214 protein-coding genes, 1 tRNA gene and 1 pseudogene (2 of these 216 only partly in view) are annotated in these 230686 nt (G+C 61.5%); 125 read left to right on the forward strand and 91 right to left on the reverse strand.

Features of this window, described 5'->3' with window-relative positions; genetic code table 11:
• On the forward strand, nt 1–285 hold the 3' portion of the coding sequence (locus FHT75_RS06035) for an anti-sigma factor family protein (RefSeq protein WP_047613677.1). 519 nt of this gene lie to the left of the window's left edge; the window shows 285 of its 804 coding nt (coding positions 520–804); its start codon lies beyond the left edge, outside the window; the stop codon is at nt 283–285.
• Between the two features lie 121 nt (nt 286–406).
• Here the strand turns inward: FHT75_RS06035 and rfbA are convergent, their stop codons facing one another.
• From rfbA to rfbC, 4 genes are read right to left on the reverse strand one after another with little or no spacing between them, the layout of a single operon-like run.
• Complete coding sequence (rfbA, locus tag FHT75_RS06040; protein ID WP_047615275.1) at nt 407–1270, reverse strand: glucose-1-phosphate thymidylyltransferase RfbA; 864 nt, start codon at nt 1268–1270, stop codon at nt 407–409.
• Nucleotides 1267–2160, reverse strand: a complete 894-nt coding sequence (gene rfbD / locus FHT75_RS06045) for a dTDP-4-dehydrorhamnose reductase (protein ID WP_063476365.1) — start codon at nt 2158–2160, stop codon at nt 1267–1269. The genes rfbA and rfbD overlap by 4 nt, the downstream gene beginning before the upstream one ends.
• Before the next feature lies 1 nt (nt 2161).
• A complete protein-coding gene (rfbB, locus tag FHT75_RS06050; protein ID WP_063476366.1) occupies nt 2162–3217 on the reverse strand; it encodes a dTDP-glucose 4,6-dehydratase in 1056 nt (351 codons plus the stop codon).
• 13 nt (nt 3218–3230) lie between these two features.
• Nucleotides 3231–3797 (reverse strand): dTDP-4-dehydrorhamnose 3,5-epimerase, encoded by a 567-nt coding sequence (rfbC, locus tag FHT75_RS06055; protein WP_063476367.1) that lies wholly within the window; start codon nt 3795–3797, stop codon nt 3231–3233.
• A 377-nt stretch (nt 3798–4174) separates the two neighbouring features.
• Here rfbC and FHT75_RS06060 point away from each other — a divergent pair, with 377 nt between their 5' ends.
• A complete protein-coding gene (locus tag FHT75_RS06060) occupies nt 4175–5086 on the forward strand; it encodes a glycosyltransferase family 2 protein (protein ID WP_063476368.1) in 912 nt (303 codons plus the stop codon).
• A 145-nt stretch (nt 5087–5231) separates the two neighbouring features.
• Here FHT75_RS06060 and FHT75_RS06065 read toward each other — a convergent pair whose 3' ends face one another.
• From FHT75_RS06065 to FHT75_RS06080, 4 genes are all read right to left on the reverse strand, one after another.
• Complete coding sequence (locus tag FHT75_RS06065) at nt 5232–6506, reverse strand: O-antigen ligase family protein (RefSeq protein ID WP_063476683.1); 1275 nt, start codon at nt 6504–6506, stop codon at nt 5232–5234.
• A gap of 723 nt (nt 6507–7229) precedes the next feature.
• Nucleotides 7230–8282, reverse strand: a complete 1053-nt coding sequence (gene pseI, locus FHT75_RS06070; protein WP_063476369.1) for a pseudaminic acid synthase — start codon at nt 8280–8282, stop codon at nt 7230–7232.
• 284 nt (nt 8283–8566) lie between these two features.
• Nucleotides 8567–9268, reverse strand: coding sequence for a pseudaminic acid cytidylyltransferase (gene pseF, locus FHT75_RS06075; RefSeq protein ID WP_063476370.1), 702 nt, complete (start codon nt 9266–9268; stop codon nt 8567–8569).
• Nucleotides 9265–9447: an SAF domain-containing protein gene (locus tag FHT75_RS06080; protein ID WP_280949757.1), complete on the reverse strand. Its 183-nt coding sequence runs from the start codon at nt 9445–9447 to the stop codon at nt 9265–9267. The genes pseF and FHT75_RS06080 overlap by 4 nt, the downstream gene beginning before the upstream one ends.
• A 306-nt stretch (nt 9448–9753) precedes the next feature.
• Here FHT75_RS06080 and FHT75_RS06085 point away from each other — a divergent pair, with 306 nt between their 5' ends.
• Nucleotides 9754–10665 carry a glycosyltransferase family 2 protein gene (locus FHT75_RS06085; protein WP_052213356.1) on the forward strand — a complete coding sequence of 304 codons (912 nt, stop codon included), beginning with the start codon at nt 9754–9756 and terminating at the stop codon, nt 10663–10665.
• A gap of 109 nt (nt 10666–10774) precedes the next feature.
• On the opposite strand, the gene FHT75_RS06090 is transcribed toward FHT75_RS06085, so the two are convergent.
• The gene (locus tag FHT75_RS06090; protein WP_245294605.1) at nt 10775–11209 is read right to left on the reverse strand and encodes a GNAT family N-acetyltransferase; all 435 of its coding nucleotides are present in this window, start codon (nt 11207–11209) and stop codon (nt 10775–10777) included.
• 543 nt (nt 11210–11752) lie between these two features.
• On the opposite strand from FHT75_RS06090, the gene FHT75_RS06095 reads away from it, so the two are divergent.
• The 12 genes from FHT75_RS06095 to FHT75_RS06150 all read left to right on the forward strand — a co-directional run bounded on the left by FHT75_RS06095 (nt 11753) and on the right by FHT75_RS06150 (nt 25479).
• Entirely contained in the window at nt 11753–12790 is a 1038-nt protein-coding gene (locus FHT75_RS06095; protein WP_047613689.1) for a hypothetical protein, read from the forward strand.
• A 7-nt stretch (nt 12791–12797) separates the two neighbouring features.
• Nucleotides 12798–14225 (forward strand): class I adenylate-forming enzyme family protein, encoded by a 1428-nt coding sequence (locus tag FHT75_RS06100; protein WP_063476372.1) that lies wholly within the window; start codon nt 12798–12800, stop codon nt 14223–14225.
• Nucleotide 14226: 1 nt separating this feature from the next.
• Nucleotides 14227–15033, forward strand: coding sequence for a hypothetical protein (locus FHT75_RS06105; protein WP_047613693.1), 807 nt, complete (start codon nt 14227–14229; stop codon nt 15031–15033).
• Between the two features lie 14 nt (nt 15034–15047).
• The gene (locus FHT75_RS06110; protein WP_280952049.1) at nt 15048–15686 is read left to right on the forward strand and encodes a cyclase family protein; all 639 of its coding nucleotides are present in this window, start codon (nt 15048–15050) and stop codon (nt 15684–15686) included.
• A gap of 14 nt (nt 15687–15700) precedes the next feature.
• On the forward strand, nt 15701–15958 hold the full coding sequence (locus tag FHT75_RS06115; protein WP_047613696.1) for an acyl carrier protein: 258 nt from the start codon (nt 15701–15703) through the stop codon (nt 15956–15958).
• Nucleotides 15955–16740, forward strand: a complete 786-nt coding sequence (locus tag FHT75_RS06120; protein WP_063476373.1) for an AAC(3) family N-acetyltransferase — start codon at nt 15955–15957, stop codon at nt 16738–16740. The genes FHT75_RS06115 and FHT75_RS06120 overlap by 4 nt, the downstream gene beginning before the upstream one ends.
• Before the next feature lie 79 nt (nt 16741–16819).
• A complete protein-coding gene (locus tag FHT75_RS06125) occupies nt 16820–17512 on the forward strand; it encodes a class I SAM-dependent methyltransferase (protein ID WP_047613698.1) in 693 nt (230 codons plus the stop codon).
• Nucleotides 17513–17782: 270 nt separating this feature from the next.
• Complete coding sequence (locus tag FHT75_RS06130) at nt 17783–19348, forward strand: hypothetical protein (protein WP_125853787.1); 1566 nt, start codon at nt 17783–17785, stop codon at nt 19346–19348.
• A 63-nt stretch (nt 19349–19411) separates the two neighbouring features.
• Nucleotides 19412–20788, forward strand: a complete 1377-nt coding sequence (locus tag FHT75_RS06135) for a DUF4910 domain-containing protein (RefSeq protein ID WP_210179975.1) — start codon at nt 19412–19414, stop codon at nt 20786–20788.
• Between the two features lie 270 nt (nt 20789–21058).
• On the forward strand, nt 21059–23818 hold the full coding sequence (locus FHT75_RS06140) for a glycosyltransferase family 2 protein (protein WP_063476375.1): 2760 nt from the start codon (nt 21059–21061) through the stop codon (nt 23816–23818).
• Between the two features lie 83 nt (nt 23819–23901).
• Nucleotides 23902–24723 (forward strand): ABC transporter permease, encoded by an 822-nt coding sequence (locus tag FHT75_RS06145; protein WP_082849756.1) that lies wholly within the window; start codon nt 23902–23904, stop codon nt 24721–24723.
• Nucleotides 24724–24753: 30 nt separating this feature from the next.
• Nucleotides 24754–25479 (forward strand): ABC transporter ATP-binding protein, encoded by a 726-nt coding sequence (locus tag FHT75_RS06150; protein WP_245294606.1) that lies wholly within the window; start codon nt 24754–24756, stop codon nt 25477–25479.
• 26 nt (nt 25480–25505) lie between these two features.
• On the opposite strand, the pseudogene FHT75_RS06155 reads toward FHT75_RS06150, so the two are convergent.
• Nucleotides 25506–25864 (reverse strand): annotated as a pseudogene (locus FHT75_RS06155) (IS5/IS1182 family transposase); the annotation flags it as partial.
• A 65-nt stretch (nt 25865–25929) separates the two neighbouring features.
• Here FHT75_RS06155 and FHT75_RS06160 point away from each other — a divergent pair.
• Genes FHT75_RS06160 through pseG form a run of 8 tightly spaced genes read left to right on the forward strand, consistent with a single transcriptional unit; the run spans nt 25930 to nt 35625 of the window.
• Entirely contained in the window at nt 25930–27390 is a 1461-nt protein-coding gene (locus FHT75_RS06160) for a UbiA family prenyltransferase (protein ID WP_063476377.1), read from the forward strand.
• A 38-nt stretch (nt 27391–27428) separates the two neighbouring features.
• A complete protein-coding gene (locus FHT75_RS06165; protein ID WP_245445202.1) occupies nt 27429–28721 on the forward strand; it encodes an FAD-dependent oxidoreductase in 1293 nt (430 codons plus the stop codon).
• A gap of 10 nt (nt 28722–28731) precedes the next feature.
• Entirely contained in the window at nt 28732–29469 is a 738-nt protein-coding gene (locus FHT75_RS06170) for an SDR family NAD(P)-dependent oxidoreductase (protein WP_210179976.1), read from the forward strand.
• On the forward strand, nt 29469–30401 hold the full coding sequence (locus FHT75_RS06175; RefSeq protein WP_063476379.1) for an NAD-dependent epimerase/dehydratase family protein: 933 nt from the start codon (nt 29469–29471) through the stop codon (nt 30399–30401). Before FHT75_RS06170 ends, FHT75_RS06175 begins: the two co-directional genes overlap by 1 nt.
• Nucleotides 30402–30411: 10 nt before the next feature.
• The gene (locus FHT75_RS06180; RefSeq protein ID WP_063476380.1) at nt 30412–31692 is read left to right on the forward strand and encodes an NAD(P)/FAD-dependent oxidoreductase; all 1281 of its coding nucleotides are present in this window, start codon (nt 30412–30414) and stop codon (nt 31690–31692) included.
• 29 nt (nt 31693–31721) lie between these two features.
• Nucleotides 31722–32111: a GtrA family protein gene (locus FHT75_RS06185; RefSeq protein WP_047613713.1), complete on the forward strand. Its 390-nt coding sequence runs from the start codon at nt 31722–31724 to the stop codon at nt 32109–32111.
• Nucleotides 32111–34459: a hypothetical protein gene (locus tag FHT75_RS06190; protein ID WP_063476381.1), complete on the forward strand. Its 2349-nt coding sequence runs from the start codon at nt 32111–32113 to the stop codon at nt 34457–34459. The genes FHT75_RS06185 and FHT75_RS06190 overlap by 1 nt, the downstream gene beginning before the upstream one ends.
• Before the next feature lie 8 nt (nt 34460–34467).
• Nucleotides 34468–35625 carry a UDP-2,4-diacetamido-2,4,6-trideoxy-beta-L-altropyranose hydrolase gene (gene pseG, locus FHT75_RS06195; RefSeq protein WP_210179977.1) on the forward strand — a complete coding sequence of 386 codons (1158 nt, stop codon included), beginning with the start codon at nt 34468–34470 and terminating at the stop codon, nt 35623–35625.
• 32 nt (nt 35626–35657) lie between these two features.
• Here pseG and pseC read toward each other — a convergent pair whose 3' ends face one another.
• The 3 genes from pseC to FHT75_RS06210 all read right to left on the reverse strand — a co-directional run bounded on the left by pseC (nt 35658) and on the right by FHT75_RS06210 (nt 38094).
• Complete coding sequence (gene pseC, locus FHT75_RS06200; RefSeq protein ID WP_063476382.1) at nt 35658–36827, reverse strand: UDP-4-amino-4,6-dideoxy-N-acetyl-beta-L-altrosamine transaminase; 1170 nt, start codon at nt 36825–36827, stop codon at nt 35658–35660.
• Nucleotides 36824–37822 carry a UDP-N-acetylglucosamine 4,6-dehydratase (inverting) gene (gene pseB, locus FHT75_RS06205; protein ID WP_063476383.1) on the reverse strand — a complete coding sequence of 333 codons (999 nt, stop codon included), beginning with the start codon at nt 37820–37822 and terminating at the stop codon, nt 36824–36826. The genes pseC and pseB overlap by 4 nt, the downstream gene beginning before the upstream one ends.
• A gap of 198 nt (nt 37823–38020) precedes the next feature.
• A tRNA-Gln gene (locus FHT75_RS06210) sits at nt 38021–38094 on the reverse strand.
• Between the two features lie 244 nt (nt 38095–38338).
• Here FHT75_RS06210 and FHT75_RS06215 point away from each other — a divergent pair.
• From FHT75_RS06215 to FHT75_RS06225, 3 genes are read left to right on the forward strand one after another with little or no spacing between them, the layout of a single operon-like run.
• On the forward strand, nt 38339–39904 hold the full coding sequence (locus FHT75_RS06215) for a Ppx/GppA phosphatase family protein (RefSeq protein WP_183844729.1): 1566 nt from the start codon (nt 38339–38341) through the stop codon (nt 39902–39904).
• Nucleotides 39905–39912: 8 nt separating this feature from the next.
• Nucleotides 39913–40632, forward strand: coding sequence for an RlmE family RNA methyltransferase (locus FHT75_RS06220; protein WP_047613760.1), 720 nt, complete (start codon nt 39913–39915; stop codon nt 40630–40632).
• A 56-nt stretch (nt 40633–40688) separates the two neighbouring features.
• Nucleotides 40689–41072: a VOC family protein gene (locus FHT75_RS06225; RefSeq protein ID WP_063476384.1), complete on the forward strand. Its 384-nt coding sequence runs from the start codon at nt 40689–40691 to the stop codon at nt 41070–41072.
• Nucleotides 41073–41178: 106 nt separating this feature from the next.
• Here the strand turns inward: FHT75_RS06225 and FHT75_RS06230 are convergent, their stop codons facing one another.
• Nucleotides 41179–42603: a DHA2 family efflux MFS transporter permease subunit gene (locus FHT75_RS06230; protein WP_183844728.1), complete on the reverse strand. Its 1425-nt coding sequence runs from the start codon at nt 42601–42603 to the stop codon at nt 41179–41181.
• Between the two features lie 251 nt (nt 42604–42854).
• On the opposite strand from FHT75_RS06230, the gene FHT75_RS06235 reads away from it, so the two are divergent.
• The 3 genes from FHT75_RS06235 (at nt 42855) to FHT75_RS06245 (ending at nt 46167) form a co-directional block, all read left to right on the forward strand.
• Nucleotides 42855–43847, forward strand: coding sequence for an MBL fold metallo-hydrolase (locus tag FHT75_RS06235; RefSeq protein ID WP_183844727.1), 993 nt, complete (start codon nt 42855–42857; stop codon nt 43845–43847).
• A gap of 278 nt (nt 43848–44125) precedes the next feature.
• Entirely contained in the window at nt 44126–45610 is a 1485-nt protein-coding gene (guaB, locus tag FHT75_RS06240; protein WP_047613763.1) for an IMP dehydrogenase, read from the forward strand.
• A gap of 2 nt (nt 45611–45612) precedes the next feature.
• On the forward strand, nt 45613–46167 hold the full coding sequence (locus FHT75_RS06245) for a hypothetical protein (protein ID WP_097630490.1): 555 nt from the start codon (nt 45613–45615) through the stop codon (nt 46165–46167).
• 8 nt (nt 46168–46175) lie between these two features.
• Here FHT75_RS06245 and FHT75_RS06250 read toward each other — a convergent pair whose 3' ends face one another.
• Nucleotides 46176–47093, reverse strand: a complete 918-nt coding sequence (locus FHT75_RS06250) for a LysR family transcriptional regulator (RefSeq protein WP_028757095.1) — start codon at nt 47091–47093, stop codon at nt 46176–46178.
• Between the two features lie 92 nt (nt 47094–47185).
• Between FHT75_RS06250 and FHT75_RS06255 the strand changes: the two genes are divergently transcribed.
• From FHT75_RS06255 to FHT75_RS06265, 3 genes are all read left to right on the forward strand, one after another.
• Nucleotides 47186–47941, forward strand: coding sequence for an SDR family oxidoreductase (locus FHT75_RS06255; protein WP_183844726.1), 756 nt, complete (start codon nt 47186–47188; stop codon nt 47939–47941).
• Nucleotides 47942–48059: 118 nt separating this feature from the next.
• The gene (locus tag FHT75_RS06260) at nt 48060–48476 is read left to right on the forward strand and encodes an MAPEG family protein (protein ID WP_097542894.1); all 417 of its coding nucleotides are present in this window, start codon (nt 48060–48062) and stop codon (nt 48474–48476) included.
• Between the two features lie 202 nt (nt 48477–48678).
• Nucleotides 48679–49320, forward strand: a complete 642-nt coding sequence (locus FHT75_RS06265; RefSeq protein ID WP_047614404.1) for a TetR/AcrR family transcriptional regulator — start codon at nt 48679–48681, stop codon at nt 49318–49320.
• Between the two features lie 6 nt (nt 49321–49326).
• On the opposite strand, the gene FHT75_RS06270 is transcribed toward FHT75_RS06265, so the two are convergent.
• Nucleotides 49327–50283: a LysR substrate-binding domain-containing protein gene (locus tag FHT75_RS06270; RefSeq protein WP_003588350.1), complete on the reverse strand. Its 957-nt coding sequence runs from the start codon at nt 50281–50283 to the stop codon at nt 49327–49329.
• 256 nt (nt 50284–50539) lie between these two features.
• Here FHT75_RS06270 and FHT75_RS06275 point away from each other — a divergent pair, with 256 nt between their 5' ends.
• On the forward strand, nt 50540–50839 hold the full coding sequence (locus FHT75_RS06275) for a DUF1127 domain-containing protein (RefSeq protein WP_028757089.1): 300 nt from the start codon (nt 50540–50542) through the stop codon (nt 50837–50839).
• A 90-nt stretch (nt 50840–50929) separates the two neighbouring features.
• Here FHT75_RS06275 and FHT75_RS06280 read toward each other — a convergent pair whose 3' ends face one another.
• A complete protein-coding gene (locus FHT75_RS06280; RefSeq protein ID WP_097542892.1) occupies nt 50930–51781 on the reverse strand; it encodes a DUF937 domain-containing protein in 852 nt (283 codons plus the stop codon).
• 241 nt (nt 51782–52022) lie between these two features.
• Here FHT75_RS06280 and FHT75_RS06285 point away from each other — a divergent pair, with 241 nt between their 5' ends.
• On the forward strand, nt 52023–52907 hold the full coding sequence (locus FHT75_RS06285) for a hypothetical protein (RefSeq protein ID WP_028757087.1): 885 nt from the start codon (nt 52023–52025) through the stop codon (nt 52905–52907).
• A 31-nt stretch (nt 52908–52938) separates the two neighbouring features.
• Here the strand turns inward: FHT75_RS06285 and FHT75_RS06290 are convergent, their stop codons facing one another.
• From FHT75_RS06290 to FHT75_RS06305, 4 genes are all read right to left on the reverse strand, one after another.
• Complete coding sequence (locus tag FHT75_RS06290; RefSeq protein WP_028757086.1) at nt 52939–54312, reverse strand: glutamate--cysteine ligase; 1374 nt, start codon at nt 54310–54312, stop codon at nt 52939–52941.
• 146 nt (nt 54313–54458) lie between these two features.
• Nucleotides 54459–55196 (reverse strand): 16S rRNA (uracil(1498)-N(3))-methyltransferase, encoded by a 738-nt coding sequence (locus tag FHT75_RS06295; protein WP_127430571.1) that lies wholly within the window; start codon nt 55194–55196, stop codon nt 54459–54461.
• A gap of 16 nt (nt 55197–55212) precedes the next feature.
• Entirely contained in the window at nt 55213–56709 is a 1497-nt protein-coding gene (locus FHT75_RS06300) for an inorganic phosphate transporter (protein ID WP_047615309.1), read from the reverse strand.
• Nucleotides 56710–56771: 62 nt separating this feature from the next.
• Nucleotides 56772–57320 carry an NUDIX hydrolase gene (locus FHT75_RS06305; RefSeq protein ID WP_047613768.1) on the reverse strand — a complete coding sequence of 183 codons (549 nt, stop codon included), beginning with the start codon at nt 57318–57320 and terminating at the stop codon, nt 56772–56774.
• Nucleotides 57321–57584: 264 nt separating this feature from the next.
• On the opposite strand from FHT75_RS06305, the gene FHT75_RS06310 reads away from it, so the two are divergent.
• Together FHT75_RS06310 and FHT75_RS06315 are read left to right on the forward strand one after the other, a co-directional pair.
• A complete protein-coding gene (locus FHT75_RS06310) occupies nt 57585–58463 on the forward strand; it encodes a LysR substrate-binding domain-containing protein (protein WP_097542886.1) in 879 nt (292 codons plus the stop codon).
• Between the two features lie 98 nt (nt 58464–58561).
• Nucleotides 58562–59737 (forward strand): adenosylhomocysteinase, encoded by a 1176-nt coding sequence (locus tag FHT75_RS06315; protein ID WP_183844725.1) that lies wholly within the window; start codon nt 58562–58564, stop codon nt 59735–59737.
• On the opposite strand, the gene FHT75_RS06320 is transcribed toward FHT75_RS06315, so the two are convergent.
• Nucleotides 59734–60729, reverse strand: coding sequence for a zinc-dependent alcohol dehydrogenase family protein (locus FHT75_RS06320; protein ID WP_183844724.1), 996 nt, complete (start codon nt 60727–60729; stop codon nt 59734–59736). The two genes, FHT75_RS06315 and FHT75_RS06320, sit on opposite strands and share 4 nt — an antisense overlap.
• Nucleotides 60730–60871: 142 nt before the next feature.
• On the opposite strand from FHT75_RS06320, the gene FHT75_RS06325 reads away from it, so the two are divergent.
• Nucleotides 60872–61723 carry a LysR family transcriptional regulator gene (locus FHT75_RS06325; protein ID WP_047613770.1) on the forward strand — a complete coding sequence of 284 codons (852 nt, stop codon included), beginning with the start codon at nt 60872–60874 and terminating at the stop codon, nt 61721–61723.
• Between the two features lie 13 nt (nt 61724–61736).
• On the opposite strand, the gene FHT75_RS06330 is transcribed toward FHT75_RS06325, so the two are convergent.
• Entirely contained in the window at nt 61737–62633 is an 897-nt protein-coding gene (locus tag FHT75_RS06330) for a LysR family transcriptional regulator (RefSeq protein ID WP_097595312.1), read from the reverse strand.
• A gap of 161 nt (nt 62634–62794) precedes the next feature.
• On the opposite strand from FHT75_RS06330, the gene FHT75_RS06335 reads away from it, so the two are divergent.
• From FHT75_RS06335 to FHT75_RS06350, 4 genes are all read left to right on the forward strand, one after another.
• Nucleotides 62795–64234 (forward strand): FAD-linked oxidase C-terminal domain-containing protein, encoded by a 1440-nt coding sequence (locus FHT75_RS06335; protein WP_183844723.1) that lies wholly within the window; start codon nt 62795–62797, stop codon nt 64232–64234.
• A complete protein-coding gene (locus FHT75_RS06340) occupies nt 64231–65430 on the forward strand; it encodes an FAD-binding protein (RefSeq protein WP_183844722.1) in 1200 nt (399 codons plus the stop codon). Before FHT75_RS06335 ends, FHT75_RS06340 begins: the two co-directional genes overlap by 4 nt.
• A 53-nt stretch (nt 65431–65483) precedes the next feature.
• Nucleotides 65484–66794, forward strand: coding sequence for a glycolate oxidase subunit GlcF (glcF, locus tag FHT75_RS06345; RefSeq protein ID WP_127430562.1), 1311 nt, complete (start codon nt 65484–65486; stop codon nt 66792–66794).
• 107 nt (nt 66795–66901) lie between these two features.
• Entirely contained in the window at nt 66902–67342 is a 441-nt protein-coding gene (locus FHT75_RS06350) for a hypothetical protein (protein ID WP_127430561.1), read from the forward strand.
• A gap of 142 nt (nt 67343–67484) precedes the next feature.
• On the opposite strand, the gene FHT75_RS06355 is transcribed toward FHT75_RS06350, so the two are convergent.
• The 3 genes from FHT75_RS06355 to FHT75_RS06365 form a co-directional block, all read right to left on the reverse strand.
• Nucleotides 67485–68159, reverse strand: coding sequence for an outer membrane protein (locus FHT75_RS06355; protein WP_047613776.1), 675 nt, complete (start codon nt 68157–68159; stop codon nt 67485–67487).
• 123 nt (nt 68160–68282) lie between these two features.
• Nucleotides 68283–68975, reverse strand: a complete 693-nt coding sequence (locus FHT75_RS06360; protein WP_047613777.1) for a L,D-transpeptidase — start codon at nt 68973–68975, stop codon at nt 68283–68285.
• 136 nt (nt 68976–69111) lie between these two features.
• Nucleotides 69112–69861: a L,D-transpeptidase gene (locus FHT75_RS06365; protein ID WP_047613778.1), complete on the reverse strand. Its 750-nt coding sequence runs from the start codon at nt 69859–69861 to the stop codon at nt 69112–69114.
• A gap of 246 nt (nt 69862–70107) precedes the next feature.
• Here FHT75_RS06365 and FHT75_RS06370 point away from each other — a divergent pair, with 246 nt between their 5' ends.
• Both FHT75_RS06370 and FHT75_RS06375 read left to right on the forward strand, forming a co-directional pair.
• The gene (locus FHT75_RS06370) at nt 70108–70737 is read left to right on the forward strand and encodes a DNA-3-methyladenine glycosylase I (protein WP_047615316.1); all 630 of its coding nucleotides are present in this window, start codon (nt 70108–70110) and stop codon (nt 70735–70737) included.
• The gene (locus tag FHT75_RS06375) at nt 70734–71237 is read left to right on the forward strand and encodes a hypothetical protein (RefSeq protein ID WP_047615319.1); all 504 of its coding nucleotides are present in this window, start codon (nt 70734–70736) and stop codon (nt 71235–71237) included. The genes FHT75_RS06370 and FHT75_RS06375 overlap by 4 nt, the downstream gene beginning before the upstream one ends.
• A gap of 4 nt (nt 71238–71241) precedes the next feature.
• Here the strand turns inward: FHT75_RS06375 and FHT75_RS06380 are convergent, their stop codons facing one another.
• Nucleotides 71242–71946 carry an HAD family hydrolase gene (locus FHT75_RS06380; protein ID WP_047613781.1) on the reverse strand — a complete coding sequence of 235 codons (705 nt, stop codon included), beginning with the start codon at nt 71944–71946 and terminating at the stop codon, nt 71242–71244.
• Between the two features lie 236 nt (nt 71947–72182).
• Here FHT75_RS06380 and FHT75_RS06385 point away from each other — a divergent pair, with 236 nt between their 5' ends.
• Nucleotides 72183–73232, forward strand: a complete 1050-nt coding sequence (locus FHT75_RS06385) for an aldo/keto reductase (protein ID WP_183844721.1) — start codon at nt 72183–72185, stop codon at nt 73230–73232.
• Nucleotides 73233–73297: 65 nt separating this feature from the next.
• Here the strand turns inward: FHT75_RS06385 and FHT75_RS06390 are convergent, their stop codons facing one another.
• From FHT75_RS06390 to FHT75_RS06400, 3 genes are all read right to left on the reverse strand, one after another.
• Nucleotides 73298–73657 carry a DUF305 domain-containing protein gene (locus FHT75_RS06390; protein ID WP_097622970.1) on the reverse strand — a complete coding sequence of 120 codons (360 nt, stop codon included), beginning with the start codon at nt 73655–73657 and terminating at the stop codon, nt 73298–73300.
• Between the two features lie 75 nt (nt 73658–73732).
• Nucleotides 73733–74098, reverse strand: a complete 366-nt coding sequence (locus FHT75_RS06395) for a hypothetical protein (RefSeq protein WP_183844720.1) — start codon at nt 74096–74098, stop codon at nt 73733–73735.
• Nucleotides 74099–74155: 57 nt separating this feature from the next.
• Nucleotides 74156–74917, reverse strand: a complete 762-nt coding sequence (locus FHT75_RS06400; RefSeq protein WP_063476687.1) for a hypothetical protein — start codon at nt 74915–74917, stop codon at nt 74156–74158.
• 129 nt (nt 74918–75046) lie between these two features.
• Here FHT75_RS06400 and hisS point away from each other — a divergent pair, with 129 nt between their 5' ends.
• The 3 genes from hisS to hisG are packed head-to-tail and all read left to right on the forward strand — an operon-like array spanning nt 75047 to nt 78429.
• Nucleotides 75047–76570: a histidine--tRNA ligase gene (gene hisS / locus FHT75_RS06405; protein ID WP_183844719.1), complete on the forward strand. Its 1524-nt coding sequence runs from the start codon at nt 75047–75049 to the stop codon at nt 76568–76570.
• A gap of 45 nt (nt 76571–76615) precedes the next feature.
• Nucleotides 76616–77737, forward strand: a complete 1122-nt coding sequence (locus FHT75_RS06410) for an ATP phosphoribosyltransferase regulatory subunit (RefSeq protein ID WP_047613786.1) — start codon at nt 76616–76618, stop codon at nt 77735–77737.
• Entirely contained in the window at nt 77734–78429 is a 696-nt protein-coding gene (gene hisG, locus FHT75_RS06415) for an ATP phosphoribosyltransferase (protein ID WP_047613787.1), read from the forward strand. The genes FHT75_RS06410 and hisG overlap by 4 nt, the downstream gene beginning before the upstream one ends.
• Before the next feature lie 81 nt (nt 78430–78510).
• Here the strand turns inward: hisG and FHT75_RS06420 are convergent, their stop codons facing one another.
• A complete protein-coding gene (locus FHT75_RS06420) occupies nt 78511–78948 on the reverse strand; it encodes a DoxX family protein (protein WP_047613788.1) in 438 nt (145 codons plus the stop codon).
• A gap of 211 nt (nt 78949–79159) precedes the next feature.
• On the opposite strand from FHT75_RS06420, the gene FHT75_RS06425 reads away from it, so the two are divergent.
• Nucleotides 79160–79870, forward strand: a complete 711-nt coding sequence (locus tag FHT75_RS06425; RefSeq protein WP_047614411.1) for a glutathione S-transferase family protein — start codon at nt 79160–79162, stop codon at nt 79868–79870.
• A 67-nt stretch (nt 79871–79937) separates the two neighbouring features.
• On the opposite strand, the gene FHT75_RS06430 is transcribed toward FHT75_RS06425, so the two are convergent.
• The 3 genes from FHT75_RS06430 to groES form a co-directional block, all read right to left on the reverse strand.
• The gene (locus FHT75_RS06430) at nt 79938–80384 is read right to left on the reverse strand and encodes a hypothetical protein (protein ID WP_047614413.1); all 447 of its coding nucleotides are present in this window, start codon (nt 80382–80384) and stop codon (nt 79938–79940) included.
• Nucleotides 80385–81165: 781 nt separating this feature from the next.
• Nucleotides 81166–82803 (reverse strand): chaperonin GroEL, encoded by a 1638-nt coding sequence (gene groL, locus FHT75_RS06435; protein WP_008529514.1) that lies wholly within the window; start codon nt 82801–82803, stop codon nt 81166–81168.
• 72 nt (nt 82804–82875) lie between these two features.
• Nucleotides 82876–83172 (reverse strand): co-chaperone GroES, encoded by a 297-nt coding sequence (groES, locus tag FHT75_RS06440; RefSeq protein ID WP_004675403.1) that lies wholly within the window; start codon nt 83170–83172, stop codon nt 82876–82878.
• Nucleotides 83173–83568: 396 nt separating this feature from the next.
• Between groES and FHT75_RS06445 the strand changes: the two genes are divergently transcribed.
• From FHT75_RS06445 to FHT75_RS06460, 4 genes are all read left to right on the forward strand, one after another.
• The gene (locus FHT75_RS06445) at nt 83569–84417 is read left to right on the forward strand and encodes a TIGR01459 family HAD-type hydrolase (RefSeq protein WP_063476409.1); all 849 of its coding nucleotides are present in this window, start codon (nt 83569–83571) and stop codon (nt 84415–84417) included.
• 14 nt (nt 84418–84431) lie between these two features.
• On the forward strand, nt 84432–85415 hold the full coding sequence (locus FHT75_RS06450) for a bifunctional riboflavin kinase/FAD synthetase (protein WP_047614414.1): 984 nt from the start codon (nt 84432–84434) through the stop codon (nt 85413–85415).
• Between the two features lie 286 nt (nt 85416–85701).
• Nucleotides 85702–88593: an isoleucine--tRNA ligase gene (ileS, locus tag FHT75_RS06455; protein ID WP_063476410.1), complete on the forward strand. Its 2892-nt coding sequence runs from the start codon at nt 85702–85704 to the stop codon at nt 88591–88593.
• A 129-nt stretch (nt 88594–88722) separates the two neighbouring features.
• Entirely contained in the window at nt 88723–89352 is a 630-nt protein-coding gene (locus tag FHT75_RS06460; RefSeq protein WP_063476411.1) for a hypothetical protein, read from the forward strand.
• A 49-nt stretch (nt 89353–89401) separates the two neighbouring features.
• Here FHT75_RS06460 and FHT75_RS06465 read toward each other — a convergent pair whose 3' ends face one another.
• The gene (locus FHT75_RS06465; RefSeq protein ID WP_063476412.1) at nt 89402–89839 is read right to left on the reverse strand and encodes a nucleoside deaminase; all 438 of its coding nucleotides are present in this window, start codon (nt 89837–89839) and stop codon (nt 89402–89404) included.
• Nucleotides 89840–89929: 90 nt separating this feature from the next.
• Between FHT75_RS06465 and FHT75_RS06470 the strand changes: the two genes are divergently transcribed.
• From FHT75_RS06470 to FHT75_RS06480, 3 genes are read left to right on the forward strand one after another with little or no spacing between them, the layout of a single operon-like run.
• The gene (locus FHT75_RS06470; RefSeq protein ID WP_063476413.1) at nt 89930–91954 is read left to right on the forward strand and encodes a pseudouridine synthase; all 2025 of its coding nucleotides are present in this window, start codon (nt 89930–89932) and stop codon (nt 91952–91954) included.
• Nucleotides 91935–92495, forward strand: a complete 561-nt coding sequence (rsmD, locus tag FHT75_RS06475; RefSeq protein WP_047613800.1) for a 16S rRNA (guanine(966)-N(2))-methyltransferase RsmD — start codon at nt 91935–91937, stop codon at nt 92493–92495. The genes FHT75_RS06470 and rsmD overlap by 20 nt, the downstream gene beginning before the upstream one ends.
• A 13-nt stretch (nt 92496–92508) precedes the next feature.
• Nucleotides 92509–93390, forward strand: coding sequence for a patatin-like phospholipase family protein (locus FHT75_RS06480; RefSeq protein WP_047613802.1), 882 nt, complete (start codon nt 92509–92511; stop codon nt 93388–93390).
• Here FHT75_RS06480 and FHT75_RS06485 read toward each other — a convergent pair.
• The 3 genes from FHT75_RS06485 to FHT75_RS06495 form a co-directional block, all read right to left on the reverse strand.
• Nucleotides 93379–93858, reverse strand: coding sequence for an EVE domain-containing protein (locus tag FHT75_RS06485; protein WP_047613804.1), 480 nt, complete (start codon nt 93856–93858; stop codon nt 93379–93381). The genes FHT75_RS06480 and FHT75_RS06485 overlap by 12 nt on opposite strands.
• A 3-nt stretch (nt 93859–93861) precedes the next feature.
• Nucleotides 93862–94233 (reverse strand): VOC family protein, encoded by a 372-nt coding sequence (locus tag FHT75_RS06490; RefSeq protein ID WP_063476414.1) that lies wholly within the window; start codon nt 94231–94233, stop codon nt 93862–93864.
• 121 nt (nt 94234–94354) lie between these two features.
• Entirely contained in the window at nt 94355–96169 is a 1815-nt protein-coding gene (locus FHT75_RS06495; protein ID WP_063476415.1) for a monovalent cation:proton antiporter-2 (CPA2) family protein, read from the reverse strand.
• A 119-nt stretch (nt 96170–96288) separates the two neighbouring features.
• On the opposite strand from FHT75_RS06495, the gene FHT75_RS06500 reads away from it, so the two are divergent.
• The 6 genes from FHT75_RS06500 to lpxK all read left to right on the forward strand — a co-directional run bounded on the left by FHT75_RS06500 (nt 96289) and on the right by lpxK (nt 102378).
• On the forward strand, nt 96289–97635 hold the full coding sequence (locus FHT75_RS06500) for a TldD/PmbA family protein (RefSeq protein WP_063476416.1): 1347 nt from the start codon (nt 96289–96291) through the stop codon (nt 97633–97635).
• A 76-nt stretch (nt 97636–97711) separates the two neighbouring features.
• A complete protein-coding gene (locus tag FHT75_RS06505) occupies nt 97712–98521 on the forward strand; it encodes a 3'(2'),5'-bisphosphate nucleotidase CysQ (RefSeq protein WP_063476417.1) in 810 nt (269 codons plus the stop codon).
• 62 nt (nt 98522–98583) lie between these two features.
• Complete coding sequence (locus FHT75_RS06510; RefSeq protein WP_047613812.1) at nt 98584–98832, forward strand: DUF4170 domain-containing protein; 249 nt, start codon at nt 98584–98586, stop codon at nt 98830–98832.
• Nucleotides 98833–99068: 236 nt separating this feature from the next.
• Entirely contained in the window at nt 99069–100388 is a 1320-nt protein-coding gene (gene waaA / locus FHT75_RS06515) for a lipid IV(A) 3-deoxy-D-manno-octulosonic acid transferase (protein ID WP_047613814.1), read from the forward strand.
• Nucleotides 100389–100397: 9 nt separating this feature from the next.
• On the forward strand, nt 100398–101120 hold the full coding sequence (locus tag FHT75_RS06520) for an HAD family hydrolase (protein WP_063476418.1): 723 nt from the start codon (nt 100398–100400) through the stop codon (nt 101118–101120).
• A 181-nt stretch (nt 101121–101301) separates the two neighbouring features.
• The gene (gene lpxK, locus FHT75_RS06525; protein ID WP_063476419.1) at nt 101302–102378 is read left to right on the forward strand and encodes a tetraacyldisaccharide 4'-kinase; all 1077 of its coding nucleotides are present in this window, start codon (nt 101302–101304) and stop codon (nt 102376–102378) included.
• Nucleotides 102379–102391: 13 nt separating this feature from the next.
• On the opposite strand, the gene FHT75_RS06530 is transcribed toward lpxK, so the two are convergent.
• Entirely contained in the window at nt 102392–102622 is a 231-nt protein-coding gene (locus tag FHT75_RS06530; RefSeq protein ID WP_003545832.1) for a DUF2093 domain-containing protein, read from the reverse strand.
• Between the two features lie 172 nt (nt 102623–102794).
• Complete coding sequence (gene mutL / locus FHT75_RS06535) at nt 102795–104597, reverse strand: DNA mismatch repair endonuclease MutL (RefSeq protein WP_063476420.1); 1803 nt, start codon at nt 104595–104597, stop codon at nt 102795–102797.
• A gap of 292 nt (nt 104598–104889) precedes the next feature.
• Between mutL and FHT75_RS06540 the strand changes: the two genes are divergently transcribed.
• Together FHT75_RS06540 and FHT75_RS06545 are read left to right on the forward strand one after the other, a co-directional pair.
• Nucleotides 104890–106611 (forward strand): response regulator, encoded by a 1722-nt coding sequence (locus FHT75_RS06540; protein WP_063476421.1) that lies wholly within the window; start codon nt 104890–104892, stop codon nt 106609–106611.
• 127 nt (nt 106612–106738) lie between these two features.
• Entirely contained in the window at nt 106739–108103 is a 1365-nt protein-coding gene (locus FHT75_RS06545; RefSeq protein ID WP_063476422.1) for a putative bifunctional diguanylate cyclase/phosphodiesterase, read from the forward strand.
• A 68-nt stretch (nt 108104–108171) separates the two neighbouring features.
• On the opposite strand, the gene FHT75_RS06550 is transcribed toward FHT75_RS06545, so the two are convergent.
• The 5 genes from FHT75_RS06550 to FHT75_RS06570 all read right to left on the reverse strand — a co-directional run bounded on the left by FHT75_RS06550 (nt 108172) and on the right by FHT75_RS06570 (nt 112232).
• Nucleotides 108172–108789, reverse strand: a complete 618-nt coding sequence (locus FHT75_RS06550; protein ID WP_063476423.1) for a PRC-barrel domain-containing protein — start codon at nt 108787–108789, stop codon at nt 108172–108174.
• A gap of 222 nt (nt 108790–109011) precedes the next feature.
• Nucleotides 109012–109899 carry an SMP-30/gluconolactonase/LRE family protein gene (locus tag FHT75_RS06555; RefSeq protein WP_063476424.1) on the reverse strand — a complete coding sequence of 296 codons (888 nt, stop codon included), beginning with the start codon at nt 109897–109899 and terminating at the stop codon, nt 109012–109014.
• Complete coding sequence (locus tag FHT75_RS06560; protein WP_028757735.1) at nt 109896–110537, reverse strand: 2-dehydro-3-deoxy-6-phosphogalactonate aldolase; 642 nt, start codon at nt 110535–110537, stop codon at nt 109896–109898. Before FHT75_RS06560 ends, FHT75_RS06555 begins: the two co-directional genes overlap by 4 nt.
• A 13-nt stretch (nt 110538–110550) precedes the next feature.
• Nucleotides 110551–111465 carry a 2-dehydro-3-deoxygalactonokinase gene (locus tag FHT75_RS06565; RefSeq protein WP_063476426.1) on the reverse strand — a complete coding sequence of 305 codons (915 nt, stop codon included), beginning with the start codon at nt 111463–111465 and terminating at the stop codon, nt 110551–110553.
• Nucleotides 111465–112232, reverse strand: coding sequence for an SDR family NAD(P)-dependent oxidoreductase (locus FHT75_RS06570; RefSeq protein WP_174824453.1), 768 nt, complete (start codon nt 112230–112232; stop codon nt 111465–111467). Before FHT75_RS06570 ends, FHT75_RS06565 begins: the two co-directional genes overlap by 1 nt.
• A gap of 121 nt (nt 112233–112353) precedes the next feature.
• Between FHT75_RS06570 and FHT75_RS06575 the strand changes: the two genes are divergently transcribed.
• The 11 genes from FHT75_RS06575 (at nt 112354) to FHT75_RS06625 (ending at nt 123661) form a co-directional block, all read left to right on the forward strand.
• Nucleotides 112354–113151: an IclR family transcriptional regulator gene (locus FHT75_RS06575; protein ID WP_063476689.1), complete on the forward strand. Its 798-nt coding sequence runs from the start codon at nt 112354–112356 to the stop codon at nt 113149–113151.
• 261 nt (nt 113152–113412) lie between these two features.
• Nucleotides 113413–114147 carry a LuxR family transcriptional regulator gene (locus FHT75_RS06580; protein WP_047613834.1) on the forward strand — a complete coding sequence of 245 codons (735 nt, stop codon included), beginning with the start codon at nt 113413–113415 and terminating at the stop codon, nt 114145–114147.
• Nucleotides 114148–114786: 639 nt separating this feature from the next.
• Nucleotides 114787–115947 (forward strand): Mrp/NBP35 family ATP-binding protein, encoded by a 1161-nt coding sequence (locus tag FHT75_RS06585; protein ID WP_028756719.1) that lies wholly within the window; start codon nt 114787–114789, stop codon nt 115945–115947.
• A 454-nt stretch (nt 115948–116401) separates the two neighbouring features.
• Entirely contained in the window at nt 116402–117379 is a 978-nt protein-coding gene (locus FHT75_RS06590) for a magnesium transporter CorA family protein (protein ID WP_028756718.1), read from the forward strand.
• An 18-nt stretch (nt 117380–117397) separates the two neighbouring features.
• Entirely contained in the window at nt 117398–119296 is a 1899-nt protein-coding gene (locus FHT75_RS06595; RefSeq protein WP_047613836.1) for a potassium transporter Kup, read from the forward strand.
• Between the two features lie 237 nt (nt 119297–119533).
• Nucleotides 119534–120745 (forward strand): cell wall hydrolase, encoded by a 1212-nt coding sequence (locus FHT75_RS06600; RefSeq protein WP_063476427.1) that lies wholly within the window; start codon nt 119534–119536, stop codon nt 120743–120745.
• Nucleotides 120746–121016: 271 nt separating this feature from the next.
• The gene (locus tag FHT75_RS06605; RefSeq protein ID WP_028756715.1) at nt 121017–121355 is read left to right on the forward strand and encodes an AtpZ/AtpI family protein; all 339 of its coding nucleotides are present in this window, start codon (nt 121017–121019) and stop codon (nt 121353–121355) included.
• Nucleotides 121356–121417: 62 nt separating this feature from the next.
• A complete protein-coding gene (locus FHT75_RS06610; protein WP_018245007.1) occupies nt 121418–122170 on the forward strand; it encodes a F0F1 ATP synthase subunit A in 753 nt (250 codons plus the stop codon).
• Between the two features lie 67 nt (nt 122171–122237).
• Entirely contained in the window at nt 122238–122465 is a 228-nt protein-coding gene (locus FHT75_RS06615; RefSeq protein ID WP_003545854.1) for a F0F1 ATP synthase subunit C, read from the forward strand.
• 77 nt (nt 122466–122542) lie between these two features.
• A complete protein-coding gene (locus FHT75_RS06620) occupies nt 122543–123166 on the forward strand; it encodes a F0F1 ATP synthase subunit B (protein ID WP_028756714.1) in 624 nt (207 codons plus the stop codon).
• Between the two features lie 3 nt (nt 123167–123169).
• On the forward strand, nt 123170–123661 hold the full coding sequence (locus FHT75_RS06625) for a F0F1 ATP synthase subunit B (RefSeq protein WP_028756713.1): 492 nt from the start codon (nt 123170–123172) through the stop codon (nt 123659–123661).
• Between the two features lie 154 nt (nt 123662–123815).
• On the opposite strand, the gene FHT75_RS06630 is transcribed toward FHT75_RS06625, so the two are convergent.
• Together FHT75_RS06630 and FHT75_RS06635 are read right to left on the reverse strand one after the other, a co-directional pair.
• The gene (locus FHT75_RS06630) at nt 123816–124505 is read right to left on the reverse strand and encodes a ribonuclease HII (RefSeq protein ID WP_097622967.1); all 690 of its coding nucleotides are present in this window, start codon (nt 124503–124505) and stop codon (nt 123816–123818) included.
• A gap of 276 nt (nt 124506–124781) precedes the next feature.
• Nucleotides 124782–125939 carry a PA0069 family radical SAM protein gene (locus tag FHT75_RS06635; RefSeq protein ID WP_028756711.1) on the reverse strand — a complete coding sequence of 386 codons (1158 nt, stop codon included), beginning with the start codon at nt 125937–125939 and terminating at the stop codon, nt 124782–124784.
• 139 nt (nt 125940–126078) lie between these two features.
• On the opposite strand from FHT75_RS06635, the gene FHT75_RS06640 reads away from it, so the two are divergent.
• On the forward strand, nt 126079–126597 hold the full coding sequence (locus FHT75_RS06640; RefSeq protein WP_047613840.1) for a glycosyltransferase family 2 protein: 519 nt from the start codon (nt 126079–126081) through the stop codon (nt 126595–126597).
• Between the two features lie 188 nt (nt 126598–126785).
• Complete coding sequence (locus tag FHT75_RS06645; protein ID WP_028756709.1) at nt 126786–127100, forward strand: hypothetical protein; 315 nt, start codon at nt 126786–126788, stop codon at nt 127098–127100.
• 22 nt (nt 127101–127122) lie between these two features.
• Here FHT75_RS06645 and moaB read toward each other — a convergent pair whose 3' ends face one another.
• The 4 genes from moaB to FHT75_RS06665 form a co-directional block, all read right to left on the reverse strand.
• Nucleotides 127123–127674, reverse strand: a complete 552-nt coding sequence (moaB, locus tag FHT75_RS06650) for a molybdenum cofactor biosynthesis protein B (RefSeq protein ID WP_028756708.1) — start codon at nt 127672–127674, stop codon at nt 127123–127125.
• Complete coding sequence (locus FHT75_RS06655) at nt 127674–128570, reverse strand: 4-(cytidine 5'-diphospho)-2-C-methyl-D-erythritol kinase (RefSeq protein ID WP_097622966.1); 897 nt, start codon at nt 128568–128570, stop codon at nt 127674–127676. Before FHT75_RS06655 ends, moaB begins: the two co-directional genes overlap by 1 nt.
• A gap of 12 nt (nt 128571–128582) precedes the next feature.
• Complete coding sequence (locus tag FHT75_RS06660; protein ID WP_028756706.1) at nt 128583–130418, reverse strand: tetratricopeptide repeat protein; 1836 nt, start codon at nt 130416–130418, stop codon at nt 128583–128585.
• Nucleotides 130419–130551: 133 nt separating this feature from the next.
• The gene (locus FHT75_RS06665) at nt 130552–131568 is read right to left on the reverse strand and encodes a polyprenyl synthetase family protein (RefSeq protein ID WP_028756705.1); all 1017 of its coding nucleotides are present in this window, start codon (nt 131566–131568) and stop codon (nt 130552–130554) included.
• 108 nt (nt 131569–131676) lie between these two features.
• Between FHT75_RS06665 and FHT75_RS06670 the strand changes: the two genes are divergently transcribed.
• Nucleotides 131677–131904 (forward strand): DUF2007 domain-containing protein, encoded by a 228-nt coding sequence (locus FHT75_RS06670; RefSeq protein WP_024321294.1) that lies wholly within the window; start codon nt 131677–131679, stop codon nt 131902–131904.
• 6 nt (nt 131905–131910) lie between these two features.
• A complete protein-coding gene (locus FHT75_RS06675) occupies nt 131911–132687 on the forward strand; it encodes a tRNA1(Val) (adenine(37)-N6)-methyltransferase (RefSeq protein WP_047615361.1) in 777 nt (258 codons plus the stop codon).
• Here FHT75_RS06675 and FHT75_RS06680 read toward each other — a convergent pair.
• Nucleotides 132684–134024, reverse strand: coding sequence for an Nramp family divalent metal transporter (locus FHT75_RS06680; protein WP_097622965.1), 1341 nt, complete (start codon nt 134022–134024; stop codon nt 132684–132686). The two genes, FHT75_RS06675 and FHT75_RS06680, sit on opposite strands and share 4 nt — an antisense overlap.
• A 196-nt stretch (nt 134025–134220) precedes the next feature.
• On the opposite strand from FHT75_RS06680, the gene FHT75_RS06685 reads away from it, so the two are divergent.
• The 10 genes from FHT75_RS06685 to FHT75_RS06730 all read left to right on the forward strand — a co-directional run bounded on the left by FHT75_RS06685 (nt 134221) and on the right by FHT75_RS06730 (nt 145183).
• The gene (locus FHT75_RS06685; protein WP_047615364.1) at nt 134221–135081 is read left to right on the forward strand and encodes a S49 family peptidase; all 861 of its coding nucleotides are present in this window, start codon (nt 134221–134223) and stop codon (nt 135079–135081) included.
• A gap of 18 nt (nt 135082–135099) precedes the next feature.
• Nucleotides 135100–135291: a membrane protein gene (locus FHT75_RS06690; RefSeq protein ID WP_003556931.1), complete on the forward strand. Its 192-nt coding sequence runs from the start codon at nt 135100–135102 to the stop codon at nt 135289–135291.
• Nucleotides 135292–135581: 290 nt separating this feature from the next.
• Complete coding sequence (locus tag FHT75_RS06695; protein ID WP_097622964.1) at nt 135582–136538, forward strand: glycine--tRNA ligase subunit alpha; 957 nt, start codon at nt 135582–135584, stop codon at nt 136536–136538.
• Nucleotides 136535–137086, forward strand: coding sequence for an AAA family ATPase (locus FHT75_RS06700; protein ID WP_097622963.1), 552 nt, complete (start codon nt 136535–136537; stop codon nt 137084–137086). Before FHT75_RS06695 ends, FHT75_RS06700 begins: the two co-directional genes overlap by 4 nt.
• Nucleotides 137087–137148: 62 nt before the next feature.
• Complete coding sequence (locus FHT75_RS06705; RefSeq protein WP_097542856.1) at nt 137149–137700, forward strand: LemA family protein; 552 nt, start codon at nt 137149–137151, stop codon at nt 137698–137700.
• 89 nt (nt 137701–137789) lie between these two features.
• Nucleotides 137790–139052, forward strand: a complete 1263-nt coding sequence (locus FHT75_RS06710) for a 3-phosphoshikimate 1-carboxyvinyltransferase (RefSeq protein WP_097622962.1) — start codon at nt 137790–137792, stop codon at nt 139050–139052.
• Between the two features lie 37 nt (nt 139053–139089).
• Nucleotides 139090–141024, forward strand: a complete 1935-nt coding sequence (locus FHT75_RS06715) for a DUF2207 domain-containing protein (RefSeq protein WP_097622961.1) — start codon at nt 139090–139092, stop codon at nt 141022–141024.
• Between the two features lie 64 nt (nt 141025–141088).
• Nucleotides 141089–142360 (forward strand): phosphoribosylamine--glycine ligase, encoded by a 1272-nt coding sequence (gene purD / locus FHT75_RS06720; RefSeq protein ID WP_028756688.1) that lies wholly within the window; start codon nt 141089–141091, stop codon nt 142358–142360.
• 105 nt (nt 142361–142465) lie between these two features.
• On the forward strand, nt 142466–142927 hold the full coding sequence (locus FHT75_RS06725) for a plant virulence effector HPE1-like domain-containing protein (RefSeq protein ID WP_028756689.1): 462 nt from the start codon (nt 142466–142468) through the stop codon (nt 142925–142927).
• A 432-nt stretch (nt 142928–143359) separates the two neighbouring features.
• Nucleotides 143360–145183 (forward strand): methyl-accepting chemotaxis protein, encoded by a 1824-nt coding sequence (locus tag FHT75_RS06730; RefSeq protein ID WP_063476435.1) that lies wholly within the window; start codon nt 143360–143362, stop codon nt 145181–145183.
• A 79-nt stretch (nt 145184–145262) separates the two neighbouring features.
• Here the strand turns inward: FHT75_RS06730 and FHT75_RS06735 are convergent, their stop codons facing one another.
• Both FHT75_RS06735 and glyS read right to left on the reverse strand, forming a co-directional pair.
• The gene (locus tag FHT75_RS06735) at nt 145263–145751 is read right to left on the reverse strand and encodes a DUF523 domain-containing protein (protein ID WP_047613861.1); all 489 of its coding nucleotides are present in this window, start codon (nt 145749–145751) and stop codon (nt 145263–145265) included.
• A 54-nt stretch (nt 145752–145805) separates the two neighbouring features.
• Nucleotides 145806–147920, reverse strand: coding sequence for a glycine--tRNA ligase subunit beta (gene glyS / locus FHT75_RS06740; RefSeq protein ID WP_097622960.1), 2115 nt, complete (start codon nt 147918–147920; stop codon nt 145806–145808).
• Nucleotides 147921–148149: 229 nt separating this feature from the next.
• On the opposite strand from glyS, the gene FHT75_RS06745 reads away from it, so the two are divergent.
• The 5 genes from FHT75_RS06745 to ubiA all read left to right on the forward strand — a co-directional run bounded on the left by FHT75_RS06745 (nt 148150) and on the right by ubiA (nt 154542).
• Nucleotides 148150–150459, forward strand: a complete 2310-nt coding sequence (locus FHT75_RS06745) for a Tex family protein (protein WP_097622959.1) — start codon at nt 148150–148152, stop codon at nt 150457–150459.
• A gap of 133 nt (nt 150460–150592) precedes the next feature.
• On the forward strand, nt 150593–151852 hold the full coding sequence (locus FHT75_RS06750; protein WP_028756694.1) for an SAM-dependent methyltransferase: 1260 nt from the start codon (nt 150593–150595) through the stop codon (nt 151850–151852).
• A 64-nt stretch (nt 151853–151916) separates the two neighbouring features.
• Nucleotides 151917–152498, forward strand: coding sequence for a histidine phosphatase family protein (locus FHT75_RS06755; RefSeq protein WP_028756695.1), 582 nt, complete (start codon nt 151917–151919; stop codon nt 152496–152498).
• A gap of 112 nt (nt 152499–152610) precedes the next feature.
• Nucleotides 152611–153423 carry a MipA/OmpV family protein gene (locus tag FHT75_RS06760; protein ID WP_097622958.1) on the forward strand — a complete coding sequence of 271 codons (813 nt, stop codon included), beginning with the start codon at nt 152611–152613 and terminating at the stop codon, nt 153421–153423.
• A 159-nt stretch (nt 153424–153582) separates the two neighbouring features.
• On the forward strand, nt 153583–154542 hold the full coding sequence (ubiA, locus tag FHT75_RS06765) for a 4-hydroxybenzoate octaprenyltransferase (protein ID WP_097623001.1): 960 nt from the start codon (nt 153583–153585) through the stop codon (nt 154540–154542).
• 95 nt (nt 154543–154637) lie between these two features.
• On the opposite strand, the gene FHT75_RS06770 is transcribed toward ubiA, so the two are convergent.
• Complete coding sequence (locus FHT75_RS06770) at nt 154638–155204, reverse strand: DUF6101 family protein (protein WP_028756683.1); 567 nt, start codon at nt 155202–155204, stop codon at nt 154638–154640.
• A 301-nt stretch (nt 155205–155505) separates the two neighbouring features.
• Between FHT75_RS06770 and FHT75_RS06775 the strand changes: the two genes are divergently transcribed.
• Nucleotides 155506–158835 carry a DUF1217 domain-containing protein gene (locus FHT75_RS06775; protein ID WP_047613871.1) on the forward strand — a complete coding sequence of 1110 codons (3330 nt, stop codon included), beginning with the start codon at nt 155506–155508 and terminating at the stop codon, nt 158833–158835.
• A gap of 116 nt (nt 158836–158951) precedes the next feature.
• On the opposite strand, the gene FHT75_RS06780 is transcribed toward FHT75_RS06775, so the two are convergent.
• From FHT75_RS06780 to FHT75_RS06790, 3 genes are all read right to left on the reverse strand, one after another.
• Nucleotides 158952–160388 carry an FAD-binding oxidoreductase gene (locus FHT75_RS06780; protein ID WP_028756681.1) on the reverse strand — a complete coding sequence of 479 codons (1437 nt, stop codon included), beginning with the start codon at nt 160386–160388 and terminating at the stop codon, nt 158952–158954.
• Nucleotides 160389–160450: 62 nt separating this feature from the next.
• Entirely contained in the window at nt 160451–161425 is a 975-nt protein-coding gene (locus FHT75_RS06785) for an L-threonylcarbamoyladenylate synthase (RefSeq protein WP_063476439.1), read from the reverse strand.
• Between the two features lie 62 nt (nt 161426–161487).
• The gene (locus FHT75_RS06790; RefSeq protein ID WP_063476440.1) at nt 161488–162096 is read right to left on the reverse strand and encodes a DUF6656 family protein; all 609 of its coding nucleotides are present in this window, start codon (nt 162094–162096) and stop codon (nt 161488–161490) included.
• A 430-nt stretch (nt 162097–162526) separates the two neighbouring features.
• Between FHT75_RS06790 and FHT75_RS06795 the strand changes: the two genes are divergently transcribed.
• Together FHT75_RS06795 and FHT75_RS06800 are read left to right on the forward strand one after the other, a co-directional pair.
• Nucleotides 162527–163771, forward strand: a complete 1245-nt coding sequence (locus FHT75_RS06795) for an aromatic ring-hydroxylating oxygenase subunit alpha (protein WP_028756678.1) — start codon at nt 162527–162529, stop codon at nt 163769–163771.
• A gap of 146 nt (nt 163772–163917) precedes the next feature.
• Nucleotides 163918–164388 (forward strand): BA14K family protein, encoded by a 471-nt coding sequence (locus tag FHT75_RS06800; protein WP_183844718.1) that lies wholly within the window; start codon nt 163918–163920, stop codon nt 164386–164388.
• Nucleotides 164389–164629: 241 nt separating this feature from the next.
• On the opposite strand, the gene FHT75_RS06805 is transcribed toward FHT75_RS06800, so the two are convergent.
• Nucleotides 164630–165625: a transporter gene (locus tag FHT75_RS06805; protein ID WP_028757705.1), complete on the reverse strand. Its 996-nt coding sequence runs from the start codon at nt 165623–165625 to the stop codon at nt 164630–164632.
• Between the two features lie 211 nt (nt 165626–165836).
• Here FHT75_RS06805 and FHT75_RS06810 point away from each other — a divergent pair, with 211 nt between their 5' ends.
• Together FHT75_RS06810 and FHT75_RS06815 are read left to right on the forward strand one after the other, a co-directional pair.
• Complete coding sequence (locus tag FHT75_RS06810) at nt 165837–167615, forward strand: acyl-CoA dehydrogenase (protein WP_063476441.1); 1779 nt, start codon at nt 165837–165839, stop codon at nt 167613–167615.
• Nucleotides 167616–167624: 9 nt separating this feature from the next.
• Nucleotides 167625–168380: a crotonase/enoyl-CoA hydratase family protein gene (locus FHT75_RS06815; protein ID WP_063476442.1), complete on the forward strand. Its 756-nt coding sequence runs from the start codon at nt 167625–167627 to the stop codon at nt 168378–168380.
• Between the two features lie 20 nt (nt 168381–168400).
• Here FHT75_RS06815 and FHT75_RS06820 read toward each other — a convergent pair whose 3' ends face one another.
• Genes FHT75_RS06820 through FHT75_RS06830 form a run of 3 tightly spaced genes read right to left on the reverse strand, consistent with a single transcriptional unit; the run spans nt 168401 to nt 171446 of the window.
• Entirely contained in the window at nt 168401–169411 is a 1011-nt protein-coding gene (locus tag FHT75_RS06820) for an MBL fold metallo-hydrolase (protein ID WP_063476443.1), read from the reverse strand.
• Between the two features lie 2 nt (nt 169412–169413).
• Nucleotides 169414–170664, reverse strand: coding sequence for a class I SAM-dependent RNA methyltransferase (locus FHT75_RS06825; RefSeq protein WP_063476444.1), 1251 nt, complete (start codon nt 170662–170664; stop codon nt 169414–169416).
• Complete coding sequence (locus FHT75_RS06830; RefSeq protein ID WP_245294609.1) at nt 170661–171446, reverse strand: TlyA family RNA methyltransferase; 786 nt, start codon at nt 171444–171446, stop codon at nt 170661–170663. The genes FHT75_RS06825 and FHT75_RS06830 overlap by 4 nt, the downstream gene beginning before the upstream one ends.
• A gap of 93 nt (nt 171447–171539) precedes the next feature.
• Between FHT75_RS06830 and FHT75_RS06835 the strand changes: the two genes are divergently transcribed.
• Nucleotides 171540–172577, forward strand: a complete 1038-nt coding sequence (locus FHT75_RS06835) for a DUF4424 domain-containing protein (RefSeq protein ID WP_063476445.1) — start codon at nt 171540–171542, stop codon at nt 172575–172577.
• Nucleotides 172578–172795: 218 nt separating this feature from the next.
• Nucleotides 172796–174733 (forward strand): methyl-accepting chemotaxis protein, encoded by a 1938-nt coding sequence (locus tag FHT75_RS06840; protein WP_063476446.1) that lies wholly within the window; start codon nt 172796–172798, stop codon nt 174731–174733.
• 210 nt (nt 174734–174943) lie between these two features.
• Here FHT75_RS06840 and dxs read toward each other — a convergent pair whose 3' ends face one another.
• Nucleotides 174944–176860 carry a 1-deoxy-D-xylulose-5-phosphate synthase gene (gene dxs, locus FHT75_RS06845; RefSeq protein WP_063476447.1) on the reverse strand — a complete coding sequence of 639 codons (1917 nt, stop codon included), beginning with the start codon at nt 176858–176860 and terminating at the stop codon, nt 174944–174946.
• Between the two features lie 317 nt (nt 176861–177177).
• Between dxs and FHT75_RS06850 the strand changes: the two genes are divergently transcribed.
• On the forward strand, nt 177178–179166 hold the full coding sequence (locus tag FHT75_RS06850; protein ID WP_183844717.1) for a phospholipase D-like domain-containing protein: 1989 nt from the start codon (nt 177178–177180) through the stop codon (nt 179164–179166).
• A gap of 39 nt (nt 179167–179205) precedes the next feature.
• Here FHT75_RS06850 and FHT75_RS06855 read toward each other — a convergent pair whose 3' ends face one another.
• The 4 genes from FHT75_RS06855 to FHT75_RS06870 all read right to left on the reverse strand — a co-directional run bounded on the left by FHT75_RS06855 (nt 179206) and on the right by FHT75_RS06870 (nt 182349).
• Nucleotides 179206–180129, reverse strand: a complete 924-nt coding sequence (locus FHT75_RS06855) for a pirin family protein (RefSeq protein WP_183844716.1) — start codon at nt 180127–180129, stop codon at nt 179206–179208.
• A 176-nt stretch (nt 180130–180305) separates the two neighbouring features.
• Nucleotides 180306–181073, reverse strand: a complete 768-nt coding sequence (locus FHT75_RS06860; RefSeq protein ID WP_063476449.1) for an SDR family NAD(P)-dependent oxidoreductase — start codon at nt 181071–181073, stop codon at nt 180306–180308.
• Between the two features lie 86 nt (nt 181074–181159).
• A complete protein-coding gene (locus tag FHT75_RS06865; RefSeq protein ID WP_047613900.1) occupies nt 181160–181411 on the reverse strand; it encodes an exodeoxyribonuclease VII small subunit in 252 nt (83 codons plus the stop codon).
• A 2-nt stretch (nt 181412–181413) separates the two neighbouring features.
• A complete protein-coding gene (locus tag FHT75_RS06870; protein WP_063476450.1) occupies nt 181414–182349 on the reverse strand; it encodes a histone deacetylase family protein in 936 nt (311 codons plus the stop codon).
• A 243-nt stretch (nt 182350–182592) separates the two neighbouring features.
• Between FHT75_RS06870 and FHT75_RS06875 the strand changes: the two genes are divergently transcribed.
• Entirely contained in the window at nt 182593–182994 is a 402-nt protein-coding gene (locus FHT75_RS06875; protein ID WP_047615391.1) for an acyl-CoA thioesterase, read from the forward strand.
• A gap of 50 nt (nt 182995–183044) precedes the next feature.
• Here the strand turns inward: FHT75_RS06875 and FHT75_RS06880 are convergent, their stop codons facing one another.
• Nucleotides 183045–183695: a GntR family transcriptional regulator gene (locus tag FHT75_RS06880; RefSeq protein WP_047614433.1), complete on the reverse strand. Its 651-nt coding sequence runs from the start codon at nt 183693–183695 to the stop codon at nt 183045–183047.
• 175 nt (nt 183696–183870) lie between these two features.
• Here FHT75_RS06880 and FHT75_RS06885 point away from each other — a divergent pair, with 175 nt between their 5' ends.
• The 3 genes from FHT75_RS06885 to FHT75_RS06895 all read left to right on the forward strand — a co-directional run bounded on the left by FHT75_RS06885 (nt 183871) and on the right by FHT75_RS06895 (nt 188315).
• Nucleotides 183871–185259 (forward strand): malonyl-CoA decarboxylase, encoded by a 1389-nt coding sequence (locus tag FHT75_RS06885; RefSeq protein ID WP_132574129.1) that lies wholly within the window; start codon nt 183871–183873, stop codon nt 185257–185259.
• Nucleotides 185256–186770, forward strand: a complete 1515-nt coding sequence (locus FHT75_RS06890) for a malonate--CoA ligase (protein WP_183844715.1) — start codon at nt 185256–185258, stop codon at nt 186768–186770. Before FHT75_RS06885 ends, FHT75_RS06890 begins: the two co-directional genes overlap by 4 nt.
• Nucleotides 186771–186968: 198 nt before the next feature.
• The gene (locus tag FHT75_RS06895) at nt 186969–188315 is read left to right on the forward strand and encodes an SLC13 family permease (RefSeq protein WP_183844714.1); all 1347 of its coding nucleotides are present in this window, start codon (nt 186969–186971) and stop codon (nt 188313–188315) included.
• A 66-nt stretch (nt 188316–188381) separates the two neighbouring features.
• On the opposite strand, the gene FHT75_RS06900 is transcribed toward FHT75_RS06895, so the two are convergent.
• The 3 genes from FHT75_RS06900 to FHT75_RS06910 are packed head-to-tail and all read right to left on the reverse strand — an operon-like array spanning nt 188382 to nt 192062.
• On the reverse strand, nt 188382–189650 hold the full coding sequence (locus FHT75_RS06900; protein WP_063476454.1) for a glycerate kinase: 1269 nt from the start codon (nt 189648–189650) through the stop codon (nt 188382–188384).
• An 11-nt stretch (nt 189651–189661) separates the two neighbouring features.
• Nucleotides 189662–190735 (reverse strand): tartrate dehydrogenase, encoded by a 1074-nt coding sequence (locus FHT75_RS06905; protein WP_047613913.1) that lies wholly within the window; start codon nt 190733–190735, stop codon nt 189662–189664.
• Between the two features lie 28 nt (nt 190736–190763).
• Nucleotides 190764–192062 carry an MFS transporter gene (locus tag FHT75_RS06910; protein ID WP_047615556.1) on the reverse strand — a complete coding sequence of 433 codons (1299 nt, stop codon included), beginning with the start codon at nt 192060–192062 and terminating at the stop codon, nt 190764–190766.
• 139 nt (nt 192063–192201) lie between these two features.
• Here FHT75_RS06910 and FHT75_RS06915 point away from each other — a divergent pair, with 139 nt between their 5' ends.
• The 4 genes from FHT75_RS06915 (at nt 192202) to FHT75_RS06930 (ending at nt 196081) form a co-directional block, all read left to right on the forward strand.
• The gene (locus FHT75_RS06915) at nt 192202–193116 is read left to right on the forward strand and encodes a LysR family transcriptional regulator (RefSeq protein ID WP_097622945.1); all 915 of its coding nucleotides are present in this window, start codon (nt 192202–192204) and stop codon (nt 193114–193116) included.
• 245 nt (nt 193117–193361) lie between these two features.
• A complete protein-coding gene (locus FHT75_RS06920; protein WP_097622944.1) occupies nt 193362–194906 on the forward strand; it encodes a methionine--tRNA ligase in 1545 nt (514 codons plus the stop codon).
• A gap of 295 nt (nt 194907–195201) precedes the next feature.
• A complete protein-coding gene (locus FHT75_RS06925) occupies nt 195202–195567 on the forward strand; it encodes a hypothetical protein (protein WP_097595263.1) in 366 nt (121 codons plus the stop codon).
• Nucleotides 195568–195883: 316 nt separating this feature from the next.
• Nucleotides 195884–196081, forward strand: coding sequence for a hypothetical protein (locus FHT75_RS06930; RefSeq protein ID WP_132574118.1), 198 nt, complete (start codon nt 195884–195886; stop codon nt 196079–196081).
• 149 nt (nt 196082–196230) lie between these two features.
• On the opposite strand, the gene FHT75_RS06935 is transcribed toward FHT75_RS06930, so the two are convergent.
• From FHT75_RS06935 to FHT75_RS06960, 6 genes are all read right to left on the reverse strand, one after another.
• A complete protein-coding gene (locus FHT75_RS06935; protein ID WP_097622943.1) occupies nt 196231–197373 on the reverse strand; it encodes a PAS domain-containing sensor histidine kinase in 1143 nt (380 codons plus the stop codon).
• On the reverse strand, nt 197373–198161 hold the full coding sequence (locus FHT75_RS06940; protein ID WP_028757524.1) for an alpha/beta fold hydrolase: 789 nt from the start codon (nt 198159–198161) through the stop codon (nt 197373–197375). The genes FHT75_RS06935 and FHT75_RS06940 overlap by 1 nt, the downstream gene beginning before the upstream one ends.
• 87 nt (nt 198162–198248) lie before the next feature.
• Complete coding sequence (locus FHT75_RS06945) at nt 198249–198785, reverse strand: GXWXG domain-containing protein (RefSeq protein WP_097595260.1); 537 nt, start codon at nt 198783–198785, stop codon at nt 198249–198251.
• Between the two features lie 153 nt (nt 198786–198938).
• Entirely contained in the window at nt 198939–199502 is a 564-nt protein-coding gene (locus tag FHT75_RS06950) for a biotin transporter BioY (RefSeq protein ID WP_047614436.1), read from the reverse strand.
• 24 nt (nt 199503–199526) lie between these two features.
• Nucleotides 199527–200135: an energy-coupling factor transporter transmembrane component T family protein gene (locus FHT75_RS06955; RefSeq protein ID WP_063476462.1), complete on the reverse strand. Its 609-nt coding sequence runs from the start codon at nt 200133–200135 to the stop codon at nt 199527–199529.
• Nucleotides 200135–200809 carry an energy-coupling factor ABC transporter ATP-binding protein gene (locus FHT75_RS06960; RefSeq protein ID WP_097595259.1) on the reverse strand — a complete coding sequence of 225 codons (675 nt, stop codon included), beginning with the start codon at nt 200807–200809 and terminating at the stop codon, nt 200135–200137. The genes FHT75_RS06955 and FHT75_RS06960 overlap by 1 nt, the downstream gene beginning before the upstream one ends.
• A gap of 451 nt (nt 200810–201260) precedes the next feature.
• Here FHT75_RS06960 and FHT75_RS06965 point away from each other — a divergent pair, with 451 nt between their 5' ends.
• On the forward strand, nt 201261–202451 hold the full coding sequence (locus FHT75_RS06965) for a winged helix-turn-helix domain-containing protein (protein ID WP_047615408.1): 1191 nt from the start codon (nt 201261–201263) through the stop codon (nt 202449–202451).
• A gap of 198 nt (nt 202452–202649) precedes the next feature.
• Here FHT75_RS06965 and ribB read toward each other — a convergent pair whose 3' ends face one another.
• The 3 genes from ribB to FHT75_RS06980 all read right to left on the reverse strand — a co-directional run bounded on the left by ribB (nt 202650) and on the right by FHT75_RS06980 (nt 208238).
• Complete coding sequence (gene ribB, locus FHT75_RS06970) at nt 202650–203753, reverse strand: 3,4-dihydroxy-2-butanone-4-phosphate synthase (RefSeq protein ID WP_029867871.1); 1104 nt, start codon at nt 203751–203753, stop codon at nt 202650–202652.
• Between the two features lie 12 nt (nt 203754–203765).
• Nucleotides 203766–204863, reverse strand: coding sequence for a chorismate synthase (gene aroC / locus FHT75_RS06975; RefSeq protein WP_097595257.1), 1098 nt, complete (start codon nt 204861–204863; stop codon nt 203766–203768).
• 201 nt (nt 204864–205064) lie between these two features.
• Nucleotides 205065–208238: an EAL domain-containing protein gene (locus FHT75_RS06980; protein ID WP_183844713.1), complete on the reverse strand. Its 3174-nt coding sequence runs from the start codon at nt 208236–208238 to the stop codon at nt 205065–205067.
• Between the two features lie 255 nt (nt 208239–208493).
• Here FHT75_RS06980 and FHT75_RS06985 point away from each other — a divergent pair, with 255 nt between their 5' ends.
• On the forward strand, nt 208494–208754 hold the full coding sequence (locus FHT75_RS06985) for a DUF1344 domain-containing protein (RefSeq protein WP_018449305.1): 261 nt from the start codon (nt 208494–208496) through the stop codon (nt 208752–208754).
• 289 nt (nt 208755–209043) lie between these two features.
• Here FHT75_RS06985 and FHT75_RS06990 read toward each other — a convergent pair whose 3' ends face one another.
• The 4 genes from FHT75_RS06990 to FHT75_RS07005 all read right to left on the reverse strand — a co-directional run bounded on the left by FHT75_RS06990 (nt 209044) and on the right by FHT75_RS07005 (nt 212501).
• Nucleotides 209044–209634 carry a histidine phosphatase family protein gene (locus FHT75_RS06990; RefSeq protein ID WP_097595254.1) on the reverse strand — a complete coding sequence of 197 codons (591 nt, stop codon included), beginning with the start codon at nt 209632–209634 and terminating at the stop codon, nt 209044–209046.
• Nucleotides 209635–209658: 24 nt separating this feature from the next.
• Entirely contained in the window at nt 209659–210477 is an 819-nt protein-coding gene (gene fabI, locus FHT75_RS06995) for an enoyl-ACP reductase FabI (protein WP_003588115.1), read from the reverse strand.
• 122 nt (nt 210478–210599) lie between these two features.
• On the reverse strand, nt 210600–211775 hold the full coding sequence (locus FHT75_RS07000; RefSeq protein WP_028756336.1) for a J domain-containing protein: 1176 nt from the start codon (nt 211773–211775) through the stop codon (nt 210600–210602).
• 267 nt (nt 211776–212042) lie between these two features.
• Nucleotides 212043–212501: an RT0821/Lpp0805 family surface protein gene (locus FHT75_RS07005; protein WP_029867866.1), complete on the reverse strand. Its 459-nt coding sequence runs from the start codon at nt 212499–212501 to the stop codon at nt 212043–212045.
• A 65-nt stretch (nt 212502–212566) separates the two neighbouring features.
• On the opposite strand from FHT75_RS07005, the gene pdxH reads away from it, so the two are divergent.
• On the forward strand, nt 212567–213187 hold the full coding sequence (gene pdxH, locus FHT75_RS07010; RefSeq protein ID WP_017963103.1) for a pyridoxamine 5'-phosphate oxidase: 621 nt from the start codon (nt 212567–212569) through the stop codon (nt 213185–213187).
• A gap of 5 nt (nt 213188–213192) precedes the next feature.
• Here the strand turns inward: pdxH and FHT75_RS07015 are convergent, their stop codons facing one another.
• Nucleotides 213193–214230 (reverse strand): polysaccharide deacetylase family protein, encoded by a 1038-nt coding sequence (locus FHT75_RS07015; RefSeq protein ID WP_183844712.1) that lies wholly within the window; start codon nt 214228–214230, stop codon nt 213193–213195.
• A gap of 262 nt (nt 214231–214492) precedes the next feature.
• Here FHT75_RS07015 and FHT75_RS07020 point away from each other — a divergent pair, with 262 nt between their 5' ends.
• Nucleotides 214493–215776, forward strand: coding sequence for a D-alanyl-D-alanine carboxypeptidase family protein (locus tag FHT75_RS07020; protein ID WP_028756244.1), 1284 nt, complete (start codon nt 214493–214495; stop codon nt 215774–215776).
• 82 nt (nt 215777–215858) lie between these two features.
• Complete coding sequence (locus FHT75_RS07025) at nt 215859–216170, forward strand: pyrophosphatase (protein WP_028756245.1); 312 nt, start codon at nt 215859–215861, stop codon at nt 216168–216170.
• Here FHT75_RS07025 and maiA read toward each other — a convergent pair.
• The 4 genes from maiA to FHT75_RS07045 all read right to left on the reverse strand — a co-directional run bounded on the left by maiA (nt 216167) and on the right by FHT75_RS07045 (nt 219497).
• On the reverse strand, nt 216167–216814 hold the full coding sequence (maiA, locus tag FHT75_RS07030; protein ID WP_028756246.1) for a maleylacetoacetate isomerase: 648 nt from the start codon (nt 216812–216814) through the stop codon (nt 216167–216169). The two genes, FHT75_RS07025 and maiA, sit on opposite strands and share 4 nt — an antisense overlap.
• A 22-nt stretch (nt 216815–216836) precedes the next feature.
• The gene (locus FHT75_RS07035; protein WP_028756247.1) at nt 216837–217328 is read right to left on the reverse strand and encodes a GNAT family N-acetyltransferase; all 492 of its coding nucleotides are present in this window, start codon (nt 217326–217328) and stop codon (nt 216837–216839) included.
• Nucleotides 217329–217345: 17 nt separating this feature from the next.
• Nucleotides 217346–218761: a metalloprotease TldD gene (tldD, locus tag FHT75_RS07040; RefSeq protein WP_028756248.1), complete on the reverse strand. Its 1416-nt coding sequence runs from the start codon at nt 218759–218761 to the stop codon at nt 217346–217348.
• Between the two features lie 76 nt (nt 218762–218837).
• A complete protein-coding gene (locus FHT75_RS07045) occupies nt 218838–219497 on the reverse strand; it encodes an invasion associated locus B family protein (protein WP_028756249.1) in 660 nt (219 codons plus the stop codon).
• A gap of 316 nt (nt 219498–219813) precedes the next feature.
• On the opposite strand from FHT75_RS07045, the gene coxB reads away from it, so the two are divergent.
• From coxB to FHT75_RS07075, 6 genes are all read left to right on the forward strand, one after another.
• Entirely contained in the window at nt 219814–220698 is an 885-nt protein-coding gene (coxB, locus tag FHT75_RS07050) for a cytochrome c oxidase subunit II (RefSeq protein ID WP_029867860.1), read from the forward strand.
• Nucleotides 220699–220716: 18 nt separating this feature from the next.
• A complete protein-coding gene (ctaD, locus tag FHT75_RS07055; RefSeq protein ID WP_028755767.1) occupies nt 220717–222423 on the forward strand; it encodes a cytochrome c oxidase subunit I in 1707 nt (568 codons plus the stop codon).
• Nucleotides 222424–222490: 67 nt separating this feature from the next.
• Nucleotides 222491–223441, forward strand: a complete 951-nt coding sequence (locus FHT75_RS07060; RefSeq protein ID WP_028755766.1) for a heme o synthase — start codon at nt 222491–222493, stop codon at nt 223439–223441.
• Entirely contained in the window at nt 223441–223581 is a 141-nt protein-coding gene (locus FHT75_RS07065) for a hypothetical protein (protein ID WP_028755765.1), read from the forward strand. The genes FHT75_RS07060 and FHT75_RS07065 overlap by 1 nt, the downstream gene beginning before the upstream one ends.
• Entirely contained in the window at nt 223578–224186 is a 609-nt protein-coding gene (locus FHT75_RS07070; RefSeq protein ID WP_028755764.1) for a cytochrome c oxidase assembly protein, read from the forward strand. Before FHT75_RS07065 ends, FHT75_RS07070 begins: the two co-directional genes overlap by 4 nt.
• A 61-nt stretch (nt 224187–224247) precedes the next feature.
• Nucleotides 224248–225123: a cytochrome c oxidase subunit 3 gene (locus FHT75_RS07075; protein WP_028755763.1), complete on the forward strand. Its 876-nt coding sequence runs from the start codon at nt 224248–224250 to the stop codon at nt 225121–225123.
• A 296-nt stretch (nt 225124–225419) separates the two neighbouring features.
• Here FHT75_RS07075 and FHT75_RS07080 read toward each other — a convergent pair whose 3' ends face one another.
• On the reverse strand, nt 225420–226061 hold the full coding sequence (locus FHT75_RS07080) for a chloramphenicol phosphotransferase CPT family protein (protein WP_028755762.1): 642 nt from the start codon (nt 226059–226061) through the stop codon (nt 225420–225422).
• Nucleotides 226062–226195: 134 nt separating this feature from the next.
• Here FHT75_RS07080 and FHT75_RS07085 point away from each other — a divergent pair, with 134 nt between their 5' ends.
• From FHT75_RS07085 to rnhA, 5 genes are all read left to right on the forward strand, one after another.
• Entirely contained in the window at nt 226196–226576 is a 381-nt protein-coding gene (locus FHT75_RS07085; protein WP_028755761.1) for a DUF983 domain-containing protein, read from the forward strand.
• Nucleotides 226569–227324: an SURF1 family protein gene (locus tag FHT75_RS07090; protein WP_028755760.1), complete on the forward strand. Its 756-nt coding sequence runs from the start codon at nt 226569–226571 to the stop codon at nt 227322–227324. The genes FHT75_RS07085 and FHT75_RS07090 overlap by 8 nt, the downstream gene beginning before the upstream one ends.
• A 77-nt stretch (nt 227325–227401) precedes the next feature.
• Nucleotides 227402–228403 (forward strand): 4-hydroxy-3-methylbut-2-enyl diphosphate reductase, encoded by a 1002-nt coding sequence (ispH, locus tag FHT75_RS07095; RefSeq protein ID WP_028755759.1) that lies wholly within the window; start codon nt 227402–227404, stop codon nt 228401–228403.
• 71 nt (nt 228404–228474) lie between these two features.
• Nucleotides 228475–229440: a homoserine kinase gene (locus FHT75_RS07100; RefSeq protein ID WP_028755758.1), complete on the forward strand. Its 966-nt coding sequence runs from the start codon at nt 228475–228477 to the stop codon at nt 229438–229440.
• A complete protein-coding gene (gene rnhA / locus FHT75_RS07105; protein WP_028755757.1) occupies nt 229437–229892 on the forward strand; it encodes a ribonuclease HI in 456 nt (151 codons plus the stop codon). Before FHT75_RS07100 ends, rnhA begins: the two co-directional genes overlap by 4 nt.
• Nucleotides 229893–230140: 248 nt before the next feature.
• Here rnhA and FHT75_RS07110 read toward each other — a convergent pair whose 3' ends face one another.
• On the reverse strand, nt 230141–230686 hold the 3' portion of the coding sequence (locus FHT75_RS07110; protein WP_028755756.1) for a putative zinc-binding metallopeptidase. The gene runs 525 nt beyond the window's last position; 546 of the gene's 1071 nt are visible here — the last part of the coding sequence; the start codon falls outside the window, past its right edge; its stop codon occupies nt 230141–230143.

Below are 230686 nucleotides of genomic sequence, written 5' to 3' on the forward strand. Positions count from 1 at the left end.
GAAGCCGTCGCGCTTCCGGGCATCGATTTCAAACGCGCGCTGCTCTTGCAATATGACGGCAAACCGCTCGCCCAGGTCGCCTATCTCGACCCTGAAACCGGCCCAATGGCGCTGTGTATCGTCACGTCGAATGCCGGGCCCAAGGCGCCGGATCTCGAAAGCCGCAAGGGGATGAATGTGATCTATTGGTCGAATGCGACGCACGCCTTCATGCTGATCGGCCGCATTTCGGCCGACCGCATGAAGGAATTGGGAGAGGACGTCAGGAGGAGACTTTCAGCCTGACTGTTAAAGAGCGTCGCAATTTTTCAGATTCGCTCTTTAGCTTTTTGTTTTCCGCATTCCGTTATCGCAAGGCCGCCCTGCACTCTCGCGCGGCATGCCTATTTCACCGGACCGCAGCTATTTAATCCATCAGGCCGCGCAAATATTGGCCATAATCGCCTTTGCCCGCTTTGGCGGCAATCTGGGCGAAGTGCTCCTTGGTGATGAAGCCTTTGGCCAGCGCGATTTCCTCCGGGCAAGCGATCTTGAAGCCCTGGCGTTTTTCGAGCGTGCGGACGAATTCGCCGGCCTCGAGCAGGCTTTCGGGCGTGCCGGTATCAAGCCAGGCATACCCGCGGCCCATCATCGAGACGCGCAGCTTCCCCCGCTCCAGATATGTCCTGTTGACATCGGTAATCTCGTATTCGCCGCGCGCCGAAGGCTTCAGATTGGCTGCGATATCAACGACGTCGGCATCGTAAAAATAAAGGCCGGTGACAGCCCAGTGCGATTTCGGCTTCGCCGGCTTCTCTTCAATCGATATTGCAGTCATATCGCTGCCGAATTCGACGACACCGTAACGTTCGGGATCGTGCACATGATAGGCAAATACGGTCGCGCCATCACCCTTTGAGACACCCTCTTCAAGCAGTTCGGGCAGCCCGTGGCCGAAATAGATATTGTCTCCGAGGATGAGACAGGATGGTCCGCCCGCCACGAAGTCTGCGCCGATAATATAGGCTTGGGCCAGTCCATCGGGGCTCGGCTGCACAGCATAGCTCAGAGACATGCCCCAATCGCTGCCATCACCCAGCAACCGCTGGAAAAGCGGCATATCGTGCGGGGTGGAGATGATCAGAACCTCTCTGATGCCGGCCAGCATCAAGGTGGTCAGCGGGTAGTAGATCATCGGCTTGTCATAGATCGGAAGCAACTGCTTCGAGACCGAATGAGTCATCGGGTGCAGGCGAGTACCGCTGCCCCCCGCAAGCACAATACCTTTCATACGGCCTCCTTCGGCTCTTCCAAGAGCTTTGTCACAACAGTTCGCGTCGATACCTGCCACTCCGGCATGCTGACGCCATAAAGGCGCTTCAACTTATCGCAGCACAATCGGGAATTGGCGGGCCGCTTCGCGGCTGTGGGGTAGTCGGCGGTCGCAATGTCCCTGACGATGACACGCCTGCCGGTCTTTTCCTCGAGAATGGACAAAATATATCGAGCAAACTCGGCCCAGTTCGTTTCGCCGCTGCCGGCCAAATGAAAAACGCCCCGCAAGTCCGGGCTAGAGTCGCTTGACAGTCTGGCCGCTATTTTGACGATAGCTTCGGCGATGTCGTTGGCGGAGGTCGGGCAACCCAGTTGGTCGCTCACGACGCTCAGCTCGTCTCGCGTCTCCGCAAGCCTGAGCATGGTTTTCACGAAGTTATGGCCAAATGTCGAATAGACCCAGGCCGTCCGTAGGATCACATGGTTCTCATTGGCTGCGGCAACCGCATATTCGCCTTCGAGCTTCGATCTGCCGTAGACGGATACCGGTCCGACCGGGTCGCTCTCGACATAGCGTTCGAGCTTGTCTCCATCGAACACATAATCGGTCGAGAGATGGATGACGGGAATGGACAGCTCGGCAGCTGCGGCAGCGATGGCTCCTGCGCCGTCTCGATTGATGGCGAACGCCGCCGCCTCGTCGCTTTCGGCTTTGTCGACGGCAGTGTAGGCGGCCGACGACACGACGACGTCGGGTTTGAGCTTCGCAATGGTTTCACGCACCATAGAAGGCGCGAGCAAATCCAACTCGGGCCTGCCGATGGTGATGACCTCGATGTCAGGCGCCTTCAGCGCTTGCAACGCAGACGTGACCTGGCCGCTCTTGCCTGTTACCGCGATGCGCATCTCAGACCTTTTTCAACACGCCAAGGCGTTCACCGGAATACACACCCTCGCGCAGCGGCTGCCACCACCATGCATTTTCCAGATACCAGTCGACGGTCTTGCGGATGCCGCTGTCGAAATTCTCCAGTGCTTTCCAGCCGAGTTCGGTCTCGAGCTTGGTCGCATCGATAGCGTAGCGGGCATCGTGGCCCGGCCGATCGGTGACGTAGCTTATAAGATCGCTATGCGGTGCATGTCCTGGCCGGACTTCATCCATGATCGCGCAGACACGCTCGACAACATCGATGTTCCGCCGCTCGTTGCGCCCGCCGACATTGTATTTTTCGCCGAGACGGCCCCGTTGCACGATCAGCCACAGCGCTCGGGCGTGATCATCGACATAGAGCCAGTCGCGAATGTTGGAGCCGCTTCCGTAGACGGGCAATGGCTTCCGTTCCAGCGCATTCAATATGATGAGGGGAATGAGCTTTTCCGGGAAATGAAAAGGACCGTAATTGTTCGAACAGTTGGAAATGATCATCGGCAGGCCGTAAGTCCGCTCCCACGCCGTTGCCAGGTGATCGCTGGCCGCCTTGGATGCGGAGTAGGGAGAGGACGGATCGTAAGGCGTCGTCTCGGCAAACAGCCCGTCTTCACCCAGCGAACCGTAGACTTCGTCGGTGGACACATGCAGCATCCTGAATGCCGCCTTTTCGTCCGCCGGAAGCCCTTGCCAATATTGCCGCGCAGCCTCCAGCATGCTGAAGGTGCCATTTATATTCGTTTCGATAAAATCCGCCGCCCCGGTGATCGACCGGTCGACGTGGCTTTCCGCCGCCAGATGCATGACGTAATCGGGACGAAAATCCTCGAAAGCGCTGCTGACCGCGCTTCGGTCGCAAATGTCGGCTTTGAGAAACCTGTAGTTCGGAGCATTCTCGATCGCTTTCAGCGAGGCGAGATTGCCGGCATAGGTCAGCTTGTCGATATTGAGGACGTCGGCGCCGACCTCACTGACGAGATAGCGCACCAATGCCGAACCGATGAAGCCAGCGCCACCTGTTACAAGAACACGCATGAGGCCCTCCGTTTTACGAAAATTGAAAATATGCGGGGAGTTCGGAAAGCAATGGCTGTTTGTTGTCCTTATCAGAAAGAACGTAGGCATCCATCTGCGGCCACTCGATCCCGATCTCGGCATCGTTCCACCGCAGGCCGCGGTCATGTTCGGCGCTGTAGGGAGCCGTGACCTTGTAACTGATGATGGTATCGGGCTGCAAAGTTATGAACCCATGCGCAAATCCGGCCGGCACCCAAAGCTGTGAGCCATTCTCCGGCGACAGTTCTGCAGAGACCCACTTTCCGTAGGTCGGAGAGCCATGCCTGATATCGACGGCCACATCCAGCAGCGCGCCGCGCAGGCAGCGCACGAGCTTGCCTTGGGCGAAGGGAGACAGCTGAAAATGCAATCCCCGAACGGTCCCCGGTTGCGCTGAAAGAGACTCATTGTCCTGCACGAAAGAAACGTCGGCCACGTTAGTGCGGAACCAGGAATCTTTGAAGACTTCGCTGAAATAGCCCCTCGAGTCACCGAATCTGGCGGGAGTGATCCTTTTAACGTCCCCGATCCCCAGTTGTTCTACATTCAATGCATACATCCTTGCATTAGGCTCGATCGCTGGATTGTGACAGCAACCAACGCCGGCAATATAGCCAATCGTGCTGCTGAGCACATACCGCGCCGGGGCCGGGACAGCAAGATGAGAATCCAGTTCTGCCGGCGGATGCGTGAAAGGTGCCGGCTCGCCTCTATCCGAGACGGCAAGGTGCCTTTGGAGTGGCATAACCGCTGCTGCCAGCGAGAATTCACGCCCGACATGCTTTGAATTTCAGTTGGCGCTTGGCAGAGGTGACGATCATGCTTTATGGCGCACGCTGGCACATCGACCGCATGGGGTTGCGATATGTGTGGTGAAACAGCGGATCGACAAATCGCCGGGCGCCCCGTTATACGAGCTGGATCGGAGTTATTCAGTTGATAGAAATTCTTTGCGCGACCTATAATGGAATGCGCTATCTTCGGGAGCAGATTGCATCCATTGAGGCGCAGACGCTCACCGACTGGCATGTGACGTTCTTCGACGACGGCTCAACGGATGGTACCGTCGAAATGCTCGAAGCTCTGGTTGCAAAGGACGCGCGCTTCCGCTTGATACGAAATCCCGTCAATCTCGGCTTTTGCGGTAACTTCCTCAACAACCTTTCGAATCTCAAAAATGCTGACGCTTATGCGTTCTGCGACCAGGATGACATTTGGTATCCGGAAAAACTCGAACGTGCGTTCGACTGGCTGTCGCGGATCGACCCTGGCACACCGGCAGTTTATTTCGCTCGGACCGAAATTGTCGATGAACAACTCAATCATGCAGGAATGTCGCCCGAGTTCAAACTCGAACCAAGTTTTCGCAACGCTCTGGTCCAGAGCATCGGTGGAGGCAACACCATGATGTTCAATCAGGCGGCAAGGGATCTTGTGGTCAACACATTGCCGAAAACACGTCTCATTTCCCACGACTGGTGGTTCTATATTGTTGTGGCAGGCTGCGGCGGCGTGGTCCGATACGATGCGGAACCGGTGTTGAAATACCGCCAGCACGCCACCAACCTTGTTGGCGCCAACAACGGTATCTCAATGCAAGTCGCCAGATTGTGGATGGCTTTTCGCGGGCAATGGCGTGCGTGGAACACGGCTCACGAAGAGGCGATCAAGACCTTCGAGGATCGTCTTACCCCCGAAAATCGCACCGCTTTCCATGCTTTTCAGCGGGCTCGCAACGGTGGTTGGCCCTTTGAGAGATTGTCGGTGCTCAAGCGAACCGGGATAAAGCGCCAAAGCACGCTCCAGACCAAATTTCTTCCCATCCTCGCTCTCCTGAACAGATTGTAGGCGTCGGCTTCTTATCTTCGGCTTCGAAGGAAGCAGGCCTCTTGAGGCAGGTAAACGCAACGTCGCGTTTAAGTTAGAAGGCACAGCGATATCGGCCTTGTTGTCTTTGAGCGAGAGACGTCGATAGCAGTCACTGGATCGAGATTTAGCCCCGAACGACGGGCGCAAAGCCTGTGCTGCCGCGATCCGCACAAATAAGGGCGACGAGGTAGGCGAAGATCGGATCCAGAGCCTTCTGATTGAACATGATGCCAAAGCTGCCCGTGATGACGTAGCTGCTGACGAGCAGAAGAGCGAGCGCGATGGAGATGTCCCGGCCCGGCCCCGCTTCTTTCCTCCACGCGCCTATCACGGGCGTCAAGAGCATCAGGCAAAGCGCTGCAATGCCGAAAACGCCGGCGTCGATTCCCGCGGTTAGAAAGCCGTTGTGGACATGCGAGAAGGGCAGCTGCGGCCTTATGTTATCGGGAAGTTCCGCCAGGACCGAAGCCATCCGGTTTTGCGGGCCATAACCCGTCAACGGGTCCTTACGGATTGCTGATAGCGCGCCTTTGTACAAAGCGATCCGCGCGCTGAGCGATGTGATCTCGCCGTCGCTGCGTTCGAGTGTTGTCAGATCTCCCTGGAGCGCCTGGATGCGATCGAGGATTTGGCCGCTGCCCAAGGCGACAATTCCCGCCAACAGCAGGGAGCCGGTAATGGCCAGGCTGCGCAAACTCAGATGGAAGCTGTGTTTGCGAAAATACCAGAGAAAGATGACGATATGGACGGGAATGACCAGCCAGGCTGAGCGCGTTCCCGAAAGCAGCACGCAGCCGAGACCCGCGGCATATCCCAATATCGCAATTCTTTGCTCTACGCTTCTGGGAGATTGAACGTTGAGAAGCGCAATGCCGCCGAAAAGAACGCCTATGACTCCGAGGAGTGCAGCGTTCGAAGTTCCCGCCTCTGCCCTCGGCATCAGAAAGATGATCTGCAGCAGACTGAAAAGAAAGGTAAGGATCATGCCGATACCGGCGCCGAGGATAAAGAGTGGCACGAGACGGCCATCGGGAGAGTGGCGCATCCGCGGCAAGATCAGCCAGACCGAAAAGAAAGGCAGGAGCCGGAATATCCAGTCCAATTCCTCGGAGTAAGGTGGATTGATGAATATGCTCGCGATCATCACCAATGGGTAGATCGACATGCCGATGGCAACCAGCCGGTCGGATCTCGACAGGTTCAACGCAAGGCGGCCAGTCGCCAGACAGTAGATGCCCCACACCATGGACGCGAGGAGGATGAAGGAGTTGAAGTTCGACGAAAGTCCTGGAAGGATTGCAAAGGCAAAGACCGCAATGCGGTTATTTCGGTCGAGCGAATCTCCCGTCCCATTCTCGGGACCAAGAACCGCTATTTTGAGTTGTCTGAAGTAATTCAATTTGCCGGTCCTGACCGTGCCCACGCTGCCTCGCTAAGGATCGTGGTCACCGCTGTCAAGCTGTGGATGTCGGTGCAATCTATGGCTTTATTCAACGTTGTATTCCGGCAACAGGAAGTCTGGATGAACGTGTTTCTATTCGATGACGGGCGGCAAGCGTATGCGACAATTGGGCCAGCTTTGCCAGAAAACACGCCTGAGGTGCGCTTGATTTGAAAAAATTGATCGTCAAACCGCATGATCGATGCCCTACCAGAGCGACAGGCCACGGTCCTCTGAAAAGCCGCAGACCGGCAGTGGCGATGGGACAGTCGAGGCAGGCCTCCGACAGAGAGCATCGATGGTTCTGGCCCCAGCTTTTCACAGATGTGCCTTGAGCTTTGCGCCAAGGAATGGGTCTGCCTTGCAACGCCGCCTGGAGAGGTCGTAGCCTCTCCAGGCGTGATCGCGTGTCGGCACACAAAGCGATACCTAGCATGGCATTCGATCTCAGAAGAAACCCTTGTGAGCAAGTGGATCAAATCTGCTCGTAGACGCTTCCGTTGTAGGATGGATGAGCAATCCTGAGACGCTGATAGATCGCTTCGTCGTCGCCTGGCGCAATCCCCTGGAACGTCGAACGGCGCGAATTCGCCGTTTTGCGGTCTGGCCTGATGGGATCGGAAGGCTGGCGCGTACCGATCGCGCTGTTTCGGGAACGGTACGCCGACCTTGAGCAAATCGCTAATCCAAATCCTTCCACGTCAGAGGCTGGCCTCGGCTAAGGTCGTGTGCAGCCTTTCTGCCGATGACGTCCGGAAGATGCTTCGGCGGCATGCCATATCCCGGGCGGATCGAACGAACGTGAGCGTGGGTGATTGTTTCACCAGCCTTGACGTCTTGCACGACGAATAATGACCGGCGGAATTTCTCGCTTCCGCGTTCACTTTTGGAGAGGCTGTAGCTAACCGACCCAAGGGCCTCCCACGCACTGCGGCAGTCAGAAACAAGTCTGGCGAGTTCATCGGGCTCTAGCGAGAAAGAAGAGTCCGGTCCACCGTCATCTCGTGACAAGGTGAAGTGTTTCTCAATGACGCGGGCACCAAGGGCAACGCTGGCGACAGCTGCGGCGGTACCGGGAGTATGATCCGACAACCCGCCGATGACCTGGAATGCTTCCTTCATATGCGGGATCGTTCGCAATCTCGCATCGGTGAACGGAGCGGGATAAGCGCTTGTGCAGTGCAATAGAATAATTTCGGAAGTTCCGTTGTCGCGTGCCGTCTGCACGGCCGCCTGGATTTCTGCGAGATCGGCCATGCCCGTCGAAATGATCATGGGTTTTCCGCGTCTCGCGACCGCAGCCACCAATGGCAGGTCGATAACTTCGAATGAGGCAATCTTGTAGGCCGGAGCGTCAAGGCCTTCGAGAAGCTCGATTGCGGTTTCATCGAAGGGCGTCGAGAGCGGGATGATACCTCTGCTTCTAGCATGTGAAAACAATTCGGCGTGCCATTCATATGGGGTGAACGCCTCGCCATAGAGATCGTACAAAGTGCGCCCATCCCAGAGGCCGCCGCTTATTCGGAAATATTCATTGTCGACGTCAATGGTCAGTGTGTCGGGAGTATAAGTCTGGAACTTCACGGCATCTGCGCCACATTCGGCCGCAACATCGATCGACTTCAAGGCGCGGCCGATATCTCCCAGATGGTTGGCGGAAAGCTCGGCAATGATAAATGGTGGTTGGTCATCCGCAATGCGGCGACCAGCAATAGAGATCTCATGTTGCGTCATCTGCGATCCTTGGAGTTTTGCTCTCATAATTACCCATGCATATTCGTCAACGCAACTCGGTGTTCGAGACGATGACAGCGACCCCAGCTTCGGCAAAGCGGGCTCTGTGCCGCGATCGCGGAAGCACACGATGGGTGGTGACGCGAATTATTCTGTTACCAGGTACGAAGTCAGCGGCTTTGCCCGATCGCATAGAGCAGCAGGCAAAGCCGATAATTTTACGGTTATATTTGTAAGGCTCGTGGATGCGGCGACGATTGGAGAACAAGCGGAGGCGGGGGCCGTTATCCGAAGAGCCTCTCGTGTTTATATTCGGCAATCGCCCAATCTTCCTCGGTGTCGATATCCTGCATGCGGTCCGCCGGTACCACGATCGACCCGGTGTTGCTGCCCATAAGCATGTGAGTGCGCAGGAAGGCCTCAGTTCGGAACCAGTACCACTGACCCACGTCATGGTAAGCCGTCGGCAAATCCTGGCTACGGATATTGAGGTTTTCTGGGAAATTCAAAAGCACCCTGCCTGCCGCGTCCCGCGCCAGCGATCGCCAGATCGGGTAGGAAAAGGCTGCGATCGGCATCACGACGTCGAAATCGCTGTCCTCGAGGCGTGCCCGTCCGGTGGCCAGGTCTCCGCCCTGAACAAACGGCGCGGTCGGATAAAGACAGCAGCCCAGTGTGTAGTTGCGCCCAATCTTGCCGAGTTGCTGGAGTACCTCTGCGAGGACATCGGCGGTCGTTGCGTGGTCGTTAGACGTACGAGCCGACCGCAGGAAGGGCACCTCAGCTCCCGCCGCGCGGGCGACGTCCGCGATCTCGTCGTCGTCGGTCGAAACCAGGACCGAGTCGAAAGCGCCGGACATCAAAGCAGCCTCAACCGACCAGAGAAGCATCGGGCGACCGCGGAAAGGACGAATATTCTTCCGAGGAATGCGCTTGCTGCCACCGCGGGCCGGAATGATGCAAACGGCGTTCGAGCCCTCGTTCAAGCCTCGAACCCACCCTCGATCATTGAGGCGTCAAGGGGCTTCCCGAAAGCGATGTCGCGCGCGGCACGCCGGCCGAGCAAGGTATCGAAATGCTTCGCTTTCATGCCGAAGCCGGGGCGGATCGATCGCAGATTGACGTCGGTAAACATTTCGACCTTTCTGACAGGCTTACGCTGCAACTACTGGGCCGCTCCATCAATCTCAGCACTGGCGGCACGTGCACTGTGACAAACGGATGTAATAGCCATACCGTCTCCTATTAGCGTCAACATATTCGCCTATGCAATCGCTATTCCTATGCCGATGCGGCGGATTGCCGGTCAGTTTCGTGAGCCGTGAAAGATTCTGCGCACCGCAAAATTCCGATACTCTTTTGGTCCTGCCGATAATATGAAGCACGGCGAGCGGCATGCTTGCGCGTTCCGCAATGCAATGGCCCGCGCAGTGACTGCAAGATTGAAGAACCAGTCGAGGATATGCCCTTTATGATAGCTGAATCGGCTTTGACGGATAAGCCTCGGACGGTCGCAGTTATCGTCACATATCAGCCTGATCCCGAAGCGCTGTATCCGCTTATAGAGAGCATCCGCACCCAAGTTGATGGTATCTGTCTGGTCGATAATGGCGACGGGACGAAGCTTCCTTCGTTCGTGTACGACTTCAATATCGAGGTCATCTGTCTGGGCGAGAATTACGGCATCGCCTACGCGCAAAATGTTGCGATCCGCCGAGCCGAGGCGCGGGGTTGTGAATACATCCTGCTGTTGGATCAAGATAGCGTGCCTGCCGCTGGAATGGTCCGGCAACTCATAACCGCTCTCGAAGGCTTGAAGGAAAGGGGGATTGCGGTAGCGGCTGTGGGGCCGAGCTATCTCGACCATCGCCAAGGCGAAACGGCGCCGTTTGTATATCGACAAGGGCTGAAGCTTAAGCGGCGTCCCAGGTCGGAGCAAGAGGAAACAAGCAGTGCCGATTTTCTGATTGCCTCAGGTTCTCTTATTCCCGTCGCCGTCTTCAAGAGTGTTGGTCATATGGAGGAGGGGCTATTCATTGATTATGTCGATATCGAGTGGGGCCTGCGTGCCAAGGAAAAGGGTTTCGGCTTATTTGGCGTGAACGATGCCTTCATGGAACATTCGATGGGGGACGAATGGATTGATTTCAACGGCCGCAGCGTCCCGGTTCATAGCCCTTTGAGGCACTATTATGCGGTTCGCAATGCTGTCTGGCTCATCCGGCGGCGATGGATCGGCTGGGCATGGCGCTTTATATTGGCTCTGCGCATTTTCCGTCAGTTCGTCTTTTTTAGTGTGTTTGGGGTTAAGAGGTGGCACCATTCGAAAATGATGCTTCTCGGAATCTACCATGGCCTGATCGGCCGAACGGGTCGATTGTAATCGGCTCCTTCGTAGGTGGTCCCCGATGATGGAAAGCGGCTTCGCTGCCATGGACTTCACGCCCGAGCAGATCGACGCTTTTTTCCTCGCTGCGTCGAAACTTTGACGATTATCGGGAGAAATACAGGACGTCGCCGTCTCTCTTGAAAAGGACCATCCCGGCAGCAACGGCAACTTTCGCAGAGGCTATGTTGTCGGCCTTTACTTTAGCGCGGACTGTGTGTGTAGGGGCTGTTTCTTCGGCGGCCATCTGAACCATGCGCTTCGCCAATCCGCGCCCGCGAGCATCAGGGGCAACCGTCCAAGATAGCTCTGCGGTTCCATTCGGCTCGCGGTCTATCCTGACGGTTCCGACCGGGATTCCATCTTCCTCGGCAACAAGGAGGCTCCTAGCGGTATTGTTGAGCGTAGCCGTAAGCCACGCAACATGAGAATCATACTCGATCTCTTCGGTGGAGATGCTAGCCGCTCGTGTGGCAGGGTCGTTTCGCCAATCGAAAAGCGCCTTCGCGTCGGAGATTGTTGCCTTACGAAGTATCAACACAGTGGCTCGTCCCTTCGATTTAGCCGCCAATGCAAGCGGGACTCGTCATCAACATTCCACATTAGACCCTAGGCCAGACCGCCCCATTGTAGAAGGGTGTGATTCCCTCAGTCTTTCAAAGATAGCATCATCATCGCCAGGCTTGAGGCCGTCGAGGGTCGAACGGAACGCCGCAAGTGATTTTGCCTCGGAGGCTTCCAGGGCAGCGCTCATCTCGCTCTTTGCTGGTAAGACCTCGACCTAAATTGTTGGGCCGCCGGGTGCTTAAGCGTAGCCGAGCTGCGCACCAGCTACGTAGCTTGGCGTGCCTTAAGCACACATCCCTTGTTGAGTGTTAGAGGACTATTCAAATGCCGATTGTGCTGATGAAAGGCTCTTCGGCGGGCTTGGCCGAGCGCGCTCATAACCGCAGGAATTCGGCTCGGACGGCCCAAAGAAGGGGACACCTCACTGTTAAATGCTTGATCCCGTCAATACTAAGGACGTATGTAGTGGCTCCAAAGCTGTCCAAGCCGCTGGCATCGGCTGTCTGAGAAGGCCTCAATGAAATTACTGGATACAACCCTGCGCGATGGATCGTATGTGATCAATTTCGGTTTTGATCGCAAGCAGACGGCGGACATATGTCTGGAACTTGATGAAGCAGGTGTTGACTTTATCGAAGTTGGACATGGTGTTGGTCTCAATGCCTCCAATAGGGGGCAAGGTGAAGCCAGGGAGACTGATGAGGCCTATATGGCGGCTGCATCTGGAGCGGTAAGAGACGCTAAATGGGGGATGTTTGCGATCCCAGGCATATGCGATCTTGAACACCTTGATGCCTGTATTGATTTTAAAATGGGATTCTTGCGTTTTGGCGTCTCAATAGATGCCTATAAAAAGGCGGTCCCTTTTATCGAAAAAGCCAAGGCAGCCGGTATTATCGCCTGCGTCAACTTTATGAAGTCCTATTCAAGGCCGCCAATTGTCTTCGAAGAGGCTGCGCGCTATGTCGTTGCTGCGGGAGCAGACTATGTCTATATCGTTGATTCCGCAGGCAGTATGGTTCCAAAAACTGTCCGGCAGTACTGTGAGCGGATTAAGGATCTGCCATTCGGCTTCCACGGCCACAACAATTTAGGCTTGGCGGTGGCAAATGCGCTGGAAGCCGAAGCCTGCGGCGCCGCATTGGTCGACACGTCGCTACAGGGAATGGGCCGCTGTACCGGAAACACGATGACAGAGCATTTCGTGGCCCTGATGCATCGTGAAGGTAAATTGATAAATCTCAATCTCATGCGGCTGCTTGATGCGGCGGAAGAGCACGTGCGGCCGCTTTTAAATCAAGTGGGTCATGACAGCGTCGATCTGGTGTGCGGTTATTCCGGATTTCATTCGAGTTATATGCACGTGATTAGACGCTATGCTCTCAAATATGACGTAGATCCGCGTCTGCTGATCATCGCGGTCTGCCAGGAGAACCAGTCGGATGCACCCGATGCTCTGGTGGAGCAAAAGGCCATGGAATTGAAGGGCCATAGCGCGACGAAACATCACTTTACCCTCAGCCAATATTACGGACGCGAGCAGGAAAATCTCTGAGGCGGCAATGTCGAAACTGATAGACCGCTATTTCGAGCGCTTTCGCGAGCTGGAATATCCAATCCTTATCGATATTGCTGGCGAACGGCGACGTGAAGTCGCGGGAACAGAACTCGTTCCGATATTGGATCGGTTGGCATCGCTGTTGGGGCAAATGGGTATCCACCCCGGAGATCGTGTCGTCGCCGTAGTGGATAACACTCTTGAAGCCGCCTTGCTGCTGCTGGCTGCGATGCGTCACGGCATTACGCTCTGCATGCAGCCGGCCGATGCAAGCCCTGCCGACGTCGAGAAGGCGGCCCGCTTGGTCGGGGCGAAATCCACAGTGAATGCCACGGGGAAGACCGTATGCAACACCGAAGCCTGGCGCCTGGATGATTTGCCGGCGGTTGAGAAAGTGCCAGTGGACGTTAGGCCCGGAACCCCTCTCACAGTCACATTCACCAGCGGATCGACCGGCGCACCCAAGGGAATCGTCCATGCCGCCGAGAGTTTCCTCGCTTGCGCGGACGCCTTCAACCGGCAGACCAGCATTACGAATAAGGATCGCTTCTTGAATGTCATGCCCATGTATTACATGGCAGGAATATTTAATGGCATTCTTGCACCGCTTCAAGCTGGCGCGGCGGTGGTCATAGATTCCGCATTTTCGACGGGGACTGCCCTTAAATTCTGGCGAACCGTGGCGGAAAACGAAGTATCGGCTTTATGGCTCTCGCCGACCATGTTGTCGCTGGCGACAAAGTTGGATCGTGGAGACAAGCAACTTCCCAAAGCATTCCGGAGGCTTTTCGTCGGTACAGGCGCGATGCTCAAGTCCGACGCCGAGACATTTGAATCAACTTATGGACTGGCTCCGCTTCAATCCTATGGGCTCTCGGAGCTTCTGTATGTTTCGGTCGACGACGCAGAATCGCCGTGCTTCGGGACTGTCGGTTGCCCTCTGGAGGGAGTTGAAATTGCGACCGGCGATTCTGGAACCCTTGCCATCACAACGCCGTACGCATTCTTGGGCTACCTCGAAGATGGCAGGGTCAGAACTCCGCAACAACCGTTCGTGACAAGCGACATCGCCAGCTACGACAACAACCGCCTTTCGATCCTTGGACGCAGCGACGATGTGATATTGCGTGGCGGCGTCAATGTGAATCCTTTTGAGGCAGAAGCTTATCTATCGCCTCTCTTTGGCCAGCGATCCTTCTGCTTGATCGGACTGGCCGACGCGATGCTCGGTCAGAAAGTCATTCTCGTCTTGGAGGAAGTAGCCCGCCCGCAAGGGGCAGATATTCTTGTCAATGCCCAGAGGCTGATGCGTGAAAAAGGCGGGAGGGTACAAATAGACGGCATCGCTTATGTCGCGACCTTTCCGATAGGGCCTACGGGAAAGATTCGGCGGAAGGACCTCCGGGAGATGCTTGCCGAGGAAACGATTTGAGATGCTTATCCTGGGCCTTAGCCACATCGCACTGAATACCCCGGATATTGAGCGTTCTACCTCGCGTCTTGCCCTGCTCGGATATACGACGCGGTTTGACGAACCCGATCTCGAAAACCACCCGACGAAGTCCGCGCTCCTCGAGCGTTACCAGCGAAGGCATCATATCCGCTCACTTGGCGCTCCGGGCGGGATGAGCATTGAACTTCTGGACCATGGGCACACAGGGGGAATGCAATCAGCAGACCTCATTCCGGTTTTTCAGTCTCCCGAGCCTCTTGCCGGATGGCAAACTCTTAGCCCTGACTGCTTACCGCTGACCCAGGAGGCTTGGAAGCGACTAGAGGCTACGCTGAATGCTCCGCTTGAAGTCTTTTATGACCCGGAGCTTATGCTCATCTTCGTGTGGTTCAGCGAAGGCGGAGCATCCGGCCTTTTCGCATGTCTTATGCCGAGCCTCAATGTTGATGCGTCAAAAGAGATTCTCTCGTCGCTGCGATTTCGTCCCGACGCGGCATCCGGCCTGTGGTCGTTGTTGAGTCCAATTCCAGCCCTGCAGGCCAGGCTCTTGCCGATTGAATACTGCGATCATCCGAACTGGGTATTGCGCTCACCTCTGGACGCGGCGGGCAGTCCGTGCATCGCGCTTGTGGCGCGGGGCTCCGGGCATTCTCATCTTCCCATGCTATCTGCGCTGGGGGGGCACAGCGAGTCCTTCGCGCTTATGGTGAACAATAGATCATTGAAAATAACGCTTGTCCGGTCTGAGCATGGACCGGTTATCGAGTTGGTGGAGCCGATCACATGATTATTGACCTGACTATGACTCTGCGGGAGGGTATCATGACTTTTCCCGTACACTGGCACCCTGTTGTGGAAATTACCCAATTGGGACGTTTCGAGGTCGAAGGGCGGGAAACGCGCAAGATCGTTTTGGGCACGCACACCGGCACGCATGTCGATGCGCCCCGTCACTTTGTGCCCAAGGGTGAGACGATCGAAAATACCGACCTCGATATCTACTATGGCCCGGCTCGGGTGCTGGATTTCACTCATCTTCCTGACAAGACCGAAATCACCCGGGAAATGCTTGTTGAACGTATCGGACGGGATTTCCCATCGCGTATTCTGTTTCGCTATGATTGGGAACGGCGTCTCGATAGCCTGAAATATTACAGCGACCATCCCTATCTGAGCGAGGAGGCCTGCGAGTGGATAGTGGAAAACGGCATTCGTCTGGTGGGCTTCGACGCACCTATGCCCGATGACCCGCGCAACGGCCGCGGAAGCGACCGCGACTCTCCCAATCATACGATCCTGTTGGGAGCAGGAGTCGCCATTCTTGAATATCTCGTCAATTTGTCTCAAATTCCGACCAAGGACTTCATCTTATCGGCATTGCCGCTCAAGATTGAAGAAGGCGATGGCGCCCCCGTGCGCGCTATTGCCATTGTCGAATAGCAAGGGTTCCAACAGTGACGGATCTGACCGAATGGGCATGTGCCTTCGTTGAGCAAATCGATCCGAGCTTTTCGGGGCTCGGTAAAGAAGCAAAGCTCGGTGAAAATCTCTTTACCTCGGGGCGTCTCGATTCCATGGCGCTCATGAATTTACTACTCGAAGCGGAGGCGCAATTCGGCTTCACATTTACACCCGAGGCGTTTCAGGATCGACGCCTTCAAACCATTCGAGGTTTGGCCGAGGTCGTCGAGAGCTTGAAAAGCGCAGCATGATTACCAAGGGCGATATTATTGAGGCCCTGCGGTCTGCGGGGCTGACCGCAGGAATGACTGTTTTCAGCCATGCCAATATAGCGTTTTTCGGCCCGGTAGCCGGCGCCGCGAATATGTCCGAGCTTATCGATATCATGCTCGCCGCGTTTAAGTCCGTTCTTGGACCGGACGGGACCCTTGTTCTGCCTGTTTTTACCTATTCGTTCAGCTCCGACAAACAGGATGGCATTTTCGATCTTCAGACGAGCGTTTCAACGACCTCCGGGCTGGGCAACTGGCTAATCGCAAATGGAATGGGGCGCCGTTCCGCCGACCCGATGCTTTCTGTTGTGGCTCTCGGTGGTTCAGCTGACAGTCTAACGCGCGATATTGACCCGATCTGCTTTGGTCCCCGCAGTATCTGGGCACGGCTGTACGAGGCCGATGCGACTATATGCAATCTGAATCTCGATAGCGGCTCTACCTACCTGCATTGGGTGGAACGCGAGCTGGGCGTCGCCTATCGCTCAGATATCCCGATGATGGGAACGATTATCGACCATGGTAGGCCGCGCGCTGCGAAAATCGTCTACACCGGCCGCTCACTTGCCGATCCAAATGCCGTTCCAAAATTTGAGCATTATCACAATGCATCGGTCGCCGCCGGCCTGTCGAAGATAGTGCCGCTCGGGCGCGGACAGATTGTTGCGCAATCATGTCGAAAGGCACGCGATTTTCTCGGCGAGTTGCTTGAGAGGAATCCTTATATATTGACCGCTCGGCACGAGAAGCTGGTCGTTTGAAAACTATGGCGTCGATGCTGGGCAGATGAGGCTGCAGCGACGGCTCGGTCGCACGAGATTCATATGAATGGGGGTTGGAATGGGCTATGATTCAAAAAAGGCCTGGGGTGAGCTTTATTCGGGCGATAGTCCGATCGCTTACCCCGCGGAAGGCGTAATAAGGATATTCAAGGGGACGTTCCCTGCGCTGACGATGCCGCGCGATCACGCTAACCTCTCCATTTTGGATATGGGCTGCGGCGACGGCAGACATCTGCCATTCCTAAGCGGACTAGGCTTCGATGTCTGCGCAGTCGAGGTCAGCGAGACAATTTGCAGTACGCTGCGCAGACGGATGGAAGCCTACGACGTGAAAGTAGACATCCGCGCCGGTCATGCGGGTTCCCTGCCATATGAGGATTCGTATTTCGACCGTCTACTGACGTGGAACAGCTGCTACTACATGTCATTGAGCGGCCCAAGGTTTGGCGCCCACGTCGCGGAGATGGCCAGGGTGTTAAAACCCGGCGGCTGGATCGTTGCGTCTCTTCCAAAGAAAACCAGCTTCATTTTTCAAGATTCGACGGTGAGTGACACAGCCGGCTATCGCATCATTGCGAACGACTATTTCGGTATGCGCAATGGCGAAATCATGCGCTGCATCGAAGACCGTGCCGATCTGGTCGAGTCTTTTGAGGCGAAATTCGAAAACTTCTGCCATGCTGATCTCGACATGGAGTGGTTTGGATTGCCCTATCACTGGCACGTCTTTTGTGCGCAGCGAAAGGTTTGACCCCGTCCAATGAGAAAAGTCGGCCAGGAGACGATTAGTCGGTGCCATCGGCAACGTGGGCTTTTGCAAAAATTGCGATGCCGGGGTACTGTTCCGTTGAGGAAGATGAGAGCCAGTTTATCCAGGATAGCTGACTTTTTCCGGCGTATAAACTTTGATCTTCGTCTAAAGAATACGTCTTCTTCGGATATTATAGTTGCAAAAGATGCCAAATTCTATGCACGTTTACTTAGCTGGTCTGTGGTTCTGGATAGGAAAGCTATCGATGCATTGAACGACGACGGCGACTACCCTCTTGGCGCCTTTGATCTTTCCGAATGTATACGGCTGTCACTGGCGTTATCGGGCAGGATATGCCGACGTCTCGCTCGGGTGATGGCGCCAAATTCACCGACCGAGGCTGCGGCCCTGGAGGCAGCGTGGTTTTTTGCCGTTTGGACCGAGATCAGCGCTATCTTGCCGATGCGTCATCTCGCACGGTTTCTGCATAAGAAATTTGGCAAGAACCTTATTATTGTCCCCATCGACCATGGGCAGGTAACCTGTCTCAATCACTGGGCATACAATGAACTCGAGCCCTTCATTTTGGTCGCGGAGTTGAGGCGGCGCGGTGCTAGAAGTTTTCTACTTGCTAGGTCTCAAGAGCTGTCGAACCGGTTTTCCGACGGAAAAGGCGAACTGAATTTTGTCGCAAACTCCGCCTGGTGGCATTCGCGCGTGGACGCCAAAATCCCCACGACAACGTTCGAAAAGGTTTTCGACCCGGAGGGAATGCGTGATCGCAACAAGGTGCGTTCTACGATCGGGCGGGCTGCTCTCGTCGGGACCGTGCGTGACCCGGCATCGGCAGCGGCAGCCGATATCCATCTGTGGAGCGAAGTTGACAACCCGCCTTCCATCAACGTGTCGTTCGATATTGTCTCGACCCGCAAGGCATTTTCAATCTTCGCTCCCTCCAATCCACCTCCCAAACTCACAGATGCCTTTCTGACATTTGTTGGAGGGCTGTCGAAGGCGGCGTGGGAGAATGCCAATAAAGCCGTCGCTGCCTCCAAGGCCCGCGAGGCCCATGTCTGCGATCATTTATTTTTAGAAGGCGCGCTTATGAGCCACGCCGTGGCCGCCGCTGGCGGACATATCCGCTTGTGGCCGCACTCCTCCAATGCCGGCCATGTTCCCTTTCAAAAACACGATGCATTAGCCAGTGTGACTGCCGTTACGGCGAGCGCCAAGCGGACGTGGTCGAGAGTGATCCCCTCCGAAATCGTAAATATCGACTCTAGTTTCATGCTCTCCGAGGCCTCCGGCACCCGCTCCTATGCGTCGGAAGAGCCCGTTCACATCGTGGTTTTTGCTGGCGCGCACCGGATCAACCGTATGCCGACGATGGATTGTCGTGCCCAAAAGGCGGTGCTGCAGAAATTTTTCGGAGCACTCGGCGAGTTGCCCGACAAATTTCAGGTTCTCGTTAAGCCGAAGGCCTACTGGGAAGAAGCCGACTGGCTTGAACAGTTTTTCCCGATCGGCCATCGTTTTCGCTTCACCGAGCAGACGACCAAGGAGCTAGACCTCCCAAACATGATATTCTTAACCGTCTCGCTGGGCTCGACCGCGCTCTTGGAAGGGATCGGGCGCGGCATCCCCGGCTTGATCGTTCGGGAGTTTCCCATTGTCGACTACACCGCCCTCGATGCCGAGCACTTGCAAGTCGGTGATACCGATTTCGTCATCGGCCAAATCAGGTCCTGCGCCGATCCGGCCTATTACCATATGCTGGCGGAGCGGCATCTTCGTTGGTACAAGACCGAGACGAATTTTCCTCGTGGGGTTATTTGAAGATTGGGTCCTGGCGGGGTGATGTCTGCGGAGGACTGCGTCAGGTTATTGTGGGAGTAAGAAATGCATGTTGGCGCGCCTGGCGGTGAGCTTGCGGGAACCGCTGAACCAATGAATTCCGACGCGGCGCGCGAATCGGGCCAAGCTGCCTACAATTTGGCTTGCGAACTGTTTCCGATAAACCGATCGATCACTGGACCCGGCGTGAGGCAAACGCTTGCGATATTGACGCGGGAAATGCCGGAGTTAACCACTCATTCCGTTCCTTCGGGAACACAGGCTTTCGATTGGGTCGTGCCGGATGAATGGGACGTTCGAGAGGCCTATATCGAAGATCCGGAAGGCAATCGTATCGTCGATTTCAAGGCCAACAATCTCCATCTGATGGGATATTCGGAGCCGGTGAACTGCGAACTGTCCTTGGACGATCTGCAAGCGCATCTTTATTCGCTTCCAGACCAGCCGGATGCTATACCCTATGTTACGTCCTATTACTCCCGCCGGTGGGGATTTTGCCTCAGTCACCATCAGCGTTTGTCGTTGAAACCTGGACAATATCGGGTTCGGATTGACTCTACGCTCGCGCCTGGCAGCCTGAATTACGGCGAAATTCTCATCGCCGGTGATAGTGCAGAAGAAATTTTCCTATCCACCTATATTTGTCATCCCTCCATGGCAAACAATGAACTTTCTGGTCCAGTTGTTACAACCGAGATTGTCAAATGGCTGATCTCGCGAGATAGGCTTCCCTATTCATTTCGCGCCATATTCATCCCTGAAACGATCGGCTCTATTTGCTATCTCAGTCGCAATCTGGGAGTTATGAAAGAAAGAGTGCGTGCCGGGTTCAACATCACCTGCGCGGGCGATGACCGCGCCTATTCCTTCCTGCCGTCGAGGGATGGCAATACGCTGGCAGATCGCGCGGCGCTCCATGCCTTGGAGCATGTCGCTGGCGAGTTTGAGCGCTATTCTTGGTGGGACCGCGGCAGTGACGAACGGCAATATTGCGCTCCTGGTATCGATTTGCCGGTTGCCTCAATTATGCGTTCCAAATACGGGGTTTACGCGGAATATCATACCTCACTCGACAATCTGGATCTGATTTCACCGGCTGGTCTCGGGGGAGCTATTCGAGCCGTTCAAGGGGCAATCTTAGCGGTGGAGCAGGATCGTCATTACAAGATCAATGTTCTCGGCGAGCCGCAACTCGGAAAACGGGGCCTTTATCCAACCATTTCCACAAAGAGTTCAGGCGCAACCGTCAGGCTGATGATGAACGTTATCTCTCATCTCGACGGCAGGACATCGCTTTTGGAAGTCTCCAATAAGGTCGGCGTGGCGATCTGGGATATCTATCCTATCGTCCTGAAACTGATTGAAGCTGGGCTTGTCGACGACCTCTCATTTACTGTCCAGCAGTCAAATTCTAAGGGTTAGTCAATCTGCGGAATTCCATGGCAAGGTCAGGCACTCCTGGAGCGGTTCAGCTTTTCACGGAAGCGCAAACCGCTCTAATCTTTGAGCTTGCTGTGCGTATCGAACGGGCGCCAACCAAAAGACTGATCGTTGCGCGAGACCGAAACTGGATATTCCGGTGATGAAATCCTGCGGGGAGACCTTTTGTCAAATACCCTATTTCCAACACAGCAATTATCGCTAGAACCTGAACTCAATAACGCAGTGTTCCAAATGCCGAGAGAGAGCTAGATGCTTGTATCCAAAAAATCGCTCGAACCTTCTCTGCACGTCAGAAAATCGGCCTGGCTCGAACATGCGCCTTTTGCCTTCTGGCTGATGCAGGAGCTGCAGCCTCGCACCGTGGTCGAACTTGGGACACACAACGGCTTTTCCTTCCTTTCATTCTGCCAGGCAGCCAAGGCGGGTGGGATCGGCACAAAAATCTACGCCATAGATACGTGGCAAGGGAACGAGCATGCCGGTCTTTACGAGTCTGAAGTGCACGATTCACTTCGAGCCGAATTGCTCAAGGAATATCCAGGCATCGGCACTATGGTGCGCTCGACTTTCGCCGATGCGAGGTCTCAGTTCGCCGATGGATCTGTCGATCTTCTGCATATCGATGGGCGCCATCGCTATGAGGATGTGCTGGAAGATTTTCAAAGTTGGGAAAGCGCGCTATCCGACAGAGCGGTGGTCCTGTTTCATGATACGCGGGTAGAGATCGGCGACTTCGGTGTCTGGAAGTTTTGGGCGGAGATCTCGGCCGCGCATCCGAACTTCGAGTTTCATCACGGCAATGGTCTGGGCGTCCTCGTCGTGGGCAAGAACGCGCCGGAGGCATTGAAGGCTCTCTGCGCTCTTGCACCGGAAGAACAAACCGTCAACCGCATGCTCTACTCGAGGCTGGGCCTCGTCAATTCTTTGGATCACCAGATAGACGTGGCTCGTGAGCAGTTGGGTATCATTGGAAAGCAGGCAAAGCTGCTGACGGCCGATCGCGACTGTATCGCCAATTCCTTCGAGCAACATCGCCAGGCGATGGACATGATGCTGTCTTCGACGAGCTGGAAATTGACGGCTCCGCTCCGGTTGGCGAACCGCGCAGGTGCGCGGATTCCGCAGCTTGCAGCCATGATGCAGATGTTGGCCAAGAGACACGGCGGCTATGCGCGCCTGGCACGGAGATCGCTGGACATCCTCAGGCGGGATGGATTGGCAGGCGGCAAAACCGCATGGGCGCGCGCCAGGGCATTGCGTCATGGAGGCAACCCGCTTTCCGGGAACGACTATGAGAGCTGGCTTAAGCGATACTCCGGCCTCGATGAGGTGGGGCGCGAAAAAATGCGGTCTGAAATTGCGTCGTGGGAAAATCCGCCGCTGATTTCGGTCGTCATGCCGGTCTACAATCCGGAGGTCGATTGGCTGGAGGAAGCGATTGCATCAGTGCAGGCGCAGATCTATCCGTCCTGGGAGTTGTGCATCGCGGACGATCGGTCGACGTCCGAGCACGTGCGCCCCCTCCTTGAAAAATTCGCAGCTGCCGATCCGCGCATAAAGGTGGTTTATCGCGCTACGAACGGGCATATATCCGAAGCCTCCAATTCAGCCTTGGAACTCGCGTCCGGCAACTGGATGGTTCTTCTCGACCAGGACGATCTTCTGACGGAAGATGCGCTGTATTATGTCGGTCGTGCCATCAGCCGGGAGCCAGACGTTGCGTTGATCTATTCCGACGAGGACAAGATCGAAAACGGCCGGCGTTATGATCCTTACTTCAAGCCGGACTGGAACCCTGATCTGTTGCGTTCGCACAACATGGTTTGCCATCTTGGCGCGTACCGTATGGATCATGTGCGGGCCATCGGCGGCTTTCGGAAAGGCTTTGAAGGCGCGCAGGATTACGACCTGGTGCTGCGCTTCTCCGAGGGCCTGCTGCCGGGGCAGATCTGCCATATCCCGCGGGTTCTGTACCACTGGCGAAGCCATTCCGGCAGCACGGCGCAAAGCGGCGGCAACAAAAATTATGCCGCCATCGCCGGTCAAGCCGCCCTGAACGAACATTTGCAGCGGACGGGGCTGGCTGGTCACGTCGAAATATTGCCGACCGGCATGTACAGGGCGCGCTATGATCTGCCGCCCAATCCGCCGAAGGTAAGCCTGATCATTCCAACGCGAAACGGATTGCGGCTTCTGCGTCAGTGCGTCAGCTCCATTCTCGAGAAAACCACCTATCCCAATTTCGAGATCCTGATCGTCGATAACAATTCGGACGACCATGCGACGCTGCGCTATTTCGACGAAATTCAGTCGCACGAACGGGTGAAGGTGGTTCGCGATGGACAGGCTTTCAATTATTCCGCAATCAACAACAAGGCCGTCAGCCTTGTAGACGGCGAATATGTGGGCCTCGTCAATAACGATATCGAGGCCGTCTCTCCGGATTGGCTGAGCGAAATGATGGCGATTGCCATGCAGCCGAAGGTTGGCGCGGTTGGCGCGCGGCTGTGGTATCCGGATGACCGGCTGCAACATGGCGGCATTATTCTCGGGATCGGCGGGGTGGCCGGTCACGCCCACAAGATGTTGAGACGCGGCGAACATGGCTATTTCTCGCGGGGCGAGCTCACGCAAACGCTCAGCGCTGTAACGGCGGCATGTCTTGTCGTCAAAAAATCCACTTACGAACTGGTCGGCGGCCTGGACGCGGAAAATCTCAAGGTCGCGTTCAATGACGTCGATTTCTGCCTGAAGCTCCGAGAGGCGGGCTTCCGGAATGTCTGGACGCCTTATGCCGAACTCCGCCACCACGAGTCGGCGACGCGAGGGGTAGAAGATACTCCCGAAAAGAAGCAGCGCTTCCAATCCGAGGTGCTTTTCATGCTCCGGCGCTGGGACAAAGTGTTGATGGCGGATCCGGCCTACAACCCTAATCTGACGTTGGAATACGAAGATTTTTCGCTTGCATGGCCTCCGCGAAACGATATTGATCCCACCTCGGCGTCCTGACCTCCAGATGGACAAAAAATCGAAGTTTACTATTGCCATCGAGCGTTCACGGCGCATGCGCCAGGAGACAACGATGGAACAGCATGATCGAGAAGAGCACGATGGCGACGCGAGCTAAAAGCAATACCATGCGTGCGCTGGATGATATCCGTGGTGGGTTCGACCAGCGTGAACTATGGCTCTACCTGGGCTGGCGAGAGATAAAGTCGCAATACAGCCGCTCCATCATAGGTCCGTTGTGGCTCACACTTTCCATGGGAATGATGGTTCTTGGTCTCGGTGTGCTTTATTCCCAGATATTGAAGATCGATGTCGCGAATTACCTGCCCAGGCTTGCGATAGGTCTCATCGTCTGGGGCCTCATCAACGGAATTATCATCGGGGCATGCAGGATATTCGCCGTTGCCGGTGGAGCCATGCGGCAGATCAAGATGCCGGTCAGCATGTTCATCTTCCAGTTCATCTGGAGTCAGCTTCTGGTTTTTGTGCATAACTTTCTAATATATATAATTATCGCTATTGTATTCCTGATGAATCCGGGCTGGAATGTCCTTCTGTTTTTCCCGGCGCTCTTTCTTGTTGTCTTAAGTGGATTTTTTATATCGATGATACTCGGTCCGTTGTGCGCGCGGTTTCGCGACGTGCCAATGATCATTGGAAGCGTTATGCAAATCGTTTTCTTCATGACCCCAATCATCTGGAGTGCCGACCAGATGCCAAGCCGCGCATGGGTCCTGACCGCAAATCCCTTCTATCATTTTATCGAAATCATCCGGGATCCGTTGCTCGGAAAAACGGGTACTGCACTCAACTGGACGGCGAGTGTCGGCATTACGATTGCCCTTGGCGTGATCGCTACGGTCTTTTTCGCCCGTTACCGCGCACGCGTCGTCTATTGGAGCTGATCCTTGGCTAAAATTTCTCTGAAGGATGTCGTGGTCGACATTCCGATCTACGGCGCCAGCCATCGTTCTTTGAAGAACAGTATTCTCGCTTCAGCCACAGGCGGACAGATAAAGCCCCGTGAAGGCACCGGCTCGGTCGTGATTCGGGCGATCGAAGGCCTGACTCTGGATATCGAACACGGCACGCGCCTTGGCCTGCTCGGCCACAACGGCGCAGGAAAATCGACAATCCTGCGGGTGATGGCCGGCATTTACGAACCGTCGATCGGAACGGCGGAGATCGACGGCGAAGTCGCATCAATGTTCGACATCGGCTTCGGTATGGATCCCGAGTCAAGTGGCTGGGAAAACATCATTCTGCGGGGAATGTATCTCGGATACAGCCGCAAGGAGATCGAGGCCCGCGCAGAAGAGATCGGTGCTTTGACGGGGCTGGGCGAATTTCTCGATATGCCGCTTCGCACTTACAGCGCCGGCATGTCGACAAGGCTTGCCTTCGCGATCTCGACATCGATCAAGCCGGAGATACTGCTTATCGATGAGGGTATCGGCGCAGGCGACGCGGCATTTCTTGCCCAGGCGCAGGAACGGATGCGCACTTTCATTTCCAACGCTGGAATTCTGGTGATGGCGTCTCACTCGAACGATCTGTTACGGGCATGGTGTAAGGAGGGCCTCTGGATGGAGCACGGTCGCATGCGAATGCGTGGCCCTATCGACGATGTCCTTGCAGCTTACACCAAGTCGCTCGGATAGGTGCAGCCAGCGCGTTACTCGATAATCTGGCCGGCGGTCAGTACGAGACGAACGGGACATCCAAGGCCACGTGCGGCCATCTGGATTTTGGTGGTCAAGCCGTCGTGAGAACGGCCAAGGGCCTGATCTTTAGCCCTTTTTCTCGTCGGAAGCGTGCTGGTGGGCGCGAATGATGGTGCTATCGACAATCAGCTATTCGAAATCACTGTCGTCCGATATCGCCTCATGGAAATGCCACCAGACACCCTTTTGGCTCCACCGGCTTTAGCGACGAAACATGCTGTTCCATGTCGCCGAACAGTTCGCTTCGGTTGGGCGTCGCAGATCGCCACAACCCGATTGGTGTGTTATTGGACCCCCGTGACAGGTCCCAGGCCAGAATCATTGTTGATATTGGGTCTTGGGATTCCGTATAGCGAATGGTCGGCAGAAAAATAGACTTAGGTGGTCATGGAGACTTCAAATCAGTTGTTTGACGGTTGTCTGAACCCAGAATCGAAATTGCCTATCATTGTGGATCTGGATGGTACGCTGATCCTGTCGGACACCTTGCATGAGTCCGCTGCGGTTGCGCTTTTCCGTAAACCGCTGGTTCTGTTTCACGCGCTGAGACAGCTTGTGAACGGCCGCCATGCGCTGAAGGCTGCGCTCGCGAAAGAAGTCGACTTGACCCACGAGGTGTTACCGCTTCGGGAGGATCTCGTCGAATGGTTGCGCAGCAAGGCAGAAGAGGGGCATGAACTCCATCTTTGCTCGGCCGCGAATCAATCTGTGGTAGACGCGGTCGCGAAAAGAGTCGGCATATTCGCCTCGGCCGTCGGTTCTTCAAGCTCAAATCTGAAAGGCAAGGCCAAGGCGCTGTATCTCGAAGGTCGCTTTCCTGACGGCTTCATCTATGTCGGTGACCATGCGGCGGACCTGCCTGTCTGGCAGGCGTCAAAGGGCGTCGTGCCCGCCGGCGTCAGTCAAAGTGTGTCGCGGGAGCTCAAGCGGCGCAACCTGCCGGTGATCGCCGAATTTCATTCGCCGTCACTGAAGTTCAGGGAGTTCTTGAAGGCCATCCGCGTTCATCATTGGACCAAGAACGTTCTGCTCTTTGTTCCACTGATTCTGGCCCATGAATGGACCAACCTCTTACTCATTCTGCAAACCGTCTCAGCATTCGCCTGTCTCCTGGCGGTCACCTCTGCCACCTATTTGCTCAATGACATTGCCGACCTCAATACGGATCGTCAGCATTGGTCGAAACGCTACAGGGCCTTGGCCAGCGGCAAGCTGTCTATCCGGGCCGGCTTCATGCTCGCGGGTGGGCTGTTGGTAGGCGGTTTCTTTTTCGCGGCCTTGCTGTCCCCGCAATTCACGCTCGCCCTCCTTGCGTATCTGGTGATAACGGGAGCGTATTCGCTGGGCTTGAAGCGGGTTCCTCTGCTCGACACCCTTATTATCGGCATACTTTTCACGACACGCCTCATCATGGGGACGGTCTTGCTCGAGAGTTCGAAGCCGGCATGGCTGCTGACCTTTGCCGTGTTTCTGTTCTTTTCGCTGGCCGTGGCAAAACGTCATACGGAAATTGTTCGGGCAGCGACCAGCGGCTCCCTGAGTCTCAAGAGTCGCGGGTACGAAATCGAGGACGCGCCTTTGACGCTTTCGCTCGGTATCGGCACCGCCCTGGCGTCGCTCGTCGTCCTGATGATCTTCGTCTTGCAGGAAATGCTGCCTGGCAAAGCCTATTCCTCTCCGCATTTCCTGGGTGGAATTCCTATCATGCTGTCGATTTGGCTTGGCAGAATCTGGCTTCTGGCACATCGGGGGAAGATGAACGACGACCCGGTCAGCTTTGCCATTCGCGACCGTATCAGCGCTGGTCTCGGCGTCGTGGTCGCGATCTTGTTCCTGGCCGCACTATGACCAGATTCGAGCCGGCCGACGTCCGTTCGTGGGGTAATGTGCTGCAGGCGGAACACCATGCAGCTTTTCCTGCCTGGCGAGACCAGCTTGCCCGCATCGTGCTGTCCGGCCGCCAGGAAGGGCGAGCGCTTTTAGCGACGGGCCTGCGTCGCTCCTATGGTGACAGTGGCCTCAATCCCGAAGGCGGATTGATTGATATGACCGGTCTCGACCGGATCATTGACTTTGATCGAGAGCGTCGCCTTGTTCGGGTGGAAGCAGGATTGTCGTTCGACGCCTTGCTCGGGGTCATCGTCCGCCAGGGATTCTTTCTACCTGTGACACCCGGCACGCGTTTCGTGACGATGGGCGGCGCCGTCGCAAACGATGTTCACGGCAAGAACCATCATATCAACGGCACCATCGGACGCTGGGTCCGCAGGATCGGGTTGATGCGCTCCAACGGCGAGGAACTTGAGCTAACGCTCGAAAGCGATCCCCAGCTGTTTTCTGCGACGATCGGCGGCCTGGGGCTGACCGGTGCAATAACCTGGGTTGAACTGGAAGTCCTGCCGATCGAGAGCGCGGTCATGGATGCCGAAAACATTCCCTTTGACAATCTCGACATGTTCTTCTCTCTGGCAGCCGAGAGCGACAACGCGTTCGACTACACGGTCTCCTGGATCGATTGCCTCGCAAAAGGCGCATCCCTGGGTCGCGGAATTTTCACGCGTGGCAACCACGCAAAGACCGGCTCTCGCCTGCCGGGCCGCGGGAACACCAAGTTCACGATGCCGCTCAGCCTTCCCAGCCTCTGCATGAACCGTTATTCGATCAGCGCTTTCAATTCGCTGTATTTCTGGAACGGCAAGCGAAAGGCCGGGAAGCAGAACATACCGATATATCAGTTCTTCTATCCGCTCGATTCCATCGGGCGTTGGAACCGGATGTATGGCAGCAAGGGAATGTATCAGTTTCAGTCGGTGGTACCGCCGGCCGTCGAGAAAGACGCTACGAAAGAAATGCTAAAGACCATCTCCGCCAGCGGGCAGGGGTCGTTTCTAGCCGTTCTCAAGACATTCGGCGCGATTTCCTCGCCCGGAATGCTGTCTTTCCCGCGACCGGGAACGACATTGGCGCTGGATTTTCCAAATCATGGCGAGACCACCTCGAGGCTGATGGCTCGGCTCGATGATATCGTGCTGGAAGCGGGTGGTCGGCTCTACCCTGCCAAGGATGGCCGTATGCCGGCACGAATGTTCAAGGCCGGTTATCCGGCTTGGCAGGACTTCGCCAAATACGTAGATAGCGGGTTCAGTTCGCATTTCTGGAAGCGTGTATCGCAAGAGTAAGGGGGCTCCATTGCGGGTTATCATTTTAGGGGCCACCTCGGCGATCGCCTCTGCGGCCGCGAGGCTGTATGCAGCAGAAGGCGCAAGCCTGCTGCTGGTCGGGCGGGACGAAAATCGTCTGGCGCAAGCTGCGGCGGATCTGAAGATGCGTGGCGCGGAGACCGCCGAAGTCGCCATCAGCGATCTCGGTGACCCGGCTGACGTCGAGAAGCGGCTGGACGCATTCGTCAGGCAGCTTGGCGGCGTCGATCACGTTCTCCTGGCCTATGGCATCCTCGGCAATCAGGGCGAGGCCGAGCGCGATTTGACTGAGGCGGAAACGATCCTGCGGGTTAATTTCAACTCGGCTGCCGCGTGGTGCCTTGCGACTGCCAACATTATCGAGAAGCAGGGCCGCGGCACGCTCGCCGTCATCGGTTCGGTTGCAGGCGACAGGGGCCGCCGAGCCAACTTCATCTATGGGGCGTCGAAGGCTGGTCTGGAGGCGCTGGTTGTCGGCATAGCGCATCGTTTTGCCGATAAGGGGCCGCGGGCTGTGCTCATCAAACCCGGTCCGACGATGACACCGATGACCGAGGGCATGAACCGCAAGGGTGCGCTCTGGGCCAAGCCGGAGCAGGTCGCGGCAATCGTTCATGCGCGTGCGTATCGAGGCGGCCCGGTGGCGTATGCTCCGGGCTTCTGGCGCTACATCATGTTGATCATTCGGAACCTTCCGAGCGCGATTTTCAACCGGATGGAAATTTGATGTCGAAGATAGTCATTACCGGCGCAGCCGGTCTGGTCGGTCAGAACGTCATTGCGCGATTGAAGAGCGAGCCCGGCCTGCAGATCGTGGGCATCGACAAACATCCGACCAATACCGCGTTGCTTCGCCGGCTTCATCCCGAAATCGAGGTGATCGAAGCCGATCTTGCGGTGGACGGTCCATGGAAGGACGCTTTTGCCGACGCATCTGCCGTTCTGTTGAACCAGGCGCAGATCGGCGGCCTCGACGAGCAGGAATTTATCGACAACAACGTCGTGGCCACCGAGCAGATCGTCGCAGCTATGCGCAAGCACGGCGTCCCGTATTTCGTGCACATCTCGTCATCCGTGGTGCATTCCAAGGCCGAGGACTTCTATACAAGCTCCAAGACCGCGCAGGAACGTTTGATCGACACTGTAACCGATATCCCGCATGTTGTGTTGCGGCCGACATTGATGTTCGGGTGGTTCGATCGGAAGCATCTGGGCTGGCTTCGCCGCTTCATGGACCGCGTGCCTGTCTTTCCTATCCCCGGCGACGGAAAATTCATCCGCCAACCGCTGTATGTCGGCGATTTCGCAGCCATTATCATTTCGTCGCTGCGCAACAAGCCGGTCGGGAGCTTCGACATATCGGGGCTGGAGCAGATCTACTACGGCGACGTGATTCGGATGATTCATGACACCGTGAAGCCGAGAGCACGCATCATCAGGGTGCCCTACCGGCTGTTCTGGCTGTTGCTGTTTGTCTACGGCAAGTTCAGCAGCAAGCCTCCCTTTACGACCAGTCAGCTTGAGGCTCTCGTCATCCCTGAGACGTTTCCGGTCATCGATTGGCCGGGATTGTTCGATGTTTCACCGACGCCGCTGCGCGAAGCGATCCGCCAAAGCTACCTGGATCCGGTTTACAGCAGCATCGTATTGGAGTTTTAGGAGACGTGAGATGAGCCGGGTTGTGGTTATAGGCGCTGGCGCCATGGGACTGGCGGCAGCGCACAGAGCTGTGAGTTTAGGTCACGACGTTGATCTCATCGAGGCGGATAGCGTCGCGGGTGGGATGGCGGCGCATTTCGATTTCGGCGGCGTGTCGATCGAGCGGTTCTACCACTTCGTATGCAAATCGGATGAACCGACGTTTGCCTTGATGAAGGAACTCGGTATCGGCGATCGCATGCGCTGGCGGCCGACATCGATGGGCTACTACATGAAGGGACAGATCCATTCCTGGGGGGATCCGATCAGTCTGTTGAAATTCCCGCATCTCAGCCTCATTGCCAAGATTCGCACCGGTCTGCAGATGTTCCTGACCACGAAGGCGAAGAGCTTCGCATCTATCGAAAGCAAGTCCGCCCGAGAGTGGCTGGAAGGCGGTTCGGGGCGGGAAGTGTACAACACGCTCTGGAAGCGCCTCATGGAACTGAAGTTCTATGAGCTCGCAAACGACGTATCCGCATCCTGGATTGCCACGCGGGTCCGGCGCATTGGCAATTCGCGGCGTTCCCTCTTTCAGGAGGAACTGGGTTACATCGAAGGCGGCAGCCAGACGCTCGTGGACGCCCTTGTTTCCGCCTACACGACGCAAGGCGGCCGTCTGCATCTCGGGATGCCCGTGGAGCGTATCGAGACCGAGGCAGGCAGGACGACGGGAGTGACGGCGGCGGGAAAATTCTTCCCCGCGGACGCCGTCATTTCGACTGTGCCGACACCTTATATCTCCACGCTTGTCCCGTCTCTGCCGGAAGCGTCGAAAGCGAAATACGACGCCATCCGAAACATCGGCGTCGTCTGCCTGCTGTTCAAACTGAAGAAATCCATCAGCCGGAACTTCTGGATCAATATCGTCGATGAAAGCATCGAGATTCCGGGACTGATCGAGTTTTCCAACTTGCGGCCGGTCGAGAACACGATCGTCTATGTTCCCTATTATATGCCGACCAGCCAGGCGAAGTGGCAATGGAGCGATAGCCAGTTCGTTGAGGAGGCCTTTGGCTATCTGCGCAAGGTCAATCCAGCGATCACCCGGGACGATCTCATAGAGGCCAAGGTCGGGCGGCTGAAACACGCGCAGCCTGTCTGCGAACCAAACTTCCTCGACAAGCTGCCGCCGATCCAGACGCCGATCGCCGGCCTGCAGATTGCCGACACCTGCTATTACTATCCCGAGGATCGCGGGATTGCTGAAAGTGTCCGCTACGGCCGGAATATGGCGGAGGCATTGACTTGATAAGGGACGGGGTCGTCAGCCTTTTCTCGATGCCGTTCGTCCGATTTGCAGTATCAGGCGGGATCGCGGCGGCGGCCAACATTCTTTCACGGATCGCGCTGTCGACGATTATGGACTACACGCCGGCCATCGTGCTGGCATACCTGATCGGCATGTCGACAGCCTATGTGCTGATGAAGATATTCGTCTTCGAGAAGTCGGGGCGGCATGTCGGCCATGAATATATTCGGTTCGGCCTTGTCAATTTCGTGGCATTCGCGCAGGTCTGGCTTGTGAGCGTCGGACTTGTCCACTTCGTCGTTCCGCTTGTCGGGTTTAATTTCCATGCGGAAACAGTCGCTCACGTCATCGGCGTCCTGAGCCCGATAGCAACAAGTTACTTTCTCCATAAATACTTTACGTTCGGGAGCCATCGGTGATGTTGAAGACGTCTGCACCGGGAAAAACATGGTGGATCGCTGCAGTCGGGTTTCTGCTTCTGTTCGTCAGTCTTTATCTCAAGTTTCAGCCGCTCGCCCTTCATCCGGTGCAGGCCGGCCTCGACCCTTCGTGGCAGGCGGCTCTGGCTTACGGTGTCGAACATCACCTGTTGTTCGGCACAGATCTCGTCTTTACCGGTGGCCCTCTATCCAGCCTCTATACCCAGCAGTTCGAGCCCACAACCGCCTTCGCCGTGGCGATTATATCCCTTGGCATCGTCGCCTTCGTGGCTCTTGCGCTAGGCCTGCTTTTTTCCGCATCCGGCAACGTCCTCAGCATGATTTCAGGTTGGGTCCTGCTGTCTATCTGCATGATTTACAAGGACACTCTCCTGCTGCTCGTGCCGCTTCTGGGCGCTCTATATGGGTTCGAGAATGACTCGAAACGAGGGCTGCCCTTAACGATTGCATGCGGGTTTCTATCGGGCATACTCGCGCTCGCCAAGTTTTCCACGTTCCCGGTGTCCATACTGGCGATGCTGCTGCTTGACGTCGTGGCGGTGCGTCGCCGACGAGTTCCGCTGCATTTTCTGGTGATGGTGGCCGGGCTCTACACGGGCCTGTTTATCTCCGGCCAGCCTCTGGCGCAGTTGCCTGCGTTCCTGGTCGCGAGCCTGCAGGTTTCCGGGGGCTATTCCAGCGCAATGAGCCTGTCCGTCTTCGTGGCGGATCTGGCGATCTGGCTCGCAATCGCGGCGGTGTTCATCGTGGTCCTTCTTCGTGATGCCGCATCGCGGGCTGGCAGCATACCTTACGACATCCTCATCGCCCGACCTCTCGTCATTGCCGGCTTTCTTTTCATTGCCTTCAAGGCTGGGCTTGTTCGCCATGATCTCCATACGCTTATCTCCTGGAGCGCGTTGGCGATGGTGATTACGGCGGTCGGATTTTCAGCATCCTACGTAGGGACGCGATGGAAAAAGCTCCTGATCCCGATGGCCTGCCTCTGCATTATGCCGAGCTATGCCGCCGTTTATGTCGCCTATAAGACGTTGCCTTTTGAAAATATTCCGACACTGCCGCAACAGATATCCGAAGGCTTGACCCGCGGACGCGAATTTCTGTTTCAGCCAACCGTTTGGCTCGATAGGCTTAGGGACGAGAATGCCGCCTCTCTGGCTGCCATCCGCCAAAAAACGCCGCTGCCGGCGCTGAACGGTTCCGTTGATATCATCCAGTCAGAGCAATCGGATGTCATCGGGAATGGCCTCGACTACCGTCCTCGTCCGACCGTCCAGGAATACACCTCCTACACGCCAGAACTGATTGAGCGCGTTCGAGCCTTTTATGACGGCCCTGAAGCACCGGAATACCTGATCATGGCCCCAGGCTCGATTGACGGGCGGCATCCGGCTTCCGCCGAGGGAGCGCTGTGGCCGCTATTTTTTGCCAGATATGAGCCTTTTATCGAAACCGATCGGCAGATCATATTGCGGAAGCGTCCGACCGCGGTATCGGGCGTGAAAAAGCAGGATATCGAAGTTCAGACGGAACTCGGCCAGGACGTTCAGCTGCCGAAAACAGACAACCCGATCATGATCGCAGTCGACATGCGGCCGACCCTTCTCGGGCGCCTGGCGGAGCTGATCTACCGACCGCCGATGTCTGAGATATCCGTCAATTATTCCGATGGATCGACCGGCGTCTACCGGCTGATACCCGGGATGGCAGGCGATGGTTTTCTTGTTTCACCGCTGGTTGTCGACCCTGTCGCATACTTGAAGGTTTCTTCCGGGCACTCGGATTACCCGGATCTCAGGCACGCGCAGTCGGTCAATATCAAGTCGGGGGTCCGGCATGGTCTTTTCTATCAATCGGCGATTACGGTGACTTTTACCGAGCTCGACAAGGATGTCCTCAGAAAGGCTTCCGGCGGACCGATCATCGAAAACGCCCTGCTGCGCGATGAAAAAATTCTCCCGCTTTTACGCGCGAACGCGCTGAATGGGGCGACTGTTTCTCGGGTGCCCGAGGGACTGCTGGCCCATGCGCCGGCTGTACTGCGTCTACCGGTGACACCCTCATCAAAGCTATCGCTCTCGTTCGGCATACGGTCTGGCGGCTGGCAAGATGGCGGTCACACGGATGGCGTATGTTTCTTCGCCAGAAATGGAAAACAGGCCCTAGCACAAAGATGTCTCGATCCAGCCGCTGTAGAGGCGGATCGCGGCGAGCAGACAGAGAGTTTCGCCGTACCGGCTGATGTTCACGAGATCACGCTTGAAACCGAGTGCAAGGCCGGATGTGCCTGGGATTGGAGTTACTGGAGCTCAGTCGCTGAAGAATAGGGTAGTCGATGATGCAAGATCCGGGCGCGCAAGATCGGGATTTCATCTGTGAAATGACGCAGAAAATTCTCTTTCGTGCTGACGCGTCCGCTGACATCGGAGCAGGCCACGTGATGCGGTGCCTGACCTTGGCGAACACTCTGAAGGCCAACGGCTACCGCTGCGTTTTTGCCGCGAGGTTCATGCTCGAAAGCCTTGGAAGGCTGATTGAGGATGCCGGGCATATCCTGGTCAGGTTGGATGGCGGCTCTGAAAATGTTACCGATGGCGAACCTGTCTTGTCTCACGCCGGCTGGCTGGGCGTCGCTCAGGAAGCCGATGCAGATCAATGCCTGCTGCTGCGCAGAAGCGGGCAATGGTCCTGGATCGTCGTCGACCATTACGCAATCGATTTCCGCTGGGAAAAAAGGCTTCGCCCGTTCTGCGATCGCCTGATGGTGATCGATGATCTCGGCGATCGCGTCCACGACTGCGACTTGTTGCTGGATCAAAACCTCGGAACCGGTGAGCAGAAGTATGCCGGCAAAGTACCTGCCAATTGCAGACTTCTGTTGGGTCCGGGCTATGCGTTGCTGCGTCCGGAATTTGCTGAGTTGCGACACTACAGCCTGGCCCGCCGGAGAACGCCGCAACTGCAGCAGCTTCTTATCACCATGGGCGGAGTGGACAGGAACAACGTGACATCGGACATTCTGGAGGCGTTGAAGAGATCTCCGCTATCTCCATCGTGCCAGATTACGGTCGTTATGAGTTCTCAATCGCAATGGCTGAGAGGTGTGCGCAATTTGGCGCGGTCGATGCCCTGGCCGGCAAGGGTCCGTGTTGACGTGACCGATATGGCGCTGCTGATGGCAGATAGCGATCTCGCGATAGGCGCCGCCGGCGGCAGCGCGTGGGAGCGCTGCTGTCTCGGCTTGCCCAGCCTCACTGTCATACTGGCGGATAATCAAAGGCAAAGCGCTCACGCGCTTTCATCGCGAAAGGCTGTTATCGCACTGGATCCGAACGGTCCCGAATCCCTTGCCGAAAGCTTGCCGAAAGCCCTATCGGCTCTCATCGGCGATGGCCTCGAGGCAATGGTGGAGCGCGTCTCTGCGGTAGGAATTGATGGTTTGGGGGCAGTGAAGGTGGCGTCCGAGATGGCTGGCGTGCCGCCTGCCAGGTAATCCGCCGTCCCTGATCGGGATGATCGGCAGCCTTATGCGGTAACGGCTTCCCGCAACGCCACGATGACCTGCTCCTGCTGCGCATCAGTCATCGTTGGGTACATCGGAAGGGTTATGGCCTCTGAATAATAGGATTCAGCCTCCGGGTAGGTGTTACGTTGAAAGCCCATACGTTGATAATACGGCTGCAGATGCACCGGGATATAATGGAGGTTCACATTGATGCCTTGCATCAGCATCGCGTCGAAAATGTCCCTGTGACTCTTCCCGATTTCTCCCGATTTGACACGAATGACGTAAAGATGCAGCGCGGAGTATCCGTCAGGATGCTGCCAGGGCGTGATCACAGGCAAGTCGCTGAACGCGTCGTCATAACGTCTCGCCAATTGATGGCGCTTGGAGACGTAGCTGTCCAGACGATCCATCTGGCTTAATCCCAGCGCGCCCTGCAACTCGGTCATGCGGTAGTTATAGCCGAGATCTATCTGCTGATAGTACCATGGCCCGTCCGGCTGTTGCGTCATCCTGTCGGGTTCGCGGGTAATGCCGTGGCTACGAAAGAGGCGCATCTTGTGGGCGAGTTCTGGGTCGTTGGTAACGGCCATTCCGCCCTCTGCCGAGGTGATGATTTTTACAGGATGAAAGCTGAATATCGCGATGTCGCTATAGCGGCAGTTGCCGATAGGCTCGTTGAGATAGCGACCTCCAATCGCATGCGATGCGTCCTCGATAACGGCAAAGCCAAAACGAAGCGCCAAGGCATGGATCGCCGCAAGGTCACAGGGCTGCCCGGTCAGATGGACTGCGACGACCACCTTCGGCAGGCGTCCCGCCCGCTCTGCTTCCAACAATTTTTGCTCGAGCGCTGCCGGCGAAAGATTGTAGCTGTCCTTGTCGATGTCGACGAAGTCGACATCAGCGCCACAGTATAGAGCGCAATTGGCGGAAGCTACGAAGGTGATCGGGCTTGTCCAAAGCAAGTCACCGGGACCAAGTCCGAGAGCGAGGCAGGCAATGTGGAGCGCCGAGGTCGCGCTGTTCACCGCAACAGCATGGAGTGCACCGCAATAGGATGCGACGGCCTGCTCGAAACGAGGCACGACAGGGCCTTGCGTCAGAAAGTCAGATCTCAGAACGGCGACGACTGCGTCGATATCCGCATCGTTGATATCCTGTCTGCCATAGGGAATGGAGGAACTCATATCATTCCGATCTTGAGACGATTTTCTTCGATCCAGGTCTGGAGAGATTCAACGCTCAGCCATTCCTTATTGTTGTCGCTGGTATAGCTGAAGCCTTCCGCGACTTTCACCCCGTCCTTTATGCGCTCGGCACTGGTGCCCCAATTATTGATGGCCGGCAGTATCTTGAAATGATCGTTATATTCGTAGGTGTAGAAGGAGTCTTCTTCGCCGATCATCTGCTCATGAAGTTTCTCGCCTGGGCGGATACCGACAATTTCGATCTGAGCTTCCGGTGCAACGGCGGCGGCGAGATCCACCATCTTCATGGAAGGGATTTTTTTGACGTAGATCTCGCCGCCTTCCATGTCGTCGAAAGCGTGCCAGACCAGTTCCACACCTTGTTCAAGCGTGATCATGAACCGGGTCATGCGCGAGTCGGTGATGGGCAGCACACCCTTGTCTTTGATGGAGAGGAAAAACGGAATGACCGAGCCGCGGGATCCCATGACGTTTCCATAGCGAACCACGGCAAAGCGTGTGCGATTGCCGCCCGAATATGAGTTGCCCGCGACAAAAAGCTTGTCGGAAGCGAGTTTGGTTGCTCCGTACAGGTTAATCGGGCTGCTGGCTTTGTCGGTCGAGAGTGCAACGACGCGCTTTACTCCGCGGTCTATGCAGGCGTCGATGACGTTCATGGCGCCGTTGATGTTGGTCTTGATGCACTCAAAGGGATTGTATTCCGCTGTCGGCACTATCTTCGTTGCCGCGGCATGAACGACGTAATCGACCCCGTCGAGCGCCCTGTACAGACGCTCTCGGTCTCTCACATCACCAATGAAGAAGCGTACTCGCTTGTCGGCACTGTATTTCTTGGCCATTTCCCACTGCTTCATTTCATCGCGTGAATACACGATGATGCGGCGCGGGTTATAACGTTCAAGTGTCATTGGAAGAAATGCATGGCCGAATGACCCGGTGCCGCCGGTGATGAGGATCGATTGACCTGTCAGCATAATTCACGTTCTCTTCAACATCATTTAATCGTAATCTTCTAACGACGCGTTCTCGGCCAAGCAAGGGTTTGCGACGTCGATACAGTCCGACTTGAGTGGCGACGAAGCTGCCAGCCAGGCAAGCAGACATTGTCGTTTGCTCACCGCAAATCACATGCGGAGCTGTCGTAGGCCTATGAATTCGTCCTCGGAAAATTTTGGCTGGGGAACCTGGACTCGAACCAAGATTAACGGAGTCAGAGTCCGTCGTTCTACCATTGAACTATTCCCCAGCAGTTGCCGCCGAAGCATGGCTTGGCTGCTGTGCGGCGCTTATAACCAAAAGCGGGCGGATTGCAAATACCCGTTTTGAAAAAATTCGGTGCCGTGCGGAGGACGTGAAACCAGCCGCAAATCCCCTGTCCAAAAAAGAATTTGGCGATTTCGGCGGGCGCTGATATTCTTGCGGCAACGCAAAAATCGAATGAGCGCCTGCTGCATACCTCAGGGACTTGCGCGGCGCGATGGAAAAAGAACGTGGAAGACCCCGAAGGCGGCGCCAAGCCGCAATTAGACGGGGCGTCGGCGGCAGGGCGCAAGGACGGCAAGAAGTCCAGGCGCCGCAAGGGCAAACGTGGCGGGCAATCCCGCAACGCTGCTCATCCCGCTTCGCATGAGCATTCCGGCGGTGCCGGACAGCCTGCGCGCCCGATGGAAGATGCAGCCGGCAATCCGGCCCGCAAGCGCAAGCGCCGCCGTCGTGGCGGCCATGGTGTTGCGCAGAACGGTTCACCCCAACCTCCTGTGATGGAACAGGCCGCAGCGGCAGAGCATGCCGCCCGGTCCGACGGTGATTCGGCGCCGAGCCGGCGCAATCGCCGCAAGCATCGCGGCAAGCGCGGTCTGCAGGGCCGGCCGCTGACATCGGCAAAGCCTTCCAGTGCTCCGCAACAGGAAAGCCGCGTGGAAGAGACGGCGCGCATATCGGTTCCGCGCGAAACGCAGAACGGCGCGGCCGCCAACCGCAAGGGCCGCCAGGATGGCCCTGTCAATCCCGGTTTTCAGGGGGATCGCCAGGCCGGCGACCATGCCTGGCCGGAAGAACTCTATGCCGCTCTCGATCTCGGCACCAACAATTGCCGTCTCCTCATTGCCCAGCCGACCCGCCCGGGTCAGTTCCGCGTCGTCGATGCCTTTTCCCGCATCGTGCGCCTCGGCGAAGGCCTTGCGGCAAGCGGCCGTCTCTCCGATGAGGCGATGGTGCGGGCGATCGAGGCGCTGCGGATCTGCGCCTCCAAGCTCAGGAACCGGGAGATCCGCCGCATGCGGCTGATCGCCACCGAAGCCTGCCGCCAGGCGGTCAACGGTGAGGAATTCCTCAGCCGGGTCGTTGCCGAAACCGGCCTGACGCTCGAGATCATCGATCGCGAAACCGAAGCGCGGCTTGCCGTCTCCGGCTGCTCCTCGCTGGTCGGTCGCGAAACGCGCTCCGTCGTGCTGTTCGATATCGGCGGCGGCTCGTCGGAGATCGCCGTCATCCGCATCGGCGACAATCGCTTCAGCCGCCTCGCCAACCACATCACCCACTGGACCTCGCTGCCGGTCGGCGTGGTGACGCTGTCGGAGCGCCATGGCGGGCACGACGTCACGCCGGAGGCTTTCGAGGGCATGGTGCGCGAAGTCGAAGGCATGCTCGGAGGCTTCGATTGCCCGGAGATCGAGGTCGCCCAGACCGGCGACTTCCACCTGATCGGCACATCGGGCACGGTGACGACGCTTGCCGGCGTCCATCTCGACCTGCCGCGTTATGACCGGCGCAAGGTCGATGGCATCTGGCTGTCCGATGACGAGGTTTCCGCCATGCAGGCAAAGCTTCTCTCCTGGGATTTCGAAAGCCGCGCCGCCAATCCCTGCATCGGGCCGGATCGGGCCGATCTGGTGCTGGCCGGCTGCGCCATCCTCGAGGCGATCCGCCGCCGCTGGCCGAGCCCGCGCATGCGCGTTGCCGATCGCGGCTTGAGGGAAGGCCTGCTGACAGACATGATGGCCGATGACGGCGTTTGGCGGCGCCACCGCAACCGACGCGGCCAGAGAGCGAGATAGAGGAAGGCATGACCAAGGCACCGATCGCGGGAAACCGCACCGGCCGCAAGCTCGGCCAGCGCGTCAAGAACAAGAAGATGAAGGCCTCCTCGCGCCAATGGCTGGAGCGCCATATCAACGATCCCTATGTGCAGCGCGCCCAGCTCGAAGGTTATCGCGCCCGTGCCGCCTTCAAGCTGCTGGAGATCGACGAGAAACACCATATCCTGCGCGGCGCCAGGCGTATCATCGATCTCGGCGCTGCACCGGGCAGTTGGTCGCAGATTGCCGCCAAGGTTACCGGCTCGACGGATGAGGACATCCGTGTGGCCGCGATCGATTTCCTCGAAATGACCCAGCTGCCCGGCGTCAAGATCCTGCAGCTCGACTTTCTCGATCCCACTGCGCCGGAAAAGCTGCTGGAGGCGGTCGGCGGCACACCCGATCTCGTCATATCGGACATGGCCGCACCCACCACCGGCCATCACCGCACCGATCATCTGCGCACCATGCATCTCTGCGAAGTGGCGGCCCATTTCGCCGTCGAGGTGCTTCAGGAAGGCGGGCACTTCCTGACCAAGACCTTCCAGGGCGGCACCGAGCGTGAGCTGCTCGCCATGCTGAAGCAGAACTTCCGCCAGGTCGTGCATGTCAAGCCGAACTCGTCGCGCGCCGAATCGGTCGAGATGTTCCTGCTCGCCAAGGGCTTCAAGGGGCGCAAGGCGGAAGGTGAAGCAGAGCAAGCTTGATCTCAGGGCCGGTCCTGTCCGATGATGCGGCCCTAAGATTGGAACCGCTGATCCCCATGCTTCTTTACGTCACGCTCGGAACCAACGACCTTTATCGCGCAGGGCATTTTTATGATGCCGTGCTGCCCGTGCTCGGTTATCGCCGCCAGCGCGGTTCGGAGGAGGAAATCGGCTATGCCGCCGATGGCGATACGCGCTGCCGCTTCTGGGTGGTGACGCCCTTCAATCACCGTCGGGCGACGTCGGGCAATGGCGTCATGGTGGCCTTTGCGGCCGAGCGCCGGGCGGATGTCGATGCTTTCCATGCGGCGGCGATTGCGGCGGGCGCCGTCGATGAGGGCGGGCCGGGCCTGCGCTCCTACCATGCCCATTTCTATGCCGCCTATGTGCGCGATCTCGACGGCAACAAGCTCTGTGCCGTCTGCGAAAGCCCCGAATAGAGCATGTCGCGCAAAAGTGTGCAGCGGTTTTGCGCGACATGCGAAAAACTAAAGATCTGAAGCGTGGCAAGCGAATCTGAATGATCGCGACACGCTTTAGGCTGCCTTATTTCACCGCGTGCTGCTCGGCTTCAACAGTTGCTACCGCCATCGTCTTCGAGCGGTGGCCGGAAACGAGCGCGCCGGCATTGCGGTCCATCCGGATGAAGGGAATGGTCGCAATAACAGTCAGTCCGGCGATGATGTAGAAGGCGAGGTGGAAATCGGCGACCTGCAATTCCTCGCCGCTGATATAGATCGAGCTCTCCAGGATCGCGGCGGCGACCGCGACGCCGAGCGCCAGGCTGATCTGCTGCATCACCGAGCTCATCGAGGTCGCCTGGCTGGCTTCGGCATCATTGATGTCGGCGAAGGCGAGCGCATTGACGCCGGTGAACATGAAGGAGCGGGAGAAGCCGCCGAGTAGCAGCACGCCGATGATGACGAGGTGCGGTGTCGACGGCGTGAACAGGCCGGTGACGACAGTCACCAGCGTCGTCACCATGGCGGCGGCAAGCAGCGTCGTGCGGAAGCCGGCGGCGGCGAAGACGCGCTTCGCCATGAATTTGGTGGTGATCGCCCCGATGGCTCCCACAAACGTGATGAGGCCGGATTGGAACGGCGTCAGCCCGAATCCGAGCTGCAGCATCAGCGGCGTCAGGAAGGGCATGGCGCCGACGCAGATGCGAAACAGCGTGCCGCCCAAGGTGGAGGCCCGGAAGGTCGGGTTCTTGAACAGGTTGAGGTTGAGGATCGGGGCCGGATGGCGCTTGGCGTGGCGCACATAGAGAAAGCCGCAGGCAAGGCCGATCAGCGTGGCGGTGACGCCGATGACGGGGGGCAGGGCCGGCAGGCTGACCACCGACAGGCCGAAGACGACGCCCGCGGCCGAAAGCGAGGTGAGCACGAAACCGGTGAAATCGAGCTTCGGCGGCGCCGTCGCCTCCACTTCCGGCAGGAAGATCGTCGCCAGCCAGATGCCGATGATGCCGACCGGCACGTTGATCAGGAAGATCCAGTGCCAGCTGAAATAGGTGGTGATGAAGCCGCCGAGCGGCGGTCCGGTGAGCGGGCCGACGAGCGCCGGGATGGTGAGCAGCGCCATGGCCGAGACCAGATCACTGCGCTTCGTCGTGCGCACCAGCACGAGCCGGCCGACCGGGGTCATCATCGCGCCGCCCATGCCCTGCAGGAAGCGGGCGAAAACGAATTCGACGAGGTTGGAGGAGATGGCGCAGAAGATCGAGCCGATGACGAAGACTGATATGGCAAGCCGGAAGATCTTCTTGGCGCCGAACCGGTCGGCCATCCAGCCGCTCACCGGGATGAACACCGCAAGCGCCACCATGTAGGAGGTCAGCGCCAGCTTCAGCGTGATCGGCCCGACATGCAAATCACTAGCGATCGCCGGCAGCGCCGTCGCAATGACAGTCGAATCCATCTGTTCCATGAAGAGGGCGACGGCGAGGATCAGCGGGACGATACGATTCATAGGCGGGAGCCTTGATGGGGCAGCGGATTGAAGCTGGGAAGGCCAGTGCTGTTTAGTCCCAGTTCCCAGCCGTGCCAATCCCCAAATCCGGGTCGTTGACGCGTTCGCTTCACGTCTGCGTGAGACGACTTGCGCATCAACGTCGGCAGTCAAGATTGACATATGTTTACTTGGCCGGAGCAAGAAATCCGGCCGGGATCGACACTGCGGGCCGTGCGGCGACGCATCGCACGTCATAAGAGGATGGACATATGGCAACTTCATCGGGAATAAAGCGGCGCACCCTTTTTGCCGCAGGCCTTGGCATGCTCGCGGCGCCGGCAATTTTTAAAGAGAGGGCCGAAGCGGCCGCAACTGGAGAAAGCAATCATATGGATGGAACGCTTTTGCCCGAGATCAATCAATTCAAGCTCGGTTCCTATAAGTTCACCGTCGTCCGTGACGGCACCAGCATCGTCGAAAAGCCCTATGAAACCTTCGGCACCAATCAGAACCCCGAAACGGTCCAGGCGTTGCTGACCGCAAACTTCCTGCCGGCCGACAGGTTCATGAGCTTCTACACGCCGGCTCTCATCGATACCGGTTCGGATGTCATCCTCGTCGATACCGGCTTCGGCGTTGCCGGCCGCGCTCGCGGCGCCGGCCAACTGACCGAAGGCCTGAAAGCGGCAGGCTATTCGGCCGACGACGTCACGCTGGTGGCGCTGACCCATCTGCACGGCGATCATATCGGCGGCCTGATGGAAAACGGCACGGCTGCCTTCAAGAATGCCCGCTATGTCGTCGGCCAGGCGGAATATGATTTCTGGTCGGACAAGGCACGCGAGGGCACGCCGGCCGAAGGCAGTCACAAGGCGGTGCTCGCCAATGTCGCACCGCTCGCCGAAAAGACCACCTTCATCAACGACGGCGATAGCGTCGCGCCCGGCATGACGGCGATGCTGGCGGCCGGCCACTCGCCGGGGCATATGGTGTTCCACGTCGAATCCGAGGGCAAGCGCCTGGTGCTGACCGGCGATACGGCCAATCACTATATCCTGTCGCTGCTGCGGCCGGATTGGGAGGTGCGCTTCGACATGGACAAGGCGCAGGCGGCGGCCACGCGCCGCAAGGTTTTCGAGATGATCGCGACCGACAAGATCGCCTTCCTCGGCTACCACATGCCGTTCCCGGCGGTCGGCTTCGTCGAGAGGCAGGATGGCGGTTATCGCTTCGTGCCGAAGACCTACCAGTTCGACATCTGATCTGGAGCAATTCCAGCAAAAACGCGCAGCGACTTTCCCGGGAATGCGTAAAAAGAAGGATCTGAAGCGCGAGCGGCGAATCTGAAAGATCGCGATGCGCTTTGGACGCATGGCACCCATGACGAGCCCGGCGGACGCGCCGGGCTTTTTGCTATTTCCTTCCTGTCATAGACGTGTTACCAGCCCTCGCCAACTTCCAAGCAACTCATGCACACCGCCGGGGCGGACGATTCGTTTCCGGGCCGGGTTGCATTTTTCTTAAATGAAGGAATTTGGCCATGGCACGCATCATAGAAACGGCAACCGGCGCGGACGCGCTTACCTTTGACGACGTGCTGCTGCAGCCGGGACATTCCGAGGTCATGCCCGGCCAGACGAATATCTCCACGCGCATCGCTCGGGATTTCGAACTCAACATCCCGATCATCTCATCCGCCATGGATACGGTCACCGAGAGCCGCCTGGCGATCGCCATGGCCCAGGCCGGCGGCCTCGGCGTCATTCACCGCAACCTGACGCCGATCGAGCAGGCAGAGCAGGTCCGGCAAGTGAAGAAGTTTGAAAGCGGCATGGTCGTCAATCCGGTGACGATCGGCCCTGATGCCACGCTTGCCGATGCACTCGGGCTGATGAAATCCTACAGCATTTCCGGCATCCCCGTCGTGGAGAAGTCCGGCCGCCTCGTCGGCATCCTGACCAACCGCGACGTCCGCTTCGCTACCGATCAGGAACAGAAGATCCATGAACTGATGACCAAGGACAAACTGGTCACCGTCAAGGAAAACGTCGATCAGCAGGAGGCCAAGCGCCTGCTGCATTCGCATCGCATCGAGAAGCTCCTGGTGGTCGATGCCGAAGGCCGCTGCGTCGGCCTCATCACCGTCAAGGATATCGAGAAGTCGCAGTTGAACCCGAACGCTTCCAAGGATGCGCAGGGCAGACTTCGGGCTGCGGCCGCCATCAGCGTCGGCGATGACGGCTTCGAGCGCGCCGAACGGCTGATCGAGGCCGGCGTCGATCTTCTGGTCGTCGACACCGCCCATGGTCATTCGCAACGCGTCCTCGATGCCGTCACCCGGGTCAAGAAGCTTTCCAACTCGGTGCGCATCATGGCCGGCAACGTCGCCACCTATGACGGCACCAGGGCGCTGATCGATGCCGGAGCGGATGCGGTCAAGGTCGGTATCGGTCCGGGTTCGATCTGCACGACGCGCATCGTCGCCGGCGTCGGCGTGCCGCAGCTCGCCGCCATCATGTCGGCGGTGCAGGCCGCGAATGATCAGGACGTGCCCGTCATCGCCGATGGCGGCATCAAGTTCTCCGGCGATCTGGCCAAGGCGATCGCCGCCGGCGCTTCCGCCGTCATGATCGGCTCGCTGCTGGCCGGCACCGATGAGAGCCCGGGTGAGGTCTATCTCTACCAGGGACGCTCCTTCAAGGCCTATCGCGGCATGGGCTCCGTCGGCGCCATGGCCCGCGGCTCGGCCGACCGCTACTTCCAGGCCGAGGTGCGCGACACGCTGAAGCTCGTGCCGGAGGGCATTGAGGGCCAGGTGCCTTACAAGGGGCCGGTCTCGGGCGTCATCCACCAGCTCGCCGGTGGCCTCAAGGCGGCCATGGGTTATGTCGGCGGCAAGGACCTCAAGGATTTCCAGGAGCGGGCCACCTTCGTGCGCATCTCCGGTGCCGGTCTTCGCGAAAGCCATGCCCATGACGTGACGATCACCCGCGAGAGCCCGAATTATCCGGGCGCCGGCCTCTGATCATGAAGGCGGGCAGCGGGATTCCTCTCTGGATCGTCGCGCTGCTCGCAGCCCTCTGCCTTGCCGTGCTCGCCTGGACGACCTTCGGTTTCGTCGTTCCGTTCAAGCACGAAACCGGGCAGGCGGTGCTCGATACCTATTTCGCCGGTTACGATGAGTCGGCGGTCTTCCACATGCAAAAGCTGCTCGATGAGAACGAGACGGCGACCAGGTTGCTGCGCGCCATGTATTTCGGGCCGGAGCTGATCTTTCCGGCACTGCTGACGGCGCTGCTGTTCCTCGCCTTCCTCAAGCTCGGTCCTGCCGGCGCGTGGTTTGGCCGATCGGTGCATCCGCTTGTCGGCAGGGCGATTTATCTGCTGCCGTTCATCTACGGCATCGCCGATTATGGCGAGAACATCTCGAGCCTCATCGCCTTCGGTAATGGTGCGCCCTCAACGCTTGCAACGCAGCTGCTGCCGTGGATGACGCGGCTGAAATTCGCAAGCCTCGCCATCTGCTTCATCCTCATTGTCCGGCTTGCCATCGGCCGCTGGCTTGCGCCGCGTGAAGATTGAGGGTGCCATCAGCCTGTCCACCGCCACGTCGGATTTGAAAGCCGCGCCACCATGAAATCCGAGAGCACCTCCACCTTCGCAGGTCGAGCCCGGGCAGAGGGCGTGACGAAATAGAGCGCTCCGCTCGGCAGCGTCCAGTCGGGTAGGATCGCTTTCAACCTGCCATCGGCGAGATATTCGTGCGCCATGAATTCCGGCAGCTCTACAACCCCAAGGCCGTGCAACGCCATTGGAATCAAGGCTTGCGAATTGGTGGAGCGCAACGGACCGGCCGGCACGACAACTTCCTCTTCGCCTGCCTTATTGCGAAAGCGCCAGACGTCCTGGCGCGGCCGATAGGCGTATCCTAGACAATGATCGGCCTTAAGCTCGCGCGGATGTCGCGGCGTGCCGTATCGATCGAGGTACGCAGGTGCGGCGAGAATGAAGGGAGCGACCGCTGCCAGCCTCCGGGCGACCAATGAGGAATCCGGCAGAACGGCAATTCTCAGGGCAGCATCGAATCCGTCTCCCACCAGGTCGACGACGGCGTCGCTCATATGCAGGTCGATAGAAATATCGGGATAGAGGTCGAAAAAATCGGGCAGGATCGGCGCCAGCCAGCGTGTACCGAAGGCCATCGGCGCGGCAAGCCGGATAAGCCCTCGCGGTCGGCTGGACAGCTCGCGCGCTGCATTTTCCGCAGCCTCTGCCTCCGCATAGAGCCGCGAGGCACGGTCGACCAATCGCAAGCCGAAATCGGTCAGCGCCAGTTGCCGCGAGGTGCGGTTGAAAAGCCGTGCGCCAAGTCTCTCCTCCAGCCGGCTGACGGCCCGCGAAACGGTAGGCACCGATACACCGAGCGTCCTAGCGGCGCGAGCGAAAGAACGCTCTTCGGCCACCTTGGCGAACATGGCCAGGCCTTCGAAATCCGGAAAGTTCGTCATTTCATTCCTGTAACGATAGCTTTCATTTCTTTCTATTTCGAAACGTTTCCCGCGTCCATATCTCAGTCTCGGTCGAACAACAGGAGACGACAATGACACAAAGATTGAGTGGAAAGATCGCAGTGATTACCGGCGCGACATCGGGCATTGGCCTTGCCACTGCCAAGCGTTTCGCCACCGAAGGCGCCCAGCTTTTCGTGACCGGCCGGCGCAAGGACATGCTCGACGCGGCGGTTGCGGAAATAGGGGGTAAGGTTGTCGGCATCCAGGCGGACTCGGCAGAGCTTGCAGACCTTGATCGGCTCTATGAACGCGTGAAAGCCGAAGCCGGCCGGATAGATGTGCTGTTCGTCAATGCCGGCGGTGGTTCGATGCTGCCGCTCGGCGAAATTACCGAAGAGCAGTATGACGACACGTTCGACAGAAATGTGAAAGGTGTTCTTTTCACCGTGCAGAAGGCTTTGCCGCTGCTCGGTCCGGGCTCATCGGTTATCCTGACGGGATCGACGGCGGGCTCGACCGGCACTCCCGCCTTCAGTGTTTACGCCGCCTCGAAGGCCGCGTTACGAAGCTTTGCCCGCAACTGGATCCTTGATCTCAAGGATCGCGGCATTCGTATCAATACGCTGAGCCCCGGTCCTACAAAGACAACCGGTCTCGTCGAACTCGCCGGCAAAGATGAGGCGCAACAGCAGGGCTTGCTCGATTATCTCGCAACCCAGGTGCCAATGGGGCGCGTCGGCCGCGCCGAAGAGATCGCCGCCGCCGCACTTTTTCTCGCTTCCGACGATTCGAGCTTCGTCACCGGTATCGAACTCTTCGCCGACGGCGGCGCCGCGCAGGTGTGATGAAATCCGGCGGCCTGCCAATGTTGGATGGCGGGCCGCCGACGCTGGTATCCCGATCGTCTTTCGACTAATGCTCGCGTTGAAAGCGGAAGCAGAAGCGGAAAGGAAACGGCCACATATGACCGGCTATCAAATCTTCTGGCCACTCCTCGCCCATGTGGCCCTGGTCTACGGTCTTTATGCGCTGCTCGGCATGCGGCGCGCGAAAATGGTCCGCGCCGGCAGCATCGCCAAATCGGATTATCGCGAAAACCGGGGCGAGCCGGCCGAAAGCCTCATCGTCAAGAACTGCCTCGCCAATCAGTTCGAACTGCCCGTGCTGTTCTACGCCTGCTCAATTCTTCTCTATATCACCGAGGCCGACAATCTCATCTCTGTCGTCCTCGCCTGGGCCTTCGTCGCCCTGCGCTACGCCCATGCCGCCATTCACGTCACCAGCAACGATATGCGCTATCGCAGCCCGATCTTCGCCGCAGGTTACATCATACTCGCCGCCATGTGGGTATGGCTCGCCGCATGGATGGCGATGAGCTGAGGCGCGCGTGCGCCTCGTCCGTCACTGACCGGTCACGCGGCTGACACCGTATCGGTACCGGTTGCGATGGGTAAAATCACATCCTGGAATCGTGATCGTCACGGGCTTTTCTCAACCGTTAAAATGCGAGCATTTCCATTTACCGCCGATGAACACCCTGCATGTCATGCCTTCCGCCGCGAACAATAAATATGGGAACGACATGGGCGCGGAAAGCATGGATCGGATCGGCTTGCGCAGGAAGCCGAAGCAGGAACGCAGCATCCAGAGGCTGGATCTCATTCTTGCCGCGGCCGCCAGGATCATTGCCGAAAAGGGCGTCAGCGCCATGCGGATGACGGAACTCGCCGTCGCCGCCAAAGTGCCGATCGGTTCGGTTTACCAGTATTTTCCCGAGAAGGCGGCGATCGTCAAAGCCCTGTTCGACCAGCACGCTTCGGCGATCCAGGCGAAGACGGCGGCGATGTTTGCCGACGTCAGGTCGCTCGACCAGGCGCTCGACCGCGTTTGCGCCATCATCGACTGGTATTACGATTCCTACCATGACGATCCCGTCTATCTCGGCGTCTGGATGGGCACGGAGACCGATCAGGATCTGCTGCAGCTGAACATCGAGCATAGCGGCCGTGTCGCCGGCATCTTCCATGACGCCGTGCGTGACCTCACTCCCGACCTTTGCGACGAGGATATGTACGCGCGCACTTACCTGTTCAGCCACCTGATCGGCGCCGTCATCCGGCTTGCCGCCGTCAGCGACAAGGAGTTGGCGCGGCGCATGCTCGACCAATGGAAGCGCGTCATCCGCGCCTCCCTTTTCACCACGAGCGTGCCTGCCGCTGCTTGAGTCGGCTTACCAGCTCGGCACCATATTGGCGGCCTTCAGCCGCGGATAAAGGCGTGCCTGGGCGGATTTGACATCGGCCTCGAGAGTATCATCGACGACGGCAGGAGTGATGTTGTCAAGGCAGGCGGTGATATGCGCCGTGATCGCGTTCATCAGCGAGAGCGAAACGCCCGGCCGCTTCATGATGCCGATTTGCACCGGCGGCAGCGCCGGAAAACCGTCGGCCTGGCTCAGTACCTTCATGCCTGTTCGCAATGCCGACTCCGGCATGACCGAAACCGCCATGCCGGCAAGCACGGCAGCGGCAACCACGGTGCAGGACCAACTGGTGAACAGGATCTGGTGCTCGCGTCCCACAGCATCGAGCGCCGAGCAGGCGAGCTGGCGCCACTGGCAGTCGCGCCGGCCGACGGCAAGCGGCACCGGCGCGTCGTCGCGGATCGGATGGTTGGCCGAGCCCACCCAGCAGAGCGGCTCGGTTCTCACCACATCGGACATGCGCTCGCGCGGATTGTGGGTGACGAGGGCGATGTCGAGCTCGCCTTTGTGCATGCGCTCGGCGAGATCCACCGAAGGCTCGCAGACGATGTAGAGTTCGACATTCGGATGCGTCTTGGCGAAGCGGCCGATGATTTCGGGCATGTAGCGGTCGGCATAATCGTCCGGCGTGCCGATCCGCAGCGTCCCCTCCAGCCTGTTGTCGTCGAAGGCGGCGATCGCCTCATTGTTGAGGCGGATGATGCGCCGGGCATAGTTGAGCAGCTTTTCACCCTCGACCGTCAGCCGGTTGCCGCGCCCATCCTTGATGAACAGCTGCTTGCCGATGCGCTCTTCGAGGCGGCGCATCTGCATGGAGACGGCCGATTGGGTCTTGTAGACCCTGTCGGCCGCCTTGGTGAAGCTGCCGGAATCGACGATGGCGATGAAAGTCTGCAGTTGGTCGAGATCAAGAGGTGCGGACATGGTTTCACCCATAAAGATAGCTGATGATAATCATTAGAAACATTCGTTGGACTGATCAATAGGTCTTTGGCATCTTCGGGATGCAAATCAAAGCAAAGTGAAGGACAGACACCCTGCCTGTCCAAGCGGAATTCAGCTTGCTCCTTCCCGCACGACCTCGCGGGAGGGGTGGGTTGCGTTGCGCGCCGATCTAAAACGTTACAGCGCCCTTTATGCGTCTAAAAGACGTGCGGCACTGTACAGAAAGGAGAGTTCAATGCGCATGACAGACCGGACACTCGAACTCGACTGCGGCAAGCCGACCCCGACGTTTTTCCAGCGTCTGGCGGCAGGCCTCGCACCGTTGGCCTCTCTCTTTCGCGTGTTCCGCAATCGCATGGAGATCAACGCGCTGCATGATCTGAACGACACGCAGCTGAGGGATATCGGCCTTACCCGGGCCGATCTGACCTCCGCGTTCCTGGCGTCGACCTTTTTTGAGGACCCGTCGGAACATCTGACGCGTTCGGCGCGCAATCGCTGGCGCCTGTCGTCTCTTTTGCGCTCCTACGAATAGCAGGAGCGTCGAGTTTCCCCGCAGGGTGATAGCCAATAGCCCTGCCGCTTGACCCGGTGATAGGCTTTCCCAAGCCATCTCCGGGTTTTTTTATTCGGAGGAGGGTTTCGGCCGGTAGGTTTCGAAGATCGCTTCCAGGTTCTTCTGGTAGCTCTTCTGCACTTCCAGTCCACTGTCGAACATGGCGTTCAGCATCTGGGTATAGCTGTCGGCATTGACCTTCGCCTCTTCCTTGGGCGCCTCCGGTGTCTTGGCCTTGGTCGGGGCCGCCGGCTGCTGGCCGAGCCCGCCCATCATCTCCTGGAAGGCCTTGGCGAAGGGATTGTCGAGGAAGGGGTTGGGCGTCTGCGTCGGCGCAGGCTTCGGCACCGAAAACATCTGCTGCATCGCCTGGGTGAACGGATTGTCGAAGATGCTGGGCTCCGGAGCCGGTTTCGGCGCGAAGCCGGTACTCTCTAGCCATTTCTGGATGGTCTCGCCCATCGCCGTGTTGAAGAAGGGGTTGACCGGCGAGGCCATCTGTCCGGTCGTCTGCTTGAAGAGCCCGCCCATCAGCGTATCGGCCAGCACGGGCAGCATCCGCTTGTAGATATCCTGGCCGATCCCGGTCATCTGTGCGGCCTGGGCGGCGACTGCGCGCGAAACCTCCTTCGAGCCGAAAAGCTGGGCAAGGATGTTGTTGCCGTCTGAAATGCCCTCCGGTGTGAAGGCCCGGCTCATATCCTCGAAATAGCGCCCATAGTTGCCGGAGGAGACCGCCTGCATCAGCCCGACGAAATCGTAAGGATTGCTGGTGCTGCGCTTCAGTCCGGCGGAAAAGGCCGGCATCAGCGCCGCCATCGCCTTCGTCGCCTGTTCCTGCGCGAGGTTGAACTGCCGGGCGACCGCTTCCATTGCCGCGCCATTCTGCGCCTGCATCATCATGTCGAAGAGTGGCAGCATGGAGGTCCCTTTCCCCGAGTCGTGACGCGTTGTAACGCCACTATAACCTGAAATGCTCATGCGCAAACGGCTTTTTGCCATAAGAACTTAGGGAAGAATTTGGCCGGTGTTACCCGGCCGAGGCCCCAGCGAACCGAGCTCACGAGCGAAAGCGGCCACAACGACGGCAGGCTGTCACGCCTTAACCAGCATCTATGCTATCCTCACCGAAACCGATCCCTGCGCGCCGGCGTTTCCTTCTATGGCCGAGACGAAATCCCCCGCTGGTCACGACGACGCGCCGCCCGGTGAAGACGGTGAAAAGCCCGGCGCGGATATTTCCTTTCCCTATGACAGGATGACCGTCGAGCAATTCCGAAGACGCTTTCCCCGTGCCCGCTGGAGCGATGCCCGCAAGGCCTGGTTTGTTCCCGGCCGGACGGCGTCCCGCCGCATCGGACGATGGCTTGCCGAGATGGAGGCCGAAGCCGACGCCCACGCCGATGCGAAGGGACGCGACGCCTTCGTCTTCGATCCGATCGACAGTGCCTATCTCGAATTCGGCAAGGCAGGTTTCCGAATTCGCACACCCTATTCGAAAACTGTCGTTGACGAACTGCGCGAGGTGCCGTTCTCACGGTGGGACGGTGATCTCAGAATATGGCACGTTCCCTTCCGGTCCTATGAGGAACTCCGACGCCGGTGGCCTGATATCGAGGCTGCGGCGCGCAGAAACGAACCGGAGGAGAGACGGCGTCGCGCCGAGGAGCGCAAGGGGACCGAACTGGATATACGCAGCAAGCGCCGCTCCGCGGAACGCAAGCGTCATCGTTACCCACTTCAGAGCGATGACTTGCCGCCGATCGGACGTCCGGTGGCCACCGCCTATGGAATCGTCGTCTTTACCGACATCTCAGGCGAACTGGTCGAACCGGACGTCGTTGCGGACTTCTATCCCGGCGTAACCGAAGATCACGTCTGGGGACATTGGCGGGTTCCCACACTCGAAGAACTCGTCCGCACCTGGCCGGCGAAAGTTCCTCCGGTTGAGGACGCCGAGTGGTGGCTGCCGACGATCGAGGAACTGAGACCGGCTCGCCGTACGGCACGATCGCGCGAAGCCAGGAAGCGCGCGAAGGCGCCGTGAACCAACTTGAATTCCTTGAATCAGTCTCGCCTTAGTACTGATAGTCCTCGAAGACGGGTTCCACGGAACCGTTCCAGCGGCCGTGATAGAGCGACAGCAGATCCTCGGCGAGCGTTGCTTTCTTGGCGAGCACTTCGTCGAGCGGCGCAAGGAAGATGGTCTCGTCCTGGCCTTCGCCGTTGAGCTTGCCGCGCGCCTTGAGGCCGGCCTTTGAAATGCCGATCACCTCGCGCGCCATGTCGAAGAGCGGATGGCCGCGGAATTGCGCCTTCAAGCCTTCGGCGGGAACGGCATTGCGCAGGGCGCTGATCTCGGCAAAGCTCCAATCCTTCGTCAGTTCGTCGGCGGCCTCGAGGGCCGTATCGTCGTAGAGCAGGCCGACCCAGAAGGCCGGCAGCGCACAGATGCGCCGCCAGGGGCCGCCGTCGGCGCCGCGCATTTCCAGGAAACGCTTCAGCCGCACGTCGGGGAAGAGTGTCGAAAGATGGTTCGTCCAGTCCCCCATCGTCGGCGCCGGATCGGCGACCTCGCCCTTCAACGCGCCGTTCATGAACTGGCGGAAGGTGACATGGGTACAGTCGTGATAGTGGCCGTCGCGGACGATGAAATACATCGGCGCGTCGAGCGCCCATTCGGCATAATCGCGGAAGCCGAAATCGTCGCGGAAGGTGAAGTCGAGCAGGCCGGCGCGTTGGTTATCGACATCGCGCCAGATATCGCCGCGCCAGGAAAGCAGCCCGTTCGGCTTGCCTTCGGTGAAGGGCGAAGATGCGAAGAGGGCGGTCGCCAGCGACTGCAGCTTCATCGAGACGCGCATCTTCTTGCGCATGTCGGCTTCCGAGGAGAAATCGAGATTCACCTGGATCGTGCAGGTGCGGTACATCATGTCGAGACCCTGGGTGCCGACCTTCGGCATATAGCGGGTCATGATCTCGTAGCGTGATTTCGGCATTTGCGGGGTTTCCGCATAGGTCCATTTCGGACTGCCGCCGATGCCGAGGAAGCGGATGCCCATCGGCTCGGCGATTTCGCGCAGTGTCGCCAGATGCTGGTTCGATTCCTTGCAGGTCTCGTGGATCGTCTCCAGCGGTGCGCCGGAGAGTTCGAACTGGCCGCCGGGCTCGATCGAGATCGCGCCCATGCCGTTCTGCTCGGCAAGGCCGATGATGTTGCCGCCGTCGGTGATCGGCTCCCAGCCGCTTTTCTTCTGCAAGCCGGTCAAAAGGGCCGAAATGCTGGCATCGCCGAAATAGGGAACCGGACTGTTGTCGGCGCGGAAGAAGGCGAACTTCTCGTGTTCGGTGCCGATCCGGAAGCGCTCCCGCGGCTTGTTGCCGGCGGCAATGTAATCGGTCAGATCCTGGACCGAAGAGAGCGGTGTCTGGTCGGTAGTGTCGCGGGCCATGCGGGATACCTGTATTCAAAAAGGCGCCCAGGGGGCCGGGCAGTTGGAAGGCTGATTAGGACCCAAGCCACCCATGTTGCAAGTGAAATTGTTTCAACGACGCATCAAAAAAATAGCAGCGATTTCTATGTCAACCCGTTTTCGCCCTAATTCCAGTCGCCGATCGCCGCCTGGACCACCGCCAGCGCCGCAACGGCCGCCGTATCGGCCCTGAGGATGCGCGGTCCGAGCGGAATGGCGGTGACGAAATCGAGGCTTCGAAGCCGCGCCCGTTCCTCTTCCGAAAAGCCGCCTTCCGGCCCGACGAGCAGAGCAAGATGCTTTTCCCGGATCGCCGACAGCACCGGCAGCGGGTTCTGCCCGGCGTCGCCCTCGTCGCAATAGATGATGCGACGCTCGCTCGGCCAGCGGTCGAGCAGGTCGAGAAGCCTCACCGGCTCGGTCACATCGGGGATGCCGAGAATGCCGCATTGTTCCGCCGCCTCGACGACATTGGCGCGCAGCTTGTCGAGATTGGTGATCTTGCCCTGGACGTGCTGGGTCATGACCGGCTGCAGCAGGCCGGCTCCCATTTCCACAGCCTTCTGCACGAGATAATCCATGCGGCCGACCTTGAGCGGCGCAAAGAGATAATGCAGGTCGCAAGGCTGCGGCTGCGGCCGGGTCTCTTCGGTTGCCGTCAAGAGGATGCGTTTGCGCGTAGGAAAAGTGAGGGTCGCCTTCCACTCGCCGTCGCGGCCGTTGAAGAGCAGGATCTCCGCCCCTTCTTCCATCCTCAGCACATTGGCGAGATAGTTGAACTGGTCGGTATTTGCCTCGAGGACGGCGCCGCGGGAAAGCGGCGCGTCGACGAAAAGCCGTTGCATACGGAAATTGGCGCGCATTCGAAAACTCGGGGTTTCACACGAAGAGCGCGAACATAGCCCAATAAATCATTGCCGCAAGCGCCCCCGAAACCGGCACGGTGACGATCCAGGCAGCGACGATCGTCATGAAATGCGACCGTCGCACGAGATAGCGCCGCCGCGTCTCGTGAATGTTCGGCTCCTCCGGCTCGTCGATATCAAAGCTCTCGGCCTTGCGCCTGATATAGGCGATGCGGCGCTTCGAATGACGCGTGTACCATTCGCGGAAGAATCCGACGCCGAAGACCGAGCCGACGGCGATATGCGTGGTGCTGACCGGCAGACCGAGCCAGGAGGCGACGATGACGGTGAAGGCGGTCGACAGCGCGACGCAATAGGCCCGCATCGGATTGAGCTTGGTGATCTCCTCGCCGACAAGGCGGATGAGGCGCGGCCCGAAGAGCAGCAGGCCGACCGAGATGCCGAAGGCGCCGATCAGCATCACCCAGAGCGGCGGATGGCCGATGGCGTCGCCGCCGACGCCGACCGAATGGACGATCGCCGACAGTGGCCCGACCGCATTCGAAACGTCGTTGGCCCCGTGCGCGAAGGACAGCAGCGCCGCAGAGCCGATCAGCGGCAACCGGAACAGCACCCGCAGCGAGCTGTTGCGGTTTTCGAGATCCCGCGCCTGGGCGAGAACGAGCGGCCGGGCGGCAAGCCAGCTCACCAGCCCGATGCCGATCCCGATGAGGATGATGGTGTAAGATTGATATTTGCCGGTGGGCGACAGCTGCAGCACCATATAGGCCATGAAACCGCCGGCCATCACCGCGACCAGCACCGGCACCCAGCGCTTGGCCGCCGCGACCTTGTCGTCGCTATAGATGATCAGCGTCTTGACGAGATATAGCAGCCCGGCTGCGATTAGCCCGCCGATCAGCGGCGAGGTGATCCAGCTCGAAGTGATTTCCAGCATCACCTGCCAGTTCACCGGTTCCGGCCCGACGGCTGAGATGCCGGCTCCGATCACTGCCCCGACGATCGCATGGGTGGTGGAAACCGGCGCATTCATCCACGTCGCGAGATTGATCCAGAGGGCCGCCGCCATCAGCGCCGCCATCATGATCCAGCCGAGTATTGCCGGCGGCACCTGGACGGCGTCGACTAAGTTCGAGGAAATTGTCTTGACGACCTCGCCGCCGGCGATGGTGGCGCCAAGGATTTCAAAAATCGCCGCGATGACCAGGGCCTGGCCCATCGTCATGGCGCGCGCGCCGACCGCGGCACCGACATTGTTGGTCACATCATTGGCGCCGATGTTCATCGCCATGTAGCCGGCAAGCGCCGCCGCCGCCACCACCAGCATCGCTCCCGGCCGGTCGAACACGTAGACGCCGGCAAAAAGCATGGCCAGACCGAGAAAGATCAGTCCGAGACCGGGCGCCACCAGCCGCCGCAAAACATGCTTCGCCACGTCCTCGGCATGGGTGATCTTGTCGAGGTCCTTGTCGAGCGTGCGTTTCGTGAGGACTGCGGGACGTGGCGGCATTCTTGTTCCTGAGAATGAATCTGCTTCTACGCTGCTTTTCTAGCAGTGCAAGATGGCAGGAATCATTCCGCCGGAATTTGCTTGGCCGCCGGAATTTCGTTGTCCGTTGAAATTTGCGTCGCCGCGTTGGCCGAAAGCCTGTCGGTCATCTTTTTCTTGAAAGCAAGGAAGAGGTGACGGAGCTCCGGTTCGCGCACCCGCCCGGCCGCCTCGTCGAACGACACCCATTCGATGCGGCGCTCGCCTTTTTCCTTGAAGTTCTTCATCATATTGGTGACTTCGAGCGCATAGACCTGCACCTTGCAGACCACCTGCACCCCATCGCGCAGCACTTTGGGATAGGTATAGGCGCCAAGCGTCTCCGGCTCGACCACGCCGCGCACGCCGGCTTCCTCGAAGGCCTCCTGCATCGCGACCTCATGGGCGCATTTGCGCGTCATCGGCCAACCCTTGGGAATGACCCAGCGGCCGGTGTCGCGACTCGTCATCAACAGCACCTCGACCTCGCCGCTCTTCTTCTTAACCCGGTAGCAGAGCGCACCATATTGCTGTCGCGGCGGGCGCCGGAACATCAGTTGCACATCGGAAGCCAGTCGGGCGAAAAGAGTCAATTGTCGGGTCACCTTCACAGTCGTCGTTAGGAATCACTCATATACGTATATCACGGAAAGCTTACGCAATCCAAAATGGCATGACGATTCGAAACGCCATTTGATCGTCGTTCATAGGGAAAATCGAGGTAGGACAGGTTGGGAGAATCCGTCACGCCCTGTCTCGAATGCGTCACATTGCACAGCTGTACAATATGGCGTGATCTTGCCTTTCGTTCAATGGCAAGATCAAGTGATGCACTATGATTTTCGAATGTGGTAATCATGCGTCTACCCCCTCTCAACGCCGTCCGCGCCTTCGAGGCCGTCTGCCGTCACGGCAGCATTCTGAAAGCTGCCGAAGAGCTGAATGTGGTGCGTGGCGCCGTGCGTCAGCAGATTGCCACGTTGGAGAATCACCTCGGCCGCAAGCTCTTCACGCGTGACGGCCGCCGGCTGGTTCCGACGGTGCAGGCGAGCGCTTTCGCCGCCGCAGCGGGCGTGGCTTTCGACATTCTGCAGCGCGCCGTTTTGGAGCTCGAAGACGCCGAGCAGAATCGCATTCGGCTCGGCGTGCCCTCCGCCTTCGCGGTCTGGTGGCTGATGCCGCGCGTCGCGGATATGCAGGCAAGTCTCGGCGATACGGCGGTCGAGATCGTGCCGATGACCGTGGTCGAACCGCTGCAGATGCACCCGGAGTTGGACGCTGTGATCATGGGCGGTGAATACCGGCCGGCCCCGGGGATCACCGCTCTGCGATTCATGGAGGACGAGTTCGGCCCGGTCTCCACACCTTCGCTCGCCGCGACACTATCCAAGGACCCTGCAGCGATGGGTGCACTGACGATGCTCGCCAGCCGCAGCGTTCCGAAGCTCTGGGACGAATGGTTCGCCGAAAGCGGCACGCCGCCGGTCGTCTTTTCCCGCGTCCAGGAATTCGAGGATCTGCTGCTGGCGCTGGGGGCTGCCCGCTCCGGGCTTGGCATCGCGCTTGCGCCGCGTGCTTCGATCGAAGACGATCTCGAACGCCGGCATCTGGTCGCGCCCTACGGCTTCATCTCCCGCCCGTCGGGCTACAGCCTCTGCTGCCGCACGCCGGATGCGAAACGGCCGGCCTTTGTGGCTTTGTCCGGCTGGCTGCTTCGTTGCGGGACGTCGGCCTGAAAGGGCAGATTTTCTGCCCCTTCGCCAGAATTACTTCCATATTCGCAGCCCTCTTGCTCCGCTAAAAACAGCACCAAGGCGCAAATAGGAAAGAGATGATGGAAAAGACCGCAACCCGTATCGATTGGATCGGCGGCAGCTGCCGGCTGCTCACGGCGACGGCCGCCGAATTCGAGCGGACGCGTCCTTTCGAGGGTCTGTCGATCGGTACCGGCATCCATCTCGAGCCGAAGACGGTGGCGCTGTTGATGACGCTGCGCGCCGGTGGCGCGCGTCTCGTCTGCACCGGCAATCTCAACAGTACCCAGCCGTCGACGGTCGAGTTCCTGCGTTCACAAGGCATCACCGTCTTTGCCACGCAGACGACCGATCCCGCCGCCCATCATCAGAGCCTCGAAGCGGTCATCGCCGAGAAGCCGGATCTGCTGCTCGACAATGGCGGCGATCTCTTCGCCATCGCGGCGGAAAAGCCCTATGCCAATCTCCTGGGCGGCACCGAGGAGACCACTTCGGGGCGCACCCGTCTGCTGCAGCTGCGCGAGCGGCTGGAGATGCCGATCCTCGTCATCAACGACAGCCCGATCAAGCAGTTCGCTGAAAACAGGCATGCCGTCGGCCAGAGCCTGTTCGAAAGCTACCTGCGCTTCACCAACCGCTCCACCAACGGCAAACGCGTGACCGTCTTCGGCTACGGCGCCTGCGGCAAGGGCACGGCCGCCTGTTTCCGCAATGCCTTTTCAACCGTCAGCGTCGTCGACATCGATCCGGTGACGACGCTCGAAGCCCATCTCGACGGTTTCGTCACGCCGCTGCGCGACCAGGCGATCCGTTCGGCCGACATCATCATCACCGTCACCGGTTTTGCCGGGATCGTGACGGCAGCCGACCTGCCGCTCGTCAAGGACGGCGCGATCCTGATGAATGGCGGCCATTTCCCGCATGAGATCGATGTCGAGGCCCTTCGCCGCCATCCCGATGTCACCGGCATCGATCGCTACGAGGCCGATCATATCGAGACCTTCCATCTCGCCGACGGCCGCTGCTTCCATGTGCTCGGCGGCGGTCACATGGCCAATCTCGCCGGTCCGCGGCCGCTCGGCAATACGGTCGAATCGATGGATCTCGGCTTCACCCTCCAGGCCCGTTGCCTGGAACGCATCGCCAGGGGCGAGGCCGGTTCCCAATCCTGCGTCGTTCCCGTACCCCGCGATATCGATGCGATGGTGGCGAACGCCTATCTCGATCTGGCGCGCCAAGTTTCTCGTCGAGGTTAGTCGATCTCGACGACGAGCTTTCCATCCGCCTGCCGGCTTTCGATCAGCCGATGCGCCTCATCGGCACCGGCAAGGGTGAAGCGGCGCCTGTCGAGCTTGGGCATCACCTTGCCGGCTTCGACGAGCTTCGTCATCTCCTGCATGATCTGACCGTGATGGGCGCGTCCCTCGCCGGTCAGAAGCGGCAGCAGCGTGAAGACGCCGGAATAGGTGGCGGCCTTGAAGGAGAGTGGCGCCAGCGCGTGGCTTCCCCAGCCAAGACAGCTCACGACATGGCCGAACCGACTGACGGCACGGAATGCCGTATCGAGCCCCTGGCCGCCGACCGTATCGTAGACCAGATCGAAACCCTTGCCGCCGGTGTGTCTTGCGACATAGGTTTCCACCGTTTCCACGTCACGATCGATCGGTGTTGCGCCAAGGCCGGCGAAATAATCCGCTTTCGAAGCGCCGTCGACCACATAGACCTCGGTTCCGGCAGCCTTGGCGATCTGCGCGACGATATGGCCGACACCGCCGCCGCCGAGTACGAGAACCTTCTGGCCGGCCTTGACCCCGGCGCGGTCGACAAGCCCTTCCCAGGCGGTGATCGAGATCAACGGCAGGGCGGCTGCCTCGCGCATCGACAGATTCTGTGGCTTTGGCGCCAGCAGCGCGGCGTCGATGGCTGCAAATTCGGCAAGCGATCCCTGAATGCCGCCGACCCCGCCGGTCATGCCGTAGACCGCGTCGCCGCGGCGGAAACCACTGACGCCAGTTCCGATCTCTTCGACGATGCCGGCCATATCGATGCCGAGTATGGCGGGAAGCGGATGGCGGGCATGGACCGCATTACCGGCCCGGATCTTGAGGTCGAGCGGGTTGACGCCACTTGCCTTGATGCGCACCAGAACCTGGCCCTCGCCGGGGGACGATTTTGCGATATCGGCGATCCGCAGCGGCGAATTCGGCGTCTCCGCCAGCAGTGCTTTCATCGTTGATTGGACAGGCATGGAACTCTCCTTCGTTCGCAGCGCGGCGTCTGCTGGGGCGTCGGCAATGGCTTGTGCTGGGAGAAGATGGTGCATTGAAGCGCGAATGAAAATGAAAGATAATGACTGAAATCCATGCATTTTTGTTTGACGGATGCGGGCGATGGAATGGAGCGACCTCAAGCTGTTTCTGGCGATCGCGCGGTTCGGCACGCTGGGGGCAGCAGCCCGCAGCCTCGGGCTGACGCAGCCGACGATGGGCAGGCGGCTGCGTGCTCTTGAAGCCTCGCTCGGCCAGACGCTTTTTCAGCGCACGACGGATGGCTTCGTGCTGACCGACGAGGGCACCGCCGTGTTCGCCGGCGCTGAACGCATCGAAGAGGAGGCGCTCGCCATGGAGCGCGTCCTTGCCGGTGGCAGTCGTCAGCTCGATGGCTTTCTCAGGCTGTCCTCATCCGATTGGTTCGGCGCGCATGTGCTTTCGCCGGTACTGGCGGAATTCTCGCAAGTCCATCCAAAGGTAGAGATCGAATTGCTGACCGACAGCCGGCTTCTCAACCTGTCGCGACGCGAAGCCGACCTCGTCTTCCGCATCCGGCCTTTCACGGAGGCGGAGGTCATATCGCGCAAGCTCATCCATATCGAATACGGCCTTTACATCAGACGCGGCGCACCGCACCCCGAAGCTGGCGATGGCACGGGCGCCCGCCTCATCACCATGGACGAGGCTTTCAGCGACATGCCGGATGTCGGCTGGCTGCAGCGCCTGTTGCCGCGGGCCGATACCGTCATGCGCAGCAACAGCCGCGACGTGCAGGCAGCGCTCTGTGCCAACGGTGCCGGGCTCGCCGTTCTGCCGCGGCCGCTCGGCGATTCCCTTGCGGTCGTCGAACTGGTCGATCTCGGTGAACCGCCACCCGGCCGCGACACCTGGGTCGGCTATCACCGCGACATGAAGCGGCTGGCGCGGCTGCGCGCCCTGCTGGACCTCGTCATCGAGAGGCTGGCGCGCTGAACCGGCACTGCCATCAGCGCTCCCAATAGGGGACGGGGCCATAAAGCTCTGCCAGATAATCGATGAACAGCCGCACCTTGGCCGGCAGGAACTGCCGGCTGGGATAGACGGCCGACAGCGCGACATTGTGCGAGCCTTCATAGGCCGGCAGCACCTGCACCAGCCGGCCAGCCTTGAGCTCTTCGCCGATATCCCAGGTGGAGCGCAGGGCGATTCCGAGACCGGCGATGACAGCCTCGCGGATCACCTCGCTGGAATTGGTGATCAGCATGCCTTCCGGCCTGAGACTCAGCGCTCCGTCCGGTCCGTTCAGCCGCCAGGTGTCGTTATTGTGCGCCGGCAGGCAGCGGTGGTGTTTCAGCTCGTCGATATGCTGAGGTGCGCCATGCGCCGCCAGGTAATCCGGCGAGGCGCAGAGCAGCCGGCGCACCGGCGCCAGCCTTCGGGCGACGAGGCTCGAATCGGTGAGTTCGGCGATGCGGATCGCCAGATCGAAGCCGCCGCCGACGATGTCGCTGAATTCGTCCGTCAGCACCAGGTTGATCGCAAGCTCCGGATGCGCCTCCATGAAACCCTTCAGATGTGGCGCGATATGCATGCGCCCGAAGGAGGTCGGCGCCGAGATCTTCAGCGTGCCGTGCATCTGTGCCGAGCGGCCGGAGATATAGAATTCCGCTTCCTCAAGCCCGGCGAGAATGCCGAGGACGCGGTCGTAGAAACCCTGTCCGGCTTCCGTCAGCGAGATCTGCCGCGTCGTGCGTTGCAAAAGCCGGGTGCCGAGCCGGTCCTCCAGCCGCTTGATCCGCTTGGAGACGACGGCCGGGGAAAAGCCGAGCGCGCGCCCGGCGAGAGACATGCTGCCTGTCGAAACGACCTTGGCAAAGATTTCGAGATCACCCAGATTGGTCATAAGGTTTTGCGACTTTTTCCCCTTTTGGCATAAGTGCTTAGCATTTGCGCCGCTTTCGGGAAAGTGCTAAGCCGGTCTATCGGCGGCAGGGAGGTTCGCGGCCGGTTCCGCTACCCTCTTCCCGCTGTCATTTCCCCGTCGTCAGGGCCAGGGAGAACGCCATGTCCGACGCCATTTCGTTTCTCAGCCCCCGCGCCGATGTCCTGGCGCGCAGACCCCAGATCGTCGCCGATCTGACCGATCTTCTGCCGCCGGAATGCCTGGTGCATGAGGCGCGCGAGCTGGTGCCGTTCGAGACCGACGCCTTCGTCTCCTACCGCCGTCTGCCGCTCGCCGTCGCCCTGCCGCGCACGACAGCGGAGGTTTCGGCCGTCATGCGCTATTGCCACCGCTACGGCATTCCGGTCGTGCCGCGCGGCGCCGGCACCTCGCTTTCCGGCGGCGCCATTCCGCAGGAGGATGCGGTTGTGCTCGGCCTGTCGAAGATGAACAGCATCCTCGAAATCGATCTGCCGAACCGCGTCGCCGTGGTTCAGGCCGGCGTCACCAATCTCAACATCTCCGAATCCGTCTCCGCGGACGGCTTTTTCTATGCGCCCGATCCAAGTTCGCAGCTTGCCTGCACCATCGGCGGCAATATCGGCATGAATTCCGGCGGCGCCCACTGCCTGAAATATGGCGTCACCACCAACAACCTGCTCGGCGTCAGGATGGTGCTGGTCGACGGCACGGTGATCGAACTCGGCGGCAAGGCGCTAGATGCGGCGGGGTATGATCTGCTCGGCCTCGTCTGCGGCCACGAAGGCCAGCTCGGCATCGTCACCGAGGCGACGGTGCGGCTGATCGCCAAGCCGGAAGGCGCCCGCCCGGTGCTCTTCGGTTTCGAAAGCTCGGAGGCCGCCGGCGCCTGCGTTGCCGATGTCATCGCCGCCGGCATCGTCCCGGTTGCGATCGAATTCATGGACAAGCCGGCAATCGAGATCTGCGAGGCCTTCGCCCATGCCGGTTATCCCCTCGATGTCGGCGCGCTTTTGATCGTCGAGGTCGAAGGGTCGGAAGCGGAGATGGACGCCACGCTGAAGGACATCGTCGAGATCGCCCGCCGGCACGCGGTGAAGACCGTGCGCGAATGCCAGTCGGCGACCGAGGCGGCATTGATCTGGAAGGGCCGCAAATCCGCCTTCGGCGCCACCGGCCGCATCGCCGACTACATCTGCATGGACGGCACGGTGCCGCTCAGCCAGCTTTCCCATGTGCTGAAGCGGACCGCCGAAATCGTCGATCACTATGGCCTGCGTGTCGCCAATGTCTTCCACGCCGGCGACGGCAATATGCACCCGCTGATCCTCTTCAACGCCAACGATCCCGAGGATGCCGCTCGCGCGGAAGCCGCCGGCAACGACATCCTGAAGCTCTGCGTCGATGCCGGCGGCTGCCTGACCGGCGAACATGGCGTCGGCATCGAGAAGCGCGACCTGATGCGCCACCAATATTCCGAGGCCGATCTCGCCCAGCAGATGGCGGCGCGCGCCGCCTTCGATCCCGGCTGGCTCCTCAACCCGTCGAAGGTCTTTCCGCTCGAAGGGCGCCCCGCCGCATGATCGATCTGATGCCGACGAGTGAGGAAGAGGCGGCGGCAATCGTCCGCGCCCACGCGGAAAGCGGCCAGCCGCTCGCGATTTGCGGCGGCGATAGCCGCTCGGGCTTCGGCAATGCCGTTGTCGCCGAAGGCCGGCTGCGCTCGACCGGGCTTTCCGGCATCGTCGCCTATAATCCCGGCGAAATGGTCATGACCGTTCGAGCGGGCACGCCGCTCGCCGAGGTCGAGGCGGCGCTGTCTGAGAGCGGCCAGATGCTCGCCTTCGAGCCGATGGATCATCGCCCTGTGATGGGGACGTCCGGCGAGCCGACCATCGGCGGCGTGTTTGCCGCCAATGTCTCCGGCCCGCGCCGGCTCATCACGGGTGCCGCCCGCGACAGCCTGCTCGGTGTGCGCTTCGTCAATGGCAAGGGCGAGATCATCAAGGCCGGCGGCCGGGTGATGAAGAATGTCACCGGCCTCGATCTCGTCAAGCTGGTGGCCGGCTCGCATGGCACGCTGGCTTTCCTCACCGAAGTCACTTTCCGCGTGCCGCCGCGCCCGAAGACGGAACAGACGGTGGTTCTATCAGGCCTCAACGATGCCGAGGCGGCCAACGCCATGGCGGCGGCGATGGCGCTGCCGGTCGAAGTCTCGGGTGCCGCCCATCTGCCGTTGACGGTGACCTGGAAATTCCTCGCCGGCACATTGCCCGAGGGCGAGGCGACGGTTCTGCGCATTGAGGGCCTGGCCGGTTCGGTCGACGTGCGCATTGAAAAGCTTGTCGCGGCAATGTCGGCCTTCGCCACGGTCACCAGGCTGGAGCAGCCCGACAGCCGCAGGCTCTGGCAGGAAATCCGCGACGTGCTGCCCTATGCCGACGGCACCGCGCGGCCGGTCTGGCGCGTCTCGGTCGCCCCCGGCACCGGCCATCAGCTGGTCGCCGCGCTGCGCCTCGAGGCCGGCGTCGACGCTTTCTATGACTGGCAGGGCGGTCTTGTCTGGATGCGCATGGAGGCCGGTCCTGAAGCCGAGCTGGTCCGCCGCTTCATCAAGGCGCTCGGTGGTGGCCATGCGACGCTGATCCGCGCATCGGCCGAGGCGAGGGCAGTCACCGCGGCCTTCCACCCCGAGCCTGAGGCGGTGGCGATGCTGTCACGGCGGGTGAAGGAGAAATTCGATCCGGCCGGCATATTCAATCCGGGGAAGATGGGGTGAGGGAGAAGATGAGCACAACCCCCGATATCCTCCAAAAGCGGAGGTCCCTCTAAATGCAAACCAACTTCACCCCGAGCCAGCTGCTCGATCCCGCTGTCGCCGAATCGGAGCAGATTCTGCGCAAATGTGTCCATTGCGGTTTCTGTACCGCCACCTGTCCCACCTATGTGACGCTCGGCAACGAGCTCGACAGCCCGCGCGGCCGCATCTACCTGATCAAGGACATGCTGGAAAACGGCCGCCCCGCCGATGCCGAGGTCGTCACCCATATCGACCGCTGTCTCTCCTGCCTTGCCTGCGTCACCACCTGCCCCTCCGGCGTCGATTACATGCACCTGGTCGATCACGCCCGCGCCCATATCGAAAAGACCTATAAGCGCCCGTTGATGAACCGGCTGACGCGCGCCATCCTTGCCGCCGTGCTGCCCTATCCCGGCCGTTTCCGCCTGGCGCTCAATCTCGCCCGTCTCGGCCGGCCCTTCGCCGGCCTGATGCGGAGTGGCGCACTGAAACCTTTCGCCGCCATGCTGGCGCTTGCGCCGCGCCGCGTGCCTGCAGCTTCAGCCTTCGCAAAACCCGGCAGCTACTTGCCCGAGGCGGAACGGCGCGGCCGGGTGGCGATCCTTTCCGGCTGCGCCCAGCCGGTGCTCGATCCCGGCATCAACGCGGCGGCGATCCGGCTGCTGACGCGGCTCGGCGTCGAGGTCGTACTGCCGGAGGGCGAGGTCTGCTGCGGCTCGCTGGTCCATCACATGGGCCGCGCCGAACAGGCGCTTGCGAGCGCGCGCGCCAATGTCGATGTCTGGACACGCGAGATCGACGGGCAGGGCCTCGACGCGATCATCATCACCGCCTCTGGCTGTGGCACGACGATCAAGGATTACGGCCACATGCTGCGCCTCGATCCCGCCTATGCCGCAAAGGCGGTCAGGGTCTCGGCGCTCGCCAAGGATATCACCGAATATCTCGCCACTCTCGAGCTGCCGGCACACATGCCGAAGGGCATCACGGTCGCCTATCATTCCGCCTGTTCCATGCAGCACGGCCAGCGCATCACGCTCGCGCCGAAGCAATTGCTGAAAGCGGCCGGCTTTACGGTGCGCGATCCGGCGGAAGGTCATCTCTGCTGCGGCTCTGCCGGCACCTATAACATCATGCAACCGGAGATCTCGGCTGCGCTGAAGGCACGCAAGGTCAAAAACATCGAGGCCACCAAGGCCGATATCATTGCCACCGGCAATATCGGCTGCATCACCCAGATCGCCACCGGCACCGGCATGCCGATCCTGCATACGGTCGAACTGCTCGATTGGGCTTATGGCGGCGCTGTGCCGGAAAAATTAACAGGTTTGCCGCTAGGCTGAAGCTACTACAGCGCCGCGCGTCTTTTCAGATGCGCAAAGGACGCTGTAGCACTTTAAATTGCTGCATATGCAGCAGGCCCGTCGGGCCGGTCTCGGGAGGTTGGGCGATGTGGCGGGGAATGATCGTGCTTGCGGGACTGCTCGGAGCGGCAGGCGCCGCCCATGCTGATAGTCGTTTGTTCTGTTCCGCCGACGACAAGGAAGCGCGTTTCACGCTCGAAAGCGGTTTCGAAAGCGATGCCGGCCACAAGCTCAACCATTTCCGCGGTGCACTTGTGGTCAAGGACCAGGCGCAATCGACGGTATTCGGAAAACGTGTTTTCGAATCGCAGCATCTGACCAATCACTGGTCGCGTGACGGCGAACTGCTCCTGGAGGTTCTCGACGGTGGTGATGACGCCACCGGCGGAGCAACGCTGGATCTCGTCGTGGTTGCCGGCGAACGCGGCAAGCCGTCGGCAAATTTCAGCGGCACCTATTCCCTGACGATCGCAGGCGGTGAAAAGCCCTATGCCGTCCAGGGCAAGGTCAGCTGCGGCACGAAATAGAGCAATTTCAGGAAGTACGAAGCGGTTTTCCCAGGCAACGCGCAAGGCGGTTTTGCCTGGGAATTGCGTAACGATAAAAGGTTAGAGCGGTTTTGCGCTTTTATGCGCTGAACCGCTCTCACGTCGCAGCCGAAATTTGTTCTTACCAGTGGAATGAAACGCCGACGTTGACGGCATTCGTGAAGATGTTGGTCTTCAGGTCCACGCCGTTGTCGATCGGCACGTCGATGCGCGAATAGGTGCCCTTGTATTCGACGAAGGTCGACCAGCGCTCGGTCACCTTGAAGTCGACGCCGGCCTGGGCCTGCAGCGTCACGCCGCCGAATTCATATGCCCAGGTCTTGCCCTCGGGGCGAATCACTTCGACATGCGGAATGTTCACGCCGATACCGGCGCCGAGATAGGGCGTCCAGCGGCGGGTCGGATCCTGGAAGCGGTAGAGGCCGTTCACCGTGAGCAAGTTCAGGCCGTCGGTGAATTCGAAGTGCGACCAGCCGGTCTTGGCCAGCGTATCGTCGTCGGCATAGACCTTGTCATGGGTATAATCGAGCGAAATACCCCAGTTCGGCTTGTTGAAGTTCTCGAGCCACCAGGTGACGCGGCCGCCGTAATAAGGCGGGCTGCCGAAGGACTTGCCTTCCCAGCCGGCGGTGAAATGCGTGCCGTCGGAGAGATCGACGCCGCTGTGCGGTGCGGTCTGATAACCGCCATAGACAGAGAATTGCAGATCTTCCGCCGAGGCGGAAACTGCTGAACAGATTGTCAAAAACGCGATGCCCGCAAGTAGCGAAGCGGAGGAACGCAGCGCATATGTCATTGAATAGCCCCGATATTGCAAATATGTCGACTCTTAGGCAGGTGTGCCAGCTTTCGGCCGCAAAGTCTAAGCAAAACAAAAGGCGCGTCGAAATGCGCCTTTCGTTTTTTTCGTCAGTGTTGCTCAGCCGCCAAACATCGTGCGCAGCACGTCGATGCCTCGGTCCTCGAAAGCCACCTTGCCCTGCCGGTTGCCGGGGCCGATGACGATCACCTTGGTGCCGACAGGCGCGCGGTCGTAGAGGTGCGTCACATCCTCGTTCATCATCCGGATGCAGCCGGAAGACATGTTGAGGCCGATCGTCCAGGGCTGGTTGGTGCCGTGGATGCGGAAGATCGTGTCGCGGCCGCCCTGGTAGAGATACATGGCGCGGGCGCCGAGCGGATTGTCCTCGCCGCCTTCCTGGAAAGCAGGGATGATGTGGCCCTTGGCGGCTTCGCGGCGGCGCATCTCGGCCGGCGGCGTCCAACTCGGCCATTCGGCCTTGCGGCCGATCTTGACGATCCCCGACCAGCCGAAGCCGTCGCGGCCGACGCCGATACCGTAGCGGGTGGCGCGGTTGTTGCCTTCGACGAGATAGAGATATTTGTTGTTTGTATCGATGATGACGGTGCCGGCCGCTTCCGTCGTCACCAGGCGCACTTTCTTGCGCTTGAACTGCGGCTTCACGTATTTCGGCATCTGCGCCACGCGCACGATCTGCGCCGGGGCTCGTGTATTGTCCGGCGCGGAGCCGGCGGGTGCAGCAAAGGCGGATGTGGACATCAAGGACAGGACAAGTCCGGCGGCAGCCAGACCCGGCATCAATTTGATCATGATCGATTCCCCTCAAGCAAATTCGCTCGAAGCTACATGAACTTCTCCCCGATTCAAGATCGGCGTGGCCGGATAAAGCTCTTTTGGAGAAGGGAGCCGGCTATTCTCTACGGCTCCCCAGGTATTTGCCCGGTCGTTACATGACGATGACGCGGGTTCCGACGTTGACGCGGTCATAGAGATCGACGACGTCTTCGTTGCGCAGGCGGATGCAGCCCGAGGAGACGGCACTGCCGATCGACCAGGGCGCGTTGGTGCCGTGGATGCGGTAAAGCGTCGAGCCGAGATACATGGCGCGGGCGCCGAGCGGGTTTTCCGGGCCGCCGTCCATGCGCGCCGGCAGGTAATGGCCCTTGGCGGCTTCGCGGCTGATCATTTCGGAAGGCGGCGTCCAGTCCGGCCATTCCGTTTTGCGGGTGATCTTGTGGGCGCCGGCCCATTCGAAGCCGGGCTTGCCGACGCCGACGCCGTAGCGCCTTGCCTTGCCGCCTTCCATCACCAGATAGAGGAAGCGGTTGTTGGTATCGATGACGATCGTGCCGGGCTTTTCCGTGGTATCGTAATCGACCATCTGCGGCAGGAATTGCGGCTCGATCGGACGGCGGATCGACGGGATGCCGGGATTGATCGCCGAAACGGTCTGCGGTGCGGCCTGCGGCGCCTGGCGCAGCGCGCGGCGCTGGAAGATTCCGCGCTGCGGCTGCCGGATGACCGGCCGCTGATAGACGACGGGACGAACCGCGCCGCCGCCGAGCTGGTTGATCCAGGGCGCCGTCAGATCCGGGCTGAGCACGACCGGCGGGCGGGTGGCGTAGCGGTCGTCTGCAAGGGCGGCCGTGGAGACGATGCCGAAGAGGGCTGCGGCAAGAACAAGCTGTTTCATCATCGGACGAACTCTCTACAAATGACCGAAAATGGCTGGCGGGACTTCTCCGCCCGGGCGGACATGTTCCGCCCGCAAAGACGCTGCCACTCTATCCGCCAGCGAATGGTAAAGATCGATTCATGAAAAGCCGACCGACCGGATAAACTTTTCGTCAGGGTTACCGTTCGGTTTGGAAAGACGGTTTGCAAATGGTAAAGCCGGAATCATCAGCGGAGAACGAAGCGGACCCCCGCAGAATGAAGGATCATGAGCGCGACAGGCATCATCATCGGCGAGGACGGCAGGAGCCGCTGCCACTGGCACGCCAATCTGCCCGACTACCTCCGCTATCATGACGAGGAGTGGGGCCGCCCCGTCACCGACGACATCCGCCTCTTCGAGAAGATCTGCCTCGAAGGCTTCCAGTCCGGCCTTTCCTGGCTGACGATCCTGCGCAAGCGCGAGAATTTCCGCGCCGCCTTTTCAGGCTTCGATTTCGACAAGGTCGCTCTCTTCGGCGACGAGGATGTCGCTCGCTGCCTTGGCGATGCCGGCATCATCCGCCATCGCGGCAAGATCGTCTCGACCATCAACAATGCCAAGCGCGCGATCGCCCTCAGGGACGAGTTCGGCTCGCTCGCCCGTTATTTCTGGCGCTATGAGCCGGGCCATAACGAGCGGCCTGTTGTGGTCGACCGCGAGCATATCGTCGCCAATCCGACGACGCCGACATCGGTGATCATTTCGAAGGATCTGAAGAAACGCGGCTGGACCTTTGTCGGCCCGACCACAGTTTATGCTTTCATGCAGGCGATGGGTCTCGTCAACGATCATCTGGAAGGCTGCTTCTGCCGGCCCGAGGTCGAGGCGATGCGCAGCGCCCTGGTCCGTCCATGAAAGATCTGTCCGTGAGAATATTGATAACAGCCGCTGCCCTGTTTTTCCTGCCGGTCTCCGCCATGGCGCAGACACCGCAGCTCGATCCCGGCGAGAAGCTGGAGAAGCTGCAATTCCCGGCCGTCACCATGCAGCTGAAGGGCTGGACGAAGTTCGGCAATAGCCATGTCTACACGCTGCCGGTGCGCACCGGCCAGCACGTGAAGGTCAGTTTTTCCACCAAGAGCAAATTTGCCTTCCTGGCGATCTTCGACCTGTCGAAGCCGGATGACGAGGCCTTCTTCGGCACCGACGAGGATGGCATGAGCTTCGAGACGACGGTCAAGGAAGACGCCACCTGGCTGCTGCGTCCCTATTATTCCAAGGTCTCGCCGCGCCGCGGCCTCGGCGCTCCGTTCAGCATCCTGATCGAGCCCTTGGCGGCCGCCCCACAACCGCCGCAACCGCCGGCCGAGCCCGAACGCCCGTCGCTGTTTCCGAAGGCGCCTGCCAAGCAATGAGGCTCTAGCCGAGCCGGTCGATCAGTTCGCGCAATTCCCCGAGATGGCCGATCTTGCGGAAACGCGGCGCTTCTTTCGGTTCATCGACATGTTCCAGCACCCAGGTGAGTTCGTGCGGCACGAAGACGCCATAGCTGCCGGCGGCGATTGCCGGCACGATGTCCGATTTCAGCGAATTGCCGACCATCATCGCCCGCTCCGGCCCGTCGCCGACCTTGGCGAAGATGCGCCGATAGGTGACGGCGGTCTTGTCGGAGACGATCTCGACGGCATCGAAGAAATCGCCGAGCCCGGATTGGGCAAGCTTGCGTTCCTGATCGAAGAGATCGCCCTTGGTGATCATGACAAGCAGGTACTTGCCGGCAAGCCCCTCCAGCGTATCGCGCACATGCGGCATGGTCTCGACCGGATGGGAGAGGAGCTCGCGGCCGATATCGAGGATCTTGGCGATCACGCCCGAGGGAACCTTGCCCTCGGTGATCTCGATCGCCGTCTCGATCATCGACAGCGTGAAACCCTTGATGCCGAAGCCATAATGGCGAAGATTGCGTTTCTCGGCCTCCAGCAGCCGCTCGGAAATCTTCGGTCCTTCGGCGAAATCGGCAAGAAGCCTGGTGAAATGCGCTTCCGTCAGTCGGTAATATTGTTCGTTTTGCCAGAGTGTATCGTCGGCATCGAAGCCGATCGTCGTCAGTGGTCGCGTCGTCATATGCGCACCTCTTAAAATATGGCCGGCAATCTATCGGCTGCCTGTGTCGAGACAAGGGCGTCATCTTCGGCACGGTTGGGCGCAGCGTTGAAAAGCGCCGCTGCCGCACTAAATGCACTTTGCCTCACCCTGCAGCCAGCCACGGCTGTGCCTGTCGCGCGCAGGCCAATAATCAAAAAATGAAGTTCAGCGGTTCGCAAGCCCTCTTGCGGCAGACACAAAGGAATTTTTCCACCATGCGTTACAACCAGCTCGGAAATACGGGACTTTTCGTCTCGGAAATCTGCTTGGGCACCATGACCTTCGGTGAAGCCAAGCAAGGCAGCATGTGGGGCGCCATCGCCGATGTCGACCAGAATGCCGCCGACCGGATCGTCGAACGCTCGCTTGCTTCAGGCGTCAATTTCATCGACACGGCCGATGTCTATTCGGCCGGCGAGTCCGAAAGGCTGCTCGGCCAGGCGCTGAAGAACCTCGACGTCCCCCGCAAGGACGTCGTCATCGCCACCAAGGTCTATGGTGTGATGGGCGACAAGCCGAACGACCGCGGCGCCTCGCGCGGCCACATCATGGATTCCGTCGAGGCGAGCCTCGAGCGCCTGCAGACCGATCACATCGACCTCTATCAGATCCACGCGACCGATACGGTGACGCCGATCGACGAGACGCTGCGCGCCTTCGACGATCTCGTCTCCCGCGGCCTGGTGCGCTACATCGGCGTCTCCAACTGGCAGGCCTGGCGCATCTCCAAGGCGCTCGGCCTGTCCGAACGCCGCGGCTTTGCCCGTTTCGAAACCGTGCAGGCCTATTATTCCATCGCCGGCCGTGACCTCGAACGCGACATCGTGCCGATGATGCAGGAGGAGAAGCTCGGCCTGATGGTCTGGTCGCCGCTCGCCGGCGGACTGCTCTCCGGCAAGTATGGTCCCGGCGCGCCCGGCAACGGCGAGGGCCGCCGCGCCAGTTTCGATTTCCCGCCGGTCGACAAGGACAAGGCCTGGGCCTGCGTCGCCGTGATGCGCGAAGTCGCCGAAAAGCACGGCGTCAGCGTCGCCACCGTGGCGCTCGCCTATATCCTCGCCAAGCCCTTCGTCACCACAGTCATCATCGGCGCCAAGCGGGTCGACCAGCTCGACCAGAACCTCGCCGCCGTCAAGCTGAAGCTCGATGAAGACGATATGAAGAAGCTCGACGAGGTGAGCGCGCTTGCTCCGGAATATCCCGGCTGGATGCTGGCACGACAGGGCGCCGGCCGCCGCCCGGCCGATTTCGAGCCGAAGGACTGACCTCGCCAACATAAGTCTTGGGGAACGCCTGACATCCCGGCGTTCCCCTTTTCATCCACGATCGACTATTTGCCGTGGGCCTTGAGCCAGGCGGTCATCTGAGCGATCTCGGCTTCCTGCGCCTTGATGACGGCTTCGGCGAGCTTGCGGATATCGGGATTTTTTCCATATTGAAGCTCGATCCTGGCCATATCGATCGCGCCCTGATGGTGCGGGATCATGCCGCGGACGAAATCCGCATCGGCATCGCCGCTATATTCGATCATCATATCCTTGTGCATCTTGGCATTGGCCTCGCTGAAGGCGTGGCTTGCCGCATCGTGATTGCCCATCGGCTTGCTCATATCCATCGGTTTGTCTTCGGCAAGGACGGGAGCGGCAATGATGGCGAGCATGGCGGTGAGGGCGATGATTTTCAAAGACATGAGAGTTCCTTCCTCTGTCTGACAATAGGTTTGCCGGGCGGCTGAGCCACCCGATTGGCATGGATTGCTATGGTGTCAGGACAATCGCGGAGGGGGCGACTGCGGTGTCGGCTTTTCGTCGTCGAGGGCGTGGGCAGGCGCCGGGGCGGGATAGCTGAAGGTCGGCTTTCCGCCATCAGTGACCATCACCGCCGGTGGCAACAGCAGGCAGGCGGCGCAAAGCGGCATATGCGCGGAATTGCCGCCGGCGCAGGGGCCTTTCGAGGGCTCAGTCTTGCCCGCCGCCTCGGACATAGCCATGCCGTGCATTTCGTGATGCATGCCGGTTTTGACGGCAACCGGTGCATTCATCGATGCGCAGGTCGGACAGCCTGCCCATGCGGACATGGCGCTGTAGACCAGCCAGCCGAGAAACATCGCGATGAGGGCGAGCATGCGCATGCTGTTTTATAGGCGAATGACTGATGCAAGCCAAGCCGATCGGCGATCACATCCTGATCACCAGCTGGCAATGACCTTGTGCTCGATCCGGTAATCCTTGCTCTCTTCGCCGAGCGGCGCCACCGGCCATGTCCAGGTAGCTTTTGCCGGCGGCGGCAATACGCCATGCAGCAGGTCTGCCTCCTCATGCGTCCTGCCGTTGCGGTCGATGACGGCATAGGCGATGTCGGTCACCAGGCAACTGCGGCAGGAGAGGCCCGAAAGCCCGGTCAGATGCGCCGCGATCAGCCTTTCCACCGTGTCTTCGGGCATTCGCCCGGTCTCGGCGTCCGAGCGCCGTTTCACGCCGCGACCGATCTGCGACAAGAGGTTGGCCGAAACCACCAGATCGAGATAGGGCACGCTCCTGAGGAAGCCGAGCGGTTCGGGCTGCCGGCCGGCGGCAAGGTCGTCATAGCCGGAGAGGTCGCGCTCGATCAGCCGGACATTGCGGTAGCCCTTGGCCGACAGCCACAGCCGCACCGAGGCGAGATGAACGAGATCGACCAGCACGACGGTATCGAAATCGCGCGCCAGTTCCTCGATCGGCACGTCCCGCAACAGACCGGAACCGAGCACGACGGCGGTCCGCTTCTGCCTGAGACCGGCCGCAGCCGCGCGGATCGCAGTCCGGCTCTTCTCCTCATGTTCGGCCCAATCCGCCGCACAGCGCCCGGCCCGCGACCACAGATTGACGGAATAGCGGATGAACTTTCGATGCGGCTTGCCGGTCAGCGGCAAGGTCGCGGCATAGAGAAGCGCTTCAGCGATCATGAGCATATCCGCATTTCTGATGAATGCCTCCGGTTCAATCGATTCTCCCTGCGGCATCAAGACCCTTCGCCCTTGCCGCTCCCCGCCCGATCGGTTAGGAAACCGCCACTGTCACAGTCAGCGGAATTCCCGGAAATGAACGACAAGCAGAAGAAACCGCAAAAGCTCAAGGCCCGCCTGCCGCGCGGCTTCGTCGACCGCACGGCCGCCGACATCCGCGCCGTCAACGAGATGACGGCAAAGATCCGGGAAGTCTATGAGCATTATGGTTTCGATCCGCTCGAAACGCCGCTGTTCGAATATACCGATGCGCTCGGCAAATTCCTGCCCGACAGCGACCGGCCGAACGAGGGTGTCTTCTCCCTGCAGGATGACGACGAGCAATGGATGTCGCTGCGTTACGACCTGACGGCGCCGCTCGCCCGTCATGTCGCCGAGAATTTCAACGAGATCCAGCTTCCCTACCGCACCTATCGCGCCGGTTACGTCTTCCGCAACGAGAAGCCGGGCCCCGGCCGCTTCCGCCAGTTCATGCAGTTCGATGCCGATACGGTCGGCGCGCCGGGTGTTCAGGCCGATGCCGAAATGTGCATGATGATGGCCGACACGCTTGAGGCCCTCGGCATCAAGCGCGGCGACTATGTCATCCGCGTCAACAACCGCAAGGTTCTGGATGGCGTGCTCGAGGCGATCGGCCTCGGCGGCGACGACAAGGCCGGCCAGCGGCTCAACGTGCTGCGCGCCATCGACAAGCTCGACAAGTTCGGCCCGGAAGGCGTGGCATTGCTGCTCGGCCCCGGCCGCAAGGATGAATCCGGCGATTTCACCAAGGGCGCCGGGCTTGACCAGGAGAAGATCGACAAGGTGCTGTTTTTCGTCGGCATCAAGGATTATGCCGAAAGCGCTCAACGCCTCGCCGAGCTCGTTGCGGGAACCTCGAGGGGTGGCGAAGGCGTCGAGGAGCTGAATTTCATCGCAGCGCTCGTCACCAGCGCCGGCTATCAAGCCGACCGGATCAAGATCGATCCCTCGGTCGTGCGCGGTCTCGAATATTATACCGGCCCGGTCTATGAGGCCGAACTCAGCTTCGACGTCACCAATGAAAAGGGCGAGAAGGTCGTCTTCGGTTCGGTCGGCGGCGGCGGCCGTTATGACGGTCTCGTCTCTCGTTTCATGGGCCAGCCGGTTCCGGCGACGGGCTTTTCGATCGGCGTCTCTCGCCTGATGACGGCGCTGAAGAACCTCGGCAAGCTCGGCGCCAGCGAGGTGATCGAGCCGGTGCTGGTCACCGTCATGGACGGCGATGTCGAGGCGATGGGCCGTTATCAGAAAATGACGCAGCAACTGCGCGCCGCCGGCATCCGCGCCGAGATGTTCCAGGGCAACTGGAAGAAATTCGGCAACCAGCTGAAATACGCCGATCGCCGCGGCTGCCCTGTCGCCATCATCCAGGGCGGCGACGAGCGCGCCGAAGGCGTCGTGCAGATCAAGGATCTGATCGAAGGCAAGCGGCTTTCCGGCGAGATCGAAGACAATGCCAGCTGGCGCGAAGCACGCGTGGCGCAGGAGACGGTGCCGGAAGCCGACCTTGTGGCCAAGGTGAAGGAAATCCTTGCTGCGCAGGCTGAGGATCGGAAGAGGGCAGCATCGAATGTCTGAGGCGTACCTTCAGGCACGCCCTTCGCCTACTATTTGGAGCTCGGCATGCCCCTGATCAACCTCCCCGAATTCTCCAACGACCTGCTGGCCGAATTTACCGCGCGCAACGCCGAGCGCATCGATACGCCTGTCATTCAGCCGGCCGAACCTTTCCTGGACATCGCCGGTGAGGACCTGCGCCGCCGCATCTTCATGACGGAGAGTGAAACCGGCGCCAGCCTTTGCCTGCGTCCCGAATTCACCATTCCCGTCTGTCTGCGCCACATCGAGACGGCGACCGGTACGCCGAAGCGTTATGCCTATCTCGGCGAGGTTTTCCGCCAGCGCCGTGACGGCGCCAATGAATTCTACCAGGCCGGCATCGAGGATCTCGGCGATATCGACCTGTCAAACGCCGACGCCCGCGCCATCGGCGATGCCACCGGCATCCTCGCTCGCCTGCTGCCGGGCCGGCGACTGTCGGTGACATTGGGCGACCAGGCAGTGTTCGAGGCCGTCGTCCAGGCGCTCGGCCTGCCGCTCGGCTGGCAGAAGCGCCTGATCCATGCCTTCGGCAACATGACGCAGCTGGAAGCGCTGCTGGCCAGCCTCGTCAGCCCGCAATTCGTCACCGGCCTGGACGACGATATTGCCAGGCTGGTCGCATCCGGCGACGAGCAGGCGCTGGTCGTCCATCTCGAGCGGGAGATGCAGAAGACCGGCTATTCGACGAATGCCAGCCGCTCGCCCCTGGAGATCGCCCGGCGCCTCAAGGAAAAGCTGATCCTCTCCGAAACCCGCCTCGACGATGCGGCCTTCCAGGTGCTGGAAGAGTTCCTGTCGCTCGACGTGCCGCTCATCAACGCGTCCGCGGCCCTTGCCGGTTTCGCCGATGCTGCCGGCCTGAAACTCGGCAACGCGCTCGCCCGCTTCAATGGCCGGGTCGCAGCCCTTGCCAATGCCGGCGTCGATCTTTCCTGCCTCGACTACCGCGCCGCCTTCGGACGGCCGCTCGATTATTACACCGGCCTCGTCTTCGAGGTGACGGTGGAAGGCTCGAGCGCGGTGCTCGCCGGCGGCGGTCGCTTCGATCGGCTGCTGACCTTCCTCGGCGCCACGGACCGCATTCCTGCCGTCGGCTTCTCCTTCTGGCTCGACCGTATCGAAACCGAAAGGGCAGCCGCATGACCATCACCATTGCGCTTCCTTCCAAGGGCCGGATGAAGGACGACGCTTCGGCGATCTTCGAGCGTGCCGGCATGCCGATCTCGGCTGTTGGTAACGACCGCTCCTATCGCGGCCGCGTCGAAGGCTGGGACGATGTGGAAGTCGCCTTCCTGTCGGCTTCCGAAATCTCTCGCGAAATCGGCAACGGCAGCGTCGATTTCGGCGTCACCGGCGAGGATCTGATGCGGGAGGGTTTTGCCGAGATCGACAAGCGCGTCGAATTCTGCGCCCGGCTCGGTTTCGGCCATGCCGATGTCGTCGTCGCCGTGCCGGAGATCTGGCTGGATGTCGACACCATGGCCGATCTCGTCGATGTCGCCGCCGATTTCCGCGCCCGCCACTCCAGGCGGCTTGCTATCGCCACCAAATACTGGCGGCTGACCCAGCAGTTCTTTTCGAGCCAGCACGGCATCCAGCTTTATCGCATCGTCGAAAGCCTGGGGGCCACCGAGGGCGCTCCCGCCGCAGGCTCGGCTGACATCATCGTCGATATCACCTCCACCGGCTCGACATTGCGCGCCAACCACCTGAAGGTGCTCCAGGACGGCGTCATCCTGCATTCGCAGGCCTGCCTCGTGCGCGCCCGCAAGGAGAGCCATGCCGACGAACCGGCGGTGCAGGCGATCATCGATGCGGTGCGCGCTGCCCTCTGATCTCGGCTACATAACGGCACAAGAAAAACCCGCCGTCGGATGACGGCGGGTTTTCTGTTTCTGGGAGGATGTCTGCTGGTGTCAGGCCGTTGCGTAGGCGCCGCGGCGGGCGTCGAGCGAGTAGGCGCCTGCGCCATTGGTGGCGAGCATGATATAGGCGCCGGCGAGCGTGATGTTCTTCATGAAGTTGACGAAGTTCAGGCCGCTCAGCCACGCGTTAGCGGCGGCCGGGAAATCAGGAACGTTGATCGGCGAGAAGTGGAAGACGAAGCCGGTAAAGACGCAGAAGACGGCAAGCAGCCAGCCGACGATGCGGACCTGGAAGCCGACGAGCACGGCAAGGCCGGTTGCAAGCTCGAACAGGCCGGCGAGATAGGTGAGCGCGGTGGAAGCCGGCAGGCCGGCGCCGGCGATCATGCCGGCGGTCGATGCCGGATCGGTCAGCTTGCCGAAGCCGGCGAAGATGAACATGAAGGAAAGAAGGATACGGGCGATCAGGATGATGACGTTGTTTGACATGGACGTTGTCTCCGTTTGATTGGCTCTGGAGATCTTGGTGCCCCGGCACCGGTTGGACCTCGGATGCTTCTATGTCGCTCTTTTCCTTCGTTGTGGAAAGATAAACGGAAGCGGACAGATCGTTCAACAATATGGAACGATCTCCTGGTCGCCGCTGCTTGCCTTTACCGAGCCCGGTCTTTTATGGTCGGCGCCCAACATGGAGATTCCGATGGCAGATCTTTCCGCATTTCCGATCACGACGCGCTGGCCGGCGAAAAATCCCGACATCATCCAGCTCTATTCGCTGCAGACGCCGAACGGGGTGAAGGTTTCCGTCGCCCTCGAAGAACTCGGTCTCGCCTACGAGCCGCATTATGTTTCCTTCGCCGCCAACGAGCAGAAGTCGCCGGAATTCGAATCTCTCAACCCGAACGGCCGCATCCCGGCGATCATCGATCCGAATGGCCCGGACGGGAAGCCGATCGGCCTTTTCGAATCCGGCGCCATCCTGCTTTATCTCGCGGAAAAGACCGGCAAGCTCATCCCTGCCGACGCCGCGGGCCGCTACGAAACCATCCAATGGGTGTTTTTCCAGATGGCGGGCATCGGTCCGATGTTCGGCCAGTTCGGGCATTTCTACAAATTCGCCGCCGACAAGGTCGCCAACAATTCCTACCCGGTGGAGCGTTATCGCGACGAGTCCAAACGTCTGCTCGGCGTGCTCGAAGACCGGCTGAAGGGCCGCCAGTGGATCATGGGCGATCTCTATACGATCGCCGACATCACCACCTTCACCTGGGTTCGCGGCGCCGATATCTTCTATGGCGGCCGCGAGGTTCTGGAATATGCGAAATTCCCCGCAGTCTCGGATTGGCTGGAGCGCTGCATCGCCCGTCCGGCAAGTGCGAAGGGCCTCAACATACCCGTCAAGCCGGAATAACGGAGAGGCCGACCGGAAATGCCGAAGGCCGCCCTTGAGAGCGGCCTTTTCTTTGCGCTGGCGGTTTTTATCGGCGGCTTGTGATCTGCCTTGCGCCTTCAAGCTTGAAGCGCGGGAAGATGAAGACGCCGGACATGCTGCCGCTGTATTTCTCTTCGAGCCCGTTCGACTCGCCCATGCAGAACAGCGGCTGGCGGAAGCCATTCGGCATGATGATCGTCGTCGAAAAACAGAAGGAGGAATTGAGCGTCGCCGCCTGTTCGAACAGCTCCAATATGTGGCTGCGGTCTTTGGTATCGTAGCAGCGGATCAGGCTTAACAGCCCGCATTCCTGTGCGGAGAGGCCGTGCAGCATGCCGCTCCATTCGCCGAGGCGGAGCATGCCGCTCGACAAATCTCCGATCCAGCTTTCGGAGATGGAAAACTGCGCCAGCATCTCGTGATTGCGATTGGTGTCCTCAAGCGAGCCGGGCATCAGGGGCAGGGCTGCATTGGCTTTGGCGATCTTAAACAAGGCGTTCTCCCGTTCGCATGCGGCTTCTCCGCCGCACGTTCGGCAAACACAAAGAAACAGGATCATGTCGCTGCGGACATGATGTCCGCCCATCCGGCAATCGCCACGGCGTTCACGGCCTCCGGAAGCGGAGCCGTTGAAGCCGAACATTCGCGTATCGCCGTTTCGCGCTCCGACCTCGTCTATTAGCGAAAAATTATCGCCGGGCGCACTTTAATTGCAGCGCGGATTTATAGGAGCTTTTGGCCAAACGGCAACGGCTTTTTAAGGGGTATTCGGATCGGGATCATTTCTCGTGAGGCCGCGCTTCCGGGACATTTCAGGAGAATCGGCGGTGGAGGATCATCTTCGAGGGCATTGGAAGCGTTTTCACCTGATGCGGAGGCCGGAAACGGCACGGCAACGCCGCGATCTCGCACCGATGTCGGCATACTGCAAAGGTGCAGCGACGCAAGCTTCACGCAAGCTTCGGCCCGGGGGCGGGCAATAGACGGCTGGTTAGATGGGTTGATCAGCTGAATCGGGCGTGCCGCGTGGTCGAATCGCCGCTGCATCATTCCTGAAATCGGAAGCGGCTGAAAAGACATCGGCGGTGCTATCGAGACAAAAGAAAAGGGCGACCCGAGGGCCGCCCTTCCTGTTCCGGATGCCGGAATGGTGTCAGTGCAGGCTTTCGCCTATCACATCATGTCCATACCGCCAGTTCAGCGCGCTTGACGCGCTGAACCATCTTAGATGATGGGCGGTTTCATGAACGATGCTGTGAAAGGCCGTTGGCCTATCACATCATGTCCATACCGCCCATGCCGCCCATGCCGCCCGGCATAGCCGGAGCGTCCTTCTTCGGCAGCTCGGCGATCATGGCTTCGGTGGTGATCAGCAGCGATGCAACGGAAGCTGCATCCTGCAGGGCGGTGCGAACGACCTTGACCGGGTCGATGATGCCCATGCCGATCATGTCGCCATATTCGCCGGTCTGGGCGTTGTAACCCCAGTTGTCCTGATCCTTGTCGAGGATCTTGCCGATGACGATCGAAGCTTCGTCGCCAGCGTTTTCAGCGATCTGGCGAGCCGGAGCCTGCAGAGCGCGGCGAACGATGTTGATGCCGGCTTCCTGGTCGTCGTTGATACCCTTGGAGGTGATCTTGACGGAAGAACGCAGCAGGGCAACGCCGCCGCCCGGTACGATGCCTTCCTGAACGGCAGCGCGCGTCGCGTTGAGAGCGTCGTCGATGCGGTCCTTCTTTTCCTTCACTTCGACTTCCGTCGAGCCGCCGACGCGGATGACGGCAACGCCGCCGGCGAGCTTGGCAAGACGTTCCTGCAGCTTCTCGCGGTCGTAGTCGGAGGTGGTTTCTTCGATCTGCGCCTTGATCTGGGCAACGCGGCCTTCGATGTCGGACTTGGCGCCCGAGCCGTCGACGATCGTGGTGTTTTCCTTGGAGATCGACACCTTCTTGGCACGGCCAAGCATGTCGAGCGTGACGGATTCGAGCTTGATGCCGAGGTCTTCGGAGATGACGGTGCCGCCGGTCAGGATGGCGATGTCTTCGAGCATGGCCTTGCGGCGGTCGCCGAAGCCAGGCGCCTTGACGGCAGCGATCTTGAGGCCGCCGCGCAGCTTGTTGACGACGAGCGTTGCAAGAGCTTCGCCTTCGACGTCTTCAGCGATGATAAGGAGCGGCTTGCCGGTCTGGACGACGGCTTCGAGAACCGGCAGCATCGACTGCAGGTTCGACAGCTTCTTCTCGTGGAGGAGAATGAAGACGTCTTCGAGGTCGGCGATCATCTTTTCCGGGTTGGTCACGAAGTAGGGGCTGAGGTAGCCGCGGTCGAACTGCATGCCTTCGACGACTTCGAGTTCGGTTTCGGCGGTCTTGGCTTCTTCAACGGTGATGACGCCTTCGTTGCCGACCTTCTGCATGGCCTCGGCAATGTCGAGACCGACCTGACGTTCGCCGTTAGCGGAGATCGTGCCGACCTGGGCGACTTCTTCCGAGGTGTTGATCTTCTTGGCCTTGGCCTGGAGATCCTTGACGACTTCGGCGACGGCGAGATCGATGCCGCGCTTCAGGTCCATCGGGTTCATGCCGGCAGCAACGGCCTTGGCGCCTTCGCGAACGATCGCCTGGGCAAGAACGGTTGCGGTCGTGGTGCCGTCGCCGGCAATGTCGTTGGTCTTCGAAGCAACTTCGCGGACCATCTGGGCGCCCATGTTTTCGAACTTGTCTTCGAGTTCGATTTCCTTGGCGACGGAAACGCCGTCCTTGGTGATGCGCGGTGCGCCGAAGGACTTGTCGATGATGACGTTACGACCCTTCGGGCCGAGCGTGACCTTGACTGCATCGGCGAGAATGTCGACGCCGCGCAGCATCTTTTCGCGCGCGGTGCGGCCAAACTTGATTTCTTTAGCTGCCATGTTTGTGACTCCTGAATTCGAGTTGTTCGGGCAAAAGGCCCGTCAGCCATTTCGGGAAAGCAGGTCGGCCGATCAGCCGATGATGCCCATGATGTCGGCTTCCTTCATGATCAGAAGGTCTTCGCCGTTGATCTTGACTTCGGTGCCGGACCACTTGCCGAACAGAACGCGGTCGCCAGCCTTGACGTCGAGTGCAACGACCTTGCCGGACTCGTCACGAGCGCCGGAACCGACGGCGACGATTTCGCCTTCCTGCGGCTTTTCCTTGGCGGTATCGGGAATGATGATGCCGCCCTTGGTCTTTTCTTCGGACTCGACGCGACGAACGACGACGCGGTCGTGAAGCGGACGGAAATTGGTGCTTGCCATTGTCTAATCCCTCGATCGAATGACATTCGCGGACCGCAGCGGCCCACATGGATAGGTGTTAGCACTCCCTTGCGGTGAGTGCTAGCGACGAGCATTTAGGGATGGCTCCGAAAGGAGTCAATGAGAGCAATCACGAATTTTTGTGCCGGAATTGTGAAGAGACCGGAGAATAGTCGGAGATTGCAGGCGAAACCATGGCGCGACCGGGCTTTGCCGAAGTCCGTCCGCCCTTGACGATCTGCCGCTTCGGGATGGGGTCGGCAAAACCTTTTGCCCATCCGCGCCGTCGGATTGCCGGTCGCGATCTTCGCATTGGCCCGGCAGCGAAGAAAATGCCTTGCCATCGCCTTGCGCCTTTGCAATGTCACCGTGACTAAAGCAAATCGGGAAATCGGAATGGCCAAGCGGATAGAAAACTTCTCTAACATAACAGGTCACTATGATGTGGTGCTCTGCGATGTCTGGGGCGTCGTTCATAATGGCGTCGATCCGTTTCCGAAGGCGGCTGCCGCCCTTGAAGCGGCCCGCGCAAGCGGCGCCGCCGTCGTCCTCATCACCAATTCGCCGCGCCTTTCCTGGCAGGTGGTCGAGCAGTTGCGCCAGATCGGCGTTCCCGACAGCGCCTATGACCGGATCGTTACCTCGGGCGACGTCACGCGCCGGCTGATCTCCGAAGGGCCGAAGACGGTCTTTCTGCTCGGCCCCGAGCGCGACAAAGCGCTACTCGAAGGCATTGGCGTCGAGCGCCGGCCGGCGGGCGAAGCGCAATCGCTGGTCTGCACCGGCTTTTTTGACGACGAGACGGAGAAGCCGGAGGATTACACCGACATGCTTCTCGAGTTCAAAGCCCGCGACGTGCCGATGATCTGCGCCAATCCCGACCTCATCGTCGAGCGCGGCCATCGCATGATCCCCTGCGCCGGCGCCATGGCCGCCTATTACGAGCAGCTTGGCGGCAGCACCCGCATCGCCGGCAAGCCGCACCAGCCGATCTACGAGGCGACGCTGGCCGCTGCCCGCGAGCTTCGCGGCGATTTCCCGGTCGAGCGCGTGCTGGCAATCGGCGACGGCATGCCGACCGATGTGCGCGGCGCCTTGAATTACGGCCTCGACCTTCTCTACATCAGCGGCGGTATCCACGCCAAGGAATACACCTTGAACGGCGAGACCGACGAGGCGCTCCTCCACGCCTATCTCGAACGGGAAAACGCCGCGCCGAAGTGGTGGATGCCCCGCCTTGCATGAAGAGAAGCCAGCCGATGACCGTCTTCCACCGCAATGAAACCCGCGAACCCTTGCCCGCCCATCTGAAGGGCGGCGTCATTGCCATCGGCAATTTCGACGGTGTGCATCGCGGCCATCAGTCGGTGCTCAATCGCGCGCTCGAAATCTCCAAGGCCCGCGGTATCCCCGCTTTGGTGTTGACCTTCGAGCCGCATCCGCGCACGGTCTTCCGGCCGCAGACGCCGGTCTTCCGCCTGACGCCGGCGCCGCTGAAGGCCCGCATCCTGGAAACGCTGGGGTTCAGCGCCGTCATCGAATATCCCTTCGACTACGAATTCTCGCAGCGCTCGGCCGATGATTTCATCCATTCGATCCTGAAGGATTGGCTCGGCGCCTCGGAAGTCGTCACCGGCTTCGATTTCCATTTCGGCCGCGGCCGCGAGGGCGGCCCCGCCTTCCTGATGAATGCCGGCCATACCTACGGCTTCGGCGTCACCCTGATCGATGCTTTTCGCGATGAAAACGCCGATGTTGTCTCGTCGAGCCATATCCGCGCGCTGCTGAAGGAGGGCAATGTCAGCGAAGTCGCCGGCATGCTCGGTTACCGTTATACGGTCGAAGCCGAGGTAATCGACGGCGAAAAGCTCGGCCGGCAGCTCGGTTTCCCCACAGCCAATATGCGCCTGCCACCCGAGGTCGATCTTGCCGCCGGCATCTATGCCGTCCGTTTCCGCCTCGAAGACGGCACGCTCCACGATGCCGTCGCCAGTTACGGCCGCCGCCCGACGGTGACGGAAAATGGCGCACCGCTGCTCGAAACCTATCTTTTCGATTTCAGCGGTGATCTCTACGGCCAGCTCTGCTCCGTCTCCTTCTTCGGCTATCTCAGACCCGAACTGAAATTCGACGGCCTCGATCCGCTCGTCGCCCAGATCAAGCGCGATGAAGAAGAGGCGAGGGCGCTGCTTGCGGGCGTCAAGCCGCTCAGTGCGCTTGATGGGAAACTGTGCTTTTCCTGAGGTCGCCTTGAGCGCGGCTGTCGCTGGGGCACCGGCGATTCCAGCCGCTGATGCCGACTGCAGGCCGCGAATTCTTCTCTTCCTTTTCCCGGCAAAAACGCCTATGAACCGGCGCGATGATGAAATTTTGGCTGGCGATGACGATGCGAATTATCGGCCCGGCCTTCCGCGCGCGCTAAGCGGCCGGAAGGTCCGGGTTTTTGGCGCTTGGATACGAGCGCTGCCGTCACCAGCTATTTCACGCCCGTTGCGCCCTTCCTGGGCTGCCAGAAAACGATTGTCAGACATGACCGACACAGCCGAAAAGATCGACTATTCGAAGACCCTCTATTTGCCCGAGACCGATTTCCCCATGCGCGCCGGCCTGCCGCAGAAGGAGCCCGAACTCGTCAAGCGCTGGCAGGAGATGGGTCTCTACAAGAAGCTGCGCGCTTCTGCCGCCGGCCGCGAGAAGTTCGTCCTTCACGACGGCCCGCCCTATGCCAATGGCAACATCCATATCGGCCACGCGCTGAACAAGATCCTCAAGGACGTCATCAACCGCTCATTCCAGATGCGCGGCTACGACGCCAATTACGTGCCCGGCTGGGATTGCCACGGCCTGCCGATCGAATGGAAGATCGAGGAGAAGTACCGCGAGAAGGGCAAGAACAAGGACGAGGTCCCGGTCAACGAATTCCGCCGGGAATGCCGTGAGTTCGCCACCGGCTGGATCAAGGTCCAGGCGGAAGAGTTCAAGCGTCTCGGCATCGAGGGCGACTTCGACAATCCCTATACGACGATGAACTTCCACGCGGAATCGCGCATCGCCGGCGAGCTTCTGAAGATCGCCGCGAGCGGCCAGCTCTATCGCGGCTCCAAGCCGATCATGTGGTCGGTCGTCGAGCGCACGGCGCTGGCCGAGGCCGAGGTCGAATACCAGGATTATGAGAGCGACACGATCTGGGTGAAATTCCCGGTCGTCGAAGGCCCGGCCGCGCTCAAGGACGCGTTCGTGGTCATCTGGACGACCACGCCCTGGACGATCCCCGGCAACCGCGCGGTCTCCTTTTCCGCGCGCGTCTCTTATGGCCTTTACGAAGTGACGGCGGCCGAGAACGACTTTGGTCCGCGTCCCGGCGAAAGGCTGATCTTTGCCGATAAGCTGGCCGAGGAATCCTTCGCCAAGGCCAAGCTGCAGTACAAGCGCTTGAGCGATGTCTCTGCGGCCGACTTCGCAGCGATGACCTGCGCCCATCCCTTCAAGGGTCTCGACGGCGGCTATGAATTCCATGTGCCGCTACTCGATGGCGACCACGTCACCGACGATGCCGGCACCGGCTTCGTGCACACCGCACCCAGCCACGGCCGCGAGGACTTCGATGCGTGGATGTCGGCTGTCCGCACGCTCGAGGCGCGCGGCATCGAGACCAAGATCCCGTTCCCGGTCGACGATGGCGGTTTCTACACATCGGATGCCCCCGGCTTCGAAGGCGCCCGCGTCATCGACGACAACGGCAAGAAGGGCGATGCCAATGACCGCGTCATCAAGGAGCTGATCGCCCGCGGCGCGCTCTTTGCCCGCGGCCGGCTGAAGCACCAGTATCCGCATTCCTGGCGTTCGAAGAAGCCGGTGATCTTCCGCAACACACCGCAATGGTTCGTCTATATGGACAAGACCCTTGCCGACGGCACGACGCTGCGGTCGCGCGCGCTGAGCGCGATCGACGACACCCGTTTCGTGCCCGCCGCCGGCCAGAACCGCCTGCGCGCCATGATCGAAGGCCGCCCGGACTGGGTGCTGTCGCGTCAGCGCGCCTGGGGCGTGCCGATCGCCGTCTTTGCCGACGAGCATGGCGAAGTCCTGGTCGACGAAGCCGTCAACGCCCGCATCCTCGAAGCCTTCGAACATGAAGGCGCCGACGCCTGGTTTGCCGAAGGCGCCAAGGAACGCTTCCTCGGCAATGACCACGACCATTCCCGCTGGAAGCAGGTCATGGATATCCTCGACGTCTGGTTCGATTCCGGCTCGACGCACACCTTCACGCTCGAGGACCGCCCGGACCTGAAGTGGCCGGCCGACCTTTATCTCGAAGGTTCCGACCAGCATCGCGGCTGGTTTCATTCGTCGCTCTTGGAATCGGCCGCCACCCGCGGCCGCGCGCCTTACAACGCCGTCCTCACGCATGGTTTCACCATGGACGAGAAGGGCGAGAAGATGTCGAAGTCGAAGGGCAACGTCACCGCACCCCAGGAAGTGATGAAGGATGCCGGCGCCGATATCCTGCGCCTCTGGGTGATGACCTCGGATTATGCCGACGACCTGCGCGTCGGCAAGACGATCATCCAGACCAATGTCGACGCCTACCGCAAGCTGCGCAACACCATCCGCTGGATGCTCGGCACGCTCGCCCACGACAAGGGTGAGGAGATCGCGCTCGCCGATCTGCCGGAGCTGGAGCAGCTGATGCTGCATCGGCTTGCCGAACTCGACGAGCTGGTGCGCGAGAACTATGACAGCTTCGACTTCAAGAAGATCGCCCGGGCGCTGATCGATTTCGCCAATGTCGAGCTTTCGGCCTTCTATTTCGATGTCCGCAAGGATGCGCTTTATTGCGACGCGCCGTCGAGCCTGCGCCGGCGCGCCAGCCTGCATGTCATCCGGCAGATCTTCGATTGCATGGTGACCTGGCTCGCTCCGATGCTGCCCTTCACCACCGAGGAGGCCTGGCTGTCGCGCAACCCGTCCGCCGTTTCAGTGCATCTGGAGCAGTTTGCCCCGGTCGCCAAGGAATGGCGCAACGATGCCCTGGCCGAGAAGTGGAAGAAGATCCGCGCGGTGCGTTCGGTTGTGACCGGCGCGCTGGAAATCGAGCGCAAGGACAAGCGCATCGGCTCCTCGCTGGAAGCGGCTCCCGTCGTCCACATCGCCGATCCGGACCTGCTGAAGGCGCTCGAAGGCCAGGACTTCACCGAAGTATGCATCACCTCGGCGATCGAGATCAAGACCGGCGAAGGCCCGGCGGATGCCTTCCGCCTTGCCGAGGTGCCTGAGGTCAGCGTCGTGCCGAAGCTGGCCGAGGGTGAAAAATGCGCCCGCTCCTGGCGCATCACCCGGGATGTCGGTTCCGATCCTGAATATCCCGATGTCTCGGCCCGCGACGCCGCCGCCCTTCGCGAACTCGCCGCGCTCGCGTGAAGAATATTACCGGGTGAATTGCGCTTTCGCGGTTCATCCGGTAAAAGCTGCCTGAAAATGGCCGGATTTTTGCGTCAGGGGGACGGTTGTCCGGTTGGGCGACGATTGCACCGGGGTGGAAGGGTTTTCATGTTAACATCGCATTGGTTCCGTATGGGCGCCTGCCTGTCTGTCGTCATGGCGGGATGCTCGATGGTGTCCGGTTGCGCCAGCAGCCCGACCTACGGCACCGACAAGACCGCCATGGAACAGCTGACCGACGATCTCGGCCAGTCCGTGTCGTTGACCGGACCGGACCCGAAGAACAAGGGCGTCAAGTACACGCCGCGTCCGACGCTGGTGCTGCCGGCCGAGGCGCAGAAGGAAAGCCTGGTTGCGCCGCAGCCGACGGTCGCCAACAAGGACAATCCGCAATGGCTTGAATCGCCGGAGGAGACCCGCGCCCGCCTCGTTTCCGAGGCCGACGCGAACTCGGACAATCCGAATTACCGCTCGCCTCTCGCCAGCTCGGCGATCGAAGGCGGCCGGCGCACGACGGAAGCCCAGACCAAGGCCTATCGTGAAGCCCGCGCCCTGCAGAAGGGCTCCTATGTCGATCAGCGCCGCTATATATCCGATCCGCCGCCCGGTTACCGCACTGTCGACGATCCGGCAAAGCTCGATGATCTCGGCGAGCCAGAGCTCAAGAAGCAGAAGAAGCGCAAGAAGGATGCAGCGGTCGCCAACACCGGCAAGCAGTGGTGGAACCTCCTGCAATAGCTTTTTCGGCGCCGACAGGAATGACGGCGCCGCGCACAGACGCCGCTGATTACGGCGCCTCTCTCCGTTGCGAAAAGAATCTCCGCAAGATCTCGGCCGATTGCACCTCGTTGAAGCCGGAATAGACCTCCGGGGCGTGGTGGCAGGTCGGCTGCACATAGAATCGCACGCCATTGTCGACGGCGCCGCCCTTCGGATCCTCGGCGCCGTAATAGAGCCTGCGGATACGCGCAAACGAGATGGCTGCCGCGCACATGGTGCAAGGCTCGAGCGTCACATAGAGATCGGCGCCGACAAGACGTTCCTGCCCAAGCGCTTCGCAGGCGAGCCGGATTGCGGCGATTTCGGCATGCGCGGTCACGTCATTGAGCTCGCGCGTGCGGTTTCCCGAGCGTGACACGGCAATGTCGTCGACAACGACGACGGCGCCGATCGGTACCTCGCCGCGTTCTCCGGCGGCGCGCGCTTCTTCAAGCGCCATCTCCATGAAACGATTTGTCTTCACGATCGCACGAATTTCCACTTAACCGCAGATGCGTGACCTGATAGACAGGCCCAAAAGGCAGGCAAACAACAAATGACACCCAAAGACAAGCCAAAACGCCCGGGCGCAAAGCCGTTTTCACGGGACACCGAGCCGAAGACCGGCGCCAAGCCGGGCGGTGGCAAGCCGGCAAAGGCGGCGATCGCCGCCGAGGCCGATGGCGAGGCCAAGGCCGAACGCATTTCCAAGGTGATGGCGCGCGCCGGCGTCGCCTCCCGCCGCGACATCGAACGCATGATCATGGAAGGCCGGGTAACGCTGAACGGCAGGGTTCTCGAAACCCCCGTCGTCAACGTCACGCTCGCCGACCGCATCGAGGTCGACGGCGTGCCGATCCGCGGCATCGAGCGCACCAGGCTCTGGCTCTATCATAAGCCGGCTGGCCTCGTGACCACCAATGCCGATCCGGAAGGCCGGCCGACCGTCTTCGACAACCTGCCGGAAGAATTGCCGCGCGTCATGTCGATCGGCCGTCTCGACATCAATACCGAAGGCCTGCTCTTGCTGACCAATGACGGCGGTCTTGCCCGCGCGCTGGAACTGCCGGCGACCGGCTGGTTGCGGCGCTACCGCGTCCGCGCCCATGGCGAGATCGATCAGGACGCGCTCGACAAGCTGAAGGACGGCATCGCCGTCGACGGTGTGCTCTATGGCTCGATCGAGGCGACGCTCGACCGCACCCAGGGCTCGAACGTCTGGATCACCATGGGCCTTCGCGAAGGCAAGAACCGCGAAATCAAGAACGTGCTCGGCGCGCTCGGCCTCGACGTCAACCGCCTGATCCGTATTTCCTATGGCCCGTTCCAGCTCGGCGACTTGCCGGAAGGCCATGTCGTCGAAGTGCGCGGCCGCACGCTGCGCGACCAGCTCGGCCCGCGGCTCATCGAGGAAGCCAAGGCGAATTTCGACGCGCCGATCTACAATGCGCCGGCTGTCGCTGCCGAGGAAGAGGCAGAGCCTGTAGTGCCGGAAAAGCGCGAGCGACCGCGCCGCGACGAGGACAAGCGCGAACGGGCGCTGAGCCGCCTCGACACCAAGCGCGACGACCGCCACGGCGGGGGGCGCAGGGATGACGATCGCCGCGACAGCGGCCGCAGGGACGACGACAAGCCGAAGCGTCCCCAGCCGCTCGGCCAGCGCCGCAGCGCCAATGTCTGGATGGCGCCGGGCGCCCGGCCGCTCGGCGAAAAGGCCGCCGCGAAAGCCGCCAAGAATGCACAAACGGCGCGCAAGCGCGGCGAGCAGGCGCCGGCAAAGAACGCGTTCGACCGTATCGAGGATCGCCCGCGCACGCAGGTGAACCGCGTGCGCGAAGAGGATGGCGAATGGATCCGTTCGAGCGAGCAGCCCCGCCGCAAGGATGAGGCTGAAGGTTCCGGCCGCAAGCGTTCCTTCGGGGACCGCCCCGCCCGTGAAGATCGCGGTTTTGGCGACCGCCCGGCGCGCGGCGAGCGCCGCCCGCGCGAAGCGGGTGACGAACGTCCGCGCACCAGAAGCTCCGCCGGCGAAGGCCGCTCGGAGCGTCCGCGCGGCGACCGGCCTTTCGGTGACCGTCCCTCGCGTGGGGATCGCCCCTTCGGCGACAAACCGCGCGGTGATCGCAGGCCGCGTGCCGACGGCGACGAGCGTCCTCGGGCTGCCAGAGCCTCCACCGGTGAGGCCCGTTCTGAGCGTCCGCGCGGCGAGCGGCCCTTCGGTGACCGTCCCTCGCGTGGCGATCGTCCCTTCGGCGACAAGCCACGTGGGGATCGCAAGCCGCGTGCGGATGGTGACGAACGTCCGCGGGCAGCCAGAAGCTTTACCGGCGAGGGCCGCTCGGAGCGTCCGCGCGGTGAAAGATCGTTCGGCGACAAGCCGTCGAGTGCCAGGCCTTCGGGTGATAAGCCGCGCGGCAAGGGTTTTGCCGGCAAGCCCGGCGGGGCCAAGAATTTTTCCGGCAAGCCGAAAGGCGCCAAGTCGAGCAGTGACAGGCCGGGCGGCGACAGGCCTGCAGGCGGGCCGTCCAAAGGTGGTGCGAAAGGAAAGGGAATGACGCGCGGTGCGGATCGTCGGCGGTGAGTTTCGCGGACGGCCTCTCGCCGTGCCAAAATCCAACGATATCCGGCCGACTGCCGACCGGACGCGCGAGAGCCTGTTCAATATATTGAGCCATGCCTATCCGGAATGTGTTGACGGCACCCGGATCCTCGACCTTTTTGCCGGAACCGGCGCTGTCGGCCTCGAAGCCGTTTCGCGCGGCTGTCGCCACGCGCTCTTCGTCGAAAACAGCGTCGAGGGCAGGGCGTTGCTCTGGGAGAACATCGATGCGCTCGGCCTGCACGGCCGCACCCGCATCCTGCGCCGGGATGCGACCGATCTCGGCAGCGTCGGCAATCTCGAGCCCTTCGACATGCTCTTTGCCGACCCGCCCTATGGCAAGGGGCTCGGCGAAAAGGCGATGGCGGCGGCGGCCGAGGGCGGCTGGCTGCGGCCGGGCGCGATTGCGGTGCTCGAAGAACGCGCCGATATTGTCGTTTCCGTCCACCCTTCCTATGTTTTCCTCGAAAACCGCATCTTTGGCGATACGAGGGTGCATTTCTTCCGATATCAGCCGCAATAGGCGGGGGCGGGGCGTGCAGCAGGCAGAGATCATCAGTCCGAAACTGCCTGCGATCAGCGATTTGCCGACGGTCGCGGTTGCCTTCGGCGGCGGCGGCGCGCGGGGGCTTTCCCATATCCACATCATCGAGACGCTGGATGAACTCGGTATCCGCCCGGTGGCGATATCGGGTTCCTCGATGGGCGCGATCATGGGCGCCGGCATGGCGGCCGGCATGTCCGGCGCTGAAATCCGCGAACATGCGCTGGCGACCGTCGGCAACAAGACGGCCGTCATCGCCCGCATCTGGGGCCTGAGGCCGGCGACGGTGCGCGATGCGGTGGCCAAGGGCGTCCGCATCGGCCAGTTCAATCTGGAGCGGATCCTCAAGGCCTTTCTGCCATCCGAGCTGCCGGCCCGTTTCGAGAACCTGCTGGTGCCGATGAAGGTGATCACCACCGATTATTACGGGCAGTGCGAGGTGATCATCGAGCAGGGCGAGCTGTTCCCGGCGCTCGCCGCCTCTTCCGCCATTCCCGCCGTCTTCATGCCGGTGCGCCTGCGCGACCGCGTGATGATCGACGGCGGCATCAGCAATCCCGTGCCCTATGAATGCCTGATGGATCTTGCCGACATCGTCATCGGCATCGATGTCGTCGGCGCGCCGGAAGGCGATGGCACCCATATTCCGAACCGCATGGAAAGCATCTTCGGCTCCGGCCAGCTGATGATGCAGACGGCGATCACGCTGAAACTGAAGCTCCGCGCGCCGCATATCTTCCTGCGCCCGACGGTCGGCCGCACCGGCGTCATGGATTTCCTCAAGGCCCGCGAAGTCCTCGCCATGTCCGTCGGCGTCAAGGACGACCTCAAGTTCGCCCTCGACCGCGAGATCGAAGCGCGGCTAAAGCGCTAAAGTGCACTGCACGGGAACCGTTGCTTGTTTCCGGGCGACATCCATGCGCGGTTCAGTGAGCATCGCTTCGGCTATGAGTTCGGCATCGTCATTGTCGATTTCGAAGAGACCAAAGCGCAATCGATAGCCCCAGCCTCCCCGGTCGCTTGTGAAAGACAGCCGGCCGAGCAACGGCCGGATCGGCGTTTCCACGGCCCGCCACCAGGCGACATCGCGCCTCCAGGGGCGGAAACCGGGGTCAACGTCCACCTGATATGCCGCCGTCTCCTCGACCACGCCAATTGCCGTGAACGCCTGCAGGCGATCCTTGCAGCCAAATGTTTCGGTCGGCGAATAATAGATCACCCGGTCGCCAGGCGCGCTTCGCTTAAGCGGTGCGGCCTTGCCATGACAGACCTGCATGAACCCGGCTTCGCGGCCGATGCGGACATGATTTGCTGATGCGACAGCGATCCAGCTGCGGGACATGTTTCAGTCCTCCGCAACGTTGTAGACGCGCAGGCGATGCCCGTCGGGGTCGGCTGCAACAAAGGTGCGGCCGAAATCCAGGTTGGTCGGCGGCAAGAGGATGGTCGCGCCCTTGACTTGCCATTCGGCGTGAAGCGTATCGACCTTATCAGCTGTCGCGACTTTGAAGCCGACGTCGCAGCCGCCGCCCGTGGCAGCCGGCGCCGGCTCCACGCCCGCTTTGCCCCAAAGTCCCAGGGCCAGACCCGAAGGCAGGATGAACATGGCGAAGGTCGGGCTGAACTCAACTGGATTCTGCCCGAGCAGTCGGCCATAAAAGCCGGCGCTTTTTGGCACGTCGGCTACGAAAAGTAGAATGCTGTTGCTGTCGATCATTGGTGAGCCTCCTGTTTGGGTCAGGAGGATCGTCTACAGAGACATGCTGACAGATTCTGGCAGTAGCATTCGCCTCTGCCACCGTTCAATCCGGTCAAGTTTCGCACGTCCCGGAGTGGATTTATGCGTCCGCCGTCGCATCCGCGGTGCCCGCCAGCAGATCATCCTCGAAGGGATCGACGGCGCGCTTCGGCTTGACCAGCGGTTCGGGACGGACCGGGTGGGAAAACAGCATGTCGCGCCCGGCCTGCAGCCCTTCGGAAACCTGCAGCGCCAGGCGGGCCTCGTCGCGCTTGCGGATATCCTCGCCGATTTCGTAGGCGTCGACCTCGGAAACGCCGAGCGCCTCCAGCGTCCGCCGCCCGAAGAGCAGGCCGGATTCCAGCGTTTCACGCAGCTCGTAATCGACGCCCTTGTTGCGCAGTTCGATGGAATGGATGCGGTCGTAGGAGCGCACATAGAGCCTTGTGTGCGGATAATCCGCCTGCACCAGCTCGACCACCTTGTCGGTGACTTCCTTCTTCTGGGTGCAGACGAGCACGATCTTTGCCCGGTCGATGCCGGCCGAGCGCAGCACGTCCTTGCGGGTGCCGTCGCCGAAATAGATGCGGAAGCCGAAGGAGGAGGCCTGGCGGATGCGGTCGGCCGAAAATTCGATGACGGTGACGCTGCGTCCGCCGGCAAGCAGGATCTGGGCGGCGATCTGGCCGAAACGCGAGAATCCGACCATCAGCACGTCGGCGCCCGCGCCCTCGAAATCCTCGTCCAGCTCCTCCCGTTCGTCGCCGTTGAGCAGCCGTTTCGAAAGCGCCGCCCCGATCGGCGTCAGCGCCATCGACAGCGTCACGATCGCGACCAGCAGCGATGCCGTGCTCGTCGACATCAGTCCGGTCGTACCCGCGGCGGTGAACAGCACGAAACCGAATTCGCCGCCCTGCGGCAGCAGGAAGGCGATGCGGATCGCATCGTCGTGTGGCGAGCCCGAGACCCGGCAGAGCCCGTAGATGATGATCGCCTTGACGGCCATGACGATCGGCACGGCGACGATGACGAAGAGCCCGTTGTCGAAGAGAACGTCGAGCTGCAGCGACAGGCCGACGGCGATGAAGAAGATGGCGAGCAGCACGCCGCGGAACGGCTCGATATCCGCCTCCAACTCGTGCCGGTAGGAGGATTCGGCCAGCATCACGCCGGACAGGAAGGCGCCCATCGCCATCGAAAGTCCGGCAAGCTGCATCAGGCTCGCCGATCCCATGACGACGAAGAGCGCAGCGGCGATCATTGCCTCGCGCGCGCCGGTCCGGGCGATGATCTGAAAGAGCGGCGTCAGCAGGTAGCGCCCCGCAACGATCATCGCCGCGACCGCGCCGACGGCCACGGTGAAATCCAGGAGCGGCGCGTTGCTGCCTTTGCCACCGCCGTCGAGAATGGTGATCAGCGCCAAGAGCGGCACGATCGCCAGATCCTGGAACAGAAGCATGGAGAAGGAGCGCTGCCCGTATCGCGTATTGACGTCGCCGTCACCTTCGAGGATCTGCATGGCAAAGGCCGTCGAAGACAGCGCCAGGCCAAATCCGGCAACGATGCTGCCGCGCCAGTCGAGAACGCCTGAAAGCCACGCCAGCGCGGTCAGCGCCAGCCCGCTTGCCACCACCTGCGCCGTGCCGAGGCCGAAAATGTCACGCCGCATCTGCCAGAGGCGCGAGGGTTTCAGCTCCAGTCCGATGATGAAAAGCAGGAAGACGACGCCGAGCTCGGCGACGGCGAGGATCTGTTCGCCATCGGTGATCCCGTGGAAGACAGGGCCGATGACGATGCCGGCGGCGAGATAGCCGAGCACCGTGCCGAGCCCCAGCTTCTTGAAGATCGGCGCGGCGACCACGGCTCCGCCGAGCAGCAGGATCGTTTCGGAAAAAAGGGCATTGGGCGCTGACATGCTGGCAATTTCTTTCAACGGCGGGAAGCGAGCAAGCAGCCCCGATAAAGAATCGGTGGCGGCGGCCTTGATGCTTGGGAGAGTGCACAATAAATGGAAGCCGAAGGAAAGGCCAAATCATGTCCTCTGAAATTGATTCCTCGACACTTCTTTCCCGCGCAAGTCAACTGATCGATCTGGCAAGGAAGGCAGGGGCCGATGCCGCCGACGCCGTCGTCGTCCGGTCGCGCTCGCAATCGGTGAGCGTCCGCCTCGGCAAGGTCGAGGGCACGGAATCTTCCGAAAGCGACGACTTTTCCCTGCGCGTCTTCATCGGCAAGCGCGTCGCCAGCGTTTCGGCCAATCCGGGCTTCGATCTCCAGGCGCTGGCCGAGCGCGCCGTCGCCATGGCCAAGGTTTCGCCGGAAGATCCCTTCGCCTGCCTGGCGGATGAGGCGAGCCTGTCGAAAGCCTATCCCGACCTGCAATTGCTCGACACCACCGAGGTCTCCTCCGAACTGCTGCGCGAGGCGGCTCTTGCCGCCGAAGCCGCAGCCCTTGCGGTCAAGGGCGTCACCAATTCCTCCGGCGCCGGTGCGTCGGCCGGCATGGGCGGCCTCGTTCTTGCCACTTCGCACGGTTTCGAGGGCAGTTACATGGCCTCGCGTTTCGGCCATTCCGTCAGCGTCATCGCCGGCGAAGGCACTGGCATGGAGCGCGACTATGATTACGACAGCCGCCTTTATTACGCCGAGCTCGACGATCCCGCCGAAATCGGCCGTCGGGCCGGGGAGCGGGTGATCAAGCGGATCAATCCGCGTCAGGTGCCGACCGGCAAGGACGTCACCGTCATCTTCGACCCGCGTGTCGCCCGCGGCTTCGTCGGCCATATCGCCGGTGCGATCAATGGTGCTGCCGTCGCCCGCAAATCGAGCTTCCTGCGCGACAGGATGGGTCAGCAGGTGTTGAAGTCAGGCCTGTCGATCACCGACGATCCCTTGATCGTGCGTGGGCCCTCCTCGCGGCCTTTCGACGGCGAGGGCGTGTCCGGCGAGCGGCTTGTCATGATCGAGGACGGCGTGTTGAAACACTGGTTCCTTTCGACCTCGACGGCGCGTGAATTGGGTCTTACGACCAACGGCCGCGGCGTGCGCGGCGGCACATCAGTCTCGCCTTCCTCCAGCAACCTTGCCTTGGAACCCGGCGACATCTCGCCGGAGGAGCTGATCCGCAGCGTCGGCAACGGTTTTTATGTCACCGAATTGATCGGCCACGGTGTCAACATGATCACCGGCGAATACAGCCGCGGCGCCACCGGCTTCTGGATCGAGAACGGCGAACTGACTTTCCCGGTTTCCGAGGTGACGATCGCCTCGAACCTCAAGGACATGTTCATGCGCCTGACGCCGGCAAACGACATCGATCGCAAGTTCGGCGTCGCGGCCCCCACCTTTGCCATCGAAGGCATGACGCTTGCAGGGCGCTAGAGCATGATGCCGAAAAGTGTGCGCGGTTTTCGGACGACATCATGCTCTCATGATAGTTCAGAAACGGATTGATCTGATGAGCGACATGGAGAAAGCCCGCTGGCAGAGCGATCTCACGCTGATCGTCGATGCTGCGAAGGAGGCGGGTGCCGTCGCTTTCGGCTTCTTCAACCAGTCTCCGGAAGTCTGGTGGAAGAATGACGACCGCTCGCCCGTCAGCGCCGCCGATTTCGCCGCCAACAAGACGCTCGAGACTATTCTGCGCAAGGCCCGGCCGGATTATGGCTGGCTGTCTGAGGAAACCGACGACGATGCCGACCGTCTCTCACGCGAGACCTTGTTCATCATCGATCCGATCGACGGCACGCGCGCCTTCCTCGGCGGCCAGAAGGTCTGGTGCGTCAGCGTCGCGGTGGTTCATCGCGGCCGGCCGGTCGCCGGCGTGCTCTATGCCCCGGCGCTCGAAGAGCTCTATGAGGCGGTCGAGGGCGGCGTGGCGCTGAAGAACGGCGTGCCCTTCACCGTCTCTGTCGCCGACCCGGAGGAAATGAGCCGTCTTGCGATCGGCGAAGACTTGCTGAAGACCTTGCCGTCGGAATTCCAGGAGCGGGTGACGCGCGAGAAATACATCCCTTCGCTGGCCTATCGCATTGCCATGGTGGCGGACGGTCGTCTCGAAGGCACCTTCGTCAAGGCCAATTCACATGATTGGGACCTTGCCGCCGCCGATCTGATCCTCGCCTGCGCCGGCGGCGGTCTCGTCGATCTCGAAGGCCGGGCGGTCGTCTACAACAGCGTCGAAGTCACCCACAAGGTCCTCTGTGCGGGTCCGACGCCCCGCCTCGGCGAATTCCTCGCGGCCTTTGCAGGACGACGAGACAGTTGACGTTTCCGTCAAAATCCCGCAGATGGGATGGCGGAGGAGAATAGGCAGAAAGAGAAGAAAAAATGACTGAATCCGGTGACAAGAAGCAGCTTTTGCATCTCGTTTTTGGCGGCGAACTGGAAAGCCTCGATGACGTCCAGTTCCGTGATCTGAAGGGTCTCGATATCGTCGGCATTTTCCCGGATTATGCCACGGCGCTGACGGCCTGGAAGTCGAAGGCGCAGCAGACGGTCGACAATGCGCATATGCGCTACTTCATCGTCCACATGCATCGTTTGCTCGATCCGCAGGAAAAGGCCAAGGGCAACTGACCTCGGCCACGAAGCTGAGTCAGGGACCTCGGCCAGGAGCTTCGGCCGGGCACCTCGGGATGTGCCGCCGGCGCGACCGCTCGTCGAGCGGGCTTTCGTGCATCGGGCGCCGTCGATCCGGATTGGTCGATCCGGATTGTTTGACGCATTCTGAACAAATTGATCGGCCATTGCGGCCGCAACGATAATTAGGGAATGGGTGTGATGTCGATCGGTTTTGATCGGAGGCTGGCGCAATGAGCTCCCGGATGGCGCGGTTCGGTCTGAGCGCATACCGTCTGGCGGGAACCGTGGCCTCTCCGGTCGTCGGCCTCTATATCACCTACCGCACCGCCAAGGGTAAGGAAGACCGGGCGCGCCGCCTGGAGCGCTTCGGTTATCCGAGCGCCAACCGGCCGCAGGGTCCGCTCGTCTGGTTCCATGCCGCAAGCGTCGGGGAAACCAATGCCGTCATCCCGCTGATCCGTGAAATCCGCCGCCGCGATATCCATGTCATCCTGACGACCGGCACCATCACCTCCGCCAAGCTCGCCGCCGAGCGCCTCGGCCAGGAGGCGATCCATCAATATGTGCCGCTCGACCTGAAACCCTCCGTCAGCCGCTTCCTCGATTATTGGCAGCCCGACTGCGCCATCATCGCCGAATCCGAGATCTGGCCGGCAACAGTGCTGGAGCTTGGCCGCCGCCGCATTCCGCAGATCCTGATCAATGCCCGCATGTCGGATCGCTCCTTTGCCCGCTGGCGCCGCCGCCCGGCGATCGCCGAAGCCTTGTTCGAGAATCTTGCCCTCGTCATTGCCCAGTCGGATGTCGATGCCGAACGTTTTCGCGATCTCGGCGCTGTCCCGGTCATCACCTCGGGCAATCTGAAGGTCGATACCGACGCACCGCCTTATGACAGCGCCGTCCTGGCCCGCTATAAGAAGCAGATTGGCGACCGCAAGACCTGGGCGGCGATCTCGACCTTCGACGGCGAGGAGAATGCCGCCGCCATCGTTCATCGGGCGCTCAAGGAGCGTGATCATCAATTGACGATCATCGTGCCGCGTCATCCCGAGCGCAGCGACGAGATCGAGGCGGCTCTGGTCAAGCAGGGGCTGAAGGTCGCCCGCCGCACCCGCGACGATGTCTTGTCCGCCGATGTCGATATCTTCCTCGGCGATACGATCGGCGAAATGGGCCTCTATTTGCGACTGACGGAAATCGCTTTCGTCGGCCGCTCGCTCTTTGCCGAAGGCGGCCAGAATCCGCTGGAGCCTGCCATGCTCGGCTGCGCCATTCTTTCCGGCGGCCATGTGCAGAACTTCCGCGATGCCTATCAGAAGCTTGCCCGCAGCGGCAGCGCCCGCATGGTGCGCGATACCGAAATGCTGGCCAAGGGCGTGCACTACCTGCTGATCAACGACGAAGCCCGCCGCAATATGATCGAGGCCGGCATCACCGCCGTGCACGAGATGCGCGGTGCGCTGACGGCGACAGTGAAGGGGCTGGAGCCCTACATCAACCCGTTGACGGTGAAGGCGCGGCTGCTGCCCAAGGCCGTGGCCCAGCTCTGAGGAACGAAGATGTCGGCAGCCGCCCCCATCAAAGGCATTCTTTTCGATAAGGACGGCACGCTGCTCGACTATGACGAGAGCTGGCTGCCGGTAAACCGCGAGCTGGCTCGCATCGCCGCGGAAGGGGATCCGCTTCTCGCCGACCGGCTGCTTGCCGCCTGCGGCATGGATCCGGTGACCGGTCATATCGTTCCCGACAGCCTGCTTGCCGCCGGCAATACCCGCCAGATCGCCGAGGGCCTCGTGGCCGCCGGCTCGATGGTCGATGTCGGCGAACTGACGGTGCGCCTCGACGCGCTCTTTTCCAGCGCCGCCGAATTTTCCGTGCCGGTAACCGACCTTGCCGGCTTCTTTTCCCGGCTGCATCGGCGCGGCTTCAAGCTCGGCGTCGCCTCCAGCGACAATGAGCGGTCAATCCGCCAGACGGCGGAGCGCTTCGGTTTTGCCGGCTATATCGACTACATCGCCGGCTATGACAGCGGTTTCGGCGTCAAGCCGGAACCGGGCATGGTGCTCGGCTTCTGCGCCGCGACCGGTCTTTCGCCTGAAGAGGTCGCCATGGTCGGCGACAACAATCACGATCTGCACATGGGCCTGAATGCCGGGACGGGGCTGAGGATCGCGGTGCTGACCGGCACCGGTTCGCGGGATTCGCTTGCGGCCGCCGCCCATCACGTGCTCGACGATATCACCGCCATCGAGACGCTTTTGCCGGACCTGCAGCCGGCCTGACCGGTAAGGGCTTGCATTTTTTCAGGTTTTGGCTTCTCAATCCAGCCGATCGAAAAGCAGGGGACCGGCTGCGGCTGGAGCAATTCCAGCAAAAGTGCACAGCGGTTTTGCCGGGAAGAGCGCGTAGCGACTTCCCAGGAATGGCGTGAGAACAAGGCCGGCAGGGGAGCGGGACGGCAAGATGATATCCGAAGCGCCGCCGTTCTGGTGGAGGAAAGCCGATTGGCGAGCCTGGCTGCTGCTGCCGCTTTCTTTTGTCTATGGCCGCATCGCCGGCCACCGCATGGCCCATGCGCGCCGCGCCTCTGTTCCAGTTCCGGTCATCTGCGTCGGCAATTTCACCGTCGGCGGCGCCGGCAAGACGCCGACGGCGCTGACGATCGCCCGTGCCGCCAAGGCGAAGGGGCTGAAGCCCGGTTTTCTCAGCAGGGGTTACGGCGGTTCGCTCGATGTGACCGCCGTCGTCGATCCCGATCATCACCGGGCGGTTGCCGTCGGCGACGAGCCGTTGCTGCTTGCCCAGGAGGCGCTGACGGTGATTTCCCGAAGGCGTGTCGAGGGTGCTGCGCGCCTGGTGGCGGAGGGCGCCGATCTCATCATCATGGATGACGGGTTCCAGAGTGCCCGGCTGGCGATCGATTATGCCCTGCTCGTCATCGATGCGACCCGCGGCCTCGGCAACGGCCATATCGTGCCGGGCGGCCCTGTGCGAGCGCCGATCCGCCAGCAGCTGCGTCATGCGACGGCGCTGCTGAAGGTCGGCGGAGGCAATGCGGCCGACAGGATCGTCCGCATGGCGGCGCGGGCGGCAAAGCCCTATTTCACCGCATCGCTGAAAGTGCGGGGCGACAATACGCTCGCCGGCACGAAGGTGCTCGCCTTCGCCGGCATCGCCGATCCTTCGAAATTCTTCCGCACAGTGGAATCACGCGGCGCCGAAATCACGGTCGCCAAATCCTTCGGCGACCACGAGCACCTGACCGAGGAAGAGATCGACGACATCCTGACGACCGCCGAGCACCAGGGCCTTCTGATCGTCACCACCTCCAAGGATTTCGTCCGCCTCTCCGGCCATCCTGGCAAGGCAGCCCGGCTCGCCGAAAAGAGCCGGGTGATAGAGGTCGACATGGTGTTCGACGATCACCTCGCGCCCAGTCTCATCATCGACCGGGCGATCATTGCCTGTCGCGAGCGGCGCCTGCGGGAAATGAAGCCTGCCAGCCAGGGCAATCCAGGAAAAGCTGAGCCGCAGTTTTAAAGTGATAGAGGGCTTAACGCCGTTGGTTCGGCAGCACGCCGGCGCGTTTGTCGGCATCGATGGCCGAGATCACGTCGGCATAGGGCTCCTGCCGGGCGACGCTCCAGTAGCGCAACTCGTCGAGCGGGATCTGTTTCCCCGTCATCGCGCAGACGACATAGGAGCCGGGCGAGAGAATCTGGAAATCGCCATCGAGATACCGGATCTTCGCCTCGCGGTTTCCGTGCCCTTCGAACAAATTCATGCGCTCCGTTCCCTGCAGTCTGTCATTAGAGCATGTCGCACAAAAGTGTGCCGCGGTTTTGCGATCACGACATGCGGAACACCAAAGATCCGAAGCGTGGCAAGCGAATCTGAAAGATTCGCGACACGCTTTAGTCTGCCATACTCTCGAAAGGGCTGCTTTTCCAGCTTTTTTAGCTTCTGCCGAAAAGCCGCTCGATATCGCTGAGCTTCAATTCGATATAGGTCGGCCGGCCGTGATTGCACTGGCCGGAGCCGGGCGTCACTTCCATTTCCCGCAGCAGCGCGTTCATTTCCTCCGGCCGCAGCCGCCGTCCGGAGCGCACCGATCCGTGGCAGGCCATGGTCGCCGCCACATATTCGAGCTTGGCCGACAGGCCCGACGCCGTATCCCATTCGGCGATCTCATCGGCAAGCTGGCGGATCAGGCCATGCGCATCGACCTCGCCGAGCATCGCCGGCGTCTCGCGCACGGCGATCGCCCCGGGGCCGAAACGCTCGATCGCCAGGCCGAGTTCGGAAAGCTCCGCCGCATGCTGCATCAGCCGGTCGCAATCCTCTTCCGGAATGTCGATGATCTCGGGGATGAGCAGCACCTGCGAAGCGAGCCGCTTCGAATGCAGCGCCTTGCGCATCGCCTCGAAGACCAGCCGCTCGTGCGCGGCATGCTGGTCGACGATCACCAGCCCGTCCTCGGTCTGGGCGACGATGTAATTTGCGTGGATCTGCGCCCGCGCCGCGCCGAGCGGATAGCGCGCGGTTGCTTCGGGGGCGGCCGGCTGCGGCGAAAACTGCGGCTCGGCCCGCGCCGTCGGCATCGACAGCCCGTCGAAGGACGCCTGCGGCCGTTCGCTGAGACCCGTTGCCGGCTGATAAGGCCGGAAGGGCGAGGTCTCGGCCGACCATGGCGCCTGCGGCCGCTGCGCCTGCGGCTGGAAGCCGGGGCGGAAGGAGCGCAGCATGTCGCTCGCCCCGGTCGTTGCCGCCCGACTGCCGTCGCGGGCCAAGGCCTCACGGATGGCGCCGACGATCAGGCCGCGCACCAGACCCGGGTCGCGGAACCGCACGTCGGATTTTGCCGGATGCACGTTGACGTCGACAAGAGCGGGATCGAGCGTGATCGACAGCACCGCCACCGGATGGCGTCCGGAAGGGATCGTCTCGGCATAGGCGCCGCGGATCGCCGAGAGGATCAGCTTATCCTGCACCGGCCGACCATTGACGAAGGCGTACTGATGGGCGGAATTGCCGCGATTGAAGGTCGGCACGCCGGCAAAACCGGTGAGCGAGATCTCCTCGCGCACGGCGTCGAGCGCAATGCCGTTGTCGCGGAATTCCTTGCCGAGCACCTGCGCCATGCGCGCCAGGTGATCGTCGCCGGTCGCCGGAAATTCCAGCGTCGTGCGGTCCGAGCCCGACAGCACGAAGCGTACGGCGGGAAAGGCGATCGCCATGCGCTTGACGATCTCGGTGATGGCGCCGGCCTCGGCCTTCTCCGTCTTCAGGAATTTGAGCCGGGCCGGTGTGGCGAAGAACAGGTCGCGCACTTCGACGATCGTGCCGGGATTGGCGGCGGCCGGCCTGATATGCGCGATTTTGCCGCCGGCGACAGCGATCTCGTGGCCGCCGGCGCTGTCGCGCCTGCGGCTGGCGATGCTGAGCCTGGCGACAGAGCCGATCGAGGGCAGCGCCTCGCCGCGGAAGCCGAGTGTGCGGATGTCCTCGAGCGTCTCCGATATCTTCGAGGTGCAGTGGCGCCTGACCGCCAGTTCCAGATCGGCCGCGTCCATGCCCGAGCCGTTGTCGCTGACGCGCAGCAGCGCCTTGCCGCCGCCTGATGTGGCGATCTCGATGCGGGTCGCGCCCGCGTCGAGCGCGTTTTCGATCAGTTCCTTGGCAGCGCTCGCCGGCCGTTCGATGACTTCGCCGGCGGCAATCTGGTTGATGAGCGTTTCGGAGAGCTGTCTGATGGCCATGGGCTATTTTCGGGGATTCGCGGGCTGGAGGGAAGGGGTTGGCGCAAGCTTTCCCTAGGCGTGATCGGGGGCCTCCCCCAAGATCGGGGGGCGCCGCTGCATAATTTCACCCTTAAATCGGAATCGATCTAAGGATGAAATTATGCAGCAGTTCAAAGTGTTACAGCGTCCTCTGCGCGGCTGGAAAAGACGCGCGGCGCTGTATTGTTAAGCCGGTTTTAACATAAAAATGGCATTTCTATTCATATACCTCCGGAAGCTGCGAAATCGAACAGATGTGGGACGCAATAGCATGAGTGCCGGCTTCGAAAAGGCGGACACATCATCAGAAATCGATGGGACCTCCGTCGAGGCCGATCTGCAGACGGCGCTATTCGATGTGGTGTGCGACAGCCTTTCCGCAGCTTTCATCATCTACGACAAAAACGACCATCTGATCTTTGCAAGCCGCCAGACGCTGGAGTTCTTCCCGCTACCGCCGGAGATGCTGAAGCCGGGCACCCGGCTTCGCGATTTCCTCGGGGCGATGTATGACACCGGCATTCGTCAGCAATATGCTGCGAAGCAGGGCGGCTCGCTCAGCCGCGAGGACTGGCTGTCGCAGAAAATCGCCTCGCATTGGCGCGAGCGCTTCGAATCCGTCGAGCGCCATGGCGCCGACAGCTGGGTCCGCTTCGTCAAGCGCAGGCTGCCGGGCGGTTACGGCGTTACCATCATCTCCGACATTTCCGAGGACAAGAAGCGCGAGGAGCAATGGCGTTCGGATCTGGAGCGCGTACAGCTGACCGAGGACATTCTCGACAATCTGCCGTTCCCGCTCTTCGTCAAGGACCGCAATCTCACCTATGTGGCCGTCAATCTCGCCTTCTGCGAAAAATATCAGACGACCGCCGACGAGGTGCTCGGGCGCAAGAGTGGCGATCTCTTCTCACCGGAGATCGCCAAGCGCTTTGAGGAAAGCGATCGTCATGTGCTGGAGACCGGCGAAATGTCGGTCTCGCGCCAACGACAGATCTCCCGCGACGGCATCGAGCGCGACATCGTCAGCCGCAAGCACCGTATCGGCAAGCCCGGCCGCTATTTCCTGGTGTCGACCACGCAGGACCTGCCGCGCGACGGCGCCGATCTCGACGAGTTCGGCCGGGCCTCGGCGATCACCACGTCAAGCAATCAAAGCTACCGCCGAGCCTATGTGCCGGTGCCGAGCGCCGTCGAGCGCCGCGAACCGGCGGCAATGGAAGCGATCGTTCCGGAGAATTTCTCGGGCCGCAAGGTCCTCGTCGTCACGGCCGACCTCGCCGCCGAGACCGCCGCGCTGCGGACCCTGTCGAAATACGGCTTCGAATCCTGCTCGGTCCGCGGCGAGGACGAAGAGGAGCGCTTCCTGGAAATCGCCACCTCCTCCGGCATCTCGCTCGATCTCCTGATCATCGACAATCAGATGGGCATGCGCTGCCTCGAACTCGCCGAGCAATACGGCATCCCGGCGCTGGTCATGGACGGTTTCCAGATCGCCAACGAGCTCACCTTCCAGATCGCCCGCCATTTCAATCGCAACAGCCGCAGTGCTGCCGGTTCGGATACGGATTGGGAAATCAGCATCTCCGACGACGTGGTCGGCCTGCAGGTTCTCGTGGCCGAGGACAATGATATCAACCAGATCGTTTTTTCGCAGATCCTCGAAGGCCTGGGCTACAGCCATATGATCGCGGCGACCGGCGACGAGGTCGTGCGGATGTGGGCCGAACACCGGCCGCAGATCGTGCTGATGGATATTTCCCTGCCGGGCTTCAACGGCTTCGAGGCAGCGCGTCTCATCCGGCAGATGGAGGAAACCGGTGGCGGAGCCCGCACCCCGATCATCGGCGTGCTCACCCAAGCCTTCGAGCGCGACCGCGCCGAATGCGTCAAATCAGGCATGGACGACGTCATCATGAAACCCGTCAGCCCCGACATGCTGGAGACCGTATTTCAGAAGTACCTGATGGATGAGGCCGTGCGGGCGCGAGGCTAGGCGGAGAGCCCCGTCAATTCCCTAAATTTTGGGGCGGTTCAGGCGGCAGAAGCCGATGATTTACTATCGAATTGTTAAGACATGCCGGTCATTCTTTGCATGGCTCCGGAGGAAAGCTCGGGTTTGGATGATAAAATCGGCGGACATAGCCTTCTTGACCGTCGGTCAGAACGAGCTTCAGGCGATGGCCTATACCGATCCGCTGACCGGATTGGGAAACCGCAATCGCATGCGCGACAAGGTCTTGCAGATCTCTTCCGAGCGTGCCAGCGACCCGGCCCCCTTCACCATCGGCATCGCCAATCTCGACAGTTTCAAACCGATCAACGATCTCTTCGGCTCGGCAGCCGGCGATGAAATCCTTTGCCAGGTCGCCCACCGCCTCAAGGCTTGTATTCCCGATGGTGCATTGGTCACCCGTCATGATGGTGACGAATTCGCTTTCGTGCTGCCGCTGATTTTCGAGCGGGCGAGTGCCGAGAAATTCGGTCAGATGATCCGCGAGGTTCTGTCGGCTCCCTATGACCTCGGTGACCGCAACGTCCGTCTCTCCGCTTCCCTCGGCTTCTCCATCTATCCCTTCGCCGGAGAGGATTGCGATGAACTGCTGAAGAGCGCCGAAACCGCCCTCTACCGTTCCAAGCGCCGCGGTCGCGGCCAGATCACCGTCTACTCGCGCGAGATCGCCCAGGAGATGAAGCGCGCGACGCAGCTGGAGCAGGCGCTCAGAAACGCCATCATCTCCGATGCGATCGATGTGCATTTCCAGCCGATCGTCTCGCTGTCCAACAACCAGGTCGTCGGTTTCGAGGCGCTCGCCCGCTGGAACGATCCCGATCTCGGCTTCGTCCCGCCCGGCGTCTTCGTGCCGCTCGCCGAAGAGCGCGGCTTCATCGACGCGCTGTCGGAAGCACTGCTGCGCAAAGCCGCCGAAGCCGCCCTTTCCTGGCCACGCGACCTCTTCCTGTCGTTCAATCTCTCCTCGGCTCAGCTGATGGATCCGGGCACCAGCGGCAGCATCCTGTCGATCCTCGGCCGCGTCGGCTTCGATCCCCATCGCCTGGAGCTGGAGATCACCGAGACCGCGGTGATGAGCTCGGCCGATACCGCCCATCGCATCATCGCCGATCTGCGCGCCGCCGGCGTGCGCATCTCTCTCGACGATTTCGGCACCGGCCAGTCGAGCCTCGGGCGCCTGCGCGACTTCATCTTCGACAAGATCAAGATCGACCGGGCCTTCGTCTCACGCATCAATTCCGACCGCGCCTCCGAACATATCATCAAGGCGATCCTGACCATGTGCGAGGGTCTGGAGCTGGAGGTCGTGGCGGAAGGGATCGAGGATTATGCCGAGGCGGTGAAGCTGCGCACGCTCGGCTGCGGCATGGGCCAGGGCTATCACTTCGGCCGTCCGGCCGACGGTATCGCCACGCTGCGCTTCCTGCACGAGAACTATTACGATCCGACCATGGTGGAGCGGGTCAGCGCATAAAGCGATGGCGCCCCTAGGAGCGCCATCGCCTACGCTATACTACCGCGCGTGGTTTACTTGACCCCGGTCTACTTGGCCGTGGTCGAGCCTGTTGACGTGGCGTCGGTCGGCAGGGCGGTACCGGTGGCCGGTGCCTTTTCAGCCGACTGCATGGCCAGCGTCTTGAACTCAGGTGCGGCCTTCAGCGATTCAGCCGTTTCGCTTGTCGTCAGCTTGACGCTGCCGTCCTGGGTGTTCTGGGCGACGGTGATCTTGTCCATCGGCACGGCGACGTTCTTTTCGCCGATACCGAGGAAGCCGCCGACGCCGACGATCGCGGCAACCAAGCCGCCATCCTTCTTCATGATCAGGTCGTTGACGCTGCCGATACTTTCATTGTTGCCGTTATAGACCGACTGGCCGATATAAGTATTGGCGCTGATCTGATCAGGAGCCTGTTCGGTGATATAGCCGGCCTGAGCCGTGTCTGTCGTCGCGGCCGGGGCGGGAGCCTGTGCGGCATCGCCTGCGGGCTTGGTGACGTCAGGAGTGATCGGCGGCTTCGGGGCTGCCGGATCGGCAGGCGCCGCTTGGGTCGGAGCGGCGGGATCCGCCGGCTGCGGGGCCGTCTGTGAGAATGCCGCCGGTGCGAAAGCCGTGGCAAACAGCGCGCCAGCGGCAACGGTCGTCAAGAGTTTGCGTGTCATTTCGAACCTACCTTCAGTTCCCTAGAGTGATCGCTGACCCGGCAATATCTGTGTGATTGCCGCGCCGGTTCGAAGGGAAAATGACTGGTGGGCCGATTGGTTCCGGTTGAAAACACGGAAAATTTCTCGATTCTCACGGAACATTTGTCGAAGAACTGCTGCAAAAACGAGAAAAGGCGCCCCGGTCGGGAGCGCCTCTGGAGGTCGTTGGCAAAGCCGGATTCAGATCACATAGACCGGATCGAACGCGCCTTTGACCTCGATGCCGAGTTCCAGAAGCGCGCCGGCGCTCGGCTGGGCCGAACGGGCATTTTCATCCAGCCCTTCCCAGGCGGTGGTGACCGCCAGCCGCTCGGCATTGACGCCGATGAAGGCGGGGCAGGAGGGCTGGACGGCAGGAACCTTGTAGCGGGAGATGCGCAGGCCATCGGGATTGTAGCGGTCGACGACGCCCGCACCCCAGCGTGCGTTCCAGATATAACCATCGGCATCGACCACCGAGCCGTCGATGTCGCCGGGCTCGTTCATGCTGTCGACGAGCACGATCGGCTCGCCCGAGGGCAGGCCGGTCTGCGGATCGACCATGACCCGCATCAGCCGGTTGATGCGGGAATCCGTATAATAGCCGACCGTGCCGTCCGGCGAGAAGCAGATCGAATTCGGGATGCTGATGCCGTTGAAGATCTTCGTCACCTTGCCGCTGGCGACATGATAGATGGCGCCGGCCTGGTTTTCCGCCCGCTTGCTCATCGTGCCGATCCAGAGTGCACCGCAAGGATGGGTGCGGCCGTCGTTCGAACGGTTTTCCGGCCTGTCGTTTTCGAGCGCGGCGTAGAAGGTGAGGTTGCCGCTGGCCACGTCGCGCACGAAAAGCCCTTCCTCCGTCGCGATCAGCTGCCGTCCGGCGTCGATGCGGGCAAGTACGCTCGCCATCACAGGCAGCGGATGCACCTTTTTCGCGCCTGTCGAAAGATTGAGCTCGTGCAGTTCCTTGCCCAGGATGTTGAACCACCAGACGGTATTGCTGTCCGGATCATAGGTCGGGCCTTCGCCGAGGACGGAATTGGTGTTGCAAAGGGTTTTGCCCTCGAACTCATAAATATCGGTCATACGCTCACGCTCCCAATGGCTGCATCATAGGCGTAAATGGTCGCCTTGGCGCGCTCGGCAACCTCTGACGCGGTCATTCCGGGTTTGTAGATGCTGGTGCCGAGGCCGAAGGCGAAGATGCCGGCCTTGGTATAATCGCCGAAGTTCTTGTCCGATACGCCGCCGACGGCGGCAATCGTGAGTTCCGGCGGCAGGATGGCCCGGATCGCCGTGATCCCGGAAGGACCAAGCACGCTTGCCGGAAAGAATTTGAGACCGGTGGCGCCGGCGCGTGCTGCCGCCAGCGCCTCGGTCGGGGTAAAGACACCCGGCATCGTCACCATGCCGTATCCGCGCGCCCGGATGATTACCTCAGGCTCGACATTCGGCGTGACGAGCAGCTTGCCGCCGGCAGCATGCAGGCTGTCGACCGCCTCGACCGTCAGCACAGTGCCGGCGCCGATCAGCACGTCTGCCGGCGCCATCTTCGCGGCGATCTCGATGGATTTGAACGGTTCGGGCGAGTTGAGTGGGATCTCGATCGCCGTCAGGCCGTTTTCGATCAAGGCGCCGACGACGCTTTCGGTCTCTTCAGGCCTGATGCCGCGAAGGATGGCGATCAGCGGACGCTTCATGTCGGGGAAGGGGATACGGGTCATTGTGTCAGCTTTCTCAATTCGGCCAGATGGCTTCGGCGGCAGCCGAAAGCCCGCGGCGCACGGCGGCGTCGGCGTCGATGGCGGTGAAGGCAAGGGCGAGGGTTTTGAAAGCCTGTTCATAGAGCGCCTGCAGGCGCCCGGAGGCAACGAGGGTGATGTCTGAGTTGGCCGCATCCTGCAGTGCCCCGGCGATTTCGAGGCCGATCAGCGTGCCGGAAAGCCGGGCTTGCGCGGCAGCGGCTGAAATGCCGTGCAGGAGCTGGCCCGAGCGGGCCGTGAACAGCAGGTTGGAGGCAAGGGCCGGGCGCGCGAAAGCCGCCGAGACCGCCGCCTCGAAGGCCGCCGCATCCGCCGGCTGCTCTTCCGCCCCCGCAACCGCATGCGACAGGATCGTGTGTTTGCTGATGACGTCGAAAAGCTCGCCGGTCATGAAGGTCGAAAAGCCGGTAACTTTGCCGTCCGTCACATGCACCCATTTCGAATGCGTGCCGGGCATGCAGACCGCCTGCGCTCCGGAGCTTGCGCGGCCGAGCGCGCCGAGCAGCTGGGTTTCCTCGCCGCGCATGACGTCGGGTGTGGCGATATCCCGCTGGGCAAGGCCCGGCAGGATGCGGATGTCGCGGCTTTCGCCGGGCACGGAGACCGCCCCGGTGAGGATCGCGGCGAGCGGCGCCGGCACGTCGATATAACCGGCCTCGACCCAGCCTTGCCTGGCGCCGGCCATGCCGCAGACGATCACCGGCAGGTTTTCCGGCGCTTCGATGGCAGCGAGATGGCTGGCAAGCACGGTGGAAAAGCCGGTCTTTGCGGCGCTCGTCATACCTTCGCCGCTGCGGCGTTCGGCACGGACGGTGCCGTCCCGGTCGATCAGCCAGAGCCGGAAGCTGCTGGTGCCCCAGTCCACCGCGACATAAGCGGGATTTGCCATTACAGAACGCCTCCATCGACAATCAGGGACTGGGCGGTCATCGCCGCCGCGCAGTCGGATGCAAGAAACAGGCAGGGACCGACGATCGCATCGGGCTTGAGTGCGACTTTCAGGCACTGGTCCTCGACCGAACTCGCAATGCTCTCCTCGGTGAGCCAGAGCTGCATCTGCCGCTCGGTGACGACCATGCCGGGCAGGATGCAGTTGACGCGGATATTCTCCGGCCCGAGCCTGCCCGCCATGCTCTTCGTCAGCCCGACGACCGCAGCCTTGGCCGCCGCATAGGCGGGAAAGCCGCCCATGTTCAGCTTGAAGGCGATTGACGACATATTGATGATCGCCCCGCCGCCGGCCGTCCGCATCGACGGCACGACTGCCTGCGAGGTAAAGAACACATGCCTGAGGTTCACTGCCTGGTTGTTGTCCCAATAGGCTTCGGTCACCGCGTCGAATTCATGGCGGTCGTCCCAGGCGGCATTGTTGACCAGCACGCGGATCGGTCCGGACCGCGCAACGACGGTATCGACCGTGCGCCGGATCGCCTCGATGTCGCGCAGGTCGGCATGGTGAAAGGAAACCGGATGCGCCGTCTCGCGCGACAGCCTTTCGGCGAGCTCGCGGCCTGCGGTCTCGGCGATATCGATGAACGACACCTTGGCGCCCTGGCGCGCGAAACCTTCGACGATCGCAGCGCCGATGCCCGATCCGCCGCCGGTCACGAGCACGGCTCGGTCCTTGAACTCGGGAAATTGTGCTGTTGGCATCATGGTCACTGTCATCGCCAGCGGCGCCTCCCGATCTTATCGCTGTTCCATTATTTGGAACCTAATTTGACTATATGGAATTATCGAATTACACTGGCCTCTCTGTCAAGAGGTGGACGAGGCGATGAATTCAAACGGCGACCGGCCAGCACAGTCACGCGAAACCGGCACGCTCGGCAAACTGATGGTTCTGCTCGATCTCGTCACCCATGCCGATGCGCCGCTGCGTTTCACCGATATCCTGGCTCTTGCCGGCCAGCCGCGCGGCACGCTGCATCGCCAGTTGAGTCACCTGGTGGAGGAAGGCCTGCTCGAACTCGATGGCGACGGCCGTTATGCGCCGGGCCTGCGCCTGCTCGATTTCGCCGCGCGCAGCTGGGCGCGCAACGAATTTCGCCTGATTGCCGAGCCGCACCTCGCCGATCTGCAGCAGGCGACTGGCGAGACGGTGCATCTCGGCATTCTGAGAGGCCAGTCGATCATCTATCTCGACAAGGTCGAAGGCAGGCAGCCGGTGCGCATGTATTCGCAGATCGGCAATGCCTCGCCCTGTTACTGCACCGGCGTCGGCAAGGCGGCCCTGTCGCTGCTGCCGGCCGAGAGCCTCGTCGATCTCATCGCCGGCCTGAGCTTCACCAGCTTTACCGCCTCGACCCATGTCTCGGCCGAAACGCTGCTGGAAGAAATCCGCGAAATTGCCGATCAGGGCTTTGCCTTCGACCGTGAGGAGCACGAGGCCGGCATCCGTTGCGTTGCCGCACCCGTCTGGTCGGAGGATCGGACTTTTATTGGGGGCGTTTCGATCACCGGCCCGGCCTATCGCCTGTCGATGGAACTTCTGCGCCAATGGGCCGTTCCGGTTCAGCTGGCAGCTGGGAGGATCATGGAAGGCATGCGCGTCCGTCTGGGGCCGCGCCGCTGACGGAAAAAATCGCAGTCCGCCCGCCGCTGGACGCGATTGCAGAGCATGCTTATGGTGAGTGCGATATTGAGATTTGCTGGCGAATCACCACAACTAGAACGGTCAGCGAAATCTACAACCATTCAACGGCCGAACGCTAAACGCCAAAGCTGATCCCATGTGATCCCAAGCGATCATCATTCCCTATGCAATCGAAACACCCATGGCGGGCAGGTTTCGCAAACGGTTTGCCGGCCGCTGTGCCGAAGATGAAGAAATGTGATGGCACCCTTGTCGCAAGCATCCCCGGAAGAAGACGATCATGTTCAGGAAATAGCTGGACTGAAGACCCAGTTCGATATTTTCCGTTTCATGAAGCGTGTGACCGAAGCCTATCGCAGCCGGGCCTTCATGGTTCTCAACCTGCCGCCCGTCACTTCCTTCGATCTTCAGGGCAGCACGGTCATCACCAGTTGGCCGGCCGAGCTTCTGGCACTTTACGACCAGGAAGGCCTGATGGTGAACAGCCCGGTTCTGAGGCGCTTGAGAACATCGGCGCGACCCTTCTTCTACGACATGTCGCGCCAGAACTGGTCGCGGGACGACGGCAAGTCCATCCTCGTCGTCTCCCTGTTCGAGCGTTTCAAGATGATGCGCGGCGCCTATTTTCCGACGCATGAGCCCTCCGGCCTGCGCGGCGCCGTCTCTTTCGCCGGCGACCGCGAACCCTTCAGCCCGGCCGAGATGCGCGAACTCTGCTATATCGCCATCCATGTCTTCGACAGGCTCGCCGAGATCCGCAACCTCGATACGCGCATCACCGACACGCTGACGGACCGCGAGATCGATTGCCTCAACTGGACGGCGGCCGGCAAGACCAGCGCCGAAATCGCCGAAATCCTCACGCTGTCCGAGCACACGGTCAATCACTACCTCAACCGCGCCACCAAGAAGCTCGACACTGTTAATCGCACCCAGGCGGTCGCCAAGGCGCTGCGCATCGGCCTGATCAAATAAGTTGCAAAAAACAACCACATGCTTTTGCAGCCGCCCAGCGCTTAGGCATATCTATCCCGTTGAGCGCCTGCCGCAGGCGCTTTGGCGCTGCTTTTCGCCGATTTTGGATCTGGCACGCTTTCTGCTTCTCTTTTGTCAAAGGTCCAGAGGGGACTGAGCCAGCGCCAGGAAATGGCGCGGCCGACACACCGCTGCCCGACGCCGATGCCGCTTTCTCCCGGCCCTTCGGTGTCGGCGGCGGTTGTTGCGTTTTGGCATCGCTTCTTTCGCAGCTGCTGGTGACCTGGCCTGTCTTCGGCATTTTTTGCTGGCCTTTTTTCCGGCTTGCTCTAGTTCGCCCCGCATTGCGCCGGTTCTCGGGGAGACCGTTGCGGCCATCAGGGCGAAAGCCCGGCGGACTTGGTGGCCGCAACGGATTGACAATTCTCCGGCCCCTTTGGGCGCGCCGGCCATCGATTGTCCTGCCGATGATTTTGTTTGGCGAAGGCCTCCGTCTCCACTATCTCTACTGCATGATGTCAGCCTTAAATCGGCATGGATTTAGGCTGACATCATGCAATTCAAAGTGCGACAGCGTTCCTTGCGCGTCTTGAAAGACGTGCGGCGCTGCCGTCTGCAAGAAGCAGCAATGAGGGTGGAATGACCGACGTCACCAAGGAACAGGTTCTCGAAACGCTGAAGACCGTGCGCGGACCGGATCTCGAGCACGATATTGTCGAGCTCGGCATGGTCTCCGACGTCTTCATCTCCGACGGCAAGGTTTATTTCTCCATCACCGTTCCGGCCGATCGCGCCCAGGAGCTGGAGCCGATGCGGCTCGCCGCCGAGCGCGTCATCAAGGAAATGCCCGGCGTCAAGGGCGCCCTCGTCGCCCTGACCGCGGACAAGAAGGCCGCCACTGCTGCTCCCGCTGCCCGCCCTGCGCCCAACCCGCCGCACGGTCATGCCGGCCACGATCACCATGCGCATGCGCCGCAACAGCCGCCGCGCGCCGGCAAGATCGGTGTGCCGGGCATCGGCGCCATCATCGCCGTCGCCTCGGGCAAGGGTGGGGTCGGCAAGTCGACCACCGCCGTCAACCTGGCGCTCGGGCTGCTGGCCAACGGTCTTCGCGTCGGCATTCTCGATGCCGATATCTATGGTCCCTCGATGCCGCGGCTCTTGAAGATATCCGGCCGCCCGACACAGATCGACGGCCGCATCATCAATCCGATGGAGAATTATGGCCTCAAGGTCATGTCGATGGGCTTCCTCGTCGACGAGGAGACGGCGATGATCTGGCGCGGGCCGATGGTCCAGTCGGCGCTGCTGCAGATGCTGCGTGAAGTCGCCTGGGGTGAGCTCGACGTGCTCGTCGTCGACATGCCGCCCGGCACCGGCGACGCGCAGCTGACCATGGCCCAGCAGGTGCCGCTTGCCGGCGCCGTCATCGTATCGACGCCGCAGGATCTCGCGCTGATCGATGCCCGCAAGGGCCTCAACATGTTCCGCAAGGTCGAAGTGCCGGTGCTCGGCATCGTCGAGAATATGAGCTATTTCATCGCCCCGGACACCGGCACCCGCTACGACATCTTCGGCCATGGCGGCGCCCGCAAGGAGGCCGAACGCATCGGCGTGCCCTTCCTCGGTGAAGTGCCGTTGACGATGAACATCCGCGAGACCTCCGACGCCGGCACGCCGCTCGTCGCCTCCGAGCCGAACGGCGTCGTCGCCGGCATCTATCGCGGCATCGCCGCCAAGGTCTGGGAGCAGCTCGGCGGCCAGCCGCAGCGCCCGGCGCCGGCGATCGTCTTCGAATAAAGCATTGCATGATTTAAATTCGATGCGATGCGCTTTCGGGTGCCGAATCACCGTCGCGAATACCCCAAATTGTGGGTGAAACGTGGTGAAAAGCCGCGCTTCACGGAAGATGTCTTGATTATTTCATGGCTTTGCTTCATATGCCGCGGCGCCATGATGGCGTTTGCTGCAGATGCTCAATGACGGCCGTGTTCATTCCGAAGGATGTGGCCCGCCTGCGAGTTCGGAGTTGTCTTGTCGATCGAAGGATTGGTAACCGCGATGCGGTGGAGCACAATGCGCATGCCGGCCTTTGAGGTCGGATGCAGCCGGAGTCGTATGAACTTTCTTGATCCGCTTCCGCTTCGACCGATGACAAGCGACCGTCGCGTTGCCGCGCTGGCGATCGCATGGAAAGGCTTTCGATGAAAAGTGCATTGGCCGCGAAGCGCCGTGAGCATCGGAGAGGCTGCCGGTGATCACCGCTTACTGTTCCAATTGCAGGTCGGTCGAGATCCGCGATCTGTCGCATGCCGCATCCTTTCCCGAGGATGTCGTGTGGATCGACATGATCGAGCCGACCCGCGACGAGGAACTCTATGTCGAGAAGATTCTCGGCATCGAGGTCCCGACCCGCGACGATCTCAAGGATATCGAGCCTTCCGCCCGGCTCTATGTCGAAAACGACGCCGTCTTCATGACCGCTTCGCTGCTCTGGAAGGCTGATACCGACGCGCCGACGCTGACCGATGTCGCCTTCATCCTGGCCGGAAACCGTCTGGTCACCATCCGTTACGCCCATCCCAAATCCTTTGCGCTGTTCATTGCCGCCCTTCACCGGCTGCCGGAAAACTGGCGCAGTGGCGCTGCCCTTCTCGCCAAGCTCCTGGAGACGATCGTCGACCGCACCGCCGAGATCCTCGAGATCTCCGTCTCGCGCATTGACATCCTGTCGATGCATGTCTTCGGTGATCGGGCAAGGAAGGTGCGCAAACCTTCGAACTATCTCGAGGAGAAGCTCAGGGATATCGCCGGCCATCACCGGATGATCAGCAAGGTGCGCGACAGCCTCGGTTCGCTGTCCCGCCTGCTGACCTTCTTTCACACGATCCCGGCAATCCAGCAGGATCGCGAGACAAAGGAGCTCTGCCGCACCGTTTCGCGCGATATCCAGTCGCTATCGGAGCATGCTTCCTTCGTCGCCGCCAACATCACTTTCCTGCTCGACGCCTCGCTCGGGCTGATCAACATCGAGCAGAACTCGATCATCAAGATTTTCTCGATTGCCTCGGTGGTGTTCTTGCCGCCGACATTGGTCGCCTCCATCTATGGCATGAATTTTCAGGTCATGCCGGAGCTGACCTGGGTCGCGGGTTATCCCTATTCGCTGGCCCTGATGGTGATCTCAGCCGTCATCCCCTTCTTCTTTTTCCGCTGGAAAGGCTGGCTCTGAGGAGCCTGTTGCAACTTCATGTCCGAAGAGAGCCATCCGAACGAATCCCATATGACGCCGCGAAAGCTGTTCTATCTGGCGCTGGGTTCCGTCGGCGTCGTCTACGGCGATATCGGCACCAGTCCGCTTTATGCCTTTCGTGAGGCGCTGAAGCCGGTGGCCCATGACGGCGTCACCCGTTTCGAGGTCATCAGCCTGATTTCGCTGATGATCTGGGCGCTGACGATCATCGTCACCATCAAATATGTGCTCTTCCTGCTGCGCGCCGACAATGACGGCGAGGGCGGCACGCTGTCGCTGCTCGCCCTTCTGATGAAGACCGCCAACGGCCATACCGCCATCCTGATGCTGCTCGGCCTGATGGGGGCTGCCCTCTTCCTCGGCGATGCGATGATCACGCCGGCTCTGTCCGTGCTGTCGGCCGTCGAGGGCCTGAAGCTCGTCACCCCCAGCCTTGCGGAATATATCGTGCCGATCTCGGTGGTGATCCTGGCACTGCTCTTCGTCGTGCAATCGCGCGGCACCGGCGCGGTCGCCAGGTTCTTCGGGCCGATCACCGCCGTCTGGTTCCTCGTCATGGCTGCCGCCGGCATTTCCCATATCTCGGATGATTACGGCATTCTTGCCGCCTTCAATCCCTATTATGCCGTCAGCTTCCTGCTGCATGAGGGCTTCTACGGCGTCGTCGTGCTCGGCGCCGTCTTCCTGACGGTGACAGGCGCCGAGGCGCTCTATGCCGATCTCGGCCATTTCGGCCGCCGCCCGATCCAGTGGGCCTGGTTCCTGCTGGTCTTCCCGGCGCTGACGCTGAATTATCTCGGGCAGGGGGCGCTCGTTCTCGGCAATCCGGCGACGATGTCCGATCCCTTCTACCTGATGTACCCGAAATGGGCGCTGTTGCCGGTCGTCATCCTGGCGACCGCCGCGACGATCATCGCCAGCCAGGCGGTCATCACAGGCGCTTTCTCGATGGTGCGCCAGGGCATCAACCTCGGCTTTCTGCCGCGCATGGAAATTCTCTTCACCTCGGAAACCAATACCGGGCAGATCTTCGTGCCTTCGGTCAATGCCGTGCTGTTCATCGGCGTCATCTTCCTGGTCCTGAGTTTCAAGACGTCGGACGCGCTGGCGACCGCCTACGGCATCTCCGTCACCGGCGCCATGGTCGTCACCTCGATCATGGCCTTCGAATTCGTCCGCGCCCGCTGGAACTGGTCGCTGCCTGTTGCGGTGATCGCGCTCGCGCCGCTGGTCGTGCTCGAATTGATCTTCCTCGGCGCCAACCTCTTGAAGATCCACGACGGCGGCTACATCCCGATCATGATCGCCACCGCCTTTACCGTCGTCATGTGGACCTGGCGCCGCGGCACCGCGATCCTGATGGAAAAGACCCGCCACACCGATATCCCGCTTGCCTCCTTCGTCAGCTCGATCGAGCGCAAGAGCGAACATTCGCCGGCCCAGGTGCCGGGCACCGCGATCTTCCTGACCAGCGATCCGGAATCAGCCCCCGCCGCCCTGCTGCACAATCTCAAGCACAATCATGTGCTTCACGACCGCAACGTCATCCTGACGATCCGCACGGTCAACAAGCCGCGTGTGCCGAGCCAGGACCGCTATAAGGTCGAGCAGATTTCTCCGCGCTTCTCCCGCGTCGAACTACTCTTCGGCTTCATGGAATCGCAGAACGTCTCGCAGGCCTTGGCGACGCTGCGCAAGACCGGGCTGAAGTTCGACATCATGTCGACCTCCTTCTATCTCGGCCGCCGCAAGCTGGTGCCGGACGCCAAGTCGGGCATGCCCTACTGGCAGGACCGGCTCTACATCGCGCTCGCCAATGCCGCCGCCAACCCCTCAGACTACTTCCGCCTGCCGGCCAACCGCGTGGTGGAACTTGGCTCGCACGTCATTATTTGACACGGGGGGCAAAGACCCCGCCCCACGAGGGGGAGGGGCTTAACCTGTTGCTCCGCATCTCCCAAAATTCCAGCTCGGCAAACGACGAGATGATCGCGGGCAAAGCGGTGACGCTGGGCTAGTCCCTCGCCCTTGTGGGGAGGGACTTTTCCAACACATTAGAACATCCAAAAGTGCTCACAGTCACATTCCGGCACGGTCCGTTAACCGGACGTCAAGGTTAATGCGGGATTTTTAATGGAATGTTCCCGCGTTCCATGCCCGGAGTTCGTGTTGCGTCGAAAGAGCCCTTCCCGTAGCAAGCTGCGTCTTTTTCCCGAGAACTGGGTGTCTCCGGTCATCTTCGGTCTTGCCGGCTGGCTGATTTTTCCGAGCGTCGCATCCCATGCCGATCTCGCCGCCATGCTGGGCGGCCTCGATCATCAAGGAGAGAACTGGCGCATGGTGCTGACCAATTCGCCGGCCGGCTCCATCCACCAGGCCGAACTCGCTTTCGCCGAGCCGATGGTGACCGGTTCGATTCCCGCCGGTGCCGGCATGGTGCTGCCCGATGGCCGCAAGGTCGCCTTTACCGCCGAAAATAAGGGCCACGAGGACACGCCGGACGAGGATCGTGTCAACCGCTCCACCAAGAAAGGCCGCGTCGTCGCCGTCGAGAAGATGCAGCCGCCAAAGGATTTTTCCGCCGGCTCCATCCTCGAGCGCACCAGGATGCTCTTCACGCCGAGCTTCGATCTCAAGGACAGGTCGGCCTTCGTCAAGCCGAAGATCCAGGGCAAGGAAATCGAGATCGCCACTTCTTTCTATAAGAAGCAGCCTGTCGTGACCGACAATGGCGTGCCGGCAATGCTCGCAAGCCTCGTCACCAGCAACAAGGCCGATGTGCTCGCCACCGCCTATGCGCCGCCGGCACCCGACTATTCCCGCCAGTCGCCCTTCGATTCCATCCTGACCGAGAAGGATAGCGGCCGCTTCGTTCCGGAGATTGGCCCGCGCGATCATGCCTGGGCCGCAAGCGTGCTTGCGCCGAGCGTCTTTTCCGCCCGCGAACAGCAATGCCTTGCCTCCGGCATCTATTTCGAGGCGCGGGGGGAATCGGTGAAGGGCCAGGCGGCCGTCGCCCAGGTCATCCTCAACCGCGTCCGCAATCCTGCCTATCCCAAGACCATTTGCGGCGTCGTCTATCAGAATGAGGATTGGCGCAACCGCTGCCAGTTTTCCTTCGCCTGCGACGCCATCAAGGACAGGGTGAACTCGGAATATCATTGGCGAGTCGCCCGCGATGTGGCGATGGCGGTGACGGCAGGCAAGATCTGGCTGCCGCAAGTGGGCTCGGCGACGCACTACCATGCCGTCTATGTCAGGCCGACATGGGCAAGGACCATGGAAAAGGTCGGTCGCATCGGTCTTCACGTCTTCTATCGCACCTATGGCGGCGGCTGGAGCTGAGATAAATCGCCTGGGCAAGGCGATTTGCGGGGCTTTAAAGCGGATTCTTTCCATCGAATTTAAGCGATCGGCCTTAAATTGGCCTATCTCTTTGATTTGACGAATTTATTTTCTCGCTGGACAGAAGCTGTCTACGCCTTGACTATACCAATCCCTAAAACTATGTTGCGCGCGACTTCAGAACGGGCCGGAAGGATCTCAACCTTCGTGTCCGGGGTCCGAATGACCGGGGTAGCGGGAGTGCGGGCGACGGGCAGACGAGGAGAGATCCATGGCGGACGACCGCGAGGAAAGTCTTGAAAAGCGCCGTGCGCAATTGGGAGCGAAACTCGCGACCAAGGGCGTCGAGACGGGAGAAGACGAGGCTAGGGAAGCCCGCGCCGAGGTAAGCCGCAAAGGTTATGCCCAGGCGATGAAGCTTTCCAGCGAGTTCATTTCCGCAATCGTCGTCGGTGCTCTGCTTGGCTATCTCCTCGACCGTTTTGTTGGCACGGCGCCTTGGGGTTTGATTGTTCTTCTGCTTCTCGGATTTTGTGCCGGCGTTCTGAACGTGCTGCGTTCTGCGGGGGTGGTGGCCCATCCCCTGGACGACAAGGGCGACAAGAAATAAGGACCGGTTCCGGTCCAGTGCAATGACCCCGCGTTCTGCGGGCCAAAGAGAGAGAACAAGCGGTGTCTAACGATCCGACTCATCAGTTCCTGATCCAGAAGATTGTGCCGATCGAAATCGGCGGAATTGATTTTTCGTTCACCAATGCATCGCTCTTCATGGCCGCTTCTGCTGCCGTTGCCGTAGGCTTCCTCTATTTCGCGACCTCGAACCGCGCCATCGTGCCGGGTCGTTCGCAGTCGGTCGCGGAAATGTCCTATGAGTTCATCGCCAACATGCTGAAGGAAGGCGCCGGCAAGCAGGGAATGAAGTTCTTCCCACTGGTCTTTTCGCTCTTCACCTTCGTCCTGACGGCGAACCTGCTCGGCATGTTCCCGTATTTCTTCACGGTCACCAGCCAGATCATCGTCACCTTCGCGCTCGCGCTCCTGGTTATCGGCACGGTTCTCGTCTACGGCTTCTATAAGCACGGCTTCCACTTCCTGAATGTCTTCGTGCCGTCGGGCGTACCGGGCGTTCTGCTGCCGCTTGTTGTCACGATCGAAATCATTTCGTTCCTGTCCCGTCCGATTTCACTCTCTGTTCGTCTTTTTGCGAACATGCTCGCCGGTCACATCACGCTGAAGGTGTTCGCAGGCTTCGTCGCCTCGCTTGGAGCCCTCGGTGCTGTCGGTGTCGGCGGAGCCGTTCTTCCCCTCATCATGACCGTCGCCCTGACCGGTCTCGAGTTCCTCGTCGCCTTCCTCCAGGCTTACGTCTTTGCGGTGCTGACTTGCATGTACCTCAACGACGCAATCCATCCGGGCGGGCACTAAGGATAACGACATCGACGTCAAAGGGCGTCAGTCATTCGCCGCAACAACCATTTCAAAGGAGTTCAACATGGAAGCGGAAGCAGCAAAGTACATCGGTGCAGGCCTGGCTTGCTTTGGTATGGCCGGTACGGCTCTCGGCCTCGGCAATATCTTCGGCAGCTACCTCTCCGGCGCACTGCGCAATCCGTCTGCCGCTGACAGCCAGTTCGGCCGTCTGGTATTCGGCTTCGCCGTTACGGAAGCTCTGGGCATCTTCTCGCTGCTCGTCGCTCTCCTCCTCCTCTTCGCCGTCTGATATCGGCGAATAGATGGATCACGGCCTGCGACCGCAAGCCGTGATCCTTTGCATTTGCAGTCCACCTGGAGGTGAGCATGTTTTTTGTGACCCCGGCTTACGCTGAGGAAGCACCGGCGGCAGCGACGGGTACGGATGCGCATGCCGCTCCGGCCGCAGGCGAGGTCCATACCGAGACTGGTGTTGCCGAAGGCGAACACGCCCGCGGCCCTTTCCCGCCTTTCGATTCGACGACCTTCGCATCCCAGCTGCTCTGGCTGGTGATCACGTTCGGCGTCTTCTATTTGCTCATGCAAAAGGTCATCGCGCCGCGCATCGGGGCCATCCTCGATCAGCGTCACACGCGCATTTCCCAGGATCTGGAAGAAGCTGGCCGCCTGAAGGCGGAAGCCGACGCCGCCGTCCGGACCTATGAAGGTGAACTGGCCGCTGCGCGCGCCAAGTCCAACGCGATCGGCTCTGCCGCACGCGACGCCGCCAAGGCCAAAGCCGAAGAGGATCGCCGCGCTGTCGAGGCGAGCCTGTCGGAAAAGATCAAGGCTGCCGAAGTTCGTATTGGCGAGATCAAGGCCAAGGCCTTCGCCGACGTCGGCACCATTGCCGAGGAAACCGCGGCTGCCGTGGTCGATCAGTTGATCGGCGGCACCGTCGCCAAGGCCGATGTCGCTGCTGCCGTCGCAGCTGCCAAGAAGGAGGCTTGATCGATGGAATTTGCTTTTGACGCGACTTTCTTCGCCTTTGTCGGCCTCGTCCTCTTCCTGGCGCTGGTCGTTTACCTGAAGGTTCCGGGCATGATGGCACGGTCGCTCGACGACCGCGCCGACCAGATCCGCAACGAATTGGCCGAAGCCAAGCGTCTGCGCGAAGAGGCCCAGCACCTGCTCGCCGAATACCAGCGCAAGCGCAAGGAAGCGGAAGCCGAAGCGGCCCACATCGTTGCCGCCGCTGAGCGCGAAGCCGAAATGCTGACCACTGAGGCGAAGAAGAAGACGGAAGAATTCGTCGCCAACCGCACGGCGCTTTCCGAGCAGAAGATCAAGCAGGCCGAGGCCGAGGCGATGAAGGCGGTGCGTTCCGCTGCCGTCGATCTCGCAATCGCGGCCGCCGAAACCGTGCTTGCCAAGCAGGCCGATGCCAAGGTTCAGTCCGAGCTCTTCGGCAATGCCGTCAGCCAGGTCAAGACGCGGCTCAACTGAGCTGTATCGAAAAGATTGAGAGCGAAGGCCGGGCATGTCCCGGCCTTTTCTTTGTTGATGACTCGGCCTTGTGCTGGGGCGAGCCGCTGGTCTCGTCCCATCCTTCGGACCGCCGTAAACGGGGCGAAGGGACCATGCCGCGACCTCTCCGTTCCTACTCGGAAATGAGCTGATCCATCTCGGGACCATCCTCGACCTTGCGCAACGGCCGGAAGCTCATCCGGTGCAGGGAGCAGGGGCCGTGTTTTTCGATGCCGGCGCGGTGCTGTGCGGTGCCGTAGCCCACATGCGCGGCAAAGCCGTAATCCGGAAACACATGATGCGCGCGTGCCATCATCCGGTCGCGCGTCACCTTGGCGACGATCGAGGCCGCGGCGATCGAGACCGAGCGGGCATCGCCCTTGACCACCGCCTGTCCGGGGCAATCGAGGCCGGGCGGCACGTCGAGCCCGTCGGTCAGCACGTAGCTTGCCGGAATGGCGAGGCTGCAGATGGCGCGGCGCATGGCGTCGAGGCTAGCCTTGCGGATATCGGTCTCGTCGATGCGCGTCGAGCTGGAGGAGGCGATGGAGACGGTCGCGGTCGCCAGAATCTGCGCGAACAGTTCCTCGCGCCGTTGCGCCGAAAGCTGCTTGGAATCGTTCAGACCCTCGGGGATGCGTTTGGGATCGAGGATGACGGCAGCGGCGACCACAGGCCCGGCCAGCGGCCCGCGGCCTGCCTCGTCGGCGCCGGCAACCGGCCAGTGGCCGGCCTTGCGGGCTTTGAGCTCGAGTTTGAAATCCGGCACGAGCGGAGCCGTGTCGAAAAGCAGGGGAGAATCGGGTGGCGTGCGAGGTTTCATGCGGCTGAACCTCGCACGCCAACCCGATTTCCCGCAAGTCCCCGGATCAGGGCGGCGGCCGGGGACCGGTCCGGCGGATGGTGGCGGTCAAGGCCATCCGCGGGAATTGCGCTCGGGGCTCGAAGACAGGGCGGTTCTATCGAGAAGCCGATGCGCAAGCTACAAGCAATTCCAGGAAAAGTGCGAAGCGGTTTTCCGTTCGGAATTGCGTAAAGGCCAGAGAGCAGTTCCCGGCAAAGCGCGAAGCGGTTTGCCTGAACTGCGTAAAACAAAAGGTCAAAGAAGCGACAGCTGGACGCCGCTGCCGTCGGGCGGCACGAACAGGTCGTCGCGCAGCGGCACGCTGCGTCGCGTCAGGCCGAAACGCCGGGCTGCCATCTCAAATCGCCTGGCGATCTGCCAGGCATAGGGACCGGCGCCCTTCATGCGCTTGCCGAATTCGGCATCGTAATCCTTGCCGCCGCGCATCGAGCGCACCAGCGACATCACATGCCGGTAACGATCGGGGTAATGTTGCAGCAGCCAATCACGAAACAGCGGGCTGACCTCGAGCGGCAGCCTGAGGATGACATAGCTCGCCTCGGCGGCGCCGGCAGCCTTGGCCGATTCGAGAATGCGCTCCAACTCGTGATCGTTCAGCGCCGGGATCAGCGGGGCGGCCATCACAGCCGTCTGGATGCCGGCTTCGGCAAGGGTGTGGATCGTCTCCAGCCGCCGCGGCGGTGTTGCGGCCCGCGGCTCCATCGTCCGGGCAAGCTTGCGATCCAGCGTGGTCACGGAGATGCCGACGCGCACCAGGTTCTTGCTTGCCATCTCCCGCAGAATGTCGAGATCACGCAGGATCATCGCCGATTTGGTGACGATCGAGACTGGATGGTTTGCCTTGTTCAAGACCTCGAGGATGCCGCGCATGATGCGCCATTCCTTTTCGATCGGCTGATAGGGGTCGGTATTGGTGCCGATGGCGATCACCCGCACCTTGTAGCCGGGTTTGGCGAGCTCCCGCTCCAGCAACTTTGCCGCATCGGGCTTGGCAAACAGCTTCGTCTCGAAATCGAGCCCTGCGGAAAGCCCCATATAGGCATGCGTCGGCCGGGCGAAACAATAGATGCAGCCATGTTCGCAGCCGCGATAGGGATTGATCGAACGGTCGAAGGAAATATCCGGCGATTCGTTGCGGGTGATGGCCGTGCGCGGCTTCTCGACCTGCACTTCCGTCTTGAACGGCGGCAGTTCTTCCCATGTCTGCCAGCCATCGTCGAAGGTCTCCCGCTGCAGCGCTTCGAACCGCCCCGTCGGGTTCAATCCCGCCCCACGCCCGCGCCGCCGATCGACCTCGACCCTTAGACCCGAGGAAACGATCATCGCATCGGCAATATCTGCCGTATTGGCAGGCGCGAATGCGGCCTGCCCTGCCAGGGACTGCTCTCTCATCGGATTCTCCCGTGGCGGAAAGCCATCGCCTCCGCCCGTTTTGCTGATTAAATTCCTATCGGCAAAATGAGAACAATGCAAGAACAAAATGAGGAAAACGGCGCTGGCAAAAATTTGTGCGGCGCATTATAAACAGTCAATGTTGACGGTTGTTCTCGAATGTCAGGATCAGGAATCTGAACTGGCGCAGACTTTATCGGTCTTGGTGGCAGGCGCAGTGGAGGGGCTGGTGAGCGATGTGATCGTGCTCGATCACGGCTCTCGCGACGGCACCTCACGGGTGGCCGACGCTGCCGGCTGCCGCTTCCATTCGCAATGGGATATCAAGGACATCGTCCGCTCGGCGCGCGGCGAATGGCTGCTCTTCGTCGAGCCGGGCGCCAGACCGCAGGCGGGCTGGATCGATGAGATCGCCGAATATGTGGCGCTGAACAAGCTGCCGGCGCGCTTCACCGCGTCGAGGGGCTATCGCCGCCCGTTCTTCCAGCGTGTCGGCCGGGCCGTACCGCCGCTGGAACTCGGTTTCCTGGTGCCGAAAAAGCTGGCACTCGCCACCGCCAAAAGCGGCATGCGGCTTGCCGAATTCGTCAAGGGCCAGAAACCGCGGCGGCTGGCGAGCGAGCTCATTCCGTCCTGGGTCGCCCGCGCCGCACGGTAGCTGCCGCGATCCTCTCCCACCGCTCGCGCAAAAGATGGCGCCCAATAGGATTTCGCGCTATAATTCAAACATGGCGCCGTCGAAGCGCCGCGCTTCGCAACGGAATGGCCATGGAATGCCGGTGAACGGCAGAACAGGTCAGCGACAATCTCCTCTTCTGCCGGGTACCCGGCGAAAGGAGGTGCGTCATGACACGCGGTATGATCTACGGCCTGCTGGCCGTCATATTGCCGATATTGGTGATCGCGCATCCGCATTCGGCAGCATCGCAGATGATGCGCAGTTGCGCAGGCCGACCCGAAATCGTCAATTTCCTGGACAAGAACTTCGCCGAAAAGCTCACGGCAGTCGGACTGATCAACCAGAACGCCATTCTTGAGGTCTATGCCGCCGAAAGCGGCACCTGGACCCTCATCGTCACGGATGTTCACGGCGTAAGCTGCATTCTGCTGTCGGGTGATAGCTGGGATACCATGCCCGTCCTGCCGGGCCTGGCCACATAGGAATGCCGCTCTTGCAGGCAGTCTACTTCGTCGCGCCGCGTTTCAGGTGCTCGTCCAGCCGCGGCATGATCTCGACGAAATTGCACGGCACGCTGCGGTAGTCGAGTTGGCCTTTCAGAATGCCGTCCCAGGCATCCCGGCAGGCGCCGGGCGAACCCGGCAGCGCGAAGATGAAGGTGGCATTGGCAACGCCTGCCGTGGCGCGCGATTGGATCGTCGCCGTGCCGATCTTCTCGTAGGAGATCCGGTGGAAGATGGCGGAAAAGCCGTCCATCCGCTTTTCGAACAAAGGCTCCAGCGCCTCGGGCGTCACGTCGCGGCCGGTAAAGCCGGTACCACCCGTGGTGATGACGACGTCTATGTCTTTGCTGTCAATCCAGGCCTTTACCCGGGAGGCAATCTCCGTGCGATCATCGGGCACGATGCCACGGTCGACCAGCCGGTGGCCCGCTTCGGTGATCCGCGCCGCCAGCGTGTCGCCTGACTTGTCCGTCTCCGGCGTGCGCGTGTCCGAGATCGTGAGAACCGCAATACCGACCGCGATGAAGGGCCGCTTTTCGTCCAGAGCTGCCATCACATGCCTCCCGAAACCGTTTCCGTCGCCTGGAAATACCAGTCGGGCCGCGCGTCGTGAAGAGCCGCCGCCGCATCTTCGGCGGCGGTCATGGTGGCAAAGATGCCGAAGCAGGTGGCGCCGGAACCGGACATGCGGGTCAACAGAGCGCCGCTGGCCTGCAGCATCGCCGAGATCGCCGATATCTCCGCCACAAGCTCACGCGCCGGCGGTTCCAGATCGTTGCGGGCTGCACCGATCGCCGCGAGCCAGTCGGCAGTGTTGGGCACGCGCGGAGCCAGGCTCAAGGCCGGATTGTCCTTTGTTGCCAACCGGCGGAAAACTTCGGGCGTCGACACGCCCTTCAGCGGATTGGCAAGCACCATGGCAAAGGCCGGCAGATCGGGCACCGGTTCGATCTTTTCGCCGATGCCGCGGGCAATCAGCGGCCGGCTTTCCATGCACATCGGCACGTCGGCGCCGAGCTTCAGCGCGAGCATAGCAAGCGCGTCCTCGGGCAACCTCGTGCCCCAGAGGCGCATCAGCCCCCGCAAGCTCGCAGCTGCGTCGGCCGAGCCGCCGCCGATGCCGGAGGCGATCGGCAAATTCTTCTGGAGGTGGATATGGACGGGGAAGGCGAGGGCTCCGACCGCCTCGCGCAGGAGATCACGCGCCCTCAGCACGAGGTTGGTGCCGCCATCTTCGGCAAGCGCGCCGCCGAAACGGCCTGACAGGGTGAAGGCGTCGGCCTGTGCGGGCAGGAAACCCAGCCGGTCGCCATGCTCTGCGAAGGTCACCAGCATATCGAGCAGATGATAACCGTCCGGCCGCTGGCCCGTCACATGCAGGGCCAGGTTGATCTTGGCGCGCGCCTCTTCGGTGACGCCGAAAGCGTCGGCCAGGCCCTCTTCAGGCATGCGTCCCGCCCGTCAGGATTTCTTGTCGACCGGCGGCGGCGTGACGGGGGCCGGATCCGGCTGCTTCTTGTCGGCCGCCTTGGCATCGTCGCTGACGGGAGGCAGGCCGTTGGCGACCTTGTCCTTGATCTTCGGGATCTCGGCAGCCTCAGGCTCGGAGCTGAGCGCCCGGTTCCACTGGTAGACGGCTTCGAGCTTGCGCCCGACGCGCCAATAGGCATCGCCGAGATGGTCGTTGATCGTCGCGTCGCCGGCCTTGATCTGGGCGGCCCGCTCCAGCTCGTCGACGGCATCGTCGAAGCGGTTGAGGCGGAAATAAGCCCAGCCGAGCGAATCGATGATGTAACCGTCGTCAGGGCGAAGATCGACGGCCTTCTTGATCATCCCGAGACCTTCGTCGAGGTTACGGTTCATGTCGATCCAGGAATAGCCGAGATAGTTCAGCACCTGCGGCTGGTCGGGGTTGAGCTCCAACGCCTTGCGGAAATTCGGCTCCGCCTGGTCCCACTTCTTCAACCGTTCATAGGCGATGCCGCGCTGGAAGAAGACGCTCCAGTTGGCGCGGCCGGGAATGGGGCCGATCGCTTCGACGGCCTTGTCGTAATTGGCGGCCATCGCCTCGTAGTCCTTGGCGTCGGATAGCACGCTGCCATAGGCGAGGTAGCTGCGGATGTCCTTCGGGTCGGAGGTGATCAGCGCCTGCAGATGCTTGCGCGCCTCGTCCACCTTGCCGCCCTGGGCAAGGGCAAGGCCGAGCTGCAGCTCGGAGATGCGCCGCATCGGCGAATTCTCCGGCACCTTCTTGTAGAGCGCGATGGCGCGGTCCATCTGGTTCTGCTTCTCGGCGATGCCGCCGAGCAGCACCAGCGTATCGGCGCTGTTCGGATCGAGCGCATTGGCCGTCTGCAGGTAAAGCGAAACGATGTCCTCGGCGCCGTCGCGGTTCAGTGCGCCGCCGACCGAAAACAGCACGCCGGCAGCCCCTTCTTCGGCTGTCTTGACCTGCTGTTCCTGCTTCTCGTCCTTTTCGATGCTGTCGCGCAGCGCGTTCAGCGGCGCATAATTCGGCAGCAGGTTGTCACCGACGGAAACGGCGTCGAGCGCCTTCTGCTTATTGCCCTGCGTTGCTTCGAGGCGGGCAAGCGCCATCACCGCGCGCATGAAGGTGTCGGGCGCCGTCGCACCGCCTTCCTTGTCGAGCACGGCATCGTTCAGATGCTTGCGGGCGGACTTCACATCGCCGGTGGCGATGGCGATCGCCCCGGCATTGTAATTCTGGAAGATGCGGAACCAGTCCGGTCCCTTCATCTTCTCGACCATGGTGAGCGCTTCCTTGCCGCGGCCGGCGCCGACGCGGGCCCAGGCAAGCAGCAGGTCGTTCATCATCCGGTCGAGATCGTTCGGCCCCTTATATTTCAGGATGGCCTCGGCGGTCTTGTAGTCGTCGCGGCGCACGGCATCCATGCCGCGCACGATCGTGGTGATGCGCTCGACGGAAGGATCGCCCTTCAGGTCGTTGGCATATTTGACGCCCTCCTTGATGTCGCCATTGAGCAGCAGCGAGATCATCAGCCGCTGGCGAATCTCGGGATTGCCGGGTTCGATCTGCAGCGCCTTCTTGTAGAGTTCGATCGCGGTTTCGTAGTCATGATCGACATCGGCCGTGCGGGCGGCGAGGAAGGCGCCGGAGAAACTGGTGACGCTATCGGCATCGAAGAAACTGTCGGTCTTTGCGGCATCGCCCGTCTTGGCCGCATCCTCGGCGTTGACGCCGCCGACGCCGCCCAGCGAAAGGACAGCGGCCAGCGCTGCGCTCGTAAGAAGACGGATGGCAAATCTCTGCCGCATTAGGAAACCTTTCTTCGACAGCGTCCCGGCAATGGGGCCGGCCGCAAAACAAGTTGCGATCACTGATTCATAACAGGATGGCTTTTTTGAAGCGGCGCTGCAAGAAAATCAGCCTGCGATCAAGGACGATTGATCAATTGACGCGCTCGATGCAGAAGTCGATCACTTCCATCAGGGAGGATTTCCAGACGGTATCGGGAAGCGGCGCAAGCGCATCCCGTGCGATCGTGCCGTAATGGATCGCGCGGCCGATCGTGTCGCTCAGCGTGCCATATTTGGTGATCAGCCCCAGCGCTTTTTCGAGGTTGGCGTCGGTGCTGTTGCCGGCTTCGATCGCATCGCGCCAGAAGGCGCGCTCGTCCTCAGTGCCGCGGCGATAGGCGAGAATGACCGGCAGAGTGATCTTGCCCTCGCGGAAATCGTCGCCGACATTCTTGCCGAGATCGGCAGCCTTGCCGCCATAGTCGAGCGCGTCGTCGACGAGCTGGAAGGCGAGCCCGAGATTCATGCCATAGGATTTCAGGGCGTTGCGGCCGGACCGGCCGGCCTCGGCGACGATCGGCCCGACTTCGGCGGCGGCAGCAAAGAGAGCGGCCGTCTTGGCGCGGATGACGGAGAGATAATCGTCTTCCGTCGTCTCCATGTTCTTGGCGACGGAAAGCTGCAGCACTTCACCTTCGGCGATCACGCAGGCGGCCGAGGACAGGACGTCGAGCGCATCGAGCGAGCCGACATCGACCATCATGCGGAAGGCTTGGCCGAGCAGGAAGTCGCCGACCAGCACGCTTGCCTGGTTGCCCCAGATCATCCGGGCCGTCGATTTGCCGCGGCGCAGATCGCTCTCGTCGACGACGTCGTCATGCAGCAGCGTCGCCGTGTGCATGAACTCGACCGATGTGGCGAGCTTGACGTGGTTTTCGCCCCTGTAGTCGAACAGCGAGGCGGAAGCCAGCGTCAGCATCGGCCGCAGCCGCTTGCCGCCGGATGAGATCAGATGGTTCGCCACTTCGGGGATCATCTGCACGTCGGAGCCGGCCTTGGACAGAATGAGCTGGTTTACTCGCTCCATATCCGCCCTGGTGAGATCGACCAGCGGCTTTATGGATGCCAGTTTGTTTTTGCTTTCTTCAAGCGGTATGACCACGCCCAACGACCCGGACTCCTATTCATTCATTGCACCTGACAATAGAAAGGGGCGATGGACGCGGCAAGGGGTGAATTGTCGCGCTGAGCGAAATTGGAAGGAAAACGACGGCAAATGCATGAGCTTATCCGCGCCAACGACCCCGTTCTTCTCTCCTATGCCGAGAGTTTGATGAAGGATGCCGGAATTCACTGCTTCATCGCCGATCAGGGCATGAGCGTGCTGGAGGGCTCGCTCGGCATGCTGTCGCGCCGCCTGCTGGTGGACGAGGAGATGGCCGATCAGGCGCGCCGCATCCTCATCGATGCCGGTCTCGGCGGCGAGCTGCGCGAGCGGAAGTGAGCTCCGATGGCAGGCGAAACCACTGACACCATCGATGCCTTCCACCGCGGCGCCTTCCATGTGGTGCAGCCAAAGGGCAGGGGCCATCGCGCCGGCATGGATGCGATGCTGCTTGCGGCTCTCGTCGCCGACGATCGCCCGGTCAGGGTTGCCGATCTCGGCGCCGGCGCCGGTGCCGCCGGCCTTGCCGTCGCCTCGCGGCTTGCCGATGCAGAGGTGGTGCTCTTCGAGCGCTCGGCCGAGATGGCCGATTATGCCCGCCGCAGCATCCTCTTGCCCGGCAATGCCCATGTCGCGGACCGCGTCAGCGTCGTCGAGGCCGATGTGACCCTGACCGCCAAGGCGCGCAACGATGCCGGCCTTACCGATGAGAGCTTCCACCACGTCATCATGAACCCCCCCTTCAATGATGCCGGCGACCGACGCACGCCGGATGCGCTGAAGGCCGAAGCCCATGCGATGACCGACGGCCTGTTCGAAAGCTGGATCCGCACGGCCGGCGCCATCATGATCCCCGGCGGCCAATTGTCGCTGATCGCCAGGCCCCAGTCGATCGCCGAAATCATCCTCGCCTGCGGCCGTCGCTTCGGCGGCCTCGAATTGACAGCCATCCACCCGCGTCCGGGTGAAAATGCCGTCCGGATCCTGGTGACCGCAATCAAGGGATCGCGGGCGCGGCTGTCGCTGCGCGCGCCTCTGATCATGCACGAAGAGGGGAGCCACAAGTTCTCCCCTCTCGTCGATGATTTCAACAATGGCCGGGCGGCTTACACCAGAATTTAGCCGGTGACGAAGTCGAAGAGCAGCTTGACGTTCAATCCGGCGATGACGACCGCGATCACATAGGCGATGCCGCTCAGCCAGCGCGGCGCCACCAACTCGCCCATCTTGGCCTTGCTGGCGGTGAACATCACAAGCGGGAAGACGGCGAAGGAAAGCTGCAGGCTGAGCACCACCTGCGTCAGGATCAAAAGCTCGGCCGTGCCTTGATCGCCATACCAGATGGTGACGATTGCCGCCGGCACGATGGCGATCGCCCGGGTGATCAGCCGGCGCACCCATGGCTTCAGCCGGATCTTCAGGAAGCCTTCCATGACGATCTGACCGGCAAGCGTTGCCGTCACCGTCGAATTGAGGCCGCAGCAGAGAAGCGCGATGCCGAACAGCGTCGGCGCGATGGCGAGGCCGAGCAGCGGCGACAACAGCGAATGCGCCTCGCCGAGTTCGACGACGTCGGTCTTCCCATGCGCGTTGAAGGCGGCAGCCGCCAGGATCAGGATCGAGGCGTTGATCAGCAACGCGAAGCACAATGCGACCGTCGAGTCGATCGTCGCAAAGGTCAGCGCCTCCTTCTTCTCAGGGATAGTATGGCCATAGGCCCGCGTCTGCACGATGCCGGAGTGGAGGTAGAGATTGTGCGGCATGACGGTGGCGCCGAGAATGCCGAGCGCCAGGTAGAGCATCTCGGGATTGGTGACGATCTCCGTTGTCGGGAAGAAGCCGGTGAGGACGGCGCTCCATTGCGGGTCGGCAAGCAATATCTGCACGCCGAAGCAGATCGCGATGACGCCGAGCAGCGCGATGATGAAGGCTTCCACCCAGCGGAAGCCGAGCTTCTGCAGGAAGAGGATCACGAAGACGTCGAGCGCGGTGATCAGCACGCCGAGTTCGAGCGGGATGCCCATCAAGAGGTTGAGGCCGATCGCCGTGCCGATCACCTCGGCGATATCGGTGGCGATGATGGCGATTTCGGCAAAGGCCCACAGCGGCACCGAGACATATTTCGGAAAGGCGTCGCGGCAAGCCTGCGCAAGATCGCGGCCGGAGGCGATCGCCAGGCGGGCGCAGAGCGATTGCAGCACGATCGCCATCAGGTTGGAAAGCAGCGCGACGGTGAGCAGCGCATAGCCGAATTTCGAGCCGCCGGCGAGCGAGGTCGCCCAGTTGCCGGGGTCCATGTAGCCGACGGCGACCATATAGCCGGGCCCGGCAAAGGCTGCCGCCCTTCGCCACATCGAGCTGTGACGCCCGGTTCCGACGGTGCGGTAGACATCGGACAGCGACGCCTCGCCGCGTTCGTGCCGCCAGCCGCTCTTTGCATTCGGATTGAGGACGTCCATGCGATTTCCACCTGTTTTAGCGTCGGTGCACTATGACGGATTAGAATGATAATGCAATTCATTCGCAACAAGAAAATCAATCCCGATGCCTCGGGCCGATGTTTTCAGGAACGCGGCCATTGCGTTTGGCGTTCCAGCGCATACATGGATGCCGATCGCAAATTGCGAGCGTGCGACCTGAAGCAAAGGATGGGAAATGGCCGGATTCTTGAGAAAGCTGCTGCCGAAACGGTTCCGCAAGGACGGTATCACCATCCCGGTCGTCCGGTTGCAGGGGGCGATCATCAGCGGCGGCGGCCAGTTCCGGCCAACCCTCAATCTCGCCAATGTCTCCCCGGTCCTGGAAAAGGCCTTCGCCATGAAGGACGCGCCGGCGGTTGCCATCTCCATCAATTCGCCGGGCGGCTCGCCCGTGCAGTCGCGGCTGATCTTCACCCGCATTCGCGAGCTCGCCCGCGAGAAGCAGAAGAAGGTTCTGGTCTTCGTCGAGGATGTCGCCGCCTCCGGCGGTTACATGATCGCGCTCGCCGGCGACGAGATCATTGCCGATGCCACCTCCATCGTCGGCTCGATCGGCGTCGTCTCCGGCGGGTTCGGCTTTCCCGAACTGTTGAAGAAGATCGGCGTCGAGCGCCGCGTCTATACGGCGGGCGAAAACAAGGTGATCCTCGATCCGTTCCAGCCGGAGAAGGAAAAGGATATCGAGTATCTGAAGAGCCTGCAGCTCGAAATCCACCAGGTCTTCATCTCGATGGTGCGCGAGCGTCGCGCCGGCAAGCTGCAGGACGATGCGGCGGTCTTCTCGGGCCTGTTCTGGAGCGGCACGCGCGGCCTCGAACTCGGCCTCATCGATGGCCTTGGCGACATGCGCCAGGAATTGAAGCGGCGCTACGGCCAGAAGACCAAGCTGGAGCTCGTCACCGCCGGCCGCGGCCTGTTCGGCCGCCGGATTCCCGGCGTCTCGCCGGTCTCGCTCGAAGGGGCTGCATCCGGTCTCGCAACGGGGCTTGTCGAAGCGGCGGAAGAGAGAGCATTGTGGAGCCGTTTCGGGCTTTGAAGGGAGCAAGAGAGGGGCATGCCGCAGTTAATTACTATCCTGATCCTGGTTTTCTCAGCCTGGTGGCTCTACCGCCGCTTCGTCTCCGATGCCCGCAAGCTCGCCGAAAAATCGCGCCGCGCTGAAAAGGAGCGCCAGACGGGCGCCATCGGCACGCTGGTCAAGGATCCGGCGACGGGAGAATACCGGCTGAAGCGCGAGGGAGAATAGGGGCGGGACTATACCGGCCTCTCACCCGGCGCTTGCCCCTCATCCGCCTGCCGGCACCTTCTCCCCGCTCGCGGGGAGAAGGGAAATATGCCGCACCGGCATCCTCAATCTCGCCGCAGCGTTTGGCACGTCCCCTCGCCCCGCGAGCGGGGAGAGGGTTAGGGTGAGGGGCAGCCGAATTCCTCTTCCATATCGCCCCAGCCGCCTCTCGCCGCCGCAAAAGTCTTGACCCCCGTCGCCCTCCATGGCACCTGTCGCGCCGATAATTCCCAAGCAATCGGTGCCGTTCGATGTCAGCTATCCCAGACCATATGAACCCGAAGCGCTCCTTCCAGGCGCTGATCCTGACCCTGCATAGCTACTGGGCGGACAAGGGTTGCGCGGTGCTGCAGCCCTACGACATGGAAGTCGGCGCCGGCACTTTCCACCCTGCCACAACGTTGCGCGCCCTCGGCCCCAAGCCGTGGAAGGCGGCTTACGTGCAGCCGTCGCGCCGCCCGTCCGACGGCCGCTATGGCGAGAACCCGAACCGGCTGCAGCATTATTACCAGTACCAGGTCATCCTGAAGCCGAACCCGCCCAATCTGCAGGAGCTCTATCTCGGCTCGCTGGCGGCGATCGGCCTCGATCCGCTGCTGCATGACATCCGTTTTGTCGAGGACGACTGGGAAAGCCCGACGCTCGGCGCCTGGGGCCTCGGCTGGGAATGCTGGTGCGATGGCATGGAAGTCTCGCAGTTTACCTATTTCCAGCAGGTCTGCGGCATCGAATGCTCGCCGGTCGCAGGCGAACTGACCTATGGTCTCGAACGCCTCGCCATGTATGTCCAGGGCGTCGACAATGTCTACGACCTGAACTTCAACGGCCGCGAAGGCGACGAAAAGATCAGCTATGGCGATGTCTTCCTGCAGGCCGAGCAGGAATATTCGCGCCATAATTTCGAATTCGCCAATACCGAGATGCTGCATCGCCACTTCGTCGACGCCGAGAAGGAATGCCCGGCGCTGCTCGATGCCGGCGCGCCGGGGGATAACGCCAACCAGCGCCTGCACAAATGCGTCTTCCCGGCCTATGACCAGTGCATCAAGGCCAGCCACGTCTTCAACCTGCTCGACGCCCGCGGCGTCATCTCGGTCACCGAGCGTCAGAGCTACATCCTGCGGGTGCGCACCCTTGCCAAGGCCTGCGGCGAAGCCTTCCTGCTGACCGACGCCGGCGGCGTCAATCTGGCCAAAGAGACGGCGTGACGCAAAACCCTGTCGGCCGTATCATCCATATCAACGGCTGGCCGGGCACTGGAAAGCTGACTGTCGGTCGCTTGCTGGCAAAAAGGCTCGGCGCGCGGCTCATCGACAACCATACACTGCTCAATCCTGCCGAGGCTCTGTTCTCCCGCAGCGATCCGCTGCACGCCTCGCTGAGAGGGCAGATTCGCCACGCGTTTTTCGACCATGCCGCGCGCGCGGACCCTGCCGAAAGCTTCGTCTTTACCGATGCTCTATCGGACGACGCAGATGACGCTGCGACCTTCTCCTGGTACAGCGATCCGGCCGCCGCGAGAGGCGCCGATCTCGTGGCGATCCTGTTCGATTGCGCCCCGGAGGAGAATGCCAGGCGTCTTGTTGCTCCCGGCCGGGCTGAGGCGCTCAAGCTGACGGATACGGCGACGTTACAACGGCTGCGGGCAAACCATAAACTGCTGCGTGGGCTGGCTGAACGCACCGTCGAAATCGACACGACGGGCTTTTCACCGGAGCAGACGACGGCCCGGATCCTCGCCGATATCGGCGTTTGACGGCAGCCGGCAAACCCGCGTAGTCTCCGCCCCGACATTACTTCGCTGCGGGGGGATTCGCGATGTATATTGCGCTTGGCGTCATCGTTCTGGTCGCGCTCTATCTCGTCTTCATCTACAACGGCCTGGTTCGTGCGCGGCAGATGGCGGAAGAGGCCTGGTCGGGCATCGACGTCCAGCTCAAGCGTCGCGCCGACCTGATCCCGAACCTGATCGAGACGGTCAAGGGTTATGCCGCCCATGAAAAGTCGACACTCGAAGAGGTGGTTGAGCTCCGCAACAAGGCGCAGGCCGTGCCATCGGGCGATGTCGCGGGCAGGGCCCAGGCGGAAGGGCTGCTCGGCCAGGCGCTCGGTCGGCTCATCGCGCTCGCCGAAGCCTATCCCGATCTCAAGGCCAACCAGAACTTTGCCGAGCTGCAGGCTTCGCTGGAAACCATGGAAGGCGAGTTGCAGATGGCGCGCCGTTATTACAATGGCGCGGCCCGCGACCTGAACGTCAAGGTCGAAAGCTTCCCGTCCAATCTGGTCGCCGGCCAGTTCGGTTTTGCCAAGCGGGACTATTTCGAAATCACCAACGAGGCCGACCGCGCCGTCCCCACCGTGAAATTCTGACGATCCGGCATTTTGCCTTTGCCAGAAAGCGATTAAGAGCAAGGGCGGATTGCGGCCGGTAATGGTCGCCTTATGGACGGAAGAACAGCATGACACGCACAGCCAAACTCACGATCACCCCGCCGGGCAAGCCGCTTTCGGGCCGCGCCATGCCGCCGGGCTCCAAGTCGATCACCAACCGCGCGCTTCTGCTCGCCGGCCTTGCCAAGGGCACCAGCCGGCTGACGGGCGCGCTGAAGAGCGACGATACGCGATATATGGCCGAAGCGCTGCGGGCCATGGGGGTTTCGATCGACGAGCCCGATGACACCACCTTCGTCGTCACCGGCAGCGGCAGGCTGCAGCCGCCGAAGGCGCCGCTCTTCCTCGGCAATGCCGGCACCGCGACACGCTTCCTGACGGCGGCGGCGGCTCTGGTCGACGGCACCGTCATCGTCGACGGCGACGAACATATGCGCAAGCGCCCGATCGGCCCGCTGGTCGAGGCGATGCGCACGCTCGGCATCGACGTGAGCGCCGAAACCGGCTGCCCGCCGGTCACCGTCAGGGGCACCGGCCGCTTCCAGGCCGACCGCATCCGCATCGACGGCGGCCTGTCCAGCCAGTATGTCTCGGCGCTGCTGATGATGGCGGCCGGCGGCGACCGCCCCGTCGACATCGAACTCGTCGGCGAGGATATCGGCGCGCTCGGCTATATCGATCTGACCACCGCGGCGATGAAGGCCTTCGGCGCCAAGGTCGACAAGACCAGTCCGGTGACCTGGCGCGTCGAGCCGACCGGCTACCGCGCCGCCGACTTCATCGTCGAGCCCGATGCCTCGGCTGCGACCTATCTCTGGGCCGCCGAGGTTCTCACCGGCGGCGCGATCGATCTCGGTGTTCCCTCCGATACCTTCTCGCAGCCGGATGCCCGCGCCTATGACGTCATCGCCACATTCCCGCACCTGCCGGCAGAGATCGACGGTTCGCAGATGCAGGATGCCGTTCCGACGCTTGCCGTGCTTGCCGCCTTCAACGAGACGCCGGTTCGCTTCGTCGGCATCGCCAATCTGCGCGTCAAGGAATGCGACCGCATTCGCGCACTGTCCACGGGGCTCAACAATATCCGCGAAGGTCTGGCTGTCGAGGAGGGCGACGATCTGATCGTTCATTCAGATCCTGCTCTCGCCGGTCAAACGCTGCCGGCCGAGATCGATACCTTTGCCGATCACCGTATCGCCATGAGTTTCGCGCTCGCCGGGCTGAAGATCGACGGCATCACCATTCTCGATCCCGATTGCGTCGGCAAGACTTTCCCTGCCTATTGGCGGACACTGGCGGCACTCGGCGTGACATATCGGGACAAGGATTGACGAAAACGCAGCCGAGGCTGCCGACGGAGAGACAGGGATGGGGCGTCGGTTTTTCGGATTTTGCTTTGCACTGCTGTTGATGCTCGCCGCCCCGGCGGCCTTTGCCGCCGAGGTGATCGACAATTTTGCCTCCGACATCGTGCTGGAAAAGAGCGGCGCGATGACGGTGACGGAAACGGTCACCGTCAATGCCGAGGGCGACCGGATCAATCACGGCATCTTCCGCGATTTTCCGCTCTATTTCACCGATGCCTCGGGCCGTCGCCGCAGCGTCGATTTCGATATGGTGTCGGTCCAGCGCGATGGCGCGGATGAGCCTTGGCACACTGAATCGATATCGGGCGGCATCCGCATCTATGCCGGTTCTGCCGATGTGACGGTGACACCGGGCCGTCATCGATATGCCTTTACCTACAGGACCAACCGGCAGATCCGTTATTTCGACGATCATGACGAACTCTATTGGAACGTCACCGGCAATGGCTGGATCTTCCCGATCCGCTCGGCGACGGCGACGGTGACGCTGCCACCGGGTGTCACTGCCACCGAGACGACCTTCTTCACCGGCCGGCAGGGCGCAACTGGAAAGAACGCCCGCGCCAGCGAAACCGGCGCCGGCATCGTTTTTTCCACCACCGCGCCTCTCGGTCCTAACGAAGGCCTGACCTTCGCGATCAAGATGCCGAAGGGCTCGATCGATCCGCCGAGCACGGATATGGAAAGCACATGGTGGCTAAAGGACAACCGTGATTATTTCATCGGCTTCGGTGGGCTGATCCTGGTTTTCGCCTATTATCTCAGATCATGGCTGAAGGTCGGTCGCGATCCTGCCCGCGGTGTCGTCGTGCCCCGCTGGGACGCGCCTGATGGTATCTCGCCGGCACTGGTCAACTACATCGACAATAAGGGCTTTTCCGGCGAGGGCTGGACCGCCCTTTCCGCCACCGCCCTCAATCTTGCGGTTCGCGGTTACGTCAAGCTCGAAGATCTGAAGAATTCGATTGTCATCCGCGGCACCGGCAAGGCGCTCGGCAAAGAGAAATTCCAGGCCGGCGAGATCGAACTGCTGAAGGCCGCTGGCGGCGCCGGCAAGACGCTGACGATCGACAAGGCCAATGGCGAGCGGGTGAAGTCCGTCGGCCAGGCTTTCCGCTCGGCGATCGAGAAAGAGCACCGCGGCAAATATTACAATTCCAACCTCGGTTATACCACGGGCGGCATTGCGCTCAGCGCCGCCGCCCTGGTGGCGCTGTTCGTCTTTGGGTCGCTGCAGCCCGACACCATCGCGCTGATGCTGATCCCGATCGCCATCTCGGTCTTTGTCGCGGTGTTCGTCGCCGGCTTCATGCGGTCGCTGCATCGCGGCAGGTCGCTGTTCGGCAAGATCATCGCCATCATTGCCACGGCGATCGGCGTTTTCGTCGGCATCAGCATCCTGGCGACCGTGGTCCTGGCGCTTGCCTCGTCGCTGGTGGAACTGCATGAAACGCCGATGCTGTTTGCCGTCGGCGGCATAGTACTGCTCAACATCCTCTATTTCTTCATCATGGGCGCGCCGACCCCGCTCGGCGCCAAGATGATGGATGGCATAGACGGCTTGCGCCAATATCTGACGCTGGCCGAGAAAGACCGGATGAACACGGCAGGCGCGCCGGAAATGTCGCCGCAGCATTTCGAGACGCTGCTGCCCTATGCGGTGGCGCTCGGCGTCGAAAAGCCCTGGTCGCGCACCTTCGAAACCTGGCTTGCGGCAGCCGCTGCCGGTGCGGCTGCCACCTATGCGCCCGCCTGGTATTCCGGCAATTTCAACAGCGGCAGCTTTTCCGATCGTATCGGCGGCTTTTCCTCGTCGATGGCCTCGACCATCGCTTCGACGATTCCGGCACCGCCGCCATCCAGCTCATCCTCCGGTTTTTCCGGCGGCGGTTCGTCGGGCGGCGGTGGAGGAGGCGGTGGAGGCGGGGGCTGGTAGCTTTCCCGCTTGACCTTTGGGCCCTTGGCCCTTAACCGCCAGGGGCAAAAGGAAAGGGTCGCGCATGAAGGTTCTGTTGATCGGATCGGGCGGACGCGAGCATGCGCTCGCCTGGAAGCTGGCGCAATCGCCGTTGATGACCGAATTCTACGCCGCACCCGGCAATCCCGGCATCGGCGAACACGCCGTCCTCGTGCCCATCGACATCGCGGATCATGAAGCGGTCGCGGCCTTCTGCAAGGACAAGGCGATCGATTTCGTCGTCGTCGGCCCGGAGGCGCCGCTGGTTGCCGGCCTCGCCGACCGCTTGCGTGCCGATGGCCTTGTGGTTTTCGGTCCGTCCGCCGCTGCGGCCCAGCTCGAGGGCTCCAAGGGCTTCACCAAGGATATCTGTGCCCGCTACGGCATTCCCACAGGCGCCTATCAGCGTTTCAACAATGCGCCGAAGGCCAAAGCCTATATCCGCGCCCAGGGCGCGCCGATCGTCGTCAAGGCCGATGGCCTTGCCGCCGGCAAGGGCGTGACGGTCGCGATGACGCTGGATGAAGCCCTGGCCGCGGTCGACGACTGTTTCGAAGGCGCCTTCGGCGCTGCCGGCGCCGAAGTGGTCGTCGAAGCCTATCTCGACGGCGAGGAGGCGAGCTTCTTCTGCCTCTGCGATGGCAAACATGCGCTGCCACTTGCAACCGCCCAAGATCACAAACGGGTGGGCGAGGGCGATACCGGCGTCAATACCGGCGGCATGGGCGCCTATTCGCCGGCGCCTGTGATGACCGCGGAGATGGTCGAGCGCACCATGAAGGAGATCATCGAGCCGACGATGCGCGGCATGGCCGAGAGCGGTCATCCCTTCTCGGGCGTGTTTTTCGCCGGGCTAATGATCACCCGGAAGGGACCGGAGCTGATCGAATACAATGTCCGCTTCGGCGATCCCGAATGCCAGGTGATGATGATGCGGCTGAAGAGCGATCTGCTGCCGCTGCTGCTTGCCACCGCCAACGGCACGCTCGACCAGGTCAAGGCCGAATGGAGCGACGATCCGGCGCTGACGGTGGTCATGGCCTCCAAGGGTTATCCGGCCGCTTACGAGAAGAACACGCCGATCCTCTCCCTGCCGGATGCAGGTAAGGGCGAGAAGGTGTTTCATGCCGGCACGGCTCTGAAGGACGGCGCGCTGGTTGCGACCGGCGGCCGCGTGCTGAACGTCACCGCCACCGGCGGCACGGTTGCCGAGGCCAAGGACCGCGCCTATGCGCTGCTCGACAGGGTGACCTGGGAAAACGGCTTCTGCCGGCGCGACATCGGCTGGCGGGCGATCGAGCGCGAAAAAGCCTGAGATACGGTGTAAACGACCGCATTCTTTAAATTTTTACCCTTTCCCCTGACGGGATGGAAACAAAGCTGCGCTATACCGCTCCCATAGTGAGACGGAGGTGCGTTGATGCGTCAGATTTTCCTCGGTGCGGCAATCCTGCTGATGGCAGGTTCTGCGATGGCGTCCTCGATAGAGGTGGTCGGCAAGACCGCGCCGCGCGCTGACGGCAGCATCGTCACCGAAAGCTGTGCCAATTGTCCGCCGCTCCAGGCCGAAGTGAGCAAGAAGGACTACACGGTGCCGGAGCTGAAGCCCGGCGTCCTCCAGGCGAGTGAAATCCGCGACGTCGGCGGCGAAAAAAAGATCTATCGCACCGAAGGCTGGATGGGCGGCTCGCCCGTCGTCTTCGTCAGCAAGGCGACCCCGGAAGCGATGCTTGCCGCAGCACCCTCCGCCCCGCCGGCCGACGGCATCGACATGAGCGCAACGACCGCCGCCGTCATCGGCGGCGACGCCAAGCCTGTTGCCGCCGGCATGGCGGAACAACCGGCAGCCCTCAACGTTTCCGAATTCGAACTGCGCTTTTAGAGCAACTTCCAGGAAAAGTGCGAAGCGGTTTTCCGTCCGGAATTGCGTAAAGGCAAAAACTTCCCTGCCCCACCTGATCAAGGTTTCGATCGTTTGGGGGTCCACCACTGGTGGACCGAATGCACCCTCGATGAGCAGCGGGGGTGCATTCCTGTTTTGATGCGCCGGGCAAGCTGAGAGTTCGACATGATATTGGGCCGGCGGATGAAAATCCGGCGTCTGCCTTGTAACTCTACCCCCTGATTTTGAGGGAAGTTCGCGCCGCGTCCAATAAAATTAAAGCTTTTTTATAGGGTAAGCATCAATTGTTACTTACCCGGTCGCAGCATGTTTGTTTTAGCAGCGGTAGACGCGCTCTCTTTTTCGGCGCGCTCGCACAGGCGGTAGAAAACCGCACCGGAATGCAGCCATTCATTCCCGTTGCGAGGCGTCATGAAAAATTTGAAGATATCGAAGCAGCTCATATTGCTGGTCGTCGGCCTGATGATCGCCTTTGCGATCGCCACCTCCCTGCAGATCCGCTCTTCGGTCGATGCGATCTACAAGGAGCGCTATGACATGCTCCGCGCCGAGGTTCAGTCGGCGGTCTCCGTTCTCAAGCTTTACCAGGCCAAGGTAACCGCGGGCGAAATGACGCTGGAGGAGGCCCAGAAGCAGGCCTATGCCACCGTCAACGGGATGAAATACGATCCGGACGGCTATTTCTTCGGTTATAGCTACGACGTCCAGATGGTGTTCCACTACGATGCGTCGAAAGTCGGGCAGATCAACAAGGGCCAGCCGGACAGCAAGGGCAAGCTCTATCGCGATGAGCTGGTCAAGCTCGGGCAGCAGGGCGGCGGTCTCGTCGAATATTATTCCACGGTCAAACCGGGCCAACCCGTCGGCGATTATCGCAAGACCGCCTATGGACAGGCCTTCGAACCCTGGAAAATCGTCGTCGTCACCGGCGTCTACATGGACGATCTCGATGCGCAGATAAACAGCACGATCCTGACCGCGCTCTCCGGCAGCATCGTTCTGTTCTTCCTCGCCATGGCGGCCGCCTACCTCGTCATCCGCGGCATATCGGGACCTCTCAACAACGTCCATGCCGCCCTGAAGGCCGTCGCCGAAGAGGACGTTTCCATCGCCATCCCGCATATCGGCATGAACAATGAAGTCGGCATGATGGCCAAGGCGACGCAGTCGCTGCAGGAAAAGATCAGGGAGCGCCATGCGATGTCGGATCGCGAGGCGGCCCAGCAGCTGGCGCTGGAAAGCGAGCGCGAGAACAATCAGCGCCAGCAGCAGGATGAGGCAGCGCTCCAGGCGCGTGTGGTGGCGACCATCGGCCAGGCGCTGGAGATGATCGCCCGTGGCGACCTCACCGTGCGCTGCGCCGATCTCGGCCAGAAATACGCCGCCCTGCGCGACAACTTCAATGATGCGCTGTCGCATCTCGAAGCTGCCATGGCCAAGGTCAGCGCCAAGGGCACCGATATCGGCACCAGCAAGGAAGAGATCCGCCGCGCCTCCAACGAGCTGTCGCAGCGCACCGAGCGCCAGGCGGCCAGCCTGGAAGAAACCTCCGCTGCCCTCGACGAACTTACCGTTGCCGTCCGTCAGACGGCCGATGGCGCCCATGAGGCGAGCAAGCGGGTCCACTCGGTCAGCACCGAAGCCAACCATAGCGACGCGATCGTCACCCAGGCGATCGAAGCGATGAGCGGCATCGAGAAGTCGTCGTCGGAGATTACCAAGATCATCGGCGTCATCGACGAGATCGCCTTCCAGACCAACCTCTTGGCGCTGAATGCCGGCGTCGAGGCCGCGCGTGCCGGTGAATCCGGCAAGGGTTTTGCGGTCGTCGCCCAGGAAGTGCGCGAACTTGCCCAGCGTTCCGCCGCGGCCGCCAAAGAGATCAAGGACCAGATCGCCCGCTCCTCCAGCCAGGTCGACCATGGCGTCCGTCTGGTCGGCGAGGCCGGCGAGGCGCTGAAGCGCATCTCCGACCAGATCAAGGCCGCCAACGAGATCGTCGCCAAGATCGCCCACAGCGCTTCCGAACAGGACACGACGCTGCGTTCGATCTCGTCGTCGATGAACCAGCTCGATGCCGCCACCCAGCAGAATGCCGCCATGGCCGAAGAGACCACGGCATCGGCCGAGACGCTCGCCAGCGACACCGACGAGCTGATCGACCTCATCCGCGGCTTCCGCGTCAGTGGCGAAAGCGCTGCCCCGGCCATGCATCAAGGTCGCCGCGCCGCTTAAACGGCGCGGAGGCAACAAGCCTTTTCATCACCAAATTCTTAGCGGCCGTCGGTTCTCCGGCGGCCGTGCCGTTTGAAGCTCATTGCGCGATACGTTCGATCAGCCGTTCGATCTCTCGATCGGAAAACACCTCGATCCCCTCAGCTTTCAGCGCTGCCGCCGTCACGCCGTTGCCGGCCTGCTTGCGGCCGGAAAAGGTGCCGTCATAGATGAAACCGGATCCGCAGGACGGACTGCCGTCGATGAGCAGCGCATAACGGCAGCCGGCCTGCCTGGCGAGCGCCACGGCATTTTCTGCCGCCAGCAGGAACTCTTCCGTCACATCGGCGCCCGTCAGTTCGACAACCCGCGCCTTGCCGGCCAGCACCTCTTCGCCGGTTGCGGCCTCTGCGATCTCCGCCGGCGACCGCGGCACCGTCATGCCCGCCGACATCTCCGGACAGATCGTCACCAGCCGGCCCTCGGCCCGCCATGTCTCGATCACCGGATGAAGCAACGGCTTCGCCCGCCCGTCATAGCGGACGGCGTGCCCCATGAGACAGGCGCTGACGAGAATCTTGCTTTGCATGTCTGCTTGAATAGCGCCGTAATGGCGGCAACGCCATCCGGCCGAAGCAGAACATCACCCCGAAATCTTCGAGAAATCCGCAACCGTTCCGGTCGCCTCGCGGATTAGCCGCAGCAGGGCGAGACGGTTGGCGCGGATGGCGGCGTCCTCGTCGTTGACGAGCACGTCTTCGAAGAAGCGGTCGACCGGACCACGCAGCTTGGAAAGCGCTTCCATCGCCGAGCGGAAATCTTCCCGGGCGACCGCGTCCGAGGCATCCTTCGAGGCGCCTGATATTGCGGCGAACAGCTCTTTCTCGGCATCGAGCGTCAGAAGCGCCGGCGACACGCCATCGGCAATCACAGTGCCCTTCTTTTCCTCGGCGGCGAGCAGTTGCGTCGCGCGCTTGGTGCCGGCAAGCAGGTTCTTGCCGTCTTCCGAGGTGATGAAGGCCGTCAGCGCTTCGACGCGGCGCGCCACCATCAACAGGTCGTCGGCATCTGAAGTCAGCACGGCATCGATGAGATCGTGACGGGCGCCCTGATCGCGCAGATAGACCTTGAGACGGTCGTGGAAGAAGGAGAGGAGATCGATATCCTTCGTCGTCGCCAGCAGCGGCAGGCGGATCCTTCGCTCCAAGAGGATCCTGACGACGCCGAGGGCCGCCCGCCGCAGCGCGAACGGGTCCTTCGAACCGGTCGGCTTTTCATCGATCGCCCAGAAGCCGATCAGCGTATCGAGCTTGTCGGCAAGCGCGACCGTGATCGCCACTCTGTCCTCCGGCACGCGGTCCGACGGGCCCTGCGGCTTGTAATGGTCCTCGATCGCGGCGGCAACGGAGGCATCCTCGCCCTGCAGCGCCGCATATTTGCGGCCCATCAAGCCCTGCAGTTCCGGGAATTCGCCGACGGCTTCGGTGCGCAGATCGGCCTTGGCCAGCACGGCGGCGCGATCGACGAGAGCCGGGTCGGCGCCGGTGATGTCGGCCAATTGCTTGGCGAGCGCGCGGATGCGGGCGACACGCGCGCCCTGTGTGCCGAGCTTGGCATGGAAGGTCACGTCAAGCGCATCGAGCTTGGCCATGCGCTGGTCGAGCGGCTTCTTGATGTCGAGGCCGAACTTTGCCGCCGAAGCTGAGAGCGTTTCGAGATCCGGCAAATTGCCCTGATCGCGTTTCCAGAAATGCAGCGCATCCGAAAGCCGGGCCCGCACGACCTTGCCGTTGCCGTGAACGATTTCCTTGCCGCCGTCGCTTGCCTGGATATTGGAGACGAGGATGAACTTGTTAGAAAGCGTCTCTTCACCCTGTTTGCGGGTGACAAAACACTTCTGGTTGGTCTTGATCGTCAGCCGGATGATTTCCGAGGGGATCGAGAGATAATCCTCCTCGAAGCTGCCCATCAGCACCTGCGGCCATTCGACGAGGCCGGAGACTTCCTCCAGCAGGCCTTCGTCTTCCACCAGCTCCAGCCCGTTGGCAAAGGCGATGTCGCGGGCGTCGTGCAGGATAATGTCCTTGCGGCGTTCGGCATCGAGGATGACCTTGGCCTTTTCCAGGTGCGCCGCATAATCCTCGAAGCGCCGGACGGTGATCGCCTCGGGCGCATGGAAACGATGGCCATAGGTGATGTTGGAAGCGGTGATGCCGTCGATCTCGAGGGGGATGACGGTGGTTTCTTCATGCTCCGGGCCGAAGGTGCAGACGATCGATTGCAGCGGCCGCACCCAGCGCAGCGCGCCGGGCTTGGAGGAAGCCTTGCCCCAGCGCATCGATTTCGGCCAGGGAAAATCGCGGATGATGCCAGGCATGATATCGGTGACGATCTCTTCGGTCGCGCGGCCGGGCTTGGAAATGACCGCGACGTAGAAATCGCCCTTCTTCGGATCGCTTACCACCTGCGCCTCGGAGACCGAGGAAAGGCCGGCGCCGCGCAGAAAACCTTCGATCGCCTTCTCGTTGGCGTCGGTGCGCGGTCCCTTGCGCTCCTCGCGCACATCGGCCGAGCGTGCCGTCAGGCCGTGAATGTCGAGCGCCAGTCGCCGCGGCGTCCAGTATTCGCGCGCGCCCTCGTAGGACAGGCCCGCTTCGACAAGCGCATCGGTGACGAGCTTCTTCAGGTCGCCAGCAGCCTTGCGCTGCATGCGGGCCGGAATCTCTTCGGAGCGGAGTTCGAGAAGAAGGTTTGGCATGTCGAATTTCCTTGCCTCCCACGACCGGGGAGGGATGGCGTGGGCGCCGGGTCAAAACGTTGCTTCTGCTAGCAAAGAATGGCGCATCTGCACAACCGCAAAATCGCCGTCTTTCCGGCATGCTTATCCTGTGGATCGGCGTCTGCCTGATAACTCCAACATTGCCTTGCCGCTTTTCGCCGCTATGGTCCCGCCACCTCAGTCGAAACAGGAAATCCCCAGGAACCCCATGGCCGCAGACCTCCGTTTCCTCGCAGCCCGCATCTCCGCCGAAATCAACGCCCGGCCCGACCAGGCCAAAGCCGCCATCGAGCTGCTCGACGAAGGCGCCACCGTGCCCTTCATCGCCCGCTACCGCAAGGAAGTGACGGGCGGGCTCGACGATACGCAGCTGCGCAATCTCGCCGAGCGGCTGGTCTATCTGCGCGAACTCGAAGCCCGGCGCGACGCGATCGTCGAATCGATCACCGGCCAGGGCAAGATGACCGACGAGCTGATGGCCAAGGTCTCAGGCGCCGAAACCAAGGCCGAGCTCGAGGATCTCTATCTGCCCTATAAGCCAAAGCGCCGAACTCGCGCCGAAATCGCCCGCGAACGCGGCCTCGGCCCGCTTGCCGAGGCAATCCTCACTGAGCGCACCAGCGAGCCGGCGGTCCTGGCCGAAGGCTTCGTCACCGCCGACGTGGCGGATGTGAAGACGGCGCTCGAAGGCGCGCGCGACATCATCGCCGAAGGCATTGCCGAAAATGCCGACCTGCTCGGCAGATTGCGCGCTCATATGCGCCAGGCCTCGCTGCTGAAGGCCAGGGTGGTCGACGGCAAGCAGGCGTCGGGCGAGAAGTTTTCCGATTATTTCGACCATTCCGAACGCTGGGCGACCGCGCCGGGACACCGCGCGCTTGCCATGCTGCGCGGCTGGAACGAGGAGGTGCTGACGCTGACGATCGAGGCCGACGCCGAGACCGCTTCTCCGAACAAGCCGGTCGAACGCATGATCGCGGCCGCCTACGAGATCGGTGCGACCCGCCCCGGCGATCGCTGGCTGATGGAGGTCGCAAGCTGGACCTGGCGCGTCAAGCTCTCCATGTCGCTGTCCCTCGACCTGATGCGCGAACTGCGCGAAAGGGCCGAAGAGGAGGCGATCCATGTCTTCGCCCGCAATCTCAAGGATCTGCTTTTGGCCGCACCTGCCGGCTCGCGCGCGACGATGGGCCTCGATCCCGGCATCCGCACTGGCGTCAAGGTCGCCGTCGTCGACGGCACCGGCAAGGTGGTGGCGACATCGACCGTCTATCCCTTCCAGCCGAGGAACGACGTGCGCGGCGCCCAGATCGAGCTCGCATCGCTGATCCGCAAGCACAATGTCGAACTGATCTCGATCGGCAACGGCACCGGCAGCCGCGAAACGGAAAAGCTGGTGGCCGATATGCTGGCCGAGTTGCCGGCGCCGAAGCCGACCAAGGTCATCGTCTCGGAAGCCGGCGCCTCGGTCTATTCCGCCTCGGCGACCGCGGCGGCCGAGTTTCCCGATCTCGACGTGTCGCTGCGCGGCGCCGTCTCCATCGCGCGGCGCCTGCAGGATCCGCTGGCCGAACTCGTCAAGATCGAGCCGAAGTCGATCGGCGTCGGCCAGTATCAGCACGACGTCGACCAGCAGAAGCTGTCACGTTCGCTCGATGCCGTGGTGGAAGATGCGGTGAACGCCGTCGGTGTCGATCTCAACACCGCGTCTGCACCGCTGCTGTCGCGCGTTTCCGGCCTCGGCCCGTCGATCGCCGATGCCATCGTTCGCCACCGCGACAGCGAAGGCCGTTTCGAGACGCGAAAGGATCTCCTGAAGGTCGCCCGCCTCGGCGGCCGCACCTTCGAGCAATGCGCCGGTTTCCTGCGCATTCCCAACGGCAAGGAGCCGCTTGATTCCTCCTCGGTGCACCCGGAGGCCTATGGCGTCGCCAAGAAGATCGTCGCCGCCTGTGGCCGCGACCTGCGTGCGCTGATGGGCGACAGCGCCGTGTTGAAATCGGTCGATCCGCGCCAGTTCATCGATGAGAAATTCGGTCTGCCGACGGTCAAAGACATCATCGCCGAGCTGGAAAAACCCGGCCGAGACCCTCGTCCGAGCTTCAAGACCGCGACCTTTGCCGAGGGCGTCAACGAAATTTCCGACCTGAAGCCCGGCATGGTGCTGGAAGGCACGGTGACCAATGTCGCCGCCTTCGGCGCCTTCGTCGATATCGGCGTGCACCAGGATGGTCTGGTGCATGTGTCCCAGCTTGCCGATCGCTTCGTCAAGGATCCCCACGAGGTCGTCAAGGCGGGCGATGTCGTCAAGGTGCGGGTCGTCGAAGTCGACCCGAAGCGCAAGCGCATCGCTCTGTCGATGAAACGCGATGACGGTTCTGCCGCACCGCCGCCGCGTGGTGATTCTCGCGGCAACCAGGGCTCCCGGCCGCAGAACGAGCGCCGGCCGGCGCCTGCCAAGCCGGAGAGCCAGGGCGCCTTCGGCGCGGCGCTTGCCGAAGCCATGAAGAGAAAATAAGGGTTTAGCCGGTGTTTCGGCAAAAATGCAACAGTTTGGCAGCGTTCTGAAGGGAGTGCTAAATCCGGCGCTTGTAAGGCGAATGAGAGCTACTAAGTTGATGTGACCATCCTGTCACATTTGCGAGGCGTCCATGGCGTCGGCTTTCCTTTCGATCGTCCAGCAAATCATCCGCAAGGGTTCATTGAAGCTTACCCTTGCCAATGGCGAGACCCACACTATCGGCGACGGCACGGGTGAAACCGTTGTCGCCCGCCTTGCCGATCAGGAGGCCGAGGACGCCATCCGGCGCGACCCGACCATGAAGCTCGGCGAAATGTACATGCAAGGCCGGTTCATTCTCGAACAGGGCAACATCTACGATTTCCTGTCGCTGGTGAAACAGAACACCACCAACGAAATCTTCGATTTCAAGATGGCGGCACTGCTCCTCGGCCGCATCGCCTGGCAGCAGCTGAAGAGCCGCGTGCCGGTCAATCGCAACAAGCACAACGTCGCCCATCACTACGACCTGTCGGCCAAGCTCTTCGATCTTTTCCTCGACGAGGACTGGCAATATTCCTGCGCTTATTTCGAGCCGCCGGGCATCGGTCTCGACGAGGCGCAACTCGCCAAGAAACGCCATATCGCCGCCAAGCTTCTGCTTGAACCGAACCAGCGCATCCTGGAGATCGGCTCCGGCTGGGGCGGCATGGGCATGTATCTGACCGAGGCGACCGAAGGCGCCGATTTCACCGGCATTACGCTGAGCGAAGAACAGCTCAAGGTCTCGCGCGCCCGCGCCGAAAAGCGCGGTCTTTCCGATCGCGTGCGTTTCGAGCTGCAGGACTACCGCACCATGACGGGCAGGAAGTTCGACCGCATCGTCTCGGTCGGCATGTTCGAACATGTCGGCATCGGCAATTACGGCAATTTCTTCCGCAAGGTATCAGATCTCCTCGACGATAACGGCGTCATGGTGCTGCATTCGATCGCCCGCCCGAAGCCGAGCTTCGGCACCAATGCCTTCATCGAGAAATATATCTTCCCGGGCGGCTACATCCCTTCGGTCGGCGAGGTGGTGCCGCCGCTCGAAAAGGCCGGGCTGCTGGTCAAGGATATCGAAATCCTGCCGATGCATTATGCCTATACGCTGCGCCATTGGCGCGAGCGTTTCGTGGCGCGCAAGGCCGAAGCGGTGGCGCTTTACGACGAGCAGTTCTTCCGCATGTGGGAATTCTACCTGGCGGGTTCCGAAATGGGTTTCCGCTGGGACGAGCTCTTCATTCTGCAGATCCAGCTCGCCAAGAACCAGTTCGCCGTTCCCGACAACCGCAGTTACATCGCGCGCAACGAGGCCAAGCTGAAGGAATTCGAGGCGAGGCGTGCGCCGCTTGAGAAGGTGGCGTTCTGATCCCGAAGTGCCGAGGCCCGCAGGACCTTCGTCGAGGGACCGGCTATCATGAAAGGACGTGCGGATGAGCAGTGCGTTTCCCGAGATCTACCTGGTCCGCCACGGTGAAACCGAATGGAGCCTGTCCGGGCGCCATACCGGACGCAGCGATATTCCCCTGACGGCGAATGGCGAGGAGGCTGCCCGCAAACTCGCCGGCCGGCTGGCGGGCCTCTCCTTCTCCGCAGTCTGGTCGAGCCCGTCCGCGCGGGCCCGCAAGACCTGCATGCTCGCCGGATTCGGCTCGGGCGCGGTGATCAAGGAGGAACTCGCCGAATGGGACTACGGCGCCTATGAAGGCATCACGACCAAGGCGATCCTTGCCGACCGCCCCGGCTGGCAACTGTTTCGCGATGGTTGCCCGAATGGCGAATTCGCCGCCGATGTCGGCGCCCGCGCAGACGCCGTCATCCATGCGCTTCGCGAAGCGGCAAGCACCATCCTGATCTTCTCGAGCTCGCATTTCCTGCGCGTGCTCGCCGCCCGCTGGCTCGGCCTGCCGCCGGAAGGTGGGGCGTATTTCTCTCTCGATACGACCAGCATCAGCGTGCTCGGTTATGAGCACGACCTGACGGAACCGGTCATCCGCCGCTGGAACCAGCGCTAGTGTACGATCGCCTCCCTCGTTGCCGTGGTCAACATTGGGGTAACGAGATCCGGATAAATGGAATGAGCGCCGCCCTCCGCGGCTTTTGTTTTGCGTTTTCTGGAGTGCGGACGTGTTTCATCGATCAGTCGTATCGATCTCTTTGGCCATTGCCCTTTTTTCTTTTGGTTCGGCAGCCGCGCAGGAAAGCGGCCAGCACTTCTGGTCCGGCGACTGGTATCTGAGCGTCGGCGTTGCCGGCTTCTCCGCGCCGAAATTCGAAGGCTCGTCGCACAATGAATTCAAGTTCAGCCCGCTGATCTCGGTCGGCCGCCAAGGCGCCGGGCCGCGCTTTTCCTCGCGCAACGACAATCCTTCCTTCGCCCTCATCGACAAGGGCGCCTTCCGCGCCGGTATCGTCGGCAGGTTCGTCCCGTCGCGCGATGACGGCGACGGCAACGAGCTGAAGGGCATGAAGAAGGTCAAATGGGGGGCGGAAGCCGGCGGTTTCCTAGAAGTCTACCCGACCGATTTCCTGCGCGCCCGCGCCGAAGTCCGCCAGGGCATTCGCGCGCATGACGGCGTCGTCGCCGATCTCGCCGTCGATGCCTTCACCGATATCGCGCCCGACCTGCAGCTATCGGGCGGCCCGCGCGCAACCTTCGCCACCAGCGGCTATTACGACGCCTATTACGGCGTCAACGCCAAGCAGGCGGCGGCAAGCGGGCTTGATCCTTATAAGCCCTCGTCGGGCATCCAGTCCTATGGCGCAGGCACGGCGCTCACCTGGAAGGCGACGGAAAACCTCCAGGCAAGTTCCTTCCTCGAATATAAGCGGCTGGCCGGTCCCGCCGCCGACAGCAGCCTCGTGCGTGAGCGCGGCTCGAAGAACCAGCTGCTGATCGGCGTTTCGGCGACCTACAAGTTCAATTTCTCGCTGCAGTGATTGACGGCGCTGCGCGTCGTTCAGACGCGCAAGGACACCGTAACGCTTTGAATTGGCGTATAATTTCATCCCGGGATCGATTCCGGTCGAGGGAATGGCGAAGAGCAGGGCAATGATCGCTTCTTGACCGGATCGGCGGCCCGCCGCTAGATGAGCGGCATGCACGATACTGGCGACTTCAACGACCGCGTTTCCGACGCACCTTCCGATAACTGGGTCTACCGGATCCTACCGCCATGGCTCTGGCCCTATGCGCAGCTCGCGCGCTGGGATCGCCCGATCGGCTGGCAGCTCTTGATGTGGCCGTGCTTCTGGTCGGCGACCCTTGCCGCCAATGCGGCAATCGGCGAGGGGAACTATTCCGGCAGCGTACTGGTGTCGCACTTGTTCCTCTATTTCATCGGCGCGGTCGCCATGCGCGGCGCCGGCTGCACCTATAATGATCTCGTCGACCACGAGATCGACATGGAAGTGGCGCGCACGCGGTCGCGTCCGCTCCCCTCCGGCCGCGTCACCCGCCGCCGGGCGAAGATCTTCATCGGCCTGCAGGCGCTGGTCGGCCTCTTCGTGCTCTTGCAGTTCAACTGGTTTACCGTTTTCCTCGGCGTGCTCTCGCTTGGCATTGTGGCGCTTTATCCCTTCGCCAAGCGCTTCACCGACTGGCCGCAATTCTACCTGGGACTTGCCTTCTCCTGGGGCGCATTGATGGGCTGGGCCGGCATATCAGGCGGCCTCTCCTTCGCTGCCGTCCTGCTTTATGCCGCCTCCGTCGCCTGGACGATCGGTTACGACACGATCTATGCGCATCAGGACAAGGAGGATGACGAGCTGATCGGCGTCCGCTCCACCGCGCGGCTGTTCGGCGACAGGACGCGGCAATGGCTGATCGGCCTTTATGGACTGACGTTGGTGCTGATGTTCATTGCTTTCGCGCTCGCCGACGCCAATCTCATCGCGTTTCTGGCTCTGCTCGGCGCCGCCGGCATGTTCGCCTGGCAGATCGTCCGGCTCGATATCGATGATGCCGCCCAATGCCTGGCGCTCTTCAAATCGAACAACCGCGTCGGCCTGATCATCTTCTTCGGCCTCTTCGTCTCGCTGCTGTTCGCCATTCCCTGAATGGGACGATGCATGAAACGATAAACCCGGCGCGGGCGCCGGGTTTCAAAATGGTTCCGAAGCGACGTTTGCGAATGGAACTGTCGCTTTTTTGTTCAGTTGCGGGCGATGATTTCCTTACCTTCGATCTTCATGGCGACACCCAGCCGGCCGGTGGTGCGGCGCACGAGGAAGCGCGGGCGGCGATTGGCGAAGTAGGAATGACGGCGGCGTGGCTTGATGTCGCTGGTGCGCAAGGCGCCGATATGCTCTTCGAGCGGACGGGCGACGCCATCGGCTTCGACCATCAGCATCGGGATGCGGAAGGCTTCGGACCAGTTGCGCCAGTCGGCGGCGATGTCGCTGAGATCATGGGCGACGAGCAGCGGAATGCAGAGCTCCGGATCGGCGTGGTGAAGCTCGAGCGTCACGGTGACTTCGCCGTCGCCATGGTCGATGGCGCGGGCGGCGACACCCTGGAAGACGCGCTTTGGCAGCGCAATCGAGAGCGGCAGGCCGCTGGAGGGCAGGACCTTGCGCAGGACCGCGCCGCGTTCGTCTATCGTGATACTGACGTCATCCGAACAATCATGGATGGCATAGCTGACCTGTTGGGGAAAGCGGGACGGATCGAGGCGTAACGTCGTGCCAGCCCAAGCGGGCTTCATAACGGGATTGTTCATTTCATTCTACCCTTGTCTTACCTGAGAGCCGATTTCCGGTCTTCTCCTTGGGACTTTTCGTCCTCTATGGCCGACAATAGGCACCCGCCCTTCCGTACAGCTTAAAAATTGCGGTTAAGAAAACTTTGCCTCCTCTGATGGTTATCAAAACCGAATCCGGCAAGGTTTCCGGAAGGTGAACGGTGCGATGTCCTGAAACGATGCATCCAGAGGTAAGCCTCAGGTAAGCTTTCCATGGCAAAATGTGCTCACCAGCAGTTCGTCGTTCTTTTAGAAATTTTGGGTGAAAAGGGCGCTTTTCATGATCTCGGCTTCCCTCGCATATACGATCCTGTCGCGGGATATGACGTCCAGCCTCAACAAGGTTGCGTCGCAGGCGACGGTCAAGAAGGATGCTCAGTACTACGCCGACCATATCAACAAGGTCGAAAACGTCGACGACTTCCTCGGCGACTACAAGCTCTACAGCTATGCGATGAAGGCCTATGGTCTCGAGGACATGACCTATGCCAAGGCCTTCATGAAGAAGGTGCTCGAAAGCGATCTCACCGACCCCGACAGCTACGCCAACAAGCTTTCCGATACGCGTTACCGCGAGTTCGCCGCCGCCTTCAATTTCAACGCGCCGGCCAAGGATGTGCAGACGGACGCACAGGAAGACGACCTGATCGGCCTCTACAAGCAGTCCTTCATCGATGCCGACAAGGCCGCGGCCGCCGAGAGTACCTATTACAGCAACAATATCGATAGCGTGCAGAGCGTCGACGACCTTGTTAACAACACCCGGCTGCGCACCTATGTGCTGAAGACCTTCAACATCGATCCGACCTACGCGTCGACGACTTTTCTGCGGCAGGTGCTGACGAGCGATCTCAGCGACCCCACGAGCGTCGTCAACACCCAAGGCGGCGACAAGTACAAGGCGCTTGCCGCCCAGTTCAGCTTCAATGCCGACGGCACCGTCAACGGCACGGCGCAGACCGCCGCGCAAAAAGCTTCGGTCATCGAGTCCTACACCCTGAATTCCCAATCCGTCATCATCGACAATTCGGTCGGCTCGGACGTCTATTACGTCGGTCAGACGGCGGCGGACTACAACAAGGCCTATTACACGGCGAAGATCGGCACGATCACCAATGTCGACGATCTGGTCGCCGACAAGCGCCTGACTTCCTACATCACGACGGCCTACAGCATGGGCGCCGACTTCACCGCGGCCGCGCTGCGCACGGTGCTGACCGATCCCAGTTATGCACAGCTGATGGGCTTTACCAATGTCTACAATGCTTTCAACTTCAAGGCTGACGGGTCGGCCTCGAGCACGGCGCGCGTCCAGTCGGTCGATCAGTCAAACAATCTGAAGGCGGCCGCATCGAGCACGACCAACTATTATTCCGTCACATCGCAGTCGAGCAGCATCACCAATGTCGACGCCCTGCTGGCCGATAGTGTGCTGGCGCGCTACATCAAGGATGCCTACGGTCTCGGCACGAGTTTCAGCAATGCCGACCTGAAGAACATCCTGACCGATTCCACCTATGCCGCGGCCCAGGGCCATGCCGATCTCAATGCCGACTTCAACTTCCAGGCGGACGGCTCAATCAACGGTTCCGTGATCCAGACTGCGGCGCAGCGGAAATCGACCACCGACAAGTCGGCGGCGAATGCAGCGCACTTCAACAGCATGATCGGCAGCGTCACCAATGTCGACGACATCATGTCGGATGCGGTTTCGGTCAGCTATCTCAGAAACAGCATGCAGATCGCAGACAGCGTCTCCGACGCGACGTTGAGGACTTTCCTCGTCGACCGTACGGCTGCCAGCGCCCAGGGCTACAGCGACGTTCACGACCTCTTCAATTTCAAATCGGACGGTTCGATCGCGACCCTTTACGCCTCGCAGACGGCGACGCAAAGCGCCAGCACCACCAGCAAGGCCGACAATGCGGCAGTCTACTACCAGTCGACCATCGCCGGCATCTCGAACGTCGACCAGTTGCTGACCGACCAGAAGCTGAACAATTTCGTGCGCAACGCCTACGGCATCCCGTCGACGGTCAACGATGTCGCTCTTCGCGCTATCCTGACCGATCAGAGCGGCACCGGCACCTATGCCGACGTTGCCGCCGCCTTCAATTTCAAGGCGGACGGCACGCTCGAGGACGGCATGGCTGCGCAGACGGCGTCCCAGATCAGCAGCACGAAATTTGCCGCCTCGGCGCGCACGGATGATTATTCCGCCAGGATGTCGACGATCAGCAATGTCGATGAGCTGCTTGCCGACAGCGCCATTACCAATTTCCTGAAGAGCACCTACAATCTGCCGTTCAATATTTCGGACGCCGATCTGAAGAGCATCCTGACCGATGCGACGGCCGCTGCCGCAGCCGGCCATGCCGATCTCAATGCCGACTTCAATTTCGCCGCCGACGGATCGCTTCCTGTCGCCACCTCGGCCCAGACCGCCGATCAGGCGCAGACCACCAACGACAATTATGCGGCGCGCTACGATGACGAACGCGACGAGGCGATCGACGAGGTCCTATCCAACTACCAGAAGCTTATGGCCGACAGCAGCAGCCTGCTGAATTTCTCCGACGTCACCAGCGTCAATGATTTCCTGCGCAGCAATTCGTCGGCCGATTTCAGCAAGGGCAACGACAATCTGCCGGATCTCTTCCATGTGGCGCTGCAGGCCTTCGGTCTGACCGACCAGGAGGTCTCGCGCTCGATGATGCGCAAGATCCTGACGAGCGATGCCTACGACCCGAATGGCTATGTCGCCTCGCTCAAGGATGAACGCATCACCAACCTTGCCCGCGCCTTCAACTTCGGCCCCGACGGCAAGGCGGCATCCCCCTTCCAGGCACTGCCCGACGCGACCATGGCCAAATACGCCACCGACTACAGATCGCATATCACCATGCTGATGAAGGACGGTCCGGTGAAGGACAAGGCGGCGAAGGACGCGACGGCTGAGGTCGACTATTTCGCCAAGGGCATGGCGAAGGTGAAGTCGCTCGACGATTTCCTCGACGACAGCCGCCTGACCGACCTGGTGCTGAAAGCGAACAATCTTGACCCGAAGGATTACGACAAGGCGACGCTGAAGAAGATCTTCACCTCCGATCCCGACGACAAGAAGAGCTATCTCAACGCCACCGCCGATGCCCGTTTCAAGGACATCGTCGCCGCCTTCAACTTCGACAAGGACGGCAATCTGACCCGTGCCAAGATGGGCACCATCCAGAACAAGGCGGCCGAGGAGCACACCCAGGAGCTCTATGTCCAGCAGACGATGGAAACCCAGGAGGGCGAATCCAACGACGGCGTTCGCCTGGCGCTCTATTTCAGCCGCAAGGCCCCAAGCATCACCTCGATCTATTCGATCCTCGGCGACAAGGCGCTCTATCAGGTCATCACCACGGCCTACAGCCTGCCGTCGCAGATTTCGGGCATGGACGTAACCAAGCAGGCCGATCTCATCAACCGCTTCGTCAAGCTCGAGGATCTCCAGGATCCGAAGAAGGTCGACAAGCTGCTGCGGCGGTTCACCGCGATGTACGACGTCCAGAACGCCACCCAGCAGTCGCCGGCACTGCAGATCCTGACCGGCGGCGGCACGCAGTAAATCTAAGGTAATTTCAGGAAAGCGGGCAGTGGCGCAATGGCCGCCCCTCACCCTAACCTTACCGGGGCCGACCCCGGTCGATGGCGGCAGCCGGATGGGGGCCGGTCTCGTCGACCTCACGGCTCGAGGCTGACGACCTTGTCCGGGTTCATGATATTGGCGGGGTCGAAGGCGCGCTTGATGCGGCGCATCAGCTCGATTTCGATCACTGGGCGGATTGCCGCCAGTTCGTCGCGCTTCAGCTGACCGATGCCGTGCTCGGCCGAGATCGAGCCGCCATGGGCAAGCACCAGCCCATGCACGATATGGTTCATTTCGCGCCAGCGGGCGATGAAGGCGGCCTTGTCGGCGCCGACCGGCTGGGAAATATTGTAATGGATATTGCCGTCGCCCATATGGCCGAAGGCGCAGATACGGGCGCCCGGCATCGCCGCCATCACTGCTTCTGCGGCCTCGGCCATGAAATGCGGGATCCTCGACACCGGCACGGAGACATCGTGCTTGATCGACCCGCCTTCCGGCTTCTGGGCATCCGACATGCTCTCGCGCATGTGCCAGATCGCCTTCTGCTGCGCCACGGAGGCGGCGATTGCGGCATCCAGCACCAGCCCGGCCCCAAACCCCTGTTCCAGCACGCCGTTCATCATCCGCTCCGCCGTCTCGGTCGAGTCCGAGGTCGAAATGTCGATCAGCACGTACCAGGGATAAGCGGCATCCAGCGGATCGCGCACGCCATCGATATGGCGCGTGGTGATCTCGACGCCGAAACGCGGCATCAGCTCGAAACCGGTGAGCGAGGTGCCGCAGAGGCTGGAGGCCAGGTTGAAGAGGGCAAGCGCATCCTCGACCGAATTCAGGCCGGCGAACGCCACCTGATGGCCGAGTGGCTGCGGGAAGAGCTTCAGCACCGCGCCGGTGATGATGCCGAGCGTGCCTTCGGCGCCGATGAAGAGGTCGCGCAGATCGTAGCCGGTATTGTCCTTCTTCAGGCGGCGCAACCCGTCCCAGATTTCGCCGGTTGGCAGCACCACTTCGAGGCCGAGGCAGAGCTGGCGCATATTGCCATAGGCAAGCACGGCCGTGCCGCCGGCATTGGTGGATAGATTGCCGCCGATGCGGCAGGAGCCCTCGGAGCCGAGCGACAGCGGAAACAGCCGCCCATGCGCCTCGGCTGCCTTCTGCACCTCGGCCAGGATGGCGCCGCCATCGGCCACCAGCACATTCGCCACCGGATCGACATCGCGGATCCTGTTCATGCGCTCGAGCGACAGGATGATATCGCACTTGCCGGCACGCGGCGTCTGGCCGCCGACGAGGCCGGTATTGCCGGTCTGCGGCACGATCGCCGTTCCGGTCGCGGTCGCAAGCTTCATGATATCAGAGACTTCCTCGACCGAGCCGGGCTTCAGGAGGAGAGGGGAGGAGCCGCGATAGAGCCCGCGGTTTTCGATCAGATGCGGCGCCAGGTCGGCCTCGCCGCGAAGCGCGTATTTTTCGCCGACGATGGCGACGAAGCGGTCGAGCAGTTCGGTGGAAATGCTGGGACTGCTCATCGGGCTCGATCCTCCATTCTCAAGGCGACCGCAAAGCGGTCGTCCGGGCCAATCCAGGTCTTTCAGTCGCGGGGTGCGGCTGCCCGCTGCAGGCGGTCGTTGATCGCTTCGCCGAGCCCCTCTTCGGGAATCGGCGAAAAGGCGATGCTCGATGCCCCGCTGGCATCGGCCCGCTTCATGTAGTCGAAAAGATTGGCCGCCGCCTCGGCGAGATCGCCGCGCGGGCTGAGGTCGAGGACGATCCGCGCGCCGTTGGCGCCGGAGACCGCCGCGCTGCCGAAGGCGATCAGCGCTTCGCCGGGTTCCACCGTCGTCGCATTGAGGCGCACGGAAGCGCCCGGCGCGTAATGCGAGGCGAGCATGCCTGGCGCCTCGATTGCCGCCGAGGCCGTTTTCGCACGCAGCAGCGGCTGGCCCGCGACGCGCTCGATCTCGCGCGCCGCCAGTCCACCCGGGCGAAGCAGCCGCAGCCGGCCGCCCTCTGCCTTGACGATCGTCGATTCGACGCCGACGGCACTTGGGCCCGCATCGAGGATCAACGGGATCCGCGCGCCGAGATCGGCGTCGACATGGGCGGCACTCGTGGCGCTGATCCCGCCCGATGTATTGGCGCTGGGGGCTGCGAGCGGCCGTCCGACGGCGGCGATCAACGCGCCGGCAAACCCTTCCGGCACACGGACGCCGACGCTGTCGAGCCCGGCGGTCGCCAGCGAATGGATCGGACTATCAGGCTTCAGCGGCAGCACCAGCGTCAGCGGCCCGGGCCAGAAGGCCGCAGCGAGTGCCCGCGAGAGCGGGTCGAATTCGGCATGTTCTTCGGCCATCGCCAGATCGGCCATATGGCAGATCAGCGGGTTGAAACGCGGCCGTCCCTTTGTCTCGTAGATGCGGGTGATGGCGACAGGATTGGTGGCGTCGGCTGCAAGGCCGTAGACGGTCTCGGTCGGGATGGCGATGGCAAAGCCGTCGGCAAGAGCGGCTGAGGCCGCTTCGATCGCTGCCTGCCTGTCTGCCTTTATGTCGATTATGCGCGCCATGTCCTGCCCGATAAATTAGCCCCGGCAGTCATTAGGCTTTCCGTCGGCGGCGATCAATCGCCTTATAGCTGCCGGATGATTTCGCGCAGCTGTTCGTTGCGGGCGCCGAGCAGGAGGATGTTGCGGATCGCCGCCTGCGGATCATGGGTGCGGAAGAGCAAGCCGTTGCCGCGCACCGACCGGTCGATGGTCATCTTTTCCATGGAGTTCTCGCCCGGTTTGATGGCGACGGCGAAATACATGCGGGAATAGCCGACATCGATGCGCTCGAAGAAATTGTCGTTCTCGCCGATGTCGGAATAGAAATTGGCGATGTAGAAAGCCCAGCTCACGTCCTCGTAATGGGCGAATTTTGTCCGCGAGGCGGTGACGTGGCAATAGCCGAGATGCGGGCTGTCCTCCAGCGTCCGGTGGAAGATCATCTTCGGAAACTGGATCGAGTGGTGAAAGCCGTTGATGTGCTGATGCGTCTTCTCGCCGGCAACCTGCAGCTTGCGCGCGGTCTTTGCGGCGACCTCATCGTGGGTGAGATAGCGCTTTTCCTCTGCCAGCCAGTGGCGCCGGTCGCGGGGGATGCGGCCGGTGCGCAGGAATTCGGAATGCGCGGCAATCAGCTGCGGCTCCTGCGATCTGCTCGCATCTTTCGCGTCGAAATAACGGAGTTTGGCCATGGTTCGCGTTCTTCGGTCGGTCGGTAATCGTTAGAAGGATAGGACGGTATGCTTAAGGCGATGTTAAAAATGACCCGGTGGCCGGCCGGCTGACCGGCAGGCGCCGGCAGATGTCGCAAACGCGACGGCGATCGATGTCAGGCAGCCGACCTCTTGCGTGACGGCTCTTTACGCCATGTCGCAATTGAGGATAATTGCCCGGAGAGTCGGACGATGAGAGTCGGGCGATGTGATCGACCGGGATGAGCCGCTTCAAGCCTTGCCGCATCCTGTCGTCAATTTCGAAGCCGATGTCGCATTACAACCAAGCGGCAACCATGCTCGGTGATTAAATGGCGCCATGAACAATTCTCCCGAAGGAGAAGGAAGCGGGCGCGCTTCCGCCAGCCCTCTGTTCGAGGGTGGCAACCGGGTGCACGAGGACATGAAGATGGATATTCGCAGCAACGTTTTGCGTCAGCTCAAGAGCCGCCGTGAGGGCTTCAGCCTCGAACAGCCGTTCTACATAGACGAGGATTATTTCCAGCTTGACATGGAGATGATCTATTATCGCGACTGGCTGTTCATCGGCCATGATTGCGAACTGCCGAAGCCGGGCGCCTATTTCACCGTCCAGATCGGCAGCTATCCCGTCGTCATCGTCCGCGGCAAAGACAATGTCATCCGCGCCTTCCACAACAGCTGTCGCCATCGCGGCTCGCGCGTCTGCACCAAGGAGCACGGCTCCTCCGTGCGGCTCGTCTGCCCCTACCATCAGTGGACCTATGATCTCGAAGGCAAGCTCGCCTTCGCCCGCCACATGGGCGATGATTTCGACAAGACCGGCTTCAATCTGAAACCCGTCCATTGCGAAGTCGTCGCAGGCTATGTCTTCATCTGCCTTGCCAACACCGCCCCGGATTTCCAGCCGGTGCGCGACAAGATCGAACCCTATGTCGCGCCGCACCGGATCAGCGAGAGCAAGGTCGCCTTCCAGAGCACGATCATCGAGAAGGGCAACTGGAAGCTCGTCTGGGAAAACAACCGCGAGTGCTATCACTGCGCCGCCAATCATCCCGAACTCTGCCGCACCTATCCCGAAGCCCCGAGTGTCACCGGCACGGATGGCGGCGCCGACGATCCGGAGATCGCCGGCCATTGGGCGCGCTGCGAGGCTGCCGGCCTGCCGAGCAAGTTCCAGATTTCGCCGGACGGCCAGTTCCGCACCGCCCGCATGCCGCTGATCGAAGATGCCGAAAGCTACACCATGTCGGGCAAGCGCGCCGTCAAGCGCCCGCTCGCCGACGATATCTCGATCAGCCATATCGGCACCATGCTGCTCTTCCACTACCCGACGACCTGGAACCACCTGCTGGGTGACCACGCCATCTCGTTCCGCGTGCTGCCGCTCAGCGCCAACGAGACGGCGGTGACGACCAAGTGGCTCGTCCACAAGGACGCCGTCGAAGGCGTGGATTACAATCTCGAGGAACTGACCCACGTCTGGACCGAGACCAACGACCAGGATCGCCGGATCGTCGAGGAAAACGCCTTCGGCATTCACTCGCCCGCCTATGAGCCCGGCCCCTATTCGTCCCTGCATGAAGGCGGCGTCATGCAGTTCCTCGAATGGTATTCGAACTTCATGGTGAACCGTCTGCAGGGCGACCAGGCGAAAATCTCGGCCGTTGCCTGAACGCACACTGGCTGAGCCGGGCGGTTAATCTCCGGTTCAGTTCGGATTCTCTAAAAGGAAGCTGCCGGTCCCGGCGGCTTTTGGAACCATTCAGGGGCAAAAGCGTTGCTAGGCAGGCGGTGCTCGCTGTTGAATGGGAGAAAACAATGATCGGGCTGAGAAACAAGATTGCAACCGCAGTTCTGGCCGCCGCCGTCGTTCTGACGGGCTTTGCGCCGTCGCAGGCCATCCAGATGCCGACCGCTCCGCAGGTGGAAAAATCCTCGGCGGTCGAGGACGTCCAGTACCGCCGTTATTATCGCCGCGATTATTACCGGCCCGGCTATCGCCCCGGCGCCTATTACCGGCCCGGCTACTACGGCGGCTATCGCGGATATTCCTATTATCGCCCGGGCTATCGCCACTATAACGGCTACTGGTATCCGCTCGCCGCCTTCGGCGCCGGCGCAGTCATCGGCGGCGCCATCGTCGCCCAGCCGCGTTACGCCGAGCCCGCGCCCCGCATGGGTTCAAGCCATGTCGCCTGGTGCGCCAACCGCTATAGGTCCTATCGCGCCTACGACAATACGTTCCAGCCCTATAACGGCCCGCGCCAGCAGTGCTATTCGCCGTATTGAGGCAGGAAGCGCGCCGCGCTTCCGATCGCTCCGTGTCAATGCGGTGTGATGTGGTAGTCGTAACACCGCGCCATTCGCTGCATCGGCGGCGAGTTTGGCTGGAGCGTTCCCCCACCCTCCGTCATCCTCGGGTCAGGCCCGAGGATGACGGAGGGTGGGGCGAGCTCTGTGGCAAGTTCCGCGACGTGTGATGGATAGCGAACCCAAGCTTCCCCCGCCAGTTACGCCAAACGCTTCCGCCTCAAAGAATATCCACCCGCCGCAGCAGCCACCAGGCAAACGCAATGGACGCGACAATGAGGGCGACGGCGTATTCGGTGCCGTAGTCGCCGACGGCGAAGGGCAGGTTGGCGGTGTTCATGCCGAAGAAACCGGTCACCAGGGTCGGCGGTAGCAGGAAGGCCGTCATGATCGACAGCAGATAGAGGTGGCGGTTGGTTTCGGAGGATTGTTTCGAATCGATTTCTTCGTGCAGCAGGCGCGCCCGGTCCTGCAGCGCATAGATATCGTGGTCGACCGTTTCCAGCCGGCTGGTCAGGCGCCGCGCCACATCGTCGAAGCCGAAGGGCATCTCGTCGTCGTCGGCCGCCGCCGCCCGGCGCATCAGCGCCAGCACCGTGCGCAGATGCCGATGCAGCCTGACCACGGTTCGCCGCACAGGCGCCAGGCGCCGGCGTTCGTCGCGCGGCGCGTTGTCGTAGACGATATCCTCGATCTGGTTCAGCTCTTCGGTGAGTTCGATGACGATCGTAATCAGCGTGCGCTGGAATTCGATCACCAGCAGTTCGAACAGATCGACCGGCCGCGAAAATTTGCCCGGGTTCTTCTCGATCAGTGCCCGCGCCCGTTCGACGCTGCGCAGCGGCTGCAGCCGCGTGGTGATGATGAAGCGATCGGACATGGCGAAATGCAGCCAGCCGAGATTGTTGGTGTCCTGGGCGAAATCGCGCTGGCAATCGACGAGCGTGCCATAGAGCATCTGCTCGTCGACGGTGATGGCCGCATGCGTATCCCGCGTCGTCAGCGCCGATTTCGCATCCTCCGTCAGCCCGTCCAGGGTTTCGAGCAAGGCCGGCACCCGGGCGTCGACGAGGTTGAGGTGCAGCCAGTAGAAACAGTTGTCGGCGGTCAGTTCCGCCACCGTCGCACTATTGTTCAGTCGCACCGCGGTCTTTTCGTCGGGCGAGAAACGATAGGCCCAGACGAAACCGGGTATGGTGACGGGCAATGTATCCATTGGTCGCCGATCCTTTGCGAAGGCGATATCGTTCTTTAAAGTGTCTTCATGAAGTTCATTTGCGCAAGGGTGCAAGAGCCAAGCGCCATCTTCAGGCAAACTATCACATGGCAGCCAAAGAAATCGAAATTGACGTTTACGTAAAAATCAATTAGCCCTTGCCTCGGAGGGGCTTTGCTGGGGTGCGAGGCCGTCTGCGGAGGAAAAGAGCATGTACAAGGCGCCCGTCGAGGAAATCGCGTTCACGTTGAAGCACGTAGCGGGCATGGGCGAGGCGATGTCGCAAGGACTGCTCGGTGATCTCGGCGAGGATCTCGTCGACGCCATCCTGGCCGAGGCGGGACGTTTTGCCACAGAGGAAGTGGCGCCTCTCGCCGACATCGGAGACCGCCAGGGCGCCCGTCTGGAGGGCGGCGAAGTCCGGCTGCCGGATGGCTGGCGCGATCTCTATCGCAATTGGATCGCCGGCGGCTGGAACGGACTGACCGCCCCCGAGGCGTTTGGCGGCCAGGCGTTGCCGCATATGCTGAATGTCGCGGCGCTGGAAATGTGGAACTCCGGCTCCATGGCCTTTGCGCTCGCCCCGACGCTGACGATGGGCGCCATCGAGGCGGTCAGCACCCATGGCAGCGCTGCGCTGAAAGACAAATATCTGGAGAAGATGGTGTCAGGTGAATGGACCGGCACCATGAACCTGACCGAGCCGCATGCCGGCTCCGATCTCGGCGTGCTGAAGGCCCGCGCCGAGCGCCGCGATGACGGCAGCTACCGTCTGTTCGGTCAGAAGATCTTCATCACCTGGGGCGAACATGACGCAGCCGACAACATCATCCATCTGGTGCTGGCCCGGTTGCCGGACGCGCCGGCCGGCACGCGCGGCATCTCGCTCTTCCTGGTGCCGAAATTCCTGGTCAACGATGACGGATCGCTTGGGCCCCGCAACGATCTCTTCTGCCATTCGCTGGAGCACAAGCTCGGTATCCATGGTTCGCCGACCTGCACGATGATCTATGGCGACGGAAAATTCGGCAGTGAAAAAGGCGCTGTCGGATGGCTGGTCGGCGAGGAGAACAAGGGACTGGCCTGCATGTTCACGATGATGAACAACGCCCGCCTTGCCGTCGGCATGCAGGGCGTGGCGATCTCGGAGGCCGCCACCCAGAAGGCCGTCGCCTATGCCAGGGAACGCACCCAGGGCAGGGCGCCGGGTTCAACCAGCGCCGGCATGAGCCCGATCGTCGACCATCCCGATGTCGCCCGCATGCTTCTGACCATGAAGGCGCTGACCCAAGGGGCACGCGCCATCTCCTATGCCTGCGCTCACGCGATCGACATGTCCCATCGCGCCGGTGACGATCGTCGCCACTGGCAGGAGCGCGCCGCTTTGCTGACGCCGATCGCCAAATCCTTTTCGACCGATGCCGGCGTCGACGTCGCCTCGCTCGGCATTCAGGTCCATGGCGGCATGGGCTTCATCGAGGAGACAGGCGCGGCGCGGTATCTCCGCGATGCCCGCATCGCCCCGATCTATGAGGGCACCAACGGCATCCAGGCGATCGACCTCGTCACCCGCAAGCTGCCGCTCTCCGGCGGCGAGCAGGTGAAGGGCTTCGTCGCCGAACTTCAGCAGATCGCCGATACCGTCCGCGGCTCCAATCTCGATGGTTTCGGCGAGACTGCCGTAAGGCTCGATGCCGCGATCGTCGATCTCGAACAGACGACCGCCTGGCTGATGAAGGCGCTTGCCGAGGAGAGGGCCGCCGAGGCGCTCTCGGGCGCGACGCCCTATCAGCGCCTCTTCGGCCTCGTGCTGACCGGCTGTTATCTTGCCAAGGGCGCTCTCGCCGAGGCCGCCGATGGTGCAGGTGAGGGCCGCATCGCGCTCTGCCGCTTCGCCGCCGAAAACCTGCTCGCCGAGACCGCAGCCCTTCGCGACCGGGTCGTCAATGGCGCGGCAAGCCTTGCCGCTGCCCGCATCCTGCTTGCCTGAGGAGACCCCATGACCGACCACATCATCGTCGAGCAGCCTTCCGCCTATCCCGGCGTTCAGTCCATCCGCTTCAACCGGCCGGAAAAGAAGAACGCCATCACCCGCCCCATGTACCGCATCATGGCCGATGCTTTGAATGCGGCCAATGCCGATCCCGGCATCCGCGCCACCGCCCTGCTCGGCACCGAGGGCTGCTTCTCGGCCGGCAACGACCTGAACGATTTTCTCGCTGCCGCAATGGGCGGCCGCGGCCTGGAGCAGGAGATCCTCGATTTCCTCTATGCACTGGTGAATGCCGAAAAACCCGTCGTTTCCGGCGTCGATGGTCTGGCGGTCGGCATCGGCACGACGATCCATCTCCATTGCGACCTGACCGTCGCCTCCAGCCGCAGCCAGTTCCGCACGCCCTTCGTCGATCTGGCGCTGGTGCCGGAGGCCGGTTCCAGCCTCGTCGCGCCGCGGCTGATGGGTCATCAGCGCGCCTTCGCCATGCTGGCCGCCGGCGAAGCATTTTCGGCCGAGGAGGCAAGGCAAGCCGGTCTGGTCTGGAAGGTTGTCGAGCCAGGCGAGGTCGATTCACTGACGCTTGGCCTGGCTGCCAAACTCGCGGCCAAGCCGCCGGAGGCGCTGCGCATCGCCCGCGATCTTATTCGCGGCGATCGTGGCGAGATCATCGCCCGGATAGACGAGGAGGCCCGCTATTTCTCCGCGCGGCTGAAAAGCGCCGAGGCCCGGGCGGCCTTCGAAGCCTTCATGCGCCGCTAAGCGTCGCCTGACATCGTTTCTCAGGCAGCCGGCACGTTGAATACCTCGCCGGCCCTGAGCGGCCGGAACCGTTCCGGGGGAATATCATGCTCGCTCATTGCGTCTTGCAACGCTCTTGCCGGCGCGTCGACCGATTCATTTGTCAGTTGGAACGTGGCGAAGTGATGCCCGGCCACATAGGCCGCATTTGCCAACTTCATCCCGATCACCGCCTCCTGCGGATTCTGGTGCTGCCCTTTCATGAACCAGCGCGGCTCATATGCGCCGAAGGGTAAAATGGCCAAGCGAAAGCCGCCATGTTTCCGCTGCGCCGCTTTGTAATTGATGCCGTGGTGAAAGCCCGTATCTCCGACGTGATAAATTTTTCCGGCTGGAGTCGACAAAACGAACGACGCCCAGAGTGCCATCCGGCGATCGGCGGTTCCGCGCGCGGACCAATGGTGTGCCGGCTCTGCATCAATGTTTATTCCGGCATGGGAAATGCGCTCGCCCCAGTCCATCGATGTCGTCTGTATATCGGGCACGGCACGGCGAATGATCGTGTCATTGCCGAGTGGCGTCACGACACGCGGCCGATGCTTCGCACCCAACCGCCTGAGCGTTGCGATATCGAGATGATCATAGTGATTGTGCGATATCAGCACGAGATCGATTGGCGGCAAATCATCGAACGCGATGCCTGGTGGGACGACGCGCTTGGGCCCAGCAAAAGCGAAGGGACTTGCGCGTTCCGACCACACCGGGTCGGTGAGGATATTGAGCCCGGCGACCTGCACGAGCAGTGTTGCATGACCAACCATGGTCACCCTTAGATCCTCGCCGTCCACGCATGGATCCGGCTTGGCCGCCGGGTACGGACTTGGGACCGATTGCGGCCAACGCTGACGGCCACCGCCGACTTGCCAGCGCAGCAGATCGCGGAAACCAAGGGGCTCGATGCCGTCGGGATTGAAGAAATGCGCGCCGTCGAAATGATCGGACACCGGGCCGTTATAGTAGGGGTTGCGCCTTTTGGTCTTTCCGACAGGCACGCCTATTTCTCCAGTGTCGCCACCACCTCGACATGCGAGGTCCAGAGGAACTGGTCGATCGGCGTTACGCCAGTGATCCGGTAGCCGCCCTCGACGAGGATCGCGAGGTCGCGCGCCAGCGTCAGCGGATTGCAGCTGACGGCCGCGATCTTCTTCACGCCTGAGCGGGCAAGCTCCTTGCACTGGAACTCGGCGCCGGCGCGCGGCGGATCGAAGACGACGGCGTCAAAGGGCTTGAACTCCTGCGTCATCAGGGGACGGCGGAAGAGATCGCGCTTTTCGACGCTGACCGGCTTCAGCCCCTGCGTATTGCGGGCGGCGTGATCGAGGGCTGCGAGCGCCTTTGCCTCGGCTTCGACGGCATGCACGCGGCCGATCCGCGCCAGCTGCAGCGAAAACGTGCCGGCGCCGGCAAACAGATCGGCGATCCGTTTCGCCTTGCCGACATGAGCGAGCACCAGCTCCGCCATCGCCTGTTCCGCCGGCTTCGTCGCCTGGGTGAAGCCGCCCGGCGGCGGCGAAACCTGGATGCCGCCGAAATCGAACAGCGGCTTCGACGGCTCGATGAGGATTTCGCCATTCAGCGAAACGCGGGCGATGCCGCGCAGGCTGAGCACCGTCTCGACCGCCTTGCGCCGCTGCGGGTCGGAAAGTTTCTTCACCTCGTCGACCGAGATATCGAGGCCGGAAAGCGTTTCGAGCACGGAGATCCGGAAGGGCTCGGCATTGGTCGCCAGCGATGCGGCAATCGCCCTGATCGCCGGCAGCCGGGCGATGATCCCTGCCGACGAGATCGGACACTCCTCGATCGCGACGATATGATGGCTTTCGGCCTGGTTGAAGCCGATCAGCATGTCCTTCTCGGTCTTGCGTGCCGCAAACACCACGCGCCGCCGTTCGCCAGGGCGGGCCGGAACGATCTCGCCGACCTCGGGTGTCAGCCCTTTCGATTTCAGCGCGTCGATGACCAGCTGGCGCTTGAAGGCGCGGTAGGGGGCATCTGCCAGGTGCTGCAGCGTGCAGCCGCCGCAGGTGCCGTTGAGGCCGTCCGGGCCGAAATGCCGGCAGGGCGGCTCCTGCCGGTCGGGCGAGGGCGTGGTGATCGACATGATCGTGCCCTGGCTCTTGACGCGGGCGATCGCCACCGTTTCTCCGGGCAGGGAGAAGGGCACATAGACAGGTCCGCCGGCATTGCTGGCGATGCCGTCGCCCTGGGCGCCGAGCTTTTCGATCGTGACGGTTTCGGTGCTCACGGTTTCAATCCTGCCAGAAGGAATTCCTGATTGCCGTCGCCGCCGGAAATCGGGGAGGGGATGAGGCCGAGGCTGTTCCAGCCCATGTCCTCGATGAACCAGCGCTGCAGTTCCGCCGCGACGGCGGGCGCCGAGGCGGGATCCTTCAGCAGTCCGCCCTTGCCGATCGCCTCGCGCCCGGCCTCGAACTGCGGCTTGACCAGCAGCACGGCGATGGCACCCGGCTCGGCGATCTCCAGCGCCGGCGCCAGCGCCAGCTTCAGCGAGATGAAGGAGACGTCGGAAACGATGAAGGTGGCGGGATGGCCGATATCCCCAGCCGTCAGGTTGCGGGCGTTGAGGCCTTCCTTGCTGGTCACGCGCGGGTCGCCTGATATGCGCGGATGCATCTGCCCATGGCCGACATCGATCGCGGTGACATGGACGGCGCCCCGTTGCAGCAGCACCTCGGTGAAGCCGCCGGTGGAAGCGCCGATATCGAGACAGTGATGACCGGCGGGATCGAGCCGGAAATGATCGAGCGCGGCGGCAAGCTTCAGCGCGGCGCGCGAGACATAGTCCTGCGCCGGATCGTCGATCTCGATGACGGCATGCTCGCCGAACAGCGCGCCGGCTTTGGTTACCACCTGGCCGCCGATCCTGACGGTGCCGCGCTGGACGGCGTCGCGGGCGCGCGAGCGGCTGGCGAAAAGGCCGCGGGAGACGAGAAGCTGGTCGAGACGTTGACTGTTTTGATCGGACATCGGCTGTGAATGACCGGCAAAGCCGCCGGTTGCAAGCATTTTGTTCCCAAGTGCGTCATTGACCCTCAAAAGCTTTCGGCGATAATCCTGCCGCGGCGATCGCGGGGCGGGCCGCAGACACGGGGGTGTTTTATGCTGAAGCTCTTCACTCTGCCTGTCGTGGGGCCTGTCGCGGTGGGGCCTATCGCTGCGGGGCTTGTCGCGGCGGGGATAGCATCGCCCGCATTTGCGAACGATACGATGGCCGAGGTCAAGACCGGCGGGCTGATCTTCGCCCAATCCGACGATGTCAGCATGGCGCAAGAGGATCTTTTCATCTCCGCTTCGGAAGTGCGGGTCGACTATGTCTTCGAGAACAGCTCCGACAAGGATGTCGAAAGCCTGGTCGCCTTCCCGATGCCTGACATCACGGGCCAGATCGACAACATCTCCGCCATCTCGGATTATGACAGCGATAATTTCCTGCATTTCTCCACCGTGCAGGATGGCAGGCCGATCAGTGCCAAACTGCAGCAGCGCGTCGTCTCGCTCGGCATCGACGTCACCGACGAGTTCGCCAAACACGGCATTCCTGTCCTGCCCTACAGCCAGAAGACCGCCGAGGCGCTCGCCAAGCTTCCCGAAGCCGTCCGCAAGGACTGGATCGCCCGCGGCCTGATCTATTCCGTGGGTGCGGGCGATGCCGGGGGCGATCTCATGCCGCTCTGGACGCTGCGCTCGACCTATTGGTGGCGCACCACCTTTCCGGCGAAGAAGAAGGTCAGCGTCGAGCATCGTTACAAGCCGGCCGTCGGCGGCACCGTCGCCATCAGCTTTCTCGAAAATGGCGAGCCGAAGGGTGAACGCTTCGAGGAATATTCCCGCAAATACTGTCTGGACGGAGATTTCGTCAGGGTTGCCCAGCAGCGGGCCAGGGAAGCCGAGGCCGGAGGGGCGAACTATACCGAAAGCTGGATCTCCTATGTGCTGTCGACCGGCGCCAACTGGGCGGGGCCGATCCGGCGCTTCCAGCTGACGATCGACAAGGGCAAGCCCGCCAGCCTCATCAGCTTCTGCGGCAGCAACGTGCAGAAGATCGGTCCGACGACCTTCCGGATGACGGCTGAGGATTTCGATCCCGCGAAGGATTTCGACATCCTGATCCTCAATCCGCCGGAGGCGGCACAATAATCATCGGCCCCGACCGCCGCAGCGCACAAATTTAAACAAATTTAAAGCCCGTCCGCATAGGTTTGGCTTGATTGCAGCGGTTCGTCCGAACTGTTTCGTGCCATGACGGCGCCGGCGTCCTATCGCCAATCATGTTCTCAGGTTCAGAAGTCCCTGCGGTTGCGCTTTTCGCGCCACCCGCCTTTCGCCGCGTCGACTGTCGTCAGGAGAAATCACCGATGTCCGCCAAAAACATATCCTTGAACGGTAAGCTTGCGGCCACGTTCGCAGCCCTCATTCTCATCTTCGTCGCCGTTTCCGCTTTCGTTTATTCCAAGGCGATGGCGTCGGCGGCCGCTTCCGCCGAGCAGGAAAAGTCCGAGCTGCTCGTCAACCAGATCGACGATGCGCTGCAGGCGATGCTCGAACAGGCCGTCAATCTGCGCGGCTTCATCCTTTTCCGCAGTGACAGCACCTATGGCGATGTCTTCGCCAATCGCGAGCGCATGCTGAAGGCGATTGCCGCTGCCAAGCAGACGGCGGCTGATGAGCCGCAGCTGGTCGAGATGATCGACGGCATGCAGAAGGCCGCCGACCTCTATTTCCATGAACTCGCCGAGCCGCAGACCAAGGCGCGCAAGGAAACCGACATGCCGATCGAAGAGGTCGTCAAGATCGGCGTCAACGCCACCAAGGGCCAGCTCGACGGCTTCCGCCAGGCCTCCGCCAAGATCAAGGCCAGCGCCCGTGAAAAGTCGAATGCGCTCGCCGCGGTCCGCGCTGATGCCAACCGCGATCTGAAGACGACGCTGCTTGCCGGCGGCATCCTCGCCTCGCTGGCCGCTGCCGTGCTCGCCTGGCTGATGTCGCGCACCATCGTCCGCCCGGTCGTCGGCATGACCGCGGCCATGGATCGCCTCGCCGGCGGCCAGAACGACATCGAGGTTCCGGCGGTTGAGCGCGGCGACGAAATCGGCCGCATGGCCCAGTCGGTGCTGGTGTTCAAGCAGGCTGCCATCGAGAAGCTGCGCCTTGCCGGCGAGACCGACCGGATGCGCGATGACGCCGAGCGCCAGCGCCGGGCAAACGACGAGCAGAAGGCGCGCGAGGAAGGCGAGCTTCGCCATGCCATCGACGCTTTGGCGGGCGGCCTTGCCGAGCTTGCCAATGGCGATATGGCCGGTCGTATCCAGACGCCGTTCGCCGCGCAATATGACAGCCTGCGCAATGACTTCAACCAGGCCGTCGAAAAGCTGCAGGCCGCTCTGCAGTCGGTCGGCCGCAACGCCTCGGCGATCAATGCCGGCGCCGGCGAAATCCGCTCGGCTGCCGACGATCTCGCCCATCGCACCGAGCAGCAGGCTGCCGCCGTCGAAGAGACCGCCGCAGCGCTTGAGGAAGTGACGACGACCGTGCGCGACAGCGCCAAGCGCGCCGAGGATGTCGGCAATCTCGTCGAGCGCACCCGCCTCGGCGCCGAAAAATCCGGTGAAGTCGTCCGCAAGGCGGTCTCCGCCATGCAGCAGATCGAGAAGTCCTCGGGCGAAATCTCCAACATCATCGGCGTCATTGACGACATCGCCTTCCAGACCAACCTCTTGGCTCTGAACGCAGGCGTCGAGGCAGCGCGCGCCGGCGATGCCGGCAAGGGCTTTGCCGTCGTCGCCCAGGAAGTGCGCGAACTCGCCCAGCGTTCGGCCAAGGCCGCCAAGGAGATCAAGGCTTTGATCACCACCTCGGGCGAACAGGTCGTCGCCGGCGTCTCGCTCGTCGGCGAGACCGGCAAGGCGCTGGAAGCGATCGTTTCCGAGGTGCAGGAGATCAACCACCACGTCAACGCCATCGTCACCGCCACCCGCGAACAGTCGATCGGCCTGCAGGAGATCAACACCGCCGTCAACAACATGGACCAGGGCACGCAGCAGAATGCCGCCATGGTCGAGGAGCAGACCGCGGCAAGCCATGCGCTCGCCCAGGAGGCAAACGCCCTCGACGAGCTGCTGCGCCAGTTCAAGCTCGGCGAGGCAGCCCCGGCGCCGCGGGCAGCCGTTGCCGGCGCAAACGCCCGCCCGGTCGCCTCTCCGGCCCACGCTCTCACCCGCACCGTCGCCAAGGCCTTCGGCGGCAGGCAGGCGAGTGCCGCGGCTACCGTTCAGGAAGAGTGGACGGAGTTCTGAGAAGCGCTTTCTTCGGAAAGGCACGTTGAACAAAGGGGCGCTGCAGTGATGCGCCGCCTTTTTCTATTGAGATGACCTGCTTGGCGGCACCTTCTCCCCGAGGGGAGAAGAGTTTTGCGGCGACGTTTCGATTCCCTCTTCTCCCCTCGGGGAGAAGGTGCCCGTAGGGCGGATGAGGGGGGCACACGGCACGCCCTCACGTAGCCTCGGCTACCCAGCAACCCCGACAGCAACACCGCGCCCCAGCGCCTTGAACACCGTCGAGACGATGCCGGCGCGGTCGAGGCCGGCATGGGCGTTCATCGCTTCGGGCTTGGCCTGCTCCATCCAGATGTCGGGCATGACGAGCGAGCGCAGTTTCAGGCCGTTGTCGAGCAGGCCTTCGTTGGCGAGGAAGTGCATCACATGGCTGCCGAAGCCGCCGATCGAGCCTTCTTCGACGGTGATGACGATCTCGTGGTGGCGGGCAAGCTGGCGGATCAGCTCGTGATCGAGCGGCTTGGCGAAGCGCGCATCGGCGACCGTCGTCGACAGCCCCGCGGCATCGAGATCCTCGGCGGCGAGTAGACAATCGGCCAGCCTTGTGCCGAAGGAGAGCAGCGCTACCTTGGTGCCTTCCTTGACGATGCGGCCCTTGCCGATCTGCAGGATTTCGCCGCGCGCCGGCATGTCGACGCCGACGCCTTCGCCGCGCGGATAGCGGAACGAGATCGGCCCGCCATCATAGGCGACAGCCGTGCGCACCATGTGCTTGAGTTCGGCCTCATCGGCGGCCGCCATCACCACGAAGCCGGGCAGGGTGGTGAGGAAGGCGGTGTCGAAGGAGCCGGCATGCGTCGGCCCGTCGGCGCCGACGAAGCCGGCGCGGTCGATCGGGAAGCGCACCGGCAGTCCCTGGATCGCCACGTCGTGCACGACCTGGTCGTAGGCGCGCTGCAGGAAGGTGGAATAGAGGGCGGCGAAGGGCTTGTAGCCTTCCGCCGCAAGGCCGGCGGCGAAGGTAACGGCATGCTGTTCGGCGATGCCGACATCGAAGCAGCGAGACGGAAAGAGCTCGGCGAGCTTGTCGAGGCCGGTACCATTCGGCATGGCGGCGGTGATGCCGACGATCTTGTCGTCGAGCGCAGCCTCCTGCACCAGCGCTTCGGCAAAGACGCTGGTATAGCTCGGCGCATTCGGCTTGACCCTGGCCTGGGCGCCGGTGATGACGTCGAACTTGTTGACGCCGTGATATTTGTCGGCAGCTGCTTCCGCCGGCGGATAGCCCTTGCCCTTCTGGGTGACGACGTGGATCAGCACCGGTCCGCGGCCATTGTCGCGCACATTGCGCAACACGGGCAGCAGGTGGTCGAAGGAATGCCCGTCGATCGGTCCGATATGGTAGAAGCCCATCTCTTCGAACATCGTGCCGCCGGTGACATAGCCGCGCGCATGCTCGACGGCGCGGGTGATCGCCCGGTCGATGTTCTTGCCGAGATAGGCCGTCAGCTTCTTGCCGAGATCGCGGAAGCCCATATAGGTGCGGCCCGAGGCGAGGCGGGCGAGATAGGCGCTCATCGCGCCGGTCGGCGGCGCGATCGACATGTCGTTGTCGTTGAGGATGACGATCAGCCGGGCATCGAGCGCGCCGGCATTGTTCAGCGCCTCATAGGCCATGCCGGCCGACATCGCCCCGTCGCCGATGACGGCGATGACCCGGCGATCGGTCTTGTCGAGATCGGCGGCAATCGCCATGCCGAGGCCGGCCGAGATCGAGGTCGAGGAATGCGCCGCCCCGAAGGGATCATATTCGCTCTCGGCCCGGCGGGTGAAGCCGGACAGCCCGTCTTCCTGGCGCAGCGTGCGGATGCGGTCGCGCCGGCCGGTGAGGATCTTGTGCGGATAACATTGATGGCCGACATCGAAGATCAGCCGATCATCAGGCGTGTCGAAGACGCTGTGGATGGCGATCGTCAGTTCGACGACGCCAAGACCGGCGCCGAGATGACCGCCGGTACGCGACACCGCATCGATCATCTCGTCCCGGACTTCGCGGGCGAGCTGCGGCAGGTCGCGATCCTCGAGCTTGCGCAGGTCGGCGGGATAGATGACCTGGTCGAGCAGGGGGGTCTTCGGCAGTTGTGTCACGGGCGGGCGCTCTTTCTTGCTTTTCCTTGTTCCGCTTTATTCGATTAGATTGCGGCAAAACAAGTGCATTTCAGGAACCGAAGGTTTTCACCCTAGAGCATGACGCTGAAAAGTGTGAGCGGTTTTGCACGATATCACGCTCTATTTCTGTGGTTAATCGAAGCCGGGTCGGCGAAATCGCCATGAGGTGGGGAGGCCCGATCTTCGCCGGGGCGTGTGCCTCTTCTCCCTGCTGTCGCGGTGGCAACCGAAGGAGAGGCGCTTGAATATGACACGGAATGGTAGCAAAGTCGCCGCACTGGCTGGGGGGACGGGGCATGGGAACGATTGTTGCAGCGCACGCCTATGTGAATAACGAGGTCGCCTATGTGGCCTGGGACATAGACGCCAAGATCGATGGATGTCTCGGATTTGAAGTCGTCCGCGTCTATCTCGACGAGCAGGGGAACGTCGCGAAAAGACCCGATGGTGCGGATGACCGCGTAACCTGTGCCGCGTGGGTCGCCTTCAAGGGTCAGCGCAATCGACACTGGCTGCCGCAAACGACGTCGCTCTGGCCGGTGCAGAAGCTGTCCTGGCGCGATCTCACGCTGCGCAAGCGGCGCAACGAAATGAGACGGCGGCCGGACGAGGTCCACCTGCGTTACGAAATCCGTCCGCTCGGCGACCTGAAGCCGGGCATGCAGGCAGCACCCGATCCGACGCCGCAGCTCGTCGAAATCAACAAGCGGGACGGAAACGGCAGGCCGGTCAAGAAGGCCGACGGCACCTATGAGAAGATCGCGGTCAAGGCCTATGAGGGGCCGCCGCGGCCGCTCGGTTATCTCGGGCCGGCTGTCGCCAGCAATCCCGTCCATGTGACGCGCAAGCGTGGCGCCTTCGAGTCCACCTTCACCAACGGCATTCTCGCCGCGCAGTGGCTGAGAAACGTCCTGCTGGAGGACGGCGTGAAGCAGCCGAACGAGCTGATCGAGATGATTTCCAACCCGTCGAACGGCATCCGTAAATATCTTGCCGGCGATGTCATTCCGATGCTCAAGGGCTTCATCAATGCGCCCGGCCGCTTCCTTGTCGCTCTCTATGAGCTGGAGGACGAGGAACTGCTGGAGCTGCTGCTTGCCAACAAGGATAAGTTGCGCATCATCCTCGCCAACACCGGAAAGGTCGGCGACGCCTGGGATGTGCGCAATGCGCATGCACGCCAGGCGCTGGTCGATGCCGGCGTCGAAATTCACCACCGGATGTTCAACAATTCGAGCCAGATCGGCCACAACAAATTCGTCGTGCATATCCCCTCCGATGGCGCTGCGCGCAGCGTCTTCACCGGCAGCACCAACTGGACGGCGACCGGGCTTGCCGGCCAGTCCAACAACGCGTTGATCGTTCGCAACGATGCGGTTGCCGCCGCCTATGTCACCTATTGGGAGCGGATGCTGGAAGACAATGCGACGCTGGAAGCGCCCATCGAATTTAATGACGGCATGCCCGACAACCAGCAGAGCAAGAAGTTCCGACGCTTCAACGAGACGCCCTCTCTTGTCCCGATCGGCGATGAGGCCTTGGGGGCTTCGGTCGAGGCGTGGTTCTCACCGAACATGCAGAGCCGCAGAAAGGGCAAGGCAACGCCGCCCGATCTTCGCGAAGTCTACCGGCTGATGCGCCGTGCCGAACATGCGGTGCTGTTTCTGGCCTTCTATCCCGGTCAGTCGGGCAGGGATTGCATTGTCGGCGAGGCGATCGATATCGGCCTCAAGGACCAGAAGCTGATCGTCACCGGCGCGGTTTCCAGCGCCCAGGCCATGCCCAACTACGTCGCCGGCAAGAAGAACGATCCCGACGATGAGGACGACGATGTCGACGCCGTCTCGCCCCACACATTCGAGGAGGCCAATGTCTCGATCGTCCGGGCCTCGCGCATCGACGACCGCCAGCTGTTGGCGGATTTCGGCGCGGAGGAACTGACGGCCAAGAAGGTGGGCGCCATCATCCACGACAAGGTGCTGGTGATCGATCCCCTGTCGGAGGATTGCGTCGTCGTGCTCGGCAGCCACAATCTCGGCTTCAAGGCCTCTTACGGCAATGACGAAAACATGCTGATCGTCAAAGGCGACCGCGCGCTTGCCGAGGCCTATGCGGTGCATATTCTCGATGTCTATGACCACTATCGGTTCCGCGCCGTCGAGGCCGAGTTGAAGCGCCAGGGCAAGAAGGGCTGGTCGGGCTTTCTCAATGTCGACGACAGTTGGCAGGACGGCTACGTCAACCGCACGAAGGGCGCGCTGACGCGATATTTCGCCAAGGGTTGAAGGTCCGGAGAGGTCGACAGCCGCGCTCCGCTGCTGCCGTCAGCCCTCCGGCAAAGGCACGAATTCCTCTTCGTCGCCGGGCACGATGTCGAAGCGGCCGGAGCGCCATTCCTCCTTGGCCTTTTCGATCCGCTCCTTCGAGGACGACACGAAATTCCACCAGATATACCGTTTCGAATTCAGGCTGGCACCGCCGAAGAGCATCAGATGACAGCCATCGCGGCCGGCTTCCAGCGTGATTGCATCGCCCGGCCGGAAGACCAGCAGCTGGTCGGCGGCAAAACGGTCGCCCGATATGACGACCTCGCCCGAGAGCACGTAGACGGCGCGCTCTTCATGGGCCGCGCCGAAGGGAAATTTGGCGCCGGGCTGCAGGTCGAGATCGACATAGAGCGTGTCGGAGAAAACGCCGACCGGCGACGTCATGCCTTCGAACGAGCCGATGACCACACGCCCGCGCACGCCTGTTGTCTCGATCAGCGGCATCTCGGTCTTTTCCGTATGGGCGAAGGAGGGATCGATCTCCTCCTTGTTGTCGGGCAGCGCCAGCCAGGTCTGCAAGCCCGACATCAGCAGCGGATGGCCGCGCAGATTGTCGGGCGTGCGCTCGGAATGCACGATGCCGCGGCCCGCCGTCATCAGGTTGATATCGCCGGGGCGGATGACCTTTTCGGTGCCGAGGCTGTCGCGATGGCGGATCTCGCCGTCGAAGAGATAGGTGACCGTCGACAGGCCGATATGCGGATGCGGCTTGACGTCGAGCGCCTCATCCGGCTTCAGGATCGCCGGACCCATGCGGTCGAAGAAGATGAACGGCCCGACGAGCCGCCGCTGTCTCGTTGGCAGCGCGCGGCGCACCTGAAACCCGCCGATATCGCTGGTGCGCGGGATGATCAGGTTCTCGATTGCGTCGCAGGCGAAGGCATCGCCGGGCAGGGGATCTTTACCGGGAAAGAAGGACATCAGGGATCTCCGATCGCAAAGGCTTCAGGCACAGATAGTGCCTGGAGCGCCGCACGTCCAATCGGACGCGCTAAGGACGCTCCAGCACCTGAAAGCGCGCCGCGCGTCCAATCCGACGCGCTAAGGACGCTCCAGACGTGAAAGTGCGCCGCGCGTCCAATCGGACGCTGCATGGCTCAGATCGCCGTGAAGCCGTTATCGACGAAGAGATGGGCGCCGTTGACGAAGCTCGACTCGTCGCTGGCGAGATAAAGGGCGGCGCGCGCCACATCCTCCGGCTCGCCGATCCGTCCCTGCTGGGCGGCAATGGCGGCGTCGGAAACATCGACGCCGAGCGCCTGCAGGTCGGCCACCTCGCGCAGGCCGTGCGGCGTGCGGATGAAGCCGGGGCAGACGGCGTTGCAGCGGATGTTGCGATCGCGGAATTCCACGGCGATGGCGCGGGCAAACATATGCACCGCCCCTTTGGTCGTGTCGTAGAGCACTTCCATCGGCGTGGCGGCGACCGCCGAGATCGACGAGGTGCAGACGATCGATCCGCCGCCGCTTTCAATCATCTTCGGCAGCACCGCCTTGGTCATCAGGAACATCGAGCGCACATTGACGGCGTGCAGCCAGTCCCATTCCTCGACGGTCGTTTCCAGGAAAGGTTTGATGACGATCGTGCCGGCATGGTTGAAGAGCACGGTGACGGCGCCATAACGCGCCTCGACAGCGGCGACGGCGGCATTGACGGCGGCTTCGTCGGAAACGTCAGCCGTCCAGCATTCGGCCTCGCCGCCGGCATCACGGATCGCCTTGACGGTCTCGGCGGCGGCATCGCCATTGCGGTCGATGATCGCAACGCGCGCGCCTTCCGCTGCAAAAAGCTTCGAGGCGGCACCGCCCATGCCGGTCGCGCCGCCCGAGATAATGGCGACCTTGCCCTTCAATCTGTCCGACATTTTTCCGTCCCCTCATTGTTTGCAAGGGGATCATAGATCGGTCTGAAGCCGATCGCCAAGCGCCTTAAAGAGAGTTCCGGTACGCCTCAGGCGCCGTCGAGCGGCTCGACGGCCTGCGGCTTGCCGGCGCGGTCGAGCCGGATCTTCTCGATGCGGTTTTCCGCTGCCGAAAGCAGGGTCTCGCAATGTTTCTTCAGCGCTTCGCCGCGCTCATAGATCTCGATGGATTCGTCCAGCGCCACATCGCCGCGTTCCAGCCGGGCGACGATGCTTTCGAGTTCGGCAACCGCCTTTTCGAAGGAAAGGCCCGATACCTCGGGCTTGGCGCTGTCAGTCATTCTCAACCCTTCATCATTCTCAGAATATGCATGCCCGCCGATTCGGCGAGTCCCTCGAGATCATAACCGCCTTCGAGCAGGCTGACGACCCGGTTCTTGGCGTGCCGGTCGGCCAGTTCGAGCACGCGCCCGGTCGCCCAGTCGAAATCCTCGCCGGTCAGGTTGATCTGCGCCAGGGGATCGCGGTGATGCGCGTCGAAGCCGGCGGAGATGATGATCAGATCCGGCCGGAAATCGTCAAGAGCCGGCAGCACGCGCGATTTGAACGCCTCGCGGAAATGATCGCTGCCGACATTCGGCGAAAGCGGCGCATTGACGATGGTGTTGTGCTTGCCCTTCTCATCCTTGGCGCCGGTGCCGGGATAGAGCGGCATCTGATGTGTCGAGCAGAACAGCACCGAGGCATCGTCCCAGAAGATATCCTGCGTGCCGTTGCCATGATGCACGTCCCAGTCGACGATCGCGACGCGCTCGGCGCCATGCATCTTCTGCGCATGCCGGGCGGCGATCGCCGCATTGTTGAAGAAGCAGAAGCCCATCGCCGTCATCTTCTCGGCATGGTGCCCCGGCGGGCGGGCGGCGACGAAGACATTGTCGGCCCGGCCGGTAAAGACGTCGTCGACTGCGGCCATCGCCCCGCCGATGCCGGTCAGCGCCGCCTGCAGGCTCTTTGGGCTGGCATAAGTATCGGCTTCGATCTGGTTGATCTCATCCTCTTCCTCGGGGATCTCCCGCATCACGGCGATCAGATGTTCTTCGGGATGGGCCAGCAGCACCGCATCATGGCTCGCCTGCGGCGCCTGCCGGCGCTCCAGCCGCTCGAAATTCGGATGTTCCAGCGCGACATTGATGGCGCGGATCCTGTCCGATCGCTCCGGATGGCCGGCGGGGGTCACGTGTTCCAGGAAGATCGGGTGTTCATATAGACGGGTGCTCATGGAGACACTCTATCGGTCGCTTATGTCATGTGCCACAGCAGATGGGGCATCGCCCGACGATTTCAACAAGCACCGTTGCCGCGCCGTCCGACCGTCCGCTGTATCATTGCGGCATTGCGGCGGTTACCTCGGAGGCGCTGTAACACTTTGAACTGTTGTATAATTTCATCCCTAAACCGGTTTCAGTTTAAGGAATTATGCAGTACTGTCGTCAACGGGGAATTTTGTAAGGCAGTTGCGTTGATGAGTCAGTCGAAACGTCCTGATGTGACGGACATACGCGTGCCGTTTCGCGATGTCGATATGAACGGCCGAATGTTTCTGGCCTCCTATATTTCCTATGCCGAATCCGTACTTGCAAGCTTCTGGTCGTCGCGGCCCGATGTCGATGACGAACCGGTCTATAGCCCCAGCAAGGTTTCCTGCATGCTCCACCGCCCACTGCACTACGACGAGCCGGTCACCTTCACCACCACCGTCGACAAGATCGGCATGCATTCCATCGGCTTCCTCGTTTCGATCGACACCGGGGAGGAGCGTGCCGCCGAGGTCGAGATTATCTGGCAGGCCCGCACCCGCGAGGACCAGTCGCCGGCCTCGCTGCCGGAGGAAACGCGCGACTGGCTTTATCGGTTTTTGGATTAGGGTGCCGTGCGGACGGCGGGATACGCTTCCGTTTTCAAGCTGGAGTCCAATCACCTGGCCGCCATGCTTGCGACCAGATCGCTGAACCTCTCTCCCTGAATGCCGACATGCGTCCGCAGCAGGCGGCGGGCTTCGTCGCCGTCTCCGGCAAAGATCGCCTCGACGATGGCGCAATGTTCGGAGAAGGAGGTCGACAGGCGGTTGCGCACGCGCAGCTGGAGGCGGCGATAGGGCCGCAGGCGGCGGTGCAATTGCAGGCATTGCTCCTCGAGGAATTCGCTGCGGCCGGCTGCGTAGATGGCCTTATGAAATTCCTCATTGTCGTAATAATAGGCATCGCTGTCGCCGGCGGCGGCCGATTGTTCGCAGCGGCTGTGGGTGGCGGTGATCGCTTCCCGGGAGGCCTTGTCCAGCCGTCGGGCGGCGAGCGACCCGGCCAGGCCCTCCAGCTCGGCCATCACCTCGAACATTTCATAGACGCGGTGTGGCCCCGGATCGATGACGATGGCGCCTCTGCGCGGTCGGATTTCGATGAGGCCGATCGCATCGAGCTGCATCAGCGCTTCCCGCACCGGCGTGCGGGAAACCCCGAAACGCGTGGCAAGCACCATTTCGTCGAGCCGCTCACCGGGGGAGAACTCGTTGGAAAGAATGGAGTTTTCAATTTCATCCCGAAGCCATCGGCCGACATTTTCGGACATTCGTCTCACTTCCATCATACATAAACACGATTCTTGTATACACGATTGTTGACCTCGTGTACGAAGAGTGGCATTCTACATACTACCGGTGAAACCCGACGATGGGAAGCAGCCGTCAAAACGATCCGTGCACCCGCGGCCGGCAGAAGAAACCAGCGGAAGAGAGGAGAATGGCATGTCTGAGGCTTCCTTCTTCACCGACATGCTGCAGAGCATCACCGATCGCGGACGCCAGCTTCTGTTTTCCGGCGCGCGCGCCACGCAGGCCGCAGCCAAGGCCGATCTCCAGACGCTCTGTGAAATGCTGCTGTCGAGCCGGGGCGAAGCCTCGGGCATGGCGCTAGCCGCCGAGATTCTCGATCGCTGGGAGGCGCTCGACAGTGAGGGCGCGCAAGCATTTCTCGATATGCTGCATGAAAAGTTCGGGCCCGACACGGTGAGGCTCGACCAGGCGATTGAAAACTACCGCACCGACAAAAGCTCTGCCGCAATCATTGCCCTCCACCAGGCAGCCGAGCCGCGTCGACAGGAGCTTCTGCGCCGATTGAACCATGCCCCGAACGGCACGGCCAAGCTCGTCCGGATGCGCCAGCAGCTGCTTGCTTCCAAAGACCAATCCGAAGGTTATCACGCGCTTGACGCCGACTTCACCCATCTGTTCGGCTCCTGGTTCAATCGCGGTTTCCTGACGCTGCGTCCGATCGACTGGACGACGCCGGCTTACATCCTTGAAAAGATCATCAAATACGAGGCCGTGCACGAGATCGCCGGCTGGGAGGAACTGCGCCGCCGTCTGGCGCCGGCCGACCGTCGATGCTTTGCCTTCTTCCACCCCCGGCTGGCCGACGAGCCGCTGGTGTTCGTCGAGGTGGCGCTGACACGATCGGTGCCGAGCGCGATCGGCGATGTGCTCGTCGAGGGCAGGGAACAGATCAATGCCGACGAGGCGACGACGGCCGTCTTCTATTCGATCTCCAACTGCCAGGACGGCCTGCGCGGCATCTCGTTCGGCAACTTCCTGATCAAGCAGGTCGTGGAAGACCTGCGCAGAGATCTGCCCGGCCTGAAGAATTTCGTAACACTGTCGCCGGTGCCGGGTTTTGCCCGTTGGCTCGCCAAGGCGCGCCCGGAAACGCTGACGGCGCTCGACGACCCGAAATGGCCGGACAACGAGAAGACGGCGGCCGAAGTGGAGCGCGTGCTGCTGCCGCTTGCGGCGCGCTATTTCCTGACCGAACGGACGCCGGAGGGCCGCCCCGTCGATCCCGTCGCCCGCTTCCATCTCGGCAACGGCGCTCGACTGGAAAGACTGAATTTTCTCGGAGACCGCTCGGCCAAGGCGATGCAGCAGGCCCACGGCCTGATGGTCAACTATCTCTACAAGCTCGACGACATCGTGGCCAACCACGAGGCCTTAGCGCAGCGCGGCGAAGTGATTGCCTCGCCTGCCGTCAAAAGCCTGCTCAGCCAGACCGACGAAAGCCGCCGCAGCGGCAATGGCCAGCAAGGCTCCCGGCCATTCGCACAGATAATGAACACCACGCTTGGAGGAGGGCGAAAGTGAGCAACCATCTTTTCGACGCCATGCGGGCGGCTGCGCCCGGTGACGCACCGTTCATCCGGATCGATGACACCCGCACATGGACCTATGATGACGCCTTCGCTCTTTCCGGCCGGCTTGCCGGCGCGATGGATACGCTCGGCATTCGCCCGGGCGACCGGGTGGCGGTGCAAGTCGAAAAAAGCGCCGAGGCATTGATCCTCTATCTCGCCTGCCTTCGAACCGGCGCGGTCTACCTGCCGCTCAACACCGCCTATACGCTGGCCGAGCTCGATTACTTCATTGGCGATGCGGAGCCGCGTCTGGTGGTCGTGGCGCCGGCTGCCCGGGAAGGCGTGGCGGCGATCGCCAAGTCCCACGGCGCGATCGTCGAAACGCTCGATGCCGATGGCCGCGGCTCGTTGCTGGATCTCGCCCGCGATGAGCCGGCCGACTTTGTCGATGCCTCACGCACTGCTGACGATCTGGCGGCGATCCTCTACACTTCGGGAACGACGGGCCGTTCCAAGGGGGCGATGCTCACCCATGGGAACCTGCTCTCGAACGCCCTGACCTTGCGGGACTATTGGCGCGTCACATCAGACGACCGGCTGATCCACGCCTTGCCGATCTTCCACACCCATGGGCTGTTCGTCGCCACGAACGTCACGCTGCTCGCCGGCGCCTCGATGTTCCTGCTGTCGAAATTCGACGCCGACGAGGTCGTTTCGCTGATGCCGGAGGCAACGATGCTGATGGGCGTGCCGACCTTTTACGTGCGCCTCCTGCAGAGCCCGCGCCTCGACAAGCAGGCGGTCGCCAACATCCGCCTGTTCATCTCCGGTTCGGCGCCACTGCTTGCCGAAACCCATACCGAGTTCCAGGCCCGCACCGGTCACGCCATTCTCGAGCGCTACGGCATGACCGAAACCAACATGAACACGTCGAACCCCTATGAGGGGAAACGCATTGCCGGAACGGTCGGCTTCCCGCTGCCTGACGTGACGGTGCGCGTCACCGATCCCGCCACCGGGCTCGAGCTGCCGCCTGATGAAACCGGCATGATCGAGATCAAGGGGCCGAATGTCTTCAAGGGCTATTGGCGTATGCCGGAAAAGACCGCGGCCGAATTCACCGCCGACGGTTTCTTCATCAGCGGCGATCTCGGCAAGATCGACCGGGACGGCTATATCCACATCGTCGGCCGCGGCAAGGACCTGGTGATTTCGGGCGGATACAACATCTACCCGAAGGAGGTCGAGGGTGAGATCGACCAGATCGAGGGTGTGGTCGAGAGCGCTGTCATCGGCGTGCCGCATCCCGATTTCGGAGAAGGTGTCACTGCCGTCGTCGTGTGCAAGCCCGGCGCCGTGCTCGATGAAACGACCATCGTCAGCGCCCTTCAGGACCGTCTCGCCCGCTACAAACAACCCAAGCGCATCATCTTCGCCGAGGACCTGCCGCGCAACACGATGGGCAAGGTTCAGAAGAACATCCTGCGGCAGCAATACGCCGATCTTTATACAAGGACCTAGAGCAATTCCAGGAAAAGTGTGAAGCGGTTTTCCGCCGGGAATTGCGTAAAAACAAAGACTTAGAGCGGTTCTGCGTTTCCATGAAAAGCTGAACCGCTCTAAGGCGGCCGCGCCCTCTGGGAGGAGGGTGCGCCGGCATCCCGCATCGATCTTGAACACAACAGCTACGGCGCTGGAGGCGTCGGAGGGAGGGGAATCATGGGTATTGAATTACTGGCCATAGGCCTGCTGGTCGCCATGTTCATCATTGCGACGATCCAGCCGATCAACATGGGTGCGCTCGCCTTTGCCGGCGCCTTCGTGCTCGGCTCGATGATCCTCGGCATGAAAACCAACGATATATTTGCCGGTTTTCCGAGCGATCTGTTCCTGACGCTCGTCGCCGTCACCTACCTCTTCGCCATAGCGCAGATCAACGGCACGATCGACTGGCTCGTCGAATGCGCCGTTCGCCTGGTGCGCGGGCGGATCGGCTTGATTCCCTGGGTGATGTTCCTGGTTGCCGCCGTCATTACCGGTTTCGGGGCTCTTGGGCCGGCTGCGGTCGCCATTCTCGCACCCGTCGCCTTGAGCTTTGCCGTGCAGTACCGCATTCACCCGGTCATGATGGGCCTGATGGTGATCCATGGCGCGCAGGCGGGCGGCTTTTCGCCGATCAGCATCTATGGCGGCATCACCAATCAGATTGTCGCCAAGGCCGGCCTGCCTTTCGCGCCGACCTCGTTGTTTCTCTCCAGCTTCTTCTTCAACCTGGCGATCGCGGTGCTGGTCTTCTTCATTTTCGGCGGCGCAAAGGTGATGAAGCAGGACGCCGCATCGCTTGGCCCCTTGCCCGAACTCCATCCCGAGGGCGTGTCGGCGTCGATCAGAGGTCACGGCGGCACGCCGGCAAAACCGATCAGGGAACATGCCTATGGGACGGCGGCCGATACCGCGACGACGCTGCTCCTCAACAATGAGAGAATTACCACCTTGATCGGCCTGACGGCGCTCGGCATCGGCGCCCTGGTCTTCAAGTTCAACGTCGGCCTCGTCGCCATGACCGTGGCGGTCGCCCTGGCGCTGTTGTCGCCGAAGACCCAGAAGGCGGCGATCGACAAGGTCAGCTGGTCGACCGTGCTGCTGATTGCCGGCATCATCACCTATGTCGGCGTAATGGAGAAGGCCGGAACGGTCGATTACGTGGCGAACGGCATATCCAGCCTCGGCATGCCGCTGCTGGTGGCGCTGCTGCTTTGCTTTACCGGTGCTATCGTCTCGGCCTTCGCCTCCTCGACCGCGCTGCTCGGCGCGATCATCCCGCTCGCCGTTCCCTTCCTCCTGCAAGGGCATGTCAGCGCCATCGGCGTGGTCGCGGCGATCGCCATCTCGACGACGATCGTCGATACCAGCCCATTCTCCACCAACGGCGCCCTTGTCGTCGCCAATGCGCCGGACGACCGGCGCGAGCAGGTGCTGCGGCAGTTGCTGATCTACAGCGCGCTGATCGCCATCATCGGCCCGATCGTCGCCTGGCTGGTGTTCGTCGTGCCCGGGCTGGTGTGACGGCGCATGTCGGCAGACGCGCTTGCCGGCCTGACGGTCGCCCACTCCTCAGGCTTGATCACCGTGTCAGACGATGAGTATGGCGCGGATATCGTTGACATTGGTCAGGGTCGGCCCGGTTTTGACGAGATCGCCGATCTCGTCGAAGAAGGAATAGCTGTCGTGCGAAGCGAGATGGGCCCGGGCATCGAGTCCCTTCTTGAGGCCGCGCTCCAACGTGTCGGGAGTGACCACTGCACCCGCCGCATCTTCGGTGCCGTCGATGCCGTCGGTATCGCCGGCAATCGCCCATATTCCGGCATGTCCCTTGAGGGCCACCGCAAGTCCGAGGAGGAATTCGGTGTTGCGGCCACCGCGGCCCGCGGCTTCGCGGCCGATCGACACCGTCCCTTCGCCGCCCGACAAAAGAACGGCAGGTCCGCGAACGGGAAGCCCCTTGATCTTTGCCGATAGGGCGATGCCCGCCATGACAGTGCCGAGCTCGCGCGCCTCTCCCTCGATGGCATCGCCGAGGACAAGTGGTTGCAGGCCTGCGCTGGCGGCCGCTTTCGCTGCGCTCTCCAGGGCGAGCGAAGGGGCGGCGATGATGCGGACATCGCTCTCGAGATCGGCGGGCTTCGGTGTCTCGTCACCGCTGTCGAGGACGGCGCGTGCCGTATCGGGCAGGACGATCCTGTAGCGGGATAGGATGCCGCGAACCTCGTCGATCGTGCTTTGATCGGCGATCGTCGGGCCGGATGCGATGGATGCGGGATCATCGCCCGGCACATCGGAGATAACAAGGGTAACGACTTTCGCGGGCCGGGCGGCCAGGCCGAGACGGCCTCCCTTGATCCGCGAGAGGTGTTTGCGAACGGCGTTCATCTCGGAGATCGTCGCGCCGCTCGCAAGAAGCGCACGATTGACGCTCTGCTTGTCCGCCAAAGTCATGCCGCCCGCCGGAGCGACCAGAAGCGCCGACCCGCCGCCCGAGATGAGAGCAATCACCAGATCGTCCGGTGTCAATCCGCGAACGGCCTGCAAAAGGTCGGCAGCCGCCGTTTGGCTCATCGCATCCGGAACGGGGTGCGATGCCTCGATGATGCGGATACGACCGGCAGGCACCGCGTGACCATAGCGTGTGACGACGACGCCGGAGACATCGACATCGGGCCAGGCGCTGTCGAGAGCGGCGGCCATGGCCGCCGACGCTTTTCCGGCGCCGACGACGATGCATCGGCCCTTTGGCTTGTCCGGGAGGTTCTTAAGAATCGCCCGCTGCGGATTGGCGCTTTCGACTGCCGCGCCAAAGATCTGATGCAGCACTGCCCGTGCTTTCCGATCGGTCCAGACCATCGGTGGATCGTTCAGACGTTCGATGCGTGGATCGCATCGACGACCGCGTCGGTGACTTCCTTGGTGTTGGCCGTCCCCCCGACATCAGGCGTCAATATGCCTGCCCCCGTCACCCGTTCGACGGCCCGCATCAGGCGTGCGGATGCATCTGTTTCACCGAGATGGTCGAGCATCTGCGCTGCTGTCCAGAAGGTCGCCACCGGGTTTGCGATGCCCTTGCCGGTGATGTCGAAAGCAGAACCATGGATCGGCTCGAACATCGACGGGAAGCGGCGTTCCGGATCGATGTTGGCGGTCGGCGCGACGCCGAGGCTGCCCGCGAGCGCGCCGGCGAGGTCCGAGAGGATATCGGCATGGAGATTGGTGGCGACGATGGTGTCGAGGCTCCTGGGATTGAGGGTCATCCGCACGGTCATGGCGTCGACGAGCATCTTGTCCCAGGTGACATCGGGGAATTCCGTGGCCACTTCGGCCGCGATTTCATCCCACATCACCATGCCGTGCCGCTGGGCATTGGACTTGGTGACCACGGTCAGGAACTTGCGCGGCCGGGACTGGGCGAGCTTGAAGGCATAGCGCATGATGCGGGTGACGCCGACACGGGTGAAGATGGCGACCTCAGTGCCGACCTCTTCCGGCAGCCCCCTGTGGGCACGGCCGCCATGGCCGGAATATTCGCCTTCGGAGTTTTCGCGGACGATAACCCAGTCCAGATCGCCCGGGCCGCAATTGCGCAGCGGCGGCGTGATCCCGGGCAAAATCTTCGTCGGGCGAACATTCGCATATTGGTCGAAGCCCTGGCAGATCGGCAGCCGCAAACCCCAGAGCGTGATGTGGTCGGGAACATCCGGCGCGCCGACGGCGCCGAAATAGATGGCGTCGAACTTCTTCAGCTGCTTCAGGCCATCGGCCGGCATCATGACGCCGTGCTTTTTGTAGTAGTCGGATCCCCAGTCGAAATTCTCGACGTTGAACTTGATCCCGCCTTCGCGCTTCTCGATGGCAGCCAGGACGCGTGTGCCGGCCGCGATGACTTCAGGACCGATACCGTCGGCGGGGATGGTGGCGATTGCATATTCACGCATGGGTATTCTCCGATCGTGTCAGGGGTGATCAGTGTTGACTGGCGGCGCGGGTATCAGCCGCCTTGGGGCCGGACCGCGCCAGGACGAGTGTGAGGATTGCCGAGATCACCAGGAGCCCGGCGACGAAATAGAGGCCACCGGCGAAACTCCCGGTCGTGTCCTTGATCCATCCGATCATCGACGGACCGACGAAGCCGCCGAGATTGCCGATGGAGTTGATGGTGGCGATGCCGGCCGCCGCAGCCGGGCCGGACAGGAACAGGGTCGGCATGCTCCAGAGCGGCGGCTTCGAGCAGCTGATGCCGATGTTGACGAGGGTGAGAGCGATCAGGACCGTGTATACGCTGGTCGCACCGGTTGCGAAGGCCAGTCCTGCGGCCGCCAGCAGGCAGGCTCCAACCACGTGCCATGTCCGTTCGCCCGTCCTGTCGGAATGACGCGCCCAAAGAACCATGGCGACCACGGCGAAAATGCCGGGAACGGCATTGATGAAGCCGACCTCGAACGCCGACAGTCCGAACTGTTTGATGATCTGCGGAGCCCAGATGCCCAAGGTGTAAAGCCCGGCGGAGGTGCCGAAATAAACCAGGGCGAGGGCAAAGACGCGGATGTCGGCCAGTCCCGCCAGGATGCTGTGGCTGGCCTGGCTTTTGCCCGCCTGTTCGGCATTCATTGTTTTGACGAGCCAGCTGCGCTCTTCATCCGTCAGCCATTTCGCCTTTTCCGGGCGATCGGTGAGATAGAAGAGGACGATGACACCCAGGATGATGGCTGGGGCTGCTTCGATCAGGAACATCCACTGCCAGCCGGCAAGGCCGAGAAGACCGTGCATTTCCATCAGCGCACCGGAGACCGGCGACCCCAGGACCGTGGAGAGCGGTGCTGCGGCCATGAAGATCGCGGTCACCGCGGCGCGGCGGCGGGCCGGGAACCAGAAGCTGAGATAGAGGATGATGCCGGGGAAAAAGCCCGCTTCGGCGACGCCGAGAAGAAAGCGCAGGATGTAGAAGCTGGTGGTCCCCTGCACGAACGCCATGAGGCCGGAGACGATCCCCCAGCTGATCATCACCCGAGCGATCCAGATGCGGGCGCCGACCTTGTTGAGAATGAGGTTCGAGGGAACTTCGAAGAGGAAATAACCGACGAAGAAGATGCCCGCGCCGATGCCGAAGACGGTGGACGAGAAGCCGAGGTCCTGATTCATCGTCAGGGCGGCAAAGCCGATATTCACGCGGTCGAGGAACGCGATGAAATACAGCAGCATGATGAACGGTACGATGCGGAATGTGATTTTGCGCAAGACACGCGTTTCCAAGTCGTGAGTCACGACGGTCTCCTCCCGGAATGGATGATAACAGAGCGCACCTCCTGCGCTTGTGAACATCTATGACCACCGCCGGCTTGATCCTCAAGCGACACAAGAATATATAAAAATTTGATATAATCGAATTCCGGAGCAGACGTTCGTGGACCTGAACCAGCTTCGATGTTTCGTGTCGGTGGCCGATGAGCTTCATTTCGGGCGGGCCGCTCAAAAGCTCGGCCTCCTGCCGGCGGCGCTGTCGCGGCACATACGCCTGCTTGAGGAATCCCTTGGGACGCGGCTGATGGCGCGAACGACGCGCAGCGTATCGCTGACGGAAGACGGCCTCGTCCTCCTGGAAGGCGCGCGGGAGATCCTGGCCAAGACCGAAGCTCTTCAGCAACGGTTCCACACGTCCCGCCAGGCAAGAGCGGATGTTCTGCGGATCGGGGCGATCGACAGCGCGGCAGCAGGGCTCGTACCGATGTTGCTGCACGATTTCCGGCAGCAGTGCCCCGAGGTCTCGACGCAGTTGTTGGAAGACAAGACAATCAGGCTGATCCCCAAACTCCTGTCGGGCTCATTGGATTTGGCATTCATCCGCGCCCCCGATATCGTCGACCCCAAGCTGAAGACGATGTTTCTTTTCCATGAGACCGCGGTCGTCGCCATGTCCGAGAACCATCGGCTGGCGTCGAGAGCCAGCGTGAGAATCGAAGACCTCGCCGACGAACCGTTGATCGTCCCGGAGCGTCGGTCGCGCCCGCATAGCCACGACCTGACGATGAAGCTGTTCATCGAGGCGGGACTGCAGGCACGGGTGGCCCAGCTTGCGGAAGAAAAGCAGACGATCGTCAACCTCGTGGCCGCGCAGATCGGGCTGGCGATCGTACCCCAATGGACATCCCGGCTCGCCGTCAGCGGCGTCCGTTACATCGCTCTGGACATGGAGGGGAGGGCTGCCATGAACAAGCTTCCCCTCTCGGTCGCGTGGTTGAAGGGCGTCCGCGATCCCGGACGAGACCGCATTCTGACCATGCTTCAAGACAAGCTTGCCCATTATGCCGAGCTTGCCTGACACTCGAGATTGCCGCTGCGTCACAATGACGGCGGGCACCACCGCGCACGCTTGTTCGAAACGGCTCTCGATGATAAGAAAATCGCATGGACAACACCCTGATCAGCACTTTCGTGATGATGATGCTGCGCTCATAGCGTGGCGGGTTTCGTGCGTCCATAATGCACCCGTGACCGCCCTCGAGGCGGTCTTTTCATGGGTCGATCCGTCTCGCGGGGCAAACAGCCTTTCGAAAGGAAACGCCGATGAACAAGATCTACATCACCACCTCGATCCCCTATGTGAACGCCGCGCCGCATGTCGGCTTCGCCCTCGAACTCGTCCAGGCCGATGCCTATGCCCGCCATTTCCGGCTTCTCGGCCACGACATCAGGTTCCAGTGCGGGACCGACGACAACAGCCTGAAGAACGTCCGGTCGGCGGAAGCCGCGGGGCTGCCGGTGAAGGACTTCGTCAATGCCAATGCCGACAGGTTCGAGCGCCTTGGCGGACTGCTCGATATCTCCAACGAGGAATTCGTCCGCACCTCCCGCGATCCCAGGCATACCGCCTGCGTTCACGCCCTGTGGAGGGCATGCGCTTGTAATGGCGACCTCTATCGCAAGGCATATGAAGGCCTCTATTGCGTCGGTTGCGAGCAATTCTACGAGCCGTCCGAACTCGATGACGGGCGCTGCCCGGAACACGGCATTGCCCTTGAGACCATCCGTGAGGAGAACTGGTTCTTCCGTCTCTCCCGATATGGCGACCGGCTGCTTGAACTCGTCGAGACCGGCGAACTTCGGATCGTTCCGGCCCACCGGCGCAACGAGGTCCTTGCCCTGCTGCGGCGGGGCCTGAGCGATATCAGCGTGTCGCGCAGCGCCGAGCGGGCGCGCGGCTGGGGCGTTCCCGTCCCCGATGGGGATGAGGTCGTCTACGTCTGGTTCGATGCCTTGGCGAACTACCTCACAGGTCTCAGCCACGGGTCCGATCCAACCCTCCTGCCGCACTATTGGAACGGCGGCCAACGCATCCACATCGTCGGCAAGGGCATCTCCAAGTTCCATGCCATCTACTGGCCGGCCATCCTGCTCTCCGCAGGCCTGCCACCGCCATCGTCGATCCTGGTGCACGGCTACGTCACGGTGGACGGCCGGAAGATCGGCAAGTCAGCCGGGAACGGGATCGATCCGGAAGGCATCATCCAATCTTACGAAACACCGGACGCACTGCGATATTATCTGCTCCGGCATATACGCTCCGGAGATGATGGCGACTTCTCGGGCGAGCGTCTTGAAGCCGCCTGGTCGGGAGAGTTGGCAGGGCAACTCGGCAATCTCGCCAACCGGGTGCTTGCGCTGCTGTCCACCTCGTTCAACGGCATCGTGCCGCCCGTGCCGGACAATGACTTCGTCGAGGCGGCGGCCCGCCTTCCGGCGAAGGTGGCTCAGGCCTTCGATGCCTACGAACTCCATGTCGGCCTCGCGGATATTTTCGAATTTGTCGGCGAGGCGAACAGGCGGTTCACACAACGCGCACCATGGGCGGATGCCAAAACGCTGCTTGACGATCTCGCGCCGGAGGACCGGAAGGCGACCGCCGCGCGTCTCGGCGCTTGCCTGGCCGAACAGGTCCACGGCCTTGCGATCGTGGCCCGCTGCCTCCTGCCGTTCTTGCCAAGCTCGGCCGCAAAGCTGCATTCCAGGCTGAGGATACCGGCTCCGCGCCTCTACCGGGACCCTTTGATCGTGGCTGGGATCAAAGCCGCTCCGCAGGCCGTGCTCTTTCCCCGCAGAGCGACGGCTTGAAGGGGAACCAGTCTAGGGATTCTCTGCGCTGCAATTTAGGCAGCGCGGAGTTCGAGCCTGCTAGGAGGAGGCAACGCGGAAAACGCATGACCGGAGATTCCGGTGGTTTTCGCTCGGGTCTTCCCGGCTCGGACACTTGTTCTTGATGACCGATGATACGCTTGCTATGATTCACTTCTGGGGGCCCCTCCAAACCTGCTGCCGGGTTGAAGGGCAGATTTTCCATTGAAGGCGACCGTGTCCATAAAGGTCGAAGTGTAATCGGCAGACTTCGACCAAGACAACGGATCGTCTGATGTTACACGCCACAATTAAGTTTGCTCCCTCCAATATAGCTGCACTGAAAAAGGCACTGAGAAAACAGTACGCGAATGTCAGATCATCGCATGCCGATGAAGCACTGGCTGCCTCGTTTGGGTTCAGATCATACGCAGCAATGCTCAGCGTTTTACATCAAGTCAGTGGCTCGGCTCGGTTGATGATTCAATTGGACGCTGCTCTGCTCCTGGTTCGCCTTGAGCAACTGGGATATAACGGGATCCCTCTACAAGCCTTGCGGCGGCTGACTTGGGAAGTGCCATACCCTGACCGCTGGCAAGACGACGAATTGCAACAGTCTCTCAAGGGCCGCTTCGCACCAATTGCAGCGAATTCGGAATGAAGAACAGATTCCTTCCGCGCCGCGTCCCCATGCCTGGCGTGGAGACCCATTGCTGAGGTCTGCCATGCGCCGCCGTAAGAGGCGTAGCACGACTATGACGCGGGCGGCCGAACGAGAGCCCATCACGCCCGCCCTTGATGCAGCCGGCGACTTCCTCTGCTCACGGAGCAAATAGCTCTCTTTTTTGACGTGATCCTGAATGTCATGAAAGTTTCATATTCAGGCTATTTCCAGGAGTGGGAAAGTAATCTACTATTTTAGTCAGGAAACGAGATTTCCTGAAACAACGAAAGGATACTGATTGGAGACATTTCTTGTGGCTACCGGAATCGTTGGAGGCTTCGCACTGATCTTTGCGCTGATCGCAAGGGCAGAAAGAACCACCCAGACCACCGCAAACACCAAGCGCAGGTGGGGCAATTCGGAAGGCTCCGGCGACGGAGGGGGAGGCTGGTTCGACGCCTCAGGCGACGGCGGCTGTGATGGCGGGGGAGATGGTGGAGGAGGAGACTAAATCAAACTGAAATCGATAGAATGCCCGACCGCCTCAAGGCGGTTTTTTGTTGCCCGGATTCCGGGCTGGGCCGAGATGGCGACCGGCTTCTGTGCCAGGCGCGCACCGACAGCAACGAATAGCCGCACACGCCTGCCGGTTATGTGGCCCTATCGATCCAACGGCATCACAAAGGTGAAACGCGTCTCGTTATCATCGGAACTTACCATGATCGTCCCGCCATGGGCGCGGGCGATTTCCGAGGCGATGTGCAGACCGAGCCCCAATCCTCTTTGACTTGTCCCGGCTTCGCCTTTGAAGAAAGGTTGAAAGAGCCCTGTCATCGCATCGCTGGAAATCGGGGCGCCGCCATTGGCGATCCAAAGCTCCAGCCTTTGCTCGTCAGTTGCCGCAGAAAACCGCACCGGTTCATCCGGCGTTCCATGGGTCAGGGCATTTCCCAGAAGATTGGAGACCAGCTGACCGATCCGGCCGCTGTCGCAATTTATCGGTCCGTCGAATTCGATGCTTACCTCGATTGCGCGGTCGGGATGGCTGGAGCGGAGTTCATCGATGACCTGCCGCAAGATCGGCTCGAGATCCTCCACTTGCCTCTTGAGCGTGATGCCGCCGCCCAATTGTCCGCGCGCGAAGTCGAGCACGTTGTCGATCAGGCCGGACATGCGGATGACGCTGCCCTGCATCAAATCGAGAATTTTCGTGGCGCGATCGGTCTGCTCTTCCTTTCGCAGCATGCGCGCCGCGGCCGCGATCGAGGCAAGCGGGTTGCGCAGGTCATGGCCGAGGATGGCGATGAACTGTTCCCGCAGCTCGGCGGTTTCCTGTTCGAGCTCGAGCTGGGATTTGACCATGGCACTGGCCGCGTCCGCGGCGGCGCGCGCGTCGACCAGTTCCCGTTCATACCGGCGACGCTCGGCGGCCTGAAACATCGTCACACGGGTGAAAAGCAAGGCGCCGTCTTCGGCACGCCGTTCCATTGCATTGGCGAGCACGGGCAGCTTTCTGCCATCTGATGTCACAAGATCGAGGGCAACCTCGTTGAAAAACCCCTGCATGCGCAGCAAGGGCGCAAAATGGGTTTCGTAGAATATCCGGCCCGGCATGTTGAGCAGATCATGGAGCCGTTTGCCGAGAAGCTGATCGACAGGGATGCCGATCCAGGCCGAAAGCGTCCGGTTCACCTTGACGATGCGCCCGTCCGGCTGCAGCGAAAGATAGCCGCAGGGTGCGTTTTCGTAGAGGTCCTCGAGGTCCTCGGTCGGCGGGGAGCCTTGCGTGCCGGCGCCGGTCATCAGACGAACCGCCGGATTGCCGATATGACCTCGCCGGGAGCGCTGAGGTTGGGGCAGTGGCCACTGGCGTTCAGCACGACCAATTGACTATCGGGGATCTGTTGATGGACGAATTCGCCGATCTCTTCGGAGGCGATGATATCGTCGCGGCATTGAAGGATCAGCGTTCTGGCGGTGACGCGCTGGAGGTCGCTGCGATTGTCCGACGTGAAGGTCACCCGTGCGAAGGCCTTGGCGATCTCGGGATCGGTGCGGCAGAAACTGTTTGTCAGCTCTTCGGCGAGTTCCGGTCGATCCGGATTGCCCATGATGACAGGCGCCATGGCGGCAGACCAGCCCATGTGATTGTCGTCCAACGACTGCAGGAGGTCGTCTATATCAGCCGCGCTGAAACCGCCGATATAGTCACCGTCGTTGATATAGCGCGGCGACGGCCCGACAAGGACCAGGCTTTCAAACAGGTCCGGCGCCTCAAGCGAGGCGATGACGCCGATCATCGCGCTGACGGAGTGCCCGACGAAGACCGTTTGCGTCAGGCCGAGCGCGCGGCAAATTTCCACGAGGTCATCGGCATAACCGGATAGGGAAGAATATTTTCCGGCATCATAAGCCGCAAGATCGGATCGTCCCGCGCCGACGTGATCGAACAGCACCGTCTTGAAGTCACCTTCGAAAGCCGGCGCCACGAAGCGCCACATGTTCTGGTCGCATCCGAATCCATGCGAAAAGATCATCGCACGCTGGTCTTCGCCGCGGACTTGAACATGATTTCGATCGATGACGGTCATTTCGTCCTCTTCCCTGCTTTCGTAGCATGTTCGGGCTGTTTTGGATTGAGGAAAGATTATCCAGCCGCCAGCCGTTTGCTGCACAGCTCAGTCCATCACTTTCCGGAGCTTGAAGAAGAACCGCCGGGAGTCGTCGCGCACGCACATCATTCCGGCAATCTCGTCATCGTCAATCCTCCGGAAGTAGTCCACGATCGGCTGTTTGTCGTAGATCATCGCAGCCGTTTCGATGCCGTCGAGGGCCTGAAGCCGCAACGAAGCGGTCGTGCCTCTCGCTCGAAGCATCTTCTGCAGGTATGAGAACCAGCTGCGGGCGACGAACGTCCGGCCAAAGGGCGCCAACTTGATCGCCAGCCTAACCGGTAAGAAACTTGGCTCGAGCGGCACGAGCCGGCCCGGTCTCCACGTGAAGAGCAGGGCGTCCGCCCGCATGTCGGAATGGAAGCGCTTGCCAAACCAGTTGAGATTCTCGAGCACGCCGTCCAGTGGATGATCCGACGGAATACCGAGGCCGCTCCAAAGGCCGACCATCTCCTTCGGCTGGACAGGATCCAGCGAGCGGAACCAGGCAGCCATCTCCTCCTGCTGGTCGCCTCGCATGGGTTCTCCTTCAGGAACGTTCATTGCGGAAAAATGAAAGGAAGGTTTGGAAGTTCCCGTTCCTGCGGACCGGGCGGAGCGCCCGGTGAAGGCTTTCGCTTTTGGCCATCTGCGTCTTTAAGCCCAACGGCCCCCGAAGGGGCCGTCGGGTATTCGTAGACAATAACGGCTTGTGCGTCAGGCGCGCGACGGCAGCAGGGGATAACCGACCATGACGGCACGGCCAAGCAGGGCTGCGACGAAAGCCTTGATTACATCGCCGGGAATGAAGGCCATCGAGCCGACGAAGGCTTTCGTGAAGCCGAGGCCGGCGACGGTGGCGAGATAGGTGATGCCGAAGGCGTAGAGCACGACGATGCCGCCGGCCATGGCGGTGAGGAAGAAGCTCACCGTCTGCACCAGAGCGGATTGCTGATGGTTGACCAGCCGTTCGCTGAGATAGCCGGTGACGAAGGCGGCAAAGATCCAGCCGATCAGGAAGCCGGCCGTTGGTGACGCGAAGATCGCAAGCCCGCCGCGGCCGCCGGAAAGCACCGGCAGGCCGATGGCGACCAGCACCAGCACGATCAGCACGGCAATCGCCCCGCGCCGGGCTCCGAGCACGACGCCGGCCATCATGACGCCGAGGGATTGGGCGGTGATCGGCACCGGAATGAAGCCGAGCGAGATCGGCGGCAGCAGGCCGAGCGCCACGATGATCGCGGCAAAGAGGGCGGTAAGAACGAGGTCGCGAGTGCTCATCATGAATTCCGTGTTTATTAATCTTTAACTCACATGCCGCCGAATACCGCGCGCGTCAATCGCCGCGGCGATATTATCCGCATCCCTGAGCGTCAGGATGATCAGCGGCGCAAGCAGCGTTATCGGCCGGATTTTCAGCCCGCGCGCCCTGTGCGCCTCGCGAATCGCCTGATAACGGCCGACGATCTCAGGCACGAAACGGAGCACCAGCCCAAGCGCCAGGCCGATATCGTCGGCCTGCACCCAGCCGGTGCGTTCGAGCGGGCGGGCAAGGGCGGTCACCTCGTCGATGAAGGCGCTGATCGACGTCGTCGCCGTCACCGTGGCGGCGAGCAGCATCAGTGCGGTCAGCCGCAGCAGGGGTACCAGCGCCTGCTGCCAGGGATTGAAGATCAGGTTGAAGAGCGCCACGACCGCAATCGTCAGGAAGATCGGCCGCAGCCGCCTGAGGGCATCGGCAAACGGCAGGCCGACCATGCCATAGAGAACCGCCGTCAGCAGCACGGCGATCGAAAGCAGGACGAGGTTCTGGCTGATAAACAGCAGGACGCCGAAGGCCGTCAGCGACAACAGCTTCAGCCGCGGCGAAAGCCGGTGCATCACGCTGTTGCCCTCGACATAGAGCGATTGCATCAGGCGGCGATCTCCCTGTAGCGGGCGATCGCCTCGGCAGCCGGCGCATCGGCGGCAAGCCGGCCCTCATGAAACAGCAGCACCCGCTCGAAATCGGCGATCAGGTCGAGATCATGGGTGATGACGATGGCGCTTTCCGAGAGCCCGGCGATGATCCTTTCGACCAGCGCCCGGTTCTTGAGATCGAGCTGGTTGGTGGGTTCATCGAGGATCAGAATGCCCGGCCCCGTCGCCAGCACCGAGCAGAGAGCGGCCACCTGCAGCTCGCCGCCGGAAAGCTCGTGCGCGCGGCGATCGGCCAGCGCCTCAGCGCCGAAGCGGGCCAGCACCGCCTGGACCTTCGCCTCGATCTCCGCCTTGGTGAAGCCGCGCCGCTTCAGCCCGAAGGCGATGTCGTCTTTGACGATCGGCAGGATGATCTGGTTCTGCGGCGATTGGAAGATGAAGCCGACATCGGCCACCGCAGATTTCTCATTGCCGGTGTCGCGGCCATTGACGGTGACGCGGCCGATCGACGGCTTGGTCAATCCGTTGATCAGCCGCGCGAACGTGGTCTTGCCCGAACCGTTCAGCCCGATGACGCCGATGCGTTTCCCACTGATGCCAAGCGTCAGCGGCTGCAGCGCCACCCGCGCCCCGAAACTGACCCCCGCACCTTCGAAACGAATATCCAAACCCATCCCTCGCATTTTTCATCGGCTGAGATTGCCGATGCCGGCCCCTCATCTGCCTGCCGGCACCTCTGCCTGGGTCGGGCCACGTGTCTCGACCCGTCCTTCCGACCCCCGCTCGCGGGGAGAAGGGATATGCCGCGCCGGCTTCCTTTACCCTCGACGTTGCGTTTGGCACGTCGCCTCGCCCCGTTTGCGGGGAGAGGGTTAGGGTGAGGGGCAGCTACAACCATTGCGCCAACCTGACAGCAGTGCTTCTACACGGGGAATCGAGGATGATGAAAGCGCAAATCGCGATGTTGATATTGGCTCGATATCGGGTGGCCGGAGCAACTCCAGCAAAAGTGCGCAGCGGTTTTGCGTCCGGGATTGCGGAAAAACAAAGCTAGCGCATTTCCGTGACTCGAAGAAAAACGGAATGCGCTAGGAAGATTTTCCGGATTATGATGCGGTCATGACGAATCTGCTTTCCAATTCCGACGCCCGCCGTGTCTTTCTTGCCAAGCAGGGCCTCAGCGCTCCGCCGAACCGCGCCTTGACCAAGGACGGCCTGCTGCAGCTCATCCATGAGCTGGGTTTCGTCCAGGTGGACAGCATCCAGACGGTGGAGCGGGCGCATCACCAGATCCTGTTTTCCCGCAACCAGACCTACAGGCGCGAGCATCTCACGGCACTGCTCGAAAAGGATGGCGCGCTGTTCGAGCACTGGACGCATGACGCTTCCATCCTGCCGAGCGCCTTCTTCGTCTATTGGAAACACAAGTTCCGCCATCAGGAGCAGGTCATCATCGAGCGCTGGCGCAAATGGCGCGGCGAGGGTTTCGAGGCGGCTTTCGCCGAGACCTATGAGCGCGTTGAGCGCGATGGCGCGATCCTCGCCCGCGAGATCAAGGCCGACGGTCACGTTTCCGGCGGCTGGTGGAACTGGCATCCGAACAAGACGGCGCTCGAATATTTCTGGCACACCGGCAAGTTCGCCATCGCCGGCCGCTCGAACTTCCAGAAGATCTACGATCTCACCGAGCGCGTCGTCCCGGCCGAGTTCCGCGAGCCGGAGGTGAGCCGCGAGGAATTCGTCGACTGGGCCTGCCGCAGCGCGCTTGCCCGGCTCGGCTTTGCCACCCATGGCGAGATATCGGCCTTCTGGAACCTGGTCTCGCCCGATGAGGCCAAGGCCTGGGTCTCAGCCCATCGCGACGAACTGATCGAAGTGCTGATCGAGCCGGCGCTCGGCGGCAAGGCGCGCCCGTCCTGGGCCTTTGCCGATTTCCTCTCGACCCTCGACGATTACCCCGGCGCGCCGCCACGCATCCGCGTGCTCAGCCCCTTCGACCCGATGATCCGCGACCGCAACCGCACCGAACGCCTGTTCGGCTTCTTCTACCGCATCGAGATTTTCGTGCCCGAGCCGAAGCGCGAATATGGCTACTACGTCTTCCCGCTGCTCGAAGGCGACAGGCTGATCGGACGCATCGACATGAAGGCGGATCGGAAAAAATCGACGCTCGACGTCAAACGGCTCTGGCTGGAACCGGGCGTGAAACCTTCGGCCGGGCGATTGGAGCGGCTGGAGGCGGAGTTGGATCGGGTTGCGCGGTTTGCGGGTGTGGAGAAGGTGGTGCTTTTGGATGGGTGGAGAGGGTAGTCGAATTACCCTCTGTGCCTCATCACGCACTCCCTCATCCCTGTGCTTGTCACAGGGATCCAGCGCACCCAAGTCCTTGGGTGCGGGAAACTCTCTTCGTAGAAGCAAATGAGTCATTCACGGCGCGGACGCGCCGTGGCTGGATTCCTGTGACAGGCACAGGAATGAGGGATGGCGAGGGTCGAAGCCCAAGCCTCCTCAGCAGATCTCTGTCTTGCTGATCTTGATCCCGAAACCTTCCAGGCCGACATAGTGGCGCTCGCGGCTGGTGAGCAGCTTGATCGAGCTGACGCCGAGATCCTTGAGGATCTGGGCGCCGAGGCCGATTTCCAGCCATTCGCTGTCGCGTGTCTGGGCTTCGGCATGGGCTTCGCGGCCCTGGTTTCGGGCCTTGCGGCCGTTGTCGTGGTGGCCGACGCCGACCGAGCCTTCGCGCAGATAGACGATGACGCCGCGGCCTTCCTCGGAAATCTTCCGCATGTAGAAATCGACCGGGCTGTTCTTGCCGAAGAGATCTTCGGCGACATTTTCCGGATGCAGGCGCACCGGGATGTCGACGCCGTCGCGGATGTCGCCGAAGACGACGGCGAGATGCTGCATCGGGTCCCAGGGCAGGGAATAGGTATGAGCCTTGGCCTTGCCGAACGGCGTGTCGACGTCGAAGCTGGTGCCGAGCTCGATCAGCGTTTCCTTGCGCTGGCGATAGGCGATGAGATCGGCGACGGAGACGAGTTTCAGCCCGTGCTGTTCGGCGAAGTCGACCACCTGCGGACCGCGCGTCACGGTGCCGTCATCGTTGACGAGTTCGGAGATGACGCCGATCGGCGGCAGACCGGCAAGCTTGCAGAGGTCGACAGCGGCTTCGGTATGGCCGGAGCGCATCAGTACGCCGCCTTCGCGCGACACCAGCGGGAAGATGTGGCCGGGGCGGACGAAATCGGCGGCGCCGACATTCGGATTGGCGAGGTTGCGCACCGTCAGCGTCCGGTCGTCGGCGGAGATGCCCGTCGTCGTGCCATGCTTGAAATCGACCGACACGGTGAAGGCCGTCGTATGGGCCGAATCGTTTTCCGCCACCATGGCGTTGAGGTTGAGGCGCTTGGCCTCTTCCTTCGGCATCGGGGCGCAGACGATGCCGGAGGTGTGGCGCACGATGAAGGCCATCTTCTCCGGCGTGGTATGGACGGCGGCGACGATCAGGTCGCCTTCGTTTTCGCGGTCATTGTCGTCCATGACGACGACGATCTCGCCGGCTTCGAAGGCCCTTATGGCGTCGACGACACGCTTTTGGTCATAAGACATGGGCGAGCGCTCCTATTTCAGACGGCCGGTCTGGCCGCGGTCGCGAAGATAATGGTCGGCGATCGCGCAGGCGACCATCGCCTCGCCGATCGGCACGGCGCGGATGCCGACGCAGGGGTCGTGCCGGCCCTTCGTTCGGATGTCGACATTCTTGCCATCGGCATCGATCGACTGGCGTTCGGTCAGGATCGACGAGGTCGGCTTGACGGCGAAACGCGCCACCACCGGCTGCCCGGTGGAGATACCGCCGAGAATACCGCCGGCATTGTTGGAAAGGAAGATCGGCGTGCCGTCATTGCCCATGCGCATCTCGTCGGCATTGTCTTCGCCCGAGGTTTCGGCAGCGGCAAAACCATTGCCGATTTCCACGCCCTTGACGGCGTTGATCGACATCAGCAGCGAGGCGATATCCTGGTCGAGCTTGGCATAGATCGGCGCACCGAGACCGGCAGGCACGCCTTCGGCGATCACTTCGATGACCGCGCCGATCGACGAGCCGGTCTTGCGGATGCCGTCGAGATATTCCTCCCAGACCGGCACGATCGCCGCATCCGGCGAGAAGAACGGGTTCTGCCCGACCTGGTCCCAATCCCAGTTGCGGCGGTCGATCTTGTGCTTGCCGATCTGCACCAGCGCGCCGCGCACGGTAACACCTGGTACGATCAGGCGGGCGATGCCGCCGGCGGCAACCCGCGCGGCGGTTTCGCGCGCTGAGGAGCGGCCGCCGCCGCGGTAATCGCGAATGCCGTATTTGAGGTCGTAGGTATAGTCGGCATGGCCGGGGCGGTACTGCCGGGCGATCTCGCCGTAATCCTTGGAGCGCTGGTCGGTATTTTCGATCAGCATGGAGATCGGCGTGCCGGTGGTCGTCATCGTCTCGCCATCGGCGTCGAGCATGACGCCGGACAGCACCTTCACCAGATCGTCCTCGCGCCGCTGCGTCACGAAACGGGATTGCCCTGGCTTGCGCTTGTCGAGCCAGACCTGCAGCTCCTCGAGCTTGAAGCGCAGCCCCGGAGGGCAGCCGTCGACGACGCAGCCGAGCGCCGGACCATGGCTTTCGCCCCAGGTGGTTACGCGGAAGAGGTGACCGAATGTATTGTGCGACATGTGTTCCCACGGTGGCGCGCCAAAGCCGGTTGCGCCATTGCTTGAAAAGGCGCGACACTCATAGGCCAAAAAACCGTCCAGGCAAAAGCCTTTCTTTGCGTCAAACCGGCAGGTGCGGAAATGCTGTTTCGGTCTTCTGGCGCGACCCTCTTTTCGCGGGCTGGGAAGGGGTCAGGCTGAGGTCGATCGGCAGGGCGGCGGTCATGAGGCCAGCCGCCACCCCGTTCCTGTGGCTTCCGCAGAGAAATCGTCGAAGGAGAGGGGCCGCGAGAAGGCAAAGCCCTGCAGGATATCGCAGCCGAGATCGCGCAGCAGTTCGGCATGCGCTGCCGTCTCCACCCCTTCGGCCACCGTCTCGACGCCGAGCGAGCGGGCGATCTCGATGATCGAGCTGACCAGCGCCCGCTCCTGCGAGGCGTTGACGATTGGCTTCACCAGCTGGCGGTCGATCTTCAGCCGCTTGGGCTTCAGCTTCAACAGGCTGACGATCGAGGTATGGCCAGTGCCGAAATCGTCGATCTCGATATCGATGCCGAGCGCCTTGATGCGTTCGAGATTCTGCGAGGCAACATCTTCGCTCTCGTCAAGGAAGATCGATTCCACCAGTTCGAAGGAGAGTTCGCCGGGGCGGATATGCAGATCGGCGAGCGATTCCAGAAGGCTGCCGTCATGCAGCCGCCGCGCCGAGACATTGACCGAGACCTTGGGCACGGTGATGCCGTGCGCCGCCCAGCGCATCTTGTCGCGCAGCGCCGTTTCCAACACGATCCGGTCGAGCATCTGCACGACATTGATCTCGTCGGCGATGCGCAGGAACTTGTCCGGCGTCAGCAACCCCTTGGAAGGATGCTTCCAGCGCACCAGCGCCTCGACGCCGGTCAGTTCCATCGTCCGGGCCGAGAATTGCGGCTGGTACCAGGCGGTGAATTCGCAATTGTCGATGCCGGCGAGGATCTCGTCGGCCGTGCGCTTGGTGTTGATGATATCGGCCTGGAGATTGTGATTGAAGAATTCGAAGCGGTTGCGGCCCATGCTCTTGGCGCGGTAGAGCGCGATATCGGCATTGATCAGCACCTTGCGTGCATCGACATGGATGCCGTTGGCAAGCGCCACCCCGATCGACACGCCGCAGCGGCAGGAGAAACCCTGGAAATCGATCGGCTGGCGCATCTCCTCGATGATCCGCGCCGATAGCTGCGCCATCTCCTTATCCCCGACGTCGAGCGCGAGGATGACGAATTCGTCGCCGCCGATGCGCGCGACGACGTCGCTGCCGCGGACATTCTTGGCGAGCACCTTCGAGGCATGCACCAGCATCGCATCGCCGGCGGCATGGCCGAGCGTGTCGTTGATGTCCTTGAAGCGGTCGAGATCGATGTGCAGGATCGAGAATTTCTGCCGCTGTTGGCGGCCGTCATTCGTCAGGCTTTCCAGGGCGATGTCGAGCTTGCGGCGGTTGGCGAGCGCGGTCAGCGGGTCGTGCAGCGAATTGTGCTCGATCCTGTTCTTGGCAGCCTCGAGCTCGATATTCTTGGCGACCGCCTCGTCCTTGGCGGCCTTCAGCCGGATCGTCATCAGCACGTCTTCGGTGGCGTCGAAGGCGATGCCCATGATCTTCATCTCGCCGGTCCCCGTCTGGTGGACCTTGCCGACCGAGCGCACATAACGCACCGAGCCGTCGTCGACGATCACCCGGCAGACGAGTGTGTGCGTATCTCCGTTCTGCCTGAGGTGGCGGGCGCTTTCGAGTGCGAGAGACCGGTCCTCGGGGTGGATGCAGCCAAGCCAGGTCTCCTCGGTCATGAAGCCGTTGCGCGGCGCAAGCCCATAGAGCTCGTGCATGCGCTCGTTCCAGATCGAGCCGCCCCGGCCCGGCCGCGCCTCCCATATGCCGCACTGATAGGAATTGAGCGCCAGGTCGAGCCGGCTCGAAAGCTCGGCGAGCTGCCCCTCGCGGCTCGACAGCTCTTCAAGCGCCAGCTCCAGCTCGGCATTCTTGACCTCGCTCATATCCTTGGCCTTGCGCAGCGTGTCGGTGGTCACCGCATCGGCGGTCACGTCCCAGACGATGCCGATCGTCTTGCCGACGCCGCCGGCATCCGTATAGAAGGCGCCGACCGAGCGCAGATGCCGGATGCCGCCGTCGCCAAGCAGGATGCGGTATTGCGCCGTGCAGGCAACGCCGGCGACGCTGCAGCTGAAGAAATGCACCTCGGCGGTTTCACGGTCCTCGGGCAGGACCGCCGCCAGCCATTCGTCGAGCGCCCGGCTGCCTTCCTGCGCTGGCTTGCCGTGCAGGGCGGCGGCGCGCGCGTCCCAGAGCAGGCTGCTCGAATCATCCTGCAGCTCCCAGATGCCGATATTCGAAGATTCCAGCGCCAGATTGAGCCGCTGCGACAGTTCCAGCAATTTCGCTTCGCGCGTCTCCAGCTCGGTAATGTTGCGATTGCGCTCGCCGAGCAGGAGGGTCGCGAAGAAGATCGGGATGATGATGATGCAGCCGGCGGCAACGACGATCAGCCGCAGCTCGGTCTGGTTTTCCGGGATCGCGTCCCAGCCGCTGTTCGGCACGACGGAAAGCTCCCACTTGCCGCCGGCAAAGCCGATCTTCTGGCGCATCGGATCCTTGGCGTCGATATCGGACGACCCGAAGAAGGGGGCTGCCGTTGCGCTCGCCGCCGGCAAGCCGATATCGCGGATGGCGATGGAGAGATGGTCGAGATGCGGATAGCGTTCCTGGTTCTCGCGGTCGCGCGCCGGCATCAGCCCGGTCGCCTCGTAGAACATCTTCTGGTCGATGACGAGTTCGACCGCTCCCCAGATCCGCCGCTGGCCGTTCTCCTTGACGAAGACAGGGAAGAATATGGCAAAGGCGCCCCGGCCATCGGTGCTGACCGGACCGTAGAAGCGCGCCGACTGGTCGCCGGTGGCGGGCGTCATCGCCTGGCGGAAGAAGAGGGATTCGCGCACGTCGCGGCCGATCCGCTCAGTGCCCGATTGCGGCGGGTAGACGTTGCTGACGATGAAATCAGGTGCGACGGCGATATGAATGAAAGGCGGATTCTGGATCAGCAGCCAGTTGATCTGGCGCTCCATCTCGTCCCGGTTCGCCGCGCTGACGGAGATCAGGTTGGCAAGGTCGCGGACGATGCTGAGGTCCATGCTGATCTCAGCCATGACCCGGGCGCGGATGAGATTCGCCTCGCTTTCGGTGCGGATATGAAGTTCGCGTTCATAAGCTGCAGTATTGGCCCGGTCGAGGCCGAAGCCGACCATGATGACGACAAGGGCGACGAGCGACGAAACCAGAAACGAGACGCGGGTATTCTTCAACACGCGCCGCAACTGCTTGCTGTCGCTGAGCCTGGATAACAAAATGAAACTCCCCTGTTGGCGAGCAACTGTAGGACGCGCGGGTTAATTTACGATTGCCCGCAGGCAGTGCCGAAAAATCCTGGGAAGGGAAAAACCGCAGTGAATGCGGCATCTTGATTATATTTAAAATCCTATTCATCAATTGGGCGGGAAAAGCCATTCTTACGGGCAATTTTCGCCATATTCAGGAGCTTATCTGTGGCCAGCCATTTTTTCGTGCAGCCTCTCGTGCAGCGTTTCAAAAGGATTGTCGCCATGCGTTTCGTCGTCGCCACGCTTTTGGCAACAGCAAGTTTCCTGTCGCCGATGAGCGGTTTTGCCGAGAGCGCCGATGTCGAGGCGACGATCAAGAAGGTCGACACAACAAACCTCGTGCTGACGCTCGATGACGGCAAGACCTATCAGGCGCCCGAGGAATTCAATTTCGACGGCCTCGAAGCCGGCGTGAAAGTGATCGTCTTCTATACCGAGGTCGACGGCAAGCGCGTCATCAACGATCTCGATATCGTCAAATAGGCAATTCTCTGGAGAATGACCGGATGAGGTCGCGCTCATGGTTGCCCCTCACCCTAATCCTCTCCCCACTCGCGGGGCGAGGGGACGTGCCCTACGAGATGTAGATGGGGACGGAGAGGCGCGGCATGTCTCTTCGCCCGGTTTACGGGGGTCCGAAGGACGGGTCGAGACGAGGGGCTCGACCCCGGCTGGTGGCGGCAGCCGGATGAGGGGGCTCATATCGGCAATCTCCCGGGACAAACAAGTCGCTCCTATCCCCCTCCGACCTAACTGAGCGCCCTGCGGCGCCCTACAGCCAGACGATCGTCCGCTCGGCGGTGTCGATCCTGGCGATCCGGTCCTGCGGGATTGCGCCTTCCGCAGCACTGCTCTTCGGCAGGTCTGAAATCGTCTGGAAAAGCGTGCGGATGACGCCGCCATGCGTCACGCAGACCGTCGGGCGATCGACGGATTGCAACCATGAGCCGGTGCGCCAGGAGAGGATTTCATAGCTTTCCGCGTCATCGCCGGGCGGGATGAAATCCCATTTGGAAGCGTTGCGTTCCGCCACCCGCTCGCGCTGCGTCGCCTTCAGCTCCTTGAGCGTCGAGCCCTCCCAGTCGCCGAAGGAAATCTCCACCAGCCGCGGATCGGTGCGATAGGCGAGCGGCGGCAGGCCCATGGCGGCGCGCATGATTTCCATCGTCGCGCGCGTGCGTCCGAGCGGGCTTGCGACAAAATCGAATTCGTCGACTCTGTTGCCGAGAATCTCGGCAAGTGCCACGCCGTTCTGCCGGGCCTGTTCCAGGCCCGTGGCATTCATCGGGATATCTTTTTGACCTTGCAGGCGGCGCTCGGCATTCCAGGCGGTCTGGCCGTGTCTGATCACGTAGATAAGCACGGTCTCAGCCCCACTCGAAATGCTCTAGTCCTTGACGACGGAAATGTCGGGCGCGTCGACCGCCTTCATGCCGATGACATGATAGCCGCTATCGGCATGGTGCACTTCGCCGGTGACGGAGCGCGACAGATCCGACAGGAGATAGAGGCCGACATCGCCGACTTCCTCGATGGTGACGGTGCGGCGCAGCGGTGCGTTATATTCGTTCCACTTCAGAATGTAGCGGAAATCGCCGATGCCCGAGGCGGCAAGCGTCTTGATCGGTCCGGCCGAGACGGCGTTGACGCGGATGTTCTGCGGTCCGAGGTCGACAGCGAGGTACTTGACGCTCGCTTCGAGCGCAGCCTTGGCGACGCCCATGACGTTATAGTTCGGCATCACCTTTTCGGCGCCGTAATAGGTCAGCGTCAGCATGGCGCCGCCATCCGTCATCAGCTTCTCGGCGCGGCGTGCGACCGAGGTGAAGGAATAGACGGAGATCTGCATCGTCTTGGCGAAATTGTCGGCCGAGGTGTCGACGTAGCGGCCGGTCAGCTCGTCCTTGTCGGAAAAGCCGATCGCATGCACGAGGAAATCTATCTTGCCCCAGAGCTTTTCGACGTTGCCGAAAACCTCATCGATGGTGGCTTCGTCGGCGACGTCGCAGTGGCCGACGAGCGTCGCGCCGATTTCGGCGGCCAGCGGCTCGACGCGCTTCTTCAGAGCATCGCCCTGATAGGTGAGCGCGACTTCTCCGCCCTGCGCATGAATGGCCTTGGCAATACCCCACGCAATCGAACGATTGTTGGCGACACCCATGATGACGCCGCGTTTGCCTGCCATGAGGCCGGATGCTTGAGCCATATTTCGCTCCCTAGGAATTCTGATCGATCCTGCCTATGGCATAGGCCGTTAATCGGTTCAAGCTTGGCCTGGATCATCAACTGTTAGGTATCGTAACAAAGGGTGCGATTGTCATAAAAATTTCACAGGAACAGGCCTTCGCGCATGCTCCGCATGAGATCGGTGACTTTGTCGTCGGGCTTTTCCCACAGGATAATGCGCAATTCGACGACGAGATCGCCTCTCCCACCCTCTTCGCGGGGCAATCCCTGGTCGGGGATTCTGATCGTCTTGTCCGAGCCCGACCATGCGGGAATGGTAATCTTGAGCGGCCCGCTCGGCCCCTCGATGCGCGCCTCGGTGCCGAGCACGGCATTTTCGATGCTGAGCGGCAGCACCGCGTGCAGATCGAAACCGTCGACGGTGAAGCGCGGATCGGCTGCGATGCGGATGTTGATGACGGCGTCGCCCCGCTGCATGCCCGGCAGCTTGAAGCCTTGACCCTTGAGCCTGATCTCATGACCGTCCGTCGTGCCTGCCGGCAACGCGAAGCCGATTTCGCGGCCCTCCGGCAGCGACGCGGTGATCCAGCCGCTCTTCAAGACGTCGTCGATCGTCACCGTCGCCGTCGTCACCTCATCCGGTGCCTTTTCCAGGCCGGTATCCTTGGCGCCGGTGAAACGGCGCACCAGGTTTGTCAGGATGCTGAGCGGCAGCGGCAGGTTGGCGCCGGCATTGGCCGCAGCCTCGCCGGTCTCCTCGTCGCCCTTGGGCTCGGCCTCGGCGGCGTCGCCGTCTGCGCGCCTGCCGGTCTCGCCCGTCTGCTGATTCTGTGTCTGCTGGTATTGTGCCTGCTGGGCGCGGCCCTGCGCCTGGCCGCCGGCCGCAGCGCGCGCCTGGGCGCCGAAAATGCGCTCCACCATCTCGTCGGCAGGCTCAGCCGCTCCCGCCTGTTGCCTGGCGCCTTCGGCGGCCGACTTCTGGGCGGCGCGTGCAAGCTCTTCCATCACCCGCTCGGCATTGGCCTGCGCCGCCTTGGCGCGGATCGCAGCCTCGCGCGCGGCCTGGCGCTGCTGCATGATCGTCTGTTCTTGTTTCTTGGCTTCCGCCATCCGCACGGCATTGTCGAACAGGCTGCGTTTACGCGGGTCCTTCAGCGTTTCATAGGCGCGGCCGATCTCGGCGAACCGGGCCGTCGCCGTCGGGTCGCCCTGATTGTGGTCGGGATGGGCTGATTTGGCCATGTTGCGCCAAGCCGCCTTGATCTCGTCTGCTGCCGCGTCGCGCTTGACGCCCAGAATTTTGTAAGGATCGCGCATGTCAAAACCGCCGGTGTTGCGATGCGGGAAGCCACGTCCTTGCCCGGCACCCCGAAACTCCAATATCAAGTGCGCGGCGCCACCCGCCGCAAAAGGCAGGGAGAGCCACTCTCAACGCCGATCGTGCGTTGGAGTTGCTAATCACTTCTTATTTCTATGGAGAGATGTGGGGTGTTTCGCCCCGAATGGTTAGCTCTTTGCTAAGCATTCGGCGGAAAGGCGTCGGGCGTTAACCTGTCGGCGAGCCGGATCAGCTTTCCCGCGGGATCAACTTTCCGGCTGAAAGCTCAAAAGCTGCCAGTTGCCGCCGCCGACGAGGCAGGTCTTGCCGTAGAATTTGGCGATGCCGACATAGGAATGCCGGGTCGTGCGGAACTGGCGGCAGACCTGGCCTTGCTCGTTGTTCTCGACGATGGTTTCGATGACGCCGGCGCTGCCCGTCGATGCATTCGCCCAGGGAAGCGGCTGGCCCTCGAGCCGCTGCACGTCGGCCGAGGTCACGGCGTTGCGCACGGTCATCTCGTCGGAAAGCGTGTCGGTGCTCGGCGGCGTCTGCGGCACGGTGCCGGTGGCAACCGAGCGGTCGACCTTGGCCTCGCTCAAGAAATCCATGCCGCTGCCAACGCAGCCGGAAAGCGAAAGCATGGCGACGCCGATGACGAAGAACGCGCTGCTGCGTCGCCGCAGGCTCTTTGTATGGCGATATGACTTTGCTATGACTTCCACCCTGCGTCCTGTCCAGTTACCAAAAGCTGGGCGAGTTTTGAATAATCCGGGGCATTTGAACCAATATGTCGGCAAACGAGTTAACAAGCGGTGACTTTACCGAAAGTGGCGAACCCTTCAAGCTCTTTGCCGAATGGCTGAAAGAAGCGGAGGCTTCCGAACCCAATGACCCGAACGCGGTGGCGCTGGCAACGGTCGATGAGGATGGTCTTCCCAATGTCCGCATGGTTCTCCTGAAGGGATTCGATGAAGACGGTTTCGTCTTCTACACCAATTTCGAGAGTCAGAAAGGCCGTGAAATTCTGGGCCAGAAAAAGGCCGCCATGTGCTTTCACTGGAAAAGCCTGCGCCGCCAGGTGAGGCTGCGCGGCCCCGTCGAGATCGTCACCGATGCCGAAGCCGACGCCTATTTCAAGACGCGTGCGCGCGGCAGCCGCATCGGCGCCTGGGCGTCCAAGCAGTCCCGCCCGCTCGAGAGCCGATTCGCGCTGGAGAAAGCCGTGGCCGAATATACCGCCCGTTATGCCATCGGCGAGATTCCGCGCCCGGCCCACTGGTCGGGCTTTCGCATCCGCCCGACCTCGATCGAATTCTGGAAGGACCAGAAATTCCGCCTGCATGACCGTGTCGAATTCCGCCGGCCTTCACCGGAAGGCGAATGGGACAAGGTGCGGATGTATCCCTGACAGGCTTACCTGCCCATCAGCTTCAGCGGGATCCCGGAGGCGAGCGCCGAGACGTAGCGCCGCTTCTGGTAGAAGCCGTTGAGCGAAAGGCGCGGGAGATAGCCGGTCAGCTGTGCTGCCGGCAGCCCGGGTTGCGTGGTGACCGCGAGGGTAAAGCCGAGATTGCGCGCAATGCGCGCCTCGCGGGCGGTCGCAGCCGCCGGCGTGCCGTAGGGATAGGCGATCGTATCGGGACGGATGCCGGCCACCGCCTCGACATAATCCGCCGAAACCTGCATTTCGATTCGCGCTTCGGCTTCCGGCAGGCGGGCGAGCGCGCGATGGCTGATCGTATGGGCGCCGAGGGATGCGAGCGGATGTGTCGCCAGCCATTGCAATTCGTCGGGATCCATCACCAGATCGCGGACGATATCCGTCGGCTCGATGCCGTTTTCCCGTGCCAGCATATCGATGGCGGCGACGGCATGCGCCTCGTTGGAGCCGTGGATGTAAGCGGCGAAACGATCGAAGGCAGTCCATTGCTGCTGCGGGGTGTCGAGCCCCAGCCGCTCGCTGCCGCGGCCGAAATCGAAGCGGATTTCCGGTGCCCGGCGCAGGAGGATGGCGAGCGTCTCCCACCAGATACTATGCGAGCCCTCGGCAAAACCCTTCGCGACGAATACCGTAAACGGCGCCTGATGCCGCTCGAACACCGGCAGCGCATATTCCACATTGTTGCGGTATCCGTCGTCGAGCGTGAAGGCTGCGAACGGCGGCCCGCCCTCGGATTCTGCCAGCAGCACCGGCACCTGATCGAGCGGCACGAAGCGATAGCCCTTCCGCCGCAACCGGCTGAGCGCCGCGTCGAGAAAACGCGGGGTGATTTCGAGATGCGCATTCGGCGCGAAGGCTTGCGGTACATGCGGGCGGACATGGTGCAGCGTGAAGACGACACCACGTCCGCGCGCTTCGCGCATCAGTCCGGCAGCGGCGAGCAGCCAGGAAAGCTCGAGCCCGGCGCCGATCGCCGCGCGTTTTGCCAACCGCTTGAATTGTCCCGTCATGCGCCGTCCGTCCCTTGCCTATGCGGGAACCTAGCAGCGGCGACTTAAGCCTTGCTGAATCCCGATTCGGCACGGGTCTTTGATTTCTTGTTAACCAAGGCGATGAAAAGACTAGAAAAATGATAGGCGTTGCCTCAAAGTCGCGCCAAACTTACGGCTTCTGTCACATTACGGCACAAATGCCGGTCCTGTCGCGGATCAACGTTTGAAGGGCCAGCGCATCAGGGGCCAGCGTCAGGGGCAAGCAGATGAGGGGAAGTGTATGAGAAAGCTTTTGGCGGCTGTTTTGACCGTAACGCTTGCCGTTTCGGCGCCGCTTGCAGCCCTTGCCGGCAACGCTTCGCTGATCCTCGATGCCCGTACAGGCAAGGTTCTCGCCGCTGAAAACGCCGATACGCTGAACCATCCGGCCTCGCTGACGAAGATGATGACGCTCTATCTCACCTTCGAGGCGCTGAAACGCGGCAAGATCGCCTGGGATACTCCGATCACAATGTCGAAATACGCCGCCGCCCGGCCGCCGACCAAGCTTGGCGTCAAGGCCGGCGGCACGATCACCGTGCGCGAGGCGGTCTATGGCATGATCGTCAAATCCGCCAATGATGCCGCCTCCGCCATGGGCGAGAAGCTCGCCGGCTCTGAAAGCGCTTTTGCCCGGATGATGACGGCCAAGGCCCGCCAGCTCGGCATGAGCCGCACCGTCTTCGTCAACGCCTCCGGCCTGCCGGACGGCCGCCAGGTGACCACGGCGCGCGACATGTCGACGCTCGCCGTCGCGCTGATGAAGAACTATCCGAACGAATACCGCCTGTTTTCGGCGGCAAGCTTCAATTTCCGCGGCCGCACCGTGCGCGGCCACAACAATCTCATGTACCGCTACCAGGGCATGGACGGCATCAAGACGGGCTACACCAACGCTTCCGGCTTCAACCTCGTCAGCGCCGTCAAGGACGGCAACCGCCGCGTGGTCGGCGTCGTGCTCGGCGGCCGCACCGCCCGCAGCCGCGACGCCAAGATGGCTGGTTTGCTCGACCGTTACCTCGGCCGTGCCTCCTCTTCCGGCGGCGCCAAGCTGGTGGCGAGCGTCGGCGCCAAGGAGGCTGTCGAAGTCGCGTCCGCCGCCGACGATTCCGATGTTCCGGTGCCGCTCAACGCACCGCGGCCGGCCGATGATCTCGGGGCCAAGAGCCTGGCTTATGCCGATGACGCCGTCGTGCCGCTGGAGCGTCCGGTCGCGATGGAGGAGATCCTGAACGCCGGCAAGACGCCGAAGACATCGGCAGAGAGGGCCGATGGCGACTGGCAGATCCAGATCTCGGCTGCTCCCAGCGCCGATGCGGCGCGTGCGCTTCTCGCCCAGGCGCAGTCGGAAGGCGGCGCGCCGCTCGTTTCCGCCTCGCCCTATACCGAGGCTGTCGGGCAGGGGGCCAACAGGATCTATCGCGCCCGCTTCGTCGGCTTCGCCAGCAAGGATGCCGCCGTCTCGGCCTGCGATGCGCTGAGGCAACGCTCCTATGACTGCATGCTGCTGCCGGACCACAGCTGATCGCCGCGACACCACTGCGACAATTCACCCTGGACAAGCAACGGGAATCAGCGTCTCCTCCGTAAACAAAAGGAGAACATCCATGTTGCGTCGTCTCGCCGACCAGTTCGAAATCTCATCCTCTGTTCACGTCGCTGCCAACAACATCGAGCGCGATGCCGACTGGTTCCTGCTGAAACTGCAGGAGGAAATGGGTGAACTGACCCAGGCATGGAACCGGCTGACTGGCCGCGGCCGTGCGAAAGGCCGCTCTCCTGAAGACATGCAGCGCGACCTGGCCGACGAGACCGCCGACGTTCTCGGCCATCTTCTGCTGTTTTCCCGCCACAACGATCTCGATCTTGCCGCCGCGATCGAACGCAAGTGGCTGTTTCGGCCGGGCAACACGTTTTAAGAGGGATCGTCTATCTTCGGAAAATCCGGCTGCGCCTCCGGCCTTGCCGACCGGAAGGCTTCAAGCGTCACGCAGCGCTGTTCGACCGCAAGCAGCAGCGGATAGGGCGAAAGATCATGGCCGAGACGGCGGGCATTGCTCATCTGCGGAATGAGATGCAGGTCGGCCCAGCCCGGACGATCGCCGAAACAGAAGGGCGACGAGACCTTGCGCTGTCTGAGCGTCTCTTCGAGCGCGGTAAAGCCGAGGCCCAGCCAGCGCGCGAGCCACCGTTTCACCTCGGCTTCGCCAGCGCTGAGTTCATCGCGCAGGAAATGCCGGACGCGCTGAACTGTCAGAGCGTGCATTTCCGCAGCGATATGGGCGGCAAAACCTCTCGCCTCGGCGCGCAGTGCGGGATCCTCGGGCAGGAGGCTCGGGTCGGGATAGGCCTCCTCGATATAGGAGAGGATCGCTGACGACTGCGGCACGACACGGCCGTCGCCGATATCGAGTGCCGGCAGCAGCCCCTGCGGATTGAGTCTGTGATACTCTCCGGGCTCAAGCGAACTCACCGGAACGTAACGATAGGAAATGCCCTTGAGGTTGAGGGCGATCCGCACCCGTTCACCCGCCGAATTCTGCCATCGCGAGATCAGCAGCATCATTACCGTCCCAAAGCTGGAGTCAGCCGACCTTATATCGGTAGAATTTGCTGTCCACCGCCATCAGCGGAAAGGAGCGGGGCAGAGCGCTCTTGGCAATCTCGCTAAAGCCGTTCTTCTCGTAAAAACGATGCGCGGCGACGAACTTGTCCGTCGTGCCGAGGAAGATATCGGTGATGCCGGCATCCCTGGCGTGAGCGATCAGGCGATCGAGGAGCAGCGCCGCCACGCCGTGTTCGCGGCCGCGAACCTCGGCTGAGACGAACATCTTGCGCAGCGCCGCCTGGTTGTTGCCGATATCCTTCAGCCCGACCGTGCCGACGATGGCGCCGTCCTTGACGGCGACCCAGAACTGCCCTTTGCCGGACTGGTAGAAATCCGGGATGACCCTGAGATCCGGCTGCGCATCCGCGGTGATGTCGATGCCGAATTCCTCGCGCTGGATCGGCAGGATCACCGAAAGCACGGCATCGGCGTCATCTGATGTGAAGGTTCTGATTTCGATGTCCGCCATCTGAGAATCCTTTCGCCTCAGGTCTGCGTGCCGCCGACCGTCACCTGATCCATGCGCAGATGCGGCTGGCCGACGCCGACGGGAACCCATTGGCCGGCCTTGCCGCAATTGCCGATACCGGTATCGAGCTTCATGTCGTTGCCGATCATCGACACCCGTTTCATTGCATCCGGTCCGTTGCCGATCAGCATGGCGCCCTTGATCGGCGCGCCGACCTTGCCGTTCTCGATCAGATAGGCCTCGGTGCAGCCGAAGACGAACTTGCCGGAGGTGATATCCACCTGGCCGCCGCCGAAGGAGACGGCATAGATGCCCTTCTTCACCGAGGCGATGATCTCCTCGGGCGTCTTGTCGCCACTGAGCATATAGGTGTTGGTCATGCGCGGCATCGGCACATGCGCATAGCCCTGGCGGCGGCCGTTGCCGGTGGGCGCCATACCCATCAGCCGGGCATTCTGCCGATCCTGCATGTAGCCGACGAGCTTGCCGTTTTCGATCAGCACGTTGTAGGCCGACGGCGTGCCCTCGTCGTCGATGGTGATCGAGCCGCGGCGGTTGTCGATCGTGCCGTCGTCGACGACGGTGACGCCGGGCGCGGCGACCATCTGGCCGAGAAGGCCTGAAAAGGCCGACGTCTTCTTGCGGTTGAAATCGCCTTCCAGCCCGTGACCGACCGCCTCGTGCAGCATGACGCCCGGCCAGCCGGAGCCGAGCACAACGTCCATCGTGCCCGCCGGCGCATCGATCGCCTCGAGATTGACGAGCGCCTGGCGCAGCGCCTCGTCGGCGCCATATTGCCAGCTGCCCTCGGCGATGAAGTCACCGAAGCCGATGCGCCCGCCATGGCCGTAGGAGCCGCTCTCCTGCCGCTCGCCTTCGCCGACCATCACCGAAATGTTGATGCGCGTCATCGGCCTGATGTCGCGCACGCGGTGCCCGTCAGCGCGCAGGATATCGACGACCTGCCAGCTGGCGGCGACCGAGGCCGTCACCTGCCGCACCTTATCGTCCTTGCCCCTGAGATAGGCGTCGATGTCCTGCAGGACCTTGACCTTTTCCTCGAAGCTCGGCTGGCCGATCGGGTTCTCGTCGCTGTAGAATTTCTTGTTGGTGCCCTGGGGTGCGGCGGCATAGGAGCCGGAATAGCCGCGCGTCACCGCGCCGACCGCATCGGCCGCCCGCTTCAGCGCTGCCACCGACAGATCGCCGGCATGCGCGTAACCCACAGCTTCGCCGGCAACGGCGCGCAGGCCGAAACCCTGTTCGGTGTTGAAGCTGCCGCCCTTCAGCCGGCCATTGTCGAAGGTCAGCGCTTCCGCCTGCGCATGCTCAATGAACAGTTCGCCGTCATCGGCGCCGGACAGCGCCTCGGCCACATGCTTGCGCATCGTCGCTTCATCGGCATCGAAAAGCGTCAGGAGATCGGTGGTCATGTCTTGTGCTCCGCTGAAGAGCAGGAGTGCTCATAGCCGATGTAGGTCTGTTGGATAGTCCGAGCAAGCCCCGGCCTCAGGGCAGGGCGTCGAAGCCTTCGGCGAAGCCCTTGAGGTCGACCGGGATGCCGATGCCTTCTTCCGGGGTCTGGAAGACGATGAAGGTTGCCTGGGCGCCGCTGCGGAAGGTCTTGAGCAGTTCGTCCTCGAGCACGACCTCGGCATAACAGCCATCGGCGAAGCAGCGGACGAAATAGGCGCGGCCGATATCCTTGCCGTCGACATTGAGCCCGAGGCCGTTCGGCAGCAGCACGCCGAGCGGCGCGAGCACGCGGAGAATCTTCGACTTGCGGTCGGCCGTCTTCAAGACGACGACGGAAAGCCCGACTTCTGGACGATCCTCGGCGATAACATTCTGCATCAGCGCGCATTGTTCGGTCGCAGCCCCGGCCGGCTTGTCGCAGACGACAGACCATGCGCCGTGATTGGACTTCACCGTGCCCGGCGCCTGCGGCTGCGTCTGGCCGGGCGTCACCTGTTCGATATTCGGCTTGGCGGCATTCGGCTGTTGCGGCGCGGGGGCAGGGGCCGGCGCGGCAGCGGGCGGCTTGGCCTGTGACGGCGTGGGTTGCTGTGCGAAAACGGGCGTCGTCGCTGCGGCCGCGATGCTGGCAGTCACGAGAAGCGACTGCACGAGGGAACGGAAACCCATGGAAACCTCTGGATATCGAATCATTGCGGCTATTGTTGAAGCTGCCCACCAAAAATGAAAAGCCCCACCCCGTGAAAACCGGGGGACTGCGGCGGAAATTGGACCTTTCCGAAATAATGTGCGGCGCGCGGATTGGCCGGAAAGCCGATTTTTCATATGCTGATGAAAAACTTGGGATGTTTTGCCGTTCAGGGCTGCCTACACTTTGAGCAAAAATGCCGCATAGACAATTGCTCTGACCTGTTGCGGCAAATGCCAAACTGTGGTTTGAAGCGCTGAAGATGGCAAGGATTCTGCGTTCTATTTTGCAGGTCAAGCGCTCGAGGGAGATAATAAGGTGATGAAGAAGGCTTATGCAGCCCTGACCACGCTGGTCTGTCTGCTTTTTGCTTCCGGCACATATGCCGACCAGCCAACGCCGTGGCAGGCAACGCTGCAGCCGGCGGCAACGCCGATCATGCGGGAAATCCACTGGTTCGAACAATATACCCTGTGGTTTATCGTTCCGATCACGCTCTTCGTTCTGGTCCTGCTCATCGTCGTCTGCGTCAAGTTCCGCGCCAGCGCGAACCCGGTTCCCTCGAAGACGAGCCACAATACGCTGATCGAGGTTGCCTGGACCGTGGGGCCGGTCCTGGTGCTGCTCCTTCTCGCCATTCCTTCGTTCAACCTGCTGACGGCGCAGCTGACGCTGCCTGAAAATCCCGACGTCACCATCAAGGCGACCGCCACCCAGTGGCAGTGGAACTATGAATATGAAGGCTCGGGCGAAAGCCCGCTCGCTTTCGATTCCTACCTCCTGAAGGATCAGGACCGCGCGAGCGCCGGCAAGGAAGACAAGTCGATCTATCCCAGGCTTCTCGCCGTCGATAACGAGCTGGTCCTGCCGGTCAACAAGACGGTCCGCGTTCTCGTGACCTCGGCGCCGACCGACGTCATCCACGCTTTCGCCATGCCGTCCTTCGGCGTCAAGATCGATGCCGTGCCGGGCCGTCTGAACGAGACCTGGTTCAGGGCCGAGCGCGAAGGCCTGTTCTATGGCCAGTGTTCCGAGCTCTGCGGCAAGGACCATGCGTTCATGCCGATCGCCATCCGCGTCGTCTCCGAGGACAAGTATAAGCAGTGGCTGACCACGGCCGCCAGCGACCTGCCCGGCGCCTACAAGACACTCATGGCCGCAACCGATGGTCCCGCAAAGACCCTCGACGTTGCCGAAGCACAGTAATTAAAGGGGATCGGGACAATGGCTGGACCTTCCGCTCACGACGATCATTCTCATGATCACGCCCATCACGACCACGCGCATGACGATCACGATCACCACGATCACGGGCACAAGCCGAGCTTTGCCAATCGCTGGCTGTTCTCGACCAACCACAAGGACATCGGCACGCTCTACCTGATCTTCGCGATCATTGCCGGCATCATCGGCGGCGCGCTGTCGGTTGCCATGCGCATGGAGCTGCAGGAGCCGGGCATCCAGATCTTCCACGGCCTGGCCTCGATGGTCTACGGCTATGAAGGCGATGCCGCGATCGATGGCGCCAAGCAGATGTTCAACATGTTCACCACAGCGCACGCGCTGATCATGATCTTCTTCATGGTCATGCCGGCGATGATCGGCGGCTTCGCCAACTGGATGGTGCCGATCATGATCGGCGCGCCCGACATGGCCTTCCCGCGCCTGAACAACATCTCCTTCTGGCTGATCGTTCCCGCCTTCGCGCTGCTGCTGCTGTCGATGTTCGTCGAAGGCCCGGCAGGCGCCTATGGCACGGGTGGTGGCTGGACGATGTATCCGCCGCTGGCGACAAGCGGCACGCCGGGACCGGCGGTCGACCTTGCGATCTTTGCGCTCCACATTGCCGGCGCCTCGTCGATCCTCGGTGCGATCAACTTCATCACCACGATCCTCAACATGCGCGCTCCGGGCATGACGCTGCACAAGATGCCGCTGTTTGCCTGGTCCGTGCTGATCACCGCCTTCCTGCTCTTGCTGTCGCTGCCGGTTCTGGCAGGCGGCATCACCATGCTGCTCACCGACCGCAACTTCGGCACCTCCTTCTTCTCTCCGGAAGGCGGCGGCGACCCGATCCTTTACCAGCACCTGTTCTGGTTCTTCGGTCACCCCGAGGTCTACATCCTCATCCTGCCGGGCTTCGGCATGATCAGCCACATCATCTCGACCTTCTCGAAGAAGCCGATCTTCGGCTATCTCGGCATGGCCTACGCCATGGTCGCGATCGGCGCCGTCGGCTTCGTCGTCTGGGCCCACCACATGTACACGGTCGGCCTGTCGCTCGACGCGCAGCGCTACTTCGTCTTCGCCACGATGGTCATCGCCGTTCCGACGGGCGTGAAGATCTTCTCCTGGATCGCGACGATGTGGGGCGGCTCGATCTCGTTCCGCACGCCGATGCTCTGGGCGATCGGCTTCATCTTCCTGTTCACGGTCGGCGGCGTCACCGGCGTCCAGCTCGCCAATGCCGGTCTCGACCGCTCGCTGCATGACACCTATTACGTCGTGGCTCACTTCCACTACGTTCTGTCGCTCGGCGCCGTCTTCGCGATCTTCGCCGGCTGGTACTACTGGTTCCCGAAGATGACCGGCTACATGTACAACGAGTTCGTCGGCAAGCTGCATTTCTGGATCATGTTCATCGGCGTCAACCTGGTGTTCTTCCCGCAGCACTTCCTCGGCCTCGCCGGCATGCCGCGCCGCTACATCGACTATCCGGATGCCTTTGCCGGCTGGAACTATGTGTCCTCCATCGGCTCCTACATCTCGGCCTTCGGTGTGCTGATCTTCCTCTACGGCGTCTTCGAAGCCTTCGCCAAGAAGCGCGTCGCCGGCGACAATCCGTGGGGTGAGGGTGCGACGACGCTCGAATGGCAGCTGCCTTCGCCGCCGCCCTATCACCAGTGGGAACAGCTTCCGCGCATCAAGTAATTTGCGCGGACATCAGGACGCCGCATTCGATACGGCGTCCTGATCTTGAGACATGCAGGACGGAATGATGACGGTCATCGACAATCACGGGGCGCTTGCAAAGGACGGCGAATTGTCGGAAGCGAGTGCGCGCGATTATTTCGAATTGTTGAAGCCACGGGTGATGTCGCTCGTGGTCTTCACTGCCTTTGCCGGTCTCGTGCTGGCGCCGGGCCATATCCATCCCGTCCTCGGCCTGATCGCCATTCTCTGTATCGCCGTCGGCGCCGGCGCCTCCGGGGCGCTGAACATGTGGTATGACGCCGATATCGACGCCGTCATGAGCCGCACCGCCAACCGTCCGATCCCGGCCGGCCGCATCGCGCCGTCGGAGGCGCTCGCCTTCGGCCTGGTGCTCTCGGGCTTTTCGGTGGTGATCCTCGGCCTGGCCGTCAACTGGCTCTCGGCCGGCATCCTCGCCTTCACCATCTTCTTCTACGCCGTCATCTACACCATGTGGCTGAAGCGCTCGACGCCGCAGAACATCGTCATCGGCGGCGCCGCCGGCGCCTTCCCGCCGATGATCGGCTGGGCCTGCGTGACCAACAGCGTGACGATCGAGAGCACCGTGCTGTTCATGATCATCTTCCTGTGGACGCCGGCGCATTTCTGGGCGCTTGCCCTCTTCAAGATGCGCGATTACGAGGCCGTCGGCGTGCCGATGCTGCCGAATGTCGCCGGCGAGCGGGTGACCAAGCATCAGATCGTCGCCTATGCGGTGCTGACCGCCATCTGCGCAGTCTTGCCGACCGTCCTCGGTTTCGCGAGCCTCGGCTACGGCTTCGTCGCTGCGGTGCTCGGCGCGATCTTCATATACTGTTCCATCGCCGTCTGGCGCATGCCCGACGGCGATCTGAAGATGATCCCGGCGAAGAAGCTCTTCGGCTTCTCGATCTTCTATCTCTTCGCCGTGTTCTCCGCCTTGATGATCGACCGGCTGGCTTCGGTGCTGGTCTCGCATGCGGGAGGTTGGTTCTGATGGAAATGGTCAAGCTGACGGAAGCGCAGCGCAAGTCGCGCCGCAACCGCAACGTCGCCCTCGGGCTGGTGCTTGCCGGCCTCGTCATTCTCTTCTACGCGATCACCATCGTGAAGATCGGCGGGGGAATGGCGGGATGAGCGAAAACGCCGGTACACCGAAGAAGCAGGGCCGCAACAACGGCGCCGTCGTGATGATGTGCCTGAGCTTCGTCTTCGGCATGGGGGCGATGAGCTATGCCGCCGTACCGCTCTACCGCATCTTCTGCCAGGTGACCGGTTATAACGGCACGACCCAGCGCGTCGACCAGGTGTCGAGCGTCGTGCTCGACCGCACCATGCGCGTCACCTTCGACGCCAATGTCGCGCCCGGCCTGCAGTGGGACTTCAAACCGGTCGAGCGTGAGGTCAATCCGAAGATCGGCGAGACCATTCAGGTGAATTTCACCGCCGAGAATCGCTCGAACGAAACACAGCGCGGCCAGGCGGTGTTCAACGTCACCCCGGGCGAGGCGGGCGTCTATTTCAACAAGGTGCAATGTTTCTGCTTTACGGAAACGGACCTGAAGCCGGGCGAGAAGCTCGACATGCCGGTGGTGTTCTACATCGATCCTGACATCGTCAAGGCGGTGGAATCCAAGAACATCCATACGGTGACGCTGTCATATACGTTCTACCCGAAAGAGGGTCCGAAGCCGCTGGCTTCGAATGAGGGTGGAGCGGAGAAGATTGAAAAGAAACTTTGATCAAGGCTCGTTTCCGGCTATGCCGGGAGCGGAGTGAAGGAAGACATCCGGGGATAGCTACATGGCCGATGCTCATCAGAAGAATCACGACTATCACATCATCGATCCGAGCCCGTGGCCGATTCTCGCCTCGCTCGGCGCCTTCATCATGGCGATCGGCGGCGTCTGCTACATGCGCTACCTGAACGGCGGTTCGTTCAAGGTCGCCGGCGCGGAGCTTGCCAATCCCTGGCTTTTCTATATCGGCTTCGCTCTGGTCATCTATGTCATGTACGGCTGGTGGGCCGATACGGTGAAGGAAGCCCATGAGGGCGCCCACACCCGCGTCGTCTCGCTGCACCTGCGCTACGGCATGATCATGTTCATCGCTTCGGAAGTGATGTTCTTCGTTGCCTGGTTCTGGGCCTATTTCGACGCCAGCCTCTATCCGAACGAAGCGATCCAGGCCTCGCGCCTGCTTTACACCGGTGGCGTCTGGCCGCCGAAGGGCATCGAGGTCCTCGATCCCTGGCACCTGCCGATCTACAACACGGTCATTCTGCTGCTCTCGGGCACGACGGTCACCTGGGCGCACCATGCGCTGCTGCACAACGACCGCAAGGGCCTGGTCCAGGGCCTGACGCTGACGGTGCTGCTTGGTATCTTCTTTTCCAGCGTCCAGGCTTACGAATATGCCCACGCGCCCTTCGACTTCAAGAATTCGATCTACGGCGCGACCTTCTTCATGGCGACCGGCTTTCATGGTTTCCACGTTCTGGTCGGCACGATCTTCTTGGCTGTCTGCCTGATCCGCGCGCTGCGCGGCGACTTCACCCCGAAGCAGCATTTCGGCTTCGAGGCAGCCGCCTGGTACTGGCACTTCGTCGACGTCGTCTGGCTGTTCCTGTTCTTCTGCATCTACGTCTGGGGCGGCTGGGGCGCACCGGTCGCCGGCTGATCGGAACGATATTTGAGAAAAGGCGGGCCTGGTGCCCGCCTTTTTTGTTGGTGGGTGTCGGTTTACTCGACCTCGGTCACGACTGTTCGCGCCAATGGCGGCCCCTCATCCTAACCCTCTCCCCGTTCTGACGGGGAGAGGGGACGTGCCCCGCGAGAGGGCCTGTGGGAACGGAGAGGGTGCGGCGTATCCCCTTCGCCCCGTTTACGGGGAGAAGGCGCCGGCAGCCGGATGAGGGGCCGCCGCCGGCAATCTCTGCGACCGAGGTAAGGGCTCCGCGCCCGCTCACCATCGCCTCAGCGCGCCCCGGCGATCCGTTCGAAGGCCGAAGGTTCGGGAATGCCGAGATCCAGCTGATGGCGGATCGCCTCGGCGCATTCGAGCGGTGTCAGCACTGACGTATCGACCTCCATATCGTAGATGCCGGGCCGATGCACCTCGTCCTGCCAGCGTTGCACCGGTTCTGGAATGGGCACTTCCTCCGTGGCCCTGAGATAAAGCGTCTCGCGCCCTTCCTGGGCAGTTTCGCGCCGCTGCATGATTGTCTCGATCGGACAGCGCACGCCGACGAACAGCACGGGAAAATCCTCCAGTCGCCGGGCGCAATCGGCAAGAATGCCGAGCGGCTTGGTATAGCTGTCATGGTGGCCGAGATCGGCGATGACATTGAGGCCGAACCCGGCATGGATGGCGATCGACTCGTAAAGGGCGGCATAGAGGAACGGCACCAGCTCTTCGAGGTCCGGCCGTTCGCCGCCCGGCCTGAGGCCGATGCCCGGGAGGTAGCGCTTCGGTGTCATGGCATTGTAGCTGTCAACGCCGAGGTTGATCCACGGCCCGTCGAAATGTTCCTGGACTGCGCGCGCAATGCTGGATTTTCCGCTGCGCGGCGCGCCGTTCAGGATGATGATCTGTGCGGAGTGGCTATCGTTAGTCATCAGTCTTCTTCTGTTTGGCGCGAATCGCTGAGGCGAAAAAGCGCAGGCATTTCCCTTCGTCCTGCGAATAATTTATGGGAGAGTTAAGGCAGCGTCGAAAAAGCCGCGGCCGCAAGGGTACGCAAAGGAATGGCATGAACGAGGACAGCGCCCATTTTCCCCCCGTCGATCCGGTAAAAACCGGCATCAAGGGCTGCTGCCCGCGCTGCGGCGAGGGCAAGCTGTTTGATGGCCTGTTGGCCCTGAAGCCGCGCTGCGCCGCCTGCGGCCTCGATTATTCCTTCGCCGATTCCGGTGACGGCCCGGCCGTCTTCGTCATCCTCATCGTCGGCTTCATCATCATCGGCATGGTGCTGTGGCTGCAGGTGAATTACGGACCGCCGATCTGGGTGCATATCATGCTCTTTGCTCCGCTGACGATCGTCCTGTCGCTCATGACACTGCGCTGGTTCAAGGGCATCCTGATCGCCATGCAATACCGTCATAATGCCCGCGAAGGACGCCTGAGTGATTGATATCGACCATGCCGCCCCGCGCCGCCGGCTGCCTGTGGCAACCGGCATCCTGGTGCTGATCGCGCTTGCCATCCTGATTTCGCTCGGCACCTGGCAGGTGGAACGCCTCCACTGGAAGGAGGGCCTGCTTGCCGATATCGCCGAACGGCAGGTCGCAGCACCCGTGCCGCTGGCCGATATCGAGGCGATGGCGGCTGCAAGTGGCGATATCGAATACCGCAAGGTCACCGCCACCGGTCGCTATGTCAACAACAAGGAGCGGCACTTCTTCGCCACCTGGCGCGGCCAGACCGGCTATTACATCTATACCCCGCTGGAGCTTGCCGACGGGCGCGCGCTCTTCGTCAATCGCGGCTTCGTTCCCTTCGAGAACAAGGAGCCGGAGATGCGCATGCAGGGCCAGCTGACGGACCAGCAGACCGTCACCGGCCTGGCGCGCCAAAAGCTTCCCGGCAAACCGTCCTGGGTGGTGCCCGACAACGACGTCGCCAAGAACATCTTCTACTGGAAGGATCTCGACGTCATGGCGGAGAGCGTCGGGCTGGACAAGGCCCGCGTCATTCCCTTTTTCGTCGATGCCGATTCCACCCCGAATCCGGCCGGCCTGCCGATCGGCGGCGTCACCCAGGTCGACCTGCCGAACGACCATCTGCAATATGCCTTCACCTGGTACGGGCTTGCCGCCGTGCTCATCATCGTGGTGGCGATTTCCTGGTTCCGCAAGGGGAGCAAGGCACCCCCGCAATAGTATTGCTTCAATTCCTGGCCATATTGGGCTAGAGGTCCCTTATTCCCATGCGGGACGGAATTCTTGACGGAACAGACATGAATATTGCGGCGAAACCTCCTTTGACGATCAGGCTCTGCGGCCCGCGCGGCTTCTGCGCCGGCGTCGACCGCGCCATCCAGATCGTCGTGCTGGCGCTGAAATCCTATGGCGCGCCGGTCTATGTGCGTCACGAGATCGTCCACAATCGTTATGTGGTCGAAGGGCTGGAGGCCAAGGGCGCCGTCTTCGTCGAGGAACTGGACGAAATCCCGGCCGAACATCGCGCCCAGCCGGTGGTCTTCTCCGCCCATGGCGTGCCGAAATCCGTGCCCGAGGATGCGACAAGCCGCAACCTCTTCTATCTCGACGCCACCTGCCCGCTGGTCTCCAAGGTCCACAAGCAGGCGATGCGCCACAATCGCCTCGGCCGCCATGTCGTCCTGATCGGCCATGCCGGCCATCCCGAGGTGATCGGCACGATGGGGCAACTGCCGGAGGGCTCGGTGTCGCTGATCGAGACGATCGAGGATGCCGACGCCTATACGCCTGCCGATCCCGACAATCTCGGCTATGTCACCCAGACGACGCTGTCGGTCGACGATACGGCCGGCGTCATCACCCGCCTGCATGAGCGCTTCCCGAACCTGACGGCGCCGGCGGCCGATTCGATCTGTTATGCGACGACCAACCGCCAGGAAGTGGTGAAGCAGGCGGCCCCCGGCTGCGATCTCTTCATCATCGTCGGCGCCCCGAATTCGTCCAATTCCAAACGCCTCGTCGAAGTGGCGCTCAGGGCAGGGGCGAAGAAATCGATCCTCGTGCAGCGCGCCGCCGAGCTCGACTGGGATGAGATCGGCGCGATCTCGACGCTCGGCCTTTCCGCCGGCGCCTCCGCCCCGGAGGTCATCGTCAACGAGATCATCGAGGCCTTCCGCGCCCGCTTCGACGCCCGTGTCGAACTTGCCGAGACGGTGCAGGAAAACGAACATTTCCTCGTCAACCGCGAACTGCGCAGCATCGAGCTGACGACGGCCGACATGGCCTTCGTCAACGGCTAGATCGAGCCTTATCGCAGCCCGGCCAGTCGGTCGGGCAATCCAATATCAACAATGCAAAGACGAGACCTCACTTGGCAGTCTATACCGATATCGCCGAAGACGATCTGAAATGGTTCCTGACGGAATATGACGCAGGCACGCTGCTATCCTACAAGGGCATCGCCGAAGGCGTCGAAAACTCCAACTTCCTGCTTCACACTTCCAAGGACCCGCTGATCCTGACGCTCTATGAAAAGCGCGTGGAAAAGACTGACCTGCCTTTCTTCCTCGGCCTGATGCAGCATCTCTCCGCCCGCGGTCTGTCCTGCCCACTGCCGCTGCCGCGCCGCGACGGCGCGCTGCTCGGCTCGCTGTCCGGCCGTCCGGCGGCGCTGATCTCCTTCCTCGAAGGCATGTGGCTGAGAAAACCGGAGGCCAAGCACTGCCGCGAGGTCGGCCGGGCGCTGGCCGAAATGCACGTGGCGGGCGACGGTTTCGAGCTGAAGCGGGCGAATGCGCTGTCGATCGACGGCTGGCGCGGGCTCTGGGAGAAATCCGAGGCGCGCGCCGACGAGGTCGAGCCCGGCCTGCAGACCGAGATCCGCAGCGAACTCGACTTTCTCTCCGCACACTGGCCGCAGAGCCTGCCTGCCGGCGTCATCCATGCCGACCTCTTTCCCGATAACGTCTTCTTCCTCGGCGATGAGCTCTCCGGCCTGATCGATTTCTATTTCGCCTGCAACGACCTGCTCGCCTATGACGTCTCGATCTGCCTGAATGCCTGGTGCTTCGAGAAGGATGGCGCCTATAACATCACCAAGGGCACGGCGATGCTTGCGGGCTACCAGAGCGTCCGGCCGCTGAGCGAGGCCGAGACAGCTGCCTTGCCGGTGCTGTCGCGCGGCTCGGCGCTGCGCTTCTTCCTGACCAGGCTCTATGACTGGCTGACGACGCCCGAAGGCGCCATGGTCACCAAGAAGGACCCGCTCGAATATCTCCGCAAGCTGCGCTTCCACCGCCAGATCAAGTCGCCGGCCGAATACGGATTGAGCCTATGAAACACGTCGATATCTTCACCGACGGCGCATGCTCCGGCAATCCCGGCCCCGGCGGCTGGGGCGCGGTGCTGCGTTATGGCGATGTCGAAAAGGAGCTTTGCGGCGGCGAGGCGGATACGACCAACAACCGCATGGAGCTGCTGGCGGCAATTTCGGCGCTATCGGCCTTGAAGACGCCTTGCGAGGTCGATCTCTATACCGACAGCGCCTATGTCAAGGACGGCATCTCCAAGTGGATTTTCGGCTGGAAGAAAAACGGCTGGAAGACCGCGGACAAGAAGCCGGTGAAGAATGCCGAGCTCTGGCAGGCGCTTGAGGAAGCCCGCAGCCGCCACAAGGTGACGCTGCACTGGGTCAAGGGCCACGCCGGCCACCCCGAAAACGAACGCGCCGACGAACTCGCCCGCCGCGGCATGGAGCCGTTCAAGAAGGGCAAGGCGGTTTCGTTTTAGGGGTGTAGCCTCACGCATGCGGCCGGAAAAGCCCGCATGCGTGAATTGCCTTCCGCCCACCCCACCCTCCGTCATCCTCGGCCTTGAGCCGAGGATGACGGAGGGTGGGGGCCTGTTTCAGCCAAACTCTCGGTCGGCGGGATAGCAGATCGGGTTCCATCGGGCGGACACTTACCTGACGGCGAGGATATCGCTGCACCTCACGGCAGCGATGCGACGGCTTTTCCAGCTCCTCTCGCCGCCTGCTGCTACTGCGCCGCCCCCGCGCCCTGGATCAGCCGGTGCAGATATTCAAGCTTGGCCACGACAGGTGAAGACAGCACGAAGGGGTAGGAGTCCGGCTGGCCCATGCTGCGCTGGATGGCGTTGATCGCCAGGCTGAGCGGCACCCAGGCGCTGACCAGCTGTTCGGCGCTTCTGGCCCGGTAGGGGATGAAATCCACCTCGCCTGATATCTCCTCATGGCCGCGCGGATCGATCGCGATGCCGAAGGCGCGGGCCGTTTCCAGCGTATCGACGATATGGAGGTAATGGGCGAAGCATTCGGCGAAATCTTCCCAGGGGTGCGACGCCGCATAGGCGCTGATGAAATTGTCCTGCCATCCCAGGGGGGCGCCGCCGGCATAATGGCTCTGCAGGGCTGCGGCATAATCCTGCCGCTCGTCGCCGAAGACGGCGCGGAAATCGGCAAGACCGCCGCGATCGCGCACCAGCTTGTTCCAGATGAAATGGCCGGCCTCATGGCGGAAATGGCCGAGCAAGGTGCGATAGGGTTCGTTCATCGAACTGCGCGC

The sequence above is a fragment of the Rhizobium sp. BK112 genome (genome assembly GCF_014193215.1).
Classification (GTDB): domain Bacteria; phylum Pseudomonadota; class Alphaproteobacteria; order Rhizobiales; family Rhizobiaceae; genus Rhizobium; species Rhizobium anhuiense.

Coding starts and splice junctions, on each gene's coding strand:
- rfbA (WP_047615275.1), bottom strand. CDS start 1,270: ATGAAAGGTATTGTGCTTGCGGGGGGCAGCGGTACTCGCCTGCACCCG.
- rfbD (WP_063476365.1), bottom strand. CDS start 2,160: ATGCGCATCGCGGTAACAGGCAAGAGCGGCCAGGTCACGTCTGCGTTG.
- rfbB (WP_063476366.1), bottom strand. CDS start 3,217: ATGCGTGTTCTTGTAACAGGTGGCGCTGGCTTCATCGGTTCGGCATTG.
- rfbC (WP_063476367.1), bottom strand. CDS start 3,797: ATGTATGCATTGAATGTAGAACAACTGGGGATCGGGGACGTTAAAAGG.
- pseI (WP_063476369.1), bottom strand. CDS start 8,282: ATGACGCAACATGAGATCTCTATTGCTGGTCGCCGCATTGCGGATGAC.
- FHT75_RS06085 (WP_052213356.1), top strand. CDS start 9,754: ATGATAGCTGAATCGGCTTTGACGGATAAGCCTCGGACGGTCGCAGTT.
- FHT75_RS06095 (WP_047613689.1), top strand. CDS start 11,753: ATGAAATTACTGGATACAACCCTGCGCGATGGATCGTATGTGATCAAT.
- FHT75_RS06100 (WP_063476372.1), top strand. CDS start 12,798: ATGTCGAAACTGATAGACCGCTATTTCGAGCGCTTTCGCGAGCTGGAA.
- FHT75_RS06105 (WP_047613693.1), top strand. CDS start 14,227: ATGCTTATCCTGGGCCTTAGCCACATCGCACTGAATACCCCGGATATT.
- FHT75_RS06110 (WP_280952049.1), top strand. CDS start 15,048: ATGACTCTGCGGGAGGGTATCATGACTTTTCCCGTACACTGGCACCCT.
- FHT75_RS06120 (WP_063476373.1), top strand. CDS start 15,955: ATGATTACCAAGGGCGATATTATTGAGGCCCTGCGGTCTGCGGGGCTG.
- FHT75_RS06125 (WP_047613698.1), top strand. CDS start 16,820: ATGGGCTATGATTCAAAAAAGGCCTGGGGTGAGCTTTATTCGGGCGAT.
- FHT75_RS06135 (WP_210179975.1), top strand. CDS start 19,412: ATGCATGTTGGCGCGCCTGGCGGTGAGCTTGCGGGAACCGCTGAACCA.
- FHT75_RS06140 (WP_063476375.1), top strand. CDS start 21,059: ATGCTTGTATCCAAAAAATCGCTCGAACCTTCTCTGCACGTCAGAAAA.
- FHT75_RS06145 (WP_082849756.1), top strand. CDS start 23,902: ATGATCGAGAAGAGCACGATGGCGACGCGAGCTAAAAGCAATACCATG.
- FHT75_RS06160 (WP_063476377.1), top strand. CDS start 25,930: ATGGAGACTTCAAATCAGTTGTTTGACGGTTGTCTGAACCCAGAATCG.
- FHT75_RS06175 (WP_063476379.1), top strand. CDS start 29,469: ATGTCGAAGATAGTCATTACCGGCGCAGCCGGTCTGGTCGGTCAGAAC.
- FHT75_RS06180 (WP_063476380.1), top strand. CDS start 30,412: ATGAGCCGGGTTGTGGTTATAGGCGCTGGCGCCATGGGACTGGCGGCA.
- FHT75_RS06185 (WP_047613713.1), top strand. CDS start 31,722: ATGCCGTTCGTCCGATTTGCAGTATCAGGCGGGATCGCGGCGGCGGCC.
- FHT75_RS06190 (WP_063476381.1), top strand. CDS start 32,111: ATGTTGAAGACGTCTGCACCGGGAAAAACATGGTGGATCGCTGCAGTC.
- pseG (WP_210179977.1), top strand. CDS start 34,468: ATGATGCAAGATCCGGGCGCGCAAGATCGGGATTTCATCTGTGAAATG.
- pseC (WP_063476382.1), bottom strand. CDS start 36,827: ATGAGTTCCTCCATTCCCTATGGCAGACAGGATATCAACGATGCGGAT.
- pseB (WP_063476383.1), bottom strand. CDS start 37,822: ATGCTGACAGGTCAATCGATCCTCATCACCGGCGGCACCGGGTCATTC.
- FHT75_RS06220 (WP_047613760.1), top strand. CDS start 39,913: ATGACCAAGGCACCGATCGCGGGAAACCGCACCGGCCGCAAGCTCGGC.
- FHT75_RS06225 (WP_063476384.1), top strand. CDS start 40,689: ATGCTTCTTTACGTCACGCTCGGAACCAACGACCTTTATCGCGCAGGG.
- FHT75_RS06230 (WP_183844728.1), bottom strand. CDS start 42,603: ATGAATCGTATCGTCCCGCTGATCCTCGCCGTCGCCCTCTTCATGGAA.
- FHT75_RS06235 (WP_183844727.1), top strand. CDS start 42,855: ATGGCAACTTCATCGGGAATAAAGCGGCGCACCCTTTTTGCCGCAGGC.
- guaB (WP_047613763.1), top strand. CDS start 44,126: ATGGCACGCATCATAGAAACGGCAACCGGCGCGGACGCGCTTACCTTT.
- FHT75_RS06245 (WP_097630490.1), top strand. CDS start 45,613: ATGAAGGCGGGCAGCGGGATTCCTCTCTGGATCGTCGCGCTGCTCGCA.
- FHT75_RS06250 (WP_028757095.1), bottom strand. CDS start 47,093: ATGACGAACTTTCCGGATTTCGAAGGCCTGGCCATGTTCGCCAAGGTG.
- FHT75_RS06255 (WP_183844726.1), top strand. CDS start 47,186: ATGACACAAAGATTGAGTGGAAAGATCGCAGTGATTACCGGCGCGACA.
- FHT75_RS06260 (WP_097542894.1), top strand. CDS start 48,060: ATGACCGGCTATCAAATCTTCTGGCCACTCCTCGCCCATGTGGCCCTG.
- FHT75_RS06265 (WP_047614404.1), top strand. CDS start 48,679: ATGGGCGCGGAAAGCATGGATCGGATCGGCTTGCGCAGGAAGCCGAAG.
- FHT75_RS06270 (WP_003588350.1), bottom strand. CDS start 50,283: ATGTCCGCACCTCTTGATCTCGACCAACTGCAGACTTTCATCGCCATC.
- FHT75_RS06275 (WP_028757089.1), top strand. CDS start 50,540: ATGCGCATGACAGACCGGACACTCGAACTCGACTGCGGCAAGCCGACC.
- FHT75_RS06280 (WP_097542892.1), bottom strand. CDS start 51,781: ATGCTGCCACTCTTCGACATGATGATGCAGGCGCAGAATGGCGCGGCA.
- FHT75_RS06285 (WP_028757087.1), top strand. CDS start 52,023: ATGGCCGAGACGAAATCCCCCGCTGGTCACGACGACGCGCCGCCCGGT.
- FHT75_RS06290 (WP_028757086.1), bottom strand. CDS start 54,312: ATGGCCCGCGACACTACCGACCAGACACCGCTCTCTTCGGTCCAGGAT.
- FHT75_RS06295 (WP_127430571.1), bottom strand. CDS start 55,196: ATGCGCGCCAATTTCCGTATGCAACGGCTTTTCGTCGACGCGCCGCTT.
- FHT75_RS06300 (WP_047615309.1), bottom strand. CDS start 56,709: ATGCCGCCACGTCCCGCAGTCCTCACGAAACGCACGCTCGACAAGGAC.
- FHT75_RS06310 (WP_097542886.1), top strand. CDS start 57,585: ATGCGTCTACCCCCTCTCAACGCCGTCCGCGCCTTCGAGGCCGTCTGC.
- FHT75_RS06315 (WP_183844725.1), top strand. CDS start 58,562: ATGGAAAAGACCGCAACCCGTATCGATTGGATCGGCGGCAGCTGCCGG.
- FHT75_RS06320 (WP_183844724.1), bottom strand. CDS start 60,729: ATGCCTGTCCAATCAACGATGAAAGCACTGCTGGCGGAGACGCCGAAT.
- FHT75_RS06325 (WP_047613770.1), top strand. CDS start 60,872: ATGGAATGGAGCGACCTCAAGCTGTTTCTGGCGATCGCGCGGTTCGGC.
- FHT75_RS06330 (WP_097595312.1), bottom strand. CDS start 62,633: ATGACCAATCTGGGTGATCTCGAAATCTTTGCCAAGGTCGTTTCGACA.
- FHT75_RS06335 (WP_183844723.1), top strand. CDS start 62,795: ATGTCCGACGCCATTTCGTTTCTCAGCCCCCGCGCCGATGTCCTGGCG.
- FHT75_RS06340 (WP_183844722.1), top strand. CDS start 64,231: ATGATCGATCTGATGCCGACGAGTGAGGAAGAGGCGGCGGCAATCGTC.
- glcF (WP_127430562.1), top strand. CDS start 65,484: ATGCAAACCAACTTCACCCCGAGCCAGCTGCTCGATCCCGCTGTCGCC.
- FHT75_RS06350 (WP_127430561.1), top strand. CDS start 66,902: ATGTGGCGGGGAATGATCGTGCTTGCGGGACTGCTCGGAGCGGCAGGC.
- FHT75_RS06355 (WP_047613776.1), bottom strand. CDS start 68,159: ATGACATATGCGCTGCGTTCCTCCGCTTCGCTACTTGCGGGCATCGCG.
- FHT75_RS06360 (WP_047613777.1), bottom strand. CDS start 68,975: ATGATCAAATTGATGCCGGGTCTGGCTGCCGCCGGACTTGTCCTGTCC.
- FHT75_RS06365 (WP_047613778.1), bottom strand. CDS start 69,861: ATGATGAAACAGCTTGTTCTTGCCGCAGCCCTCTTCGGCATCGTCTCC.
- FHT75_RS06370 (WP_047615316.1), top strand. CDS start 70,108: ATGAGCGCGACAGGCATCATCATCGGCGAGGACGGCAGGAGCCGCTGC.
- FHT75_RS06375 (WP_047615319.1), top strand. CDS start 70,734: ATGAAAGATCTGTCCGTGAGAATATTGATAACAGCCGCTGCCCTGTTT.
- FHT75_RS06380 (WP_047613781.1), bottom strand. CDS start 71,946: ATGACGACGCGACCACTGACGACGATCGGCTTCGATGCCGACGATACA.
- FHT75_RS06385 (WP_183844721.1), top strand. CDS start 72,183: ATGCGTTACAACCAGCTCGGAAATACGGGACTTTTCGTCTCGGAAATC.
- FHT75_RS06390 (WP_097622970.1), bottom strand. CDS start 73,657: ATGTCTTTGAAAATCATCGCCCTCACCGCCATGCTCGCCATCATTGCC.
- FHT75_RS06395 (WP_183844720.1), bottom strand. CDS start 74,098: ATGCGCATGCTCGCCCTCATCGCGATGTTTCTCGGCTGGCTGGTCTAC.
- FHT75_RS06400 (WP_063476687.1), bottom strand. CDS start 74,917: ATGCTCATGATCGCTGAAGCGCTTCTCTATGCCGCGACCTTGCCGCTG.
- hisS (WP_183844719.1), top strand. CDS start 75,047: ATGAACGACAAGCAGAAGAAACCGCAAAAGCTCAAGGCCCGCCTGCCG.
- FHT75_RS06410 (WP_047613786.1), top strand. CDS start 76,616: ATGCCCCTGATCAACCTCCCCGAATTCTCCAACGACCTGCTGGCCGAA.
- hisG (WP_047613787.1), top strand. CDS start 77,734: ATGACCATCACCATTGCGCTTCCTTCCAAGGGCCGGATGAAGGACGAC.
- FHT75_RS06420 (WP_047613788.1), bottom strand. CDS start 78,948: ATGTCAAACAACGTCATCATCCTGATCGCCCGTATCCTTCTTTCCTTC.
- FHT75_RS06425 (WP_047614411.1), top strand. CDS start 79,160: ATGGCAGATCTTTCCGCATTTCCGATCACGACGCGCTGGCCGGCGAAA.
- groL (WP_008529514.1), bottom strand. CDS start 82,803: ATGGCAGCTAAAGAAATCAAGTTTGGCCGCACCGCGCGCGAAAAGATG.
- groES (WP_004675403.1), bottom strand. CDS start 83,172: ATGGCAAGCACCAATTTCCGTCCGCTTCACGACCGCGTCGTCGTTCGT.
- FHT75_RS06445 (WP_063476409.1), top strand. CDS start 83,569: ATGGCCAAGCGGATAGAAAACTTCTCTAACATAACAGGTCACTATGAT.
- FHT75_RS06450 (WP_047614414.1), top strand. CDS start 84,432: ATGACCGTCTTCCACCGCAATGAAACCCGCGAACCCTTGCCCGCCCAT.
- ileS (WP_063476410.1), top strand. CDS start 85,702: ATGACCGACACAGCCGAAAAGATCGACTATTCGAAGACCCTCTATTTG.
- FHT75_RS06460 (WP_063476411.1), top strand. CDS start 88,723: ATGTTAACATCGCATTGGTTCCGTATGGGCGCCTGCCTGTCTGTCGTC.
- FHT75_RS06465 (WP_063476412.1), bottom strand. CDS start 89,839: ATGGAGATGGCGCTTGAAGAAGCGCGCGCCGCCGGAGAACGCGGCGAG.
- FHT75_RS06470 (WP_063476413.1), top strand. CDS start 89,930: ATGACACCCAAAGACAAGCCAAAACGCCCGGGCGCAAAGCCGTTTTCA.
- FHT75_RS06485 (WP_047613804.1), bottom strand. CDS start 93,858: ATGTCCCGCAGCTGGATCGCTGTCGCATCAGCAAATCATGTCCGCATC.
- FHT75_RS06490 (WP_063476414.1), bottom strand. CDS start 94,233: ATGATCGACAGCAACAGCATTCTACTTTTCGTAGCCGACGTGCCAAAA.
- FHT75_RS06495 (WP_063476415.1), bottom strand. CDS start 96,169: ATGTCAGCGCCCAATGCCCTTTTTTCCGAAACGATCCTGCTGCTCGGC.
- FHT75_RS06500 (WP_063476416.1), top strand. CDS start 96,289: ATGTCCTCTGAAATTGATTCCTCGACACTTCTTTCCCGCGCAAGTCAA.
- FHT75_RS06505 (WP_063476417.1), top strand. CDS start 97,712: ATGAGCGACATGGAGAAAGCCCGCTGGCAGAGCGATCTCACGCTGATC.
- FHT75_RS06510 (WP_047613812.1), top strand. CDS start 98,584: ATGACTGAATCCGGTGACAAGAAGCAGCTTTTGCATCTCGTTTTTGGC.
- waaA (WP_047613814.1), top strand. CDS start 99,069: ATGAGCTCCCGGATGGCGCGGTTCGGTCTGAGCGCATACCGTCTGGCG.
- FHT75_RS06520 (WP_063476418.1), top strand. CDS start 100,398: ATGTCGGCAGCCGCCCCCATCAAAGGCATTCTTTTCGATAAGGACGGC.
- lpxK (WP_063476419.1), top strand. CDS start 101,302: ATGATATCCGAAGCGCCGCCGTTCTGGTGGAGGAAAGCCGATTGGCGA.
- FHT75_RS06530 (WP_003545832.1), bottom strand. CDS start 102,622: ATGAATTTGTTCGAAGGGCACGGAAACCGCGAGGCGAAGATCCGGTAT.
- mutL (WP_063476420.1), bottom strand. CDS start 104,597: ATGGCCATCAGACAGCTCTCCGAAACGCTCATCAACCAGATTGCCGCC.
- FHT75_RS06540 (WP_063476421.1), top strand. CDS start 104,890: ATGAGTGCCGGCTTCGAAAAGGCGGACACATCATCAGAAATCGATGGG.
- FHT75_RS06545 (WP_063476422.1), top strand. CDS start 106,739: ATGATAAAATCGGCGGACATAGCCTTCTTGACCGTCGGTCAGAACGAG.
- FHT75_RS06550 (WP_063476423.1), bottom strand. CDS start 108,789: ATGACACGCAAACTCTTGACGACCGTTGCCGCTGGCGCGCTGTTTGCC.
- FHT75_RS06555 (WP_063476424.1), bottom strand. CDS start 109,899: ATGACCGATATTTATGAGTTCGAGGGCAAAACCCTTTGCAACACCAAT.
- FHT75_RS06560 (WP_028757735.1), bottom strand. CDS start 110,537: ATGACCCGTATCCCCTTCCCCGACATGAAGCGTCCGCTGATCGCCATC.
- FHT75_RS06565 (WP_063476426.1), bottom strand. CDS start 111,465: ATGGCAAATCCCGCTTATGTCGCGGTGGACTGGGGCACCAGCAGCTTC.
- FHT75_RS06570 (WP_174824453.1), bottom strand. CDS start 112,232: ATGATGCCAACAGCACAATTTCCCGAGTTCAAGGACCGAGCCGTGCTC.
- FHT75_RS06575 (WP_063476689.1), top strand. CDS start 112,354: ATGAATTCAAACGGCGACCGGCCAGCACAGTCACGCGAAACCGGCACG.
- FHT75_RS06580 (WP_047613834.1), top strand. CDS start 113,413: ATGGCACCCTTGTCGCAAGCATCCCCGGAAGAAGACGATCATGTTCAG.
- FHT75_RS06585 (WP_028756719.1), top strand. CDS start 114,787: ATGACCGACGTCACCAAGGAACAGGTTCTCGAAACGCTGAAGACCGTG.
- FHT75_RS06595 (WP_047613836.1), top strand. CDS start 117,398: ATGTCCGAAGAGAGCCATCCGAACGAATCCCATATGACGCCGCGAAAG.
- FHT75_RS06600 (WP_063476427.1), top strand. CDS start 119,534: ATGGAATGTTCCCGCGTTCCATGCCCGGAGTTCGTGTTGCGTCGAAAG.
- FHT75_RS06605 (WP_028756715.1), top strand. CDS start 121,017: ATGGCGGACGACCGCGAGGAAAGTCTTGAAAAGCGCCGTGCGCAATTG.
- FHT75_RS06615 (WP_003545854.1), top strand. CDS start 122,238: ATGGAAGCGGAAGCAGCAAAGTACATCGGTGCAGGCCTGGCTTGCTTT.
- FHT75_RS06620 (WP_028756714.1), top strand. CDS start 122,543: ATGTTTTTTGTGACCCCGGCTTACGCTGAGGAAGCACCGGCGGCAGCG.
- FHT75_RS06625 (WP_028756713.1), top strand. CDS start 123,170: ATGGAATTTGCTTTTGACGCGACTTTCTTCGCCTTTGTCGGCCTCGTC.
- FHT75_RS06630 (WP_097622967.1), bottom strand. CDS start 124,505: ATGAAACCTCGCACGCCACCCGATTCTCCCCTGCTTTTCGACACGGCT.
- FHT75_RS06635 (WP_028756711.1), bottom strand. CDS start 125,939: ATGAGAGAGCAGTCCCTGGCAGGGCAGGCCGCATTCGCGCCTGCCAAT.
- FHT75_RS06640 (WP_047613840.1), top strand. CDS start 126,079: ATGTTGACGGTTGTTCTCGAATGTCAGGATCAGGAATCTGAACTGGCG.
- FHT75_RS06645 (WP_028756709.1), top strand. CDS start 126,786: ATGACACGCGGTATGATCTACGGCCTGCTGGCCGTCATATTGCCGATA.
- moaB (WP_028756708.1), bottom strand. CDS start 127,674: ATGGCAGCTCTGGACGAAAAGCGGCCCTTCATCGCGGTCGGTATTGCG.
- FHT75_RS06655 (WP_097622966.1), bottom strand. CDS start 128,570: ATGCCTGAAGAGGGCCTGGCCGACGCTTTCGGCGTCACCGAAGAGGCG.
- FHT75_RS06660 (WP_028756706.1), bottom strand. CDS start 130,418: ATGCGGCAGAGATTTGCCATCCGTCTTCTTACGAGCGCAGCGCTGGCC.
- FHT75_RS06670 (WP_024321294.1), top strand. CDS start 131,677: ATGCATGAGCTTATCCGCGCCAACGACCCCGTTCTTCTCTCCTATGCC.
- FHT75_RS06675 (WP_047615361.1), top strand. CDS start 131,911: ATGGCAGGCGAAACCACTGACACCATCGATGCCTTCCACCGCGGCGCC.
- FHT75_RS06680 (WP_097622965.1), bottom strand. CDS start 134,024: ATGGACGTCCTCAATCCGAATGCAAAGAGCGGCTGGCGGCACGAACGC.
- FHT75_RS06685 (WP_047615364.1), top strand. CDS start 134,221: ATGGCCGGATTCTTGAGAAAGCTGCTGCCGAAACGGTTCCGCAAGGAC.
- FHT75_RS06690 (WP_003556931.1), top strand. CDS start 135,100: ATGCCGCAGTTAATTACTATCCTGATCCTGGTTTTCTCAGCCTGGTGG.
- FHT75_RS06695 (WP_097622964.1), top strand. CDS start 135,582: ATGTCAGCTATCCCAGACCATATGAACCCGAAGCGCTCCTTCCAGGCG.
- FHT75_RS06705 (WP_097542856.1), top strand. CDS start 137,149: ATGTATATTGCGCTTGGCGTCATCGTTCTGGTCGCGCTCTATCTCGTC.
- FHT75_RS06710 (WP_097622962.1), top strand. CDS start 137,790: ATGACACGCACAGCCAAACTCACGATCACCCCGCCGGGCAAGCCGCTT.
- FHT75_RS06715 (WP_097622961.1), top strand. CDS start 139,090: ATGGGGCGTCGGTTTTTCGGATTTTGCTTTGCACTGCTGTTGATGCTC.
- purD (WP_028756688.1), top strand. CDS start 141,089: ATGAAGGTTCTGTTGATCGGATCGGGCGGACGCGAGCATGCGCTCGCC.
- FHT75_RS06725 (WP_028756689.1), top strand. CDS start 142,466: ATGCGTCAGATTTTCCTCGGTGCGGCAATCCTGCTGATGGCAGGTTCT.
- FHT75_RS06730 (WP_063476435.1), top strand. CDS start 143,360: ATGAAAAATTTGAAGATATCGAAGCAGCTCATATTGCTGGTCGTCGGC.
- FHT75_RS06735 (WP_047613861.1), bottom strand. CDS start 145,751: ATGCAAAGCAAGATTCTCGTCAGCGCCTGTCTCATGGGGCACGCCGTC.
- glyS (WP_097622960.1), bottom strand. CDS start 147,920: ATGCCAAACCTTCTTCTCGAACTCCGCTCCGAAGAGATTCCGGCCCGC.
- FHT75_RS06745 (WP_097622959.1), top strand. CDS start 148,150: ATGGCCGCAGACCTCCGTTTCCTCGCAGCCCGCATCTCCGCCGAAATC.
- FHT75_RS06750 (WP_028756694.1), top strand. CDS start 150,593: ATGGCGTCGGCTTTCCTTTCGATCGTCCAGCAAATCATCCGCAAGGGT.
- FHT75_RS06755 (WP_028756695.1), top strand. CDS start 151,917: ATGAGCAGTGCGTTTCCCGAGATCTACCTGGTCCGCCACGGTGAAACC.
- ubiA (WP_097623001.1), top strand. CDS start 153,583: ATGCACGATACTGGCGACTTCAACGACCGCGTTTCCGACGCACCTTCC.
- FHT75_RS06770 (WP_028756683.1), bottom strand. CDS start 155,204: ATGAACAATCCCGTTATGAAGCCCGCTTGGGCTGGCACGACGTTACGC.
- FHT75_RS06775 (WP_047613871.1), top strand. CDS start 155,506: ATGATCTCGGCTTCCCTCGCATATACGATCCTGTCGCGGGATATGACG.
- FHT75_RS06780 (WP_028756681.1), bottom strand. CDS start 160,388: ATGAGCAGTCCCAGCATTTCCACCGAACTGCTCGACCGCTTCGTCGCC.
- FHT75_RS06785 (WP_063476439.1), bottom strand. CDS start 161,425: ATGGCGCGCATAATCGACATAAAGGCAGACAGGCAGGCAGCGATCGAA.
- FHT75_RS06790 (WP_063476440.1), bottom strand. CDS start 162,096: ATGGCCAAACTCCGTTATTTCGACGCGAAAGATGCGAGCAGATCGCAG.
- FHT75_RS06795 (WP_028756678.1), top strand. CDS start 162,527: ATGGATATTCGCAGCAACGTTTTGCGTCAGCTCAAGAGCCGCCGTGAG.
- FHT75_RS06800 (WP_183844718.1), top strand. CDS start 163,918: ATGATCGGGCTGAGAAACAAGATTGCAACCGCAGTTCTGGCCGCCGCC.
- FHT75_RS06805 (WP_028757705.1), bottom strand. CDS start 165,625: ATGGATACATTGCCCGTCACCATACCCGGTTTCGTCTGGGCCTATCGT.
- FHT75_RS06810 (WP_063476441.1), top strand. CDS start 165,837: ATGTACAAGGCGCCCGTCGAGGAAATCGCGTTCACGTTGAAGCACGTA.
- FHT75_RS06815 (WP_063476442.1), top strand. CDS start 167,625: ATGACCGACCACATCATCGTCGAGCAGCCTTCCGCCTATCCCGGCGTT.
- FHT75_RS06830 (WP_245294609.1), bottom strand. CDS start 171,446: ATGCTTGCAACCGGCGGCTTTGCCGGTCATTCACAGCCGATGTCCGAT.
- FHT75_RS06835 (WP_063476445.1), top strand. CDS start 171,540: ATGCTGAAGCTCTTCACTCTGCCTGTCGTGGGGCCTGTCGCGGTGGGG.
- FHT75_RS06840 (WP_063476446.1), top strand. CDS start 172,796: ATGTCCGCCAAAAACATATCCTTGAACGGTAAGCTTGCGGCCACGTTC.
- FHT75_RS06850 (WP_183844717.1), top strand. CDS start 177,178: ATGGGAACGATTGTTGCAGCGCACGCCTATGTGAATAACGAGGTCGCC.
- FHT75_RS06855 (WP_183844716.1), bottom strand. CDS start 180,129: ATGTCCTTCTTTCCCGGTAAAGATCCCCTGCCCGGCGATGCCTTCGCC.
- FHT75_RS06860 (WP_063476449.1), bottom strand. CDS start 181,073: ATGTCGGACAGATTGAAGGGCAAGGTCGCCATTATCTCGGGCGGCGCG.
- FHT75_RS06865 (WP_047613900.1), bottom strand. CDS start 181,411: ATGACTGACAGCGCCAAGCCCGAGGTATCGGGCCTTTCCTTCGAAAAG.
- FHT75_RS06870 (WP_063476450.1), bottom strand. CDS start 182,349: ATGAGCACCCGTCTATATGAACACCCGATCTTCCTGGAACACGTGACC.
- FHT75_RS06875 (WP_047615391.1), top strand. CDS start 182,593: ATGAGTCAGTCGAAACGTCCTGATGTGACGGACATACGCGTGCCGTTT.
- FHT75_RS06880 (WP_047614433.1), bottom strand. CDS start 183,695: ATGTCCGAAAATGTCGGCCGATGGCTTCGGGATGAAATTGAAAACTCC.
- FHT75_RS06885 (WP_132574129.1), top strand. CDS start 183,871: ATGTCTGAGGCTTCCTTCTTCACCGACATGCTGCAGAGCATCACCGAT.
- FHT75_RS06895 (WP_183844714.1), top strand. CDS start 186,969: ATGGGTATTGAATTACTGGCCATAGGCCTGCTGGTCGCCATGTTCATC.
- FHT75_RS06900 (WP_063476454.1), bottom strand. CDS start 189,650: ATGGTCTGGACCGATCGGAAAGCACGGGCAGTGCTGCATCAGATCTTT.
- FHT75_RS06905 (WP_047613913.1), bottom strand. CDS start 190,735: ATGCGTGAATATGCAATCGCCACCATCCCCGCCGACGGTATCGGTCCT.
- FHT75_RS06920 (WP_097622944.1), top strand. CDS start 193,362: ATGAACAAGATCTACATCACCACCTCGATCCCCTATGTGAACGCCGCG.
- FHT75_RS06925 (WP_097595263.1), top strand. CDS start 195,202: ATGTTACACGCCACAATTAAGTTTGCTCCCTCCAATATAGCTGCACTG.
- FHT75_RS06935 (WP_097622943.1), bottom strand. CDS start 197,373: ATGACCGGCGCCGGCACGCAAGGCTCCCCGCCGACCGAGGACCTCGAG.
- FHT75_RS06940 (WP_028757524.1), bottom strand. CDS start 198,161: ATGACCGTCATCGATCGAAATCATGTTCAAGTCCGCGGCGAAGACCAG.
- FHT75_RS06945 (WP_097595260.1), bottom strand. CDS start 198,785: ATGAACGTTCCTGAAGGAGAACCCATGCGAGGCGACCAGCAGGAGGAG.
- FHT75_RS06950 (WP_047614436.1), bottom strand. CDS start 199,502: ATGAGCACTCGCGACCTCGTTCTTACCGCCCTCTTTGCCGCGATCATC.
- FHT75_RS06955 (WP_063476462.1), bottom strand. CDS start 200,135: ATGCAATCGCTCTATGTCGAGGGCAACAGCGTGATGCACCGGCTTTCG.
- FHT75_RS06965 (WP_047615408.1), top strand. CDS start 201,261: ATGACGAATCTGCTTTCCAATTCCGACGCCCGCCGTGTCTTTCTTGCC.
- ribB (WP_029867871.1), bottom strand. CDS start 203,753: ATGTCTTATGACCAAAAGCGTGTCGTCGACGCCATAAGGGCCTTCGAA.
- aroC (WP_097595257.1), bottom strand. CDS start 204,863: ATGTCGCACAATACATTCGGTCACCTCTTCCGCGTAACCACCTGGGGC.
- FHT75_RS06985 (WP_018449305.1), top strand. CDS start 208,494: ATGCGTTTCGTCGTCGCCACGCTTTTGGCAACAGCAAGTTTCCTGTCG.
- fabI (WP_003588115.1), bottom strand. CDS start 210,477: ATGGCTCAAGCATCCGGCCTCATGGCAGGCAAACGCGGCGTCATCATG.
- FHT75_RS07000 (WP_028756336.1), bottom strand. CDS start 211,775: ATGCGCGATCCTTACAAAATTCTGGGCGTCAAGCGCGACGCGGCAGCA.
- pdxH (WP_017963103.1), top strand. CDS start 212,567: ATGTCGGCAAACGAGTTAACAAGCGGTGACTTTACCGAAAGTGGCGAA.
- FHT75_RS07015 (WP_183844712.1), bottom strand. CDS start 214,230: ATGACGGGACAATTCAAGCGGTTGGCAAAACGCGCGGCGATCGGCGCC.
- FHT75_RS07020 (WP_028756244.1), top strand. CDS start 214,493: ATGAGAAAGCTTTTGGCGGCTGTTTTGACCGTAACGCTTGCCGTTTCG.
- FHT75_RS07025 (WP_028756245.1), top strand. CDS start 215,859: ATGTTGCGTCGTCTCGCCGACCAGTTCGAAATCTCATCCTCTGTTCAC.
- maiA (WP_028756246.1), bottom strand. CDS start 216,814: ATGCTGCTGATCTCGCGATGGCAGAATTCGGCGGGTGAACGGGTGCGG.
- FHT75_RS07035 (WP_028756247.1), bottom strand. CDS start 217,328: ATGGCGGACATCGAAATCAGAACCTTCACATCAGATGACGCCGATGCC.
- tldD (WP_028756248.1), bottom strand. CDS start 218,761: ATGACCACCGATCTCCTGACGCTTTTCGATGCCGATGAAGCGACGATG.
- FHT75_RS07045 (WP_028756249.1), bottom strand. CDS start 219,497: ATGATTCGATATCCAGAGGTTTCCATGGGTTTCCGTTCCCTCGTGCAG.
- coxB (WP_029867860.1), top strand. CDS start 219,814: ATGAAGAAGGCTTATGCAGCCCTGACCACGCTGGTCTGTCTGCTTTTT.
- ctaD (WP_028755767.1), top strand. CDS start 220,717: ATGGCTGGACCTTCCGCTCACGACGATCATTCTCATGATCACGCCCAT.
- FHT75_RS07060 (WP_028755766.1), top strand. CDS start 222,491: ATGACGGTCATCGACAATCACGGGGCGCTTGCAAAGGACGGCGAATTG.
- FHT75_RS07065 (WP_028755765.1), top strand. CDS start 223,441: ATGGAAATGGTCAAGCTGACGGAAGCGCAGCGCAAGTCGCGCCGCAAC.
- FHT75_RS07070 (WP_028755764.1), top strand. CDS start 223,578: ATGAGCGAAAACGCCGGTACACCGAAGAAGCAGGGCCGCAACAACGGC.
- FHT75_RS07075 (WP_028755763.1), top strand. CDS start 224,248: ATGGCCGATGCTCATCAGAAGAATCACGACTATCACATCATCGATCCG.
- FHT75_RS07080 (WP_028755762.1), bottom strand. CDS start 226,061: ATGACTAACGATAGCCACTCCGCACAGATCATCATCCTGAACGGCGCG.
- FHT75_RS07085 (WP_028755761.1), top strand. CDS start 226,196: ATGAACGAGGACAGCGCCCATTTTCCCCCCGTCGATCCGGTAAAAACC.
- ispH (WP_028755759.1), top strand. CDS start 227,402: ATGAATATTGCGGCGAAACCTCCTTTGACGATCAGGCTCTGCGGCCCG.
- rnhA (WP_028755757.1), top strand. CDS start 229,437: ATGAAACACGTCGATATCTTCACCGACGGCGCATGCTCCGGCAATCCC.